188 protein-coding genes, 1 tRNA gene, 4 rRNA genes, 1 other RNA gene and 7 pseudogenes (2 of these 201 only partly in view) are annotated in these 230,686 nt (G+C 56.1%); 149 read left to right on the top strand and 52 right to left on the bottom strand.

Features of this window, described 5'->3' with window-relative positions; all coding sequences use genetic code 11:
• From BQ8011_RS08740 to BQ8011_RS08720, 5 genes are all read left to right on the top strand, one after another.
• Positions 1-534, top strand: partial view of a nucleotidyl transferase AbiEii/AbiGii toxin family protein gene (locus tag BQ8011_RS08740; RefSeq protein ID WP_072456398.1) — the 3' portion only. It extends 321 nt beyond the left edge of the window; the window shows 534 of its 855 coding nt (coding positions 322-855); its start codon lies off the left edge, out of view; its stop codon occupies positions 532-534.
• Positions 535-631: 97 nt separating this feature from the next.
• Positions 632-2,878, top strand: coding sequence for a YecA family protein (locus BQ8011_RS08735; protein ID WP_157884996.1), 2,247 nt, complete (start codon positions 632-634; stop codon positions 2,876-2,878).
• A 173-nt stretch (positions 2,879-3,051) separates the two neighbouring features.
• The gene (locus BQ8011_RS08730; RefSeq protein WP_072456394.1) at positions 3,052-3,921 is read left to right on the top strand and encodes a DUF2262 domain-containing protein; all 870 of its coding nucleotides are present in this window, start codon (positions 3,052-3,054) and stop codon (positions 3,919-3,921) included.
• A 136-nt stretch (positions 3,922-4,057) separates the two neighbouring features.
• Complete coding sequence (locus BQ8011_RS08725; protein ID WP_072457771.1) at positions 4,058-5,080, top strand: DUF5692 family protein; 1,023 nt, start codon at positions 4,058-4,060, stop codon at positions 5,078-5,080.
• A gap of 30 nt (positions 5,081-5,110) precedes the next feature.
• Positions 5,111-6,070 (top strand): DUF5692 family protein, encoded by a 960-nt coding sequence (locus BQ8011_RS08720; RefSeq protein ID WP_072456392.1) that lies wholly within the window; start codon positions 5,111-5,113, stop codon positions 6,068-6,070.
• Between the two features lie 56 nt (positions 6,071-6,126).
• On the opposite strand, the pseudogene BQ8011_RS08715 reads toward BQ8011_RS08720, so the two are convergent.
• Positions 6,127-6,687, bottom strand: a pseudogene (locus BQ8011_RS08715) (class I SAM-dependent methyltransferase); the annotation flags it as partial.
• On the opposite strand from BQ8011_RS08715, the gene BQ8011_RS08710 reads away from it, so the two are divergent.
• Positions 6,643-7,197, top strand: a complete 555-nt coding sequence (locus BQ8011_RS08710; protein ID WP_200801141.1) for a DUF5692 family protein — start codon at positions 6,643-6,645, stop codon at positions 7,195-7,197. The pseudogene BQ8011_RS08715 and the gene BQ8011_RS08710 sit on opposite strands and share 45 nt — an antisense overlap.
• Positions 7,198-7,227: 30 nt before the next feature.
• Positions 7,228-8,187, top strand: coding sequence for a DUF5692 family protein (locus tag BQ8011_RS08705; protein WP_072456392.1), 960 nt, complete (start codon positions 7,228-7,230; stop codon positions 8,185-8,187).
• 56 nt (positions 8,188-8,243) lie between these two features.
• Here the strand turns inward: BQ8011_RS08705 and BQ8011_RS08700 are convergent, their stop codons facing one another.
• From BQ8011_RS08700 to BQ8011_RS08675, 6 genes are all read right to left on the bottom strand, one after another.
• Positions 8,244-9,089 (bottom strand): class I SAM-dependent methyltransferase, encoded by an 846-nt coding sequence (locus BQ8011_RS08700; RefSeq protein ID WP_072456390.1) that lies wholly within the window; start codon positions 9,087-9,089, stop codon positions 8,244-8,246.
• Between the two features lie 4 nt (positions 9,090-9,093).
• Complete coding sequence (locus tag BQ8011_RS08695) at positions 9,094-9,660, bottom strand: DUF6652 family protein (protein ID WP_231945311.1); 567 nt, start codon at positions 9,658-9,660, stop codon at positions 9,094-9,096.
• A 57-nt stretch (positions 9,661-9,717) separates the two neighbouring features.
• Complete coding sequence (mcrC, locus tag BQ8011_RS08690; RefSeq protein WP_072456386.1) at positions 9,718-10,752, bottom strand: 5-methylcytosine-specific restriction endonuclease system specificity protein McrC; 1,035 nt, start codon at positions 10,750-10,752, stop codon at positions 9,718-9,720.
• Positions 10,749-12,167, bottom strand: coding sequence for an AAA family ATPase (locus BQ8011_RS08685; RefSeq protein WP_083429956.1), 1,419 nt, complete (start codon positions 12,165-12,167; stop codon positions 10,749-10,751). The genes mcrC and BQ8011_RS08685 overlap by 4 nt, the downstream gene beginning before the upstream one ends.
• Before the next feature lie 65 nt (positions 12,168-12,232).
• The gene (locus BQ8011_RS09215) at positions 12,233-12,775 is read right to left on the bottom strand and encodes an HsmA family protein (protein WP_231945310.1); all 543 of its coding nucleotides are present in this window, start codon (positions 12,773-12,775) and stop codon (positions 12,233-12,235) included.
• A gap of 15 nt (positions 12,776-12,790) precedes the next feature.
• Complete coding sequence (locus tag BQ8011_RS08675; protein WP_072456384.1) at positions 12,791-13,357, bottom strand: TetR/AcrR family transcriptional regulator; 567 nt, start codon at positions 13,355-13,357, stop codon at positions 12,791-12,793.
• Positions 13,358-13,448: 91 nt separating this feature from the next.
• On the opposite strand from BQ8011_RS08675, the gene BQ8011_RS08670 reads away from it, so the two are divergent.
• Both BQ8011_RS08670 and BQ8011_RS08665 read left to right on the top strand, forming a co-directional pair.
• Positions 13,449-14,072 (top strand): TetR/AcrR family transcriptional regulator, encoded by a 624-nt coding sequence (locus BQ8011_RS08670; RefSeq protein ID WP_072456382.1) that lies wholly within the window; start codon positions 13,449-13,451, stop codon positions 14,070-14,072.
• Positions 14,072-14,536 carry a hypothetical protein gene (locus tag BQ8011_RS08665; RefSeq protein ID WP_072456380.1) on the top strand — a complete coding sequence of 155 codons (465 nt, stop codon included), beginning with the start codon at positions 14,072-14,074 and terminating at the stop codon, positions 14,534-14,536. Before BQ8011_RS08670 ends, BQ8011_RS08665 begins: the two co-directional genes overlap by 1 nt.
• Before the next feature lie 71 nt (positions 14,537-14,607).
• Here BQ8011_RS08665 and BQ8011_RS08660 read toward each other — a convergent pair whose 3' ends face one another.
• From BQ8011_RS08660 to BQ8011_RS08650, 3 genes are all read right to left on the bottom strand, one after another.
• Positions 14,608-15,813, bottom strand: coding sequence for an AlbA family DNA-binding domain-containing protein (locus BQ8011_RS08660; RefSeq protein ID WP_072456378.1), 1,206 nt, complete (start codon positions 15,811-15,813; stop codon positions 14,608-14,610).
• 297 nt (positions 15,814-16,110) lie between these two features.
• On the bottom strand, positions 16,111-16,878 hold the full coding sequence (locus tag BQ8011_RS08655) for a hypothetical protein (RefSeq protein WP_083429955.1): 768 nt from the start codon (positions 16,876-16,878) through the stop codon (positions 16,111-16,113).
• Positions 16,879-16,950: 72 nt separating this feature from the next.
• Entirely contained in the window at positions 16,951-17,739 is a 789-nt protein-coding gene (locus BQ8011_RS08650) for a protein-ADP-ribose hydrolase (protein ID WP_072456376.1), read from the bottom strand.
• Positions 17,740-17,903: 164 nt separating this feature from the next.
• Here BQ8011_RS08650 and BQ8011_RS08645 point away from each other — a divergent pair, with 164 nt between their 5' ends.
• The 3 genes from BQ8011_RS08645 to BQ8011_RS08635 all read left to right on the top strand — a co-directional run bounded on the left by BQ8011_RS08645 (position 17,904) and on the right by BQ8011_RS08635 (position 20,672).
• Positions 17,904-18,881: a Fic family protein gene (locus tag BQ8011_RS08645; RefSeq protein WP_072456374.1), complete on the top strand. Its 978-nt coding sequence runs from the start codon at positions 17,904-17,906 to the stop codon at positions 18,879-18,881.
• 18 nt (positions 18,882-18,899) lie between these two features.
• Positions 18,900-19,445: a GNAT family N-acetyltransferase gene (locus BQ8011_RS08640; RefSeq protein ID WP_072456372.1), complete on the top strand. Its 546-nt coding sequence runs from the start codon at positions 18,900-18,902 to the stop codon at positions 19,443-19,445.
• A gap of 84 nt (positions 19,446-19,529) precedes the next feature.
• Positions 19,530-20,672, top strand: coding sequence for a nucleotide disphospho-sugar-binding domain-containing protein (locus tag BQ8011_RS08635; RefSeq protein ID WP_072456370.1), 1,143 nt, complete (start codon positions 19,530-19,532; stop codon positions 20,670-20,672).
• Positions 20,673-21,013: 341 nt separating this feature from the next.
• On the opposite strand, the pseudogene BQ8011_RS09265 reads toward BQ8011_RS08635, so the two are convergent.
• A pseudogene (locus tag BQ8011_RS09265) lies at positions 21,014-21,319 on the bottom strand (TetR/AcrR family transcriptional regulator); the annotation flags it as partial.
• Between BQ8011_RS09265 and BQ8011_RS08625 the strand changes: the two are divergent.
• Together BQ8011_RS08625 and BQ8011_RS08620 are read left to right on the top strand one after the other, a co-directional pair.
• Positions 21,315-21,551, top strand: a pseudogene (locus BQ8011_RS08625) (N-acetyltransferase family protein); the annotation flags it as partial. The pseudogenes BQ8011_RS09265 and BQ8011_RS08625 overlap by 5 nt on opposite strands.
• Before the next feature lie 84 nt (positions 21,552-21,635).
• On the top strand, positions 21,636-22,778 hold the full coding sequence (locus tag BQ8011_RS08620; protein ID WP_072456370.1) for a nucleotide disphospho-sugar-binding domain-containing protein: 1,143 nt from the start codon (positions 21,636-21,638) through the stop codon (positions 22,776-22,778).
• A gap of 341 nt (positions 22,779-23,119) precedes the next feature.
• Here the strand turns inward: BQ8011_RS08620 and BQ8011_RS08615 are convergent, their stop codons facing one another.
• The 4 genes from BQ8011_RS08615 to BQ8011_RS08600 all read right to left on the bottom strand — a co-directional run bounded on the left by BQ8011_RS08615 (position 23,120) and on the right by BQ8011_RS08600 (position 26,761).
• A complete protein-coding gene (locus BQ8011_RS08615; RefSeq protein WP_072456368.1) occupies positions 23,120-23,860 on the bottom strand; it encodes a TetR/AcrR family transcriptional regulator in 741 nt (246 codons plus the stop codon).
• Between the two features lie 20 nt (positions 23,861-23,880).
• Entirely contained in the window at positions 23,881-24,642 is a 762-nt protein-coding gene (locus tag BQ8011_RS08610) for an ABC transporter permease (protein WP_072456366.1), read from the bottom strand.
• Positions 24,629-25,552: an ABC transporter ATP-binding protein gene (locus BQ8011_RS08605; RefSeq protein ID WP_072456364.1), complete on the bottom strand. Its 924-nt coding sequence runs from the start codon at positions 25,550-25,552 to the stop codon at positions 24,629-24,631. The genes BQ8011_RS08610 and BQ8011_RS08605 overlap by 14 nt, the downstream gene beginning before the upstream one ends.
• A 162-nt stretch (positions 25,553-25,714) precedes the next feature.
• A complete protein-coding gene (locus BQ8011_RS08600; RefSeq protein ID WP_072456362.1) occupies positions 25,715-26,761 on the bottom strand; it encodes an alpha/beta hydrolase in 1,047 nt (348 codons plus the stop codon).
• A 303-nt stretch (positions 26,762-27,064) separates the two neighbouring features.
• On the opposite strand from BQ8011_RS08600, the gene BQ8011_RS08595 reads away from it, so the two are divergent.
• Positions 27,065-27,709, top strand: a complete 645-nt coding sequence (locus BQ8011_RS08595; RefSeq protein WP_072456360.1) for a DUF4230 domain-containing protein — start codon at positions 27,065-27,067, stop codon at positions 27,707-27,709.
• A gap of 15 nt (positions 27,710-27,724) precedes the next feature.
• Here BQ8011_RS08595 and BQ8011_RS09250 read toward each other — a convergent pair whose 3' ends face one another.
• Positions 27,725-27,859, bottom strand: coding sequence for a hypothetical protein (locus BQ8011_RS09250; protein WP_268753897.1), 135 nt, complete (start codon positions 27,857-27,859; stop codon positions 27,725-27,727).
• Between the two features lie 193 nt (positions 27,860-28,052).
• Between BQ8011_RS09250 and BQ8011_RS08590 the strand changes: the two genes are divergently transcribed.
• Together BQ8011_RS08590 and BQ8011_RS09075 are read left to right on the top strand one after the other, a co-directional pair.
• The gene (locus BQ8011_RS08590) at positions 28,053-28,847 is read left to right on the top strand and encodes a TdeIII family type II restriction endonuclease (RefSeq protein ID WP_072456358.1); all 795 of its coding nucleotides are present in this window, start codon (positions 28,053-28,055) and stop codon (positions 28,845-28,847) included.
• A gap of 39 nt (positions 28,848-28,886) precedes the next feature.
• Positions 28,887-29,225, top strand: coding sequence for an ASCH domain-containing protein (locus BQ8011_RS09075; protein WP_197678553.1), 339 nt, complete (start codon positions 28,887-28,889; stop codon positions 29,223-29,225).
• Positions 29,226-29,272: 47 nt separating this feature from the next.
• On the opposite strand, the gene BQ8011_RS08580 is transcribed toward BQ8011_RS09075, so the two are convergent.
• From BQ8011_RS08580 to BQ8011_RS08570, 3 genes are all read right to left on the bottom strand, one after another.
• Positions 29,273-30,664, bottom strand: a complete 1,392-nt coding sequence (locus BQ8011_RS08580; RefSeq protein ID WP_072456356.1) for a DNA cytosine methyltransferase — start codon at positions 30,662-30,664, stop codon at positions 29,273-29,275.
• 67 nt (positions 30,665-30,731) lie between these two features.
• Positions 30,732-31,025, bottom strand: a complete 294-nt coding sequence (locus BQ8011_RS08575) for a hypothetical protein (RefSeq protein ID WP_072456354.1) — start codon at positions 31,023-31,025, stop codon at positions 30,732-30,734.
• A gap of 76 nt (positions 31,026-31,101) precedes the next feature.
• A complete protein-coding gene (locus BQ8011_RS08570; RefSeq protein ID WP_072456352.1) occupies positions 31,102-32,244 on the bottom strand; it encodes an ADP-ribosylglycohydrolase family protein in 1,143 nt (380 codons plus the stop codon).
• A 122-nt stretch (positions 32,245-32,366) separates the two neighbouring features.
• Between BQ8011_RS08570 and BQ8011_RS08565 the strand changes: the two genes are divergently transcribed.
• Together BQ8011_RS08565 and BQ8011_RS08560 are read left to right on the top strand one after the other, a co-directional pair.
• Positions 32,367-33,044 (top strand): DNA-3-methyladenine glycosylase I, encoded by a 678-nt coding sequence (locus BQ8011_RS08565; RefSeq protein ID WP_072456350.1) that lies wholly within the window; start codon positions 32,367-32,369, stop codon positions 33,042-33,044.
• A gap of 55 nt (positions 33,045-33,099) precedes the next feature.
• Positions 33,100-33,699 (top strand): uracil-DNA glycosylase family protein, encoded by a 600-nt coding sequence (locus BQ8011_RS08560; protein ID WP_072456348.1) that lies wholly within the window; start codon positions 33,100-33,102, stop codon positions 33,697-33,699.
• A 64-nt stretch (positions 33,700-33,763) separates the two neighbouring features.
• Here BQ8011_RS08560 and BQ8011_RS08555 read toward each other — a convergent pair whose 3' ends face one another.
• Positions 33,764-34,621, bottom strand: a complete 858-nt coding sequence (locus BQ8011_RS08555; RefSeq protein ID WP_072456346.1) for a class I SAM-dependent methyltransferase — start codon at positions 34,619-34,621, stop codon at positions 33,764-33,766.
• 109 nt (positions 34,622-34,730) lie between these two features.
• On the opposite strand from BQ8011_RS08555, the gene BQ8011_RS08550 reads away from it, so the two are divergent.
• From BQ8011_RS08550 to BQ8011_RS08540, 3 genes are all read left to right on the top strand, one after another.
• The gene (locus BQ8011_RS08550) at positions 34,731-35,777 is read left to right on the top strand and encodes a threonine aldolase family protein (RefSeq protein ID WP_072456345.1); all 1,047 of its coding nucleotides are present in this window, start codon (positions 34,731-34,733) and stop codon (positions 35,775-35,777) included.
• A gap of 427 nt (positions 35,778-36,204) precedes the next feature.
• On the top strand, positions 36,205-36,945 hold the full coding sequence (locus tag BQ8011_RS08545; protein WP_072456343.1) for a nitroreductase: 741 nt from the start codon (positions 36,205-36,207) through the stop codon (positions 36,943-36,945).
• Between the two features lie 2 nt (positions 36,946-36,947).
• Entirely contained in the window at positions 36,948-38,282 is a 1,335-nt protein-coding gene (locus tag BQ8011_RS08540) for a YkvI family membrane protein (protein ID WP_072456341.1), read from the top strand.
• Positions 38,283-38,309: 27 nt separating this feature from the next.
• Here BQ8011_RS08540 and BQ8011_RS08535 read toward each other — a convergent pair whose 3' ends face one another.
• From BQ8011_RS08535 to BQ8011_RS08525, 3 genes are read right to left on the bottom strand one after another with little or no spacing between them, the layout of a single operon-like run.
• Complete coding sequence (locus tag BQ8011_RS08535) at positions 38,310-39,875, bottom strand: Cdc6/Cdc18 family protein (protein WP_157884995.1); 1,566 nt, start codon at positions 39,873-39,875, stop codon at positions 38,310-38,312.
• Positions 39,872-41,023 carry an ATP-binding protein gene (locus tag BQ8011_RS08530; RefSeq protein WP_072456337.1) on the bottom strand — a complete coding sequence of 384 codons (1,152 nt, stop codon included), beginning with the start codon at positions 41,021-41,023 and terminating at the stop codon, positions 39,872-39,874. The genes BQ8011_RS08535 and BQ8011_RS08530 overlap by 4 nt, the downstream gene beginning before the upstream one ends.
• Positions 41,024-41,081: 58 nt before the next feature.
• The gene (locus tag BQ8011_RS08525; RefSeq protein WP_072456335.1) at positions 41,082-41,687 is read right to left on the bottom strand and encodes a methylated-DNA--[protein]-cysteine S-methyltransferase; all 606 of its coding nucleotides are present in this window, start codon (positions 41,685-41,687) and stop codon (positions 41,082-41,084) included.
• 74 nt (positions 41,688-41,761) lie between these two features.
• On the opposite strand from BQ8011_RS08525, the gene BQ8011_RS08520 reads away from it, so the two are divergent.
• The 4 genes from BQ8011_RS08520 to BQ8011_RS08505 all read left to right on the top strand — a co-directional run bounded on the left by BQ8011_RS08520 (position 41,762) and on the right by BQ8011_RS08505 (position 48,731).
• Complete coding sequence (locus BQ8011_RS08520; protein ID WP_072456333.1) at positions 41,762-43,630, top strand: cation:proton antiporter; 1,869 nt, start codon at positions 41,762-41,764, stop codon at positions 43,628-43,630.
• Positions 43,631-43,734: 104 nt separating this feature from the next.
• A complete protein-coding gene (locus BQ8011_RS08515) occupies positions 43,735-47,139 on the top strand; it encodes an ABC transporter ATP-binding protein/permease (RefSeq protein ID WP_072456331.1) in 3,405 nt (1,134 codons plus the stop codon).
• A gap of 86 nt (positions 47,140-47,225) precedes the next feature.
• Positions 47,226-47,810: a DJ-1 family glyoxalase III gene (locus tag BQ8011_RS08510; RefSeq protein ID WP_072456329.1), complete on the top strand. Its 585-nt coding sequence runs from the start codon at positions 47,226-47,228 to the stop codon at positions 47,808-47,810.
• Positions 47,811-47,819: 9 nt separating this feature from the next.
• Positions 47,820-48,731 carry a TatD family hydrolase gene (locus BQ8011_RS08505; protein ID WP_072456327.1) on the top strand — a complete coding sequence of 304 codons (912 nt, stop codon included), beginning with the start codon at positions 47,820-47,822 and terminating at the stop codon, positions 48,729-48,731.
• Between the two features lie 130 nt (positions 48,732-48,861).
• Here the strand turns inward: BQ8011_RS08505 and BQ8011_RS08500 are convergent, their stop codons facing one another.
• Together BQ8011_RS08500 and BQ8011_RS08495 are read right to left on the bottom strand one after the other, a co-directional pair.
• Positions 48,862-51,012 carry a transglutaminase domain-containing protein gene (locus BQ8011_RS08500; RefSeq protein ID WP_072456325.1) on the bottom strand — a complete coding sequence of 717 codons (2,151 nt, stop codon included), beginning with the start codon at positions 51,010-51,012 and terminating at the stop codon, positions 48,862-48,864.
• Positions 51,009-51,815: a hypothetical protein gene (locus tag BQ8011_RS08495; protein ID WP_231945309.1), complete on the bottom strand. Its 807-nt coding sequence runs from the start codon at positions 51,813-51,815 to the stop codon at positions 51,009-51,011. The genes BQ8011_RS08500 and BQ8011_RS08495 overlap by 4 nt, the downstream gene beginning before the upstream one ends.
• A gap of 278 nt (positions 51,816-52,093) precedes the next feature.
• Between BQ8011_RS08495 and BQ8011_RS09210 the strand changes: the two genes are divergently transcribed.
• From BQ8011_RS09210 to BQ8011_RS08465, 6 genes are all read left to right on the top strand, one after another.
• Complete coding sequence (locus tag BQ8011_RS09210; RefSeq protein WP_072456323.1) at positions 52,094-53,218, top strand: resuscitation-promoting factor; 1,125 nt, start codon at positions 52,094-52,096, stop codon at positions 53,216-53,218.
• On the top strand, positions 53,215-54,588 hold the full coding sequence (locus tag BQ8011_RS08485; RefSeq protein ID WP_231945308.1) for an aggregation-promoting factor C-terminal-like domain-containing protein: 1,374 nt from the start codon (positions 53,215-53,217) through the stop codon (positions 54,586-54,588). Before BQ8011_RS09210 ends, BQ8011_RS08485 begins: the two co-directional genes overlap by 4 nt.
• A 17-nt stretch (positions 54,589-54,605) precedes the next feature.
• Positions 54,606-55,604, top strand: coding sequence for a 16S rRNA (adenine(1518)-N(6)/adenine(1519)-N(6))-dimethyltransferase RsmA (gene rsmA / locus BQ8011_RS08480; protein WP_072456319.1), 999 nt, complete (start codon positions 54,606-54,608; stop codon positions 55,602-55,604).
• Entirely contained in the window at positions 55,597-56,586 is a 990-nt protein-coding gene (locus BQ8011_RS08475; RefSeq protein ID WP_072456317.1) for a 4-(cytidine 5'-diphospho)-2-C-methyl-D-erythritol kinase, read from the top strand. Before rsmA ends, BQ8011_RS08475 begins: the two co-directional genes overlap by 8 nt.
• Positions 56,587-58,497, top strand: coding sequence for an ABC-F family ATP-binding cassette domain-containing protein (locus BQ8011_RS08470; protein WP_072456315.1), 1,911 nt, complete (start codon positions 56,587-56,589; stop codon positions 58,495-58,497).
• A gap of 209 nt (positions 58,498-58,706) precedes the next feature.
• A complete protein-coding gene (locus tag BQ8011_RS08465) occupies positions 58,707-58,985 on the top strand; it encodes a DUF1540 domain-containing protein (RefSeq protein WP_034501862.1) in 279 nt (92 codons plus the stop codon).
• Positions 58,986-59,065: 80 nt separating this feature from the next.
• On the opposite strand, the gene BQ8011_RS08460 is transcribed toward BQ8011_RS08465, so the two are convergent.
• Both BQ8011_RS08460 and BQ8011_RS08455 read right to left on the bottom strand, forming a co-directional pair.
• Positions 59,066-60,760 (bottom strand): hypothetical protein, encoded by a 1,695-nt coding sequence (locus BQ8011_RS08460; protein ID WP_072456313.1) that lies wholly within the window; start codon positions 60,758-60,760, stop codon positions 59,066-59,068.
• Positions 60,745-61,524 carry an ABC transporter ATP-binding protein gene (locus BQ8011_RS08455; RefSeq protein ID WP_072456311.1) on the bottom strand — a complete coding sequence of 260 codons (780 nt, stop codon included), beginning with the start codon at positions 61,522-61,524 and terminating at the stop codon, positions 60,745-60,747. The genes BQ8011_RS08460 and BQ8011_RS08455 overlap by 16 nt, the downstream gene beginning before the upstream one ends.
• Before the next feature lie 639 nt (positions 61,525-62,163).
• Here BQ8011_RS08455 and BQ8011_RS08445 point away from each other — a divergent pair.
• The 13 genes and pseudogenes from BQ8011_RS08445 (at position 62,164) to BQ8011_RS08375 (ending at position 81,080) form a co-directional block, all read left to right on the top strand.
• The gene (locus tag BQ8011_RS08445) at positions 62,164-64,437 is read left to right on the top strand and encodes an ExeM/NucH family extracellular endonuclease (RefSeq protein WP_072456307.1); all 2,274 of its coding nucleotides are present in this window, start codon (positions 62,164-62,166) and stop codon (positions 64,435-64,437) included.
• Between the two features lie 237 nt (positions 64,438-64,674).
• Positions 64,675-66,474 (top strand): annotated as a pseudogene (locus BQ8011_RS08435) (ExeM/NucH family extracellular endonuclease); the annotation flags it as partial.
• Between the two features lie 31 nt (positions 66,475-66,505).
• Positions 66,506-68,809 carry a bifunctional metallophosphatase/5'-nucleotidase gene (locus tag BQ8011_RS08430; protein WP_077209678.1) on the top strand — a complete coding sequence of 768 codons (2,304 nt, stop codon included), beginning with the start codon at positions 66,506-66,508 and terminating at the stop codon, positions 68,807-68,809.
• Positions 68,810-69,126: 317 nt separating this feature from the next.
• On the top strand, positions 69,127-70,230 hold the full coding sequence (locus BQ8011_RS08420) for a BMP family lipoprotein (protein ID WP_072456303.1): 1,104 nt from the start codon (positions 69,127-69,129) through the stop codon (positions 70,228-70,230).
• A 102-nt stretch (positions 70,231-70,332) separates the two neighbouring features.
• Complete coding sequence (locus BQ8011_RS08415) at positions 70,333-71,895, top strand: ABC transporter ATP-binding protein (RefSeq protein WP_072456301.1); 1,563 nt, start codon at positions 70,333-70,335, stop codon at positions 71,893-71,895.
• Positions 71,895-73,157 (top strand): ABC transporter permease, encoded by a 1,263-nt coding sequence (locus BQ8011_RS08410; RefSeq protein WP_034501852.1) that lies wholly within the window; start codon positions 71,895-71,897, stop codon positions 73,155-73,157. The genes BQ8011_RS08415 and BQ8011_RS08410 overlap by 1 nt, the downstream gene beginning before the upstream one ends.
• A complete protein-coding gene (locus BQ8011_RS08405; protein ID WP_072456300.1) occupies positions 73,154-74,428 on the top strand; it encodes an ABC transporter permease in 1,275 nt (424 codons plus the stop codon). The genes BQ8011_RS08410 and BQ8011_RS08405 overlap by 4 nt, the downstream gene beginning before the upstream one ends.
• A 27-nt stretch (positions 74,429-74,455) precedes the next feature.
• Positions 74,456-74,872: a cytidine deaminase gene (locus BQ8011_RS08400; RefSeq protein WP_072456298.1), complete on the top strand. Its 417-nt coding sequence runs from the start codon at positions 74,456-74,458 to the stop codon at positions 74,870-74,872.
• Positions 74,873-74,953: 81 nt separating this feature from the next.
• Positions 74,954-76,237 carry a thymidine phosphorylase gene (locus BQ8011_RS08395; RefSeq protein WP_072456296.1) on the top strand — a complete coding sequence of 428 codons (1,284 nt, stop codon included), beginning with the start codon at positions 74,954-74,956 and terminating at the stop codon, positions 76,235-76,237.
• A 77-nt stretch (positions 76,238-76,314) separates the two neighbouring features.
• Positions 76,315-77,022 carry a purine-nucleoside phosphorylase gene (gene deoD / locus BQ8011_RS08390; RefSeq protein ID WP_072456294.1) on the top strand — a complete coding sequence of 236 codons (708 nt, stop codon included), beginning with the start codon at positions 76,315-76,317 and terminating at the stop codon, positions 77,020-77,022.
• Positions 77,023-77,041: 19 nt separating this feature from the next.
• Positions 77,042-77,695, top strand: a complete 654-nt coding sequence (gene deoC / locus BQ8011_RS08385; protein WP_072456292.1) for a deoxyribose-phosphate aldolase — start codon at positions 77,042-77,044, stop codon at positions 77,693-77,695.
• A 13-nt stretch (positions 77,696-77,708) separates the two neighbouring features.
• Positions 77,709-79,385 (top strand): phospho-sugar mutase, encoded by a 1,677-nt coding sequence (locus tag BQ8011_RS08380; protein ID WP_072456290.1) that lies wholly within the window; start codon positions 77,709-77,711, stop codon positions 79,383-79,385.
• A gap of 210 nt (positions 79,386-79,595) precedes the next feature.
• Positions 79,596-81,080, top strand: a complete 1,485-nt coding sequence (locus BQ8011_RS08375) for an alpha-amylase (protein WP_072456288.1) — start codon at positions 79,596-79,598, stop codon at positions 81,078-81,080.
• 42 nt (positions 81,081-81,122) lie between these two features.
• On the opposite strand, the gene BQ8011_RS08370 is transcribed toward BQ8011_RS08375, so the two are convergent.
• On the bottom strand, positions 81,123-81,755 hold the full coding sequence (locus BQ8011_RS08370; RefSeq protein ID WP_072456286.1) for a TetR/AcrR family transcriptional regulator: 633 nt from the start codon (positions 81,753-81,755) through the stop codon (positions 81,123-81,125).
• Positions 81,756-81,834: 79 nt separating this feature from the next.
• On the opposite strand from BQ8011_RS08370, the gene BQ8011_RS08365 reads away from it, so the two are divergent.
• From BQ8011_RS08365 to BQ8011_RS08330, 8 genes are all read left to right on the top strand, one after another.
• Positions 81,835-81,905, top strand: a tRNA-Gln gene (locus tag BQ8011_RS08365).
• A 29-nt stretch (positions 81,906-81,934) separates the two neighbouring features.
• A complete protein-coding gene (locus tag BQ8011_RS08360; protein ID WP_034501823.1) occupies positions 81,935-82,966 on the top strand; it encodes a bifunctional UDP-N-acetylglucosamine diphosphorylase/glucosamine-1-phosphate N-acetyltransferase GlmU in 1,032 nt (343 codons plus the stop codon).
• A gap of 52 nt (positions 82,967-83,018) precedes the next feature.
• Positions 83,019-83,999, top strand: coding sequence for a ribose-phosphate diphosphokinase (locus BQ8011_RS08355; protein ID WP_072456284.1), 981 nt, complete (start codon positions 83,019-83,021; stop codon positions 83,997-83,999).
• Positions 84,000-84,137: 138 nt separating this feature from the next.
• Entirely contained in the window at positions 84,138-84,731 is a 594-nt protein-coding gene (locus tag BQ8011_RS08350) for a 50S ribosomal protein L25/general stress protein Ctc (RefSeq protein ID WP_072457759.1), read from the top strand.
• Between the two features lie 64 nt (positions 84,732-84,795).
• Complete coding sequence (locus BQ8011_RS08345; protein WP_072456282.1) at positions 84,796-85,860, top strand: mannose-1-phosphate guanylyltransferase; 1,065 nt, start codon at positions 84,796-84,798, stop codon at positions 85,858-85,860.
• Between the two features lie 10 nt (positions 85,861-85,870).
• The gene (locus BQ8011_RS08340; RefSeq protein WP_072456280.1) at positions 85,871-86,932 is read left to right on the top strand and encodes a BMP family lipoprotein; all 1,062 of its coding nucleotides are present in this window, start codon (positions 85,871-85,873) and stop codon (positions 86,930-86,932) included.
• Between the two features lie 8 nt (positions 86,933-86,940).
• A complete protein-coding gene (locus BQ8011_RS08335; protein WP_072456278.1) occupies positions 86,941-87,675 on the top strand; it encodes an LOG family protein in 735 nt (244 codons plus the stop codon).
• 78 nt (positions 87,676-87,753) lie between these two features.
• Positions 87,754-87,918, top strand: coding sequence for a DUF3117 domain-containing protein (locus BQ8011_RS08330; RefSeq protein WP_072456276.1), 165 nt, complete (start codon positions 87,754-87,756; stop codon positions 87,916-87,918).
• On the opposite strand, the gene BQ8011_RS08325 is transcribed toward BQ8011_RS08330, so the two are convergent.
• From BQ8011_RS08325 to BQ8011_RS08280, 10 genes are all read right to left on the bottom strand, one after another.
• Complete coding sequence (locus BQ8011_RS08325) at positions 87,901-88,638, bottom strand: HisA/HisF-related TIM barrel protein (RefSeq protein ID WP_072456274.1); 738 nt, start codon at positions 88,636-88,638, stop codon at positions 87,901-87,903. The two genes, BQ8011_RS08330 and BQ8011_RS08325, sit on opposite strands and share 18 nt — an antisense overlap.
• Positions 88,639-88,640: 2 nt before the next feature.
• Positions 88,641-89,498 carry a tryptophan synthase subunit alpha gene (trpA, locus tag BQ8011_RS08320; protein WP_072456272.1) on the bottom strand — a complete coding sequence of 286 codons (858 nt, stop codon included), beginning with the start codon at positions 89,496-89,498 and terminating at the stop codon, positions 88,641-88,643.
• Positions 89,495-91,786, bottom strand: coding sequence for a tryptophan synthase subunit beta (trpB, locus tag BQ8011_RS08315; RefSeq protein ID WP_072456270.1), 2,292 nt, complete (start codon positions 91,784-91,786; stop codon positions 89,495-89,497). Before trpB ends, trpA begins: the two co-directional genes overlap by 4 nt.
• Positions 91,783-92,814 (bottom strand): anthranilate phosphoribosyltransferase, encoded by a 1,032-nt coding sequence (gene trpD / locus BQ8011_RS08310; RefSeq protein WP_072456268.1) that lies wholly within the window; start codon positions 92,812-92,814, stop codon positions 91,783-91,785. Before trpD ends, trpB begins: the two co-directional genes overlap by 4 nt.
• A complete protein-coding gene (locus BQ8011_RS08305) occupies positions 92,807-93,478 on the bottom strand; it encodes an anthranilate synthase component II (RefSeq protein WP_072456266.1) in 672 nt (223 codons plus the stop codon). Before BQ8011_RS08305 ends, trpD begins: the two co-directional genes overlap by 8 nt.
• A 1-nt stretch (position 93,479) precedes the next feature.
• The gene (locus BQ8011_RS08300) at positions 93,480-95,105 is read right to left on the bottom strand and encodes an anthranilate synthase component 1 (protein ID WP_072456263.1); all 1,626 of its coding nucleotides are present in this window, start codon (positions 95,103-95,105) and stop codon (positions 93,480-93,482) included.
• 221 nt (positions 95,106-95,326) lie between these two features.
• Positions 95,327-95,962 carry an O-methyltransferase gene (locus BQ8011_RS08295; RefSeq protein ID WP_072456262.1) on the bottom strand — a complete coding sequence of 212 codons (636 nt, stop codon included), beginning with the start codon at positions 95,960-95,962 and terminating at the stop codon, positions 95,327-95,329.
• A gap of 97 nt (positions 95,963-96,059) precedes the next feature.
• Positions 96,060-97,190 carry an Mrp/NBP35 family ATP-binding protein gene (locus BQ8011_RS08290; protein WP_072456261.1) on the bottom strand — a complete coding sequence of 377 codons (1,131 nt, stop codon included), beginning with the start codon at positions 97,188-97,190 and terminating at the stop codon, positions 96,060-96,062.
• A 42-nt stretch (positions 97,191-97,232) separates the two neighbouring features.
• A complete protein-coding gene (locus BQ8011_RS08285; RefSeq protein WP_072456260.1) occupies positions 97,233-97,787 on the bottom strand; it encodes a DUF1003 domain-containing protein in 555 nt (184 codons plus the stop codon).
• Positions 97,780-99,084, bottom strand: coding sequence for a magnesium transporter MgtE N-terminal domain-containing protein (locus BQ8011_RS08280; protein ID WP_072456258.1), 1,305 nt, complete (start codon positions 99,082-99,084; stop codon positions 97,780-97,782). Before BQ8011_RS08280 ends, BQ8011_RS08285 begins: the two co-directional genes overlap by 8 nt.
• Before the next feature lie 87 nt (positions 99,085-99,171).
• Here BQ8011_RS08280 and BQ8011_RS08275 point away from each other — a divergent pair, with 87 nt between their 5' ends.
• Positions 99,172-99,891, top strand: a complete 720-nt coding sequence (locus tag BQ8011_RS08275) for a general stress protein (protein WP_072456256.1) — start codon at positions 99,172-99,174, stop codon at positions 99,889-99,891.
• Positions 99,892-99,894: 3 nt separating this feature from the next.
• Here BQ8011_RS08275 and BQ8011_RS08270 read toward each other — a convergent pair whose 3' ends face one another.
• Positions 99,895-101,427 carry an aminopeptidase P family protein gene (locus BQ8011_RS08270; protein ID WP_072456254.1) on the bottom strand — a complete coding sequence of 511 codons (1,533 nt, stop codon included), beginning with the start codon at positions 101,425-101,427 and terminating at the stop codon, positions 99,895-99,897.
• A gap of 57 nt (positions 101,428-101,484) precedes the next feature.
• Between BQ8011_RS08270 and BQ8011_RS08265 the strand changes: the two genes are divergently transcribed.
• The 10 genes and pseudogenes from BQ8011_RS08265 (at position 101,485) to BQ8011_RS08220 (ending at position 110,969) form a co-directional block, all read left to right on the top strand.
• On the top strand, positions 101,485-102,330 hold the full coding sequence (locus BQ8011_RS08265; RefSeq protein WP_072456252.1) for a PHP domain-containing protein: 846 nt from the start codon (positions 101,485-101,487) through the stop codon (positions 102,328-102,330).
• Entirely contained in the window at positions 102,327-102,965 is a 639-nt protein-coding gene (locus tag BQ8011_RS08260) for a MarC family protein (RefSeq protein WP_072456250.1), read from the top strand. Before BQ8011_RS08265 ends, BQ8011_RS08260 begins: the two co-directional genes overlap by 4 nt.
• 110 nt (positions 102,966-103,075) lie before the next feature.
• Entirely contained in the window at positions 103,076-105,442 is a 2,367-nt protein-coding gene (locus BQ8011_RS08255; protein ID WP_072456248.1) for a glycogen/starch/alpha-glucan phosphorylase, read from the top strand.
• 187 nt (positions 105,443-105,629) lie between these two features.
• A complete protein-coding gene (locus BQ8011_RS08250; protein WP_072456246.1) occupies positions 105,630-105,995 on the top strand; it encodes a GntR family transcriptional regulator in 366 nt (121 codons plus the stop codon).
• Positions 105,996-106,011: 16 nt separating this feature from the next.
• A complete protein-coding gene (locus tag BQ8011_RS08245) occupies positions 106,012-106,740 on the top strand; it encodes an ABC transporter ATP-binding protein (RefSeq protein WP_072456244.1) in 729 nt (242 codons plus the stop codon).
• The gene (locus BQ8011_RS08240) at positions 106,740-107,552 is read left to right on the top strand and encodes a hypothetical protein (protein ID WP_072456242.1); all 813 of its coding nucleotides are present in this window, start codon (positions 106,740-106,742) and stop codon (positions 107,550-107,552) included. Before BQ8011_RS08245 ends, BQ8011_RS08240 begins: the two co-directional genes overlap by 1 nt.
• Before the next feature lie 58 nt (positions 107,553-107,610).
• On the top strand, positions 107,611-108,216 hold the full coding sequence (locus tag BQ8011_RS08235; protein ID WP_072456240.1) for a CPBP family intramembrane glutamic endopeptidase: 606 nt from the start codon (positions 107,611-107,613) through the stop codon (positions 108,214-108,216).
• Between the two features lie 128 nt (positions 108,217-108,344).
• Positions 108,345-109,311: pseudogene (locus BQ8011_RS08230) on the top strand (AlbA family DNA-binding domain-containing protein).
• Positions 109,312-109,415: 104 nt separating this feature from the next.
• Positions 109,416-109,757, top strand: a complete 342-nt coding sequence (locus BQ8011_RS08225) for a DUF2249 domain-containing protein (protein WP_072456238.1) — start codon at positions 109,416-109,418, stop codon at positions 109,755-109,757.
• A 132-nt stretch (positions 109,758-109,889) separates the two neighbouring features.
• Positions 109,890-110,969, top strand: coding sequence for an ankyrin repeat domain-containing protein (locus tag BQ8011_RS08220; protein WP_072456236.1), 1,080 nt, complete (start codon positions 109,890-109,892; stop codon positions 110,967-110,969).
• A 9-nt stretch (positions 110,970-110,978) separates the two neighbouring features.
• On the opposite strand, the gene BQ8011_RS08215 is transcribed toward BQ8011_RS08220, so the two are convergent.
• Positions 110,979-112,586, bottom strand: a complete 1,608-nt coding sequence (locus tag BQ8011_RS08215; RefSeq protein WP_106406409.1) for a DEAD/DEAH box helicase — start codon at positions 112,584-112,586, stop codon at positions 110,979-110,981.
• 183 nt (positions 112,587-112,769) lie between these two features.
• On the opposite strand from BQ8011_RS08215, the gene BQ8011_RS08210 reads away from it, so the two are divergent.
• Complete coding sequence (locus tag BQ8011_RS08210; protein ID WP_072456234.1) at positions 112,770-113,393, top strand: ferritin-like fold-containing protein; 624 nt, start codon at positions 112,770-112,772, stop codon at positions 113,391-113,393.
• A 40-nt stretch (positions 113,394-113,433) separates the two neighbouring features.
• Here BQ8011_RS08210 and BQ8011_RS08205 read toward each other — a convergent pair whose 3' ends face one another.
• Positions 113,434-113,658, bottom strand: coding sequence for a DUF3107 domain-containing protein (locus tag BQ8011_RS08205; RefSeq protein ID WP_072456232.1), 225 nt, complete (start codon positions 113,656-113,658; stop codon positions 113,434-113,436).
• 258 nt (positions 113,659-113,916) lie between these two features.
• Between BQ8011_RS08205 and BQ8011_RS08200 the strand changes: the two genes are divergently transcribed.
• The 3 genes from BQ8011_RS08200 to BQ8011_RS08190 all read left to right on the top strand — a co-directional run bounded on the left by BQ8011_RS08200 (position 113,917) and on the right by BQ8011_RS08190 (position 121,384).
• Positions 113,917-114,702 (top strand): DUF5067 domain-containing protein, encoded by a 786-nt coding sequence (locus BQ8011_RS08200; RefSeq protein ID WP_072456230.1) that lies wholly within the window; start codon positions 113,917-113,919, stop codon positions 114,700-114,702.
• 137 nt (positions 114,703-114,839) lie between these two features.
• Positions 114,840-117,974 carry a PD-(D/E)XK nuclease family protein gene (locus tag BQ8011_RS08195; RefSeq protein ID WP_072456228.1) on the top strand — a complete coding sequence of 1,045 codons (3,135 nt, stop codon included), beginning with the start codon at positions 114,840-114,842 and terminating at the stop codon, positions 117,972-117,974.
• A gap of 2 nt (positions 117,975-117,976) precedes the next feature.
• On the top strand, positions 117,977-121,384 hold the full coding sequence (locus BQ8011_RS08190; protein ID WP_072456226.1) for an ATP-dependent helicase: 3,408 nt from the start codon (positions 117,977-117,979) through the stop codon (positions 121,382-121,384).
• Positions 121,385-121,427: 43 nt separating this feature from the next.
• On the opposite strand, the gene BQ8011_RS08185 is transcribed toward BQ8011_RS08190, so the two are convergent.
• Positions 121,428-122,621: a phosphotransferase gene (locus BQ8011_RS08185; protein ID WP_072456224.1), complete on the bottom strand. Its 1,194-nt coding sequence runs from the start codon at positions 122,619-122,621 to the stop codon at positions 121,428-121,430.
• A 149-nt stretch (positions 122,622-122,770) separates the two neighbouring features.
• Here BQ8011_RS08185 and gdhA point away from each other — a divergent pair, with 149 nt between their 5' ends.
• The 17 genes from gdhA to BQ8011_RS08100 all read left to right on the top strand — a co-directional run bounded on the left by gdhA (position 122,771) and on the right by BQ8011_RS08100 (position 142,952).
• The gene (gdhA, locus tag BQ8011_RS08180) at positions 122,771-124,135 is read left to right on the top strand and encodes an NADP-specific glutamate dehydrogenase (protein ID WP_072456222.1); all 1,365 of its coding nucleotides are present in this window, start codon (positions 122,771-122,773) and stop codon (positions 124,133-124,135) included.
• Between the two features lie 143 nt (positions 124,136-124,278).
• Positions 124,279-124,926: a class I SAM-dependent methyltransferase gene (locus BQ8011_RS08175; protein WP_456047822.1), complete on the top strand. Its 648-nt coding sequence runs from the start codon at positions 124,279-124,281 to the stop codon at positions 124,924-124,926.
• A 136-nt stretch (positions 124,927-125,062) separates the two neighbouring features.
• Positions 125,063-125,872 carry a sensor histidine kinase gene (locus BQ8011_RS08170; RefSeq protein WP_231945306.1) on the top strand — a complete coding sequence of 270 codons (810 nt, stop codon included), beginning with the start codon at positions 125,063-125,065 and terminating at the stop codon, positions 125,870-125,872.
• The gene (locus BQ8011_RS08165; RefSeq protein ID WP_072456216.1) at positions 125,869-126,543 is read left to right on the top strand and encodes a response regulator transcription factor; all 675 of its coding nucleotides are present in this window, start codon (positions 125,869-125,871) and stop codon (positions 126,541-126,543) included. Before BQ8011_RS08170 ends, BQ8011_RS08165 begins: the two co-directional genes overlap by 4 nt.
• Before the next feature lie 131 nt (positions 126,544-126,674).
• Positions 126,675-127,733 carry an ABC transporter substrate-binding protein gene (locus tag BQ8011_RS08160; RefSeq protein ID WP_072456214.1) on the top strand — a complete coding sequence of 353 codons (1,059 nt, stop codon included), beginning with the start codon at positions 126,675-126,677 and terminating at the stop codon, positions 127,731-127,733.
• Between the two features lie 156 nt (positions 127,734-127,889).
• Positions 127,890-129,665, top strand: coding sequence for an ABC transporter permease (locus BQ8011_RS08155; protein ID WP_231945305.1), 1,776 nt, complete (start codon positions 127,890-127,892; stop codon positions 129,663-129,665).
• A gap of 21 nt (positions 129,666-129,686) precedes the next feature.
• Positions 129,687-130,832, top strand: a complete 1,146-nt coding sequence (locus BQ8011_RS08150; RefSeq protein WP_072456210.1) for an ABC transporter ATP-binding protein — start codon at positions 129,687-129,689, stop codon at positions 130,830-130,832.
• 121 nt (positions 130,833-130,953) lie between these two features.
• Complete coding sequence (gene prfB, locus BQ8011_RS08145; protein WP_034501745.1) at positions 130,954-132,081, top strand: peptide chain release factor 2; 1,128 nt, start codon at positions 130,954-130,956, stop codon at positions 132,079-132,081.
• 106 nt (positions 132,082-132,187) lie between these two features.
• Positions 132,188-132,877, top strand: a complete 690-nt coding sequence (gene ftsE / locus BQ8011_RS08140) for a cell division ATP-binding protein FtsE (protein ID WP_072456208.1) — start codon at positions 132,188-132,190, stop codon at positions 132,875-132,877.
• On the top strand, positions 132,877-133,791 hold the full coding sequence (gene ftsX, locus BQ8011_RS08135) for a permease-like cell division protein FtsX (protein WP_034501741.1): 915 nt from the start codon (positions 132,877-132,879) through the stop codon (positions 133,789-133,791). The genes ftsE and ftsX overlap by 1 nt, the downstream gene beginning before the upstream one ends.
• Before the next feature lie 4 nt (positions 133,792-133,795).
• Entirely contained in the window at positions 133,796-135,067 is a 1,272-nt protein-coding gene (locus tag BQ8011_RS08130) for a M23 family metallopeptidase (protein ID WP_072456206.1), read from the top strand.
• A gap of 40 nt (positions 135,068-135,107) precedes the next feature.
• On the top strand, positions 135,108-135,635 hold the full coding sequence (smpB, locus tag BQ8011_RS08125) for an SsrA-binding protein SmpB (RefSeq protein WP_034501737.1): 528 nt from the start codon (positions 135,108-135,110) through the stop codon (positions 135,633-135,635).
• Between the two features lie 78 nt (positions 135,636-135,713).
• Positions 135,714-138,308: a YhgE/Pip domain-containing protein gene (locus tag BQ8011_RS08120; RefSeq protein WP_072456204.1), complete on the top strand. Its 2,595-nt coding sequence runs from the start codon at positions 135,714-135,716 to the stop codon at positions 138,306-138,308.
• On the top strand, positions 138,305-140,509 hold the full coding sequence (locus BQ8011_RS08115) for a YhgE/Pip domain-containing protein (RefSeq protein WP_072456202.1): 2,205 nt from the start codon (positions 138,305-138,307) through the stop codon (positions 140,507-140,509). The genes BQ8011_RS08120 and BQ8011_RS08115 overlap by 4 nt, the downstream gene beginning before the upstream one ends.
• Positions 140,510-140,619: 110 nt before the next feature.
• Positions 140,620-140,994: a transfer-messenger RNA gene (gene ssrA / locus BQ8011_RS08110) on the top strand.
• 132 nt (positions 140,995-141,126) lie between these two features.
• Positions 141,127-141,798 carry an EcsC family protein gene (locus BQ8011_RS08105; protein ID WP_234952157.1) on the top strand — a complete coding sequence of 224 codons (672 nt, stop codon included), beginning with the start codon at positions 141,127-141,129 and terminating at the stop codon, positions 141,796-141,798.
• 65 nt (positions 141,799-141,863) lie between these two features.
• A complete protein-coding gene (locus BQ8011_RS08100) occupies positions 141,864-142,952 on the top strand; it encodes an EcsC family protein (protein WP_034501732.1) in 1,089 nt (362 codons plus the stop codon).
• A 618-nt stretch (positions 142,953-143,570) separates the two neighbouring features.
• Here BQ8011_RS08100 and BQ8011_RS08095 read toward each other — a convergent pair.
• Positions 143,571-143,780 (bottom strand): MerR family transcriptional regulator, encoded by a 210-nt coding sequence (locus tag BQ8011_RS08095; protein WP_034501729.1) that lies wholly within the window; start codon positions 143,778-143,780, stop codon positions 143,571-143,573.
• A gap of 857 nt (positions 143,781-144,637) precedes the next feature.
• On the opposite strand from BQ8011_RS08095, the gene BQ8011_RS08090 reads away from it, so the two are divergent.
• Together BQ8011_RS08090 and BQ8011_RS08085 are read left to right on the top strand one after the other, a co-directional pair.
• Positions 144,638-146,779 (top strand): carbohydrate-binding protein, encoded by a 2,142-nt coding sequence (locus BQ8011_RS08090; protein ID WP_072456200.1) that lies wholly within the window; start codon positions 144,638-144,640, stop codon positions 146,777-146,779.
• A 371-nt stretch (positions 146,780-147,150) separates the two neighbouring features.
• Positions 147,151-149,313, top strand: coding sequence for a VaFE repeat-containing surface-anchored protein (locus BQ8011_RS08085; RefSeq protein ID WP_234952156.1), 2,163 nt, complete (start codon positions 147,151-147,153; stop codon positions 149,311-149,313).
• Positions 149,314-149,412: 99 nt separating this feature from the next.
• Here BQ8011_RS08085 and BQ8011_RS08080 read toward each other — a convergent pair whose 3' ends face one another.
• Both BQ8011_RS08080 and BQ8011_RS08075 read right to left on the bottom strand, forming a co-directional pair.
• A complete protein-coding gene (locus BQ8011_RS08080; protein WP_034501725.1) occupies positions 149,413-149,661 on the bottom strand; it encodes a WhiB family transcriptional regulator in 249 nt (82 codons plus the stop codon).
• 145 nt (positions 149,662-149,806) lie between these two features.
• The gene (locus BQ8011_RS08075) at positions 149,807-152,122 is read right to left on the bottom strand and encodes an FtsK/SpoIIIE domain-containing protein (protein ID WP_231945302.1); all 2,316 of its coding nucleotides are present in this window, start codon (positions 152,120-152,122) and stop codon (positions 149,807-149,809) included.
• An 890-nt stretch (positions 152,123-153,012) separates the two neighbouring features.
• Between BQ8011_RS08075 and BQ8011_RS08870 the strand changes: the two genes are divergently transcribed.
• A complete protein-coding gene (locus BQ8011_RS08870; protein ID WP_157884994.1) occupies positions 153,013-153,168 on the top strand; it encodes a hypothetical protein in 156 nt (51 codons plus the stop codon).
• A gap of 26 nt (positions 153,169-153,194) precedes the next feature.
• The gene (ligA, locus tag BQ8011_RS08070; RefSeq protein ID WP_407639766.1) at positions 153,195-155,486 is read left to right on the top strand and encodes an NAD-dependent DNA ligase LigA; all 2,292 of its coding nucleotides are present in this window, start codon (positions 153,195-153,197) and stop codon (positions 155,484-155,486) included.
• A 19-nt stretch (positions 155,487-155,505) separates the two neighbouring features.
• Here ligA and BQ8011_RS08065 read toward each other — a convergent pair whose 3' ends face one another.
• The gene (locus BQ8011_RS08065) at positions 155,506-156,768 is read right to left on the bottom strand and encodes a phospholipase D-like domain-containing protein (RefSeq protein ID WP_072456192.1); all 1,263 of its coding nucleotides are present in this window, start codon (positions 156,766-156,768) and stop codon (positions 155,506-155,508) included.
• Between the two features lie 76 nt (positions 156,769-156,844).
• Between BQ8011_RS08065 and gatC the strand changes: the two genes are divergently transcribed.
• The 27 genes and pseudogenes from gatC to BQ8011_RS07935 all read left to right on the top strand — a co-directional run bounded on the left by gatC (position 156,845) and on the right by BQ8011_RS07935 (position 190,660).
• Positions 156,845-157,141, top strand: a complete 297-nt coding sequence (gatC, locus tag BQ8011_RS08060; protein ID WP_034501718.1) for an Asp-tRNA(Asn)/Glu-tRNA(Gln) amidotransferase subunit GatC — start codon at positions 156,845-156,847, stop codon at positions 157,139-157,141.
• Positions 157,141-158,646, top strand: coding sequence for an Asp-tRNA(Asn)/Glu-tRNA(Gln) amidotransferase subunit GatA (gene gatA, locus BQ8011_RS08055; protein ID WP_072456190.1), 1,506 nt, complete (start codon positions 157,141-157,143; stop codon positions 158,644-158,646). The genes gatC and gatA overlap by 1 nt, the downstream gene beginning before the upstream one ends.
• Positions 158,646-160,142 carry an Asp-tRNA(Asn)/Glu-tRNA(Gln) amidotransferase subunit GatB gene (gatB, locus tag BQ8011_RS08050; RefSeq protein ID WP_072456188.1) on the top strand — a complete coding sequence of 499 codons (1,497 nt, stop codon included), beginning with the start codon at positions 158,646-158,648 and terminating at the stop codon, positions 160,140-160,142. The genes gatA and gatB overlap by 1 nt, the downstream gene beginning before the upstream one ends.
• A 225-nt stretch (positions 160,143-160,367) precedes the next feature.
• Complete coding sequence (locus BQ8011_RS08045) at positions 160,368-161,795, top strand: NAD-dependent malic enzyme (RefSeq protein WP_072456186.1); 1,428 nt, start codon at positions 160,368-160,370, stop codon at positions 161,793-161,795.
• Between the two features lie 439 nt (positions 161,796-162,234).
• Positions 162,235-163,772, top strand: a 16S ribosomal RNA gene (locus BQ8011_RS08040).
• Between the two features lie 356 nt (positions 163,773-164,128).
• Positions 164,129-167,248 (top strand): 23S ribosomal RNA (locus tag BQ8011_RS08035).
• Positions 167,249-167,267: 19 nt separating this feature from the next.
• Positions 167,268-169,854: ribosomal RNA gene (locus tag BQ8011_RS08030) — 23S ribosomal RNA — on the top strand.
• A 142-nt stretch (positions 169,855-169,996) separates the two neighbouring features.
• Positions 169,997-170,114 (top strand): 5S ribosomal RNA (gene rrf, locus BQ8011_RS08025).
• The 16S, 23S and 5S rRNA genes sit together here, the layout of an rRNA operon.
• Before the next feature lie 135 nt (positions 170,115-170,249).
• Positions 170,250-170,639 carry a nitroreductase family protein gene (locus BQ8011_RS09200; protein WP_231945301.1) on the top strand — a complete coding sequence of 130 codons (390 nt, stop codon included), beginning with the start codon at positions 170,250-170,252 and terminating at the stop codon, positions 170,637-170,639.
• Entirely contained in the window at positions 170,640-170,897 is a 258-nt protein-coding gene (locus tag BQ8011_RS09195; RefSeq protein WP_231945300.1) for a nitroreductase family protein, read from the top strand.
• An 18-nt stretch (positions 170,898-170,915) separates the two neighbouring features.
• Positions 170,916-171,362 carry a 30S ribosome-binding factor RbfA gene (gene rbfA, locus BQ8011_RS08015; protein WP_072456184.1) on the top strand — a complete coding sequence of 149 codons (447 nt, stop codon included), beginning with the start codon at positions 170,916-170,918 and terminating at the stop codon, positions 171,360-171,362.
• Positions 171,362-172,372 (top strand): tRNA pseudouridine(55) synthase TruB, encoded by a 1,011-nt coding sequence (gene truB, locus BQ8011_RS08010; protein ID WP_072456182.1) that lies wholly within the window; start codon positions 171,362-171,364, stop codon positions 172,370-172,372. The genes rbfA and truB overlap by 1 nt, the downstream gene beginning before the upstream one ends.
• A 12-nt stretch (positions 172,373-172,384) precedes the next feature.
• Entirely contained in the window at positions 172,385-173,374 is a 990-nt protein-coding gene (locus tag BQ8011_RS08005) for a bifunctional riboflavin kinase/FAD synthetase (RefSeq protein WP_072456180.1), read from the top strand.
• Positions 173,375-173,536: 162 nt separating this feature from the next.
• A complete protein-coding gene (rpsO, locus tag BQ8011_RS08000) occupies positions 173,537-173,806 on the top strand; it encodes a 30S ribosomal protein S15 (RefSeq protein WP_009407917.1) in 270 nt (89 codons plus the stop codon).
• Positions 173,807-174,049: 243 nt separating this feature from the next.
• Positions 174,050-176,224 (top strand): annotated as a pseudogene (locus tag BQ8011_RS07995) (polyribonucleotide nucleotidyltransferase); the annotation flags it as partial.
• 1 nt (position 176,225) lies between these two features.
• On the top strand, positions 176,226-178,580 hold the full coding sequence (locus BQ8011_RS07990; RefSeq protein ID WP_072456178.1) for a polyribonucleotide nucleotidyltransferase: 2,355 nt from the start codon (positions 176,226-176,228) through the stop codon (positions 178,578-178,580).
• A gap of 402 nt (positions 178,581-178,982) precedes the next feature.
• Entirely contained in the window at positions 178,983-180,293 is a 1,311-nt protein-coding gene (locus tag BQ8011_RS07985; protein WP_072456176.1) for an MFS transporter, read from the top strand.
• Between the two features lie 28 nt (positions 180,294-180,321).
• Positions 180,322-181,302 (top strand): acetyl esterase, encoded by a 981-nt coding sequence (gene aes / locus BQ8011_RS07980; protein WP_072456174.1) that lies wholly within the window; start codon positions 180,322-180,324, stop codon positions 181,300-181,302.
• 41 nt (positions 181,303-181,343) lie between these two features.
• Positions 181,344-182,360: pseudogene (gene caiA, locus BQ8011_RS07975) on the top strand (crotonobetainyl-CoA dehydrogenase); the annotation flags it as partial.
• 43 nt (positions 182,361-182,403) lie between these two features.
• Positions 182,404-182,700, top strand: coding sequence for a hypothetical protein (locus BQ8011_RS07970; RefSeq protein WP_234952153.1), 297 nt, complete (start codon positions 182,404-182,406; stop codon positions 182,698-182,700).
• A 28-nt stretch (positions 182,701-182,728) separates the two neighbouring features.
• Positions 182,729-183,709 (top strand): acetyl esterase, encoded by a 981-nt coding sequence (aes, locus tag BQ8011_RS07965; RefSeq protein ID WP_072456174.1) that lies wholly within the window; start codon positions 182,729-182,731, stop codon positions 183,707-183,709.
• 41 nt (positions 183,710-183,750) lie between these two features.
• The gene (gene caiA / locus BQ8011_RS07960; RefSeq protein WP_009407921.1) at positions 183,751-184,884 is read left to right on the top strand and encodes a crotonobetainyl-CoA dehydrogenase; all 1,134 of its coding nucleotides are present in this window, start codon (positions 183,751-183,753) and stop codon (positions 184,882-184,884) included.
• 19 nt (positions 184,885-184,903) lie between these two features.
• Positions 184,904-186,124 carry an L-carnitine CoA-transferase gene (gene caiB, locus BQ8011_RS07955; protein WP_072456172.1) on the top strand — a complete coding sequence of 407 codons (1,221 nt, stop codon included), beginning with the start codon at positions 184,904-184,906 and terminating at the stop codon, positions 186,122-186,124.
• 3 nt (positions 186,125-186,127) lie between these two features.
• Positions 186,128-187,684, top strand: coding sequence for an AMP-binding protein (locus BQ8011_RS07950; protein ID WP_072456170.1), 1,557 nt, complete (start codon positions 186,128-186,130; stop codon positions 187,682-187,684).
• Between the two features lie 11 nt (positions 187,685-187,695).
• Positions 187,696-188,571 (top strand): MaoC/PaaZ C-terminal domain-containing protein, encoded by an 876-nt coding sequence (locus tag BQ8011_RS07945; protein ID WP_009407924.1) that lies wholly within the window; start codon positions 187,696-187,698, stop codon positions 188,569-188,571.
• A 19-nt stretch (positions 188,572-188,590) separates the two neighbouring features.
• Positions 188,591-189,979 carry an MFS transporter gene (locus tag BQ8011_RS07940; protein ID WP_072456168.1) on the top strand — a complete coding sequence of 463 codons (1,389 nt, stop codon included), beginning with the start codon at positions 188,591-188,593 and terminating at the stop codon, positions 189,977-189,979.
• Between the two features lie 3 nt (positions 189,980-189,982).
• The gene (locus BQ8011_RS07935) at positions 189,983-190,660 is read left to right on the top strand and encodes an MBL fold metallo-hydrolase (RefSeq protein ID WP_072456166.1); all 678 of its coding nucleotides are present in this window, start codon (positions 189,983-189,985) and stop codon (positions 190,658-190,660) included.
• Here the strand turns inward: BQ8011_RS07935 and BQ8011_RS07930 are convergent.
• Complete coding sequence (locus BQ8011_RS07930) at positions 190,621-191,253, bottom strand: TetR/AcrR family transcriptional regulator (protein ID WP_072457755.1); 633 nt, start codon at positions 191,251-191,253, stop codon at positions 190,621-190,623. The two genes, BQ8011_RS07935 and BQ8011_RS07930, sit on opposite strands and share 40 nt — an antisense overlap.
• Before the next feature lie 146 nt (positions 191,254-191,399).
• On the opposite strand from BQ8011_RS07930, the gene BQ8011_RS07925 reads away from it, so the two are divergent.
• The 4 genes from BQ8011_RS07925 to BQ8011_RS07910 are packed head-to-tail and all read left to right on the top strand — an operon-like array spanning position 191,400 to position 194,672.
• Entirely contained in the window at positions 191,400-192,161 is a 762-nt protein-coding gene (locus tag BQ8011_RS07925; RefSeq protein ID WP_072456164.1) for an electron transfer flavoprotein subunit beta/FixA family protein, read from the top strand.
• 15 nt (positions 192,162-192,176) lie between these two features.
• Entirely contained in the window at positions 192,177-193,049 is an 873-nt protein-coding gene (locus tag BQ8011_RS07920) for an electron transfer flavoprotein subunit alpha/FixB family protein (RefSeq protein ID WP_072456162.1), read from the top strand.
• A gap of 8 nt (positions 193,050-193,057) precedes the next feature.
• Complete coding sequence (locus BQ8011_RS07915; RefSeq protein WP_009407930.1) at positions 193,058-194,362, top strand: FAD-dependent oxidoreductase; 1,305 nt, start codon at positions 193,058-193,060, stop codon at positions 194,360-194,362.
• A 13-nt stretch (positions 194,363-194,375) separates the two neighbouring features.
• On the top strand, positions 194,376-194,672 hold the full coding sequence (locus tag BQ8011_RS07910) for a ferredoxin family protein (protein ID WP_072456160.1): 297 nt from the start codon (positions 194,376-194,378) through the stop codon (positions 194,670-194,672).
• Between the two features lie 41 nt (positions 194,673-194,713).
• Here the strand turns inward: BQ8011_RS07910 and BQ8011_RS07905 are convergent, their stop codons facing one another.
• The gene (locus BQ8011_RS07905) at positions 194,714-195,424 is read right to left on the bottom strand and encodes a LacI family DNA-binding transcriptional regulator (RefSeq protein ID WP_072456158.1); all 711 of its coding nucleotides are present in this window, start codon (positions 195,422-195,424) and stop codon (positions 194,714-194,716) included.
• 167 nt (positions 195,425-195,591) lie between these two features.
• Between BQ8011_RS07905 and BQ8011_RS07900 the strand changes: the two genes are divergently transcribed.
• From BQ8011_RS07900 to miaA, 14 genes are all read left to right on the top strand, one after another.
• A complete protein-coding gene (locus BQ8011_RS07900) occupies positions 195,592-196,203 on the top strand; it encodes a superantigen-like protein SSL4 (protein ID WP_072456156.1) in 612 nt (203 codons plus the stop codon).
• Positions 196,200-197,534, top strand: coding sequence for a M16 family metallopeptidase (locus tag BQ8011_RS07895; RefSeq protein WP_072456154.1), 1,335 nt, complete (start codon positions 196,200-196,202; stop codon positions 197,532-197,534). The genes BQ8011_RS07900 and BQ8011_RS07895 overlap by 4 nt, the downstream gene beginning before the upstream one ends.
• Positions 197,531-198,088 (top strand): GNAT family N-acetyltransferase, encoded by a 558-nt coding sequence (locus BQ8011_RS07890; protein WP_072456153.1) that lies wholly within the window; start codon positions 197,531-197,533, stop codon positions 198,086-198,088. The genes BQ8011_RS07895 and BQ8011_RS07890 overlap by 4 nt, the downstream gene beginning before the upstream one ends.
• Before the next feature lie 49 nt (positions 198,089-198,137).
• Positions 198,138-199,829: a ribonuclease J gene (locus BQ8011_RS07885; RefSeq protein WP_072456152.1), complete on the top strand. Its 1,692-nt coding sequence runs from the start codon at positions 198,138-198,140 to the stop codon at positions 199,827-199,829.
• A gap of 53 nt (positions 199,830-199,882) precedes the next feature.
• Positions 199,883-200,821, top strand: coding sequence for a PfkB family carbohydrate kinase (locus tag BQ8011_RS07880; RefSeq protein ID WP_072456151.1), 939 nt, complete (start codon positions 199,883-199,885; stop codon positions 200,819-200,821).
• Between the two features lie 63 nt (positions 200,822-200,884).
• A complete protein-coding gene (locus BQ8011_RS07875) occupies positions 200,885-203,569 on the top strand; it encodes a DNA translocase FtsK (protein ID WP_072456150.1) in 2,685 nt (894 codons plus the stop codon).
• A gap of 20 nt (positions 203,570-203,589) precedes the next feature.
• Positions 203,590-204,234 (top strand): CDP-diacylglycerol--glycerol-3-phosphate 3-phosphatidyltransferase, encoded by a 645-nt coding sequence (gene pgsA / locus BQ8011_RS07870; RefSeq protein ID WP_231945298.1) that lies wholly within the window; start codon positions 203,590-203,592, stop codon positions 204,232-204,234.
• A gap of 102 nt (positions 204,235-204,336) precedes the next feature.
• Positions 204,337-204,753 carry a helix-turn-helix domain-containing protein gene (locus BQ8011_RS07865; protein ID WP_407639765.1) on the top strand — a complete coding sequence of 139 codons (417 nt, stop codon included), beginning with the start codon at positions 204,337-204,339 and terminating at the stop codon, positions 204,751-204,753.
• Entirely contained in the window at positions 204,750-204,998 is a 249-nt protein-coding gene (locus BQ8011_RS07860) for a DUF3046 domain-containing protein (protein ID WP_034501636.1), read from the top strand. The genes BQ8011_RS07865 and BQ8011_RS07860 overlap by 4 nt, the downstream gene beginning before the upstream one ends.
• Positions 204,999-205,199: 201 nt before the next feature.
• Positions 205,200-206,291 carry a recombinase RecA gene (gene recA, locus BQ8011_RS07855; protein WP_072457750.1) on the top strand — a complete coding sequence of 364 codons (1,092 nt, stop codon included), beginning with the start codon at positions 205,200-205,202 and terminating at the stop codon, positions 206,289-206,291.
• A gap of 3 nt (positions 206,292-206,294) precedes the next feature.
• Positions 206,295-206,894 carry a regulatory protein RecX gene (locus BQ8011_RS07850; RefSeq protein ID WP_072456148.1) on the top strand — a complete coding sequence of 200 codons (600 nt, stop codon included), beginning with the start codon at positions 206,295-206,297 and terminating at the stop codon, positions 206,892-206,894.
• Positions 206,884-207,384: a CinA family protein gene (locus tag BQ8011_RS07845; RefSeq protein WP_072456147.1), complete on the top strand. Its 501-nt coding sequence runs from the start codon at positions 206,884-206,886 to the stop codon at positions 207,382-207,384. Before BQ8011_RS07850 ends, BQ8011_RS07845 begins: the two co-directional genes overlap by 11 nt.
• Before the next feature lie 11 nt (positions 207,385-207,395).
• The gene (gene miaB / locus BQ8011_RS07840) at positions 207,396-208,931 is read left to right on the top strand and encodes a tRNA (N6-isopentenyl adenosine(37)-C2)-methylthiotransferase MiaB (protein WP_072456146.1); all 1,536 of its coding nucleotides are present in this window, start codon (positions 207,396-207,398) and stop codon (positions 208,929-208,931) included.
• Complete coding sequence (gene miaA / locus BQ8011_RS07835) at positions 208,928-209,938, top strand: tRNA (adenosine(37)-N6)-dimethylallyltransferase MiaA (protein ID WP_072456145.1); 1,011 nt, start codon at positions 208,928-208,930, stop codon at positions 209,936-209,938. Before miaB ends, miaA begins: the two co-directional genes overlap by 4 nt.
• A 32-nt stretch (positions 209,939-209,970) precedes the next feature.
• Here the strand turns inward: miaA and BQ8011_RS07830 are convergent, their stop codons facing one another.
• Positions 209,971-210,588, bottom strand: coding sequence for a class I SAM-dependent methyltransferase (locus BQ8011_RS07830; protein WP_072456144.1), 618 nt, complete (start codon positions 210,586-210,588; stop codon positions 209,971-209,973).
• Between the two features lie 127 nt (positions 210,589-210,715).
• Here BQ8011_RS07830 and hflX point away from each other — a divergent pair, with 127 nt between their 5' ends.
• The 3 genes from hflX (at position 210,716) to BQ8011_RS07815 (ending at position 215,255) form a co-directional block, all read left to right on the top strand.
• On the top strand, positions 210,716-212,233 hold the full coding sequence (hflX, locus tag BQ8011_RS07825; protein WP_072456142.1) for a GTPase HflX: 1,518 nt from the start codon (positions 210,716-210,718) through the stop codon (positions 212,231-212,233).
• Entirely contained in the window at positions 212,230-214,173 is a 1,944-nt protein-coding gene (locus tag BQ8011_RS07820) for an ATP-dependent DNA helicase (RefSeq protein WP_072456141.1), read from the top strand. Before hflX ends, BQ8011_RS07820 begins: the two co-directional genes overlap by 4 nt.
• Before the next feature lie 95 nt (positions 214,174-214,268).
• On the top strand, positions 214,269-215,255 hold the full coding sequence (locus tag BQ8011_RS07815; protein WP_034501629.1) for an L-lactate dehydrogenase: 987 nt from the start codon (positions 214,269-214,271) through the stop codon (positions 215,253-215,255).
• A gap of 67 nt (positions 215,256-215,322) precedes the next feature.
• On the opposite strand, the gene lexA is transcribed toward BQ8011_RS07815, so the two are convergent.
• Positions 215,323-216,012 (bottom strand): transcriptional repressor LexA, encoded by a 690-nt coding sequence (gene lexA, locus BQ8011_RS07810; protein ID WP_072456140.1) that lies wholly within the window; start codon positions 216,010-216,012, stop codon positions 215,323-215,325.
• A 185-nt stretch (positions 216,013-216,197) separates the two neighbouring features.
• On the opposite strand from lexA, the gene BQ8011_RS07805 reads away from it, so the two are divergent.
• Together BQ8011_RS07805 and nrdR are read left to right on the top strand one after the other, a co-directional pair.
• Complete coding sequence (locus BQ8011_RS07805) at positions 216,198-216,653, top strand: LysM peptidoglycan-binding domain-containing protein (RefSeq protein ID WP_072457748.1); 456 nt, start codon at positions 216,198-216,200, stop codon at positions 216,651-216,653.
• A gap of 72 nt (positions 216,654-216,725) precedes the next feature.
• Positions 216,726-217,205: a transcriptional regulator NrdR gene (gene nrdR / locus BQ8011_RS07800; RefSeq protein ID WP_034501627.1), complete on the top strand. Its 480-nt coding sequence runs from the start codon at positions 216,726-216,728 to the stop codon at positions 217,203-217,205.
• A gap of 10 nt (positions 217,206-217,215) precedes the next feature.
• Here nrdR and BQ8011_RS07795 read toward each other — a convergent pair whose 3' ends face one another.
• Positions 217,216-219,474, bottom strand: coding sequence for a HelD family protein (locus BQ8011_RS07795; RefSeq protein ID WP_072456139.1), 2,259 nt, complete (start codon positions 219,472-219,474; stop codon positions 217,216-217,218).
• A 176-nt stretch (positions 219,475-219,650) separates the two neighbouring features.
• On the opposite strand from BQ8011_RS07795, the gene BQ8011_RS07790 reads away from it, so the two are divergent.
• Complete coding sequence (locus BQ8011_RS07790) at positions 219,651-220,805, top strand: PAC2 family protein (RefSeq protein ID WP_072456138.1); 1,155 nt, start codon at positions 219,651-219,653, stop codon at positions 220,803-220,805.
• 53 nt (positions 220,806-220,858) lie between these two features.
• On the opposite strand, the gene BQ8011_RS07785 is transcribed toward BQ8011_RS07790, so the two are convergent.
• A complete protein-coding gene (locus BQ8011_RS07785) occupies positions 220,859-221,656 on the bottom strand; it encodes a spermidine synthase (protein WP_072456136.1) in 798 nt (265 codons plus the stop codon).
• Between the two features lie 30 nt (positions 221,657-221,686).
• Between BQ8011_RS07785 and dinB the strand changes: the two genes are divergently transcribed.
• The 9 genes from dinB to murD all read left to right on the top strand — a co-directional run.
• The gene (dinB, locus tag BQ8011_RS07780) at positions 221,687-222,904 is read left to right on the top strand and encodes a DNA polymerase IV (RefSeq protein ID WP_072456134.1); all 1,218 of its coding nucleotides are present in this window, start codon (positions 221,687-221,689) and stop codon (positions 222,902-222,904) included.
• A gap of 9 nt (positions 222,905-222,913) precedes the next feature.
• Positions 222,914-223,282: a DUF3040 domain-containing protein gene (locus BQ8011_RS07775; protein WP_072456132.1), complete on the top strand. Its 369-nt coding sequence runs from the start codon at positions 222,914-222,916 to the stop codon at positions 223,280-223,282.
• Between the two features lie 327 nt (positions 223,283-223,609).
• Entirely contained in the window at positions 223,610-224,041 is a 432-nt protein-coding gene (mraZ, locus tag BQ8011_RS07770; protein ID WP_034501622.1) for a division/cell wall cluster transcriptional repressor MraZ, read from the top strand.
• 108 nt (positions 224,042-224,149) lie between these two features.
• Positions 224,150-225,127, top strand: a complete 978-nt coding sequence (rsmH, locus tag BQ8011_RS07765; RefSeq protein WP_072456130.1) for a 16S rRNA (cytosine(1402)-N(4))-methyltransferase RsmH — start codon at positions 224,150-224,152, stop codon at positions 225,125-225,127.
• Complete coding sequence (locus BQ8011_RS07760) at positions 225,124-225,519, top strand: cell division protein FtsL (RefSeq protein WP_072456128.1); 396 nt, start codon at positions 225,124-225,126, stop codon at positions 225,517-225,519. Before rsmH ends, BQ8011_RS07760 begins: the two co-directional genes overlap by 4 nt.
• A 65-nt stretch (positions 225,520-225,584) precedes the next feature.
• Positions 225,585-227,279 carry a peptidoglycan D,D-transpeptidase FtsI family protein gene (locus BQ8011_RS07755; protein WP_072456126.1) on the top strand — a complete coding sequence of 565 codons (1,695 nt, stop codon included), beginning with the start codon at positions 225,585-225,587 and terminating at the stop codon, positions 227,277-227,279.
• A gap of 42 nt (positions 227,280-227,321) precedes the next feature.
• The gene (locus tag BQ8011_RS07750; RefSeq protein ID WP_072456124.1) at positions 227,322-228,716 is read left to right on the top strand and encodes a UDP-N-acetylmuramoyl-tripeptide--D-alanyl-D-alanine ligase; all 1,395 of its coding nucleotides are present in this window, start codon (positions 227,322-227,324) and stop codon (positions 228,714-228,716) included.
• Complete coding sequence (mraY, locus tag BQ8011_RS07745; protein WP_072456122.1) at positions 228,713-229,798, top strand: phospho-N-acetylmuramoyl-pentapeptide-transferase; 1,086 nt, start codon at positions 228,713-228,715, stop codon at positions 229,796-229,798. Before BQ8011_RS07750 ends, mraY begins: the two co-directional genes overlap by 4 nt.
• Positions 229,780-230,686: the 5' portion of a UDP-N-acetylmuramoyl-L-alanine--D-glutamate ligase gene (murD, locus tag BQ8011_RS07740; protein WP_072456120.1), read on the top strand. It continues 575 nt past the right edge of the window; only the first 907 of its 1,482 coding nucleotides appear in the window; the start codon lies at positions 229,780-229,782; its stop codon lies beyond the right edge, outside the window. Before mraY ends, murD begins: the two co-directional genes overlap by 19 nt.

Genomic DNA, 230,686 nt, shown 5'->3' with positions numbered 1-230,686 from the left:
ACAGAGGACATTCGAGAGACCGATGAGTACACGGGTATTCGTGTGCACCTGAAGGGGATCTACGCGTCTATGGTCGTCCCACTGACAGTGGACGTTACCACTGGTGATCGGATTACGCCGGACGCGGTGGAATATAGCTACCCGCTCCTCTTCGATGAGGGTGATATCAGTCTGATGGCCTACCCGATTGAGACGGTGCTTGCGGAGAAACTTGAGACCGTGGTATCCCGCGGTGTTGCCAACACTCGCCCGCGAGACTTCTATGACATCCATGTCCTGCTGGGAGTCAAAAGAAGTGATATCGATATGGGAATGTTGAGAAACGCCTTGGCTTTGACGTGCGAGAAAAGGAATAGTCAAGCCGCCATAGAACGCTGGGCAGAAGTGCTCGACGATGTTGCCGGCGACGCAGTCATGCAAGCGCAGTGGGTGAAGTATGTGAGGAAGAATCCGTTCGCAAAAGGAATTTCGTTTCAAGAGTGCTGCGAGACAGCAAAGGCCGTTCTTGAAGAGTTGACCAATATTGGCAGTTAAGACCTACGGCAGGTAGTAGAAGAACTGAAATGGCAGGGTGTTTGACTTAGCGTTCGTCTGGGTTATGGTGCGGCGCGTTGTGTTCCAAGGGGCAAATGTGAATGGCAATGAAATTAAGAATGAAGCGTCGGCCGGAATGAAACAGCTGGCTGAAGAAATTAACGAGTGCATCGAATCTATTCGAAGATACATTCAAATTGATCGACAAGAGATATTGCTAATGGCCGTTAGCTATATCACGACTTTCAGTAATCCTATCCCTGAAGGGGATGTCCTCTTCTACAGGCAAGATGATGTGCCGTCCCGCCCCGTCGAATACCTGCAAAGTCTCATCGCTGCAACGGATAACACAATCTGTGCCCATGTCTCTGATGAAGATATTGACCGACTGGCGCATAGGTATGTTTATGACCAAAAAATACTGTTTTTTAAGTCGCTAGAATACTTGTCGTACCGGTACTGGGAGCTCGGAGATGGCAATGAAACAAGTCAGCTGGCCTTCGAAGCTCAATTAATGCATATGGTTAGAGGGAATAGATATCGCTTCCTTCAGATTGATTATCTTCGGCCACTTGTGCTCGCTCACGATGATGAATTTCAAAAACTGTTCGGTGTGACGGCAAATGAAGTGGTCGCTGGATATGAAAAAATTGAAATAGCGTTGTTAAACGGCCGACTTGAAGTCCTGGATGCTTTAAGGAAGCTTTGTGACAAGGCAAGATTTGCTGACGACTCCGATATTTCGAGTATTCCTGACGAGGATGTGAAAGCAGTTGAAGACGCGTTCTCCGTGAGCCTTTTCAATGTCACTAGGATTACTGGTTGGCCCGAGGCTTTTGTCGATGCCCTGTCGTTTGCTCCGGGTGAGGCTTGTTTCTTCGAAGAAGGAGAAATGCAGTATTGGCCGATAGTTACGCTCCCGATCGTAGATCGGCCATTCATCAAGATAGGCGGAGACAGCTACTGCTTCGACTACTACGCGCTTACCGATAATTTCTATAGGGCAATCCAGAAATTAATTCTGCGTACCGATTTCGACTATTCGGAGCGATGGCAGCAAAGGCAAAAAGAGGCTAGTGAAAGAATGGTCGAATCGGTTTTCAAGGAGATGCTTCCAGGGTGCTCCACACATAGGGATAACTATTACGGAAGCAAGAAGCATCGAAGTGAAAACGACCTTCTGATTAGGTATAGAGATGCGTTGTTGGTGATCGAAGTTAAAGCTGGCAGCTTTACTGATGCTCCGCCGGTGTCAGGTTATGCTTCGCACGTCAATCGCTATAAAGAGCTGATAGGAAAAGCGAATAGTCAATGTGCTCAGATGAGAGATTATATTCGCCGTTCCAACACTAACTTGGTCCTCTACGACGAGCACATGCAGCCGAAGCAAATACTTGATATCTCGGACATCAAGAGCATCTTCTGCCTCTCCGTAACGGTAGACAACATTAACACTTATGCGGCTTGTGCAGAGAAACTTGGTTTTTTAGACCTTGAAGAAGGCGTGTCTTGCATAGCAATCGACGACCTCATGACTTATAGGGAATACTTCGATAATCCGCTAGAATTCCTCCACTTCCTCAAACAGAGAGAAATTGCGGCCCTCAATGAGAGGCTCATCCTTAAAGACGAACTCGACCACCTTGGCATGTACATTGCGCATAATTGCTATTCCCTAGAAGTCGACAGCATCGCGAAAGATAAGACCATTTATGTGTCAGGTTACAGAGAGGAATTGGACGAATATTTCGAGCGGCTTGGCACTCCTTCGCCCCAGCTTCAGAAGCCTCGGCAAAGTATGCCTAAGCGCTTTCGTGAAATAATTGACGTGTTGCTCAGCTCTGGCAATCCTCGAGCTGTTCACGTTTCCTCGTACCTGCTTGATTTCTCCAGCGAAGCACGTGAGCAACTATCTGACGGCATTGAAATGTCCCTGGAGAGACAAGCCGCAACTGGCAGACAGGTCGTTCTTTCGTTCTCAGGCACCGGGAATTCACTTCGTCTGACGTGTTTCGTGTTTCAAGATGAATTGTCTGACGTCATGTCTGATCAAGAAATGTTCGACTATGTTGCAACCATCCTTCTTGCGAACAAAGAAGACGAACGCATGTTGTTGTCGTTTAGATTCGATACGAGCCTAGCCCTCCAAACGGTTGATATGCGAACAATCACCCTTTCTCAGATCCCTTCATCTCGTTTTGACGAACTGAGAAAGCGCGGCGAGCGAATGGGTGATTTTCGAGTCGCCAAGTATGTAGAACAGTATGGAAGAATCGCGAGGAATCAACCCTGTCCATGCGGAAGCGGAATGAAGTACGGGAGATGCCATGGGCGAGGCAAATAGTTAGCGCTCGGAACGGGGTGCTTCGTTGTCAGAGAATCTACAATTGACCGCCAAGTACCACAATGAACCAACAGATCTGTGTGTAGATCAAAGCGCGTGTTGAGCTCGCGGATCCTTGAGTAGAGTAGCGTTCGTTGTAATGTACCCGCTTGGCCGTTCAAGGAGGAACCCTCATGAATTTACTTGAGTACATGCGTGCGAAAAACCGCATGACACAAGCGGAATGGGAGCGTACTTTTGAGGATGATGAACGCGAGATTCTTGTTGTCCTTGCTGAGGGACAAGGAGCCAATAAGAGGAACGGATTTTGGGAAGTCTCCGTTGATTTTCTCGCGCACGTGGAGTGCGAGACCGATACTTTGTTCCCAAATGAAGGGCGCTTAGTCTATCCCGCCACTGATGAGGACCATGATGCGGGAGATATATTTTCTCGCTTTAAAGAGCGGACGATTTATCGCGTGAAGGTACGCAAGAAGATTCCCGAAGAAGTACCTGAGATTGTTACTGCTTCCTCGCAGAATCAGTTTCGAGTTGTCGAGGTTTGTGAAGAGAACCCGCCGTGTCCAGAGCTGGAAGAGATTCTGGCTGAATATTGCAGGCCAATCATCTTGAATGATGAAGTCTTGGGGGAGTTAACCCTGGATAAAACCCTGGGGGTCTTTGAGGGGAAAACTCAGTGGCGCGGCGCGCCAATCGACATTTCACTGGAGGTTAACCCGGCTCAAAAGGCGAGCTGGACGAAAGCAAGAAAAGCGATGAAGAGCCTGCTCGCAAGCCAAGAACAATGGGACCGCGACATGCGTGCCTGTGCGGCGCGTTCGTTGACCACGAGCGCTCGCGATTGGCAGGAATCTGGGGACGACGAGGCTTCAGAAATTACAGAAGAGAGTTTTGCTCAGCGAATCGCGCTCAGCAGCATATCGATGAGCGCAGGTGGCTCATTCACCGCCTATTTCGACGATGATCAGATGTTCTTCGGACACTGCATCATGGTGCGAGGAACCCTAAAGAAAGGCGCCGTGTCGGCACATATGGGTGGGTGAGTGTCAAAGCTCACACTTAAGTCTGTTTTCCTTGCTAAAATTTCCCTCAAAGCACGAAACATGTCGACGAAGGCGTCATCGCATATCGTGCACCTTCCCTCGATGTGTTCACGAAAACATGCAGAGAGGATTCGTCGTGTTCTTTTACGAGCCGCTTTCAGCAACAGCGTGGGTGAGCGTCCTGCTCTACCTCGTATTTCTCATCGGCATGAATGAGTTATCGCGCCTCAACAAATGGGTCGGCGGCGCGATGTTCATCGCCCTGCCCATCATCTTGACGATCTTCGTCTGGACTCACACTGCAGTTGCTGGAACCGGTGCGGGCACATGGTTCCAATGGGTTAAGACCTACTCTTGCCTCGCAGGAGCGATCCTGGGGTGGCTCATTGTCTATTTCCCGGCCTTCCAAAAGAAGTACATTGTTTGTATCCCTCCCGTCGTCTTCGCCATTAACATCCTCGAAGCCTGCGTACGCGACTTCCAATTGACCGGTGTCAACGGAGTCGTTGACGGTTACATGGTTGTCGGCGGCCCGTGGAACGTTATCAACGGCGTCGCCGGTATTCTCAACGCAGTCTGTATCTGTGGCTTCTTCGGAATCATCGTGAGCCGCGGCAAGAAGAAAGACTTCATCTGGCCCGACCAACTGTGGTTTTGGATCATCGGTTATGACCTGTGGAACTTTGCCTACACTTACAACAGTGTTTCTGACCGCTCAATGTACTGTGGCCTTGTTCTTCTTGCGGCGTGCACGATCCCCGCGTTCTTCATCAAACGCGGCGCCTACGCCCAACACCGCGTCCGTACTCTTGCAGTCAACATGATTGTCACAATGACTGCCCCCTGGTTCTTCTTGCACCCGAGCTTCATCGTGCATTCAACGAACCGTCCTGAAGCACATATGACGATTTCAGTCATTGCGCTCCTATTCAACATTGGTGTCTTCGCCTATCAGGCCTACACGATCATCGCGAAGAAACGTAACCCCTTCAAGGGCGAGCTTTACATCGACAGCCCGCGCTTCCGTAGCGTCTACCTCGAGAACATTGACGTTCCTGAAGACGCACGCGAAGCGGCTCTGGCGAACCTTGAAGAATTTGGTTACGAGGCCGCGTGGGATGAAAAGGGCCGCGTGTGCACAATGGTCGCGCCCAAGTGAGCGGCGGCCTCGGGAATCAAGGAGGATTCCATGGGTATCTTGTACCAAGCAAGTGATCTGAAAGTTTGGGCAATCTGGCTTTTCGTTGTTTTCGCCCTCATGGCCTTCAATGAATTGGGGCGCACGAGCGCGTGGGGCGGCGTCGCGCTCTTCATCGTCGCACCCATCGTACTGACGGTTTTCGTCTGGCCCTATACCGCCGCTCCCGGTAACAGCTATGGGACTGGGAACTGGTTTAACTGGGCGAAAACTTATTCTGCGCTCGCGGGGTGTGTCGGTTTCATGGCGTTGCGATACGTCACGTGGCGCGGTAGTGATGGGGGAGTGCATCACCTTTACGAGAAGCGTTGGGCCTTGTGCTTTCCGCCCTTGATCCTTGCGATCAACATTGCCGAGGCCGTGGTGCGTGACGTGCAGATGTACACCTATGGTCTGTGGGATGGTGCGGTCGTTGACCACCAGTGGATGATATCTGGGCCGTGGAACATCATGAACGCCGTTGCCGGGGTCTTGAATATTGTGACGATTTGCGGGTGGTTCGGCATCTTCGTTTCAAAGGACAAGTCCCGTGACATGATCTGGCCTGACATGTTGTGGATGTGGATCATCGCCTACGATCTGTGGAATTTTGCGTACACCTACAACTGCATGTCGGACCACTCGACGTACACGGGACTCGCTCTGTTGATCGCCTGTACCGTTCCGACTTTCTTTACGAAACGAGGCGCGTGGCTCCAGCATCGCGCGCAGACCTTGGGGTTGTATGCGATGTTCGCCATGGCTTGCCCTCAGTTCTATACCTTTGGGGAGATACCCACGACTCACAATCCGACGGCGTTCTTTGTTGTGAGTGCGGTGGCTTTGGCGTCGAATGTCGCGCTTGCTCTGTACCAGTTTGCTCGGATTCGCGCTCAGCACTTGAACCCGCTGAAGGACGAGGTTTATACCGATACTGCTAGCTACCGCGAGGTTGTCGAAGAGAATCGGTGAGGTGTTGGGCGTGCGCCCGGTAGGGAAACTCCTCCGGGATACAGCTCTGCGCGCCCTCAGTTTTTGTGTGCGCTGATCGCAAACTGAAGCGGCAGACGCTCGGGGTGCTCACGAAGATGCCAGGCTCCAGTGGAATCTTGTTCCATGAGTTCGGGCCACGGACACCAGGCAGCGCGCGGAGTCTCCTCGAGCTCATCGATCACCAACCCCGCGTTGATGAGAGCTGTGACGATCTGGCCAAGGGAATGATTCCACTGGTGGTTCGTCGTGTGAGTAATACGCGGTGCACCGGGAGAATCCACGTAGCTTGAATCGTCATCCCACGTCATCGGAGCATCCTGCTCGAAGTATGGCTGCTCGATCTTGAGCCCGTCGGAAATATCCTCCCCGATTGTCATGAACATTGGGTGGTCATCGCGGATGAAGAAGGTACCGCCCGGCTTGAGTAGGGAGGCGATGACTCGTGCCCACTGGGCGATATCGGGCAGCCAGCACAGGACACCGATCGAGGTGTAAACCAAGTCGAAATCTCCGGACANGCAGTCTGTATCTGTGGCTTCTTCGGAATCATCGTGAGCCGCGGCAAGAAGAAAGACTTCATCTGGCCCGACCAACTGTGGTTTTGGATCATCGGTTATGACCTGTGGAACTTTGCCTACACTTACAACAGTGTTTCTGACCGCTCAATGTACTGTGGCCTTGTTCTTCTTGCGGCGTGCACGATCCCCGCGTTCTTCATCAAACGCGGCGCCTACGCCCAACACCGCGTCCGTACTCTTGCAGTCAACATGATTGTCACAATGACTGCCCCCTGGTTCTTCTTGCACCCGAGCTTCATCGTGCATTCAACGAACCGTCCTGAAGCACATATGACGATTTCAGTCATTGCGCTCCTATTCAACATTGGTGTCTTCGCCTATCAGGCCTACACGATCATCGCGAAGAAACGTAACCCCTTCAAGGGCGAGCTTTACATCGACAGCCCGCGCTTCCGTAGCGTCTACCTCGAGAACATTGACGTTCCTGAAGACGCACGCGAAGCGGCTCTGGCGAACCTTGAAGAATTTGGTTACGAGGCCGCGTGGGATGAAAAGGGCCGCGTGTGCACAATGGTCGCGCCCAAGTGAGCGGCGGCCTCGGGAATCAAGGAGGATTCCATGGGTATCTTGTACCAAGCAAGTGATCTGAAAGTTTGGGCAATCTGGCTTTTCGTTGTTTTCGCCCTCATGGCCTTCAATGAATTGGGGCGCACGAGCGCGTGGGGCGGCGTCGCGCTCTTCATCGTCGCACCCATCGTACTGACGGTTTTCGTCTGGCCCTATACCGCCGCTCCCGGTAACAGCTATGGGACTGGGAACTGGTTTAACTGGGCGAAAACTTATTCTGCGCTCGCGGGGTGTGTCGGTTTCATGGCGTTGCGATACGTCACGTGGCGCGGTAGTGATGGGGGAGTGCATCACCTTTACGAGAAGCGTTGGGCCTTGTGCTTTCCGCCCTTGATCCTTGCGATCAACATTGCCGAGGCCGTGGTGCGTGACGTGCAGATGTACACCTATGGTCTGTGGGATGGTGCGGTCGTTGACCACCAGTGGATGATATCTGGGCCGTGGAACATCATGAACGCCGTTGCCGGGGTCTTGAATATTGTGACGATTTGCGGGTGGTTCGGCATCTTCGTTTCAAAGGACAAGTCCCGTGACATGATCTGGCCTGACATGTTGTGGATGTGGATCATCGCCTACGATCTGTGGAATTTTGCGTACACCTACAACTGCATGTCGGACCACTCGACGTACACGGGACTCGCTCTGTTGATCGCCTGTACCGTTCCGACTTTCTTTACGAAACGAGGCGCGTGGCTCCAGCATCGCGCGCAGACCTTGGGGTTGTATGCGATGTTCGCCATGGCTTGCCCTCAGTTCTATACCTTTGGGGAGATACCCACGACTCACAATCCGACGGCGTTCTTTGTTGTGAGTGCGGTGGCTTTGGCGTCGAATGTCGCGCTTGCTCTGTACCAGTTTGCTCGGATTCGCGCTCAGCACTTGAACCCGCTGAAGGACGAGGTTTATACCGATACTGCTAGCTACCGCGAGGTTGTCGAAGAGAATCGGTGAGGTGTTGGGCGTGCGCCCGGTAGGGAAACTCCTCCGGGATACAGCTCTGCGCGCCCTCAGTTTTTGTGTGCGCTGATCGCAAACTGAAGCGGCAGACGCTCGGGGTGCTCACGAAGATGCCAGGCTCCAGTGGAATCTTGTTCCATGAGTTCGGGCCACGGACACCAGGCAGCGCGCGGAGTCTCCTCGAGCTCATCGATCACCAACCCCGCGTTGATGAGAGCTGTGACGATCTGGCCAAGGGAATGATTCCACTGGTGGTTCGTCGTGTGAGTAATACGCGGTGCACCGGGAGAATCCACGTAGCTTGAATCGTCATCCCACGTCATCGGAGCATCCTGCTCGAAGTATGGCTGCTCGATCTTGAGCCCGTCGGAAATATCCTCCCCGATTGTCATGAACATTGGGTGGTCATCGCGGATGAAGAAGGTACCGCCCGGCTTGAGTAGGGAGGCGATGACTCGTGCCCACTGGGCGATATCGGGCAGCCAGCACAGGACACCGATCGAGGTGTAAACCAAGTCGAAATCTCCGGACACTGCTTTGCGCGCGTCGTACACGTTCGCGTGAACGAACTCGATGTCAGCGCCCGCGCGCTGGGCGATGCTGCGCGCGTGGGCAAGCGAGGCCTCGGACAGATCGAGGCCAATGACGCGCGTGGCCCCGCGGCGCGCAAACCCGATCGTGTCCGTTCCGACGTGGCACTGCAGGTGGATGACCTCTTTGCCAGCAAGATCGCCGAATCGTTCGATATCTTGGGCCAGTTCGTCACTAATTGCCGTCGGGTCCTCGAACATGCGCTGGTAGTCGCAGTAGTTGCCAGCCATGTGCAACTCGGCGCGATCGTCCCAGTTGCGTTCGTTATCGGAAAACCATTGCGCTCGTCTGCTTGTTTCAGTCATTTGGTCATTGTACGTCGGAGGGGTGTTGGGGTGGGGTGCCTGCCGAGGCCTCGGCGCGGGCTTGGCGTGCCTTGTCCGCCCTGCGCAGCTGCAGGTAGAGGACAGCGGCGGAAAAGAAGTCCGCGACGGCGAAGAAGTGCAGTGCTATGTGGATCGCCGCGAAGGAGCCGGGGAGTAGTCCGCGTTTTGCCGCGCGAATCGAGGCCGCGAAACCGTAGGAGGATGTCGCGAGCATCAGAAGGTAGGACATTGCAAGCAGAGGAACCACGACGAAAGGTGCTGCAAGAAAAAGCCCGGGGATAACAAACATGATCGTCGCGATACCCGTGGCGTAGAGGAATATCAGTGTGTAGAAGGGGATCATGCAGAGCTTGAGGACTAGATCCCAAAAAGCTAGTCTGCGCGGGCTGCCTTCTGCTCGATCGAAGCATGCGCAGAGGATATTCGCGATCCCTGTAATCAATAGGAGAGTGCCCCACGTGGGCCAGTCTGTTCCCCAGCCGAAGACGTCATAAAAGGGCCCGCCACTGTAGACCGCAGCGATGAAAAGGAGCGGCAAAGCGGTGCGCACGACTTTGTACACGGCGAGCCTTCTTTCCGGTGAAAACTTGCACTACTGGCGAGGATATCACCGTGAAAAGTGCGCCTCCACAATCCCGTCGAGTTGTGCGCGGATCTCCTCAAAAGGCCTGTTGAGGTCGAGCGTCCTTACGCTAATCGCATTCCCGCTCATCTGGTACACGCCATCGGGGTAGACCTCTTCATCGGTCTTCGCATACAAGAGCATTCCTGACGCACTGTGTGCCTCGCCGCTATGCGCGGCCTCCATATTCTTCACATACGTGAAGATCTGATAGAGGTTCCCCGAATGCAGGCTCCGCGTACCAAAACGCTCCTGCGTGGAATGCGCATAGTACTTCGCGTCAATAATGAGCACAGTGTCCCCGCGCCTCAGAGTCACATCGGATCGCATCGTCGGCAGCATGTCATCAAAACCGTCATCGAGCGCCCACGCAATATGCGGCGCACTCGCCTGAATTTCTGGATGCTCCTGGCGGTAGTACTCCAAGATAAATTTCTCGTACAAGCGGCACATATTCTGCTCGTCCAGGAACTCCGCAAGCCGAGTTTCTCCGCCTTCATTGGTGTGCAAAAGCCCCGAGTAAATCAGCCAACAGACATTGATCAGCATGCGATAGGTCTGATTATTGCGATCAAAACGCATACGCCAGTTGGCCGCACCGAGTTCGATATCCGAAACCTCCGCGAAATAGGGGAGTAGTCTGCGCAATTCTTTCTTCCGAGGCCTCGAGATCCTTGACCGCAACAGGGCTGTGCACGTCGCTTTGATGATCTGGTTCATCTGCGTGTCGAGCGAAAACTCGTCGTAACTGCACACCAATTGCCGGCGCAGAATTGAGCGTGTTTTGAGGGACTCCGTAACCTCGATTTTTCCGCGCAGAGACGACAGTGGCTCCGTAACGTCGACATAGGAGTGCCCGAGGCCTCGCTTGAGTTGAGAGCGTACGCCGCGGATCAGGATCTCAGCCGAGAGCTCCGCGGTGGACGCAAATTCCTCGGTTGCTATCTCGCGGTACCCCTGCTGGCGTAGCACCTGGAAGGCGTACGCGAGCATGTAGTAGGTGTTACGAATCGGAATCATTGGATCGAGCGACGAAGAGCCTCAGACCAGACGCGGACCTTCTCCTGGTCATCGAACCAGTACTCGCCAAGCATGGGGATGAGCTCGTATTCAACGATCGCTGAAAGAGTGGCGTGATCGGCTGTTCCTCCGACGAATCCGCAGAAGTAGCTGTGTCCGATCATGAAGCCTTCACCAAGAGACTCGTCGCCCGCGATCTCGGTGTTCAGCCGGGCCACGCACGAAACCAAATTGTCGAAAGCGGCACTGCCCACGGCCTCGCGATAGCGTGTGAAACCAGTGGAAGAAAAGCCCGGGTTGAGGGTGAAGAATGCAAAGCGGCGACGCAGTGCGTAGTCGAGCAAAGCAAGCGAGCGGTCCGCAGTGTTCATCAATCCGATTAGGTACACATTGCTTGGCACGCAGAAACGCTCGCGCGAATAGAGCAGCTGGAGTTTGTTCTTCTCACCGCGTTTGTCGTTCTCGATGAGCATGAAGAGCTCACCGAAGATCTTTGAAAGATTTCCGCGGTTGATCTCGTCGATGATGAAGAAATAATCGCGCTCATTGTCATCAGCTGCCTGCTTGCAGAATGTATAGAACGTGCCTTTGGAAAGCTCGAAACCGTCCGCGCAGGGGCGGTAGCCCTCGATGAAGTCCTCGTAGGAATAGCTTTGGTGGAATTGCACCATCATGACGCGTTTGGCGTCTTTCACACCCATCATCGAATACGCGAGTCTCTTCGCCGCGAAGGTCTTGCCAACCCCAGGCGCGCCTTGCAAGATGACGTTCTTCTTCGCGCGAAGTAGCCCGGTGAGAGTGTCGTATTGCTGTTCGGACATGAAAACTTCCGAGAGGAAATCTTCCTTGTCATATGCGGGGTATTCGATCGCAGGCTGGTCGTCGAGCACCTCATCGGCCTCGACCTCGAAAAGAGTTTCAATGGCTGCGACAAGCGTTGTGTCATCCGTGATGTCAGTCAGCGTTTTCATTGGGAGTATGCGATCAACTGCCCACTCGCCCTTGTGTGTCCACTCAACGCTGCGGAGGTTGGAGAAGTGCCCCTGGGCCTCGTCGTATTCGTAGTCTCCGGTAACGAGGCCGCGCCCGAGGATCTTCCCTCGGCCTCCTTTCACGAAAACGACGTCGCCGGGCTTGAGGTCGTTGGCGAACTGCCAGAGCGCGTAGGCGTCGTTGCGAGGGTTGGTCGTTCCGCTGCTTGAGTCGACCAGCGCGAGGCGGATCGCTTCTTTGCTTGCGTACGCCGAGAGGTCGCCAGCTTCTCCCCAGGCAAGTCCCATCACTCCCTGGCTGTAGAAGTCCTCCCACATGCACGCGGCCTTACCCGGTGCATAGAGCCAGTAGTGAGTCGTTTCAACATCAGCGTCACCGAGGGAATTTTCGATGAGTGTCATATTGGAGGTGAATTGACCCATGTCTATAGCGGCCTTCCTTGAACGCGCTTGTAAACCTGGGTCTAATGCTAGTTTGTGTTGGGGCGTTATTGGCGCAGGCGCCTGGCCTCGGCCCCAAAGATCAGTAGCCCAGCGACAACAGACGTCCCGATCGCGCTGGCGAAGGCCACATTCGAATCGAGCTTGAGCGCCGGAATTCCCATGAGTATCCCGCATACGTAGGGCACGAGCCACACCAGCCACACACCAATGCTCAGGCGGTGGAAGTGTGAAAGCGTTTCGGGGTTCTTCTTCGCGTAGGCGATGGTTGCCCACGCGGCATGGATGATCATGAGGATGATCGCGAGCAATCCGGTGGTGGCGTGCGCAAGATTCGCCGAGTTGCCTCGCGCGATTACAGACATGACAGCAGTTCCCGCGGTGTCAAAGACCAGGCCCATGTAGAAGAAGATGATGTGTCCGAGCTTGAGCGTGCCCGCGCGGCGCTCGGCAAAGACGCCGATCGTGTAGAAAACAAGTGCCAGAGTGATAGCTGTCGAGGCGATTGCGATCATGGTTTGTCCCGTTCCGTTGATTGATGGATCTGCAATCCATGCTAGGAACGCGTGCGTGAACAACAATCCCCGCATGTTCACGCAAGGCTTCTACTTCGCCTCGTAGAGTCCCCGCTCAAGGAAAGTCAGCAAAAGCTCGCAGTCTTCGTCCCCCTTCTCGAGGGAGGTGAGTAGCGAACGCATGGTGAATTCTGCGATTGTCGAGGCCGTGGTCCCTTGGGGGAGTAGTGTCCAGTTAATGCGCGCGTCCTGCTCGAGGACGCTCTCAAGCTGGGTGCGCGCGTGCGCGAGAACGGAACCCATGGCCTCGTGCGCGGCTAAAAGGTCCTGTTTGGGCAGCTCTTCATGGTCGCGGAGCCACTCGCGGTGGAAGGAAATGAAGACTGCTTTCGTCTGCTCCCAGAGTCTGCGGCAAAACTCCACGAAGGACTCATTGCTCTCGATTCGGCACAGTTCTTGCGAGAGTGAGAGCTCAAAGTAGCGTCGCGCGGCGGCGACCATAATGTCGCTCTTTGAGGGGAAGACTTTGTAGAGGTATCCGACGGAAACTCCCGCGTCCTCGGCGACCGCTCGGGCGGAGATCGCGGCAAGGCCGCCCCTGGCGCCGATTGTGTAGGCAGCTTGGATGATGCGCTCTTTGTGGTCGAGAGTGCTCACTTTTGCGTTCCTCGCCTGTCAGGTATGGATGGGATATGTCTATACTGAACACTGTTCATTATAGAGTGAAACCGGCGAGAGGAGGATTTTCGTGCCCAAGCAGGTCATTGATAAAGACAAACTCATCGACCAGGCGTACGCGATCGCCGCGCGCGAAGGAATCTCCGCACTCTCCGTGCGAAAACTGGCCGGCGCTTGTGGAATCGCCGTCGGCTCGGTTTACATGTACTTCCCAACAAAAGCGGACCTGACGGCCGCAGTCTTCACGCGCTTCTTCGGCCAGGCTCTCTTCGAGGAGTGCTGCCGGGTTGACGGGCGCGAAAGTTTCACGGACTACGTGCGGAGATTGCGTGGTGCTTTGGGTGATGCTTTGGCGCAGATGGATGTCGATTGGTTCGCCGAAATGCGCCGCCTTCCCCGCAGTGAGCACGAGGCCTTGGAGGCTGCTCGCGGTCCGATGCTGGCTCACATGGAACAAGGACTCCAACATGTGTTGGAGTCGGACCCAGCGGTCGTACGCTCTCGGCTGGTTGGTGCGCTGAGTCCCGAGAAACTCTCTCCTTTTGTTCTGGGAACTATTTTTACCTCGCTCATGGAGGGCTCCGATTGTGAGCCTCTTTTCGCCCTTCTTGACGCCAGCTTGTACGAGGCCGTGGTTGAGAGTCGTGCTTCAGGATGCATTGCTGCGGCCCCGATTGAAAAGAAAGATTGCTGATGACACTGCTCAAAATAAAGAAAGAAAACCTGATTACCGTGGCCGGAGTGGTTTGGCTGCTGGCGGGTGTGAATGTTGCCCTGATCGGTGCTCGTGCCGCTGTTGAAATGAGTGGTGCTGCGGTTGGCGTTGCCGTCGCTCTTGTTGTCGGTGCTGTTGCTGCTTTCTTCGCCTTCCACGCAATGTTCGGCGAGATCGTCCTGAAGAACGCCCAGAGGATCCGAGGCCTGGACGGCGAGCGCCTGAACTTCCTGCGATTCTTGGACCTCAAAGGCTACCTGATCATGGCCTTCATGATGTCTTTCGGCTTCGGGCTGCGCTTAACTGGGCTCATCCCCAACTGGTTCTTCGCATTCTTCTACACAGGCTTGGGGTGCGCTCTGGCGCTGGCTGGGGCCAGCTTCCTCCTGCACCGAGCGTTTGGGGAAGGGTGGACTTTTCATGCTCGGCGGGTGGGGGAGTAGTACTGTGCCGGTCCCTCTTGAACTTGAGTCTCTTTGGCTTTAAGCGGATGCCTTCTGAAGCTACTGTGCTGCTAATGCTCTCTGAAACTAGTCAGCATTTCCTTGAGTACTGGAACAGCGCGCAAACTGTCTAAGAAATACTTCGGGTCCCCTTCGAATGTTGATGGCAGTTTGGGTGAATGCACCTCCTGCTCATCTATTCTCTTGGTAACAGCATCTTGATTTTTTCGTAGAAAGTCTTCAAAAGCTTCACGTTCGTGCTCGCTCTTAAATAGTAACAAGTGTGATAGAAACTTGTTTTTAGCTTCTATATTCGATGGCGTGTCAGCATTGAAATAAAAGTCATGAAGCGACCAGGCTATAGACTCTTCAATAAAATAACAGTATGTAATATCATGACGTTTATTTGTGTAGCATTGGTGCCAGTAAAAATATGATCGTTCAGGTGCTGGTGTGAGAAATAGTCCATCGTTTAAATCTGTGCCGGCAGTTGTAAAGAGTTTGGTCTGATGGTAAAAAACTTCAATGTCGTACCAAATTCGTTCATCGCTATCCTGTAGAGGGAGATAATATTCCCAATAAAGTTTATCGCGGGATTTCCGGAAGCTGACGGTGTATTCTGGTGCGAAGTCGTAGTATTTCTTCTCTGTGAATTCATCGTCTTCATCTGGCTCAAGAAATGTCCAGTTCTCTTTATCTCTCAACATGATTTGGACTTGTTTGAGTGGCGATAGCCCTAGTGAGAAGTGGTGTCTCCAGATCGCTTCAATTTCGCGCCAGCTCGCACCTTGTTCTTGAGGGGAATTTCGGTCTCCTTGGCGGTTTAAGATAATGTTTGCGTAAATATCTCCATCTTTTTTAGAAAGCATATACGGCATGTCTTCGGGACGGCTTTTGATTGCAAGGATATCCAGCAACGAGTTCTCATATGACATTGAATGCATAAGTATAAAAGGGGGTTGGCCACCCTTCCATTGCATGTTTTTAAGCATATCGATAATGTCGGATTGTGTTTTTCGATGTTTGTCATCGGAAATATCAACTGGTGAAAAATCCTTGTCGGAAATTCCGAAGATTAAATATGAGGTAGAGCTCTCAATATTGTTTGCAAGACAAATAATGTCGGCCTTTAGTTCTGAGCGGTTACTGTGCCATTCTTGTTTGAAATCCCAATATGTTCCTTCTCTTTGGAGTTTAATGAGAGAGGGAATTTCTTCCTCGATTTGTTCGATAAAACTACGCGTAGATAGCTCTGGAGTAACTGGAATGCTGTCCATTGTCTGTTCCTTCCGTGTGTTAATGAATGATGTTCGTATAACAGATGCTTGCAATAGTCACTATTCGAAGACCGGGGTACCTATACGTGAATTGACATCAACGTGAAGTAAAGATATGGCTTGTTGGTTTTTGGAATTGGTCGGCTTGTGTTCCGACAGTGGGGAAAAGATCTTTTAAGCATGATCTCCCTGAACCAGCACCGTGCTCTCCGCCTCGAAAACGCTGTGCTAAAAACAAGCCGGCTATCAGTCTACACTCAGCTCGCCGCACCTCGTGACGACTTGGGAGTCAAATTCTCAGAATTGTCTGAAATTAGCCCCAAACACTTCCGCCGTGTTCTCCCAATTCACGCCGTCACTCCCGTGCCACCAGTTCAAGGGATACGACAGGCTCTGCCTGAGATCACCGGTATCGCGCTCCAGTGGGGGAGTGAATGAATGCAGAAAACCGGGGTGCCCTGGCGCCTCGAGAATCCCGCAGATTCCCAGAGTCTCAACGATTCCAACGGCCTCGGTCTGCTTGCAAGGAAGCAACTTCGCGGTGCGGATAGCGGTCGCCAAGGCAGTGCCACTGGCCTCGTCGTCTATGGAATCAGCCAGCTCCAAGATCGACCGCACAATCTCCACATCGGCATCGCTCGCAACCCGCCGCTCCATTGACGCGAACTGCTCTAAGTAGAAGATCGGCTTCCCGATAGTCCCCCAAATACCGCCGCCCTTGTGCTTCACCCAGTTAAAGAAGGTGCCCGTCAGCTTCTCTGGAAGCTCCTGAGTCCGGCCTCGATCAAAAGAAAACCAACTGCGGGCATACACATAGGATGCCAAAATATAGCGGTAATCCACATCGCGCGAGGACAAGCTATATAAAAACGCCTGCGCCACATCCTCTAGAGACACAGCATCGAAACAGTGCGTCAGGACATCAAGCGCCTGATCGAGAGTAATCGGGCGATCCTCAACAACCACGCCCATCTTCCGGGCATAAGCAAGCTCCTCCGCACTCACCGAGTGCTTCTTCTGATCGTCCATCAAACGATTCAGAATCTGAACAGCCTTCTTATCCACGCTTACCCGCCCTTCGAAGTGCCTGCAACGGCGGAAACCGTATAGCTCAGAAGCGTCTACAGCCCCACAACCCTAGAACCCCAGCAGCCCGCGATAAATCGCCTCGTCCTCATCAGAAAACACATCAAACACAACGACCATGGGGGACTGGGTCGCAGTCAGCCACTGATTGACCACGTCCACCGCGACCTCGGCAGCGTCCTGCTTCGGGTAGCCAAATACTCCCGTCGAAATACAACAGAAGGCAAGCGAGCCCATACCGCTCTCCTGCGCTAAATCCAGGCAATTCAGGTACGAGCTCATCAGCTCGAAACGATGCATGTCAGCGTCCTCGCCGGCGGGCACAGCCGGCCCGACCGTGTGAATCACGCGCTGCGAAGGCAAGTTATACGCCCCCGTAATCTTCGCCCTTCCCGTCGGCTCCTCGTGGCCCTGCTCCTCCATGAGCTGCGCACACTCCAAGCGCAACTGGACGCCCGCAAACGTATGAATTGCGTTATCAATACATGCATGCCCAGGCTCCCAACACCCCAGCATCCGTGAGTTTGCCGCGTTCACAATCGCATCCGCCGCGAGCCTCGTAATGTCACCGCGCCACAGGCGAATGTTCGGGTGCAGGGGCGCGACCTCGGCCTCGTCAATGGAAACAACGCCATCCCCGGCAATCAACTCACTGAGCAACTGATCCTGCAAAGCCAGCCACTGCGGCGAGGCGGGCATGGGCGGGCGCGTGTTGACCAGCGCGCGGAATTGCTCCCACATCTCATCGACACTCGTTGGCGCGGGCACGTCGATACCGCGCTCCTCGCACAGTCCCGCAATCAGCGGGGTTAACAACTCAAGCATCCGGCTGGGCCACATCAGCATTCCTTTCCCAAAAGACGAGGGTTGACAACAGTGTAGTTCCGTAGCGGTGACCGGTTCACGCTGTTTCAGCAGCATGCACATGAACCCGGTGCGATTGTCCTTAAGCGCCGCCCGATTACCGCCAGTGGCGGTATAATTTGGCGGTAATAGGAGGGCTTATGGCTTACGAACCATCGTTTAAGCGCAGCGATGCAATCGACGCGCTTTGTATGGAGATCGCGGAACTCGTTGGTGCCCTCTCGCCTCAAGCTTCTCTGTCGACCAGTCCCACGCTGCGTAGGGAGCTGCGGATTCAGACGATCTATTCCTCGCTTGTTATCGAAGGGAACAAGCTCGATAAACATGCGGTGAGCGCGATTATCGATGGAAAACGAGTGCTCGGCGACCGGCGTGACATCCTCGAAGTAGAAAATGCGCGCGCAGCCTACGACCTCATTCCCAGCCTTGACCCCTATTCGGTGGAGGAATTGCTGCGGGTCCACCGCGTGATGATGGATGGCCTCGTCCCTGACGCCGGTGGCTTTCGCTCCGGCAATGTCGGCGTTTTCAATGGGGATGCCCTGATCCATGCCGGCACTTCTGCTACCTACGTCCCCGAGGTCATGGGCGGCCTCTTCGAGTGGCTGCGCACAACGCACATGCACCCGCTTTTGTCATCGTGCGTTTTCCATTTCGAGTTCGAGTTTTGTCATCCCTTCTCTGATGGGAATGGGCGGACTGGGAGGCTCTGGCAGACCTTGCTCCTCTCTCGATGGCGTCCGGTTCTTGCCTGGCTGCCCGTTGAATCCGCAATCAGGCGGCGGCAAGCAGACTATTACGAGGCCTTGGCGCGCTCAGGTGCGCTCGGTTCCTGCGAGAGTTTCGTGGAGTTCATGCTCGAGGCGATCCGCGAATCGATTCTTCCGTATGCGAAGCCTGCGGGCGCGGAGGATATGAATCGCGCCCTCGCTCTTGCATTCCTCCGTGACAATTCGCGGTCAACCGTTGCTCAACTCGCGGAACACCTCGGAAGTTCGAAGCGAAGTGCTGAACGCTTGGTTGCGCAGCTGAAAGATGAAGGCCTGCTCGAACGCCAGGGGAGTCCCCGGGCGGGTTTGTGGATTGTCCAGGTTGACGATAATTTGGCTGATATCTAGGGGATAGGGGGACCGACAATGAGGTACGCCAAGACGGTGGTCTTGAAGGACGGAGTGGAACTCCTCGTGAGGAACGCTGTCGCCTCGGACGCCCGCGCGCTGCGTGAGACGACGCAACGCACGCATGCGGAGACCGACTACCTGCTGTCCTACCCGGACGAGCAGAGCGTCGACGATGAACAAGAAGCTCGCTCCCTGGAGGAAACGGAACGTAGTAGCAATGAGGTTGAGCTCGTCGCAATCATCGATGGGCGCATCGTTGGAAGCGCAGGAGTTTCAGCTGTGCGCAGTCGGCGCAAGGTTGCGCACCGGGCACGTTTTGGGATCAGCATCCTCAAGGAGTACTGGGGGATGGGGATCGGCCGGGTGCTAATGGATGCGAGCATTGACTGTGCTCGGCAGGCGGGCTACACCCAGCTTGAACTCGAAGTGGTGGCGGATAACGAACGGGCGGTGTCTCTTTACCGTCGCGCGGGCTTCGAGGAATACGGGCGCAACCCCCGGGGCTACCATTCCACGTCTGCGGGCTACCAAGAGCTCGTGTACATGAGGCTGGAACTGTAGCGCTACGAGGGCGGCTAGCCCTCTGGGGCTAAAAGACCATGCTTCCGGGCGTACCCTTAAACCGTGAAAATCCTTGTCGTCCCCATGTTGGCCCGCTCGCAGATGGGTGGACCCTGGTCGCGTGCGCAGCGCGTCGCACGTGCGTTCCTTAGCCGCGGTCACGAGGTCACGCTCGCGTGGGGAGATGACGGCAACTGTGTCGATCCGGTAGCCCCGACATTTGAAATTTCCGTTCCTTCGCCCCTTGGCCTTCCTGAGGCGATTGCCCGCCACGCCTTTCCGCTGGCTTCTCGCCTGGGGCTGATGGGTCGCAAGCCCGTCCATAGTTTCGAAGAAGTGCTGTGGTTAACGGGCTCTTTGGACTATCGCTACAGTCGCGCGGTAGTCGAGAAGCTGCGTGATTTCATATGGACATGGCGCCCCGACGTCGTCTACTCGGAATTCAATCTCGCCGCCGTCATCGCCGCCCGCGCCGAGGGGATCCCCTGCGTGGGCAGCGGCTCGCAGCCGACGACCGCCGCTTATGCCTCAAATCCGCAAAAATCAGCGGGAATTCGACGCCTGCTGCGCGAGATGGGAATGCCCGCCCCGGCCTCGTCGCTGACCATCCTTGAGGGGATGAAACGCCGCTTCATTCCCAGCTGTCCCTCGCTGGAACCAGATGCCGGGAAACAGGCGATCTACTGCGGTTTTCTTGGCGAGGTGCCGACGGTGGATAGTTGCAGCACCGATCGCGATTGCGCGGTGGTATACCTCGGCTCAGGCAGTGTCCCCGCGGGAGTTGCCGTGCGAGTTGGCCGGCAGATCTCGAGCGCGCTTGGCTGCGATGTGTACGTCGCAGGTGTGCCCGAAGCGGTCTACGCCGCAGCTGGCCACAAAGTGCACCGCGCGCCTCGCTTAAACTTTGCCGAGCTCCTCCCTCGCGCCCGCGTCATGGTCAATCACGGTGGGCAAAACTCGATGATGGACGCGCTGGCTTACCAGGTGCCACAAGTTGTCGTACCCGGTCGGGTTTTCGAGCGCCAATTCAACGCCGATGCCGTCGAGCGTACGCGCTGTGGCCTGAGTGTGCGCGCACCCAAGCCCGCTCTCATTGCCGAGGCCGCGCGGCGCCTCGTCGATGAAACTTCCCTGAGCGATGGGCTTGCGAGGCTGCGCGATGAACTGTCGGCATTGGGCGGAACTGAGCGGATTGTTAGCGAAGTCGAGGAGACTCGCTACTTGTAGGATCTGCCCCGTGGCCGATGCTGGAGCCTAGTGGGCCTGAGCAGAAGCTTTCGTACTTGAACTGCGCTATTCCCTAGACTCATTGACACTGTTTGGAGGCATTGACACCAGTTGGAGCTTTGAATGAGTGGTTTTTGGGGTATGCGATGCGTCCAAGTGGTGCCAATCGCGCCTAATAGTGTCGATCCGACCTAGCGGTGTCGATCCCACCCAAAGCAGTGATGCGAGATAGCAGTGATCTCTCCTAAGAGTGTCAATCCCACGTAGTAGCGCCGGGTGAGTAGCCCCCGGCCAGGCCGTCTAAAGCGACGCTGCGACAGGAGTCGCCCCCGCTGGCGTTCTCAGTTCCACCCGCGCAGGATTGCCTCGAGCCCTCGCTCAAACTGGGTGACGAAATCGTAGCGATCCTCAAGGAGATCCTGGATGAGTGGACGCAGCACCTGCGCATCCTCGGGGTTGAGAGCCGCGCTCGCTGCCTGCAAATCGACGGGCTGTTCGGGGGCGCCTCCCACGGGCGGAACGACCTCGGCGGCAACGAAAGCCGTCGTGTAGATCGATACAGCATTGACCAATCCGAGCATGTCTGCATTCGGAGTAAAACCGCGCCGGGCTAGTGCCAGAAACACGCGCGCCAGCTGAGAAAGCTGCTNCAAGGAGTACTGGGGGATGGGGATCGGCCGGGTGCTAATGGATGCGAGCATTGACTGTGCTCGGCAGGCGGGCTACACCCAGCTTGAACTCGAAGTGGTGGCGGATAACGAACGGGCGGTGTCTCTTTACCGTCGCGCGGGCTTCGAGGAATACGGGCGCAACCCCCGGGGCTACCATTCCACGTCTGCGGGCTACCAAGAGCTCGTGTACATGAGGCTGGAACTGTAGCGCTACGAGGGCGGCTAGCCCTCTGGGGCTAAAAGACCATGCTTCCGGGCGTACCCTTAAACCGTGAAAATCCTTGTCGTCCCCATGTTGGCCCGCTCGCAGATGGGTGGACCCTGGTCGCGTGCGCAGCGCGTCGCACGTGCGTTCCTTAGCCGCGGTCACGAGGTCACGCTCGCGTGGGGAGATGACGGCAACTGTGTCGATCCGGTAGCCCCGACATTTGAAATTTCCGTTCCTTCGCCCCTTGGCCTTCCTGAGGCGATTGCCCGCCACGCCTTTCCGCTGGCTTCTCGCCTGGGGCTGATGGGTCGCAAGCCCGTCCATAGTTTCGAAGAAGTGCTGTGGTTAACGGGCTCTTTGGACTATCGCTACAGTCGCGCGGTAGTCGAGAAGCTGCGTGATTTCATATGGACATGGCGCCCCGACGTCGTCTACTCGGAATTCAATCTCGCCGCCGTCATCGCCGCCCGCGCCGAGGGGATCCCCTGCGTGGGCAGCGGCTCGCAGCCGACGACCGCCGCTTATGCCTCAAATCCGCAAAAATCAGCGGGAATTCGACGCCTGCTGCGCGAGATGGGAATGCCCGCCCCGGCCTCGTCGCTGACCATCCTTGAGGGGATGAAACGCCGCTTCATTCCCAGCTGTCCCTCGCTGGAACCAGATGCCGGGAAACAGGCGATCTACTGCGGTTTTCTTGGCGAGGTGCCGACGGTGGATAGTTGCAGCACCGATCGCGATTGCGCGGTGGTATACCTCGGCTCAGGCAGTGTCCCCGCGGGAGTTGCCGTGCGAGTTGGCCGGCAGATCTCGAGCGCGCTTGGCTGCGATGTGTACGTCGCAGGTGTGCCCGAAGCGGTCTACGCCGCAGCTGGCCACAAAGTGCACCGCGCGCCTCGCTTAAACTTTGCCGAGCTCCTCCCTCGCGCCCGCGTCATGGTCAATCACGGTGGGCAAAACTCGATGATGGACGCGCTGGCTTACCAGGTGCCACAAGTTGTCGTACCCGGTCGGGTTTTCGAGCGCCAATTCAACGCCGATGCCGTCGAGCGTACGCGCTGTGGCCTGAGTGTGCGCGCACCCAAGCCCGCTCTCATTGCCGAGGCCGCGCGGCGCCTCGTCGATGAAACTTCCCTGAGCGATGGGCTTGCGAGGCTGCGCGATGAACTGTCGGCATTGGGCGGAACTGAGCGGATTGTTAGCGAAGTCGAGGAGACTCGCTACTTGTAGGATCTGCCCCGTGGCCGATGCTGGAGCCTAGTGGGCCTGAGCAGAAGCTTTCGTACTTGAACTGCGCTATTCCCTAGACTCATTGACACTGTTTGGAGGCATTGACACCAGTTGGAGCTTTGAATGAGTGGTTTTTGGGGTATGCGATGCGTCCAAGTGGTGCCAATCGCGCCTAATAGTGTCGATCCGACCTAGCGGTGTCGATCCCACCCAAAGCAGTGATGCGAGATAGCAGTGATCTCTCCTAAGAGTGTCAATCCCACGTAGTAGCGCCGGGTGAGTAGCCCCCGGCCAGGCCGTCTAAAGCGACGCTGCGACAGGAGTCGCCCCCGCTGGCGTTCTCAGTTCCACCCGCGCAGGATTGCCTCGAGCCCTCGCTCAAACTGGGTGACGAAATCGTAGCGATCCTCAAGGAGATCCTGGATGAGTGGACGCAGCACCTGCGCATCCTCGGGGTTGAGAGCCGCGCTCGCTGCCTGCAAATCGACGGGCTGTTCGGGGGCGCCTCCCACGGGCGGAACGACCTCGGCGGCAACGAAAGCCGTCGTGTAGATCGATACAGCATTGACCAATCCGAGCATGTCTGCATTCGGAGTAAAACCGCGCCGGGCTAGTGCCAGAAACACGCGCGCCAGCTGAGAAAGCTGCTCGGGAGTCGACATCGGGTGCGTGAGCAGCAACATGACCGTGCCCGGGTGCGCGCGAAGCGTGGCGGCCAGGCAGTGCGCGTACTCGCGCATGTAGGCAAGCAGCGGCGAGGCCGAGGCGGCCTGGGGTGCTCCCGGCGCGGCATGCGTTGCCTCGGACGAAGCCGTGGACTCAGAGCGCCCCGGCACGTCCACTTTCCCGCCCTCAACGCGAGCTAAAAATGAGTTGAAAGTGAGGCGCCAAACCTGCTCAGAAATTCCCTCTAGTAGAGCAGCCTTATCAGGAATATGGCGATAAAACGCCGCCTGGGACACGCCTAAACGTTTTCCCAAAGATCGCAGAGATAGAGCGGAGAGCCCCTCCTCATCAACCAATTCGAGCGCAGCAGACAAGATAATGTCTCGCGACAGCGCGCGTGGCTTTGATGAAGGCATGGGCTCTCCGCTCGGGTGGATTACTCCTTGTGATACCGAAACTTTATCAGTGCAAGCGCGGCGAACGCGGCGAAGAATCCCAACAATGCACCGATTTGTGGAGCGATATCAGCGAATCCAAGGCCGTCCAAGCTGACCTTGTTGATTGCGGTGTTCGCCCAGTAGGCGGGGGAGAGGCGTGCGGCATGCTGAGCCCAGTCAGGGAAGGAAGAAACGGTGCAGAATGCTCCGCCGACTCCGGCGGCCAGCATACCCACGATGTTCGACATGGACAGAGCGGCATCGCGACTATGTGACCACAAGGCGATCGCGACGCCTAGGGCCGATAAGACCGCCGAAAAACACAGCAGAACTACCATCAGCGCAACAAGAGAGCCTTTCGGGCGATATCCGAAAATCGCAGCGCCGAGCACGAGAACGACCGTAATCTGAACGCTCTGCATGATGTATGCAACCAGAGCCTTACCGCTCAGGATAGACGCGCGCGAGGTCGGAGAGGCCTCGAGGCGCTCCCATGTTCCCCAGGAATGCTCGTTGAAGAAAGAGCCAATGATGTTCTGGACGGCGAGGAAAGAAAACAAAATCGCCATCGAGGGAACCGCCTGTTCAGCGCCGGTGGCTCCCGTGTATCCATCGGCCAGGAGCATTGACTTGAACGCTGGCATCATGAAAGGAATCAAGACAAGCGGGATCACCGTCAGGATGAGCGTCGGTGCCGGGTCGGTGAGTTGGAGGCGGATATTCAAGCGGGTCATTGCCCACAGTTGCTTAAGCTGCGACATGGTCACTCTCCTCGATGATGTGCAGGTATGCGTTGTGCAGGCTCGGTTGGTCGATCTTCACGTCGACAAGGCGTGCTCCCGCTAAGGCTGGCGAGGCCAAAACTTCGCCGATACGTGCGCCCGGGTCGGCCTCGTCCCCGCTGTGGCGGAGTACGTTGCCGTCGGCGCTCCAGCCCTCGAGTGGGGGAACGGCGCGGTCGAAGGTGAGCGTGACCTCGGCGCTGCCGTGGGCGGAAATGATCTCCTCAAGGCTTCCGCGGGCGACGATTCGCCCCTCGCTCAGGATCGCGATGTCGGAGCCAAGCTCCTCGAACTCCGCGAGGTAGTGCGAGGTGTAGACGACGGCCGCGCCTTCTTCGGCCAGGTGGCGGACCGCGCTCAGGATCTGGCTGCGCGCTTCAACATCCGCCCCAACCGTGGGCTCGTCCATGAAGATCAGTCGAGGCCTGTGCATGATCGCCATTCCCGCGTGGAGTCTGCGCTGCTGGCCACCCGAGAGATGCGAGGCGCGTTGACCTTGCTTTTCACTCAGGCCAAGCAACTCCATGACCTCGCCGGCGCGCACGACAGCTTCGCGGCGGCCAAGCCCGTGTAACTCTCCGAAGGCGGTGAGGTTTTGGATAACGCTCAGGTCTGGATAAATGCCGAGATCCTGCGGTGCATATCCGAGTAGCTGGCCGATGTTGTGCGTTGTGGGATCTTTTCCGCAGATGCGGATGCTGCCGGCATCTGCTTGCTTCAGTCCGCACAAAATAGTGATGAGCGTGGATTTTCCAGCGCCATTTCGTCCGAGCAGGCCAAGTATCTGTCCTGGCTCGACGCGAAGGTTGACTCCGCGCAGGACTTTGTGGGTGCCGTAGCTCTTGTAAATTCCCTCAGCTTCTAGGGTGGGCAAGTGTGGTTGTGACACGGTTATTCTCCCATCGGTTAACAGTGTTAACTTTGTGTCGAGATCGAGGTTAACACTGTTAACTTGTGGGTGCAACGTGGTTCAAAAAAGTGGAAGAAAAGGTACTACTGGCGCGGGAAAAACAAAACGTAGTCAGCAATGAAGGGGATACGCGGAAGGGCCCTATTTCCCGGGGAAAAGAAGCGGCAGAGCGTGGCTGAGTTGGCGCGAAACCGAGGCCAGGGAGTGTGTCCCGTCCTCGTCGATCCACACCTGCAGGCTCTGGGGTGTCATCAGCGACGGATACTCGAGGTAAAACTCGCCGAGCTGCGGATTCATGTCGTCGAGCGCTGGGTCGTCTGAACCGACGCTGGCGATGATGCGGAAATCCTGCGGCCCCATGTCGCGGCTGCGCACGCCCAAAGTCACTTCGTCAGCGATCTGGGGTAGCGGTGCGTTATGATCGCGGCCAATCCAGGACTCCCCGGCCATCGGTATGTAACCGTAGAAATAGTCCGGGTTCAGGGCGAAAACATCCCAGGTCGTAATCCCGCCCATGGAAAAACCGCCGAACGCGCGGTGCGTGCGGCTAGCTTTTAAGGACTCATCTGTGGTGTCCCTGCCCGCGTAGGTTGAGTAGCGCGATTCGACTGTGTCAATAAGAGTGTTGATCTCGCTGGTCGCAAAGAAGCGGTTGAGCTGATAATCCGTTTCAAAATCATCATTCACGAAGGAGCGATCAGGGTAATACGTCGCAAAAACGACGATTGTTGGGGAGACGCTGCCGCTGCGCTCCAGGTCATCAATCGCCGGCGAGACCTCGTCCGCCATCTCCTCCGCGCTGCTCATCCACCCGTGAGTTAGGTACGCGATATTGGCCGGTGTCCCCTGTACGTATGTTGCCGGAAGGTAGACCAGAGCCTGCTTCTTATAGACCACTCCCTGATATTCCTGTTGATAATCCACGGTGTCGATCCGCCCGTGCAAGGGAATCGGATCCTCCGAGGCCGCAGGAATGATTACAGTTGTTCCGTCCGCCTTCTCGTGGTGAGTAACTGCGGGGGAGGGGGTGGAGGCGTGATAGACCTCGTATCCTGCTGTGCTGACTAAGCCAGTTGCTGCCACTAGCGTGCCCACGGCAAGCGCGATCGTCCCCTTGCGGTCACGAGGCCGCGGCTGGCGCACCGGCACTTCCGCGGTTTCGGGCACGGGTGAGGTCGGAGTACTCATCGGTAAAGTTCCGTGTAGTTCGTGTGCGTTGACCTCATATGGTCGATTTTAGGTCCGTGGGTGTGGCGGTGCGAATGCGCCTAAGCTGCTAGCGGAGCTGACAACGGAATGCTCGCAGCAATCGCCACGAGCACCGCCGTTGAGGTGTGAGCGTATTTATTAAGTAAATCCCCGCACTTCAGGCGCCGTTTCGCGGTTCGAGGTGTGATGATAATTCTTGCTACTTCCTTGATTTGCCCTTGGGGAACTCTGTAAAATCGCACAGTATTCAATCCTGTATCAACAAGCAATGGTGGTTGTGTCATGGCGAAACTTCGCGGTTTAGTTCGAGCGCTGGGTGCTCTTGTAGTTATTGCCCTGGTCTTCCTCGGCGGAATGAAAATGGCCCCCTACCTGGGATTCTTGGGATTCAACTCCAAGAAGGTCACGACCGACACCACGACCATCACCAACTCTTTCTCTGATATCGCGGAGCTTGCGACTGAGTCCTATATCTTCACTGAGGTCGGCAAATACTCTGAGCAAGGAACGCAGATTTTTGGCCTGGAGGTTCCCGGAACAGGAGCGTCATTCCTCATCACTTACTCGGGTGAAGTGAAAGCCGGCATCACCGATATCAGCGCGATCACAGTTGAACGGGACGAAAGTAAGAAAACCATTAAGGTCACTGTTCCGGCAGCCCAGGTGATCTCGACCAAAATCGATCCCTCGTCAGTCAAGACCTACGACCAGACCTTTAGCTTGGCGAACCGCCTCGAAGTCAATGAAGTCACCGGTTTCCTTGCGAATGAAGAAAAGCGCGCATCCGAGGACGCCGTGAAGCGCGGCCTGCTTGAGAAAGCACAAAAGCGTCTGGACGAGATCATCACCGGCCACGTCAAGGCAGTCTTGGGTGACGAGGCCAAAGACTATGAGGTGAGCGTTACCGTCGCCGAGACGAAGAACTGATTGCCGAGGCCGGGGCTAGCTTTCGAGAGAAGAACTCCGGTCTGCATCTGCCTCAGGCAGAGCCGGGAGGGGATCGGTATCGGCAGGGAGTGAAGTCTCAACGGCTTCCTCATCTGACTCAGCCAGGGCGGCGGCCTTGGCTTTCGTCATATTCGGTCTTCACAGAATCGCCTCACGGCCGATCCTGTCTGATGGGCAAACAAAAGCCCCCAACTATTTCACGGCTGAGAACCTTTGGTTTGCTCATTAATCGTACTCACTGATGGAAAATCATCGTCGATCGTGGTATCATTATACAGGTTATATGGTGTTATGCCCTGATGAATGCTGGAGGGTTTTAACAATGAATGATCATTATCGTAAACTTATTGCTGCAGAGTTTGAGAACTGTGTTACTGGAACAATCTCAAGAATCAATGCAAGTGAATTAACCTATCACCCTTTTCATTCCGCATTGCTTTCAGAAGAGGCGATTTATTGGAGCGGATTTGAACGTTCCTTTAGTACTTCCTTTGGACAGAGGGTTATAGAAGAAGTGGCAAAACTGGTTGCCTTATCAAATGGGGCGCAGGACGCTTGTCGCCAGAAGGAAACTATCATTTCGATTGATACCGCTTATGAAGAAGCAATTCGTAATCACATACAGCATCTTCGTTCAAAGAGTCGTAACTATCGATATGATTGGGAATCATCTCTTCGCGAAGTTAAAAGTGCAATACTTTCTGGTAGAAAGACCGAAATAAGAATCATATCAGATATGTGGTGGAAGAAAGGTGGCATAGACCATTTTATAAGTCTTAAAACTGTTAAACCCAACATTGATCAGACCACCGTTGCAAAAGAAGATTGCCTTAGACTCTCTGTTGCTATGCCCACCTGCAAAGTGTACTTTGGCCTTCCCTATAATCCATATGGTGAGGATAAATCATCTTATGCTTTTAATCCGCCAAGGAGGATATTTGATTTCCACCATGATAAGGTCGTTCTTATTGGAAAGGAAATGTGGGATACAATCGGTGGGGATGGTTGTTACGAGGAGCTCCTTGATATTGTCGACGAAGTAGGTCTGAAGACCAAAGAAGCTATCGATAAATCCAGAGCCAAACGTATGTCAGCATATCAAAACGGTATAGACTAATGGGAATAGTCGCACTTCAAGAGCCTTGGGCTAGCCTGATTGGGGAAGGTATTAAAACCATCGAAACCAGAAGTTGGCCTTTACTATCAGTACGGCGAACTATATATCCATGCAGGAAAAGCTAGAATCCTGAAAAGGGATCTTGATGCAATCGAAGCCGCAAAGCTATTGTCTGGCAGGTTGCATTATGGGGAAATACTGGCAAAGTGTCATCTCTCTGATTGTATTCTGATTGATGAACACGATGCCATTACATTAAAAGAAGCAGATCCTAACTGTTATCGCTGTGGTGACTTCACTTCCGGTCGTTATGCTTGGGTACTAACAGACATTGTTCCAATCACACCAATTCCTACTACAGGAAAGCTTGGTATCTAGTACTACACTTCAGAAGTTAGTTAAAATCAAAGGAGAGCTGCTCGTATTCATTCTTCGAGCGCGCGGCTTTTTGCCTTCGTTAAAGACGAAATCATAGCCTCCTGCCATGTTATATCACTTGTGTTTTTGTACCTTGAATACAAGTATCCCTCGTAGTGCGGTAATACTTGTCCATTCATATCAGCAATGACAGTTTTGGCAATAGCTTCTCCTAGTTTCAATGGAACAGCGTTACCGATCTGTTTATACTGCTCAAGGATTGGTCCGCAAATTTCCCAGTCATCCGGAAAGCCTTGAATTCGACTATACTCTTCGACGCTTAATGGTCTATCCTCAGTCGGATGGCAAAGGTCTGTGGCCGGCATTGTAGGATTTGTAACCAGTGTAGGTGAAGGTCGATCCAAACTGATTCTCCTATAAAATCCGGTCTTTCCTCCCCCTAAGTCCAAAGATCTGCCCATTGCCTCTCTTTGCAACTCTTTAGGCAAATCCTTCCAATTCTGACCGGCTTTTAGCATCCGATAAAACCTAAGTCTATACTCAGGGAATTCTATATAATGGTGTTCCTTGTCTTCGATATCTTCAACTGCAGAAGAGAAGGTAACCCAAGGTTTTAACCCAAACCTCGACTCCTGGTCGTGAGTAGGCGATAGATAAGGAACCTTTTCGTCCCCCAACTTTCCGATTATTACCACCCTTTCCCTGATTTGAGGCACGCCGAAATTCGCAGTATTGTACAGCTCAAAAGAGATCGTATAACCAGCTGCTCTGAGACGATCAAGGATAACGCACAATGCCCCACCCTTGATTGGCTCTTCAATCTCGCCATACGGATATGGTGTAGAAAGAAGCCCTCGGACATTTTCAATAACTACGTAGGTAGGACGGATATCTTCTACGATTTTAATATATCGTAAAAAGACATTCCCTCTGTCATCATTAAAGGCTCGTCTTGCACCTGCTGTACTGAATGCCTGACAGGGCGGACCTCCAAAAATTACATCAACCTTTCTGCCTTCAGGTACTTTTGCCAGTTTCAAAATTTCTTCAGCGGAATAATTATTTATATCGCCTATTAAGGCCATGTTAGGCCTATTTTTTGCGATGGTTATACGACAATACTTGTTAAATTCACATGCAAGTAAAGCCTCAATACCGCCGTTTTCCATTCCAATATCAAGTCCCATTGCTCCAGAAAAAAAGCTGAGTGCCACAATGTCTGGCACATCATTAGTCAGTCTCTCGTGATCATCCGGTTCAATAAATAGATCATAGGCAGTAACATATTCTTCAACTGCTTCGGGGCGGATAAGCCATTGGTTTCCGATTCGATCAGCAACAAGTTTTTCCTCTTTTATCAGTTTTCTTACATACTGAGGCGTCACTTTAAGTTTTGCGGCGACATCCTGAACAGTCAGTAAGTCGGTAGTTGTTTCCATGGGTATATAAACCCTTTCCTTTGCGAAACTTTAAACAGACCCACGATAGCGCAGAACGTCCTATTTTTCAATCAGATTCTTTGACTTTGATCCGAGCTTCTTTAGCTCTTTCACTGGCCTTTCTGTGATGCTTTGCACTGTAAGGTGCAGTCAGACGTATAGACAACCTTGCTTTGGCAATAACATAACTCTGATATCCAGTTTTCTTGTCTTCGAATTCCAGACGGCAGACTACAGGATACTTCTTCGCGAAGTCTGCCAGACGCCTCTTGAGCGCGGCATTAGAGGTGTAAACACTATAGGTATCATCGTCCTCGCCAGTCAGGATAACCGTCTCTTTCTCATATTTCGTAAGTCTCATGCATTACTCGTCCTTTCATTTTCGGCAAACGAAAGCCGCCCATGTGATTTAAGGGCGGCTCTGGGGTCGGTTCTTTCTATTGAGCGCTCTGCTCACGCCTCCACTGAACGTAGTCGTGGTGGATGTACTTGTGTGCCCATGCAGGATCGACGGGCCTATACTCGCTGAGGTGGCCGCAGCCTGTCGATAGGTCATCGGCAATCTCAACAATGGCCTCGTGCAGTTCAAGAGGCTCAACAAAGCGACGCGGAATTGCCTCGTAACCAATCTGTGCACCAATGATTGTGCCTGCGAGCGCGGCCGTAGAATCGCTGTCGCCGTTGTGATTCGAGGCCGCCGCAATGGCCCCCGCGAAGTCACCTTGATGGCGCAGCGCGCACAGCAACCCGATCGCCAGGGTCTCTTCTGCAACCCAGCCTTCGCCAAGCTCATGAATCGCGTCCAAGTCGCTGAGCCCAGAAGAAGCCAGTGAAACCGCGCGCTCCATGATTTCCTGCAAAACCCCAATCATCCGTGCCTCGGGGAAAGCTTCGGGAAGGGTAGAACTCGCGGCGGCGATGGCCTCGGCAAGGGGAGAATCTTCGTGGACGATCATCGACACGATCTGCGCGAAGGCTCCCGCGGGAAGCCAACCCAGCTTGTGCCCGTGAGTGAGGGCGGCAATTTCCGCGCCCTGGAGCTGGATATCGGCGTAGGTCATGTGGCGAGTCATGTTCGAGAAACTCTTTGAGTAAAAGAGGCCGACCGGCGCAACGCGCATGATCCCGCCACAGCCCTTCGAGTCGTTGATCGGGGACTCGAGAGTTCCGTTAGCTCCCGCGGCGCATGCCGTCATGCAGGTCGTGCCAGGGGCTCGGCGCGCAAAAAGCTCGGGAAATCCACTGACCCAAGCGCAGGGTCTACGTTCGCTAAATTCCACGGTTTGTGTCCGGTACCAATCCTGATACATGAAGGACATGTAGTAGCGGATTTCCCCCATAATCCCGCGCAAGGCCCCGCGAGTATGCGCAAGAAGCAAACCTTCCGCGGTGTAGAGAGTCATCTGGGTGTCATCAGAAAAACGCGCAACGCCCTGCTCATCAAGGACATAATCGGTAATTCCAGCCGGGCCAAAGCGCTGGAAAATCTGGGGTTCGCGGAGGAACTCAACGGTATAGCCCAAGGCGTCTCCGGCTGCCTCGCCAATGAGCGCGCCGCGGTAGCGATCGCGAATGTCCATGAGTCCTCCAAAAGTCGCTGGGTATTCAATATTCTATGCATCAAGGGGCGTGCGCTTCGTGCCACTGATGTGTGCACCTCTCAAACGCGAAACAAACAAAAATCCCCGTGAGAGGAAACCCTGTGACTCTTCCCGAAGGCCTCGTCGCCTGCGAGGACGGCCTTGTCCGCCCGACCTGGGCTGCGACTGACCCGCTCTTACGCGACTACTACGACACCGAGTGGGGAAGTCCGGTCACCTCCGAGCAGGGCGTCTTCGAACGCCTCGTCCTTGAGAGCTTTCAATCTGGCCTCTCGTGGTCGACGATCCTCAAGAAACGACAAGCCTTCCGCACTGCCTTCGCATCTTTCATTCCCGAGGCCGTCGCCGCGTTTACCGATCAAGACCGTGAGTGTTTAATGCAGGACGCGGGCATCGTACGGAATAAGCGGAAGATCGACGCGGCTATCACCAACGCGCGGGCAGTCATCGCGCTTCGCGGTACTCTAGCTGCCGAAGCGGACGCACACCGCGCCGGGCGGATGGGGGGTGCGCCGCTTACGCACCTGCTACGGCCTCGGCAATCCTACCCACGCCACCTCGGTGAACTTGTCTGGCTCTACCAACCCAGCCACCAACCTCGGCCGAGGTGTGCACAGGAAGTGCCCGCGCAGACCGAAGAATCCCGCGCCCTTTCGCTCGAGCTCAAACGCCGAGGCTTCGTCTTCGTTGGTCCGGTCACCGCATTGGCCCTGATGAGCGCGATCGGCATTACGAACACCGACATTATTGGCACGTGGAAGCGGCCGTTGACTGAATGAACCAAGCGCTGTTGAGGCCGCTGCGGTCGAATGGGAACGGGTCTAGAGTGGAAATATGACTCCAGAGATTACTGATCCGAGGTTTAAAGCAATCGCAGAGGAAATCCGGAAGGATCCGGAAAATGCCTCGTTCACAAAGCGTGGGATCGATCCGTTGTTCTTCGCAGGACCCGAGTGCCGGATCATGATCGTCGGTCAAGCTCCCGGCCGAGTCGCTGAAGAAAGCGGAATTGTCTGGAACGACCGCAGCGGTGACCGCCTGCGCGATTGGATGGGAATCGATCGCGATACCTTCTACAACTCTGGGAAACTAGCCATTGTCCCCATGGACTTCTACTTCCCGGGCACCGGAAAGAGCGGTGACCTTCCCCCGCGCAAAGACTTCGCGGATAAGTGGCACCCGCGCCTGCTCGAGCTCATGCCCGACCTGAAGCTCACTATTCTGGTGGGCTCCTACGCGACAAAGCGCTATCTGCAGCTCAAATCTTCGGCCTCTCTCACACAGGTCGTCAAGGACTACCGCGACTACCTACCCGAGTTTTTCCCGCTCGTGCACCCATCGCCTCGTAACCAAATTTGGATGAAGAAGAACCCCTGGTTTGACCAGACCGTCATTCCAGATCTGCAAGAGCTCGTCGCTCAGATCATGAGGTAAGTTTCCGAGAGTTTTGTATCCCCGAAGGTAGGCACGTCTTCGGGGAAATCTGTATTCCCGCTTGTTACTCCCACTCGCTTCCGTCAGTGCGCCAGCCAATGAAGGTCCAGACCACGGGGAGCGGGTAATTCAAAACCCACTGTGTCTGAGGCGAATCGCTGTGATCGTTAGAAAGACCGTTCGCAGGCTGCACCGCTGGAACCTCAATGAAATGATCGCGTGCATAGGCATCGAACAAACGTTGCTCACGCGCAGTGAAAGGCTCAGGGCGTGCCAAACGACGCAGGTCAGCCCTGGCCTCGTCAAAGGAATTGAAGCGCATCGGCCGATAGGTGTTCGTCGTTGCAGTGACAGGAATGCGACCGAGGTAACGCAGCGCGCGCAAGACCTCGGGGACGGTACTGGGGCGCTTCGCTTTGCGACCCAAGTAGGTCAAGAGCCTGGGATCCGACGATGGCGGAAGGCTATTCGGGACGACTACTGCGGCTTTGACTCTCGCTGTGGCGTCAAGCTTTGAGATGCGGCTGAGAGTGTGATCGCTCATCAGGGAGCGTGAGGCGAAAGCACAGTCGACGCTGTTCTCTCCCAAACCGGCCCGACTCCAGTCCTCATCCCAGGCAAGCAGATGTGAAGTAATAGGAAGATTCTCGGCGGCGGCGCGCTGATCGAGGATAGCCAGCATGGCCTCGGCAAAGTCGCAGGCGTGGACGTGGTGGCCGGCCCTCGCAAGGGGAAGCGCAAGCGTGCCCGTCGCGCAGCCCATGTCCAAGATCGTCTCGCCCATCGCGGGGGAGAGTAAGTCCATGAGCCAGAGTTCGTAGTCCTCGGTCGCGTAACGGGTAAAAGTCGCCGCGCGTTTGTTCCAGTAGTCTTTGGAATCTCGGTTGATCGAAGCGGGATGCGGACTGTTGTCATGTGGCATGAGTAGTGTCCTTTAGCGGTCTGGCGGCGTCATTACCTTTTCACCATGATAGATGTGGTGCGTGCTCGGCGCGTTATTCCTAAAGTAAAAAGCGTGCAATAATTGTGCAATGACTAATCCAGCTGTAATCCCGAATTTCTCCAGTGACTATCAAGAAGGCGCGCGTCAAGAGGTCATCGATGCCCTGGTCGCCACCAACATGGAGCAAACAAGTGGTTACGGTACCGACGAGCACTGCGAGCGTGCGCGCGACCTGATCCGCACGGCCTGCGACGCGCCCAATGCGGACGTCCACTTCCTCGTCGGCGGAACCCAAACAAACGCCACTGTCATTGATGCGATCCTCCTGCCCTGGCAGGGGGTCATTGCGCCCCACACCGGACACATCAACATGCACGAGGCCGGAATCGTTGAACGCGGCGGTCACAAGATCCTCGACATTCCCGCGAAAGAAGGCAAGATCACGGCCGCAAACGTCATTCGTGTGTGCGACGCGTGGGAAGGCGACGGTGCGCGCGACCATATGATCGCCCCGGCGCTGGTTTACATCTCCCAGCCCACTGAGTACGGGACCCTGTACTCGCTTCAAGAGCTCGAGGACATTTCAGCTGCTTGCCGCGAGCGCGGCTTGAAGCTTTTCGTCGATGGCGCCCGTTTGGCGTATTCCCTGGCCTCTCCGGCAAATGACGTCTCGCTCGCGGATATCGCGCGTCTGTCGGACGTGTTCTACATCGGCGGCACCAAGTGCGGCACCCTTTTCGGTGAGGCTGTTGTCATCCCCGACGGTGGGTCGATTCGCCAATTCGTTACGCAGATGAAGCAGCACGGTGCGCTGCTTGCGAAGGGGCGTCTCTTGGGCGTCCAGTTCGAGGCCTTGTTTGAGGATGACCTCTACCTGACTTTGGGTGCTCCCGGCGTTGCCGCCACTAAGCGAATCCGCGAGGCTCTGATCCGCGCTGGATATGTCGTCACGATGGACTCGCCGACGAATCTGACCTTTGTTGCTTTGGATCAGGCCGGACACGAGCGTCTCTCGCGCAAGGTGCAATACGGTATTTGGGAGACACTGCCTGATGGTCGCCTCTTGGCGCGCTTCTGCACTTCGTGGGGAACCCCCGAAGAGGACATCAAGGCTTTCGAGGCCGCGCTGGCCTAAGCGCTCCCTCCACATGAAGCTGCGCTCGGCACGAAGCTGTGCTCGGCACCGCCCCCTCCACATGAAGCTGCGCTCGGCACCGCCCCCTCCACATGAAGTCGGTAAATGTCATGCGTTATAGCGTGTGTCTTTTCGTGACTTCGTGTGTTAGGCGGGATGAGGTTGCCCAGCTGATCTGACTGCCGGCTCGTTTCCACTCCCTCCACATGCAGTTTGGCCCTGTGCCATGCCTGTTGTGCTTCCCCCACATGAAGTCGGTAAATGTCATGGCTTATAACGCATGTCTTTTCACGACTTCGTGTGACAAAGAGGGCAGGGAAGGTGCGGGAGCGTCGCGTGGAACGAGCTCCCATCGAGACAGGCAGCAAACGGAACGAACTCGCATCGAAACAGGCTCCAACTGACACAAGCACGCTACGCTTGAACAGTGACAACCGACGCTACCAATTTCACTGCCCCTGACTTCTCCGCGCTCGCGGCCTCGCGCCGCTCAATCCGCGCATACACGGATCAGCAGATTCCGCAGGACATCTTGGACGCGATCCTCAAGGACGCGACAACAGCCCCCAGCTGGTCCAACACTCGTGCCTTCCGCGTTGCATTGGCAACAGGGGAGCGCGCCGATCGCCTGCGCAAAGAATATGTGCGACGTTTCGACCAGACCCTGGATATCCAGCACCACAAACGCTTTGCAACGATCAAAACTGCACTCAAGCGCGAACTTCCCGATGGCGATTTCCCCGTCTGGAAGCCCTATCCGAAGGAGCTTCGAGCCCCTCAGGTCGAGGTCGCGAAAATGGTCTACGGAGCATACGGCGTTGAGCGCCGCGACTACGAGGGGCGTGACAACGCGAACCGCCGCAACGTCTCCGCTTTCAACGCCCCCGTCATGGGCTTCGTTTTTGTTCACGAAAACATGCTCCCGTGGAGCGCAATGGACGCCGGTCTCATGCTGCAAACACTCTTTCTTTCAGCGAAAGCTCACGGCATCGACTCGTGTGCAATCGGTGTGCTCTCGGCTTGGCGCGGCCCGGTCGAGCAGGAATTTGAGATTCCCCAGCACTACAAACTGATCACCGGTTTCTGCTTGGGCTACGCAGATTGCGAGGCCCCGATCAACCACGTGAACGCACCCCGCCCGCCGATCCAGCTCCTCGAAGGGAAGTAAGCGTGTCCAAACAGTACCTCTCGGTGGCTTTTGCATATGTGGGAGTGATAGTCGGCGCAGGTTTGGCCAGCGGCCAAGATCTCCTGCAATATTTCCTTGCTTTTGGCGCCAAGGGTTTGATCGGAATCGTAGCCTTGGGTGTGCTGAACGTGATTTTCGGCGTCGTTGCCCTGCAGCTTGGCTCGTACTTTCGCTCAGACAATCACGACGAGGTCTTCGAACGCATCACTCATCCCGTTTTGCGTCGCGTCATTGATGTGGTGCTGATTTTCTCTGCCTTCACTACGGGCTTCGTGATGCTGGCAGGAGCCGGTGCGAACCTCCAGCAGCAATTCGGAGTGCCTACCTGGGCGGGCAGCTTACTGTGTGCCCTGCTTGTCATTCTTACGGCTTTCCTGGACTTCGACCGGATTATGAATGTGATCGGGGTGTTCACGCCCATCATTATGATTGCGATTACCGTTTTAACCATCTATTCATTGGTGACTCCGCATGCGGGCATTGCTGAACTTGACGCTGCCGCGCGTAATGTCACTCCCGCACTGCCGAATCTGTGGCTGGCGACGATTAACTATTTCGCGCTGTGTGTTGTCTGTGGTATTGCAATGGCCTTCGTCCTCGGTGGCTCAATCTTGCGCATTGGTGAGGCGCGTCGTGCCGGTCGTATCGGTGGCTTGCTGATCGCCCTTGTCCTCGGTGCGGATGCGCTTGCTCTGTATCTGAACGTGGATCGTATCTGGGATGTAAACGTCCCGGCTCTTGAGATAGCACGCTCGATTCATCCGCTATTCGCTTTCGGATATACCCTTGTGATTTTTGCGCTGATCTACAACACCGCATTCTCCCTGTTCTATTCGACAGCTCGTCGTTTTTCTGGCGGGTCGACCTCACGAATGCGTCTGGTGCTCATCGGAGTAGTAGCAGCGGGCTACGCGGCTTCGTTCATGGGATTCAAGAAGCTGATCGGGATTATGTATCCGGTCATCGGTTGGTTGGGTGTTGTTCTGCTAATTATTTTGGCAGTCGGCTGGCTGCGCGAGCGTTCTGCAGTCCTGCGCGAGGAAAACCTGCGCCGCAAGCTTATTCGCCTTCTTGTCCGAAAGCATGCTGATGATCTCGAGTTCACGGACGAGGACCGGTTAGAGGCCCGTACGCTTGCGCGCGCTTCCGTCGTTGACGGTGTCGAATTGCGCCGTGATGCCAGTTCGGCTGCTGAGGAAATTGTCGATGCCCAAGATGACGCCGCCGCCTATGCGCGCACTCAGCTTCCCGTCGACGAGGACTTGGTTGCGCAGCAGATTGCCGAGGCCTTACCGGACTCTACCGAGAACAAGTAGTTTCGTCTTGGGCTGGCTTTAGATGTGCTAGTCGCGGGCTTGGTGAGCGTCGCTCAGTGCCCGCGCGCCTTCCTGAGCCTCCTGTGTGGAAGTAATTGTCCCCAAGGCGGCCTCGGCCTCGTCAAAGTTCCCTATGGCGGCTAGCCAACGCACCAGAGTGAGCCGGCTTTGGGGGGATTGGAGTTCCTGGTCAAGACGTTCCGCGCGGGCGACCCATTCGATGATGTCTTTGGAGGGAAGAAGATCTGCCCCTTTCGCGGCTTTTGCAAGGAGATTCAGGCGTGCCGAGGAAATCCCCTCCACATCACACACTTTGATTTCGATCGCCTCGCGCGCGGTGCTGGGGAGTGCCATCATCGGCTCCGCGTCCCCCTGTGCAGCCGATGCAAGTGCATCTTCGACCTCTCCAAGCAATTCAAACGAGGAAGAGGCGGTCAGTCTTTCGGTGCCAAACCATGTCTCAAGGAAAATCACGATGCGAGGTAATAAAAGCGTGTCTGAATCCTTGAGCTGAAGAACAAAACGGGCAAGAGGGTCCGAGAAGTCGTAGTAGCTACGGCGCTGGTCAAGTAGATCCGTGAAAACAGTAGAAACGGGTTTCGTCCACCCTCGTTCGCTGAGGTCGCTCACCGCTTTAGCCACAGAGCGCTGTTCTGCACCCACACGCTCAGCAAGATCTTTAACTGGGAGCGGACGGTTGGCTGCGGCAAGTTCAGCGATCACGAGGCGCTGTAACGGAGAGAGCTGAGCCAGTTGCTCGTAGTAATAGGGTGTGAAGCTGTCAAGACATGTAAGAAGTAAAGTTTTCAGATCGGTAAAACCTGCGGTGTTCAGCGCATTTCCCAGCACTGCCCACACTCGAGGCGTGCCGCCCGTGAGGTGTGTGATTGCGTGGATGCTAGCCATTGCTTCAGTGGATGAAAGATGATCGGCTAGTTCCGAATTGTTTGATTCTCGCGCCAAAGAAGTGAGCATTTCGCGCGCGTCTTCAGGGGAGAAGGGTGCAAGCCGAATCGTGTCGAAGAATCCGAAGAAAGGTGAAGCGGACTCAGAAAGACTGCGATCGAGACGAGCGGCGCTTCCAATGATGAGGATTCTCGTCTCGGTTTGAAGAAAGCTTCGCAGTTTTTGCTGTCCATCTTCTCCAAGAGCAACAAAGATATGGTCAACGTTTTCAGCGAAGACCACAATAGGTCCGTAGGTTCGCAGGGAGTCGCGAAGCTGTGCTTCTAGGGTTGACTCATCCGTGTTTCTCGTAGCGGCGGGGGAAACCCGATCGAGAATCGCAGCAAGAAAGCGCCCATATGACGTGATCGTCCATGGGGCCTCGGGAAGGCGAGCGATACGGACAGAAGGATCATTTTGGCTGGCAATGAGCCGTGTGCAGCGGTGATAAGCCAAGGAAATGACGTGCGTTTTGCCCACTCCGTGAGGGCCAACGAGAAGAGTGTGGTTGGGGCTCGGTGTGTGTCCAAGCTTTTTCACGCGCTTCTCGAGGGTCTTGAGAACCGGTTCACGTGCGACACACACGCGCTCGAGAACCTCCTCAGGCATGAGTGAAGGAGTAAAGCAGGCAAGCGGAACGGTACTCATCGGCGGTCCCATACTCCCTTCTTACGTGCCCAAATGTATTGGAGTGCGGGATAACGCCAACGAACTGAGCGGCCTCGGCGCTCCAAATAGTGATCCTTGATGAGATCTTCAATGACGTCGGCTACCTCCTCACCTGGAGTCAAAGAATCGATGGGAACCCACTCATTCGTCTCAGACAGAGTCTCTTGCAGAATCTGATCCGCGATGCGTGCTCGCTCACCGTAATGCGGTGCGACGCGAGTGAGATAGTGCTCGAACCAACGGAATTCGTCGGGGTCGTCAATGAAATCTTCGAAGCATACACGGACATCGCTGGGCGTAAATGTGGCATAGCGGCCGTGCGCGAGCGCTCCCACGAGCTTATGTAGGAGGAATGGGATCCCCCCGCTCACGTCGACAAGTGCGCGTGAGACCTCGTCGCTGGGCTCATGTCCAACTCCTAGGAGCAGGCGGCGTGCAAGTTCGTCGGCCTCGTCATGGGTGAGTGGACCCAGTGGTAATGATTCAAGATCGTTCAAGACTCCCTGGGTCATGTTGGCTTTACTGAGGACGTGATGGAAGCCGATCGATCCGGTGACAATCCATCGGACTCGTGTGGTCTTTTGACGAAGTGCGCGCAGGGTTTGGAGGATTTCTTCGGCAGCTCCTACTCCTTCGCGCTCGGCAATGTTATTCACCGCCATGGGGACTTCATCCATCATGACCAGTGGAATAAGGTCGTTTTCTTCCCCGTCGAGGGTGCTGAGAATGTCGGTGAGTAGGACGTGTGGAGATGTTTGACGGTGATAGCTCTTAATGGTGATGGGGCTTGAGATCTCGATATCGCAGTTATCGAAGATGGTTTTAAGTTTTTGGAATGCCCGTGAGGGAAGCTTTCCGCCCTGAATGAGTGCATCGGCGGTGCGGATCAGGAAGTCGTTGACCGTGAATACGCCTTCGTAGTCGATGAAGTAGCAGTGGAAGCGCTTTTCTTGTGCGGCGAATGCGTGCATCCAGAAGGTCTTGCCCATGCGCCTTGGGTCTGTGAGGAGGAGGTTTGCTCCTACTTGGAGGCGTTGGCGCGCTCGGGTACTCACCTCGTGACGGCCGACGAAGTTGGCCGGGTCTCGGTCGCTGCCGGGCTGTGGTTCGATAGGCTTGAGCACCATGGCACCCTCCAAAGTACGTGAAATCTTACGTGTAATTATACGTAGATTCTTACGTACGTCAATGATGGCTGTTTATTATACCTTCGCCCGACTCCAGTGAGAGTAAGTAAAGCTTGCGCGCCGGTCCTCCTCCGTAGTGGACCTGGCCCGAGGCCGAGGCCACGCGGTGACAGGGGACGATGAGCGAGAGTGGGTTGTGCCCAACCGCGCTCCCAACCGCCTGGTACGCACGCGGTGAGCCGACCTTTCGCGCGAGATCCGCGTAGGTGACGCACTCTCCGTAGGGGATATCCAGAAGTGCATTCCACACACGCAGTTGGAAGTCCGTTCCGTAGGTGGCCAAGGGAATCGCAGAATGATCGGGGTTCATGCCCGCGAGAAAGTCCTGCGTCCACTGATAGGCCTGTTCCAAGACGGACGCGTTCTGATCGCTCACTGTGCTCCCGTTTGGGGTCCACGCGTGCAAGGCAGCCGCAGAGGAAAGGTGAGCGGGGGAGGAGGCCTCGGCCTCGGAAATCCCAAAAGGATAACCAAAGAAGCGCTGCCCACTCATCCATAGTGCACTCAGGGCCCCATTGGAAGCGGCGCAGGTGATGATCCCCAACTCGCTGGCAAACGAACACAGAGCCAGCGTGGAGTCCTTCGGGATGCTCGCGATACGCATAGGTTCAGATTGGCATAGCGATGATGAATATGCACGCCCCAGACATATGCATGCGTCCCCCGTAAACTATATGTATGGAACCGTTGATGATCGCGCTGTTGGGGATGCTCATTATTGTGGCCTCGCAGTTTATTGCCCCCAAAGTTGGCGTCGCATCACCACTGATCCTGCTCGGCGTTGGACTTGCAATCGGTTTCCTCCCACAGGTTGGTGCAATCGAAATTGCGCCGCACATCATCTTAGAGATCGTGCTTCCGCCGCTGCTGTTTTCAGCGGCTGTGCGTATGCCAACGATGGATTTCCGCCGAGAAATGCAAGCCGTGGCAATGCTTGCTATTCCGTTGGTGTTTATCTCCTCATTCGCCATTGGTTTCCTCATCAACTGGATGGTTCCGCAGATTTCACTGGCGTGGGGCGTGGCGCTGGGAGCTGTTTTATCTCCCACCGACGCGGTCGCCATCACCATTGCCAAGCGCAGCGGCGTCTCGCACCGCATCATTACAGTGCTTGAAGGCGAAGGCCTTTTCAATGACGCCACTTCACTGGTGCTTCTTGCTGCGGCGATGAACGCTGGGCTTGCCGCCGATAACGGTGCCCTCAATCCCGCACTGCTCACGGGTCGTGTCCTCATTGCTCTTGGAATCGCCATTGTGGTCGGCTTAATCGTCGGTGAAGTGGGGGTTCGGATTCGTTCGATCATCAAAGATCCGTCGACGGATACGGTCTTTTCCTTTGCAATGCCTTTCATTGCTTCGATCCCTGCCGAGCATGTGGGTGGCTCGGGATTGGTTGCTGCGGTCGTTGCCGGTCTTGTTGTTTCTGGCCGTCGCGCAGGCATGATTTCCGCGCAAAATAGGCGTTTTTCACAGCAAAATTGGTCAACCATGACTCTCATACTTGAGAGTGGGATCTTCTTGGCTATGGGACTTCAAGCTTTTGGCATCGTCGAAGACGCCGATGGAGATGGCGGCGGATTGGCGCGAGCCGCCGTGATTGCCGTCATTGCGGGCAGTCTCATTATGCTGATCCGTGCACTTTTCATCGCACTCATGCTCACTTGGCTCGACCACCGCAGCAAGCACCGTAAGAGGCGCTACGAGGCCGAGGCTGGGCGCCTCGAAGCCTTCGAGCAGCGAATGGCGCAGGCCTGCACCGTGGACAGCGAGGTTCTGGCATGCCGAAACCTCAGTGAAGAACAGTGGATCAAAACCATTGCCCGCTGGCGGCGCCGCCTCAAAATTGCCGAGCGGCAACACGCAGTGCGCCGATCCGACATCGATTACTTTGAAAAAGAGCCGCTTGGGCCGCGTGAAGCCAGTGTCATTATCTGGTCCGGAATGCGCGGAGCCATCACTCTTGCGGCGGCACAAACAATTTCCGCCGCAGCGCCCATGCGTTCCTTCCTTCTGACGATCGCTCTCTTCATCGCATCTGGTGCGCTTGTTATTCAAGGGCTTTCGCTGCCGTGGCTAATCCGCTTGATCAAGCCCAAGATGGCCTCAGCCGATATCAGTGAAGAAGAACGCGAAGAACTTCGACAGGTCATGAGTTCCGCACTCGTGGATACGGCTCTGGCCCAGGCAATCAAGGAAGTTGATGCTCAGACACTCTTGTCTGCTGGAGTTTCGCGAACCCTGTCACGCCTGGGCAATGTTGTCGACCTGCAATCTTCTCCTTCTTCGGGGGCCGTGAGCGAGCCTCTCCCAGACATCGACGGGGAAAACGAGGCCACTCCCGTGGAAATGAGCGAAGAGGAAGTTGAACGCTCCTTCACTCGCGATCAGATTCGCGAGCTGGCACTTGAAGCCATTCACGCCCAGCGTGATGCTCTTCTTCAGGCTCGCGACGAAGGGATCTTCTCTTCCGCGGCCCTCGAGGGCGCCCTCGCCCGCCTCGATAATGAAGAGATCCTCTTGGTTTCGGGTAAGCCCAGCGACCACTAGCCCCGAGTTTCCCTTACGGTCAACCAGGGGAATCCCCGATGTCGCCCCAGCAGTGATTTTGTTAGCCTTAAAAAGGTCAGCAAATAACGGTCGAAGGAATCCCAGTGCTCGAACTGCGAAATATCGTCAAGATCTACGAAACCGCAAACCTGCGCCAAGTCGCGCTCAATGACGTTTCGGTCGCATTCCGGGATAGTGAATTCGTCGCAATTTTAGGTCAGTCGGGTTCGGGTAAAACGACGATGCTCAACGTCGTTGGCGGCCTGGATCGCTTCCAAAGCGGCGACTTGGTCATCGATGGAATCTCAACGAAGGACTACAAGGCTCGCGATTGGGACGCCTACCGCAACAACCGCATCGGCTTCGTTTTCCAGTCCTACAACCTGATCCCGCACCAGACCATCTTGTCCAACGTTGAGTTGGCGCTGACCCTCTCCGGTGTCTCCCGAGGCGAACGCCGCAAGCGCGCGATGGAAGCCTTGGAACGCGTCGGGCTGGCCGAGCACGTAGGAAAGAAGCCCTCGCAGCTTTCTGGCGGGCAGATGCAGCGCGTCGCCATTGCCCGAGCGCTCATCAACGATCCGGAAATCCTCTTGGCTGACGAACCGACCGGTGCTCTTGACTCCAAGACCAGCGTTCAGGTCATGGACCTCCTGCGCGATGTTGCTCAAGACCGTCTGGTCATCATGGTGACCCACAACCCGGAGCTTGCGCACCAATACGCGACCCGCATTGTCGAGCTTGCGGATGGTGAAGTGATCGCCGACTCGCGTCCTTTCATCCCGGGTACCGAAGAAGTTCGCGAGGCCAAGCCGGTGCGCCGCACCTCGATGGGATTCCTGACCGCGCTTTCCCTGTCCTTCAATAACTTGATGACGAAAAAGGGCCGTACCCTGATGACCTCTTTCGCGGGGTCTATTGGAATCATTGGTATCGCCGCGATCTTGGCCCTTGCGAACGGCACGAACGCATACATCGCCCAAACAGAAGAAGAAACCTTGGGCGCATACCCGCTGACCATTCAAAAGAGCGGGATGGACATGTCCAGTGCCCTGTCTGCGCAAGTGGAAGCCGCTAGCAGTGAGAAGCCAAGCGACGGCAAAGTCGGTGTCTCCAAACTGAGGACCCTTGCAGACAATATTCGCGACGCGAAGACGAATGACTTGGCTTCGTTGAAGGCTTTCCTCGACGGAAACGGCGGGAATGTCAAGTCTTTCGTCAACGCCATCGAATACGACTACGACGTCACCCCGCAGATTTTCCAGGCCGATACCTCGAAGGACAATATTCAGGTCAGTCCCGATCAGGCAATGAATCGGATGGAAACGGGCATGCGCGGAAGTCCCATGTCCTCGATGATGGCCACCAACGCCTTCTACCAAATGCCGCAGGAATCCTCTCTTTACACCTCCTCCTACGATATCCTTGCTGGCCACTGGCCAACTTCAGCGTCCGAAGTCGTCCTTGTCATTGATGAAGACGGCAATATGTCGAACCTGATGGAGTATGTCCTGGGTCTGAAAGACCACAAGGAATTCGATGAATTGATGCGTCAGTACTACTCGGGGACCATCGGCGAGAAGAACTCTGCCACCCCGACTCCGTCCCCCTCGGCGAGCGACGCCCCCGCGGCCTCGTACGATTACGACAAGATTTTGGGGATTAAGTACAAGCGCATCAACGCCGCCGCAAAGTACACATGGGACGAAAACTACAAGGTCTGGTCGGATCACTCTTCCGATAAAGAATTCATGAAGAAACTGATCGACCAGGGCCAAGAGCTGCGCATTAGCGCAATCGTGAAGCCAAATTCCTCGCATGGGGGAGCCCTGCGCCAGGGTCTTGCCTACACCCCTGAGCTGACCCGCCAGATCATTCGCGAGGCCGAGGACAGTCAGATCGTCAAGGATCAGCGGGCGAACCCGAAGACCGACGTGTTTACGGGTAAGACTTTCCAAGAACTTGCGGATTCCTCGAAGGACCGCTCCAACGGTTTTGACATGTCCAGCTTGTTTACGGTCGATCAAAACAAGCTTTCCGCAGCCTTCTCTATCGACCCCTCTGCCATGCAAATGGACCTCTCGGGCCTAGATTTCAGCGGAATGGACCTGTCCAGCCTTGACTTCTCGAACCTTGATTTGTCGGGAATGGACTTGTCGAATATTGATCTTTCGAAGCTTGTTCCCGCCGATGGTTCGGCCGTGCAGATCGATCCCTCGAAGCTCAATCTGGGAGAGCTCACCAAGAGCGTTCCTCAGCTGCAAAATGTTGACTTCCCTGCGATTATCCGCAAGACGCTGGCAGACGGCGCTGTGAAGGACACGGCAGGAACGTACTTAAGTTCGCAGGCAAGCCAGATCCTTCAGGGATTCCAGGACTACGCGCAAAACCAGATTGCCGCGGGTGGCTCCACGGACTTTTCCACGCTGGTCTCTGAGTACTTCTCTCAGCCCTCGGTCATTCAACAGATCAATACCGCCGTCTCTTCTGACCAAGTCGTTGACCGCGAGAAGCTAATGACGAACTTGCAAGCGGCACTTGGAGATGACCCGGCACTCGCCTCTGTTGCCTCTCAGGTGTCAACGGAACTTGCGAATCAAATTTCGGCGCAGATCGCCGCTCAGCTTGGTGGCAATCTCATGCGCGGGGTCTCTGCGGCGATCGGCCAGGTTCTGCAAGAGACCATGGCGACGGCCATGACCCAGATGATGACTCAGCTTTCGCAGACAATTGGCCAGCAGATCAGCGCAACAATGAGCCAATTCGCTACGAATATGAGCAGCGCCTTCCACTTCGATCCCGAGGCCATGGCGTCGGCCTTCTCGTCGAATCTTGATGAGAAGTCCCTTGCCGCCTTGATGGCGACGATGTTCTCAACGAACGTCCCCACGCTTGAGACCAACCTGCGCGATCTGGGGTGGGCTGACCTGAAGTCCCCCAGCAGCATCTCGATTTACCCGAAGTCCTTCAAGGACAAGGATTCCGTCAAGGCTGTCTTAGATCAGTACAACACTGACAAGGAGAGCGCGGGCAAGTCCGACCAGGTCATCACCTACACCGATATCATGGGCGTACTCATGAGCTCAGTGACGAGGATCGTCAACGTGATCTCGTGGCTTCTCATCGCCTTCGTATCGATCTCACTGGTCGTGTCCTCGATCATGATTGCGATCATCACCTATATTTCAGTTCTTGAACGCAAGAAAGAAATCGGCATTCTTCGATCGATCGGTGCCTCAAAGCGCAATGTCTCTGCGGTATTCAACGCGGAAACCTTTATCGAGGGCCTGATTGCGGGCATCATCGGTGTTGCTGTGACCTACGGTATCTGCGGCATGGTTAATGCGATCGCGGAGCAGGGCTTCCAGGTGAGCAACATTGCTCAGCTATCCCCGCTCACCGCGGCAATCTTGATTGCGATCTCGGTCGCTTTGACCGTTATCGCCGGCTTGATTCCGGCCTCGAGGGCATCTCGCCAAGACCCTGTCGAAGCCCTGCGCTCAGAGTAGCCGGACTGCGCCGCTGCGCGTCTGAGTTACCCTGAAGGTATGCAGCGCGCGTGCCGCGCGTCGGGCTGCCCATCTGAGGAGGACTTATGCCAACGCCTACCACCCTTTCGACCACCGACACTGTCGCCGTTCTACTGGCGACCGGATTCGAGGAAGTCGAAGCCCTTGCGGTTGTCGATGCTCTCTATCGTGCGGGGATTCGGGCGGACCTCATTTCGATTGAAAATGAGCGTCACGTCGCAAGCTCTCACGGCATCAAGGTTGTCGCTGATCTTATGCTTGACGACGCGGATTTGGCGTCCTACGCGGTGGTTTTCCTGCCCGGTGGAATGCCGGGAACCTTGAGGCTCAAAGAGAATGCGCAGGTGCGCGCCGAGGTGCTTCGCCGCGCCGAGGCCTCGCTGAAACTCGCAGCGATCTGTGCAGCTCCCTCGATTCTTGCTGAACTTGGGGTGCTTGAGGGACGCCGCGCGACTGCGAACCCCGGCTTCATGGATGCCCTGAGCGCGGGCGGGGCACAGGCTCAGTCTGAGCGCGTTGTCGTTGACGGGAACATTGTGACCAGTAGGGGCGCGGGAACTGCTCTGGAACTTGGTCTCGAGCTGGTCCATCAGCTTCTGGGCGAGGAGGCGGCGCAGCAGGTACGTGAATCTATCGTCTGGCAGCACTGAGGAGGTCCCGTGGGTAAGCGAAAGCCTCGTCCCTGGCCGGATACTCCCGAGCCTTTGGCCTCGTCAGTTATCGATAACCACACGCATCTTCCCGTCCACGAGGGGGAGATCCCTCGCGCAGACGGTGTGAAGATGCCTCTTGAGGAGCAATTGGAGCGCGCGCGTCAGGTAGGCGTGACGCGGATGATTTCCAGCGCCTGCGAACTGCCCTATTTCGATCCGATGCTTGAGCTTGCCCGCGCTCATGAGGGAGTGCGTGTAGCCCTTGCGATCCACCCGAACGAGGCCGCGCTGCACGCTGGGTGCGCCGATCCGTCCCCCGATGGTTTGCTTCCCCAAGTGCGTGAGCACCATATTCCCCTTGACGAGGCCTTGTCCGCCGTGGAGGAACGCCTGGGTGACCCGATGGTGGTTGCGGTGGGGGAGAGTGGCTTGGATTATTTCCGTACCGCTGATCCTGGTCGCGAGGCCCAGAAGGAATCTTTCCGCGCGCATATCGAGATGGCTGCTCGCCATGATTTGCCGTTGCAGATTCATGATCGTGAGGCGCACGAGGACTCCATCGAGCTTGTGCGTGAGTGCGCGAATCCCGATCAGCGCATTGTCTTCCACTGTTTTTCAGGGGATGTGGCGATGGCATCTGTTCTGGCTGAACATGGGTGGTATGCGTCTTTTGCCGGTCCTATCAGCTATCCAGCGAACGAGGATCTTCGTCAAGCTTTCGCGGCCCTTCCCCCCGAACTGATCTTGGTTGAAACAGATGCACCCTATTTGACTCCCTTGCCGTGGCGGGGCTGCCCGAATGCTTCCTACGTGATGGCGCATACTGTTCGCTTTATCGCTGAGCTATGGGGTGTTTCAGAAGAACGCGCGTGCGTGCAGCTTCGTGAGAACACTGAAAGGGTCTACGGGAGCTGGTAAACACTCGACTCAACGGGAGACTGTGCGTGAATGCTCGCGCAAATACCGTGAATGCTTGCGTTTAGCTTGAAACACAGTGGTGGGGCCTCCCTGTCGGAGGCCCCACCACTCATATGTAGACCTGATCTCCTTAGAGGATCTTCTTCAGTGCAGGATCCTTCCAGGTACGCTGCTTAGTGAGGAGCGGGGAGTTGTTATCGATCATCAGGTAGCGAGTTTCAATCGCTTCTTGACGAGAGTCTCCTCCGTCATTCCAGGTAACGTCCACCGTCTTCCAGGTGCCGTTGATCTTGACCTGGTTCCACGCATGTCCGATGCTACTGCCATCGGAATAAGTAACATCACCAGTGACCACTACTGAGGCAACACCCGACTTGGTCGCGAGAAGTTGGAATGTGTTTGCGTAGCCCTCGCACACGGTTGTTCCCTTGAAGAAAATACCACCTGAATCGTGGTCGGGGAAAAGATCGTGAGTTAAGCGGTGCTTCTTCCGGTCAGGATCTTTCCACAACTCTACCATCTTATCCAATCCGGCATAGTTGTAAGTTGTGTGCTCGATCATCCACGAGTTGATTGCTCGTACCTTGGCTGCATCATCCATGCCCGGCTTGATGATGTCGGCAACAACCTTGTCCGCTGCCGAGTTGATTTGAGAGGTGTAGTCCTTGGGGGAAAGATGCTGCTCAATGGCATCCTCGGTGCCGTATTCGACATGGAGGATCTTTCCATCTTCAGAAAGAGAAGGGTAACCCCAAGGCACGAGACCATTCTGATTCTTCGCTTCCCAGAATGCCGTCTGGATCTGAGTGGTCGTTGCCGCGTCATCCTTGAACTGTGAGATATCGATGTCTGCTGCGCCGTTCATCATATTGGCAGCAAGGTACTTTGACAGTGCAGTTGTGCCAAGGACCTGCATAGGAGTATCCGGGAAGGTGCGTGCAATCTTATCATCAGGCGCTGTGGACTTTGTCGTTGTCTGCTTGGAGTAAGTCAGATCGGGGGCAATGTAGCCGGTCTGTGTCTTCTCTTGCTCTTCCTTCATTTTTGTCAGATCGTTGAGATACGTCGAAGGATCGAAATTGTGGACGATGAAAGTATCCGTGAAACGGCTGTGTCCGACGTGATAGGACACGTGCAAGCTTGCCTGCGGATTTTGCGTAGTGCGGGGGTTGCTCGTTTCGATCCAACTGCGCTCAGGGTCGACAATGATCGGAAGAACGCGGGTGTGTCCATCCGCCATGACCATAGGAATCTGGGTCGGGATATCGCTCAGACTTTGGAAAACCGAGTTGTTCGGATTCAACTGGAGCCACGCGTTCGATGCGATCTTGATGGGGGTGTTTCCCATCGTTCCTTCGATGTCGAGCAAATCGGACATCTTGGAAACCTTCACGCCCTTCTTGGCGATGACAGCGATCTGATCGCCTTTGCCATTGAGCATGGCATCGAGCTGTTCATCGGTGAAACCACCAGATGATTCCAATCCTTTGAAGTCTTCTTCGGTGAAGAAATCTTTGAGCGCGGTATTAAGCTGCCTGTCAAGCTTGCGTTCCCCTTCCTCGCGCTGATCGGAGTTCCATGAAGTGGCTGCAGTTTCCGCCATTAACTTGGGATTTAGACGGGTCACTCCCTTGTCATCTGTGCTATTGAGATGAACCAGGTAGTAGCTCTCGGCACCTTCGACCGGGTCCCACGACACGGTAAAAGTTCCGTTGTTTTCCTCATCGATCTCCACATTTTGGGGACGCGGGAGGAAACCTTCGTCACTGACGCGGATACGACGAACAATCGGACGTTCTAGAAGTTTGCCTGTGTCAAGGTCGTTGTATTGGACCAGGTAGTACATGGGAAGAAGTCCCCAGCCTGAGTTCCCAGTGATATCCGCCAAAGGGCTGGCTTGGGAACGGGTCATGAGGGTGATCGGGTTAGGAGCAATTGCAAGGCCCTGAGAACCATAGCTCGCTACGCTGAAACCGAGATCAACGGTGAGCGTTGCATCGGAATAAACAGAGAAGGGCGGAGTGTATTGCGCACCTTGTCCTGAGGGGGCAATATCCTTACGGGTCTCAAAGTTCTTGAGCGACATCTGGGTCGGAACGATCAATCTATCGCCCTGCTTGACCTCCTGAACTCCCTCGGCCCACTCGTAAGCTGAAGGATTGTTCTTCTTGAGCTGGTCAACGCTGTCGTCCGCATGAGCTGCGGCAGGAACGGCAAAAGAAAGCACCGTGAAAATGCCAAGCGCAGCAATGGCGCGACTGAATGTATGTGCGAGTCTCATTGAAGCGATCCTTCCAGCGGTTGCTCGACGCGGCAGTAAATATCTGCGGTTAGGCCCTTCCCGTTCGTGCATGCCACGAAGTTCAAACTCACTGAACTGAGGTCACTCGGGGCAACGAAGAGTGAAGAATATACGGCTTGCTGTTCGTCTCGCGAGAGGTCGTAGTAGTTCCCGACCGGTTCGCTCGCAGCCTTCACCTGAGCGTCATCGGAGGTGAATTGGCTGGTGTCAGGTGCCTTCAATAGCTGTGATTCGACGTCAGTGAGCTTAAAAATCGTCAACTGATCTGGATCATCGATGGTGTGAGCAGCGTATTGCTTGGCAATATCAGTGCCCGGAAGCGGAGAAGAAGCCATGTAGAACACCCAACGCAGGGCATTGTCGGGAGTCTCTTTCTTCCGTGAATGGTTCTCCATGGTGTAATCAACCTTGATGATCTTGTGACCATCTTGAGTTGTCTGCGGCAATACCGTTACGCCTTTAAAAGTGAACGAGAAGGAACCGCGATCGGTCGTTGCCCAAAGTAAGTGGCTGTCTTTGTTGTAGCGCAGCATGTAGCGGTTGAGGAAGAGTTTTGAATCTTCGGGGCTGAATGTTTCCTTGCCTTCCGGCTGAGGAGAGACAGAACTCAAATCGCTGAGATCTTGGTTGGGTTCTGTTGAGAAGAAGACCGTCTTTTGGTAACCGGGTTCTGACCCGTCCCCCTGGATATATCCGTTGGACGAGGATCCACATGCCGCCATGGACACTCCCAAGGCGATGCACGTTACAAGCGCGTAGATCCCGCGTTGGCGTGACTTCATTATTCACGGTCCCTTCTTTGCAGCGGTGACAATCTTTCCCCATCCTAGTGTTCGTCCCTGAATAAACGCCAATTTGACTTATCAATCTCTCATCCGACCGCTGTTGCAAGTGTGACAACTGTGATTTATGTGGCTTATGTGTATGTTCCGTATCACTATCGCTCGCTTGGATTTCATTTTCCCCGTAGCGTGTGAAGTGTCCGTTCGCCGCAGGCTCGCATGCGAGCCGCATTTCTTCGTGAAACTGCCAGGGCGAAACCTCCGAAGTTTGGAGCTATATGAACATTCAACACCCCTCGCGCAAGGCTGTTATCGCTAGCGCTGCAGTTGCTGCTATGACCGTCACCGGAATCGCCGGTACTGCCGTCGCCTCGTCCTTCCGTGATGTCACTCTGGAAGTTGATGGTGTGTCTATCCCCGTTTCAGGGTTTATGGGCAAGGTCTCTGACGTTTTAGCAACCGCGGGTGTTGAAGTTTCTTCACATGACCTTGTCGCACCTTCACTCCATGAACGGGTGAGTAACGGACAGACCATCCTTGTTCGCCGCGCTCAGCAGTACATGGTCGATATCGATGGTGTTTCCACTCCCACATGGTCGACTGCAACCGATATTGATGACTTGCTGGGACAAGTCGGCACGAAGGGCGCCATTATCGCCGCTGATCGTTCAACCTCTCGTGCAGAGCTTCCTGCTCTGACGGCGAGCGGTCCTATCCGCGTCGTTGCCGACGGGCAGACCCACACGGTTGACGCACGCCAAGGTGCAAGTGCCTCCGATCTTCTTTCCCAAGCCGGTGTTGAGGTTTCCTTCCTCGACCGCGTCGTCTTCACCAGCGATGAGCAGGGAAGCTTCCTTCGAGTGATCCGTGTTCAGCGCGGCGTTGAAGAACGTGAAGAAACTTTGACGAAGGAAGTTGAAGAACAAGAAGACTCCACCTTGGCAAAGGGAACCCGCCGGGTTGCCCAAGAAGGCTCCGATGGGTCCATCAAGAGGAGCGTCTACGTTGAGCGTCGCGATGGTCAAGAAATCGTCAGCCAAGTAGTGTCCGAGAACCGCACCGAACCGGTCAAGCAGATCGTCAAGATCGGAACGAAGGAAACGACGACGGCCTCGTCATCGTCCGCAGCATCGTCTTCATCAGGCTCGTCGGCAACCGTGACCGGAAATGACGTCTGGGCAGCTCTCGCGCGCTGCGAATCCGGCGGTAACCCCGCAACAAACACCGGTAACGGCTACTACGGTCTCTACCAATTCTCTGCTTCTACGTGGCGCGCAATGGGCGGTACCGGACTGCCTTCCGAGGCCTCGGCAGCTGAGCAGACTCAGCGCGCCCAGGCTCTCCAGGCCCGCTCCGGATGGGGACAGTGGCCGGCCTGCGCTCGATCGCTAGGACTTCTGTGACCACATCCGCACGCCACTCCCGTCCCCGCGCCCACTCTTGGGAGCCATCGAAGCAAGCTGTCCTCGTCACTGCGAGCGCAGCTGGCTTCGTGCTGTGCGGGATCGCGGGGATTGGCGTTGCCCACGAGCACTCGACGGTCAATATTGAAGTTGACGGAGTGATCCGCCCCGTTTCGACGTGGGCGCACTCGGTTTCCGGTGTCTTGAACGAGGCCGGAGTTGAGGTCGCAGAACACGACCTCGTCCAGCCGTCAATTCACCAACAGGTCAGCGACGGGCAAACCATCGTTGTGCGCACTGCAAAGCCCTACACGCTCAGTATTGACGGCTCCCGCAAAACGCTGTGGTCTACAGCTCCTTCGGCTGAAGGGGTACTTGCAGATATGGGAGTGGATTCTGGGAAAGCAATTCTTGCAGTCGATCGTTCCCAGTCGCGTTCGAGCCTGACCCCGCTGGTTTCGCAGACCCGACAAGTCAAGGTCATCGTTGACGGAAATACACGAACGATTACCGCACGAGAAGGCATGGATACCCGCTCGATCCTGGAAAAAGAGGGAATTACCCTGAGTCCCCTTGATCGAGTCGAAGTCAAGTCCACCGTAGAAGGGCTCTCAATCGATATTCACAAGGTCACGCGCTCTCTTGCTCCTCGCAAGGTCGCCATTCCCTTTGAAGAACACCGCCAAGACTCCGACCAGCTTTTTGCCGGCGAAGAACAGGTGACGACCAAGGGCGTTGAAGGCGAAGCCGAAGAGATGACCTGGAGTGAAAACGTTGACGGCGGTGAACGCTTCGAGGCGCCGCTCAACTCGAAGGTGGTTCGCGAGCCCAGTGCACAAATCCGTTCGATCGGAACCAAAGAGGTCACCCCGAAGGCTCTGATTGAAGCCGGACTTGACCCCAAGGCAACGCTCGAAGAAAAGACCGAAGAGGATGGGACCCGTTCCATTCGCTATCGCGCAAAACTCGGTACGCTCTCAAGTGCAGCTGAAATTACCGCTGCTGGTGGCAACTCCGCCGAAGTTGCACAGGCGATGGTTGCGGCCAATATTCCGCTGACCTATTCGGGTGAAGACCCGCGGAGCCTCGCCAAACCTTTGGTCGCTGCAAGAGGCTGGGGTGACTCCGAGTTCCAGTGCCTCGTTGCCCTGTGGAATCGCGAATCCCATTGGAATCCCTACGCGAAGAACGCCTCTTCCGGCGCCTACGGTATTCCGCAGGCTCTCCCGGGAAGCAAGATGGCCTCGGCAGGGGCGGATTGGCAGACTAACCCCGTTACTCAAATCAACTGGGGTCTGGGATACATTGCGGGTCGCTACGGCAGGCCGTGTTCGGCGCTCGCGCATTCAAACTCCGTCGGTTGGTACTGATCAATTAGGATGGGTGCGTGAGTTCAACCCGTCGTTATTCAACCCCGCGTCTGCCCAGTGACGCAGAGCCCAGCGAGAGTGGGCTCCTTGGCCCTATCGAAGTGCACGCGATCTGCGAAGCGCTGGGAGTGCGCCCCACGAAAACCCTGGGACAGAACTTCGTTCACGACGCTGGAACCGTCCGCCGTATCGTTCGAGATGCGGGGATCGGCGAGGGAACTCAGGTCGTTGAGGTTGGGCCGGGCCTAGGTTCCCTGACCCTCGGTCTTCTCGAGGCCGGTGCGTGGGTTCGGGCGATCGAAATTGACCCCGTTTTAGCTCGCGCCCTGCCCGTGACCGTTGCTCAACGCATGCCCGATGCAGCCCAGCGTCTCCACGTTGTTAATCGTGACGCCGTGCAAATCGAAGGCTTGGCGGACTTTGGGGTTGAGTGGGATGCTCCCACGCACTTGGTCGCAAATCTTCCCTATAACGTCGCAGTACCTTTGCTGCTGTCGATGATGGAGTCTTTCCCTTCGCTTGACTATGCCCTGGTCATGGTCCAAGCCGAGGTCGCAGACCGCTTGGCTGCAGAGCCGGGTTCGCGAACCTATGGCGTTCCCTCCGTCAAGGCCGCCTGGTACGGGAATGCGAACCGCGCCGGAACCATTGGACGTTCCGTGTTTTGGCCCATTCCCAACGTCGATTCGGCGCTGGTATCCCTGCGTCGCTTGGAGACCCCGCGCGGAGATACCGCCTTGCGTCTTGCGACTTTCGAGGCCTGCGACACCGCCTTCTCGCAGCGGCGCAAGACTCTGCGCGCCGCCTTGAAGAATTGGGCGGGAGGCGCAGACAATGCCCAAGAGCTGTGCGATCGCGCTCAAGTGGATTCCTCTATTCGAGGCGAAAAGCTCGGGATCGAGGACTATGTGCGACTTGGTCGCGCTCTGCTCGAAATGAGAGCAGAAGGAACAATTCCTCTCCCTGCTCAAGACCGTTACGCGAAGGAACGCCAGGCGGAGTCGCCCAGTGCGTGAGGTACGTGCATCCGCACCGGGGAAAGTGAACCTCATCCTGCGCGCTGGTCAGCCGGATGCGCAGGGCTACCACGGCCTCGTCACTGTATTCGAATGCTTGGATATCCGCGAGTACGTCAGTGTGCGCACGGCCAAGTCGCCGGGGATTCACATCGAAACCCATGCATATGCTGCAGACGGAAGCATTGACCAGGGTGCGACCCAGCTCATGAGCGAGCTAGATCCCACATCGCACCTGGCTTACCGCGCGGCAAAAGTCCTCCAGAAGCTCGCAGCTACGGGTCCCTGGGCACAAACCAGCGCGGGAGTGTCGATCCGCGTGGATAAATACATTCCCATCGCTGGAGGAATGGCCGGGGGATCGGCGGATGCGGCAGCAGCATTGGTAGCGTGCAACCGTTTATGGGAACTAGGGCTGAGCCTCGAGCAACTGTGCCAGATCGGGCGCGGGCTTGGAGCGGATGTTCCCGCCTGCATCATGGGCGGCATGAGCGTGGGGGAGGGCCGCGGAGATGTTCTGACCCCCTTGCTTGACTCTGACGCATCGACGTGGCCGCACCATCATTGGGTCATGGTCCGCGCGCACCGAGGACTTTCGACTCCCGAGGTCTTCAAAACACTGGATGCCTTGAGAGAAGCGGAAAATAGCGCTACAGGAATAGAGCCGGCGCCATTGAGCCAAGAAGATCAGAGTGCGCTGCTGGGGGATGCAACAAGCGTGGCACCAGTGTTGAGTAATGACTTAACCGCCCCCGCGCTCCATCTGTATCCCGAGCTCGCTGAAACGCTTCGCGATGCTCGAGCAGCCGGTGCCTGCGCAGCGATATTATCCGGCTCTGGCCCAACAATTGCAGTGCTCGCCCGCGACAAGAACCACGCCGACGAGCTTGCGGAGGCGTTGGCGTGCAGCCCCGAAGTGAGTGCAACCCTGCCCGCCTCGGGTCCCGCGCTCGGCGCGATTGTCGAAGAAGAGGAATGCTAGGTGGCACATCTACTAGGCACACAATCTCTGGGAGCACTCGCGGGTTCGCGTCAGCTCTTAGCCGATGTCGATATTAGCGTTGAAGACACGTCGCGAATCGGAATCTTGGGACCCAACGGTGCTGGAAAATCCACACTTTTGCGCCTCGTTGCAGGGGTGCAGCAGCCCGACGACGGGCAAGTCATCACTCGTGATGGTTTGCGCGTGGTCATGCTCGAGCAGGCAGATCACCTCGATGACAATGCTCGAGTGATGGATGCTGTCCACCCGGGCCTCGAAGAATATGAATGGGCTTCGCAGAGTTCAATCCGCGATATTCACGCCGGTCTCTTGGCAGATATCGACCTGCACGCTCTGGTTGGAACACTTTCTGGTGGACAGCGTCGCCGCGTTGACCTTGCTCGGGTACTCGCACTTCCCTCCGACGTCGTTTGCTTGGATGAACCAACGAACCACCTTGATGTGGAAGGCGTTGCCTGGCTCGCGCGCCACTTGAACGCACGTTTTGCACGCCCAGGTGCAAGCGGCGCGCTGATCGCTGTCACCCACGACCGTTGGTTCTTGGACGCAGTGTGCGAGACCATTTGGGAAGTCGTTCCCGGGATCGACCCGGGTGGTTCTCGTCCTCAGATCCCCGGTCGCGTAGAAATCTATGATGGCTCCTACGCTGCTTACACTTTGGCGCGAGCCGAGCGCGTCCGCCAAGCCGATGTCGCCGCAAAGAAGCGCGCGAATCTTTTGACCAAAGAACTCGCGTGGCTTCGCCGCGGAGCCCCGGCTCGAACGTCGAAGCCGAAGTTCCACATTGCTGCGGCCGAGGCCCTGATCGCTGACGTGCCTCCGCCTAGGGACAGCGTTGAATTGGTCAAGATGGCGACCGCTCGTCTGGGTAAAGACGTCGTCGACCTTGAAGACGTGAGCGTTTCTTTCGAGACTCCGCAGGGTGGCCGGCGCACGATCCTTGACCACGTGACGTGGCGCTTGGCCCCGGGGGAACGAGTGGGAATCGTCGGCGTGAACGGGGCGGGTAAGACGACGATCCTTAATCTTCTTCGTGGTGATCTGGAGCCAACAAGCGGCCGGGTGAAACGCGGAAAAACCGTCCAGATCGCTACCCTTTCGCAGGATACGCACGAGCTTGACGAGCTCAGTGATCTTCGCGTTGTCGAGGCCGTGGACGCGGTCGCCCATAGCGTGATTGTTGATGGCAAGGAAGTTTCCGCCTCGCAAATGACGGAGAGAATGGGCTTTACTCGCGAGCGTGCGTGGACGCGGGTCAGTGAGATCTCTGGTGGTGAGCGGCGTCGGCTTCAGCTCATGCGCCTGCTCATGGCTGAGCCCAATGTTCTTCTTCTCGATGAGCCGACGAACGATCTTGACACGGATACTTTGGCCGCAATGGAAGACCTCCTCGACGCCTTCCCGGGAACCTTGGTTGTTGTCAGCCACGATCGCTATCTTCTTGAGCGCGCGACCGATCACCAGGTTGCACTTTTGGGGGATGGAAGCCTTCGCGCCCTTCCCGGGGGAGTCGAAGAATACTTGAGTATTCGCGAGGCCGGTGGCGCAAAGTCTCTCGATGCTCGCGAAAGTGCGGCAGGGCCTCGTCAATCTGGAAATGCGGCGGGGGAGGAATCTTCCGCAGGCGCCACAGGCTCGGGGATGACTGATTCTGCTGCGCGACGAGCGGCAAAGAAAGAAAGCGCACGGCTTGAACGCAAGATCGATACCTTGCGCACACGCCTTGAAAAGGTCGAAGAAGAACTTGCTGAATGTGCTGCGCGTATTGCTGAGGATCAAAGTGCCTTGGAAGAGATGACGGATTTGTCTGCGCAGTCAACTCAGATTCGCCAGGAAATTGACGAGTTGGAAGAAGCTTGGCTACTGAATGCAGAGCTTCTTGACGAGTAGAACTCGCAGTGCCATACCTTGTGTAGCACAGCCTAACCTGAGGTAAATAGCCGGTTGGACTTTATCGTAATTACGTGAACATTCTTTGGAAACAACACCCGGTTTTCGTTGATATTCCGCGCAAAAAACGCTGCTCTACGTTTTTCGAAATAAAACATGCATCCTTGAGGGGTCTTAACAATTTGTGTCGACTCTTCAAGGAGAACATCATGACGACCATCGACCTTCCCCTGGTCCAGGACTGCTCCGTTTCGGAGTGCTCGTACAACAACAATGGCTGCGCTGCTGGCGCCGTGACCATCGGCTACGGACGTACCTGCGCAACCTTCGTTCCGCTCTCGGTTCGTGGTGGCCTCGAGCGCAAGAGCCCGGTTGTTGGCGCCTGCCAGAAGGCAGATTGCTCCTTCAACACCGGTCTGGAATGCACCGCCTCTGCGATTCGCGTGGGATCCGCCGGCGCTGACTGCCTGACCTACCAGGCTCGCTGAACATATCGCGTATAACGGGTGTGGCCCGCAGGAATTCCTGCGGGCCACACCCATATGTAAAACGGTGGAAAACGAGACTTCTAGTTTCCCGCCCATGACTTCATTGTTGTCAGCATCTCGACCTTATAGCGGTCCCACAAGCGTCCACCCCACACCACTGAAATTGCGATGATGGCTGCGCTCCAGGCCAAAGACACGACCACAGCGATAATGAAGGGGATTCCTGTGCCATTGGTAAACATCAAGGCAAGCCAGCCGGGCAAAGCGACTAACAAACCGCCCAGCATGGCAGCAGAGGTCGCCCACATCGCCACCATTCCAGCCCCTGCGCCTCGCGTTGATAGAGGCGATGCGCCAGGTTGCTGAACGGGGTAGACCCAGCGGCTTCCGACAACCGTTGCGATTCCTGATGAAGCAGTCAGGAAGAGAATGCACAAGCACAGTGTGTAGACGATATCAAGCACACTCTTGCCCATAATGACGCATGCCGCTCCCGAGGCCACAAGGATAACCGGGGTAACAATAGCGAGTGACCCCAAGAGGCGGCCTAAACGATCTTCGCGCCCGGTCATTCCGGCAGCAATCGGCACCCATGCGCCTGTGGAGTCATATTGCATATTCGCACCGATGTTTGCGCCGATGACGATCGGAGCAAGGTATAGGAAAAAGCCGAAAGTGAAAGGCATGAATTCACGCACGTCACTGTCAATCATGTAGTCCATGAGAACGGCCATCACCGGGAAGAGGATCGTCGAGCCCAAGGACACTGACAGTCGAGAATCGTGGAGCCAGTAGTAAGCCGTCTTCGTCGCCATCGCAGCCGAGCGGCCTGAAAGCCCGAGCGCCTGCCAGCGTTGAACGCGCTTGAGTCCTGCTGAACGTGAATCCGAGCGCTGCTTTGCCAATTCAGCCTCGGCGCGTGCCTCATCAACGTGGTAGCGGCCAGCCTCAATGGCCTCGCGCGCTTTGGCGGAGACACGGTTTGCGCTGCCGTACATCGACGGTTTCAATACGCGGATCCAAACGACCCAACCAAGGGCGAGAGTCGCAAGGCCGATTGCGCAGCGAATTCCCGCAAAGAGGTAGTCCCCTTGCCTTAAGGACTCGAGTACCCCGAAAAAAGCACCGAAAGGTGTGGTGTAGACCTTGGAAGCGAAGGCAAGAACTGCGTCGTAGGAAAAATTGCGAATAAGAAACTGTGTCCAGATTCCCATCGGTGCGAAAACTGCAACGAAAATCATCGAACCGACAAAAGACGCAAAATTCTTGCGTTCCGAGTTTTTCAAAACCTGGTTTCCCGCCCACGTGGTTACGGACTTTGCCCAAATGACCGCAGTGAGGAGGGTGAGAACAGCAGCGCAAGTTGCGCCTAGTGAGAGCAGTAATTCACCGCGAGTTAAGAAAAACCAGGCGGGTACAAGGAAGAGGAGTAATGAAAAAATCCCGCCAATTCCAAGCGCTGATGCCGCAACAAGAGCAAAGCCAAGCTTGGGTGAGGGTGCAACGAAAGGGGAGAGACGACGTGGTTCCAGGGTGTTATCCATCGTCGAGAACAACAATGGCAGGATTAGCCACCCGAGGAAAACCAGGGGCCCGATGAGCATGATGAATTCTGGTGGGATAGATTCATGTAAAGCTCCGACGCCAACGTACAGAGCGCCAACCATTGCCAAACCATAAAGAAGCGCCATGAGCGACAGGAGCAGCACGACGACTTGTTTGCACATCACGTTCCACATGATGCGCAGCTTCAAACGAATCAGTTGGCCAACCATGACAGCCCTTCGCTCGTGTGCAAGCCGCCCACCAACTGAGCAAAACGCTCATCCAAGGACATATCGCCCGCCACTTCTGCAGTCGTTCCAGAAGCCAACACCTGTCCGTGATTAATCACAGCAACATGAGTGCACAGCTGCTGGACGGTCGCCATGACGTGGCTGGACAAAATGACCGTTCCGCCCCGGTGGGTGAAATCGATGAGGATCTGGCGGATGTTCGCTGCTGAAACCGGGTCGACCGCCTCGAAAGGCTCATCGAGGACCAAGACCGAGGGCGCGTGGATGAGGGCCGCAGCAAGGGAGATCTTCTTCGTCATACCCGCCGAGTAGTCGGAGATGAGCTTCTTACCTGCATCCACGAGGTCCAAAGTTGCCAGCAGCTGCTGCGCGCGCCCGCGAGCAGTTTCGCGAGGTAAACCGCGCAGCATTCCAACGTGAACCAAGAAATCAGGGCCGGAAAGGCGGTCGAGCAGGCGCATCCCATCGGGCATGACGCCAAGCTGTGCGCGAGCGGCAAGATTATCGGCCCACACATCGATTCCGTTGACGAAAGCAGTTCCAGAATCCGGGGTAAGCAAACCGGTCGCCATGTTGAGGGTCGTTGACTTTCCTGCACCGTTGGGGCCGACGAAGCCGTAGAAGGATCCCTTGGGGATGTCCAGGTTGAGGTTTGCCACCGCAACCAAGTTTCCGAAGATCTTCACGAGGCCGCGCATCGCGAGCGCGCATTCACCGGGTTCCCCGAGGGGTTGCGTGGGCATGAAAGCGGGGAATGCAGCTGCCGGAGGTTGCTGGCCCACTGGAGTTGCTTGGAACTGCTGAGCAGATGCGGAGCCTGGCTGGAATTGTTGAGGATTCACGGGAGCCTGTTGGAAACCGGAGGCTTGCTGGTATTGCTGCGCAACAAAAGCCGCCTGCCCGTATTGCTGTCCAGGTTCGGGTGGTGGAGGAACGATCGATCGCCTCTTTGGTTGAGACTGCTCCGGCTGTCCAGGAGTCACTGCCGGCTGCCCCGGCTGGAAAGGCTGTCCGGGCGGCGGAACTGGAGGAGTCGGAGGGAGCGGGGGTTGAGACATCGTCGATATTCCTTCCTGAAATGTCCTAATGAGTCCAGATTAGTCGGTGCGGGCTTGTCGAGTCGAAGCTTCTCATGTGATGGGTTGTGAGGGGAGAAAAACCACCTATATCGTGCGAAAACCGCAAACGCAGCTGTGGGTTTGCTGACGATTTTCAGGAGTGATTCTGGGATATTCGAAAATCGTACTTTTGTATCCTTTGAGCTTGCTACTCTTTTGAATGATTGAGGCTACAGCTCGGTAGATCCTCTGAGCTGGCCCCGGGCACTGCGGTTCTTGCAGCGCCCATGCATTTTGATCGTGCACCTTGAGAGGAAGCTGCACATGCTGCGTGCGAAGAAGCGAACAGTGATCGGTGCTCTGGTAGCCTTTTCCCTTTTTGGAATGCCGCTAGCTGCCTACGCGGATCCCAGTGATGACTCGACATCGGGAAGCGAAACTCAGGCCTCGACGCCCACACCCAGCGTCGAGGCCTCGGCACATGTTCGGCAGACACGCGCGGTGAGTGCGCTGGTATCGATCCCGGATATTCAGACCACGGGCGATGGCGATGACTCCCAGCTGATCAATCAGACGGTCGAAACCAAAGGCGTTGTGACCGCGGCTTACCCCAAGGGAGAGAACGCAAACCTCAAGGGCCTTGAGGGCTTTACCATCCAAACCCCCGGAACAGGCGGAACCTGGGATCCAACGCGAACCGCCTCTGATGGCCTCTTCGTCTTCATGGGGAAATCTTCTGCGACGATGCCTTCCATTGGTGAGTGCGTTGTCGTCAAAGGCAAGGTCGCTGAGTATTCAGGCGTGAAAAATGCAACCGCCGCAACGCAGAGCCTGACCCAATTGCTCCCGCAAAGTATCACCACTGCCGCTGATTGTGATCCTGTCAAGCCAACGGAACTGAGCGGTGTGCCCACTCAAGACCAGATGGAAGCGCTTGAATCCATGCTGGTTCTGCCCAAGGACACGTGGACGATTACCGATAACTACAAGACCAACCGCTACGGGACTCTTTCGCTCACTCCCGGAACCGAGGTTTTGCGGACCGCGACCGACGTTGTTGCCCCTGGCGCTCCTGCCCAAGCCTACGAGGCCGAAAACGCCGCCAAGACCATCGACCTGGACGATGCCTCGACCACAGACCTGACGAACTTCCAGCAAAACGGGCACAAAGAACGCTACGCCTACCTTGCCAACGGAGCCCCTGCTCGCGTGGGCTACCACGTGACCTTCACGAAACCTGTTGTCTTGGAATCACGCTTCGGGAGCTTCGTCTTCCAACCCACGCAGATGACCGCTGGAAATCCTGATCGTTCGCCGGTGACCATCACGGGGGAGCGGCCCGCTGCTCCTACAGTCAGTGGCGATACGAAGGTCGCAACCTTCAACGTCCTCAACTACTTCTCTGACCTGGGCGAGAACGAAGCCGGATGCAAGGGATACGAGGATCGCAACCACAAATACGTGACCGATAAGAACTGTAAACTCCGCGGCGCCTGGTCATCGCAAGCTTTCGCGAACCAGCAGACCAAGATCGTGCAGGCCATTAACACGATCGACGCCGACGTCGTGGCATTGGAAGAAATCGAAAACCCCGTAGCATCCGGTGTCAGCACCGACCGTGACGGCGCGCTCAAGAGCCTCGTCAATGCGCTCAATGCAGCTGCAGGATCCGAGGTCTGGGCCTATGTCCCTAGTCCTTCAACCGTTCCCGCAAACGAAGACGTCATCCGCATTGCTTTCATCTACAAGAAGGCAACAATTACCCCGGTCGGCGACTCTGTCATTTACGATGATCCGGCGTACACGGGCCTTGCGCGTCAGCCCCTGGCTCAAGAATTCAAGCCGATTACTGATGCAAATCACGATGGCAAGAACTTCGTTGTCATTGCCAACCACTTCAAGTCCAAGGGATCTGCACCCAAGAACTTGTCCGGCGCGGAAGCGGCAGCCAACACTGACAATGGCGATGGACAGGGCAACTCCAATGGAGTCCGCGTCAAGCAGGCCCGCGCACTTGCCACCTTCGCACAGCGTTTCAACGGAACCCCGACACTGCTTGTCGGAGACTTCAACGCCTATACGAAGGAAGACCCCCTGAAAGTCCTGACCGATGCGGGCTGGGCCCACGAGTCGGGCCACGGTGATTCCTCCTACGTCTATGGCGGTCGCTCTGGATCGATGGACCACGTCTTCGCGAACTCTGCGGCACACCCGCTGATCACCGAGGTGAAGTCGTGGGCGGTGAACGCACAAGAAAGCATCGCCTTCGAATACTCACGCGCCAACTACAACGCTTACCTGGCTTTCGAGGCGGACAACCCCTACCGCGCCTCCGATCACAATCCCGAGATCATCGGACTGAACCTCATCACCCCGATCGCCCAGCCGCCGGTTGGCCCCTCGGCCCAGCCTTCGACTCAGGCCTCGGCTAACCCCGGCGCCCCCGCAGGTACACCCGAACAGTCTGCCTCGGCAACAAAAGCCAAGCAGAAGCGCTCCAAGCTGGCCTCGACCGGCGTGAACGAAACCATTCCACTGGCTCTCGGAGCCCTGGTGCTGGGCGTGGCAGCCTGCGCCATGCGCCGCCGGACCCTCTGACCTTCACCCAACCATCATGAGAGGAAACAATATGCTCACTCGAACCCGAAGGGCGGTGATTGCGACCGGCGCAGCCCTCGCGCTCTTCGCAACGCCTCTAGCTGCCTTCGCAGACCCCGCCGGCGAGGCGACTTCGACGACGGAGGCCAGCCCCGAGGCCACCGCGCCGACCCCCGCCGCCGAAGCCACGGCCTCGGCAAGCCAGGCCACCCCCGCGCCGGCCCCCGCGGCTGGTACGGATCNAAAAATGCAACCGCCGCAACGCAGAGCCTGACCCAATTGCTCCCGCAAAGTATCACCACTGCCGCTGATTGTGATCCTGTCAAGCCAACGGAACTGAGCGGTGTGCCCACTCAAGACCAGATGGAAGCGCTTGAATCCATGCTGGTTCTGCCCAAGGACACGTGGACGATTACCGATAACTACAAGACCAACCGCTACGGGACTCTTTCGCTCACTCCCGGAACCGAGGTTTTGCGGACCGCGACCGACGTTGTTGCCCCTGGCGCTCCTGCCCAAGCCTACGAGGCCGAAAACGCCGCCAAGACCATCGACCTGGACGATGCCTCGACCACAGACCTGACGAACTTCCAGCAAAACGGGCACAAAGAACGCTACGCCTACCTTGCCAACGGAGCCCCTGCTCGCGTGGGCTACCACGTGACCTTCACGAAACCTGTTGTCTTGGAATCACGCTTCGGGAGCTTCGTCTTCCAACCCACGCAGATGACCGCTGGAAATCCTGATCGTTCGCCGGTGACCATCACGGGGGAGCGGCCCGCTGCTCCTACAGTCAGTGGCGATACGAAGGTCGCAACCTTCAACGTCCTCAACTACTTCTCTGACCTGGGCGAGAACGAAGCCGGATGCAAGGGATACGAGGATCGCAACCACAAATACGTGACCGATAAGAACTGTAAACTCCGCGGCGCCTGGTCATCGCAAGCTTTCGCGAACCAGCAGACCAAGATCGTGCAGGCCATTAACACGATCGACGCCGACGTCGTGGCATTGGAAGAAATCGAAAACCCCGTAGCATCCGGTGTCAGCACCGACCGTGACGGCGCGCTCAAGAGCCTCGTCAATGCGCTCAATGCAGCTGCAGGATCCGAGGTCTGGGCCTATGTCCCTAGTCCTTCAACCGTTCCCGCAAACGAAGACGTCATCCGCATTGCTTTCATCTACAAGAAGGCAACAATTACCCCGGTCGGCGACTCTGTCATTTACGATGATCCGGCGTACACGGGCCTTGCGCGTCAGCCCCTGGCTCAAGAATTCAAGCCGATTACTGATGCAAATCACGATGGCAAGAACTTCGTTGTCATTGCCAACCACTTCAAGTCCAAGGGATCTGCACCCAAGAACTTGTCCGGCGCGGAAGCGGCAGCCAACACTGACAATGGCGATGGACAGGGCAACTCCAATGGAGTCCGCGTCAAGCAGGCCCGCGCACTTGCCACCTTCGCACAGCGTTTCAACGGAACCCCGACACTGCTTGTCGGAGACTTCAACGCCTATACGAAGGAAGACCCCCTGAAAGTCCTGACCGATGCGGGCTGGGCCCACGAGTCGGGCCACGGTGATTCCTCCTACGTCTATGGCGGTCGCTCTGGATCGATGGACCACGTCTTCGCGAACTCTGCGGCACACCCGCTGATCACCGAGGTGAAGTCGTGGGCGGTGAACGCACAAGAAAGCATCGCCTTCGAATACTCACGCGCCAACTACAACGCTTACCTGGCTTTCGAGGCGGACAACCCCTACCGCGCCTCCGATCACAATCCCGAGATCATCGGACTGAACCTCATCACCCCGATCGCCCAGCCGCCGGTTGGCCCCTCGGCCCAGCCTTCGACTCAGGCCTCGGCTAACCCCGGCGCCCCCGCAGGTACACCCGAACAGTCTGCCTCGGCAACAAAAGCCAAGCAGAAGCGCTCCAAGCTGGCCTCGACCGGCGTGAACGAAACCATTCCACTGGCTCTCGGAGCCCTGGTGCTGGGCGTGGCAGCCTGCGCCATGCGCCGCCGGACCCTCTGACCTTCACCCAACCATCATGAGAGGAAACAATATGCTCACTCGAACCCGAAGGGCGGTGATTGCGACCGGCGCAGCCCTCGCGCTCTTCGCAACGCCTCTAGCTGCCTTCGCAGACCCCGCCGGCGAGGCGACTTCGACGACGGAGGCCAGCCCCGAGGCCACCGCGCCGACCCCCGCCGCCGAAGCCACGGCCTCGGCAAGCCAGGCCACCCCCGCGCCGGCCCCCGCGGCTGGTACGGATCGCGGCGCATCCGATATCGTCACCCTGGACCTGTACAACCTCACCGATGTGCACGGACACATCGAGATGCAAAAGGATCGCAAGACCCGCAAGGTCGTCGAGGCGGGTCTTCCTGCGATGAATTGCTATCTCAAGCGAGCAAGCGCAGCGAACCCGAACTCAAGCTTCACCCTGCTGGGCGACAACATTGGCGCGTCTCCCTACACTTCGGGCGCGTTGAAGGATAACCCGACCATCGAAGCGCTCAACACGATGCATCCCCTGGGTTCGACCATGGGCAACCACGAGTTGGATATGGGCCAGGCAGTCTTCAAGCAGCGCGTCGATGGCTCAAACCCCTCTGAGTTCGTTCAAACGAACTTCCCCTACCTTGCTGCAAACGTTGAAGGAATGGGAACGTGGGGAGCGGGCACTCCCTACCTGGGAGAGTACAAGCTGTGGACCTCTCCTTCGGGGGTGACCGTCGCGTTCATCGGTGCGATTGCCGAGGACGTTCCCTACAAGCTCAGCCCCGGAACCACTCAAGGCCTGACTTTCAAGGATCCAATCGCCAAGATCAACACCCTGGCGAAGCAACTCAAGCAGGACGGAACCGCGCAGATCGTCATCGCCATGCTTGACGATGACGTGAAGAACAACTACCCGAAGATGGGCCCCGATGTTGACGGCCTCATGGGTGGCGATACGCACGTTCCTTACGAGTTTGACCATGTCGATTCGGCGGTCGAGCTCACCTCTCAGAACCCCCTTCTGGCGGGCGTTGCCTCCGGTTCCTACACGGATAACCTGGGCCTGATTCAGATCTCCTACGATACGGCGACCGGAAAGGTCGTCAAGGCCGACACCAAGCTGATCCCTGCTGCAACCGTCTACGAGTGCGGTGAAGACCCGCAGACGAAGGCAGTTGTCACCCGCGCGCAGCAGGCCTCGGCCGTCGCCGGTGCCCAGGTCGTGGCACGGGGCTACACCGAGAGCTTCCACCGCGGCATCTTCGAGGCCCCCGATGGAAGCATCGAAAAGGGCGGTAACCGCGGTATCGAGTCGACCCTGGGCAACCTGGCTGCTGACGCGATGCGTGAAACAATCCGCACACCCGATGGCAACCCCGTTGATATCGGCATGATCAATGCTGGCGGTCTGCGTGCAGATCTTGAACCCGGTAGCGATGGCACCATCACCTACAAGCAGAGCTACGACGTCATGCCCTTCTCGAACGAGCTGGGATACGTGACCATCAAGGGCTCTGATGTGAAGGATGCTCTGGAAGAACAGTGGAAGACGAACCTGAACTCGCAGAACTCGCGCCCGCTGCTCAAGCTTGGTCTGTCAAAGAATGTCCAGTACACCTACGATCCTTCCAAGCCCTACGGTGAGCGCATTACCTCGTTGCTCGTCAATGGTGCGCCCATTGATATGAACAAGGAGTACACGGTTGGGTCGGTGACCTTCCTCCTTGCTGGAGGCGACACCTTCCCGGCACTGACCCGTGGAACGAAGACGGTTCTGGGTAACCTCGACCGCGATAAGTTCAACGAGTATCTGGCTGCACACAATGGCATCAAGGCTGCGACTCTCAAGCAGGCAATTGGCGTGACGCTCCCGAGCGATCCGGTGACTCCCGATCAGGAATTCACCGTGCCTTTGCGCGGCCTGTCCTTCTCCGAGGGCCCCGGAAAGACCCAGAATGTCAAGGTTTCCTTCGGAGCGGTAGCTGTCAATGCAAGCGTCAACAACTCACTGCGCGAAGAGCACGCATCCGATGAGGCCTCGATTATCACAACCGACGGCGCTGGCCAGGCAACTCTGAAGGCCTCGCTGCCGATGTCGGTGTGCGCTGCCAAGCCCGAAGGGGGAGTGCTCTCGCTTCCCGTTACCGTTGAGACCGACTTTGGCACCGTCGTTCCCGAGGCCTCTGGCTTGACCGTTCAGGTCACCTGCCCGGTTGCGGCACAACAGCCGGGCGCTGCGGGGGCGAAGGCAAAGGGCGTTGCGGGCAAGAAGCTGGCACGTACCGGTTCCGAGGCCGCGCTGGTCGCTTTGGCCGCTCTCGGTATGGGTGGACTCGGCTTGGTGATGCGTCGCAAGTTTGCATGATAGGAACTCGGTATTCGCCGGGATATGCCGGTGGAAAGCCCGAGTGACCTGCGCCTGTGGGCGGTGGGATGAAGAAATCCTGCCGCCCACAGGCGTATGCATGGACGGAAAATATAACTTTTATCGATTCGTTATCGCGCTGAGGCCGATTCGCCTTGACGCGTCCGAACGTGATGGGAGAAACTCTAAAAGGGCGTCAACGCAGCACACGTATGCGTTCTCGCAAGCGGTGGTGCGCGTGTCTTCCAAGTGGTTGATTCGCGCTGTCGCAACCAACCTACTGTGTATCAACACACTCTACTTGGAGGAATAACGGCATGAAGACCCTCACAAGAATCGTTGCAGTCGCTGGCGTTGCTACGCTCGCACTGACCGCGTGCTCGTCCGGTTCGAAGCCCTCTTCGGATTCTGGCTCGACCTCGAGCGCATCTTCCAATGGCGCAAGCTTCAAGGCTTGCGCCGTTTCTGATGCTGGCGGTTGGGACGACAAGTCCTTCAACGAATCCGCATACAACGGCCTGAAGGCCGCACAGTCGAAGCTCGGCATTCAGATCAACACGGCAGAGTCCTCCTCTTCGTCGGACTTCGTACCCAACACTGAATCAATGGTCTCCGACGGCTGCAATCTGATCATCGGCGTTGGCTTCAACTTGGAGAAGGCACTGCACGCCTCTGCAAACGAGAACAAGGACGTCCACTACGCACTTGTTGACTCTTCCTTCTCGGACGACTCCAACAAGACCGTAACCGTTGAGAACGCACGTCCTCTGCTCTTCAACACCGCTGAAGCTGCTTACCTGGCTGGTTACGCCGCAGCGGGAATGAGCAAGACCGGCAAGGTCGCCACCTTCGGTGGCATCCAGATTCCTTCGGTTACCGTCTTCATGGACGGCTTCGCCGATGGTGTCGCAGCCTACAACAAGGCAAAGGGCACGAACGTCCAGGTTCTCGGCTGGGACAAGGCAACCCAGAACGGCTCCTTCACCCAGTCCTTCGATGACCAGGCACTGGGCAAGCAGCAGGCACAGCAGTTCATCGACCAGGGCGCTGACATCATCATGCCCGTCGCTGGTCCTGTGGGCCTGGGCGCAGCTGCTGCTGCAAAGGCCGATGGCAAGACCTACATCATTGGTGTTGACTCCGACTGGTACGAATCTGCCCCCGACTACAAGTCGATCATTCTGACCTCGGTCATGAAGGAAATCGGTGCTTCGGTTGAGCAGGCCATCACGGACTCTGTGAACGGCAAGTTCAGCGCGACTCCTTACGTGGGTACTCTGGAAAACGGTGGTGTCTCCATCGCTCCCTTCCACGAATTCGATTCCAAGGTTCCTCAGGATCTGAAGGATGAGCTCACCAAACTCACCGATCAGATCAAGAAGGGCGAACTGAAGGTTGAGTCCACGAACTCCCCGAAGTGATTCGTGAACACTAAGTGAAGGCGCGGTGGTCTCTCCACCGCGCCTTCGCTGTATCAGCTATCCTGAAACCGAAACTCAACCGCGCAGAAGGGCGGAGTTACAGTGAAGTTGGAACTCAAGGGGATCACCAAACGTTTCGGTCCTCTGGTCGCAAATAATGACATCAACCTCACCATCGAAGAAGGGCATATTCACGCGCTTCTGGGTGAAAACGGAGCCGGTAAATCAACGCTGATGAATGTGCTTTACGGCCTTCACCAGCCCGATGAAGGAGAAATCCTCATCGATGGGAAGCCGGTCCGCTTCAACGGCCCCGGTGATGCGGTTGCCGCGGGGATTGGAATGGTGCACCAGCACTTTATGCTGATCCCGGTCTTTACCGTCGCAGAATCGATCGCCCTCGGTTTTGAACCGACAAAAGCAAGCGGGTTGATTGATCTTGCGCAGGCGCGACGCACTGTTGAAGAAGTCTCTGCGCGCTTTGGTTTCGATCTTGATCCCGATGCCCTCATCGAAGACCTTTCTGTTGGTGCCCAGCAGCGAGTCGAAATCGTTAAGGCCCTCTCGCGTCAAGCAAAGGTACTTATTCTTGACGAGCCAACGGCAGTTTTGACTCCCCAGGAAACCGACGAACTCATGGCGATTATGCGTCAACTTGCCGATGCGGGAACGTCCATCGTCTTCATCACCCACAAACTGCGCGAGGTCCGTGCCGTCGCAGATGAAATCACTGTCATTCGACGCGGAACCGTCGTCGGTGAAGCATCTCCGCAGGACTCCGAATCTGAGCTGGCCAATAAGATGGTCGGCCGCTCGGTCATGATGCGCGTTGACAAAGCTGATGCACATCCAAGCGGTGGGGGATTGGAGTTCAAGGAGATCTCCATGCTTTCTCCTACGGGCTTGCCCCTCCTCGACCACGTATCTTTCAGCGTCGAACGTGGTGAAATTGTTGCGGTTGCTGGTGTTCAAGGTAACGGTCAGACCGAACTTGCACAGACCATTTTGGGCTTGGCCACCCCGAACTCCGGTGAGATCCTCCTCGAGGGAATCGACATTACACACGCCAACCCCCGCAAGTCTTTGGACGCGGGAATCGGCTTCATTCCCGAGGACCGTTCGACCGATGGCATTATTTCCTCTTTCTCAATCGCTGAAAACCTGGTCCTGGACCAGTACAAGGACTCGCGTTTCGCGGCCGGTCCCATGCTCAAGCTCGGAATCATCGCTCAAAATGCGCGGGCTAAGGAGGAAGAGTTCGATATTCGTCTGACGTCGATCAGTGATCCGATTTCTTCGCTTTCGGGCGGAAACCAGCAAAAGGTCGTTGTCGCGCGCGAAATGTCGAAGGACCTCAACCTGCTTGTTGCGAATCAGCCAACTCGTGGCGTGGACGTGGGCTCGATCGAGTTCATCCACAAGCGCATCGTCGAGGTTCGCGACCAGAACATTCCCGTCCTGTTGATCTCATCCGAATTGGATGAAGTAGTTTCGCTGGCCGACCGCATCGTCGTGATGTATCGAGGCCGCGTGATGGGTATCGTTCCTGCAGATACCCCGCGTGATGTGCTCGGTTTGATGATGGCCGGCGTTCCCTATGACGAGGCTGTGGCGGGCGAGCAGGAAAACGCTGAGGTTTCGGATTCACACGAGGAGGAGAAGTGATGACCCAGGCAAAACGTCCTTCGAAGGCACTGGTTGTGTGTCGTCACATCTTGGGATCGCGGTGGTTCGTTTCCATCCTCGCGGTTCTCATTGCCTTTGCTCTAGGTGCGATTTTGATCGCGATGACTGGCGCATCGGTACTCGATGCCTATTATGCGATGTTCCGCGGGGCAATCTTTGACCCCGGCGCACGCAGCTTCCAACGCCAGATCAAGCCGCTGACAGATTCCCTGTTCTTCTCAATCCCCTTGGTGCTGGGCGGTTTGGGTCTTGCTCTGGGATTCCGCGCAGGGTTGTTCAATATCGGCGGTAAAGGCCAGATTATTTTCGGTGCTCTTTCTGCTGTGTGGGTTGGCTTCGCAATGAACTTGCCTCCCGTTATTCACACCCTTGTTGCTCTTCTTGCAGCGATGGTCGCCGGTGCTCTTTACGCCGGAATCGCCGGCGTGCTCAAAGCAAAGACCGGTGCTAACGAAGTCATCGTTACCATCATGTTGAACTCGATTGCCACCTTGGCGCTGGGCTACATCCTTTCGAAGCCATCGTGGCAGGTCCCGGGTTCTAATCAGCCTCAAACTCCGAAGGTTGCGGATTCAGCCGCTTTCGCTCGCATTCTCGATGCGCCCTTCAAGATTCACATGGGTGTTTTCGTCGCGCTCCTTGCGGTGATCATTTTCTGGTGGCTCATTGAACGTTCGACCTTGGGCTTTGAAATCCGAGCTGTTGGTGCCAATCCCGAGGCCGCCCGTACCGCCGGAATTTCGGTGGGGAAGATTACCGCAATCACCATGGCCATCTCGGGTGCCTTTCTCGGCCTTGCGGGCGCAAACGAGGCCTTGGGCACCGTTGGTTATGTCTCGCGCGATATCACTGGCACCATCGGCTTTGACGCCATTACGGTTGCTCTTTTGGGTCGGAACAAGCCCCTGGGCACTCTGGGCGCAGGTGTTCTCTTCGGTGCCTTTAAAGCAGGTGGCTACACCATGCAGGCGAAGGGCGTCCCGATCGATATGATCCTGATCCTCCAGTCAGTGATCGTCCTGCTCATTGCAGCCCCCATGTTTGTTCGCTGGCTCTTCCACCTGCCCAAGGAAACCAAGAAGAGCTTGCGCGCTGAGCTCGCTGAGCTCAGCGATGAACATACTGAAGAGGACGGGAAGAGTCCGGCCGCGGCCTCGGCAGTGAAGGAAAATGCAGCGTCTGAAGGCGGCGATGCCGTCGTCGATGGCGCCTCCACCGATTCGGAAGGAGAGGCACGATGAGCCAGACGCAAACAATGAATGACGTTCAACTCAAGCGTTCATGGAAGATGCCAGTTGTCTACGTTCTGGCAGTGCTCCTGCAAATTCTCTTCACGATCAAGGTCAGCGGCGACGTCACCATCCGACTCAATGACAAGTCCCAGAGCCTCAATATTGACGATATTGTCACCCCCGGACGCCCGATCCTTCTGGTGCTGACAGCGTTGACTCTTGTGGTGGCCATGTGGTCGATCTACTCGGTATGGGCACGTCGGCAGAATCCGCGTTGGCTTGATGTCACCATGATGATTGTCGCCGGGATTGCAACGGTCTTCGGATTCCTGATCTATGCAGGTTCGGGTTCTAGCGGTGTCGTGACACTGACCTCGACACTGTATTCGACCGTTGCAATTTCAACGCCTCTGATCTTCGGTTCACTTTCGGGCGTTGTTTCGGAACGTGTTGGCGTTGTCAATATCGCCATTGAAGGTGACCTGCTCTTGGGAGCTTTCGCAGGTGTCATGGCTGCCTCGTACTTCCAGACTTCATGGGCGGGCCTGATCGCAGCGCCGATCGCGGGTGCCTTCCTTGGCTGCCTCTTGGCGCTCTTCTCGGTCAAGTATGGCGTGGATCAGATCATCGTCGGTGTGGTCTTGAACGTCTTGGCAGCGGGTCTGACGACTTTCTTCTACGGAACGTGGATGACGAAGAAGGCCGAACTCTTCAATACGAATAAGTTCTCGCTCTCTGATATCAAGATTCCGATCCTGGGAGAAATCCCGGTTATTGGCCCGATGCTCTTCAACCACAACATCTTGGTCTACTTGATGTACGCCACGGTGATTTTCTTGGCGATCTACCTGTACCGTTCGCGTTGGGGCTTGCGTCTTCGCGCCTGCGGTGAGCACCCGCGAGCAGCCGATACCGTCGGCATCAACGTCAATCGCACGCGAACCCTCAATGCCATCCTTGCTTCCGGTTTTGCGGGATTGGGCGGTGCATTCTTCACCATCGGTTCGGACCTGTCCTTTACCGACAATATTTCCGCCGGCAATGGCTACATTGCCTTGGCTGCAATGATCTTGGGTAAGTGGCACCCGATCGGCGCCATGGGTGCTGCACTGATGTTCGGTTTTGCTCAGGCACTTGCGCGCCTGCTGCCGAACCTGGAGCAGTCCATCCCTTCAGACCTGATCTCGATGATTCCCTACATCGTGACCATCATTGCGGTCGCCGGATTCGTCGGGAAGTCCCGTCCGCCGGCAGCTGAGAACATTCCCTACACGAAGTGATCGACTGCTAGATAGAAGGACCGAGTCATGGACATCAATTGGGAAGATCTTCAGGATCTTGCAATTTCGGCGATGGAACAGGCCTACTGCCCATACAGCGGATTTCCCGTTGGAGCAGCTGGACTGACAACAGACGGGCAGACCTATTCGGGATGCAACGTGGAGAACGCCGGTTACGGTGTCACACTGTGCGCTGAATGCGGAATGGTTTCGCAGATGGTGCGCTCCGGTGGCGGTCACCTCGCGGCGGTCGTTGCGGTGAACGGGAATTGCGAGCCGGTTGCTCCCTGTGGTCGTTGCCGTCAGCTCATTTTTGAGCACGGCGGTAATGACTGCCTGGTCTTGATGCCCGAGGGTGTCATGACCATGAAACAAGTACTACCGGGAGCTTTTGGCCCCCACGACCTGACCGAAGTGCCATCGGCACGATTCAACGAAGATTAATGACTGCGGCGGGCGTGCACGTCCCTGGATGGTGTGCGCGCCCGCCAAGCATTCTCCGAAATAACACCCAGGAAGGACATCATGAAACAGTTTGATGCCGTCGACGTCATTCGCGTGAAGCGCGATGGCGGGAAACTGTCCACTGAAGAAATTCAATGGACCATTGATGCCTACACGCGCGGGGTCATGAAGGACGAGCAAATGGCCGCCTTGGCCATGGCTGTTTTCCTGCGCGGAATGGACCGTGAAGAAATCGTGACGTGGACTCAGGCCATGATCGATTCGGGCGAGCGCATGGATTTTGCGCGTATTTCTCGCGTTACCGCGGATAAGCACTCGACCGGTGGCGTGGGCGATAAGATCACCCTTCCGCTTGCCCCGCTTGTTGCAGTCTTCGGCGTTGCAGTGCCGCAGCTTTCCGGTCGAGGCCTCGGCCACACGGGCGGAACCCTCGACAAACTCGAGGCCATTCCCGGCTGGCGTGCATCTTTGTCCAACGACGAGATCTACCACCAATTGGGCGAGGGATGCGGAGCGGTGATTTGCGCCGCTGGAGCGGGCCTGGCTCCTGCAGATAAGAAGCTCTACGCGCTGCGCGACATCACTTCGACCGTGGATTGCATTCCCCTCATTGCTTCTTCGATCATGTCGAAGAAAATCGCCGAGGGAACCGACTCCTTGGTTCTGGACGTCAAGGTTGGCAGCGGTGCTTTCATGAAGGACATTGATCACGCTCGCGAGCTGGCGCGCACCATGGTGGACCTAGGCCGCGATGCCGGTGTAAAGACTCAGGCGCTTCTCACCGATATGTCCACTCCGCTGGGACTCAAGGTCGGTAACGCCCTTGAAGTTGAAGAATCCGTTGAGGTTCTTGCCGGTGGTGGTCCCGCGGACGTCGTCGAATTGACCGTTGAACTTGCTCGCGCCATGCTCACCATGGCAGGACGCCCCGATGCCGATGTGGAAGCAGCGCTGAAGGACGGTCGCGCCATGGATGTGTGGCGCGCGATGATCCGTGAACAGGGCGGAGACCCCGACGCAGCTTTGCCGACTTCCGCGCTAACCCACACGGTCACTGCCGAGGCCGATGGCTTCATTTCCGAAATGGATGCACTCAGCGTGGGCGTGGCCTCGTGGAGGCTGGGCGCGGGCCGTGCAGTCAAAGACGATCCGGTGCAGGCGGGAGCGGGAATTGAAATTCACGCCAAGCCGGGGGAACTCGTGCGCAAGGGAGACGCGCTCTTCACCCTGCACACCGACGATGAGTGGCGTATTCCTCGTGCTCTCGAAGCACTGGATGGGGGAGTGCGCATCAGCGATACTGCCCCGGCTGCTCGCAGCATCATTTTGGACCGCGTGGGCTAAGAAGACAGACACCTAGAAGTGCCTCTGCGAGGCAATGACCGACTGACAGAACAACAACCGCATTGGAGTGGACAACCATGAAATCAACGCCGCACATTGACCCGAAGGCTCCTATCGCCCCGACTATCTTGCTGCCCGGAGATCCGCTCCGCGCCAAGTTCATCGCCGAAACCTACCTTGAGGATGCGCAGCAGTTTAACTCGGTGCGTAACATGCTGGGCTTCACCGGCACCTACCAGGGCACTCCCGTGTCCGTCATGGGTTCGGGCATGGGTATTCCTTCAATCTCGCTGTACGCCTGGGAACTGATCCATGTCTTTGGCTGCACGAAGCTCATCCGCATCGGTACCTGTGGTGCGCTGCAAGAAGGTATCAACCTCTACGACGTTGTCATCGCTCAGGGCGCATGCACGAACTCAAACTTCCTTGATCAGTACAACATCCCCGGAACTTACGCACCGATCGGTTCCTACCGGCTGATTGAAGCAGTCCGCCAGAATGCAAAGGAACTGGGAGTGACCACGCACGTTGGTAACATCCTTTCTTCTGACACCTTCTACAACGCAGATCCGACTTTCAACGATCGTTGGAAGAAGATGGGAATCATGGCCATCGAGATGGAAACTGCTGGCCTGTACGCGACCGCTGCCGAGGCAGGAGTGGAAGCGCTGGGTCTCTTCACTGTTTCTGACTCCATCGTGACCGGCGAAGAAACGACCGCGGAAGAACGTCAGACCGCCTTCACTCAGATGATGGAGATCGCGCTTCCTCTGGCCCAGATCTGAGGACTTGAAAAGGAAAAGTATGAAGAAGTCTGAAGTTGCACACCTGATTGACCACACGATCCTCAAGCCCGAGGCCACTAGCGCCGATGTCGCGCGGATCGTTGAGGAAGGTGCACGTTTTGGTACCTATTCCGTGTGCGTGTCCCCATCGATGCTCCCGCTTGAGGTGCCCGAAGGACTGAAGGTCGCCTGCGTCGTGGGCTTCCCTTCGGGGGCAGTGAAGCCGAATGTCAAGGCCTATGAAGCCAAGCAGGCTATTGCCGATGGCGCTGACGAGATCGACATGGTGATCAATATTGCCCTCGCAAAGGAAGCAAAGTTCGACCAGGTCGAAGACGAGATTCGTGCCGTTCGCGCTGAGATTCCTGCCGGCAAGATCTTGAAGGTCATCATCGAATCCGCAGCTCTCACCGATGAAGAAATCGTTGCCGTGTGCCGCGCAGCCGTAGCCGCGGGTGCGGATTTCGTCAAAACCTCGACCGGTTTCCACCCCGCAGGTGGGGCCTCGGTTCACGCCGTTGAACTGATGCGTCAAACCGTGGGTGAAAACGTGGGAGTCAAGGCATCTGGCGGTATTCGCGACGCCCAAACGGCTATCGCAATGATCGAGGCGGGCGCGAATCGTCTGGGCGTTTCTGCAACCGCAGCGATTCTTGCCGGTCTTGAAGACTAATTCAGGGGGAAAAATGAACGTTATTGAACGAGCTCAACAGTGGGTGGACCACGATCCGGATCCGGCAACCGCAGCTGAACTTGCCTCCGCCGTTGAAGCAGCGCGCGCAGGAGACGAGGGCGCGCTTGCCGAACTGAATCGGGCAATGAGTGGCCCTCTGCAATTCGGTACTGCCGGATTGCGCGGCGAAATTGGCCCGGGCGAATCGCGAATGAATCTCTCGGTTGTCATCCGTGCAACCGCCGGATTGTGCGCGGTTCTCCTCAAGCATGCAACGCGCGCTCCGCGCGTCGTCATCGGTTGCGATGCCCGCTACGGATCAGTTGATTTCGCTCACGCAGCTGCACGCGTGGCCTCGGCAGCAGGATGCGAAGTGTTCTTGCTTCCGCTGAAGAACCCCACCCCGCTCACCGCATTCTCCGTGCGCGAGTTGGACGCCGATGCGGGCATCATGGTCACCGCATCGCACAACCCGCCTCGCGACAACGGCTACAAGGTCTACTTGGGCGGAACCGTCGTGACCGGTGCCGGCCAGGGCGTCCAGATCGTTTCTCCCTTCGATGCCGAGATCGCTTCTGCGATTGCTTCGGCTCCTTTCGCCGATCAGATCGCTCAGAACGACGAGCTGATCGTCAATGTGGATCCTCGCGAGGACTACATTGCTCGCGCCGCATCTTTGGCGCAGGGAAGCCCGGAAATCAAGGAAGATCTGGCCATCACCTTGACCGCCATGCACGGTGTGGGCGCAGCCCTGACCCAGCAGGTGCTCAACGAGGCCGGGTTTACCAACGTCAGCCTCGTTGCAGAGCAAGTGGAACCGGACCCCGACTTCCCGACGGTGTCCTTCCCGAACCCCGAGGAGCCCGGTGCTCTGGATCTGGCTATTGCACATGCGCGCGCACATGCTTCTGACCTCATCATCGCGGTCGACCCAGATGCTGACCGCTGTGCGCTCGCGGTTCCCGATGAGGCCTCGTCGAATGGTTGGCGTCAGCTTTCCGGCGATGAAACGGGATCACTGCTGGGAGAGTTCCTCGCAGGAAGCGCCCCCGAGGATGCGGTCTTTGCAAACTCGATCGTTTCTTCGCGTTTACTGGGCAAAATTGCTCAAGGGCACGGGCTGAAGTACCAGCACACGCTCACCGGCTTCAAGTGGATTGCACGCGTTCCGGGGCTCTACTTCGGCTATGAAGAAGCCATCGGTTTTTGCCCCGATCCCACGCGCGTGCGCGATAAGGACGGTATCGCGACCTCGGTTGTCGCCGCTTCCTTGTTCGCAATGCTCAAGAGCCAGGGACGCACGGCAAAGGACGAACTCGAGCGCATGGCACGGCTCTATGGCCTGCATGTGACCGCGCCTCTGACCTTCCGCGTTGATCGCCTTGAGCTGATCGCAGAGGGCATGCAGCGCCTGCGTTCTCAGCCCCCGACAACTCTTGCCGGCGCTGAGGTCGAAGGAGTCGTGGACCTGTCGAAGGGGTGGGATGGCCTTCCGGGTACGGATGCGCTCATGGTCACCACTACTGCCGGCGACCGTGTGATTGCTCGTCCGTCTGGCACAGAACCCAAGCTCAAGTGCTACCTCGAAGTCGTAATCCCCGTGGAAGATGGCGCAGAGGTCCCCTGGGCGCAGGCTCGCGAGCGCTTGGAGACAATTAAGTCCGAGTTTGGCGCCGCGATTGGGATCTGATTGATTCCCGAGGCCTCGCTTGCTGTGGAATTCTTGCAGCAGTTGCGGCCTTGAAACTTCTGGTGGGTGTCTCCTTCGGAGGCGCCCACCAGCTCTATTCGCCTCCTACGGTGCGTCTGCCCAGTCTGTGGCGTGCCGTCGTATGCTGTTCTATGAGGAGCTGTGCGTGGTTGACTCGCGGCAAACTATCGAGGCTGGCAGGATAAAAGAGTGAGCGAAGAACACACCTCATCAGATACACAGCCTCAAGACTTCCACGATCATTTGCTTTTGCAGGCATTCGCATGGGATTTGCCTGCTGATCAGAGCTTGTGGAGGACGATTGCCGCTACGGCACACGACCTTGCGGAGCTGGGGATTGAAGGAGTTTGGCTTCCCCCCGCGTACAAGGGCTATAAGGGGCGCGAGGACGTTGGATACGGCGTCTACGACATGTATGACCTGGGTGAGTTCGATCAAAAAGGAAGCATCGCCACGAAGTACGGCACGAAGGATGAATACCTCGCAGCCATCGATGCTCTCCACGAGGCGGGGATCCACGTCATTGCCGATATCGTCTTTAACCATCGTCTAGGCGGCGATGAAACTGAGGAAGTTCGAGCGCGCAGGGTTGATCCGGGGAACCGAATGCAGGTGATCTCCGATGAAGAGACGATCCGAGCATGGACCCGTTTTACCTTCCCAGGTCGGGCAGGAACCTACTCCGATTTCCAGTGGAATTCGCAGTGTTTCAAAGGTATCGACTGGGACGAAAATACGAAGAGTAACGCTGTCTGGCTCTTCGATGGCAAAGAGTGGGATCCAAGCGCGGGCGAGGAGCTGGGCAACTACGACTACCTCATGGGTTGCGATGTTGACGTTTCCTCACCGCAGGTCAATGAAGAATTGGACCGTTGGGGCCGCTGGTACGTTGAGACCACGGGAATTGATGCCCTGCGTTTGGATGCCGTCAAACACATCGGTTCAGATTTCTTTGCGCGTTGGCTGAAAGATCTTCGCACCGCAACAGGAAAGTCTCTACCGGTTGTTGGCGAATACTGGAGTTATGACGTGGGACAGCTGTGTTCCTACCTTGATCGAGTGCCTCAAATTGGCTTATTCGACGTCCCCTTGCACTTCCATTTTCACGAGGCCTCCGTCTCAGACGGAAACTTTGATCTTTCTCAGCTTTATACGAATACTTTGGTTGCTACGCGCCCCCAAAATGCGGTGACTTTCGTTGAAAACCATGACACTCAACCGGGACAATCACTGGAATCGACCGTTGCCCCTTGGTTCAAGCTCTCTGCTTACGCTTTGATTCTTTTCCGCGACAGCGGGGTTCCCTGTGTTTTCTGGGGAGATCTTTTGGGCAGTGGGGATGTGCTCCCCGCAGTGCGTGAGCTTCCCTTCCTCATGCAAGCGCGAAAGACCGCAGCTCAGGGCCCGCAATTTGATGCTTTCGATAATCCCGACGTGGTTGGTTTTGCCCGACAGGGCATTGAAGGGGAGCCCTCGACAGGGTGCGCAGTTGTCCTATCGGACCGACTAGCGGGCGAAAAGCGTTTATTCCTTGGGCAGTGGCGTGCCGGTGAAAACTGGGTGTGTGCGATCGGTGAACACCCCTCCGTTGTCATCGATGAGGACGGGTGGGCGACCTTCCCCGTTTCCGACGGTGGTCTTTCCGTCTACTTCCCCGAGGCCGCGCATCTTTAACCTTTCAGCCGCCACCCGGGTGGGGAAGAAAATAAGGAAACCCTACTTGGCCTCGTCAGTGGAGGTGAGGAGGACGGGGGAGGGGCGAAGGTTCCGCATCCCATTCCACACGAGGTTGACGACGTGGGAAGCGACGTCTTCCTTACTCATCCGACGCTCATCAAGCCACCATTGGCCCACCTGCGCAATCAAACCTACGAGCATTTGCGCGTACAGGGGAGCCCACTTGGGGCTCATATTCGCCTGAGAAAACTGGTTTGCAAGCAGGTGCTCGACCTTGATCGCGATGTCACCCATGAGAGATGAAAACGACCCGGAAGTGGAATTTTGTGGCGCATCGCGCACAAGAATTCGGAAACCATCCGAATTCGATTCAATGTAGCTCAGCAATGCAAGCGCGGAGTCTTCGAGGATCATACGCGGCCGTTTTTGGGAATCAAGGGCGGCTTCAAGCGCGCTCATGAGAGCGTGAACTTCGCGGTCGACGATGACGGCATACAGGCCTTCTTTTCCGCCAAAATGCTCATAAATGACGGGCTTGGAAATCTTGGCTTGAGAAGCAATTTCTTCGACACTTGTCCCGTCGAATCCTTTTGAAGCAAAGGTCTTTCGCCCGACAGCAACAAGTTGCTCTCGGCGGGCAAAACCGCTCATGCGCATTCGTTTCTCGGCCATGTCTTAACCGTACACGCTCAAGTCGCTCGGGGTTCTAGATGCCAAGACGGGTGTGTTTATGGCACAATCTATGTGTCCTTCCGCCTTGGTGTAACGGCAGCACAGAGGTTTTTGGTGCCTTTAGTCTAGGTTCGAATCCTAGGGGCGGAGCTCAATGTGAGCGCGCGTGAAAGGGCGACATGACTACTCCCACTGCAGTGATTGTTCTGGCCGCAGGCGCTGGGACACGCATGAAGTCCTCTCTTCCCAAAGTCGTTCATCCTGTCATGGGATTATCGATGATCGGGCACGCCCTCCGCGCTGGAGCCGGTACGGATCCCGATCATTTAGTCGCAGTCGTACGCCACCAGCGTGACCTTGTTGCCGATGAAATCCTTCGCAATAACCCCGACGCCATCATCGCGGATCAAGACGACATCCCTGGAACTGGGCGTGCAGTTCAGTGTGCTTTGGATGAACTTCTGAGGCGTGGCCACAGCCTCAAGGGAACGATTCTTGTCACATACGGCGATGTTCCAATGCTTGATGCAGCCACTCTCAATGACCTCGTTGCCTCTCATGATGAACGTGGTGCAACTGTTTCTGTGCTGACAACGATTGTCGAAGATCCGACCGGCTATGGCCGCATTGTTCGAGACGGCGCAAGTGGCGACGTCTGCCGCATCGTCGAGCAGAAAGATGCCACAGAAGAAGAGCGTGCGATCTGTGAAATCAACGCAGGAATCTACGCTTTCGATGGGGAGTTCTTACGCGATGCCCTCATGCATGTGGGGACAAATAACAAACAGGGCGAGGTCTATCTCACCGATGTTCTTGCGCAGGCCTACCGGGCTGATTGCGTAACAAACGGCGTTGTTCTTGACGACCAATGGATGGCGCAGGGTTGCAATGACCGTGTTCAGCTTGCGGAATTGGCCGCGGAAATGAACCGCCGAATTTGTCGTGAGCACATGCGTGCGGGAGTATCCATCGTGGATCCCGCCTCAACATGGATCGAATGTGATGTCCGCATTGAAGCGGATACAACGATCCACCCACATACTGTTCTTCGCGGTCAGACAACGATCGCGTCGGGTTGTGAAATCGGCCCGGGAACAACACTGACAAATGCGCTGGTCGGCCCGGGTTGTCGGGTCCCTTCGTCGTGGGTCAGTGACACACACCTTGAAGGGGATACCATAGTAACGCCTTTCACTTTGATCGAACGGTGAACAGGAAACTGCTCGACGAGTGAGGTCCGTATAAACGGGGAGGACAAACCGCATGACGGGGCTGGTGACCAGCGGAGAAAAGCGTCTGGTTCTTGTATCAGGTCGAGCACACATGGAGCTCGCTCAACAAGTTGGCGAAGAATTGCACTGCGGAGTTTCTCCGACGACTGCATATGACTTTGCCAGCGGTGAAACCTACGTTCGTTTCAATGAGTCGGTGCGCGGTGCGGATGTTTTCGTCTTGCAGTCACACACCGGTGAAGTGAATAAGTGGCTGATGGAACAGCTTTTGATGATCGATGCAGCCAAGCGAGCATCGGCAAAGCGTATTACCGCAGTTGCTCCCTATTACCCCTACGCGCGCCAGGATAAGAAACACCTGGGGCGCGAACCTATTTCTGCACGCCTCATCGCAGACCTCTTCAAGACCGCTGGTGCAGACCGCGTGATGAGCGTCGACCTGCACGCCTCGCAGGAGCAGGGCTTCTTTGACGGCCCGGTTGATCACCTGTGGGCGATGCCTGTGCTGGTTGACTACGTGCGTTCCCGCGTTGATCTGAGCAACGTCTGCATGGTTTCCCCGGATGCTGGTCGAATCCGCGTTGCCGAGAAATGGTCCGCGAAGCTGGGCGGTTGCCCGCTGGCCTTTGTCCACAAGACTCGTGACACCACGCGCCCCAATGTTGCCGTCGCTAACCGCGTCGTTGGTGATGTTGCGGGTAAGCAGTGCGTGCTGGTCGATGACATGATCGACACCGCTGGCACCATTTCCGAGGCCGTCAAGGTCGTCATGAACGCTGGCGCTTCCTCGGTCATCGTTGCTGCAACGCACGGCATTCTGTCCGATCCGGCTGCACAGCGTCTCTCTGAGTGCGGTGCCAGCGAAGTGATCGTCACCGACACCTTGCCGATTGCTCCGGAAAAGCGTTTCGAGAAGTTGACAATTTTGCCCATTGCACCGCTTCTCGCGCGCGCAATTCGTGAAGTTTTCGACGACGGATCGGTCACATCTTTGTTCGACGGGGTCGCCTGAAACCGTTAAACGCGCTATCCTAGCTAGGTTGCTCCGGCGAGGGCGCGAAAGCGCCGTTATCGACAGGGCTTTCTGTAGGACTCCTCCTTCAGATTCCTAGCGCCGGTGCGTGGAATGAACTATTTGAAGGAGGCTCTCATGAGCAACCCCACGCTGGTCGCACAGACCCGTAGCGAATTTGGTAAGGGTGCAGCACGTCGCGCACGTCGCGCAGGCTTGGTTCCCGGTGTTCTTTACGGACACGGCGATGCCCCCCTCCAAGTTGATCTCCCCGGTCACGAGCTCTTCCTGGCCGTCCGCGGCCAGAAGAACGCTCTGGTCGAGCTGGTCATCGAAGGCAAGAAGCACCTTGCTCTGGTGAAGGAAGTTCAGCGTCACCCCGTTTCCCGTAACCTGCTCCACGCAGACTTCCTGGCCGTCAAGGCCGGCGAACTCGTTGACGTCGAGGTTCCGGTTTCCATCATTGGTGAGCCTGCCCCCGGCACCCAGCACACTCAGGAAGAGTTCGCCCTGCTGGTCAAGGCTCCCGCCACCTCCATCCCTGAGTCCATCGAGGTCGACATCACCGGTGTCGAGGCCGGAACTGCGGTTCGCGTTGCCGACGTGACCTTCCCCAAGGGCGTCGTCTCCGAGCTCGATCCCGAGACCGTCGTTGTCACGGTCAGCGAAGAGGTTGTCGAAGAAGAGGAAGAGGCAGCTCCCGCCGAGGAAGCAGCCGAATCTGCCGAGTGATCTCACTTTAATTTCGGGAGGCTCGCCCCTAGGGGCGAGCCTCCCGTTTATTACACTGAATGGTATGAAGCGCGTGCACGTTATTATTCCCGCGGGTGGAGTGGGCTCTAGGCTGTGGCCTCTCTCGCGTAAAGACCGACCAAAGTTCCTTCTTGACCTTCGTATGAGCGGGAAGAGCCTCCTGCAAGAAACTATTGACCGCCTCGATCCTGTGGCGCAGTCTTTTACGATCGTCACTGGCAAAGCACACGAAGAAGCAGTGCGCGCTCAGATTCCCCAGGGGCGCGATATCACTGTCTTAGTTGAGCCCCAAGGGCGAGATTCCATGCCCGCTATTGGCTTTGCTGCCTACATTATTCGCCAGCGTTTTGGCGATGATGCTCCCATTGCTTCCTTTGCAGCTGACCACGCGATCACTCATCCCGATGTTCTTCTCTCCTGCATCAGCCGCGCCCTCGATTGTGCTGAGCGTGATTACGTTGTCACCGTTGGTCTTTCTCCCTCGACTCCGTCAACGGCTTACGGGTACATTGCTCCGGGAGATCCTTTCGATCAGGATCAACCAGAAAACGGGGCTGTTGTCAGTTCTTTCGTCGAAAAGCCCGATGAGCAAACCGCTCGCGCCTACGTCGAAGCTGGATATCTGTGGAATGCGGGCATGTTCATCATGACTGCGGGGACTCTTGTTCGTCGTCTCGCTCAATTCCATCCGGATATGGACCTCCACCTCAGCAAGATCGCCGAGGCTTGGGGGATCGGAGACTTCTCCACAGCTTTGGATGAGCATTGGCCGCTGCTGACGAAGATCGCCATCGATCATGCGATTGCCGAGCCTTTGTCGCTTGAAGGGGGCGTTGCCGTTGTTCCAGCTCGCGACATGGGGTGGACAGATGTCGGTGACTTTGATGCTCTCGCCGATATCAGCCCTGAAGGTGAGGCTCTACGCATTGATTCTCCCCAAACTTTTGTCCGTTCGATGACCGGACAGAAGATCATTTTGGTTGGTGCTGAGAATCTTGCGGTGATTGCAACGCAGGACGCAATTCTTGTTGTTGATCGAAATCGTGCCCAGGACGTGAAGAAAGCTGTCGATTCCCTGTCTCAGAATGGGCAAGCCGAGCTCCTTTAAGATGAAAGACATGACCAGACACTCTTCAGCGCGTCTCCTGGCCGCGACCACTGCGGTTCTTCTTCTTGGAGCATGCTCGTCGCAGTCCTCTCCTTCGTCGGCTTCGCCGAAGATCTGTGGGATCTCCGATGCTTCCGGGTGGGACTCTAACGCCTCGCAAACTCCCGCTAAGAGGGCAATCGCAGAGGCGGCCTCGGAGATTGGAGGAGAAACGAAACTGGCCACGGGCGCGGGGGAGCTTAAAGGACTCCTCGAGGATGGCTGCACGATCATCGTTTCAGAAGGCCAAGGGATTGCCGAGGCCACGACTCAGGCTGCACACAAGTACTCGAAAGTGCGCTTTATTGCGGTCGATTCAGATTTCGTCGCTGGTGGGAAGCCCAGCGAGGTGAGCAACGGCAAGGTTATCGCCTCGAAAGCAACACAGGGGGCGTATCTCGCGGGCTACGCAACAGCCGGAATGACAACAACGGGAACGATCGCCGGCTTTGGGGGAGTTGAAACCAGCGAGCGCCAAGCACTGATGGATGCTTTCATGCAGGGAATCGACGCCTACAACCAGGCGTACGGAACCTCAATTCGTTTTCTCGGATGGGATCCGACGCGCCTGAAGGGGACATTCACCGGGAGCGACGATGAATCCAGCATCAAAGATGCGGCCGCGAAAGCCTTGAGCAGCGGTGCGGATATTCTTGTTCCTTTTGCCGACGCAGGGAATCAGGGGGCTCTTCGCGCTCTTGAAGAAGCAGGAAATAACTCTGCCCAAAGGCTCGTGTGGATGGGGGATGGGGCTCCGACGAATTCAGCCCAGATCATCACCGCTGTGTCGACGTTGACCAAGGACCACCTGAGCGAGGCAATTACGGCTGCTCGCGGAAGCGAATTTTCCCCTCAGGCGGTCATTGATTCTCTTGATAATAACGGGGTGGTTCTGGCGCCATTTGCTGCCCACGAGGCGCTGATGACTCCGGAACTGAAGGATGCTCTTGCCACCATGCGTCAGCAGATGATCACCGGCGAGCTTGTCATTTCCACTCCTTTCGACCCACTCATCTTTTCCCAGAAAAAGTAGAGGACACCATGGATACTCCCACACCGCAAGCTTCCTATCGCCGAGGCCCCGTGATCCTTCGCGGAGGAAAGATCCCTCACGAAACTTCCGATGCCGGGCTCTTGCGGAGCCAATCTTCCGCGGATTGGTTGCACGAAGACCCGTGGCGGGTTCTGCGTATCCAATCTGAGTTCGTCGAAGGCTTTGGTGCGCTGGCTGATTTAGGTCCAGCGGTTTCGGTTTTCGGATCGGCTCGTACCCCTGCGGGTAGTGAAGATTGGGAGCGGGCACGCACCATCGGTTCGCTCCTGGTTCGCTCTGGCTATGCGGTTATTACAGGTGGTGGCCCGGGGATCATGGAGGCTGCAAACCGTGGAGCTTGGGAAGCTGGTGGAAGCTCTGTGGGCCTCGGAATTGAACTTCCTCATGAGCAGGGAATGAACGAATGGGTCAATATCGGCGTGAATTTCCGGTATTTCTTCGCCCGCAAGACGATGTTCATGAAGTACTCGCTGGGTTTCATTGTCATGCCCGGCGGCTTTGGAACAATGGATGAGCTTTTCGAAGCGGCGACTCTGGTTCAAACAGGAAAGGTCAAGTCCTTCCCGATTGTTTTAGTCGGTCGGGACTACTGGGGCGGGCTGGTTGAATGGATTAATTCAACGATGCGCGCGTCTGGAATGCTCTCCGATGAAGACCCGGAACTGCTCCACGTGGTAGATAGCGCCGAAGAAGCAGTGGAAAGAGTAGTTGGACACGAGTAGTTCACATCCCTACTAAAATAGGTCGTTCCCGGTAGAATATAAGTGTTTAAATACCGATCTTTCGGAAGGGAAACGGACATGGCAGCTATGAAGCCGCGGACCGGCGACGGTCCTTTAGAGGCAGAAAAAGAAGGTCGTGGGATTGTCATGCGTATTCCCAGCGAAGGCGGCGGACGCCTCGTGATTGAACTGAGCGCAGAAGAAGCAAAGGAACTTGCCCAAGCGCTAGCAAACGCTCTGTGAGGCCTCCAAAGCCTGCGCCAAACTTAAACTTCCCACATACAGTGCTTTTCCAACGATTGCGCCGTCAATATAGCCCTCGCGTGTGAGGGTACGGATATCGTCCAAGTGACGGATTCCGCCCGAAGCAACAAGATCAGCACGTGTTCTCGCCCGTAGATCTCTCAGGAGCTCTACGGGCGGTCCCATAAGCGCTCCGTCCCTCTTCTTCTCGGTAACGATGTAGCGCCTTGCGCCGGCGCGCTCAAGGCGGCCGCACACGCTCCACAGGTCACCCACATCGCCTTCGCAAGCGCGCGGACGAATACGCCCCTCTTCGACGTCGATGCAGATATTGAGACGCTCCCCAAAGTGAGCGATGAGCGAGGCAACTTCATCGAGGTCAACCAGGGCCTGCGAAGCCAGATTGACCCGATCAGCTCCCGCGCTTAACGCAGTTTCGATATCCTCCCCGCCTTTTACTCCACCAGACCATTCAATACGGCAAGGATTTTGGGCGCTCCACCGCTGAACCTGCGCAATGAGATCGCCCAATACTTCAGCATTATTCCCGCGCCCGAAAGCCGCATCAATATCAACGAGGTGGATCCAGCGCGCCCCGCAATCGATGAAGTCGCGGGCGATCCGAATTGGATCTGCAGCGGCCCCCTCCTCACGCCCATCCGCATTGCGGTGCGTGAGGGCGAGGCCGGAAGCAACATCCAGGGCGGGAAGGATATCCATGACTAGCGCGCGCTCCCGCGTACAGTTGCCTGACGCATGGGTACAAAGAAATCGCGGAGCTCTGAAAGGAGAGTATCCATCGCGGGAGAAGACTCTTGGCCTTCCTGCGCGGTGATTTCCGCTGCATGCCGCGCAATAATGCGAACAATCGCGGAGCCAGAAATTGCCCCATCAGCTCCCGCTTCAATTGCATCGCGCACGTGTTCGGGGCGGGAAATCCCAAATCCCAGAAGCACCGGCGCTGCAGCCTGCTCGCGCAAGGTCGCTACGGCCTCGTGCAAGCCGACGGTCGAGGCCTCATGATCGGCGCCGGTTACTCCCACACGCGAAACCGCATACACATACCCGCGGGCCGAACGCGCGACATCGCTGAGGGTACGTGGGGAGGCCGAAGGCGGTGCAATGTAGACGCTATCGACGCCGCAGGCAAGAGCCGCCTTGCTAAAAGGATTGCCCTCGCGGATTGGTACATCGGGGATGAGGACCGAATCCACTCCGACCTCGGCGCAGCGCGCATAGAAACGCTCGATACCGATGGAGAAAGGAACATTCGCGTAGACGAGCAGGCCGATAGGAAGTTCGGGGTGAGCTGCGCGAATGCTGCCTAAGATCGCGAAAGACTCCTCGAAGCCGATTCCGGCATTAAGAGCACGTAGGTGTGCTTCCTGGATGACGACACCATCAGCGACCGGGTCGGAGAAAGGAATGCCCAATTCCAAAGCGTCCGCGCCATCGGCGATCAGGGCCTCGATGATTGCTTCGCAGGCGCTAGCAGTGGGGTCTCCGAGCATCACGAAGGGGACGATCGCCCCGCGCCCCTCAGCCGCGCAGCGCTCGAACATGGATTCGTAGCGGGTCATCGCTCCTCCTTGGGGGTCGAAAGATCGTAGGAATGAGTCCTGTGGGTACCCGAGCCTGCTCGTGCCTGTGCGACCAATTCAGCAGCGCGCGCAACCGCGCCATCGCGCGAGAAAGAACCACCAAGGCGCTCGCGTATCTGATCGAGGTCCTTGTCACCGCGACCCGATAGGCACACAAGAAGTCGGGGAGTGTGGCCCTCGGGGACATGCAGTCCGGCAGTTTGCCCGTTTGCTTCAAGCTCTGCTGCCATCTTCAGGGCGTAGGCCAGAGCATGCGAGGACTCCATTGCGGGGATAATTCCCTCGTGGCGTGACAAAGCAATGAAAGCTTCGACCGCTTCCTCGTCGGTAATCCCCACATAGTTCGCGCGCCCACTTGCCGACAGATAGGCATGTTGGGGACCGACTCCCGGGTAATCAAGACCCGCCGAAATTGAGTAGGACTCTTCGACTTGGCCCTCATCGGTACGCATGAGGTAAGAGCGCGCACCGTGGAGGACGCCAACCTTACCTTCGTGGATTGCTGCCCCGTGGTGGCCGCTATCCAGTCCCTCACCAGCGGGTTCGACACCGTAGAGGGCAACGGAGGGATCATCGATGAAATCGGCGAACATTCCGATCGCATTGGAACCACCGCCGACGCAGGCGATGACGGCGTCGGGAAGCCCACCGGTCATGGCGAGCATCTGTGCACGCGCCTCGGTGGAAATAATGCGGTGGAATTCGCGAACGATCGTGGGGAAGGGGTGCGGGCCGGCCGCGGTTCCCAAGAGATAGTGGGAGGTCGCAAAAGTCGCTGTCCAGTCGCGCAGGGCCTCGTTGACGGCGTCCTTGAGGGTGCCGCTGCCGGCAGTGACCGGGACGACGGTGGCGCCCATGAGTTCCATGCGTTCAACGTTGGGTGCTTGTCGAACAACGTCAACCGCGCCCATGTAGATCGTGCATTCCAGGCCGAGGAGTGCGCAGACCATTGCGGTTGCGGTGCCGTGCTGGCCAGCACCTGTCTCGGCGATGATGCGTGTCTTTCCCATGCGCTTGGCAAGCAATGCCTGGCCGAGGACCTGGTTGCCCTTGTGTGCGCCGCCGTGGACGAGGTCTTCTCGCTTGAGGAAGATCCGTGCTGCTCCGCCGGAGAGGTTACGCAGTTCCGTGACCGGAGTGGGGCGGCCAAGGAAGTGACGCAACAGAGTGTTGATCTCGTCAATGAAGCTCGGATCATCGATTGCTTCGATGAAGGCTTCTTCGAGCTGGTCGAGCGCAGGGATGAGGAGCTCGGGGACGTACTGTCCGCCGAACTCTCCGAAGTAGGGGGAAAGCTTGGTCGGGTGTTCTCCCGAGGCCGTGGCCGCGCCTTCGCCGGCGCCGAGGCGTTCGCTTGAGTACGGTTCCCATGACGTTGAGCGTGCCTGGGCTTCGTAGTATGCCTGGCCAGCGCTTGGAACGTCGTCCGTGATCTCCCACGCCGCGTGAGCGGGATCGTCAGAACCAGAAAGGTGAGAACCAACCAGCAGGGCATCAACGTAAGGGGCAAGATCGTCAACATCACTGCGAGAGCTCACACCCGATTCGCCGACAATGACCGCCCCAGCAGGAGCAAGGGGAGCAAGTACGCGAGTACGTGCCTTGTCAATGTTGAGTGTGCGCAGATCCCGGTTGTTGATACCGATAATTCGCGCGCCCAATAGCTGTGCGCGACGCATATCGTCTTCAGTGTCGACCTCAGTGAGAACATCCATTCCCAAGCGAAGCGCTGCCAAGGAAAGCTCGCGATAGGCCTCGTCATCAAGAACGCTCAACATGAGCAAGATCGCGTCTGCGCCGTGCACTCGCGCCGCGGTGATCTGGATTGGATCAATGACGAAGTCCTTGCACAAGACCGGCTGAGTGGCCTCGGCGCGCACCTCGTCGATGTCCTCGAAGCGACCGTTGAAACGATCGGGCTCGGTCAGCACGCTGATCGCCGCAGCGTAGGGAGCATAGGCGCGAGCCAGGAGGCGCGGAGAATATGTCCCCTCGATGATTGTCCCCAGGGTCGGGGAAGCAGACTTGCACTCCATGATGATTGCGGGACCGGTGGCGCGCGACTCGATGCCGTTTTCACCCGAGGTGCGGGTGCGGAGGGCATCTTCGAAAGAGCGCTCGGATCGAGGCAGAGTCAGGGGATCAATGTCCCCGTAGGCCTCGTAGAGTTCGGGAAGGCGCGTGCGTCGCGCTGCAACCAAGGAATCAAGGACTGTTCCCGTGGCGCGCAGGCGCTGTGACATCGGGGAGAAAGTGTGCTGGCTCATTGTTGCTCCTGCGTCTTCAATTCTTGTGCGGTTGAAGCAATTGTCTGAAGGTGCTCGGCAACTGCGCCGCTGGCGAGCTGGGCGAGCGCAGCGGTGGTTCCTTCAACCAAGGAGGGAGCCTTTCCGGCCAGATAGAGCATGGCTCCCGTCGTTGCGGCAATCGCGTCGCGCTGAGCAGCAACGCCCGAACCGTTGAAAACATCAGTGATGAGGCGAAGATTATCGCTCGCATCTCCACCAATCAGATCCGACAAGGGCGCCGGAGTGATCCCCAGTTCTTCGGGGGTGCAAGTGAAGGCGGAGATCCCTTCACGAGTGATTTCACGGACTTCAGTTTGCCCGTGGACGGCGAACTCGTCGGTCCCACTTCCATGGACAACCAGAGCATGTTCGAGTCCAAGGGAAGCCAGAGCCTGCGCGACATCGTCGAGGAGTTCGTGCTTGCCCACGCCCAGAACCTGATAGGACAGGTGGGCGGGGTTCACCAAGGGGCCGATGAGATTAAAGATCGTCGGGTTCTTGAGCGCTGCACGCACCGGGGCGACGAAACGCATTGCCGGGTGGTACTTCTGTGCGAAGAGGAAACAAAAGCCTGTGCGCTCAAGGAGCTGGGCAGAAGATACGGGGGAGAGGTCCAGGGGAATTCCCGCAGCCTCGATGAGGTCGGCTGCTCCCGCCTTCGAGGACACTGCACGGTTGCCGTGCTTGGCGACCTTCAAACCCATGGATGCTGCGACGAAGGCCGAGGCCGTGGAGACGTTGATCGTACCCACGCCGTCACCGCCCGTGCCCACCACGTCGATGATGCCGGTGGCGTCGGTGGTCAAGCTTTGCGCTGCTTGTCGGAAGGCCTCGGCGGCACCCGCGATTTCGCTGGGCTGCTCGCCACGGGCGTGAAGCGCCCCCAAGAACGCTGCGATTTCAATATCACTGAGCTCGCCGCGTGACATCTGCTCGAATACGCTTCGAGCCTGTTCTTGGTCCAAAACAGCACCATTGAGCGCGTGGTGCAGGTAAGACTCACTCATGAGAACTCCTTGAAATCGAGGGGGAAAGTGTCAAATCAGCCAAAAGTCCGCGCAAAAGGATCGGTCCGGCGGGGGTCAGAATAGATTCGGGATGAAATTGCAGGCCGATGCACGGAGCGCTGCGGTGGCGCGCGGCCATGACGATTCCATCGTGGGTATGAGCCAGTGAAATCAAAGATTCGGGAAGGCTCCTGGTTCCCAGCGAGTGATAGCGGGCAATCGAGATGTAGCCGTGCGTGGCCTCGTCTCCGGGGCGGGGTGCTTCAGCGATAGCAGAAAATGACGGATCTTCGATCCCGGCCTCGGTGAGTTCAACGCGGTCAGTGCGCCCGTGGGTTGCGCCGACCGGAGCGACGACTCCGCCACAGGCCTCGACCATTGCCTGGAAGCCCAAGCAAATGCCCAAGGTTGGGATTTTCTCTTGCAGAGCCACGTCAAGGATTTCCATCATGTGTCCGGCCTGGCGCGGGTGTCCCGGTCCGGGGGAGAGGATCAAGAGCGGGCGTTCGCCCGCAGCGCGTTCTGCGGATGTCGGTTCAAGAGCATCACGCAGCGTGGCTACAGGAGTTGTATTGCGGAAGACCTGTACTCCGGCCTCGCGAGCCGTCAGGTCAACCAAGTTGTAGACGAAAGAATCTCGGTTATCGACGAAAATGACGCGCACTTTAGAAATCACCTTCTTCTGCACTCGTGGCAATCACTAGCGGACGGTGTGCCGAGGCAGCTAGGGCACGCAAAACTGCACTTGCCTTGTGGACGGTTTCTTCGGCCTCGCGAGCAGGGACGGAATCTGCAACAACACCGGCTCCGGCCTGCACGATCGCGTGTCCGTCTTTGACGAAAGCCGAACGGATGACGATGCAGGTATCGAGTTCGCCGTCGCCGCGAAGATACCCGACTGCCCCGCCGTAAGAACCTCGCCTCAGTCCTTCGTAGGTGCGAATAAGCTCAGCAGCGCGAAGCTTGGGGGCACCGGTTAGCGTTCCCATGGTCATGGACGCACGGAAAGCATCGAGGGGATGAAGATCCTCGGCCAAGGTGCCGCTCACTTCGGAAACCAAATGCATGACGCGCGAGTATCGATCCACGCGCAGAAGCTGTTCAACCCTACGGCTCCCGCGCTTGGAAACTCGGGCAACGTCATTTCGTGCAAGATCGACCAACATGACGTGCTCTGCAACTTCTTTCGCATCCGATCGAAGCTCAAGTTCCAGTCGGATATCGAGTTCGTGATCGATGCTGCCATCGGGAGCAAACCCACGCGGACGTGTGCCTGCGATTGGGCGAATGGCGACGGTGTGGGTCTTTGCCGAATGCAGGAGCGAAGACTCGGGGGAAGCTCCGAAAAGTTCGAAGTCTTCAGTCCCGATATAGAACATGTAGGGACTGGGGTTCTCATCGCGTAAGAAACGATAGCTGGTCAGTGCGTCGGAGCATTCAGCGATGAAACCGCGCGAGGGAACAACCTGATAGATATCGCCTGCGGCAATGTGTTCTTGCATGACGGTGACGAGCTCGGCGAAGTCGCTATCGGAGATCGTTGGGCGGGCAATGAGGGGCTCTGCGCCTTCTTCTTCCCCAATTTCCGAGGCCGTGGATTCCGCGGCGCTTTCGGGTGCGGCGTCGATCGCCTCGGCAAGCGCGCTCATACGCTGCTCAAGGGAAATGGGATCGAGGGAAGCACCAACTAGCTGGGCACTTTGAGAGGGGTGATCAACCACCAAAATGATGCGCGCTAAGTAGAAGAGATAGTCGGGACAGGAGTTAAAACCGTGGGCGACCTCGGGCAAGGACTCGTAGGTTGCCAGGTAATCAAAGGCGACAGCCCCGGCGACCAAAGGAAGGTGCGGATGATCGATGGGAGTATCGGTCAGGATACGCAAGGGTTCCATGGTTGCGCGCTGCTTGAGGCGGGTCTCCTCATCGGCCTCGTCTTCACGAAGAGAAGGCAAGCTCAACAAGGCGTTGGTCTCGGTGCATTCGAGAAGCGCGTGGGGGAGAGCCTCGCATACGCTTTGGATTGCAGCGGGGCCGTCGACAGGATGCGTCGATGTCAGGCGGACCTGATCGCCATCGCATTGGATAGATGCGCTGGCTTCAAGTAGAGCGATCGTTGTCAAGTGCTGCTTGGAGGCGATGTCAGCACTGTCGAGTAAGACAACCTTCGTTGGGTGTCCCGAGGCTGCGCGAGGAAGTAAGCCATGGTTGCATAGATCAGCAAGAAGCTTGCCGCCGTCGCTGTGATAGCGCACCTCACGTGTGATCACGTGTGGCGTGTCCGCGTGTGTCATTTCCGTCCTTATCTTTTGCCCCCGGTGGGCCCACAAGACAAAGAAAAAGGCCCGCCGTATGGGCGAGCCTGATGAGTTTTAAGGTACATCAATGGAGGCCCACCCTTAGGAGAGCCACCACCACATCTGGTTTGCTGAAGTACCGAACATGTTTTTCATACTAGCGTCACAACCCGCATATGCGCGAAAGATGTCACCCAATGAGACTTAGCGAGTAAGACTCAGATGCGCTTAACTGCTGCAAGCAGTCCATCGCCGACGGGAAGCATTGCCGGAACAAACTGCTCCGAAGACGCAAGAACCTTTGCCAGCTCCCGCATCATGACCGTCTGTTCATCGCGCTGGGCAGGGTCCGCAACTTGGTCGTGCCACAGAGCATGAACGATCACAATGAGGCCGCCGGGGCGTAGGACCCGGAGTGCATGATCGAGGTAGTCCGGAATTTCGTCTGCGGGAGCATCGATCACCATCATGTCATAGCCGCGTGCGGCCATGCGGGGAAGAACATCCAAAGCCCGACCCGCGATGAGGCGGGTGCGCTGGGAGGGAATGCCTGCTGCTGTGAATGCGCGACGTGCGTACTTGTGGAACTCGACCTCGTGGTCGATCGTGGTCAAAACACCGTCGGCCGACATGCCCTGGAGGAGCCACAGGCCAGATACTCCCGCTCCGGTTCCGATTTCAAGGACGGCTTTTGCCCCGCAGGTTGCGGCAAGGAGACGGAGGGTAGCGCCGACTCCGGTCGAAACGGGCTCAGCACCTAAATCGGTGGCAGTCTCGCGAGCTTGGGCGAGGATGTCGTTTTCCTCGACAAACTCTTCTGCAAATACCCAGCTCAGAGCCTTATCTGATGCCATTATGTCCTCCGCGGTAGTAAACCTTTGCTTCAAGGTTACGCAAAAACCCCGCCACTGGGGCGACTACGCGCCCAATGACGGGGTTTTATTCGCTGAATTAGATGGTCTTATTCAGGGGAGCGACACCCAGGGGACGCCCGGCGAGGCCTCGCGAGGCGTGAGAGAGCGTGCGGGCAAGTTCCTGGAGAACTTGAGCGGCCTCTCCTTCGTGCACGGAAACAGGATCTCCTGCGTCTCCGCCTTCGCGCAGGGCAATATCCAAAGGAACTTGGGCGAGGAGTGGAACATCGTAGCCAAGCTGAGTGCTCAGGCGATCTGAGACAGATTGCCCGCCGCCGCTGCCGAAAATCTCAAGCTTCGAGCCATCCTCCTGAGGCAGGTAGGACATGTTCTCGATGACGCCGATGACCTTCTGGTTGGTCTGCGACGCGATCGAACCTGCACGCTCAGCGACTTCGGCTGCAGCAACCTGCGGGGTTGTCACGACAAGAATTTCAGCGTTGGGGAGGAGCTGAGAAATTGAGATTGCAACGTCTCCGGTTCCGGGAGGCATATCGATGAGCAGAACGTCCAGATCTCCCCAGAAAACATCTGCCAAGAACTGCTGAAGTGCACGGTGGAGCATCGGGCCGCGCCAAATCACGGGCTGACCGTCGGGAACGAACATGCCAATGGAGACGACTTTGACGCCCTGGGCGCCAAGCGGGGGAATGATCATTCCGTCGATCACCTGGGGATCGTGGGCGACACCCAGCATGCGGGGAATCGAGAAGCCGTAAATGTCCGCGTCCATGACGCCGACCTTCAGGCCCGAACGAGCCAGTGCGGCTGCAAGATTCGCCGTCATTGAAGATTTGCCGACACCGCCCTTACCGGAGGTCACAGCAATGACACGTGTCAGGGAATCGGGGCGTGCGAAGAGAATTTCGCGCTCGGGGCGTCCACCGTTGAGCTTTTCGCGCAGGGCCTTCTTCTGCTCGTCATTCATGACATCCATGGTCACCTTGACATCGGTGACGCCATCGAGTGCGCGAAGGACCTTGTGAACGTCCTCGGAAATTGTGTTTCGCAGCGGACATCCTGCAGTCGTCAGAAGGATTGTTACCGAGACGGTAGAGCCATCGATCACGACCTCATCAACCATATTGAGATCGGTGATCGGACGACGAATTTCCGGATCGATAACGGCCGACAGGGCATCAAGAACGTTCTGCGAAGTCAAAGTCATGGTGTCAATCCTATGACCCTAGCCGCTCTTGTGCGCAGCGGTTTAGCTCTCAGTGGTGCGAGGAGTTGAAAGATCTGCGGGATTGTCGTTGTCGATCGGCTCTGCTTTTTCTTCGCGAGCATCGAGTTCCTCGCGAAGGTCAGCCATCATGTCGCGCAGTTCCGATCGAACGAAGTCTCGGGTTGCCACGTCTTGAAGAGCAATACGCAAAGCTGCAATTTCGCGGGTTAAATACTCGGTGTCAGCGAGGTTGCGTTCAGCGCGCTGACGGTCTTGTTCTGCTTGCACGCGGTCGCGGTCATCTTGACGATTCTGTGCAAGAAGAATGAGAGGTGCAGAGTAGGACGCCTGCGTGGAGAAAGCCAGGTTGAGCAGGATGAAGGGGTAGGGGTCCCAGGCGTACTTCTCTGAAACCTTGTACAGAATGACGTTTGCAGCGATCCATGTCACGACGAAGATCGTCATGTACAAGATGAACTTCGGCGAACCCATAAAACGGGCCGTGGCCTCGGCGAACTGGCCGAAACCATCACCGGAGGAACGGCGACGGAAAAGCTTAAACTTTCGCTCGCTTGGGGTATCAAGACGATCAGCCATCAATACTCCTTGCCATTACTCGGTCGGTGACATCGTCATCCCAGTCGCGCCAGTCGCGGGGGAGAAGCTCATCCAAGACGTCGTCAACAGACACGGCGCCCAAGAGGTGCCCATCTTCGTCAACAACGGGAAGAACGGTCAGATTGTACGTTGCGAGCAGACGCGTCACGGTCGCAACGTGCGCATTCGGAGAGAGCTTGTCCAAATCCGTATCCATGATGGTTCCCAAGAGAGTATTGGGAGGTTCGCGAAGAGCGCGTTGGAAATGGACAGCACCAAGATATTGCCCGGTTGGGGTCTCTAAGGGAGGGCGCGCAATGAAGGTTGCTGCAGCCAAAGAAACAGGGAGGTCAGATCGTCGAATCGAGGCCAGCATTTGAGCCACGGTCGCGTCGGGTCCGAGAATCACCGGTTCGGTTGTCATCAGCGAACCCGCCGTTGATTCCTTGTACGCCATCAATCGGCGAACGTCCGCGGCCTCATCCGGTTCCATCAAGGACAGAAGGGATTGAGCCGTTTCAACCGGGAGCTCGGCGACAAGGTCGGCTGCGTCGTCAGGCTGCATGACGTCCAAAACGTCGGCGGCTCGACTTGCTTCCAACTGGGACAGGATCGACACTCGGTCGTCATCGCCCAGTTCCTCAAGGACGTCGGCTAGACGTGAGTCGGGGAGTTCGGCGGCGACTGCCAGCTGGCGATCAGCGGGAAGATCATGGATGAAGTCCGCAAGGTCCGCGGGCTTCATGTCTTCGGTCTGCTGAATAAGCGCTGTTGCGGCCTGGTTTGAGTCAGTCTTGAGGAGCGAAGAAACTTCATCCACTCCAACAGTCATGGTGGTTCCGCCGCGCTTGAAGCCCAAAGCGGTCGTGCGGATACGTTGGACGTGGAGGGTAGAGATGATCCAGTCACGAGGCCTGCGCTGCTGCATTGCGACATCAAGGATCTTGACAGTGCCGCTTCCGTCATTCATGGTCACTTCGCGGTCGAAGAGCTCTGTAATCACCAGGGTTTCGACGGGGCGCTGGGTGAAGGAACGAATATTGAGCAAGCCGGTGGTGATCACCGAGCCTGCTTCGATTGCAGTGACTCGCGTAAAGGGAAGGAATACGCGCTTTCGGGGGCCGACCTCGACAACGAAGCCAATGACATTCGCGGTTGAGTGCAATCGGAAAGTCACCACGACGTCATGAATGACTCCCACTTTTTCGCCCAGGGGGTCAAAGACGCTCGTTCCGGCAAGTTTGCCGATAAAGATACGACGTCCTGCTGTTCCGACGTTTAAAGGTGCACTGCTCACTGGGCCAGTTTATCCCCACAGCGAACTTCTTACCCGCCCATCCATCTGGAGTTCTCGCTACGATGGCAGCACGAGGAAAGGGAAAACATGAGCGTACCTGTCAATGGAGTTGTACGGAGAAACGGCGGCGGACGGCTACCCGATGGCACGGAGGTTGCCTCCTACGGCTCATATGAAGAAGCCCTTGCTGCGCTTGAGGTTCTTGCCAGCAACGATTTCGAAGTCGAACAGGTCAGCGTCGTTGGAACCGACTTGTATTCGGTAGAACGAATCATGGGACGCGTCACCTGGGCGCGTGCAGTCTCCTCTGCAGTGATGAATGGTGCACTCTGGGGCGCAATGATCGGCATTGTGCTCTCAATCAACCAAGGAAACACCATGGTGTGGGTGGGGGCGTGCATGCTTGCCGGTGCCTTCATGACCGCGTGCCTGAGCACTTCCCTTTTCTTCATGCGCAGGCGCCGACGCGATTTTTACTCTCAATCCCAAGTGATTGCTGGGCGTTACGCAGTTATCATTGCCAAGGCTGCGGGTGCGGATCGCATTCGTGAGGCCTTTGAGCTATTGCAAAAGACTCAGGGCAATCAGATGCGTCCGCGTCGGGCGCGCGCGACCCTCGAAAGCAGCGGTCCTACAGAGTATGGATCGCGCCCAGATGAACAGCCGCGCTTTGGGGTGCGTCTTTCTCAAGTTGTGGGTGCTCCGCAGGAGCAGGCACAGCCCACGGCCTCGTCAGACCAGAGCAAAGCAGAGGGTGCTCCCTCAGATTCCTCTGAAGAAGCACCCCGGCCGGATACTCAGGACTGAAAGCTAGGCGCGCTGCTGTGCCTGGCGAATCCACTCCTCAACATCGGCAATCTTTCGAGGAATATCCTCTGACATACGCGTGACGCTTCCATCGGCGTTGACCAGAACATCGTCTTCAATGCGTACGCCGATTCCACGGAATTCCTCGGGGATGGCCATGTCATCGCCGCGGAAGTACAGGCCGGGCTCAATCGTGAAGCACATTCCCGGCTGCAAGAATGCATCCTGGTACATTTCACGGCGCGCCTGAGCGCAGTCGTGAACGTCCAATCCCAGGTGGTGGCTGGTGCCGTGGGGCATCCAACGACGGTGCTGTTGGCCTTCGGGGGAGAGTGATTCTTCGGCGCTCACAGGCAGAAGTCCCCACTCCTCAAGGCGTGCGGCGATGACCTTCATTGCGGCATCGTGAACATCGCGGAAGCGTGTTCCCGGCTGGTTCGCGCGTTCGAGTGCGGCCTCGCAGGCATCCAAAACCGCCTGATAGACCTTCGCCTGAGTGGGGGAGAATCTTCCATTGACGGGGAGCGTACGGGTGATATCTGCGGTGTACAGAGAATCGACCTCGACGCCAGCATCGACCAGAACCAGGTCGCCTTCATTCACGGGACCATCGTTATCGATCCAGTGGAGCGTATTCGCGTGGTTTCCCGAGGCCGCAATGGTGTCGTAGCCCAGACCGTTGCCTTCTTCGCGTGCGACCGCCCCGAAAGCGCCTTCGATTACGCGCTCGCCGCGATGGTGTCCCACGGCGCGGGGGAGGGCCCGCAAGATGTCTTCAAAACCGGCCTTCGTGATCTCGATTGCGCGACGAAGTTCAGAGATTTCAAACTCATCCTTGCATAAGCGAATCTCGGAGAGGCGTTCCTCAAGCGCATCATCGCTTTCAGTGGCATCTCCACCGAAGGGGAGGCCTGCCTGGAGGCGTACTTCGTTGACCATCGCTTCGACGGCCTCGTCAACGTTACGGACCACGCGAAGACGAACGCTTCCCGCATCCTTAGCCAGCGCATCACGAAGGGTGTCGATGTGCTCGCAGCGCAGACCGGTTTCGGTTGCGACTTCCTCAAGCGAGGGGCGCGCGCCCACCCAGAACTCACCGTAGCGCGAATCAGAGTAGAACTCCTGTGAGGAACGCGAAGTGCGGGGTTTGAAGAAGAGCACTGCTTCGTGGCCGCCGGAGGGGAGGGGTTCCAAAACGATCACGGAATCGGGTTCGCGTTCTTGGCCCAGACCTGACAGGTGCGCGAAAGCAGAGTACGCGCGGAAACGGTAGGTGCAGTCGTTTGAGCGGACCTTGTAGGTGCCCGCGGGGATGACGAGGCGTTCGCCGGGGAAAGGCTCTCCCGCTGCTACGGCGCGTGCGGGAAGATAGTCCGCGACGGCTGCTCGCGTGATCCCTGCATCGGGACGCGGACCCCAGTTTGAGCCCATGAACTCGCGGAAAGCGTCCGATGAAGGACGGCGTGAACGGTTGTTCACGCGCTCGGCCAAGGTGTCGTCCGATTCTTGGTTAGAAGTGGTATCACTCGTATTCATGGTGCCATGGTCTCACTTTCACAGCGGGACGTGCTAGGGGGACCGTATCCTAAAAGCATGAGCAGGATCGATCTTCACACGCATAGTGCATATTCGGATGGAACCGATAGTCCGGAAGAACTGATGCACAAGGCCCGCGAGGCGAGATTGGACGTTGTCGGTCTGACCGATCACGATACCTACGCGGGCTGGGACGAGGCCGCTGCTTGCGTTGAGTCCACTGGGGTTGCGTTGGTTCGAGGCGTCGAATTGTCGTGTGCGCGCGAGGGAATCACCGTCCACCTCTTGGGCTACCTTCCCGATCCTACGAACGAGGCCTTACTTGCCGTCCAGCGCCGCGCCACTGAGTCGCGCCTGACACGCGCGCAAAGAATGGTCGAGAGAATTTCGAAAGACTACCCGATTACCTGGGAACAAGTTCAGGCTTTGGCGCCGGATGGGGGGCCGGTTGGACGTCCACACATTGCTGATGCCCTTGTTGCGATCGGTGCTTTCCCCGATCGCAGTGCAGTTTTTGTCAAGGCCCTGCATCCTTCCAGCCCCTATTTCGTCATGCATTGGGCTCCCGATCCGGTTGACGCGGTTGAACTGGTGCGCGCTGCTGGAGGCGTTCCGGTTTTGGCTCATCCTCGAGCCCGGGCGCGCCAGCGACTCTTGCCCGAAGAAGTCATTAACATGATGAAAGAAGCGGGCCTGTTCGGTATTGAACGTGATCACCGGGATCACGGGGATGAGGATCGTGCAGATGTCGATAGAATTGCCCGTCGTTTGAAGCTGGAAGTCTTCGGCTCATCTGACTACCATGGGCGAGGCAAACCGAATCGGCTAGGAGAAAACCTTACGGATCAGTCGGTTCTGAACAAACTCGAAGAGGAAGCGTTTTTAGAGGTATTGCGCCCATGAATATTGGCTCTGTTGTGGACGTTACGGTACTGCTGACGACTTTTGCGACCCTGATTGTCATTTTGGACCCGATGGGCTTGATGCCCGTGTTCTTGGCATTGACGTCAAAGTTCTCCCCTAAAGCGCAGCGTAAGGCAGCTATCCAGGCATCCCTGGTGTCTTTCGGCGTGATTTTGGCTTTTGCTTTCTTGGGGCAGCAGATTCTTCGAGCTCTGCAGATCTCGATGGAGTCCTTGAAACTCTCCGGAGGTGTGCTCCTCTTCTTGGTCGCAATGGAACTGTTGACCTCGAGCGATATGGACCAGCCGGACACTGGCGATGACGCTGTGAACGTGGCTCTTGTTCCCCTAGGCATTCCTCTGCTTGCTGGCCCCGGTGCGATCGTCGCCGTCATGGTGTCCATGGCTCAGGCACATACGACGGGATCCATTGTTGCTGTGGTTCTGGCAGTGGTTGCCACCCACGTCGTCATCTGGGCATCGATGCGCTTCTCCCTTGAGCTTTCTCGTCTTCTGAGAACCGGTGGAATCCTCTTGTTGACCAAGATCTCCGGTGTGCTTCTTGCCGCAATCGCAACCGAACTGGTTATGGGTGGAGTCTTCGACTTCATTAAGAATGCTGGGATTGTCAAGTAGGGTCGGTTGACACTCACCAGAGGACTTTGATCTCGCTACCACGCGAAGGCCTGCAGTAGGCTTGACTCAGTGCTACCGGTAGTACTGAGTCAATCGCAAGGAGAGATTTTATGAGCCGGTCCCTAGAGGAACAGCTAAAGTCGCAGGTTCGAGCGGTCTCTGGACGCCCTGAACGCGTCTCAACCGAGATGGAAGCATGGCAGGGGCTATCTGCGGCGATCATCGATCGTATCGCTGATCGCTGGCATGCAACAGAGCGCACCTACGCAGTGGGGCGCATGGAACACTACTTTTCAGCAGAATTCCTGATGGGGCGGGCGCTCTTAAATAATCTTTCCAACCTTGGAATGGTTGACGAGGCCCGCGAGGCCTTGGCAGCGCTGGGCAAGGACCTGTCCGTGGTCTTGGAAGAAGAGCCCGATGCAGCACTGGGTAACGGTGGCCTTGGTCGACTGGCTGCGTGTTTCCTGGATTCGTGCGCAACCTTGGATCTGCCGGTTGCTGGCTACGGTATTTTGTACCGCTACGGTCTGTTCAAGCAGCTTTTCGATAATGGCTTCCAGACTGAGCATCCCGATCCCTGGATGGAAGAGGGTTACCCCTTCGTCATTCGCCGCGAGGAAGAACAGCGCATTGTTCGCTACGCGGATCTGACTGTCCGCGCCGTTCCTTATGACATGCCGATTACCGGCTACGGCACGAAGAACGTCAATACGCTGCGCCTGTGGAAGGCTGAGCCCATGGAGGACTTCGACTACGATGCCTTCAACTCTCAGCGCTTTACCGACGCGATCGTTGATCGCGAACGCACCATGGATATTTCCCGCGTGCTGTACCCCAACGATACGACCTTCGAAGGTAAGGTTCTGCGCGTGCGCCAGCAGTACTTCTTCTGCTCGGCTTCTCTGCAGGCAATCGTTGATAACTACGTCGCAGAACACGGCGATGATCTGCGCGGCTTTGCGCAGTTCAATGCCGTTCAGCTCAATGACACGCACCCGGTTTTGGCTATCCCGGAACTCATGCGCATCCTCATGGATGAGCACGGCCTCGGCTGGGAAGAAGCATGGGAAGTTGTCTCACATACTTTCGCGTACACGAACCACACGGTCTTGGCTGAGGCTCTGGAGACCTGGGACATTCACATCTTTGATCGTCTCTTCCCCCGTATTTCTGAAATCGTTCGAGAGATCGATCGTCGTTTCCGCCTGGACATGTCCGAGCGCGGCGTTGATGGTGCAACCATCGATTACATGGCTCCCGTCTCGGGTAACACTGTCCGTATGGCGTGGATTGCCTGCTACGCCTCGTACTCGATCAACGGCGTGGCCGCGCTGCACACTGAAATCATCAAGCGCGAGACGCTGAAAGAGTGGTACGCGATTTGGCCCGAGCGCTTTAATAACAAGACCAATGGCGTAACTCCACGTCGTTGGCTCAAGCAGTGCAACCCGCGCTTGGCGGCTCTCCTTGACGAGGTCACCGGATCGGATCGCTGGGTGACCGATCTTGACGAGCTTGCGAAGTTTACTGATGCTGGAAATTCTGACCTGTACGCGCGCTTGTCTCAGATCAAGCACCAGAACAAGGTTGATTTTGCCGCGTGGGTGAAGGCTCGTGAGGGTGTCGAGATTGATCCCGATGCAATCTTCGATGTTCAGATCAAGCGTCTGCACGAGTACAAGCGTCAGCTGCTCAATGCCTTCTACGTGCTGGATTTGTACTTCCGCATTAAGGACAATCCTGCGCTGGATGTTCCTAAGCGCGTGTTTATTTTCGGTGCGAAGGCCGCCCCCGGCTACATTCGTGCGAAGGCGATTATCAAGCTGATTAACACCATCGCTGACCTGGTCAATAACGATCCGGACATCAATGGCCGCATCAAGGTCGTCTTCGTCCATAACTACAATGTCTCGCCGGCCGAGCACATCATTCCTGCCGCGGATGTTTCCGAGCAGATCTCGATGGCCGGTAAGGAAGCCTCGGGCACGTCCAACATGAAGTTCATGATGAACGGCGCGCTGACATTGGGAACCTTGGACGGTGCGAACGTTGAAATTCTCGAGGCCGTGGGAGAAGAGAACGCATACATTTTCGGTGCAACCGATGATGAGCTTCCCGAGCTTCGTCGCCACTACGATCCTCGCTGGCACTACGAGAACGTGCCTGGCTTGAAGCGCGTGATCGATGCTTTGACCGATGGAACCTTGAATGATTCCAACTCCGGTTGGTTCCATGATCTGCGTTGGTCGCTTCTGGAATCGGGATATGAGCCTGCTGACGTCTACTACGTCTTGGGCGACTTCGCTTCCTACCGTGAAACAAAGGACCGTATGGCACAGGATTACCGTGACCAAGAGGCTTGGGCACGCAAGGCTTGGGTCAATATCACGCGTTCCGGTCGTTTCTCTTCTGACCGCACGATCAGTGATTACGCTCGCGAGGTTTGGCACATCAGCGCCGAGCCGATTGCGTGAATGTGGCATAGGCGGCCTGTTAGAGGCTGAATGCGTGGCTTAATGCCGTAACACCCCGTTGGGATTTTCCCAACGGGGTGTTTGTTGTCCTCCGTTTCCGACCAAACTGTATTACTGTGTTGACACAGTTTCGATAGTGTGGCACTGTATTAGTGTATTAATACAGATAGACAGGAGGGATACATCGATGCGCATCGATGACACCCGTCCAATCTGGATCCAATTAGCTGATTCGTTCCGCGGTCGTATTACCGACGGTACGTGGAAACCAGGCGAAAAGATCCCCTCCGTGCGTGATCTCGCGATCGAGGCAGGCACCAATCCCAATACCGTTCAGCGAGCCCTGAGTGCACTTGACGAAGAAGGGCTGACGGTCCCGAAGCGGACCGCAGGACGCTTTGTCGCAACCGATGAGTGCGCTCTGCATGCTCTGCGGAAGAACGACGCGCATTTCGCGGTAGACGCCTACATTCGTGCATGTCGTTCACTGGGAATCGATCTGGAAGGTGCCCGGTCTCTGATCGATCAACGTTGGGATGTCACGGAGAAGTAGCCAAGGAGGCATACTCATGACCACACAAACTGAGCGGTCAAGGTGTGCGGGGCACGGCCTCGTCCACGTGGACCACCTCACGAAGCATTACCGGAAAACGCCGGCTCTACGGGACTACTCGCTGTCACTGGATGCCGGGCACATCGTCGGTCTGATGGGTCCCAACGGATGTGGGAAGACCACGCTTCTGAAAATCCTTGCAGGCGTATTGAATGATTATCAAGGGCAGGTGAGTATCGACGGGCATAAACCCGGAATCGGTACAAAATCTATTGTTTCGTACTTGCCTTCAGCAGCATTCCTTAACGGCGAATGGACCGTGGAGCGTGCGATTAACATCTACTCGCGTTTCTTTGCTGATTTTGAACCGGAAAGAGCGCGAACCATGGTTGATTTCTTTAAACTCCCCGAGAATCGTCCGCTCAGTGAGATGAGTAAGGGAATGGGGGAGAAGCTTCAAATCAGCCTGATCATGGCGCGCAAAGCGAAGGTTTTCTTGTTGGACGAGCCGATTAGTGGGGTAGATCCGGCAACTCGCGACATTATCCTCGAGGGGATTTTGCGTGAGTTTGATCCCGAGTCGCTGCTCATCATGTCAACCCACCTGATTTCGGATATCGAACATTTCGTTGACTATGCGCTCTTCATGAAAGAGGGACAGGTTCTTCTTCAAGGAGATGCGGATGATCTGCGTGCAACGCGAGGGGACTCTTTAGATGCGATTTTCAGGAAGGAATACCGCTGATGTTCGGGAAAATGCTGTCTTATGAAATCGGTAGTCGCCTGCGTGCTGATCTTCGTGAAATGGGGACTGTGCTTGCGATCCTTGGCGTGACGGTCGGTGTCGTTGCAAGTGGAGTCCCGGGACTGAGCGGGACAATGACCATGTTTGGTTACCTGATGTGCGTAGCGATTCCTGTGGGTGCAGCGATCAGTGGAATGAGTGACTACTGGAAGACTCTGTACGGACAACAGGGGTACTTCACCATGACTCTGCCCGTGTCAGGCGCCGTGATCTACTGGGCAAAGGTCAGCCGAATGATCATCGAATTCCTCATCGCGCTTGCCTTAGCCATCGGCGGAGGCATTGCAGTTGCGTGGGCGGCGGCATGGAGTCAGGGCATCACCCTCGCCGACTACACTGCTGGCCCACGTTCGCTATTTGCGACTTTTTCGACTCTGGCACTTGTGGTTTTGTTTATTACCTGGATCGTTTCGTGTATTGCGCTGATTCTTCAGGTCTGTGCGGTCATGAGTATTGCGGCCGAAGGGCGCTTCAACCACATGGGCTTCGGTGCGGTGGCTATCGGATTGGTCCTGCTCTACATCGTTGACCAGGTTTTGAGCGGAATTGGAACCTTCTTCATGCCCTTCTCAATGACTCTCGACGGCCATTTCAGTACCGAGGTTATGTGGACGTCATATCGCGCGACTTTGGGAACTGAAGGGTATCCCAATGTTTGGGGAATGGGCGCATGCATTTTGGTCCCTCTCTTTGCACTATTCCTAGCAGTGTGGGCCTCGCGCTCAATTGAAAGGCACACGTCTTTGCGATGAGCTAATCGTGCGCTCTGTATCCTTGAAAGCAGACTGCGCGCGATTGTTGGAGGCTGCGATGGTATTCACGACTGTTATCTCGTCTTTTGTTCAGCTCGCACTTGCCCTTGTTCTTCCGGTTGCATGGTGGGCTGTTGCAACGCGCAGGCGCGTTGAGTTCGCAACGTGGATTGGCCTCGTCGTCCCCGAGTGGAAAGCAAAGCGTCAGCGTCTTGTGCTCGCGCTCATGGTCTGGGCTGTTGTTGCCGTGCTTTCAGTCGCGCTTCTTTCCTCGGCTGCTGGCGAGACCGCCTCCTCACGCTTCGCAGGCAGCGGGATCTATGGAGCGATAGCGGTCCTCTTCTACGCCTTCATTCAAACCGGCCTATCGGAAGAGATTCTCTTTCGAGGGTTCCTTGGAAAGAAGCTGAGCGAGAAGTTCGGATTCAGAGTTGGAAACACTGTGCAGGCCGTGGTCTTCGGCCTTGTACATGTGGTTCTGCTTTCCTCAGCGTTCACCCTGCTCCCACTTATTGGCGTGGGAGTGCTGACTGCGGTCAGTGGCTGGATTATGGGCTGGGTGAACGAAGAGGCGGCAGGCGGTTCCATTCTTCCCAGTTGGATGATGCATTCCCTTGCCAACCTCCTCGTTGGTTGGGGAGCGGTGTTCGGGTTTCTTGCTTAAGGGAAAATTCTGTGGATACCGCTGCGCTTTTTCGCGGGCGACTGGGTACCGTTAAACCTCGATGACACTCCTTCTATCGCCGCGAGGTGCAGGCGAAAATAGCTAAGGAAAGCCGAATGATCGTTGACATGAGTACAGGCCAGCCGAACTTTTCGGCGACTCCTCAAAACCCTGATTTGCTCAGATGGGTTGGGATTCAAGTCGCAGTTGTCGTGCTTGCCTGGCTCATTGGCATGATTGTTCGCCGTTTCCTTGCTTCGCGAATGACGATGTCCACTGCCTCGGCAACCTTGACCGGCATGCTTGGTGTGTGGGCTGGACTTGCTCTTTGCCGGCTGGATTTTCTCAAGCTCTGATATGTGGCGCCCGGCCATGATTGCTGTCGCGGCCGTGGTTTCCCTCCTTGTCGTCACTGTCTGCGCTCTCATCGTCGCTTATCTGCACCCGCGTCCCGGCCTTGATCCGATTGCTGACGTTGCCGCGCGAGGCGAATCCGATACGCGCGAATTCAAGTCCAGCGCACGCTGGAATATGCGTACCCAGCAACGGGATGATGCGATGGAGACCGTCATTGCCAAGACTGTCGCCGCCTTCATGAATTCCGGCGGAGGAACGCTCCTTATCGGTGTTGATGATGACGGTAAGCTCATCGGTTTAGGCCCGGACTATGCGACATTGAAGAGTCCTGACGCTGATCGTTTTGAACTGTGGATTCGTGACCTGTGGGGGCAACGCCTCGGAACTAACGCGGCTGCGCTGCCAAGCATCGACTTCGCTCCGGCCACGGATCCCCAAGAGGGCTACGAGGCTCAGGAAGTCTGCCGCGTGACCGTTCCTCCCAGCCCGAGGCCGGTGTACCTCCTCGGCCCGAAGGGGAAGGGTGCGCCGGAGCTGTGGGTTCGCGTGGGTAACTCAACGCGGCGCCTCGAGGTTTCCGACGCGGTTGAGTACATTACCCACCGTTGGCCTTCCAGCGTGCGCACGACCTTGTGGGGGCGTATTCGCATGTTCTTCTTCACTAGGGGAGGGCGTCGTGAGCGTCCCGCCGCTCTTCCGCGTTTTGTCCAGCGTGTGTTGACGGATTCGGAGGAGTAAGACTCCTCGAAGGGCAGCTTTAATAAAAACGTATAGACTATGTTTTATTAGAAGCTGTTGCTCAGGCGTTAATGACACCGCCGAGGCCCGACGAAAGGGAACTCATGATCGAACCCAACTCTGACCTGCCCGAATTCGAACTCCGCGATGTTTCCGCCGAAAAGGCGCAGGAGCCTGCTCAGTCCGGTGGATGCGGTTGCGGTTGTAACCACGAGGCTGAGCTGCCGCGCTTGGATGCACGTCCCTTCCCGCCTCGCTTGCGTCACCCCGCAATCCTGGGTGCCGTTTCCTCTCTGAATGTTGGCGAGGCGATGGAACTGGTCGCGCCTCACGTGCCAACGCCCCTGCTCAACCAGATCGACATGATGCTGGAAGGCGAGTTTGCCTACGAGCTGGTCGCCGTCAGCGATGAAGGCGCGATCGTTAAAATCTCCCGCGTTGGCTGAGCAGAATATATAAACTACTCGCCCCGATGGCGCGCGTAGGTTCAAGACCGCGGGATCACGCAGAGAGGTGTCGGGGGAGAGGGTACCTTCAAGACGCTATTCTTGAAGAATAACGTTCACTTGGAGGTCGGAATGCGCAAAACTCTCCCCAACGACATCAAAGAAATCCTCGCAAGCGGGGACGTCGAGGCCGTGGCTGAGGCAGTGAAAAACTGCGAGATTGGCGCATACCTGCGGAGCGAATACGGAAAGCCCAAACTCTTGCACCTCCTCTGCTCGCAAGAGATTGTCGAGTTCTTGGTCGCCCGAGGCGAGGACATCAACTGTCGCAATGAACGCGGACAAACTCCCATTCACTGCCGCGTCAAGCAACGTCGACCCGATCTGATCCCCGGTCTCATTGCCCTTGGCGGTGACATCAATGCCCGGGATAACACGGACCAAACTCCGTTGTTCGGCGCTGTCGAACGCCTGGACGCGCCCGAGGTGGAACAGATGATCCAATGGGGCGCTGACCCTACTCTTGATGCGCATTCAAAAATCTATGGGGACTACACGCTGACGAAGTACGCGCTCAGTTGGTACAACTTGTTTGATTCCCCCAGAATCTTGCGTGTTTTCAAGGTTTTACGTGCTCATGGCGCACACCCAAGCGGCGAGGAATACAAAGCTCTTCAAGCCATGGATAAAGATCGCTGCTCGATCATCGCCCACAACCCTGAAGATGCCAGCAACCCCCGCTTCCTCGAAGCCGCGGAAGCCTTGCGACAGCTGTGCGAAATGTTCGGCGTCGCTCAGCAAGTTGCGCGTCCCGCCCCAAGCGTTGGAGAAAAGCTCGAGCTCGATCCTTCGAAGAGCTGGAAGAAACTTTCCAGCGAACTCTGGGACTTGCTCGTTCCACTTGATAATCAGGCCGAGACACTCCAAGGTGAAGCCATCAGGATCACGGGTAAGGTCGCCTACGAGGTCTACGACAACGGCGGCATTAACTGGGAACCGACTTTTAACGCGCTCCTCAAGCAATTCCTCGAGATCATTTCCTCTCAGGTCCCCCTCAGCGCAGACGAGCTTGCGCGCGCCAAGAAAGCAGTGGGAGATCTTCGCGGTGGAAAATCAACCGAGGCCAGCGATGTCCTGAGGGAAGCCGCTGTTCACTGGGTGCTCGCCAATCCTGTCTTACGCGAAAACACCCTGCCTTTCCTCGGCCGGTAAACGCGCGCCTTACTCCTCGCTGCCCTTACGACGGCGCACCCGCTTACGCGGTGCAGGCGAGTGCTCACCACGACCACGGCCCTTCGTACCGCGGTCGGAGCGCCCCTGCTTTCCAGGATTCATCGTCTGATCGCCATCCTTACGGCCGCGGCGCCGACTTCGGCTGCCCTCGCTAGAGCGGGAGGATGCGCGAGTACCTGAGCGGCCTCGGCCTCGTCCACGGCGGGAAGGCGCACCCAAATCCTCAAGCTTTTCGGCGCCAAGTCCCTCGCGCGTACGCTTCGCACGAGGCAGACGCCCGGTAACGTCCTCGGGAATATCCAAGTCCGTGTACAGGTGCGGCGAGGTGTGGTAGGTCTCCAGAGGTTCGGGAACTCCCAAGCCCAGCGCCTTCGAAATCAATGACCAGCGCGGGACATCGTCCCAATCCACGAAGGTTACGGCTGTGCCAGAATTCCCCGCGCGACCGGTGCGACCAATGCGGTGGATGTAGACCTTCTCGTCCTCGGGGCACTGGTAGTTGATGACGTGGGTGACATCGTCAACGTCGATGCCACGCGCGGCAACATCGGTTGCAACCAAAACATCGACCTTGCCATTACGGAAAGCACGCAGAGCCTGCTCACGCGCACCCTGACCGAGGTCGCCGTGAAGGGCAGCAACCGCGAAACCGCGCTCGCTGAGCTCGTCGGCAACGCGCGCGGCCGCACGCTTGGTGCGGCAGAAAATCACAGCGCGACCGCGGCCTCGTGCCTGCAAGATACGCGCAACGATCTCGGTCTTGTTCATGGCGTGAGCGCGGTAGATGACCTGCTGGACCGTGTTGACGGTCTGGCCCTGATCGTCAGGATCTTGCGCACGGATGTGGGTCGGTTGGGTCATGAACTTGCGAGCCAGCGTGATCACCGGGCCGGGCATGGTTGCCGAGAAAAGCATCATGTGACGGTCCGCGGGAATGCGCGAAAGCAAAGTTTCAACGTCCGGGAGGAAGCCCAGGTCAAGCATCTCGTCGGCCTCGTCAAGGACAACGTTTTCCACGCCGTTCAGGTGCAGCACACCTTGACGGAGCAGATCGATCAAGCGCCCGGGGGTGCCGACGACGATATCCGCGCCTCGCATGAGTGCGTCAATCTGGGGTTCAAAAGCAACGCCGCCGTAGATGTCAACGATGCGCGTCGACAGGTGCGAGGCTGCCGCCCGGAGATCTTCGGCCACCTGCTTGGTGAGCTCACGGGTCGGCAAAATGATGAGTGCCTGCGGCATATTCGGATTGAGAAGGTCCTCGTAGCCCTCTTCATCCGGGGCGATGACGTCTTCCAAGACGGGGATGCCAAATCCCAGAGTCTTACCGGTACCGGTCTTGGCCTGACCGATGATGTCGTGGCGATCCAGTGCAACGGGAAGAGTCAGGGCCTGGATCGGGAAGGGGTGGGTGATGCCGCGTTCTTCAAGCGCATCAACAATGGGGTCACTGACCCCGAAATCAGCGAAAGACTTCGCTTCGAAAGTTTCATTTCCCGAGTTCGTAATATCGGGGGTGGTCTCTTCTTCAGTGGAAGGGGCAGCAATCGCGCCAAGACGAACAACGCCGGCGGAGTACTCAGAAGGTGAAGTCACAATCAACCTGTCCTGGGGAAAAACCCCGTTGAGAATTGCAGCCGATCGCGGTCTTCTTGTGGGCACTTGCCCGGGAAACTTTTCTCGCGTGCGATCGGTCAGCACTGTCTTTTTCATTGTACGAGGTTGACAAGGTTTGTCCGAAGAGGAACCCGTCACGTTTGTGTGATGTAGTGTTATGCCATGGAACGCACCTATGAACCTGTGGCGGACAGCGACGCGGAAGTCGTCGGTCTGATCGCGTATTCGATTTTGGCTGCAATGACTCGCCTGGCAAAGGATAGTGACCAGGCTCCGACCTTCGAAGCGAAGGTGGAACACGCACGTATGGCGACGCGTGTTTTCGAGACTTTTACTCAGGTTGAGACGTGGTGTACTCACCGTGGAATGGATTTGTCTACGTATGCGCGAGCCTACGACGGGCTCTATGACGACCTCGATGCCCGCACGCGCCCGACAACGTGGTATGAGCGCTCCATTAAAACCTATGTGACTTTGGGTGTCCTTGGCGGTTTCCTGCGCGAGATCGCTTCGCGAAAGAATCTTTTCCCCGGAGCGAATTGGGATCTTGAACAGGGGGAGTGGGTGCGCGAGAATCTTGCCCCCATTCTCGAGGCCGACGAGCAGCTTGCCGCGAGGCTGTCCTTGTGGGCGCGTCGAGTTGCCGGAGAAGTCTTGGGTTTGGTGCGTTCGACGATGTTTATGCACCCGGACTTATCACTGTCGCCCGAAGACTCAGATGCTATTGCTGAGGTGCTCAGTAGTGAACACGCTGAGCGAATGAAGGAAATCCACCTGCGCGGCTAGCGCAACAGGTGGACTTGTGAAGAAATAAGCGCGCGGCTTCTCAGTGAATGGCGAAGCCGACACGGTGGCTCTGTTGTGCCGTGACGCGCACGAAGGAAATTGCCTGCGCGGGGATGAGTGTCTTCTCTCCCTTAGTGTCGATGAGAAGCAGCGGCGTTTGAGCGCGGAGGGCTTCGCTTACTTGAGCGAAGAACTCATCTTCGCTGAGGTTTACCTCTAGGTCGAGCTCGCGCGGGCTTGCCTTGATACCGATCGTAATGTTCACTGCGACTCCCAGATGTCATGGATCGAATGGTCTTCTGTGTCCTCATAGTACGTGCAGCCGGGGGAGCGGGCCTGCTATTTCTGCAAGAGCGTAATTGTGGGGTCGGTCGAAGCGTTGTCGCGCTTTAGTGTCTAAGTGGTTAGTATGTGGGGTTGTGTTGAAAATAGTGCGAGAAGCGGCAGCTATCGGGTTGTGTTGACGAGTTGTTTTGTGTTCTGGCGGTAAAGCTTAAAGTTGAATCTACTCGAAAGGTGAACGATGTCTTTTCCTCCTTATCCGCAGGAAATGCCCGTTGAGGGGGTTTATTCGACTGTTCCTCCTCAAGGACAATTTGGAGTAGCACCTGTAGTTAAACCCTTATCTCCCCTTGCTATCACCGCACTCGTGTTGGGAATTATTTCTCTTCTCCTGTTCTGGGTTCCGGCTCTTCATAATCTAATTCTTATTCTGGCCCTTATTGCTACAGTCGTGGCGATTTTCGCTGTCGTTCAGACACGCCCGGATACGACTCACCGTGGCTCCGGTATGGCGATCACCTCACTGGTGATTTCGACTCTCACTATTGTTGCTGTTTTGGGAGGCCAAGCTATGTATTCGAAGGTTAATGGTGAGGCCTTCGGGGCAGCTTCTGTATCGCCTCAAGCTTCCAAAGGTGCGGCGACCTCGGATGTTGTTCAGCTGGAGAACGGTAAAGTCACGATTGAGGTGAAGAAGGTCGAGGAGTCGGTAGATGATCGGGAAGGTCAGCCAACGGTCGCTGTGACATTAAAGATCACAAATAATGACACAAGTAGTTTGAATCCTTTTGCATACTATGTTGAGGTATCCCAAAACAAGGCTGAGCTCGATAGTGCAATTTATTCCGATGATCTAATGCCTGAAGGATACGAGCCTTTCGCGGACTTGGAAGAGGTCCCAGCTGGTAAAAGCATGACCCTTGTGGAAGGGTATGTTCTTCGCGATGCAGCTGCTCCAGTTACGCTGATGATTGACAGCACTATCTCTTCAACAAAGGCATTCAAAAAGGAATATTCACTTCAGTAAAGGGTTAAGCCCCCACCTTGAGTAGGACTGCCAGAATGTGCCCCCGAAGCAGCAGCTTCGGGGGCACACTTTTCTCAATTTCGCTTCGAAGCCAAAAGTTGACTCCAAATGCACATGGCCTCTGTCAGAATCACTATATGGGTAACAAACAGGTACGGATAGAGATTGGCTCCGGATTTGCGGGCCTTCCTCACCTCGATGATCATCAGCGTGTACTTCTTCAACGCATGATGAACTCGGATGCTGTACTTCGCGGTGCCCCTGGAAGCGGAAAGACCACACTCCTGCTCAGCGCAGTCGCAGAGCTCGTTCGACAGGGACGCAGCTTTCTTGTACTTACTCCTGACCGTTCGCGGGCCGACGCACTGATGCCAGCTGTCCAAAGTATGGCTCCCGATGCTGTTCGCCCTGTACGCACGCCCACAGCATGGGCGTATTCGATCGTTTCTCAATGGCGCAATACGCGTGACGAACCTCTGGGGGACGTTGAACTGCTCACCGGTGCAAGCATCGATCGTCTGATCACGCAGCTTCTTGAGACAACGACCCCCAACTGGCCAGAAGATCTTTCTCAAACTATTCAAGCGCTGCCCGCTTTTAAGATGGAGCTGCGCTATCTCATCGATCTTGCTGCCGAGGTAGGGCTTGCCCCCGACCGCCTTGCAGAACTTGCAAATATCCATTCAATCCCGCAATGGGAGAGTGTCGCATTCCTCCTGCGCAAATGGCAAGAGATCCCCGAACTTGCAGTCGAATACCGTGGAACAATGCAAGCTCACGGTGCTGCCCTTGGTCGCAGTGCAGCGGGACTGCTTTTGCGCTGGGATCAAGACATTGAAACTTTGCGGCTCCGCAGCGAAATACCACTACCGCAGTGCATCCTCATTGATGATCTGCAGGATTGCACGCCTTCGCTTCTCCCACTGCTTCAAAGTGCACGCCAATACGGCACCCAGATCATTGCTTTTTCCAATCCGGACGTATCGGTGACCTCGTATAAGCGCGGTTACGCAAACCTCGACCTCGACCTCGCCAAAGTTCTAGGCGTCGATATTGACGATTGCGGCGGAAGCTATCATCCAACTCCGCAACTGCACGAATTGAATCTCCAGATCAGTTCGCATATCACCCAATCCGGTCCAATTTCTCGGCGTTTGGCCCCATTCCTCGGAAGAACAACAGATACAGAAACTCCGGTACGAATCCACTCGTGCGCAAGTTCAGCACAGATGGGGGCGGCAATCGGCTACGCCTTGCGTTCACACCATCTTCACGACGATATTCCCTGGTCCCGCCAACTTGTACTTGTCCGCTCTCAGTCGCTCATTCAACAGGCGCGAAGAGCCCTCAAACGGAGCTATATTCCCCTCGCCGGAGGACAACAAGCCTTCGATTTTGCCGCCAACTCGATGACATCGGCACTACTGACAGCGCTCATTCCGCACAGTGATAGCGCGGCTCAGCTCATCGACCTGTGGCTTCGCTCCGACCTTATTTCAATCGATACGCTTCACGTCAGATCAGCAATTCAGAACTACGTGTGGGCACACAGCGAAACTGTCCGCGATGGAACTCTCTCGCAGCATTTAACAACAGACATGCTTTCTCGGATCCTCACGGATTCCGGTTCTTTGCCGCAACATGTTGAAACAGAGCTACGCAAACTACTTACGGCCTCGTCCCTATGGAAAGAAAGCCCGGGACTGAGCGCAGAAGAAGGCCTGTGGAAGGCCTGGGAGACGGCAGATGTCGCCCAAGCCTTGAGCGATCGAGCGCTCGCGCAAGACGCCGATTCTGACTATTACGACGACATCCTCGACGCGGTGATTGCGCTTTTCCGTGTTGCAGACATCTGGCAGCAGCGCAATCCTCAAGGAAATGCTGCAGACTTCGCAGCCGAGCTGCTCCAATCGGACGTTCCCATCGACACAATCGCGCGAACAGCACTTCGCCGTGAAGGTGTTCACGTGCTGACCCCAGAACAAGCAATGGGGAAACACTGGGATACTGTTGCAATCTACGGACTCCAAGATGGCTCATGGCCGGATCTACGCCTCGGGCACCGGCTGTTGCGGGGTGACCTCCTCACGGACATTCTCCGCCTCGAGTCGCAGGGGAGTGACTGCACTCCAAGCGAAACAACGCCTCTTCTTGACGATCCACGCATTCAACGTCGAGCCATTCTGGACAATGAACTGCGCCGCTTGCTTGCTGCAACATCAAGGGCAACGCGCTTCCTCCACATCGGCGTCGTCTCGAATGAGGACCAAGCTCCTTCACAGTTCGTCGAGCTCATCGCGAAGGCAAGTGGAATCGAGATCCCTGAAGAAGGATTCACACCAGAAGAAGTACCCCCATCTTTGGATCTATCGGGCCACGTTGCGCGACTGCGATTCCTTGCAACTCAAGAAGACGACCAAACTCGTGAACTCGCGGCCAATCTTCTTGCTCTACTCGCCCAACGCGGCGTTCACAGCGCTCAGCCGGACAAATGGATCGGTGCAGGGGGAATCAGCTCCGATAGTGCAATTTATGGACAACAGAACGTCTCCATCAGCCCCTCCAGCTTCGACACTGCGCGTGCGTGTATTTTGCGTTGGTTCTTCTCGGCAAACAGTGGTTCATCTGTGCCCACACAAAGCGCTGCCGACGGGACACTGATCCACAGCCTCGCTGAGCGATTCCCACACGGACCAAAACAAGCCGTTGTCAAGGCTCTCGAAGAAGAAATCCAAGCGATGGATCTGGACGAAGAACCTGCAGCAACCAAGATTCATCTCAACCATCTCCGTGACATGGCTTCCGCGCTAGGGGAGTACCTAGAAGGTGCCACAGGCGAGGTGCGCGTTGAAGTCCCCTTCGACGTTCCCGTATCAAGCGTGAACATCCGCGGCCGGATGGACCGATTAGAGGTCAGCGGTGAAAGCGCGCGGATCATCGACTTCAAAACCGGGAAAAAGGGTGCAAAAGGCAAAATTAAAACCGATCCCGACCACCCGCAATTGGCTCTGTATCAATTGGCTGCAGAAGAACTCGGCTACACGATCATCGACGCTGAACTGAAATACCTCGGATACGGAGATGTTCGGACAATCCTTCAAGAGCCACTCGATGACGACAGTAAAAATGACTGGATCAACCAGCTCGACGAGGTCGCTTCACGGATGCGAGGCCCGCACTTTATAGCCACGCCATCCGATGAAGCATGCAGATACTGTGAATTCACCAGATCCTGCCCGGCGAAGGACCAAGGAAAAAGGAGCGTCGAGTAACCATGGACCTCAGAAAACTGGACGTCGACGAGATTCTTCGCATGGCGACTCCGCGCTCCAAGCCCTTCCTTGCACCTACGGAAGAACAACGCGCGGTTATTCAAGCTCCACTTGAACCACTCCTCGTCGTTGCAGGAGCAGGCGCTGGAAAAACAACCACGATGTCGCAGCGGGTACTCTACATGGTCGCCCACCACGGCATCGATCCCGAGCGTATCCTCGGCCTGACCTTTACGCGAAAAGCCGCCGGTGAGCTCGGGTTGAAAATGCGCCAAGACCTCGCCACCCTTGCCTCGAATAGCGGGCAGGAATTTGTTGGAGAGCCTACCGCTCTCACATATAACTCTTTCGCCGCGCGGATCCTTGGAGAATACGGCGCAACAATCGGCGTTGATCCAGATTCTCGGCTCATCGGGCAGGCACAACAAGTCCAGGTGCTCAGCAGTATCGTCGAAAACTGGAGGGGTGAATACCCCCAAAGCGATGAGCAATACAAGCCGACCGCAACCATCGTTGCCGCCGTCCTGTCTTTGTCTGGGCATATCGCCGAGCAAAATATGACGCTGGACGATGGACGAATAGCACTGAGTGCATTTCAAAAAGAACTTGAAGAAGTCGCTGCAATCTCCGGAAAGGAGCCGACGGGGAATCTCAAGAAAATGATTGAGGTGAATCGTAACCGCCTGCTCCTTCTTGATATCGCAGAAGCTTTCGAAAGCTATAAGCGTGCCCACGGTCTCATCGATTTTTCTGATCAACTTCTCCTGGCAACACAAATCGTTACCTCGAACAAAGACGTCGTGCGCCAAGTTCGAAGCGACTATCAGGCTGTTCTTCTCGATGAATTTCAAGACACCTCGGTCATCCAGATGGTTTTCTTGTCTGCTCTCTTTGCAGATCACCCAACTACCGCTGTCGGCGACCCCAGTCAGGCAATCTATGGTTGGCGCGGAGCTTCGGCCTCTGCCCTCAGTGATTTCCTCACTCGCTTTTCTCCGTGCCACGACGCGTCGCAATTGGTTCTCTCAACAGCTTGGCGAAATGACCAGACAATCCTTGATGCAGCAAATGCGATCGCTCAGCCCCTGCGGGGACAGGCACGCATTGGTAATGCTGGCAACGCCCCTACTCGTGAATTAAAACCACAGCGAATTACAGTTCCAGTTCTTGCTCCACGCCCAAATGCGGGTTCGGGACAAGTGAATACCAGCTATCCGCTCACCTATGATGAGCAACTCCAAGCGGTCGTTGATTTCGCTCGACAACATCGAGTCCAAGACGAACACGGGAAGTGGAATACCTGTGCAGTACTATCTCGTCGTCGCTCGGACTTCCCCGCGATAGAACGGGCGCTTAAAGACGCTGATATCCCCGTGCAAGTCGTCGGACTCGGGGGACTTCTCGACCAAGCAGCGGTTAGCGACGTTCGGGCGGCACTTGATCTTGCAGCAGACCCCGCGAATGCCCCCGCCCTCATGCGTCTTGTCACTGCAATGGATATCGGTGCATCGGATCTACTGGTTCTTAACCAGTACGCAAAACAACAGGCATATCAAAAGACGCAGGGTGTTGTTGCGCATCCAGAGTTCAGTTTGATCGAGGCAATTGACCAGCTTCCCCCGATTGGTTGGCACTCCTCATCAGGCGGGCCAGAATTTAGTGAGGTCGCCCATCAACGTCTATCTCTTCTTGCCAAGCGCCTTCAAGTCATACGCCAGGGGATGGGGCGTGCGCTTGATGAACAAGTCGAACGCGCGATATCCATCCTGGGACTTCGCGAGGCAATCATGTCTGATCCCCTTGGAGATCAGGGCATGGAGATGCTCGACGCATTCGTTGACATCGCAGCCGAGTATGAAGCGCAAGTGTCTGGCGCAGACCTGCCAGGATTCCTCGCATGGCTCCAAGTCGCTGAAGACGAAGAAAAAGGCCTCGCAATCCCTGTGAGCGCGACTCGACCTGATGCCGTTCAACTGCTGACGATCCACTCGGCAAAAGGACTGGAATGGGATTCAGTCGTTGTTTTCGGCCTGCAAGATTCAGTCTTCCCCGATCACAAGTCAAAGCCACGAGACTGGAAGCAAGACCCGCCGGGAACAACTGAATGGTTCTCCTCGATTGAAGAACTTCCGTATCCCGTGCGGCGAGACTATGCCGATCTGCCACACATGGTTCCTGAAGAATACGGCTCAATGGGAATTGTTGAGTACTTTGATCTCCTTGCCCAAGAAGCAGAGAGAAAAACGACTACTCCAATGAGCATCTTCAACAAGCATGTTGCCTCCAACAAAGATGCGAATCAGACAGTGGATACCGTCCACAGCAGGCAAGGAATTCACCATGAACTCGAAGAACGACGCCTTGCCTATGTCGCATGGACGAGGGCTCGCCACGACCTGCTGTTGCTTGGATCATGGGTTGGCGCAACCAGTGTGACTCCACGCGATCCCTCGCGTTACCTCATGGAAACCGTGAATGCGCTCGGTCTTGATGAAGGCACTATCGCAGCTCGTCCTGAAGAAGACATTGCGGATCAATCCCTGATAGAGATCGACCCAAGGCTACGGCAATATCCGATTCTTCCCGGACGCTCGCGTCAGCTCGTCAACGCAAGTGCAACGCGCGTTCAAGAACTCATCGATACCCCGACGAAGCTCCTTGAAGAAACACTGAAAACTCAGCTCGATAACCCTCTTGTCCGCGATACTTTCTTGCTCATGGCAGAGCGTGAACGTGCACGCCAAGACGCGACTGAAATTCGTATTGACCGTGTTCCCGCAACCAGTATTTCAACCTTGATTGATGATGGTGATTCCTGGGTTCGTAGGCTGAGGCGGCCTTTGCCAACTCCACCCCAGCGCAGCTCCCTCCTAGGCACTATTTTCCACATGTGGGTCGAAAAACAGCTCCACCTGACAACCGGCGAGCTCTGGGACGACCCCGTCGTCGGTCTTGAAGCCCTCAGCGCAAGGGAACAGGAAAGGCTCTCCCTCATGCAAGAGAACTTCCGCTCTCTCGATTTGAGTTCTCTTGTTCCTGTTGCCATCGAAGAACCCTTCGCTCTGAACTATTCAGGAGTATCCGTTCAAGGTCGTATTGACGCTGTCTTTCGTGACTCGGATGGCAACGACATTGTCATCGATTGGAAGACATCCCAAGTGCCCGGCCCCACCACCAGCATCGAGAAATGGGAATACTACGCACGCCAGCTCCAGCTCTATCGGGTTGCATGGGCGAACAAGCGCGGTATTGCGCCAGAACAGGTGCAGGCACGTGTCTACTTCATTGGTGGGCCCGTGGACTTCTCCCTCGAAGACATCGCGAAAATTATCAACAAACCAGTCGACCGACTGGAAAGCGAACTCGCCCGCGCACTGAGTGAACTCGTTGTGAATAACCCAAAGATCTAAACAAAAAGAGGTGGTCCCTTGAAGCGCGGGACCACCAATAGGTCTACTCGTGCGTCGGCAAAATAACACTCATATCGAGGTGCTCGGTTGGTCCTTCGATCGCATCCGTGTGCCCCACCTCGTCCTTAAGCTCACCAGAAGGAGGAAGCTCTGCTTCGGCGCGCGCATCCTGAACTGGGTGTGCGTCCTGAACTGGGTGCCCGGCCGGGGTTGCGTGCGCGTCCTGGGCCGTGCGCACGTCCTGGGCTGTACGAGCGGCCTCGGGCGATTCCGAATGCGCCGGCGCAACATCGGGTTCCTCGTGGCGCTTTGCGGAAGGTGCCTCACCGATGCTTGCCGACAAATCGGCCAGCATCGCCCGGGCCTCGTCAACGATTTCTGAATCATCACTATGCAGGCCATGGACCAGCCAACGTACCACAGCGAGCTCGGACAAAAGCTCCGCGCGCTCAAGCAGATGCAAATCCTTCTCGGAACGAGTCTGTTGGTAGGCCTCGTGGAAACGCTCCAAAAACTCATCGGAAGCGCGAGCAAAAACCCACGCAATATCAACAGCCGGATCTCCCACGTGTGCCGAAGAAAAACCTGTCAGCGCGCAGACTCGACCGTGATCGACATGGATCGATGACTCGGACAGATCACCGTGGATAGGGGAGGGAAGGAAACGCCACAGGGATAAATTCTCCAAGGACTCTTCCCAGCGGTCCCACAAGTTCGCAGGAATAACGACTTCCTGCGCGGCCTCGTCCAAGACCGCCTGATGGCGATCGCGACACTCAATAGCTGAATACGCGGGAAGATTGACCCCCGTGTAGATGAGCTCAGGAAGATTGTGTAGGGCCGCCAGCGCGTTCCCCAAAGACGCGGGAAGCAAATGAGGATCATCGAAATCCGAGGTTTCCATGACTCGACCGCCAAGATCGCGGTGAACCATCACGCGATCCCCCTCAGGGGTGCGGGTAAAACCCGCAGGACGCGGAATTTCGAAGGGAATCTTCGAAAAATCGTGAGCTTTTCCAAGGCGCTCTAAGACGGCGTTTTGGGCCTCCATGTCCAAACCGCCAACCGTGTCATGTGGGCACACGACCATCCAGCGGTCGCCCGAAGTGTCGATGAGACCGGTGACCGAGAGGACTTCATCGCTGAACTGCGGGGGACGCAATCCGGCGACTTCAAGGTGGGGGACCGCCACGGTCGCAAGGGCAGCAAGTTCGTAGGGGGTCTTTGATCGAGTCACGTTCTTGACCTTAGCGGTAGCATTCGCGCCATTGCAGCAGGCGCAGCGGGCATCAGTAAATTCATAACGTGATGAGGATCTAAGCAATGGAGAGTCCAGATATTGGAAAAGAGAGAGTAAATGAAAACCGGCGGTGGAATGATCAAGACATGAGCGAAAAGTTTGACACATCTCGACTTCCCCGCGAGCTTTCCTCTGTTTTTGAGGAGTTGGTTGCTCGCGATCCCTACCAACTTGAGTTCCATCAGGCTGTTTATGAGGTTCTCATGACCCTCACACCTCTGGTCGCACGCAAGCCTGAATATCAAGACCTGGCGATTTTTGAACGAATTACAGAACCTGAACGCCAAGTCATGTTCCGTGTGCCTTGGAGCGATGATCAAGGACAAATCCACGTCAACCGCGGATTCCGTGTTCAATTCAATTCAGCTCTTGGCCCCTACAAGGGCGGTCTGCGCTTCCACCCTTCGGTAAACCTGTCCATTATTAAGTTCTTGGGTTTTGAGCAGATATTTAAGAACTCTTTGACCGGCCTGCCCATGGGCGGCGCAAAGGGCGGCGCGAACTTCAATCCCAAGGGTAAGTCCGACGCTGAAATCATGCGTTTTTGCCAGTCCTTCATGACCGAACTTCAGCGTCACATCGGTCCCGATACTGACGTTCCTGCAGGCGACATTGGTGTTGGTGGTCGCGAGATCGGTTACCTTTTCGGCCAGTACCGCCGTCTGCGCAACAGCTTCGATGCTGGTGTTCTCACTGGCAAGGGCCTGACCTGGGGAGGCTCCTTCGCGCGAACCGAGGCAACCGGTTACGGCCTCGTCTACTTCGCGGAGGAAATGCTCCGCGCTCGCGGCACTTCTTTTGACGGCAAGCGCGTCGTTGTTTCCGGTTCCGGAAACGTTGCTATCTACGCGACCGAAAAAGCTCAAGAACTGGGCGCAACGGTCGTCGCAGTTTCCGACTCCTCCGGTTTTGTTGTCGACGAGGCAGGAATTGACGTTGAGCTGCTAAAAGACGTTAAGGAACGCCGTCGCGGACGCGTCAGCGACTACGCAAACCAGCGTTCGAGCGCTCGCTTCAGTGCTGAGGGGTCAATCTGGGAAGTTCCCTGTGATGTCGCGCTTCCGTGTGCAACTCAAAACGAGCTCCCCCTTGAGGGTGTCCAGGCCTTGATCCGCAACGGTGTGCAGATGGTCGCGGAGGGTGCAAATATGCCCACTACTCCCGAGGCCATTGATGAGCTGCATCGTGCGGGTGTCCTTTACGCGCCAGGCAAGGCATCCAACGCTGGCGGTGTTGCAACCTCCGGTCTTGAGATGCAGCAGAACTCGGGCCGAACCCAGTGGCCTTTCGAGGAAACTGACGCGAAGCTGCACCAGATCATGGTGGGAATCCATGAGAACTGTTTGGCTACCGCGGACGAATATGGGGTGCCCGGAGACTATGTGGCCGGTGCAAACCTTGCTGGTTTCATCAAGGTTGCGGACGCAATGGTCGCTCAGGGCTTGATCTAATTCGCAGGCTGTTTAGGGGGCTTCACGCCGGTGGGCGTGAAGCCCCCTTCCGTATAGGTGGAGGAGCGCGCCCGCCGAAATAGAGCGGCTTCCCTTGGGTCTAGTGCGAAATGCAGGGCGCGCGTAGCATTCTTGGTATCGCAATGAAGCGTAGGCATTGGGCAAGCGGAGGTTCTCTGATGTTCTGGGATCGGGTTGCGCCCCTTTATGACTTCTTTGAAAACACATTCAATCGCGGCGTGTACGACGGAACAGGCGTCGCCGTCGCTCAGCTGGTTGGCCTCGAAGACGAGGTCCTTGAATGCGCCTGCGGAACCGGTGCAATCAGTATTTTCCTTGCGCCAAAGTGCAAGAGGCTGGTCGCTACTGACTTTTCCGAGGGAATGCTCAAACAAGCGCGGAAGAAACTTGCGAAGTATCGCAATGTCACGATTGAAAGAGCTGATATCACCAAGTTGCATTACGCGGACGATTCCTTTGACATCGTTGTGGCAGGCAATGTCATCCATCTGCTTCCAGATCCTAGTGCTGTTATGAGGGAACTTGAACGAGTCGTCCGCCCCGGAGGCACTATCGTCGTCCCGACTTATGTCAAGCGTCGCCCAAGCAAACAAGGAATAATCCCGAAGATCCTTGCGAAGCTCGGCGCTGACTTCAAGGAACAATTCGATGTGGATTCCTATCAAGCTTTCTTTGAACAGTTGGGATATCGCGACGTTACCTACACCGTTATTGACGGCCGTATTCCTTGTGTGATCGCTTCCCTTACCTGTGACAAAGAGTCTCGTTAGCGGTTAGCTAATAAGTGCTGAGGCTTGAGCAAGTTAGGTGTCTTTGCAGCCTTTTCGCTCGCCTTTCTTGACGGTGTGGGCATAATGGTGAGAGCGCGATGGGGAGGTGAAGAAACCGATGTGGATAGTGGCCGTAGTGGTGCTGGTCGTCTCGTGGAGCTTGGCTTTTCTCATGCTTGCCCTGCTTGTGCGTGCTCAGCATGAGCTCAAACGAGTTCTTGCAGAAAAAGAACAATTGCGTCAAATGCATCAGGACTACATTGCCGGTCCCGCGGTTCTTTCACACGAATTGCGCACCCCTTTGACTGTTGTTCGTGGAGCAGCTGAATTACTCGCTGATGGTTCTGCTGGTCCCATGAACGAGATGCAATTGAAATTCGCCAAGACGATCGCCGAGAACTCCAACCAAGTCATCGAGATGGCGGAGGACATGCTTGCAGAAATCCGTATGGAATCGGATCTGTTTAATCTTCGCTTGAAACGGGTTGAAATGCGTGAACTTGTTCGACACAATGTTGCGCAACTTCGTCGCTTCCATTCGGCACCGATCCGCCTTGAAAATCATGGGGCTCCCATCCACATGTCCGTTGACCCGCGTTTGATGGGGCAGGCGATCGCTAATGTCATCAACAATGCTGCGCGTCACGCGGGCGAGGGCGTCTCGATCCTCGTGAGCGTCCAAGACTCCGATGAAGATGTGACAATCGCAGTTGTTGATGATGGGCGTGGAATGACACCTGAAGAAAAAGAGCGCCTCTTCATTCCCTTCGATACCGGAGGATCCTTGCGTCCTGGAACGGGACTTGGAATGATGCTCACGCAAAAGATCCTGAGGTTGCACGGAGGAACGATCCTTGTCGATACGATTGCTTCTAAAGGAACGACGTTTTATCTGACGATCCCGCGATCGCAGCGCAGCGCAACGGTGCCAAAGGAGGGGCAATGACGACAACCGCTTTAGTTGTTGATGATGAACCTCAGATTTTGATGATCATCAAGTTTGCCCTTGAAACCGCGGGTATTACTGTAGAGACCGCCAGTGATGGTGGGCGCGCATGGGATAAATTCACGAAGAAGTACTACGACCTCGTCGTGCTCGACTTAATGATTCCCGTTATTTCTGGAATCTCGCTTGCTCAACGAATCCGTGCAATGAGTGACGTTCCGATCATCATGATTACTGCTTTGTCAGAAGAACATGACCGGATCAAAGGGCTTGAAAGCGGCGCAGACGACTACATCACCAAACCATTTAGTCCCAAGGAACTGACCTTGCGCGCGCAATCCCTTCTTCGTCGTTCAAAGGGGCTGGCATCTGAGGTGGTGACGAACGGTCCTTTGCGTGTTGATATGCGTCAGCACAAGGCGTTTGTTTTTGGTGTCCCCGTTGTCCTTTCAAGCATCGAGAGGCGTTTCCTTGAAGTGCTTGTGCAAAATCTTGGCGAGCCCGTCACCTATCGCGAACTGCTCAATTCCGTATGGGAAACGCAGGATGAGTCGGGTGGAAAAGACATGATCAAGATGACGGCGTATCGTTTGCGGGGATCATTAGGTCCAGAAGGGGCCGCCCTTGTTCAATCGGTTCGCTCCGTCGGCTACATGATGCCCGAACTTTAGTAACACGTTAGTTACCAGCCGTTACCGCAGGGCCACTAGTGGGTGCATCCGACAGTCCACAATGGACTTGAGAGAGCACGCCTGCGAAGTCGATGCTCCTTACAGATTCCTCGATTCAAAGGAGAATCCCGATGAAGAAGAACTTCATCTCCCTGATTGCACTCGGCGCAGTCGGAGCCTTCACCCTGTCCGGATGCATCGTCAATGAACAGGGCAGTGACAACAACGGCGGAAACGGATCCGAGCAGTCTTTGACCATCGCGTGTGGTGCAATGGAAGATCTCTGCCAGAAGTGGACCGAGACTTTCACCGCGCAGACCGGAATCAAGACGAGCTACGTTCGCCTGTCTTCGGGTGAAACCGTTGCACGTCTGGACTCGGCCAAGGACAACCCGGAGTTCGACGTCTGGCACGGCGGCCCCGTGGACGGCTATGGTGCAGCAGCCGAAAAGGGCCTGATCGAGGCCTACGATTCCCCGACCGCAAAGGAAATTCCGGACAAGTACAAGGACCCGAACCACAACTGGACCGGTGTCTACGTGGGTGTTCTGGGCTTCTGCTCGAACAAGAAGGTCCTGGACGAAAAGGGCTTGGCCGTTCCCGAATCGTGGAGCGACCTCCTCAAGCCTGAGCTCAAGGGGCAGATTTCGACCGCACACCCCTCGACCTCGGGTACTGCTTTCACGACACTGTGGACCCAGGTTGTTCTTGGCGGTAGCGAAAATGCAGGCATCGACTACATGAAGAAGATGCACTCCAATGTTCTGCAGTACACCAAGTCCGGTACTGCCCCCGGCCAGATCGCCGGTCGCGGTGAGGTCGCAGTTGGCCTCGTCTTCTCGCACGACTGCGTGAAGTACCGTGACGAGGGCATGAAGGACCTGGTTGTCTCCTTCCCGAAGGAAGGCACCGGCTACGAGATCGGTGGAGTTGCTCTGATTAAGAACTCGAAGCACTCCGAAGCCGCGAAAAAGTACATCGACTGGGCAATTTCTGCTGACGCTCAGAACATCGGTCAGACGGTTGGATCGAACCAGATTCTCACCAACCCGAACGCCAAGACCAATGACAAGATGGCTAAGCTCGACGAAATCAACTTGATCGACTACGACTTTGCCGCAGCCGCGGCTGCAAAGCCTGAATTGACCAAGCGCTTCGACGAAGAGGTTGCCGCTAAGCCGCGCGAGTAATTCGCGCTTCAGCGGGAGGGGGCAGCGCTCACCATGTCCCTGCGTTGCCCCCTCCCTTCTTTCTTTCTTGATCTGTGCGCCCGCTGATGGGTGCGCCCAATGCAGGGAAAATCCGCCTCAAAGATGTGCGGACATCCCGTAAAGATTGGATTTTTAATGTCTGTGGAGACAAGTGCACCACCGAGCGTTGGTGCGCGGGGGGAGGAAACCCCTGAAACGCGCGCAGTGGCCTCGGGAAAGAAAAAACGAACAAAGGTTCGTCGTGATCCGGTGACTGTCGCGATCGTTGCGATCATTTCGGCGGTGTTAGTACTGCTGGTGCTGTTGCCTCTGGTCACGATTTTGGCTCGCGCATTTTCTGGCGAAGGAATGAAGGTTCTGACCTCCTTCGTCTCCTCGAAGACCAACCGTACGATCGCCCTGAACACGATTGTCTTGGGCTTGGTTGTCGGTCTTGTCGGAACTCTGGTCGGTTTCTTCTTCGCTTACATTCAGGCTCGCGTGAAGATCCCCGGCAAGAAGATCCTGCACCTCATCTGCCTGATCCCGATCGTTTCCCCGCCCTTCGCTGTGGCAACGTCCGCGATCACTCTGTTTGGACGCAACGGAATTATTTCCACTCAGCTGCTTGGTCAGCAGTGGAACATCTACGGCCTGTCTGGCCTGACTCTGGTTCTTTCTCTCTCTTTCTTCCCTGTTGCGTACATGAACATGCTCGGCATGCTCAAGAATCTGGATCCCGCAATGGAAGAGGCCGCGGCCTCCCTAGGTGCATCCTCGTGGAAGATTTTCCGTACAGTTACCCTCCCCATGCTGATCCCCGGCTTCGCAGCCTCTTTCCTCCTCCTCTTCGTTGAGGCGATCGCTGACCTGGCGAACCCCCTGGTCATCGGCGGTGACTTCACGGTCCTGGCCTCGCGCGCATACATCGCGGTCAACGGTGAGTACAACACTGCTGCCGGTTCGGCTTACTCGCTGATTCTCTTGGTTCCGGCGCTCTTGGTCTTTCTTCTGCAGCGCTACTGGTCGGGTCGTTCTTCAGCTGTGACCGTGACCGGTAAGCCCGCGGGTCGCATGCGCATGGTGACTTCTCTGGCTGCTCGTATTCCTTTGGGCGCAGCGACCGCCGCTTTGGCGCTTTTCGTTGTGACGATTTACGCGACGGTTATTGTGGGTGCCTTTGTCTCGATCTTGGGCGTTGACAACACCTTCACTCTCAAGAACTTCAAGTACGTGCTCTCGGGTATCGGTAACGATGCGATGGTGGATACGACCATCCTGGCCCTGATTGCTACGCCTATTGCTGGAGTGCTCGGCATGATTGTCGCCTGGTTGGTTGTCGTACGTTTGAAGGCTTCCTCGGGCTTCATGGACTTCCTCGGTATGCTTGGTCTGTCTGTGCCCGGTACCGTCTTGGGTATTGGTTACCTCATCACCTACAACAAGCCGATCATCATCTTTGGGAAGCTCCAGCTGATGCCTGCGCTCGCGGGTGGTTCTGCGGTCTTCGGCGGCGCGCTGGCGATCATCATGGTGTACATTGCGCGTTCGATGCCTTCCGGTCAGCGTTCGGGTATTGCTTCCCTCCACCAGATCGATCATTCGATTGACGAGGCCTCAACCTCCTTGGGTGCTTCGGGCTTGGTGACTTTCATGAAGGTGACGCTTCCCCTGATTCGTCCTGCGTTCATCGCTGGTTTGACCTATGCCTTCGCGCGTTCGATGACCACGCTGTCGCCAATCATTTTCATCACGACTCCTAAGACCAAGATCATGACCTCGCAGATTCTCTCCGAGGTTGATGCGGGGCGTTTCGGTAATGCTTTCGCCTTCTGCACGATCTTGATCGTCATTGTCATGGCTGTTATCGGCCTGACGAATGTCCTCGTGCGAGATAAATCTGTCACCGCCTCCAATGGCGCGGGCATGTAATTGTTGACAAAGGAAAGCCTCATGTCGAATACAAATGACACTAATGCTCCCGGCCGCCTGTCCTTGGTGGAACTGACGAAGACCTTCTCCAATACGGTCTCTGATGTGACTGCGGTCGACCACATCAATCTGGATATTCGCCCCGGCGAGTTCATCACCTTGCTTGGTCCCTCTGGATGCGGCAAGACCACGACCCTGCGCATGATCGCAGGTTTCGAGGATGCCACTTCGGGCCAGGTCATGCTGGATGGCGAGAACATGGTTGTTGTCCCGCCGAACAAGCGCCCCATGTCGATGGTGTTCCAGTCCTACGCGCTTTTCCCGCACCTGAGCGTGCGCGAAAACGTTGCCTATGGCTTGCGTCTGCGCAAGAAGAGTGCAGAGGAAATCAAGGAAGAAGTCGACATTGCTCTTGCTGCGATGAACCTGACTGCGATGTCCGATCGTGCGCCGTCTCAGCTCTCGGGTGGCCAGCAGCAGCGTGTGGCACTGGCACGCGCGATGGTTGTACGCCCCAAGGTTTTGCTCTTCGATGAACCCTTGTCGAACCTCGATGCGAAGCTGCGCGTCAAGATGCGCGTGGAGATCCGCCGGATGCAAAAGCGTCTGGGTATCTCTTCCGTTTACGTCACTCACGATCAGTCTGAAGCTATGGCGATGTCGGACCGGATTGTCGTCATGAACTCCGGTCGCATTGAGCAGGTTGATACTCCCGAAGAGATTTACCTGCACCCCGCCAGCGTTTTCGTTGCGGACTTCGTGGGACGCGCGAACTTTGTGCCTGCTCAGGCGCAGGAAGTCGGCGAAGATGGCATGGTCGAGATCGAGGCCTTGGGCCAGAAGATTCGCGTTCACTCTTCTGAGGGTGCGAAGGAAGCTGTGCGTGAGGGTAAGGAAACCGTGGTCTTGGTTCGCCCCGAGTCCATGAGGATCCAGCCGACCGATGAGAAGCCTGCAACACTGACGGGTTCTTTGGGTCAGGTCGTTACCTCGATCTTCTATGGCGAAACGGTCGAATACGAAATCGAGACCGAGTTCGGTTCGCTCGTGTGTGTCGTTTCTGACCCGCGTGCCGAGGACCTCCTTGAAGAAGGTCAATACGTCCGCCTGGGTATCGAGGCCGAGAAGGCGTGGCTCTTGCCTTCGGGGCAGCTCGCATCGGCGTAACTGTTGTGTGGGTCTTGAGTGAGTGATCAAGGCCGCCGGCCGGGGCCGGGAGAGGGGAGTGATTATCCCTCTCCCGGCCCCGACCTCGTCAATAGGCAAATGAATCCGCTACTCTGGTGACGTGGCCATTGAGTTTTCTGAAGAGATCCAGTCCTTGCGCACAACCATGGAGAATATCTCCGCAGTTGTGCAACCCGAGCGTCTTCGCGCGCAGATCGAGGAGTTGTCGCAGCAGGCGGCTGCTCCGGACCTGTGGGATGACCCCTCGCATGCTCAGGAAGTAACCTCGCAGCTGTCTCACCGTCAGAGCGAGCTCGATCGCGTGCTGGCCATGGAAGAACGCATTGATGATCTCGAGGCCATTGTCGATATGGCGCGCGAAACTGCGGAAAGCGATCCCTCGGAGGCTGAAGATATTTTCGCCGAGGCCGAAGCTGATTTGGGTGCTCTCAAGGACGACATGTCTGCTCTTGAGATCCGTACCCTTCTTGATGGTGAATACGATGAGCGCAACGCGGTTATTACTATTCGAAGCGGTGCCGGCGGCGTGGATGCTGCTGATTTTGCTGAGATCCTCTTGCGCATGTACCTGCGTTGGGCCGAGCGTCATGGTTATCCGACGAAGGTCATGGATACGTCCTACGCGGAAGAAGCTGGCCTGAAGTCGGCGACTTTCGAGGTTCAGGCGCCCTACGCCTATGGCACTCTTTCGGTCGAGGCCGGTACCCACCGCCTCGTGCGCATTAGTCCCTTCGATAACCAGGGACGCCGCCAGACTTCTTTCGCGGCCGTTGAGGTTATTCCCCTGATCGAGTCAACAGACCACATTGAGATTCCCGAATCCGAACTCAAGGTTGATGTCTTCCGTTCCTCAGGTCCAGGTGGCCAGTCGGTGAATACGACGGACTCTGCGGTTCGTATGACTCACATTCCCACGGGCATCGTTGTTTCGATGCAAGATGAGAAGTCCCAGATCCAAAACCGTGCGGCTGCCCTGCGAGTTCTGCAGTCTCGCCTCTTGGTACTTCGCCATGAGGAAGAACAGGCCAAGAAGAAGGAACTTGCTGGGGACGTGAAGGCCTCGTGGGGCGATCAGATGCGCTCGTATGTTCTTCAGCCCTACCAGATGGTGAAGGACCTGCGAACCGAGTACGAGTCGGGGAATCCGCAAAACGTTTTCGATGGCGACATCGATGGCTTTATCAATGCGGGAATCCGTTGGCGTAAGAACCAGCAGAACGCTGAGTAAAGTGAAAAGCCCGGGCGAAGGCCCGGGCTTTTGCGCGTGTCGCCGGTGCAGCGAGCCGCTGAATGCATAGGGTAAAAGGGACCATAACCCCGATCAGAGACGGCTCATGATTCGATTTGATCACGTGACCATGGTGTATCAGCCTGGTGCACGTCCGGCATTAGACGATGTTTCCCTCGAAGTGAAGCGCGGAGAGTTCGTCTTCCTCGTAGGTAAATCCGGCTCAGGTAAGTCCACGTTCCTCCAGCTCACCATGCGGGAGATTCGCGCGACTTCGGGAACCGTGTGGGTTCTTGGCCACGACGTGGGCAAGCTTTCTCGCTGGTCGGTTCCAAAACTCCGTCGCCAGGTGGGAACCGTCTTCCAGGATTTCCGCCTGCTTCCCTCGAAGAGCGTTTACGAAAACGTTGCGCTGGCTATGCAGGTAATCGGTAAGCCTCGTCACGCGATTGAAACCCAGGTTCCCGAGGTGCTGGAACTTGTGGGCCTGGCCGGCAAGGAAAAGCGTTTGCCGCACGAGCTCTCCGGCGGTGAAGAACAGCGTGTGGCCATTGCCCGAGCAATGGTTAACCGCCCCGAATTGCTGTTGGCCGACGAACCGACTGGAAACTTGGACCCCGATACCTCCTTGGGAATTATGCGTCTTCTGGACCGCATTAACCGCAATGGAACAACGGTCGTTATGGCTACTCACGATGCTGCAATCGTGAACCAGATGCGTATGCGCGTTATCGAATTGCACGATGGAACAGTCGCGCGTGATCAGGACAGCGGCGTGTATGGGGCGGTGAAGTAATGAAGTTACGTTTTATTCTTTCCGAGGTTGGTAAGGGCCTGTCGCGCAACCGTGCGATGTCCGTTGCCGTTGTCATCGTGACCTTCGTATCCCTTCTTTTCGTTGGTATTGCTGGGCTTTCTCAGATGCAGGTTTCGCGTATGAAGAGCCAGTGGTACGACAAGATCGAAGTGTCGGTCTACATGTGCGCGACCAACGATCAGACGCCGAGCTGCAATAACCAAGAAGCGACCGATGCTCAGATTGCTGCCGTTCGCGACAAGCTTGCCTCCGCTGAGCTTGCTCCCTATGTGAAGGAAGTTTTCGAAGAATCGAAGGCGGAAGCTTTCAAGAACTTCATTCAGATTTATGGGAACTCTCCGCTGGGACAGTGGACGACCGAAGACATGATGCAAGTCTCCTTCCGCGTCAAGCTGGTTAATCCCGAGCAATTCAGCATTATTCGCGACGAACTCACGGGATCTCCCGGTGTATCCGTGGTGAAGGACCAGCGTGAGATCGTCGAGCCCTTGTTCCAGGTTCTTGGCAAGGCCCGAGGCCTGTCGCTGGGCTTGGCGGGCGTCATGATCATCGCCGCGGTCCTGCTCATTACGACCACTATTCGCCTGTCCGCAATGAGTCGTGAACGTGAAACCTCCATCATGCGTTTGGTGGGTGCGTCGAACCTGTTTATCCAGGCTCCGTTCATGATTGAGGGTGCGATTGCCGCCGTGGTGGGCGCGCTCCTTGCTGTTGGAACGCTCTTTGTCGGCGTGCATGTTCTGGTCAACCAATGGCTTGCACAGGCTTTCCGCTGGACGAACTTTATCGGCATGCGTGAGGTTTGGATTATGTCTCCGATCCTCATCATCGCGGCTGTTCTCCTGGCGCTGTCCGCCTCTGCTTTCTCCTTAGCGAAGTACACAAAGATCTGATCCTATGAAGCTCCCACGTTTTCACGGTCTGTCCAAGCGAATGACCAGTGCTGCGGCACTGCTCATTGTTCTTGCCCCCATGAGCTTTGCGCCCCCGGCCTTGGCTGATGAGGACCGTGATCGCGTAGCCGAGGCGCAGCGTCAGTCCGCGCAACACGTTCAAGAACTGCGCAACAACCTTGAGGGTTTAGATTCCTCTCTTGCCCAGGTCTATGTGGATCTTGAAACTGCGAACGCACAAATCCCCGTCGCCCAGGCTGAACTCGATACGGCGAATGAACGATATGAGGGGGCAAAGCGGGAACACGATGTTGCTCAGGCGCAATTGGATGCCGCTCAAGCGGAAGCAAACCGTCTGAGTGACGAAATGACAAAGGCACGCAAGCAACAGGAGGCTGCAGAAAAAGCAGTAGGCTCACTTGCGCGCGAGATGTATCAGTCGGGGGGAACCAGTTCTCCCTTGCTCATTGCTTTGTCCTCTTCTGGGACCGAAGAGATTGCTGATCGCGCAGCCGCGGCCGATGCGCTCACTCGCGCCCAGGACAGCGCCTTGAGTCAAGCACAAGGGGTTCAGGCTTCTACTCGCAATCAGCAAAGCCGACAGAGCGCGGTCACTACGCGTATATCTGCGCTTGAGGAAAAAGCACGCAAGGCCTCGGAAGAAGCAGAAAGCGCAAAGAACACTGCGGAAACGAAGCTTCGCGAGCTCGACGAACTGAAGAGGACCTCGGAAGAAAAGCGCGCCCAGTGGGATGCACAGAAAGCCCAGGCTGAAGAACAACTTGGCCAGTGGCAGCGCGAATACCAGGAGGCAACGTCGAAGCTCGCTGCGATTGATGAAGAAAATCGCCGCCAGAATCGGCGCTACACCTCGTCATCAAACTTCTCAAGCCCGCTTCCCGTTCCCTTGGTCGTGACCTCTCCCTTCGGATGGCGAGTCCACCCCGTCCTTGGGATTTCTCGCTATCACAATGGAACCGACTTTGCGGCGAATTGCGGTACTGAAATTTATCCGGTTGCTGAAGGTGTTGTCACTGCCGTGACCGTTGAAACGGCTGGCGGAAACGTCGTCTACGTTAACCACGGGATGATGAATGGCGCCTCGATGTCGACCGCCTACGTTCACATGCAATCAACGAATGTGCACGTGGGCCAGCAGGTTGGACGCGACACTGTCTTGGGGTGGGTCGGAGCGACCGGCTATGCCACTGGCTGCCACTTGCACCTGTCTGTCATGCGCAATGGCGCTGATGTTGAACCTCTTGATTACTTGTAGGACAATGGTTCTCCTGTAATTTCTCACTGAGGGGGTGCTTATGCCGAAGGAATGGAAAAAGCCAAAGCCTACCGAATCCGAGAGGCGTAAGGCCGCCTCGGACGCGAAGAAAACTATTGCGCGCAACAAGAAGGCTCGCCACGACTATCTCATCGAAGATACGTGGGAGGCTGGCATGGTGCTTTCGGGTACCGAAGTGAAAGCCCTGCGTATGGGCCGCGCGTCGCTTGTTGATGCGTGGGTAGAGATTAAGAACGGCGAGGCCTGGCTGTATGGGGCGAATATCCCCATGTATGCCCAGGGCTCGTGGACGAACCATGCTCCTACGCGCAAGAGGAAGCTCTTACTGCATAGCAGCGAGATTTCCACTCTGGCCGATAAGTCTTCTGTCAAGGGTTACACCATTGTTCCCCTTGAGCTGTACTTCATTGGCGGTCGCGCAAAGGTAGAGATTGCCCTTGCTCGCGGTAAACAAGAGTGGGATAAACGTCAGGCCCTGCGCGAAAAACAGGACCAGCGTGAGGCAGAGCGCGCAATGCGTCGCTATGTCAAACAAGCACGTCGCTGATCGGTGGCGTGTTCACGAGGAAGTGCTGTGTACCCTCCATACGGAAGGTACACAGCCTGTTCTGTTTGAGGAGCGTTTATGAGGCCCGTTGTGCGATCGCTTAAGCGGGATATTCGGCGTATGGTGACCGTGCCCGCCGCTTGGATTGTCATCATCGGTCTCCTCTTCGTACCGGCACTGTATGCCTGGTTTAACATCGTCGGTTTTTGGGATCCCTATTCGAATACAGGGAAGATCCGCGTCGCAGTTGCCAATGAAGATCAGGGTGCGACGAAAGACGCGATCGGTTTTGTCAACGTGGGCACAATGCTGGAGTCGAAGCTACGCGAGAACGATCAACTCGGATGGCATTTCGTCTCAGCAGAGCAGGCAAAGAAAGAAGTTGAACGCGGGGAATCCTATGCCGCTTTCATCATTCCTTCCGATTTCTCCACGCGTCTCACGGGCATTGTTGACGGCACCTATACCAAGCCCGATGTCCAGTACTACGTCAATGAGAAGAACAATGCTGTTGCCCCGAAGATCACAGGAGCAGGAGCATCTTCTTTAGATCAACAGATCAACTCGGCTTTTGTCTCAACTGTTGCGCAGACTCTCTCAGAGAAGATCACCTCCACGGGCAAATCTATTTCTGAAGTCCTCCAAAACGGGCGCTCGGACATCAGCGAGAAAGTGAAGACCGCAAGCGAGCAATTGGGGCAGGCTGAGGAATCCCTTAACGCAATGGGGGAGAAGCTCGATTCGGCGAAGGAAAAGGTCAGTGGTGCGCGAAGCTCAATGACGAGCGCCGACTCAGCGCTAAGCGATCTCAACGAGGCCTTGTCCCAAGCCGATCAACTTGTCTTCGATACCCGCTCCAGTCTCTCGCAGTTCACCGTGAATATGTCGACTTCTCTGGACGGGCTTTCGACGCATGCCTCCGCAGCCGTGGCTAAAGCATCGAGTGCAGGTGGAACTCTCAACGGAGGCGTGCAAGGTGCAACGACGACAATTGGAGGCGTGCTCACCGAGGGGCAATCTATTAACCAAGCCAACGCTGATATCCTTCGCGACTTGCAAAGCCTGGGGATAGCGAATCTGCCCACGGCCTCGCAGGCACTACAGGACTTGAGCACGCAAAATGCACAAGTCGGGCAGACATTGTCGAATCTATCGGCACTCAATGGGAACCTCTCTTCGACCTCAACGTCGATCGCTCAGGCCCTCAACTCACTGAATTCCGCCAGCCAGTCCTTGAGCGATGCGGCCACGCAGGCGCGCTCAGGCGTGACGAATCAGCTCCCGGTCATTTCCAGCGCCTTGGATCAGATGTCCTCTGCCTCAGCTGATCTTCGCTCCGCGATCGGCGTTCTTCAAGGGCAACGCGAGCAGATTTCGGGCCTTCTTGATCAGCTTGATACCTTGCTTGATTCAACGAAAACAACGCTTGCGCAGTCTACGGCGAATATTGCCTCTCTCAAGTCTGATCTGGATAGCGCCAAGGGAGATATCCAGCTGATTTCTTCCTCCAACGCGATTCAGTCACTGGCGGGCTCGATGAATCTCAATCCTGAGAAAATCGCAGAATTCATGGCTGCTCCGACATCGATTACAACCCAGACTGTTTTCCCGGTTGCCACATATGGTTCAGCGATGGCACCGCTCTTCACAAACCTTTCCCTTTGGATCGGTGCTTTCGCGCTCGTGATCATTCTCAAGCTTGAGGTCGATGAAGAGGGCGTCGGTTCCATGACCTCGGCGCAAAAGTACATGTCTCGTTGGATGCTCTTGGCTCTATTCGCGATTGGGCAAGCTCTGGTTGTTTCCATCGGCGATCTGATTATCGGTGTCCAAACGGTCTCCAAGTTTGCCTTTGTAGGTACTGCTGTCCTTGTTTCTTTGGTGTTCCTTTCCGTGATCTACATGCTGGCGACCTGTTTCCAACATATCGGTAAGGGCCTGTGCGTCATTATCGTGATTCTTCAGATCCCTGGAGCGGCGGGTTTGTATCCCATCGAGATGATGCCTTCCTTCTTCCGTTTCCTCCATCCGCTTTTCCCCTTCACCTATGGGATCAATGCGATGCGTGAGACCGTCGGTGGCTTCTACGGTAACGCCTACCTGAGATCGCTTGGAGTTTTGGGAATTCACGTTCTTATAGCTTTTGCTTTGGGCCTGTTGGTTCGTCCCTTCTTGGTCAACCTCAATGCGATGGTCAGTCGAGATCTGTCTCGTTCAGGATTGTTCCTTGCCGAGGCCACGCACCTTCCTTCCTCGCGTTACCGTCTATCCCAGATCGTCGCAGTCCTTGCCGATCACGATGGGTATTCGCGTTCGGTAACCCGTCGTGCGCGTAATTTCGAGCGGCGTTATCCGAAGATGCGCCGCGGGGCTCTAATTCTGGGAATCGTGATTCCTGCGATCCTTGCAGTTCTTTCTGTTGCGAGTGTTGCGGAGGTCCCCCTTCTTCTGGGGCTGTGGATCGTCTGGATTCTTGTGATTATTACTTTCCTCATTGCTCTGGAATACATTCGTGAGTCTTTGGCTCGTCAGCAGTTGCTCACCTCGATGGATGATTCTGATGTGCGCTCCTTGCTGCGTCGCAGGCTCCATGGAGTGAAGGCTTCCGCTGCGCAACTGGGGAAGCACCGCCTCGGCAATGAGGAAATTACGGAAGAAGGGAGCGAGAAGTGAAAGCCGTGTGGCGAATTTTCCGGGCTGATCTCCATCGCGCTCACCGCTCGATCATCTCCATGGTCGTTGTCTTGGGGCTGGTTGTTCTCCCGTCGATTTTCGCGTGGTTCAACATTGCGGCCTCGTGGGATCCTTTCGCGAATACGAAGAATCTTCGGATTGCGATTGCCAATAGCGACGAGGGGTACAAGTCGGATCTGGTGCCCTTGAAGATCAATATTGGTGATCAGGTTGTTGCCGCGTTGCGCGCGAATGAGGATTTCGACTGGGTTGTTGATAGTGAAGCGCAGGCAGTTGAGAAGACTCGCTCCGGTGAGTACTACGCGGCGGTCGTGATTCCTCAGGATTTCTCGCGCGAGATGATGACCTTCTTCTCTTCGGATGCGCACAGCACCCCGCTGACCTACTACATCAACGAGAAGAAGAATGGTTTGAGCCCGAAGATTGCCGGGCAGGGAGCGGAGCATGTTTCCGCGCAGATCAACCAGGCTTTTGCTCAGACTTTGGCCGAGATCGCTGTCGATACTGCCTCATCGCTTTCTGACTCTCTATCGGACCCAAGTAACGTGCGCGGGATTCAGGCGCTCAATTCGCGTCTGGAGACGACCTCGACACGTCTCGCGAATGCGGCGGCGAGCGCCGATGCCTATGCGGGGCTTATTGGCTCGTCCATTCAGCTTGTGGATTCCACGCAGACGATGCTCACTCATGCCGCGCAGGCGAAGGACCCGCTCTCTAACGCAGGAAACACTGCTTCCTCATCGATTACGCAAATTTCTTCTGGCGCCTCGCAGGCCGCTTCTGCTCTTTCCTCGGCGGTGAGTGCGTCGGCTAGTTCCTTGGACGCCCTGGCTTCGTCGATTGATGATGTGTATTCCCGAGGTGGGAGCACCGTGACTTCGGCCGTGCAAACCTTGCGTTCTCAGGCCGAGGCCGTGGGGAATCAGGCGACCCAGTATCTTCACGTGAAAGAGACTCTTTCACAGCTCCCGGGTTCTCCCATTTCTCAAGACGTGCTGAATCGTCTGCAAGCTTCTGCTGATCGCCTGAATGCGCTTCAAAGTGCGATCAATGCGGCGGCGGATGATCTGGAAAAGAACGGGGCAGCGGCAGCCGCGAATCATCAAGACGTGAAGAGCCTCATCGAAGAGGCGAAAACGGCCGTGGGGACCCTCAAGTCTGATGTCGAATCGACGCTGCGCCCTCAGCTGGAACAGCTTTCTCAGACGATGAATTCTGCGACCTCATCGATGGCTTCGCTTCGCAATCAGCTTTCCGCAGCGAGCTCTCAAGTCGGTGACGGCTCAACGGGAGTGCGTGAGGGACTGACGAAACTTCAATCCACCTTCAGCAATGTCGGGACCAACCTTCGCGAGGCCTCGGAAAAACTGGCGACAATCCACACGAAGCTCACTGACGCACTCAACGGTGGGAATCTTGCCCAGGTTCGAACGATCATCGGTTCGGATCCCCAAGCGCTCGCAATTGCGCTGGCTGCACCTGTGGGGATTGAGACGATCCCGGTGTATCCGGTGGAGAACTTTGGCTCGCAGATGGCGCCTTTGTACACTGCTTTGGCACTGTGGGTAGGCTCGGTGCTGATGATTGTTGCTCTGCGCAGTGATGTCACTGCCGAGAACGTTGCCGACGGGCTTGAAGAGACACATCCGACTGCGCTCTATTTCAAGGGCCGCGAGGTGAAGCTGTGGGAAGGTTTCCTTGGACGCTACCTCATTTTTGGGCTGATCGCGCTTATTCAGGCGACGATTTTGTGCCTGGGTGAGCTGTTCTTCCTGAAAGTTCAGCACGCTCACCCGTGGGAGTTTATGTGTGCGGGATGGTTCATGGCTTTCGTGTTCTCATTCCTGCTCTATACCTTCATTGCGACATTCGGGAACGCGGGAAAGGCACTGGGCGTGCTGTTTTTGGTGCTCCAGATTTCGGCTTCCGGTGGCGCGTTCCCTCTGGATATTCTGCCGAGTTTCTTCCGGTCGATTTCACCGTATCTTCCGGCAACGCATGGGATCACGGCGCTGCGTGCTTCGATCGCGGGGTATTCGGGTAGTGAGTACCTTGATGCAATGCTGTTGCTGGGTGCCTTTGCCCTGTTTGCGGCAGTATTGGGATTGGGGCTTCGTCCCTTCCTCATCAAGAACAACCGACTCTTGGTTGAGAAGTTGGAGTCCACAAAGCTCATGTAGGGCGTCCTTGGGTTTCTCTTGCCAGGTCTGCTGCGGGGACGTATGATTTCAAGTCCGGTGTTTGTGCTGCTGCTGTGGTGGCTGGGCGCCGGTGAGTGAAGAACTCAATAGGGGATGATCGGTTTCGACAGCGGTCGTCGATCGAGGGGAAGCGAGCCGAGGAGGCATGCTCTACTCGTTAACGATGTGTGCAAACAAATAGGTGCCGAACAGAATCGCACCGACTACGTTCTCGCCGCCTGATTGCCGCGTGAACCTTTAGTCCGTCAGCCCGGAAGCTGCTTCCGGTCCGGTGTCTGGCGTCGTCTAGGAAGCCACTGGGTGCCGTTCGTGTTGGTAGGACGGCTCCGACACTCAATCAACTGAGCCTATCTGGTAGCAGGTCTGCATGATGCCAGGGGCTGAGAAATAACTCGCAGACTGCGCTCGGAGAAGACCTCGGGGTCGGCTGTTGGACGGGGGTTCGATTCCCCCCATCTCCACCTGAGGGGGAAGTGTCGAACTCTCGCTTTCGAGCGTAGGTTCGCACCTCCCCCGCTCTGTGTCCGCTGGTGAGCGCTTCTTCTAGCTCCTCGAACTCGATGGGCGCTGCGCTGTCATGGAAATAGGACGCGATGATGATCTGCTCGCGCCCGATGAATACCTTATCCACGAAGTACTCGAAGAGCTGGTCGCGGGTCTCGGGTGTGTCAATGGTGGCCTCTGCCCCGGGAGTGGGGGTCACGGCCTCGGCTATCGCCGTCGATATCACGACCTTCCTGGCCGCTGCGACGCGCCTCGTTGCACACACGGCCGCTTACTACGGCTACGACTCGGAGGACCCCACGGAGCGACTCTTCTCCACGATGGTGCTCTCGCAGGCGATCGACCCGACGGGCAGCGGCCACGATTTCGTCGTCGAAAAGCAGACGACGATGCTGGCCTTCAACAAGGTGATGCGTGGCCTTGCCCGGCGCGGTTCGCTCGACGGCCTCGGCGGCAACGTGGTCGTGAGCGCGATGAACTCCCTCTTCAGCGCAATGGGCGTACGTCTGGCGTCTCGCAAGCTCGCGCAGATCGTCCCTGTCGCGGGAGTCGTCGTGAGCGCCGGGCTCAATGCCGCCCTCATGCGCACCATCGGCGAGACCGCCGATCACCTGTACCGCGAGCGCTTCCTCGCCGAACGCTACGGTCGCGTGGAGACCTCCGATGGCGCCTCGACGGACCTGGCGAGGTCTGCCGACAGCCAGGAGCTGAGCGCAGACATCGCGCGCTACGTGGAGATCGCGGAGGCCGAGAGTCGCCCGTAGGAGAGCGGCAATCCCGCTCGCTCTGTGGTGTGGGCCGCTTTATCTTGGCCGGGTAGGCTTGGGGTATGACAGATCAGCCGGTGGAAGAGAACAACGCACGCGACGATATTCGGCAGCGCATGACCGACGACGATCGTGCGCAGTGGGATGCGATCCAGGAATGGAAGGCCGCTCAGGTCAACCCTCGCAGTCCTCGCGTCATCACTCAGCGCATCCGTTCGTACGTGCTCACCCCTTTGAAAAAAGTGGTTGGCCTCGCGGGCAAGATGCCCGGCGTCGCTGCGGTTGCCGGCTGGATCTCATCGGCTGTCCTGGGGCTCGTCGAGAAGGCGACATCAGCCGCCGAATCATCGGTTCGACGCGAACGAATCGTGAAGGCGTATCGCAGGGCAGGCAACGACGTGGAGTGTCTCGAAGACATCCGAAACCTGAACCTGGCAGAGATCCAATTGGTCAGGCCCCACCTGAAGGTGGGATATGCCGTCGTTACCGCGACGGAAGGAGCGGTGAGCAGCATATTCGCGACGGGAGGGGCGGTTGCGGCTCTCCTTGGCCTGGGCATCGCTTCGGCACCCGGTATCGGCGTGATCATGGGGGCAATCGGCCTCGATATCGCGACGTTCTTGGCCTCCTCTGCGCGCCTCGTGTCGCACACGGCTGCGTACTACGGGTATGACACGGAGGATCCAGCGGAAAAGCTGTTCTCCACGATGGTTTTATCCCAGGCGATCGCCCCGCGAAGCAAGGCTGATGACCATGCCGTCGAGAAGGCGACCTCGATGCGTGTGTTTAACAAGGTGGTGCGCAAGCTCACCAAACGCGGATCGATGGAGAGCGTCGGGACCAACGCGCTGACCGCATCCGTGAACTCCTTGTTCGCGGCCCTGGGAACGCGTCTCGTCGGCATGAAGATGGCGCAGATCCTGCCGATTATCGGCATCATCGTCGGCATGGCCCTCAACGTGTCCCTCATCCGTACCATCGGGGTGACAGCGGACAACCTCTACCGAGAGCGCCTCCTGTTGGAACGCTACGGGCAGGAGGAATCAGACGCAGAGGCTGAGGCTCCGTCCGACGGGACGGATGATGTGGACGATCTGGACGAGGAGCTCGCGCGCTACGTCGAGCTTGCTGAGGCCGAGAGTCGCCTGTAGGCGCACCCCGGCGCTCGCTTAGCTGCGCGAGTTCCTTCGTCCGCAGATCAAAGATCCCGTTTGCCAGAGCCACGGCATCACCGTCCTCCGAGGGCTCCAGCATCGGCACCGAGTCCTCCAGACGACGCAGCACCTCGTCGAGATCACGGCTAGTCGCGCTGACGTTGTACGCGACTGCCGCCTGTCGAATGAGGAACTCGGCGGGGACGTACAACCCCTCGTCCGGGCCTTGCTCGCTGTACGTATAGAGCCTCGCCGTTTCGCGCGATTCACCGATCAGACCCAGATGAGAGTGGTCCCGCTCCAGGACGCACGCGGCGATGACGAACGGTGGGAGGACCTTGAGCGAGCGATAGGCCAGCGCCCCCTTGAGGCCGCCCTGGGCGTTCTTGGTGAGGATCCGCGTGTTGATGGCGTGAAGCAGCTTCGACTCCACCTGCTCGGGCGTGTACCTCGTCTGATCGGCCCTGAAGAAGAGCTCCACCTCGTCGGAGATGAGCTGGTTGATCGGCGGAACGTTCGGGTAGTGCCTCACGGGAGAGTTTGCAGTAGACTGACTTTCACGAACAACAGTTGCCTCGGTGCCCTCAGCGGTTCCGGGGCGATTTCTTTGAGTGCTCATCGTGCCTCACCTCCGGTGGAGATGGGCTCGCCGATGTATCGGGCAAGAGCCTCGGCAGTGACTTTCAGACGGCCTCCGACGCGGACGGCATCTAGACGTCCCTCGCGAATAGCGCGGCGGAGCGTAGCAATTGAGCCGTATCCGGCTTCAGACAGTGTTCTCAGCGAATACAGCTGAGGTAGGGCAGTTTTGGCAATCGCAGCCATTTTGAACCTCACAGAGTGGTGGCATCGTTGCCCACCACTTGCATCAGGTGAGACCCGTCCTGATGTCTCCGGGGTACATCTCCCCGATAAGGTCCCTCACGTCCGGTCCTCATCTCGCTCAGGCGAGATCGGCGGCTGCGCCTCCCCGCGTGGGCTCCATGCGGGGCACTTTTATTTTATCGCGAATCCAGTGATTTAACCACATTTACACGGGGCTTTCTGGTTCTGCTCGTGTATGAGCGGAAATGAGCGCTCCTCACGCTGCCATGGCCACCAACAAAAGGTGATCGCGAGTCTGGACGAGTTCGACATGTGCCCCCTGAGCTCCACTTATGCCTCGGGATTCCTATGGAATCCCGAGGTTTTCCTTTGTTATCAAGGCTTTTGTGGGAATATCGCTTGAGTGTAAGAGTGGCTAGAAAGAGTGAATGTGAGTGTTTTCGCCCCCAATACGCCCCCAGCGGCGCCCCCACGGCCTCGGGAAAAGAAATCCATTGCGCCTTCTTTCAGAAAATTTTCGATCAATGCGCAATAGTGGTAATAAAATCCAACAGAACATATAGCAAGAGCGTGTGAAGCTCTCATTTTATAAGGCTTATGAGCCTTGGAATCCTGCGCTTTGATGCGCATGTGTGTGCGAAATAAAACCGCTCGCGATGCGCATCAAAATGTATAAGAAAGCTACAAGAATAGTCGCAGAAATCTTGTAGCTGATGAATAGCTTCGTTAAAGAATCTTTTATTTATGTTCACACCTTGAGTTTTTAGTGTTGAGGATCAATAGGCCACTCCCTTCCGATCAGCGAAAACATTGTGGGTCTGGCCTATCTCACGTACTGACAAGGAAGATCCTCCGCTATGAAACGCAGATACCTCGTGGGAAGCGTCGGCGCCGCTGCGGCAATCGTGCTCCTTCCCTCCCTGAGCACCACCCATACCGCCATCGCTGCCGATGGCGACACGACCTATGGTGCCTCTTTTCCCTACACGCGTTACGAGGCCGAGCGGGGCCGACTTGACCGCGCACACGTCGTCTCGCTCGACGAGAGCCTGACTGTTGACAAAATGCTCGACTCGACGGCGATTGAAGCCGGAGAACAGTCCTACGTTGAACTCGAAGGCAAGGGATCTTCCGTGAGCTTCACTGCTGAAGTTCCCGGGAATGCAATTGATCTTCGATTCACTCTTCCTGACCACAGAGCTGGAAGCGTTGATATTCGTATTAACGGAGAAAAGGCCGCTACTTTTAATCTCTCGTCAGAAACTGCGTATCAGTATGTTCAAAAGAGCAAGGTCTTTGACGAAAAGAAAGACAAGTTGGCAGACCAAGGGCCAATACATGCGCGCTTCCAATTTGATGAGGTCCATACTCTGCTCAATCGCCAAGTAAACCCGGGAGACACGGTCAGTGTCGTTCGAACGGGGAGTGAAGGTTATACCTATGGCATTGACTTTATTGAACTTGAACAGGCCCTTCCTGAGATTCCGCGCCCCGATAATTCGGTGAGCATTACCGATGATGACTTGACGGTTACGGAAGAAGTGAAACCGGGAGAATTCCAGACTCGTCCGGTTCACGCATGGGCCAATGACGGAAAGGATGACTCCGAAGCTTTCCTCGCAGCCCTTAAGCGCGCATCGGATGAGAAGAAGACCCTGTACATTCCGCGTGGAACCTTCGAGTTTGACAGCCAGCTTGTGGTTCGGCATTCTCCGGATGATAACCACCAGCTGATGATCCAAGGTGCAGGTATCTGGTACTCGAATCTCTTCTTCCGTAACCCGAACAAGGCCAGTGGTGGAATTGTTCTTGAACATACCAGCCATGACCTGCAGTTCCGTGACTTCTACATGTCGACTAATCTCAAGTCCCGTTACGACGAAGGGGCAAACTATAAGGGATTCCAAGGCGTCACCAAGAATTCACAGTTTGTGAACCTGTGGATCGAACACTTCGAGTGTGGCTTCTGGATGGGTGACTATGTCAATCAAATAGACATGCAGTACACCGAAAATATGCTGGTCGATCACTCCCGTATTCGCAATAACTTTGCTGATGGCCTGAACTATTCGCAGGGCAGCCGGGATTCGGCCGTTCGCAATTCCAATGTTCGTGGAAACGGCGATGATGGTCTTGCCTCCTGGTCAAGCCACGCAGAGTCAAAGCCGGGCGATCCCGTTCAATACGTATCGAATGCTCGTCACACCGACAATATTGAGTTCACGCACAACACGATCGAGCTCGGATGGCGCGCAGGTGGAATCGGTTTCTTTGGTGGATCCGGGCAAAAAGCAGAGAACAACCTCATCACGGGGAATTTTGAAGGCGCAGGTATCCGTCTCAATACGGTGTTTGGTGGCCACAACTTCGATTGGAACTTGACCTTGAACAAGAGGGCCAGCATTCAGCGTAACAAGATTGTTCGTAGTGGCACTCAAGATGACTACTATGGCGGCTCCCGTGGTGCGATTGACTTCCAGGAGATGTTCGGCCGCATTGCTGGCGTTGATCTTTACGACAACATCATCGTGCGACCTTTTGCAGAGGACATTCGTTCGGACTTCGCCTTCACTGACAAAGAGAAGAAGCTTCGCGGCATGAGCATTGGTGACAACCCGCGCAGAGACTGGGATGGTTACGAGCCTCAGCATCTGGTAGTGAACTACGCTCGAGTCAATGGCAAGGTTGACCGCGGTATCCCTGAAGACGCGAACTACAGCCTCCACTGGTGGGACGGAGATCGGGTGAATCCGGTTGACGGCAAGACCCATCGTTACTGGATCCCCAAGGCTGATGGTGTCCAGATCGATGATGGTATGGAATTCTCGTGGGAAGGCAACAAGAAGGTCTACAACTTCACCCTTGCCGATAATCCTCAGTACCTGCCCATATCTTCCACTCGCTTCTTCGATGACTACAGCTACCAAGGCGAGATGGCTCGTTCCTTCCAGGATCCCAACCAGCCTCAAACAGTCATTCGTTTCTGGTCGCATCGCTAAAACCAGCGGCTGCCGCCGCAATCGGTGAAACTCAGGTGCCCGCGCTGCCCCAGCGCGGGCACCTTCCCGTTCGTCCTGCCCTCTTTCGAGGGCACTTCCCGTTCCAAGCACTGACTGTTGTCTGAGCACAAAAGTTATCCACAGCGTCGAGGGAATCGCGAGTTATCCACAGAATAGGCGCCCTCAAACCCTTCTTCTCGTTCCCGCTCTTACTCTCGCTTCAAGCGGAGAAGAATTCTCCGGAAACTGTGAAAGGAAGAACCATGATCGGGAGGCAAGGATATACGCCTGCTGCAAGAAGGTTGGGGCTTGGAAAAATGACGCGGCTCCTCGTCTATATGGTGGGGGTCACAACGGTGAGTGCACTCGCAATGAGCCCGCAACCAGCACATGTGCTATTCGAGGGCAACGGTCTCTACGTCAAAGGCGTCGGAGCGCAATCAGTCGGCGGATTTTGGCTGGGGGCGTACACGGCGCCTCACAACGTTGAAACTCGCTACCCCGTCTGGTGCACGCACATGTGGCGAGCAAATCCGAAACCTCAAGACACCGCCTCAATCAGCGACCTCGGAGAATCAAAACGCTGGGGGCCAGACGAAATTGACCTCTCCACTGCACAAATGGCGTGGCTCCTTGATCGCTATCAAGGAGACCGCCACCCAGACAACCGTGCAGCACTTTCCTTCCTCATCCACGCAAATTTTGAGGGTGATCAAGCGGGGAAGAACACTCAGGATTCAGTCAACACACTGGTCGATCGTGTTCGCGAGCAACTCCCTCAGGTCTACGAGAAGGCAAAAGACTACGTGCGTCAGGCACAAAAGGCAGCTGTGACGACCTATGAGAACGGAAGCGTCGAGTCACGCACGCCTCGCAATGGTTTGCTCAAAGACCTGGGTGTGAAGAATGAGAAAGGGGAGTGGATCCCGGGCCTCAAACTGAAATTGATGCTCATTGGGCCTGCGCGCTTCACATCGACGGGAACATCGCAATGGGAAGGGACCACAAAAGAGACCGGAGTGAGCCTGGAGTGGGAAGCAACAGGAAACGGAAGCGTGAAATGGGAAGGGACATACGTCAACCCCGTTCGAACGACGCTCACGCGCTACGGTGTTCGCGCCGCAACGCAAGACACGGCCTCGTACGGGAATAGGCCCGAGGGTGACAAGGAAGAAAAGCGTCTTAAGGGGGGAGAGTGGAAAGTCCTCATGGATTTTCAACCGATGCTCCGCTCGAAGGTCGAAGAATCGAGTATTACCGGTCACCATCTTGCTGACACGATCACTGCTTTTGCAGACCCGAACTATGGGGACGGAAGTTGGCTTCATGACGAGCACGGGCCTATTCCCGTAACTTTTGATGGAATCGCCTATGACTTAGGAGAAGAGCCTCCGCCGTCGCCAGTTGATGGACGTTTGATCCCGCAAGACGCTCCGGTTATCGGGTATGCTTCAGCGGTTTTCGCTGGGGAAGGAACACAAACTGTAACAATCGATGTTCCTGAATCGGTGCATAAGCCCGGTTTCGTTTCTTGGGTGTGGAAAGTGCGAAAGGATCATCAAGGTCAGTACGCTCCGTTGATCCATTCAGACTGGTCGGACCAGCTTGCCTTATCAACGGAAACCAGCGTTACTCCATGGAAAGTTCAGATCTACTCTGCAGCTCAGGTCAAAGAAACCCGTGGGGGAACGTATCTCATCGATGACCTGTGGGTGAGCGGTTTTCCGCAGTCTCATCCAGGTTGGGCGGGGCGAGAGCCTTTCGGGGCGGATGCACCACGAATGCGCCACCGTCTTCTCTTCTTCCCTCAAGGACTTGAGGTCGCAGAAGAGAATCGCGATAGAGCAGAGGAAATCGGAAGCGTTGAGATTCCAGCGCGAAACGGCTACTTCCCTTCGCTAGGCGACCTCGCCTTCCGCGTGCAGCCAGAGCGAGTGGGAACCTACGTGTTTACTACCGAGTTTGATGGGGACAGTAGGGTAGCGGCGTATCGCTCTCCGGTTGATGACCCGAATGAACAGTACACGCGCAAGGAAGGCCGGCCGATTGCGATCTCGACGCATGCGCGCGACGGCGCGGATTCAGACCAGATCGTTGCGGGCAGCGGCCCAGTGAGCATCGTCGATAGCGTGTGCTACGAAGGCGTCGAGGCCGGGCGTGAATACGCCCTCAACGCAACCCTTGTTGATCGTCAGAGCGGAGTGCCCTTGTCAGACGAACACGGACTGGTCAGCGCGCGCACGGAGTTTCGTGCTGACTCCTCAAAGGGGTGCGCTGAGGTTGTCTTCCATACGCAGGGAGAACAGCTTCGAGGAAAACAACTTGTTGTCTTTGAAGATTTCTATCAAGGAAATGAAAGAGTCGCTTTTCATCGAGATATCAATTCGCGCGATCAAAGCGTGAAGGGGGAAGAACCGAAGAAACCTCGTGTGGCACGAACCGGGGTAGTCAGTAACTCGCTTGCGGCGATGGGTCTCCTCTTAGCTGGAATGGGGCTGGCCGTGCGCCGGGTATCGCGACGCTGCGACTCGTAGGGGCAGGGAATTCTTCTTCAATAAGCGCCCGCAAGGCAATACAAATGGGTGGTGGCGAAAACTTGAGTTTTCGCCACCACCCATTGATGTAGGCAAAGATCAGGACATGCGACGTGCGCGAGCCGCGCGGCGCTTGAGGGAGCGACGCTCTTCTTCACTCATTCCGCCCCACACTCCGGAATCCTGATTGTTCTCTAGGGCCCACTGCAGGCAGATCGCTTGAACTTCACACTCGCGACACACTGCCTTGGCTTCGGCCGCCTGTGCGATGGCTGGTCCCGTATTCCCAATAGGGAAGAAGAGCTCTGGGTCAACGCTGAGGCACGCGGCTTTACTCCGCCAATCCATTATGGGTACTCCTTTAAGAGCGTAAGCGCGGGCATTGAATGCCCGCGCCGAACAAAAACAACAGTCTTTAGTTTCGGGGATTCAAAGTTGTATATCAAGAGTTACGAGACGATTAAATGGCAGAATGGATGTGCAAGGGATCACTCTATTTAAAACTCAGGACGAAACGCCTAGTGGCGCCACGATGAATAATTACCCCCGAATAAGAATTCCAAGAATGCGCATATAAAGAACTGGGAAAATCCTGGCAGCTTTGGGCGATGAAGCGCAGTGCATCGCCGGAAGGATTTGGGAAGAACAATAAATCGTGAGGCGTGCTCAGTGCCTTTAACCAGCATGTTTGCTCAAAGTAATCAATAGAGCAACTTGGATTTATTTCCCTCAGAACGCTTGCGAGAATAGAATTCTCCTCTCCGATTAATATGCATTTGCGCTCTGAAAATAGAAATCGTTTTAAGAGCGATCCATAACGAATTTCAATGCCCGAAATATGCATGTCAACGTCGATTTTTGTGCGAGATGCAAGCGCCGTTTTCTCAGTCAACGGTGTCTTAGGGAAACTATGAATATATGGAGAGTCATGCCCTCTCCTCGTCATCATGCTTGAGTCTGGCCTTAGAGGTGTGCCTATCGTAGTCGCTCCGGAAATTTCGAGGCTGCGATGCAGCATCGTCTCCCATGAACGTAGATCCATCACTAATTTGGGGCGAGAGTGCTCCACAGGCAGAGCCATCATTGTCTCTTGGACAGAATTCCACAGATGCCCTGGTTGATTTGTTAGTTGAGCCTGCCCGATAAGCCCAGAATTGGAAGCAATGTCGCGAGAAGGAATGTCGTACCAATTGTGTTCGAAAGAACCGTAGCGCGAGCGATGGGCAAAAGTCCCTGAACCCTCGCTTGCTACCAAAATGACCTCAGTTCCATCGCAAGTGCGCGTGAATTGCCCCCACATCTGATGAGCACGTAAAACTCCGAAGCACTCTTCCATCGAGTGAAGAACGTTGTCGATGTTCTCAATCCATAGAACGCAAGGGGAGTAGTCCGTGATTGCTTCGCAGAAAACGCCGCAATCAAGGACATTTCGGATGAGGAATGGATAAGACTTGCTTCCCGGTCCGCTTGGTTGCGTTCCAGCGCTTTCCGCTTCCAAGGACATTGCATATACGGGCAATCCAAGCGCATCACTGAGTGCAAAGGCGCATGAACGTGCAATGCGTCCAAGCTTGAGGCGAGAACTTCCCACGCCACTGAGCAAAATATTTCCGTGTTTCCACACAAGTGGACTATGCGTGCCCGTATCGATTCCATCTCGCAGCCCAAGAACGACACCTTCACACCCAGCTATATTCATGTCCTTCAACTGAGCAGAGGGAATGTGTGAGGGAAGCGAGGGGCACCACAGGGGAGTGCGCTGCCTCGTCAAATTCCCGCACTCATCCGCGAAGCTGCGATCCCTGATTTCCCCAATGACGTCCTCAACATCGTGGCAGTACGCAAATTGCACTTCGTGGCCGGATCCAATGAATGCGCGTCCGGGAATTCGTGGAATACGTGCTGCAGCACCACTACCGATAATGTCCAGTGATTCGGCCTCGGTAATGGTTCGTAAAGCGATTCGCAGCTCGGTGTTGGCACGCATTGTCGTATTGACTGCGCCACTGGGGTGCTGGGTTGCATAAAGGAGATGGAGTCCCAAGGAACGACCTTGGGAAGCAAGGCGAGAGAATATCTCCAGAGTCGTGGGATGAAGGTCTGCAAGTACACGAAACTCATCGACAACGATCAGGATCCGGGGAGGAGGAAGCGGCGCTTTGCCCTGTCGATAGTGCTCGTACCACTGCTGGAGATCTTTGACCTGTACTTGGGCGAAATCAGCCTCCCGCTGAGCCAAACAAGAAGCTAAACCACGTAGCGCGCGAGCGGAGTGCCCGGGATCAAGATCAGTGAGGACCGCCTCGGTGTGAGGGAGGCGGGCTAAGGGTGCAAGAGCCGAACCTCCTTTATAGTCAACCAAAACAAGACGGAGGCGAGCCGGTGAGTAGCGAGCGCATAAACCAAGAAGCCACGTGCGAAGTGCTTCTGATTTTCCGCTTCCCGTTGTCCCTGCAATAAGCGCGTGTGGCCCTTCACTCACCAGATCGATGCTGACTTCTCCGGCGGAGTCCTGACCAATAGGAGTTCTCAGCGAGTAATCCGCATCAATTCCATTCCAGGAGAGCTCTGTGAAATCGCAGTCGTTGGGAATGCTCGCGCACGAGCGGGCATGTGTGATCATCTGCCACCATGCCAGTGAAACCGGTGTTTGGTCTGCTGGTATTACGGCTTCGCACCAGGTGGGGAGCTGCGCGTAGCTGTATGCCCACGCGAGGTGAATTTCTTCCTTGACGCGCTTAGTTTCCGCGTCATGCGCTTGCCCCTGTGGTTTCCATTCATCTCCGAGGCCGTGGAGAAAAATGTGCACCGAGTCGGCTCCCGCTGTGCCAAGAATGAGGGGTGGAGAGCCAGCGAAGTGAAGATGAGCACCTCCTGCTTGCGTTGCGATTTGCGACGCAAACCAAAAGGCCATGAGCTGGGATTGCGAGCCGAGTGCTGCGTAATAGTGGTGCGATAAGGGCTCTTCTGTAAACGGATGTAGCCTGCCTGTTGCGGATTGAGAAGGAGTGGCCTCGGGGGCATCTGAAGGCTCAAGAAGCCAGGGTTTTCCACGTCCAACTAAAGAGGGATAAAGAGCGAATGGTCGAGAAGATCTGGCCGCGGATACGCGAAGGACTAAAGCCACGGCTGCGGCGTCGAGGCGTTTCACTTGAGAGCCTTGGTGAAAATGCCGAAGCCCAAAGGAGAACAGAATAACGGCCAGAGGAAGCGCAGCAAGAATGAGAAAACTCCCGTTTCCCGCTCCCATCGCGCTTATACGCAGTCCCATGAACACGGCGATCGGAAGAAACCCGATGAAAGACCCCGCCGGAAGAACGAAGCCTCTTCGCTGCGCAGCACGAGGGAAAGAGAGGAGGCTCGGGCGAGCGCGATACGCGTAGAAGTCTCTCGAGCGTGGAAATTTCACTCTAACTTTCAGCGCTGGACCGACGCGATAGGTGTGGGTGGGGCAGGCGCGTCTCCAGATTCCTAATCGCCGTGTTTTCACTGAAATCTGGCTCGATTCATCGCGAGGTATGAGCCGTATCCTTTGGCCGCGTGAGGAATCGCTGAGAGTTTCGCACTCGGCTGGGAATTGAGGAGGTGTATTTCCTGGCAGGGCAACGATGCCTTGGTGGGGACCGCGAATGCATGCAAGATGCCATGGGGCACGCAACGCAGCTTCTGGAAGAGAGGCAAGCTGTTCAGAATCAAATTGTGAACCAGACACTCTCGCTCAACTCTCTTTCCCAGGACCCTTCTGCTTCTCATCGCAGCATCTCAGGTGATCTGCGTGTTGTCGCAAATTGCCCTTGTTCTGTGGAAAACGCCGATACCGCGTCCGATCTGTGGAAAGTGGGCGCGCGCATTTGAAACGGGGAAATGACACAATGGCGTCTATGAGCGAAGAGGAACGTCAGGTCTTAGATCACTACCGTCAACTCATTGCAGCCGTCGAAGATGCTCGAGCCGCATATTACGATCACGATGCGCCGGTGCTCTCGGATGCGGACTATGACCAGCTCTACCGTCAGCTCGAAGAATTTGAAGCGAAATATCCGCAGTACCGCTCCTCTGACTCTCCGACGACGCGTGTGGGAGGAGCAGCCTCCGATGCTTTTGCCCCCGTTCGTCACCTCCAGCAGATGACGAGTTTGGACGATGTTTTCTCCCTTGAAGAACTTGCCGCGTGGGAATTGCGCATGGCGAATGACACGGGCAGAGATGACTTGGACATGCTCACCGAGGTCAAGATCGACGGTCTTGCAGTGAATCTGCTCTACGAAAATGGTGTGCTGGTGCGCGCTGCGACTCGTGGAGACGGATGGGTTGGTGAAGATGTCACCGCGAACGTTCTGACGATTTCTTCTATCCCGCATCGCCTCAGTGGCCTCGTTCCCTCGCGCGTGGAGATTCGCGGGGAGGTCTATTTCCCGACAAAGGATTTTGAAGCCTTCAACGCGGAACGCGTGCGCGCTGGCGAGCCTCCCTTCGTCAATGCTCGCAACGCTGCTGCCGGGTCCTTGCGTCAGAAAGACCCACGAAAGACGGCTGAACGCCCTCTTGCCATGCTTGCCCACGGGATCGGAGCTGTCGAGGTTGGAGATACTTCTTTCGAGGCGCCCGAGACTCTTTCAGGATGGTTCTCCTGTCTGAAGGAATGGGGAATGCCTGTTTCCCCTTACACCAAACTTCTGCGCGGACGCACCGCGATCGAGCAGCGAATCGCTGAGCTAGGAGCGCAGCGTCATTCTCTTGAACACGAAATCGATGGCGTCGTCGTCAAAATTAACGATCGCGCTATTCAGGCCTCCCTGGGCACAACCTCGCGTACTCCTCGCTGGGCCGCAGCCTATAAATTCCCTCCCGAAGAAGTCAACACGCGCCTCCTTGATATCCGAGTCCAAGTCGGACGCACCGGACGCGTCACCCCCTACGGCGTCATGGAGCGAATTCTTGTTGCCGGATCACACGTTTCTCGGGCGACCTTGCACAATGCAAGCGAAGTCGAACGCAAGGGCGTTCTCATTGGTGACCTTGTCGTCTTGCGTAAAGCCGGCGATGTTATCCCTGAGATCGTCGCTCCGGTTGTTGCTGCACGTGATGGGAGTGAGTATCCCTTCGTGATGCCTGAGGTGTGTCCTTCGTGTGGGACTTCGCTCGCTCCGCAAAAAGAAGGCGATGTGGACTTGCGTTGTCCCAACCAAGCGGGCTGTCCAGCACAAATTACCGAGAGAATTGCACACTTGGGTGCGCGTTCGGCCTTGGATATAGAAGGGCTGGGCGACGAGGCCGCGCTTGCCCTCACCCAGCCGGAAAACAACCGCGACGAGGTGGCTGCTGCGCTCGCGGGTGGTGACATGGTGCTCCTTGAAGACGGAACGCAATTGCGTCTTGCAGGAGTAGAACGCCTTACTCATGCAGAGCTCATCGCTGACGCTGAGGCCCTTCTTCCCGCCCCTCAAACCCCGGTTCTTTCTTCTGAGAGCCAGGTGTTCAATCTTGACGCAGAACAACTTCGTGACGTCATGGTCTGGAAACCTGTCACTTCGGAAGGTGAATCGACAGGGGAGTGGATGCAAGTGCGCTACTTTTGGACAAAAGCAGTGGGGCGAAAAGCATCTGTTCCGTCAAAGAATACGATGATGATGCTCGATCAAATTGAGCAGGCAAAACAGCGTCCCTTAGCGCGAATCCTGGTCGCTCTGTCAATTCGTCACGTTGGTCCCACAGCTGCTGCGGCACTTGCTGCCACCTTCCCCTCAATGGACTTGCTCGCCAAGGCCTCGGTAGAAGAACTTGCCGAAGTTGAGGGTGTTGGCGCTGTTATCGCTCAGTCGCTCGTTGACTGGCTGGCGGTTCCTTGGCACCAAGATATTGTCCGCGCATGGGCGCAGGCGGGTGTGCGCATGGAAGATGAGAAACGCGATGACGTTGAGCAGGTTCTCGAGGGGCTGACCATTGTCGTTTCCGGTTCAATGCCCGGATACACGCGAGAAGGTGCAAAGGAAGCAATTGTCGCCCGCGGAGGTAGGGCCTCGGGATCAGTATCCAAAAAGACGTCGCTGGTGATTGCAGGACCCGGATCGGGTTCCAAGGTTGCCAAAGCTGAGTCCCTGGGGGTTCCAGTGGTTGATGAAAGCTATTTCGAACGGGTTCTGAGCGACGGTCTTGCCGCGCTCGACGACTAGACGCCGCAGGGAGAAACTCTCAGACGAGGAATTCAAAAGGATGCAGGAGACGCTCCAGCACTTTGGTGAGCAGTGAGCGTTCCTCCCATTCCTCAAAAGAGAGACGACGTGCATTCGTCAGATCAAGTTCGAAGATCTTGTCCATTGTCTGCGCGAACTTATTCGAGCGGAATTGAACATTGACCTCGTAGTTTCCCTGGAGAGACAAGCGGTCAATATTTGCCGTTCCAACGGTTGACCATGCTCCATCGATCGTCATGGTCTTCGAATGGATCATGGCGTCCTCGTAGAGCCAGATTTCAACGCCTTCTTTAAGAAGCGGACCGTGGTAGGGGCGAGCAACCCAGTCGGCAAGAATGTGGTTAGAGTACTCGGGAATCAGAATCTGGACGCGAACCCCGCGCCGCGCAGCGTGAACCAAGGCCTCGAAAATCTCACGATCGGGGATGAAATAGGCGCTGGTAATACGGATTGACGAACGCGCGCGATCGATTGCGTCAATGTAGAGGCCGCGGACGGGGTAAAGCAGACGAGAAGGCTGATTGAAAGCGAGGGAGACCTCGGAATCCCAACGCGGAGCCCGGGTGCGCGCAATCGAAGGCTGGCCGTGCCGCTTGAAGTGGTTCCAGAAATCAATGAAGCCGTATTTGAGCTCTGATACGGCGTCTCCCGTGACGCGTACATGAGTGTCACGCCATTCCAGAGCGAAGGGATCGCCAATGTTGTAACCGCCGACGAAAGCGACCTTGTCGTCAACTACGAGGATCTTTCGGTGATCGCGTCCGGTTTTGCGCAGGTTCATCGTGAACATTCCCGAACGGATTTCGGGGAAACGACGAATATATAGATGCGGTGTCTTGGGGAAAACGTAGAAGAAGGGATCTTGATTGAGAACGGCGAAACCGTCGTAAACGATATGGACATCGACACCACGTTTCGCGGCGCTGAGCAAAGCCGATTTGAAGCGTTTTCCCCACGCATCCGCACGCCAGATATACGATTCAAAGAAAATGTAGTCTTTCGCCGAGGTAATCGCCTCGAGCATGTCCTCGTACAGGGACGTTCCCTCCGTGTACGCGCGAACCTCAGTGCCCTCAACCTGGGTGTCAAGAGGAGGGAAAGTGGGGAAACCACCCGCGACGTGCGGGACGCGTTCTTTGCGGAGCTTGTCGACGATATGAACTCCGACAAGCGCTGCCGCCTGCGCTCCGAGCACAGTTAAGCCAGCGATCTTGAGTGCCCTGATGGTTTGCGACGAAAAAGACGGACGGCGATGAGACATAGTTTAAGGGTACTCAAAACTACGCCGAGCTGGGCACAGTATGAGAGGCGCGGCCCATACGGGTATCATCCTTTTTATGGCAAGGATCAGTACTGACGAGGTCGCCCGCGTCGCGGGCTTGGCTCGAATCGCACTTACACCCGAAGAAATCACCAGAATCGCTGGTGAACTTGATGTTATTACCGAGGCAGTTGCAAAGGTTTCCGAGGTCGCTACCCCGGACGTGCCCGCGACTTCCCACCCCATTCCGTTGTCGAACGTATGGCGGGAAGATGAAGTTGGTCCGACGTTGGACCGCGATGAGGTCCTGGCGCAGGCCCCCGCACAGCAGGACGGAATGTTCTTGGTTCCGCAGATTTTGGAGGAGGACTGATGAATCCTTTGCTGAAGAAATCAGCATGCGAGCTTGCTGAGCTGCTGCGAAGCGGAGAGATCACCTCGGTTGAACTCACTCAAGCATGCCTCGACCGTATTGATGCGATCGATTCCAAGGTCCACGCTTTTCTCTACGTTGATCGTGAAGGCGCACTTGCGACTGCAGCCGAGGTCGATGCTCGTCGAGCAGCGGGTGAAGAGCTCCCGCGCCTGGCCGGCGTTCCGATTGCCGTTAAGGACAATATGGTGACCCGAGGCCTGCCGACGACCTGTGCATCGAAGATCCTTGAAGGTTGGTTGCCTCCCTACGACGCAACCGTTGTGGAGCGTCTGCACCAGGCAGGGATGCCCATTGTCGGTAAGACGAACATGGATGAGTTCGCGATGGGTTCCTCGACCGAACACTCTGCTTTCGGTCGCACGGGTAACCCTTGGGATTTGGACCGCATCCCGGGTGGCTCGGGCGGCGGTTCTGCGGCAGCAGTTGGCGCTTACATGGTGCCTCTCGCCCTTGGCTCTGACACCGGTGGTTCTATTCGCCAGCCCGGAGCGGTCACGGGAACCGTTGGCGCCAAACCCACGTACGGCGCAGTGTCACGTTACGGATTGATCGCCATGGCCTCGTCGCTGGACCAGATTGGTCCCGTGACCCGCACTGTGGCCGACGCGGCCGCACTGACCGAGGTCATCGGTGGCTTCGATCCCCACGATTCCACTTCGCTCAACGAGCCGGTCCCCGCACTGAGCGCGGGAGTGGAGTCCGTCGCGCGCGCAGGAAAGATCGAGGGACTTCGCGTTGGTGTCGTCCGTGAGCTTTCCGGCGAGGGCTACCAAGAAGACGTGAGCGCGGCGTTCAACGCAACTGTTGAGAAGCTGCGCGATGCAGGTGCTGAAATTGTCGAGGTCTCCTGCCCGAGTTTTGAATATGCGCTTGCCGCCTACTACTTGATCATGCCTGCTGAGGTTTCCTCGAACCTCGCACGTTTTGACGGAATGCGTTATGGCATCCGCGTTGAGCCCAGCGAGGGCCCCGTCACTGCTGAACGCGTGATGGCAGCGACCCGCGAGGCCGGTTTCGGCGACGAAGTGAAGCGCCGCATTATTTTGGGTACTCATGTTTTGTCCGCGGGCTTCTTCGACGCCTACTACGGAAATGCGCAGAAGGTTCGAACCCTCATCCAGCGCGACTTTGCTCGTGTCTTCGATGAGGTCGATGTTTTGGTATCTCCCACCTGCCCCACGACGGCCTTCCGTTTCGGGGAAAAGATGGATGATCCCATGGCGATGTACCTCAACGACATTGCGACGATTCCGGCGAATCTTGCAGGAATCCCCGCAATGAACGTTCCCAATGCGGTGAGCTCTGAGGGGCTTCCCGTCGGATTCCAGATTCTCGCCCCGGCTCACCACGACCTGAAGATGTACGAGGTCGCAAGCTTGGTTGAGCAGCTTAGTGGCGATATTGCGGGCAACTGCCCGGCAGCGCAGTGGGAGGAAAAGTGATGAGTGAACTGATGGACTACCAGGAAGCAACAGCTTCCTTCGATCCGGTTCTCGGAATCGAAGTACACGTCGAATTGGGTACCGCCACAAAGATGTTCGATTCTGCTCCCAATGCCTTTGGCGGGGACCCGAACACCTACGTGACGCCTGTGTCCTTGGGACTGCCCGGCTCCCTGCCCGTGGTTAATCACAAGGCAGTGGAGTACGCCATCAAGATTGGTCTGGCACTGAACTGCTCGATCGCGAAGAGCTGCCGCTTTGCGCGCAAGAACTACTTCTACCCGGACCTCACGAAGGCTTTCCAGACCTCACAATCCGATGAGCCCATCGCTTATGACGGTTATGTTGACGTCGAGCTGGAAGATGGAACCATGTTCCGCGTTCAGATTGAGCGCGCACACATGGAAGAGGATGCCGGCAAGAACACCCACATCGGTGGCGCTGACGGACGAATTCAGGGCGCAGACCACTCGCTGGTTGACTACAACCGTGCGGGCGTTCCCTTGGTTGAGATCGTAACGCGCCCCATCGAAGGCGCAGGCGAGCGGGCTCCCGAGGTTGCTGCCGCTTACGTCCAGGCTCTGCGTGATATCTTCCGTACTTTGGGAGTGTCTGAGGCGCGTATGGAGCGCGGAAATGTGCGAGCAGACATCAACGTTTCACTGCGCCCCACTCCGACTTCTCCTTTGGGAACTCGCACCGAAACCAAGAACGTCAACTCCTTCAGGGGGATTGCAAACGCGGTTCGCTATGAGATCCAGCGTCAGGCTCAGATCCTGAGCGAGGGCGGAAGTATTCTGCAGGAAACCCGTCACTTCCACGAAGAGGACGGTTCTACTTCTTCGGGTCGTGAGAAGTCCGATGCAGAAGATTACCGTTACTTCCCTGAGCCGGACCTTGTCCCGGTCGTTCCCTCTGAGGAATGGGTGGAATCCCTGCGTGCAAGCCTTCCCGAGCTTCCCGTTGCTAAGAGGCGCCGCTTGCGTGAGCAGTGGGGCTTTGCCGATAAGGAAATGCGCGACGTGATCAACGCCGGCGCACTTGAACTCATCGAGGCGACGGTTGTGGCGGGAACCGATCCTAATGCTGCTCGAAAGTGGTGGATGGGCGAATTGGCGCGCTACGCCAAGGACAATCAGCTTCCTCTGGAGGAACTGCCTGTTACTCCCGCTCAGATCGCCCAGCTTCAATCCCTGGTTGATGGTGGTCGCCTGACGGATAAGCTGGCTCGCCAAGTCCTCGAAGGAGTTCTTGCCGGCGAAGGTGATCCCGAGCAGGTGGTCGCTGCGCGTGGCCTCGAGGTCGTCTCCGACGAAGGCGCGCTCACCGCGGCAGTCCAGGAAGCTCTGGATGCAAACCCTGATGTCGTCGAGAAGATTAAGGGCGGCAAGGTGCAAGCCGCCGGCGCTTTGGTCGGTGCCGTCATGAAGGCCACTCGCGGTCAAGCCGATGCTGCGCGCGTTCGCGAGCTCATTATGGAAATGGTTGGCGCCTGAGCTCGTTTTGAGTTCACGCCAGGGGCCCGGTCCTGAAGGACCGGGCCCCTGGCGTATGTAAGGACGCTGGGGGAGTGGTGGACTATTCCTGTGCGTCAAATGCCTTGTTGTAACGTCAATTTTGCGTAATGTGGGACAATACTGCACCCCTGCAGTTACGCGGCTACGATGAGGTCAGAGCCCGGTGGGCTCGCCCCGTAAAATTCGGAAATGCAAAGGTGACCAATGCGTACTTCTCCGTCATACACCGCGTCCTACCGCCTTGAGATCGATGAGTCGACTCTCTCGATCGCGCAGATTGTGGATGCTGTATCTTCTACTGGCGCACAGATCAAGGGCCTTGACGTCGCCGATTCTGATCGTGGACATATCGTCATTGACCTCACCTGCGACATGCGTGATTCTGACCATCGTCGTGAGGTACGCCAGATTCTGGATGGTCTTGAAGGCGTGCATACCTCCTCTGTTGCAGACCAGACCTTCATGGCTCACGTCGGCGGCAAGATTGAAGTTCATCCTAAGGTTCCGCTTCGTAACCGCGACGATCTCTCCCGCGCATACACTCCGGGTGTTGCCCGCGTGTGCACCGCAATCCATGACATGCCCGAGAAGGCTCACCTGCTGACGATGAAGGCCAACTCGGTTGCGGTTGTTTCTGATGGCACTGCTGTTTTGGGCCTGGGCGACATTGGTCCCGAGGCCGCTCTTCCCGTTATGGAAGGCAAGGCTGTTCTCTTCAAGCAGTTCGGTGACGTTGATGCGTGGCCGGTTGTCCTGGATACGAAGGACACTGAAGAGATCATCTCTATCGTGAAGGCGATTGCCCCCGCATACGGCGGCATTAACCTTGAAGACATTTCCGCACCTCGCTGCTTCGAAATCGAAGAGCGACTTCGTGCCGAACTTGATATTCCCGTCTTCCACGATGACCAGCACGGCACCGCAATCGTGGTTCTGGCCGCGCTGATCAATGCCCTCAAGCTGGTGAACAAGAAGATTGAGGATGTTCGCATCGTTGTTTCCGGTGTGGGTGCTGCGGGTTCCGCGATCATCAAGCTTCTGTTGGCACAGGGTGCGCGCGACATCGTTGGCTATGGTCGTACGGGTGCGCTGGCAGGAGACGACGTCGAGGGCATGCACCCCTCGCGTGCATGGCTGGCTCAAAACACCAACCCGCGCATGGTTCACGGTTCCCTCAAGGAAGGTATTGCTGATGCTGACGTCTTCATCGGCGTCTCTCACGGCAATATTTTGGAACCTTCGGACATTGCAAAGATGGCTCCCGGTGCAATTGTTTTCGCCCTTGCGAACCCGACTCCCGAGGTTGATCCCATCGCTGCCGCAGAGTACGCAGCAATTGTGGCAACCGGCCGTAGCGACTACCCGAACCAGATCAACAATGTTCTGGCCTTCCCGGGTTTGTTCCGCGGTCTGCTGGATGCGAAGGTCAAGGAAATCACGACCGAGGTGCTGCGCGTTGCTGCAAACGCAATTGCCGACGTGATCTCTGAAGATGAACTCTCTCCGAACTACATCATTCCAGGTGTCTTTAATGAGGCAGTTCCCGGTGCCGTGTCGAAGGCTGTTCGCCACGCGGTCCATGATCTGCCGACGATTAATATCCCGGTTCAAGAAGACATGGATCTTCACTGATTCGAGCGTGCCTAGCGTCGTTCTTTTGCGGGACCTGCTTCCTTGTGAGGCAGGTCCCGCTTTAGTTGATTTACGCGAATAAATTGGTGCTATTCTGCGGAAAAGTCACTCCTCTTCTCCATTCAGATTGTCGAGGCCGCACAGATTTTGCTGCTTTGTGTGCTGGTTCACGTGGTTTTGGTTTGACGTGGGGGGTGGTGGGTGTGTAGATTTTTCTCTTGTCGCCGCGGCCTTGGTGCTGTGGTGGTGGCCTTCTTTCTTGGCTTTTCCTGCTGGTTTTGGTGGGTTTGGTTGGGAGATGTGGGGGTGTTGTTTGTGAACTCGATAGTGTGTTTGTTTTTTGTTTTTATGCCTGTTTTTTGTTTTTGAGTATTTTTTTGGTTGGGATTGCTTGCCATGTTTTGTGGTGGGTTTTCCGGGCTTATTGTTTTTACAGTTTTGTTCGGAGAGTTTGATCCTGGCTCAGGACGAACGCTGGCGGCGTGCTTAACACATGCAAGTCGAACGCTGAAGGCTCAGCTTGCTGGGCTGGATGAGTGGCGAACGGGTGAGTAACACGTGAGTAACCTGCCCTCTTCTTTGGGATAACGGTCGGAAACGGCTGCTAATACCGGGTATTCACTGTCCTTCGCATGGGGGGTGGTGGAAAGGTTTTTTCTGGTGGGGGATGGGCTCGCGGCCTATCAGCTTGTTGGTGGGGTGATGGCTTACCAAGGCTTTGACGGGTAACCGGCCTGAGAGGGTGACCGGTCACATTGGGACTGAGATACGGCCCAGACTCCTACGGGAGGCAGCAGTGGGGAATATTGCACAATGGGCGAAAGCCTGATGCAGCGACGCCGCGTGAGGGATGGAGGCCTTCGGGTTGTAAACCTCTTTCGCTCATGGTCAAGCCGCAACTCAAGGTTGTGGTGAGGGTAGTGGGTAAAGAAGCACCGGCTAACTACGTGCCAGCAGCCGCGGTAATACGTAGGGTGCGAGCGTTGTCCGGAATTATTGGGCGTAAAGGGCTTGTAGGCGGTTTGTCGCGTCTGCCGTGAAATCCTCTGGCTTAACTGGGGGCGTGCGGTGGGTACGGGCAGACTTGAGTGCGGTAGGGGAGACTGGAACTCCTGGTGTAGCGGTGGAATGCGCAGATATCAGGAAGAACACCGGTGGCGAAGGCGGGTCTCTGGGCCGTTACTGACGCTGAGGAGCGAAAGCGTGGGGAGCGAACAGGATTAGATACCCTGGTAGTCCACGCTGTAAACGTTGGGCACTAGGTGTGGGGGCCACCCGTGGTTTCTGCGCCGTAGCTAACGCTTTAAGTGCCCCGCCTGGGGAGTACGGCCGCAAGGCTAAAACTCAAAGGAATTGACGGGGGCCCGCACAAGCGGCGGAGCATGCGGATTAATTCGATGCAACGCGAAGAACCTTACCAAGGCTTGACATGCACGGCGGCACTGCAGAGATGTGGTGGCATTTAGTTGGTCGTGTGCAGGTGGTGCATGGTTGTCGTCAGCTCGTGTCGTGAGATGTTGGGTTAAGTCCCGCAACGAGCGCAACCCTTGCCCTATGTTGCCAGCACGTTATGGTGGGGACTCGTGGGGGACTGCCGGGGTTAACTCGGAGGAAGGTGGGGATGACGTCAAATCATCATGCCCCTTATGTCTTGGGCTTCACGCATGCTACAATGGCTGGTACAGAGGGTTGCGATACTGTGAGGTGGAGCGAATCCCTTAAAGCCGGTCTCAGTTCGGATTGGGGTCTGCAACTCGACCCCATGAAGGTGGAGTCGCTAGTAATCGCAGATCAGCAACGCTGCGGTGAATACGTTCTCGGGCCTTGTACACACCGCCCGTCACGTCACGAAAGTTGGTAACACCCGAAGCCCATGGCCTAACCGTTTGGGGGGAGTGGTCGAAGGTGGGATTGGCGATTGGGACGAAGTCGTAACAAGGTAGCCGTACCGGAAGGTGCGGCTGGATCACCTCCTTTCTAGGGAGCCCATTTGGGGGATGCATACGGCCTGGGGTTTTTTCGGGTTGTGTGTGTTTCTTGTGCCTGCATTAGGACGCTGCCCCTTTTGGGTGGTGGGTGTGGGTGCGTTTTTGGGTTGGGCATAAATTGTTGTGCAAGAGGCAAGCATGCTGTCGGGTTCACGTTCAACACCTGTTGGGCGAGTAGCCCACGACTGTTGGCACCGGGTTTTTTGGTGTTGGTGGTTGTGTGGTGTGTTGTTTGTGATCTGTATAGTGGTTGATGAGCATCTTTATTGCAATTGAAACCTGTTCTCTAAAATTTTTTTTGTTTTAGGGTTTTGTTTCTTTTATTGTTTTTTGTGTCTGTGGTTTTGTTTAGTTTTTGTGGGCATTCGGTGGATGCCTTGGCACTCAGAGCTGATGAAGGACGTGGCGGTCTGCGATATGCCTTAGGGAGTTGACGAGCGAGCGTTGATCTAAGGATTTCCGAATGGGGGAACCTAGCTGGTGTTATGGCCAGTTACCATCACTTGAATGAAATAGGGTGGTGGGGGGAACGCGGGGAAGTGAAACATCTCAGTACCCGTAGGAGAAGATATTCCGTGAGTAGTGGCGAGCGAAAGCGGAGGAGGCTAAACCTTGTGCGTGTGATAGGCGGCGGCCGTTGCGCATGGGGTGTTGTGGGGCATGATCGTTCGCCTTCTGCCGGGGGTGGGCATGGTGTGTTGTTGGTGGTTGAACCTCTTGGGATGGGGGACCGTAGTGCGTGATAGTCGCGTAGGCCAGCCGGTGACATGTTGTGTGGGTTGTGTTCCCGAGTAGTGCGGGACTCGTGAAATCTCGTGTGAATCTGCCAGGACCACCTGGTAAGCCTAAATACTACTGAGTGACCGATAGTGCATAGTACCGTGAGGGAATGGTGAAAAGTACCCCGGGAGGGGAGTGAAATAGTACCTGAAACCGGATGCTTTTAAGCCGTCAGAGCCTTGTGGGGTGATGGCGTGCCTTTTGAAGAATGAGCCTGCGAGTCAGTGGCATGTGGCGTGCTTAACCCGTGTGGGGTATGCGTAGCGAAAGCGAGTCTGAAATATGGCGTTTGTCGCGTGTTCTGGACCCGAAGCGGGGTGATCTACCCATGGCCAGGTTGAAGCAAGGGTAAGACTTTGTGGAGGACCGAACCCACCAGGGTTGAAAACCTGGGGGATGAGCTGTGGGTAGGGGTGAAAGGCCAATCAAACTCCGTGATAGCTGGTTCTCCCCGAAATGCATTTAGGTGCAGCGTTGTGTGGTTCCTGTTGGAGGTAGAGCTACTGGATGGCCGATGGGCCCTGTGGGTTACTGACGTCAGCCAAACTCCGAATGCCAATAGGGTTGAGCATGGCAGTGAGACTGCGGGGGATAAGCTTCGTAGTCGAGAGGGAAACAGCCCAGATCATCAGCTAAGGCCCCTAAGTGTGCGCTAAGTGGGAAAGGATGTGGAGTCGCGGTGACAACCAGGAGGTTGGCTTAGAAGCAGCCATCCTTGAAAGAGTGCGTAATAGCTCACTGGTCAAGTGATTTCGCGCCGACAATGTAGCGGGGCTTAAGCGTACCGCCGAAGCTGTGGCAGCAACACATATAGCTGGCGTCATTGAATGATTGTTGGTGTGTTGTTGGGTAGGGGAGCGTCCTGCATGAGGTGAAGCCTGGGGGGAACCTCTGGTGGATTGTGTGGGAGTGAGAATGCAGGCATGAGTAGCGAATCTGCGGTGAGAATCCGCAGCGCCGATTGACTAAGGGTTCCAGGGCTAGGTTTATCCGCCCTGGGTTAGTCGGGTCCTAAGGCGAGGCCGACAGGCGTAGTCGATGGATAACCAGTTGATATTCTGGTACCGCCTAGCAACCGTCCAATACTGAGATCATCATGCTAACCAATTTTGCCGGCCAATACTCGTATCCTTCGGGGTGTGGGTGGAGGTTGGTCTTGGGACCCGGTGGTGGAGGTAAGCGTATTAACAGGGGTGACGCAGAAAGGTAGCTGCAGTGCGCCGGTGGTTTGGCGTATTTAAGGTTGTGGCCCGTCTTCTAGGTAAATCCGGGAGACACTGTGGGTGAGAACTGATGAGGGACGCACGTGTGTGTGGACTTGTGGTGATCCTATGCTGCCGAGAAAAGCCTCGACGCGAGGGGGCAAGGCGCCCGTACCCTAAACCGACTCAGGTGGTCAGGTAGAGTATACCGAGGCGTTCGAGTGAATCATGGTCAAGGAACTCGGCAAAATTCCTCCGTAACTTCGGGAGAAGGAGGACCCCTTAGCTTCCCAGCGCCGCGCGTGCTGGTGGGGCCGGGGGGTCGCAGAGAATAGGGAGAAGCGACTGTTTATCAAAAACACAGGTGCGTGCGAAGCCGTAAGGCGATGTATACGCACTGACGCCTGCCCGGTGCTGGAAGGTTAAGAGGAACCGTCAACGCCCCTTGGGGTGTGAAGCGGTGAATTTAAGCCCCAGTAAACGGCGGTGGTAACTATAACCATCCTAAGGTAGCGAAATTCCTTGTCGGGTAAGTTCCGACCTGCACGAATGGCGTAACGACTTCTCCGCTGTCTCGACCGTGAACTCGGCGAAATTGCAGTACGAGTAAAGATGCTCGTTTCGCGCAGAAGGACGGAAAGACCCCGGGACCTTTACTATAGCTTGGTATTGGTGTTCGCTTGTGCTTGTGTAGGATAGGTGGGAGACTGTGAAGCTGCGGCGCCAGCCGTGGTGGAGTCGTCGTTGAAATACCATTCTGGTTCAAGCGGTCACCTCAACCTTGGCCCGTGATCCGGGTTGGGGACAGTGCCTGGTGGGTAGTTTAACTGGGGCGGTTGCCTCCTAAAATGTAACGGAGGCGCTCAAAGGTTCCCTCAGCCTGGTTGGTAATCAGGTGGCGAGTGCAAGTGTACAAGGGAGCTTGACTGTGAGACCGACGGGTCGAGCAGGTGCGAAAGCAGGAACTAGTGATCCGGCCATGGCACGTGGGTGCGTGGTCGCTCAACGGATAAAAGGTACCCCGGGGATAACAGGCTGATCTTGCCCAAGAGTCCATATCGACGGCATGGTTTGGCACCTCGATGTCGGCTCGTCGCATCCTGGGGCTGGAGTTGGTCCCAAGGGTTGGGCTGTTCGCCCATTAAAGCGGTACGCGAGCTGGGTTCAGAACGTCGTGAGACAGTTCGGTCCCTATCCTCTGTGCGCGTAGGAAACTTGAAAAGGGCCGTCCCTAGTACGAGAGGACCGGGATGGACGAACCTCTGGTGTGCCAGTTGTACCGCCAGGTGCATGGCTGGTTGGCTACGTTCGGGAAAGATAACCGCTGAAAGCATCTAAGCGGGAAACTTGCTTTGAGATGAGGTTTCCACACCCCCCTGTGGGTGGAAGGCCCCCGGCAGACTACCGGGTTGATAGGCCAGAGGTGGAAGCACCGCGAGGTGCTCGTGAGCCGACTGGTACTAATGGGCCGACACTAAACACAAACACTTCAACCACAAAAGGTTGACAGACATCCAAGGATGCTCGTCGCCACTATGCGGATCACAACCAACACAAACCCCCACCCGCCAAACCCGGCCGGCAACAGTGGGGGTATTCAAGAGAAGNGAAGAATGAGCCTGCGAGTCAGTGGCATGTGGCGTGCTTAACCCGTGTGGGGTATGCGTAGCGAAAGCGAGTCTGAAATATGGCGTTTGTCGCGTGTTCTGGACCCGAAGCGGGGTGATCTACCCATGGCCAGGTTGAAGCAAGGGTAAGACTTTGTGGAGGACCGAACCCACCAGGGTTGAAAACCTGGGGGATGAGCTGTGGGTAGGGGTGAAAGGCCAATCAAACTCCGTGATAGCTGGTTCTCCCCGAAATGCATTTAGGTGCAGCGTTGTGTGGTTCCTGTTGGAGGTAGAGCTACTGGATGGCCGATGGGCCCTGTGGGTTACTGACGTCAGCCAAACTCCGAATGCCAATAGGGTTGAGCATGGCAGTGAGACTGCGGGGGATAAGCTTCGTAGTCGAGAGGGAAACAGCCCAGATCATCAGCTAAGGCCCCTAAGTGTGCGCTAAGTGGGAAAGGATGTGGAGTCGCGGTGACAACCAGGAGGTTGGCTTAGAAGCAGCCATCCTTGAAAGAGTGCGTAATAGCTCACTGGTCAAGTGATTTCGCGCCGACAATGTAGCGGGGCTTAAGCGTACCGCCGAAGCTGTGGCAGCAACACATATAGCTGGCGTCATTGAATGATTGTTGGTGTGTTGTTGGGTAGGGGAGCGTCCTGCATGAGGTGAAGCCTGGGGGGAACCTCTGGTGGATTGTGTGGGAGTGAGAATGCAGGCATGAGTAGCGAATCTGCGGTGAGAATCCGCAGCGCCGATTGACTAAGGGTTCCAGGGCTAGGTTTATCCGCCCTGGGTTAGTCGGGTCCTAAGGCGAGGCCGACAGGCGTAGTCGATGGATAACCAGTTGATATTCTGGTACCGCCTAGCAACCGTCCAATACTGAGATCATCATGCTAACCAATTTTGCCGGCCAATACTCGTATCCTTCGGGGTGTGGGTGGAGGTTGGTCTTGGGACCCGGTGGTGGAGGTAAGCGTATTAACAGGGGTGACGCAGAAAGGTAGCTGCAGTGCGCCGGTGGTTTGGCGTATTTAAGGTTGTGGCCCGTCTTCTAGGTAAATCCGGGAGACACTGTGGGTGAGAACTGATGAGGGACGCACGTGTGTGTGGACTTGTGGTGATCCTATGCTGCCGAGAAAAGCCTCGACGCGAGGGGGCAAGGCGCCCGTACCCTAAACCGACTCAGGTGGTCAGGTAGAGTATACCGAGGCGTTCGAGTGAATCATGGTCAAGGAACTCGGCAAAATTCCTCCGTAACTTCGGGAGAAGGAGGACCCCTTAGCTTCCCAGCGCCGCGCGTGCTGGTGGGGCCGGGGGGTCGCAGAGAATAGGGAGAAGCGACTGTTTATCAAAAACACAGGTGCGTGCGAAGCCGTAAGGCGATGTATACGCACTGACGCCTGCCCGGTGCTGGAAGGTTAAGAGGAACCGTCAACGCCCCTTGGGGTGTGAAGCGGTGAATTTAAGCCCCAGTAAACGGCGGTGGTAACTATAACCATCCTAAGGTAGCGAAATTCCTTGTCGGGTAAGTTCCGACCTGCACGAATGGCGTAACGACTTCTCCGCTGTCTCGACCGTGAACTCGGCGAAATTGCAGTACGAGTAAAGATGCTCGTTTCGCGCAGAAGGACGGAAAGACCCCGGGACCTTTACTATAGCTTGGTATTGGTGTTCGCTTGTGCTTGTGTAGGATAGGTGGGAGACTGTGAAGCTGCGGCGCCAGCCGTGGTGGAGTCGTCGTTGAAATACCATTCTGGTTCAAGCGGTCACCTCAACCTTGGCCCGTGATCCGGGTTGGGGACAGTGCCTGGTGGGTAGTTTAACTGGGGCGGTTGCCTCCTAAAATGTAACGGAGGCGCTCAAAGGTTCCCTCAGCCTGGTTGGTAATCAGGTGGCGAGTGCAAGTGTACAAGGGAGCTTGACTGTGAGACCGACGGGTCGAGCAGGTGCGAAAGCAGGAACTAGTGATCCGGCCATGGCACGTGGGTGCGTGGTCGCTCAACGGATAAAAGGTACCCCGGGGATAACAGGCTGATCTTGCCCAAGAGTCCATATCGACGGCATGGTTTGGCACCTCGATGTCGGCTCGTCGCATCCTGGGGCTGGAGTTGGTCCCAAGGGTTGGGCTGTTCGCCCATTAAAGCGGTACGCGAGCTGGGTTCAGAACGTCGTGAGACAGTTCGGTCCCTATCCTCTGTGCGCGTAGGAAACTTGAAAAGGGCCGTCCCTAGTACGAGAGGACCGGGATGGACGAACCTCTGGTGTGCCAGTTGTACCGCCAGGTGCATGGCTGGTTGGCTACGTTCGGGAAAGATAACCGCTGAAAGCATCTAAGCGGGAAACTTGCTTTGAGATGAGGTTTCCACACCCCCCTGTGGGTGGAAGGCCCCCGGCAGACTACCGGGTTGATAGGCCAGAGGTGGAAGCACCGCGAGGTGCTCGTGAGCCGACTGGTACTAATGGGCCGACACTAAACACAAACACTTCAACCACAAAAGGTTGACAGACATCCAAGGATGCTCGTCGCCACTATGCGGATCACAACCAACACAAACCCCCACCCGCCAAACCCGGCCGGCAACAGTGGGGGTATTCAAGAGAAGATATGGTTGAACCATCTTGTGGTGGTCATAGCCGCGGGGAAACGCCCAGCATCCATTCCGAACCTGGAAGCTAAGCCCGCAAGCGCCGATGGTACTGCACCTGGGAGGGTGTGGGAGAGTAGGACACCGCCACAACACACTTTCGCGGTGGGGTCTTGGAACACGGTTCCAAGACCCCACCGCTTTGTCATACCCACAACACGACACCGCCCCACGCAAGCACGACTTGCTCTCTCAGCAGCATTTCTGCTCCAGCGTTAAAGTCGAGGTATGAGTGAAGTTTCGGAATCCTTAAGCGCTATGTCGCAGTTCCGTGATCAGTTGAATGCGCGCGAAGTTCTCGCTGAACTTTTCACTGACGCGCACACCGCATACACCTTTACTGATGAACCGGTTACGGATGAGCAGCTTCGTGCCGCTTACGATTTGGCTAAGTGGGCACCGACTGGAGTGAACGGCCAGCCGCTTCGCGTCGCAATCGTTCGTGCTGGAGCAGCGAAACAACATCTGCTCAATGCTCTTCCCCGCGGGAACAAGGAGCAAGCTTGTGGTGCGCCTTTGGTATTGGTGTGCGGTGCAAAAATGGATTTCTATCACGATCTTCCCGCACTGCATCCACGCGGTGAACACTATGAAAAGCTCTTGATGGCCAATGAGTAGATGCGCACGCTTATGGCCCATACATCAGCCACGATTCAAGTTGCTTATTTGATTCTGGCTCTTCGAGCACAGGGCTTGGAAACCGGCCCCATGAACCCAGACGACGCGCAACTTCTTCATGACTACTTCTTCCCCGGAGAGGATATCAAGCCTATTTTGGTGATTAATGTGGGCCATGCGGGTGCGAATGCATACCAGGAACGCGGGCCACGGGTGGGGTACGATGAGGTGTTTCGCGAACCGCAGGTTAATGCCTGAAGCCACGAGGAGGACGCCATGGCTGATGAAGCACGAGTTCGAAAAGTTCAAGATCGCATCCAAGAGACAGTCGCTTCCCTTTTGGGGCGTAGGATCAAGGATCCGCGTCTAGGCTTTGTGACGATCACTGACGTTCGCGTGACCGGAGATCTCCAACACGCCTCTATTTTCTACACGGTGCTGGGAAATGAAGACGACCGTGCAGGTACTGCTCGCGCTTTCGAATCAGCAAAAGGCCTCATTCGTAGCGAGGTCGGCAAGGCTCTCGGTATTCGGCTCACTCCTAGCGTGGAGTTTATTCCGGATGCTTTGCCAGAGACGGTGGCCTCGCTCGAGACCGCACTCGCATCAGCGCGTGCACACGATGAAGAGGTCTCGCGTCTTGCTGTCGGTGCAAGCTATGCCGGCGATGAGGACCCCTATCGCAAGGCTGATGACGAAGAAGACGAGCAGGACGAGCTTTAATGTCTGCTCCTTCTGTGAGCTCGGGGCTTTTGATCGTTGATAAACCCCAGGGAATCACGAGTCATGATGTCGTCTCGCGCGTTCGACGCCTCGCGCATACGCGCCGTGTTGGTCACGCTGGAACACTTGACCCAATGGCAACCGGCGTCTTGGTCCTTGGAATTAACAAAGCAACCCGGCTTCTCACGTGGATCACGGACCATTCAAAGCGTTACGAAGCCCGCTTGCGCCTCGGGGTTGAGACGACAACTGAGGACGCGGAAGGGGAAGTGACGCTCGCGCGAGGGTGCACCTGCCTCGATAGTGAAGAATTTGCGCGCACACTGGAGCACTTTCGTGGGGTAATCTCGCAAGTCCCCTCCGCAGTCAGTGCAATTAAAGTTGACGGAAAGAGGGCTTACGCGCGTGTTCGCGCCGGAGAAGAAGTGAAGCTCAAGCCTCGGCAGGTGGAAATTTCCCTACTCGAGGTCAAGGGTGAAGCGCACCCTCACAGCGTTGCTTACGATGTTGAAGGGGAAGAACGCCTTATCTCCTGCGTGGATGTTGACATTGTTGTTGAATGTTCGGCTGGAACGTATATTCGCGCTCTCGCCCGCGATATCGGTCATGCGCTTGGCTGCGGCGCGCATTTGATTGCGCTGCGGCGCACTCGAGTCGGTGAGTTTTCTCTTGACAGCGCGCATACTCTTGATTCTCTTTTCGAGGCCGCACAGTGTGATGCGGGCGTGCAGACGGACAACGACGCACCTTCGCTTCCATTGACATCGCTCAGCCAGGCAGCGCGTGCAATGTTCCCCGTGCTGGAACTGACACAAGCTGAGGCCGGCGCTTTCGCCCATGGACAGGCGCCTCGCCGCCCCGCCCGGGAAGTTGGCGATTTCGCTGAACAATGCGGGGAAAGAGAAGGTACCTCGACCTGCGGTCCCATTGCCGCTATCAACGGTGAAGGGGAAGTAGTCGGACTTCTTGAGATTCGTGATTCTCGTTTGAAGACAATCCTTGTTTTTTAGAAAGTGACCACTGTGAAGATTTGGCGTTCGATTGAAGACATCCCAAACGAGATGACGTCGGTGGTGACAATCGGCAATTTCGATGGGATGCACGAGGGGCATCGTCAGGTGATTGCGACGGCTGTTGCTCGGGCAAGGAGCAGGGGAGTGAAGGCTGTTGCTTGTACTTTTGATCCCCATCCACGCATCGTTCATAATCCCGACACTGCGCTCAAACTCATTTCTCCACTGCGTGATCGTTTAGACGCGATGGCTGCGACTGGCTTGGACGCGACTTTTGTTATTCACTACGACGCTTCGGTCTATTCGCTTACCCCTCGAGAGTTCGTTGAGAAATACCTCGTTCAGGCGCTGGGAGCAGTTGAAGTTGTCGTCGGTAAAGACTTCCGTTTTGGCCGTGAGAATTCCGGCGATCTTGCGACTTTGAGGCAGCTGGGCCAAGAATTTGGTTTTACTGTCGAGTCGGTTGAGGACGTTGAAGCTCCTGAAGGGCGACGCTGGTCTTCATCTTGGGTGCGAGAACTCCTTGAAGAAGGCGACGTTTCTGGTGCGGCGCGTGTGCTTGGCCATCTTCACCGTATCCGCGGCACGGTCGAGCATGGGTATAAACGAGGCCGTGAGCTGGGTTTCCCCACCGCGAACCTGTGCAATGACATTGAAGGCGTTGTTCCAGGAGATGGTGTCTACGCTGGATGGCTTGTCAGGCACGTTGGGGACAGTGGCGCGGCAGAGTTTCTTCCCGCTGCAATTTCTGTGGGGACGAATCCTCAATTTGAGGGTGAAGTGCGTACTGTTGAAGCGCATGTTCTGGGCAGGAGCGACCTGAATCTCTACGGAGAGAATGTATCGATTATGTTCGTGAGTCGCATTCGAGCGATGGAATCTTTTGATTCCTTGGATGCTCTGCTGTGTCGTATGGATGAGGACCTTCGGGTTACTGCGTATGTTCTCGGTGTTGGTGTGCCAACGCGTGTTGATCCGCAGGCAGTGACTGCGCGTTGAATTGTGCCATAGGCCCTGATCTCGGTTGACGCTCGTGCTACAGATCACGACAAACGCTTTGAGATGAGATGCTAAACTTACCTATGCCGTCATGTCGGCCACGGATAGTATGCGCAGGGGATGGCCCTGTGGCTCCGTGCAACAAGTATGAAGGAGAAGCCTGTGCCACTGAGCAAGGACGTCAAGGATCAGATCATCGCCGAGTACGCTACCCACGAGGGTGACACCGGCTCCCCCGAGGTTCAGATTGCGCTGCTGACCCAGCGAATCAAGGATCTGACCGAGCACTTCAAGACCCACAAGCACGATCACCACTCACGTCGTGGTCTGCTGCTGCTGGTTGGTCGTCGTCGTCGCCTCCTCGGCTACCTCGCTGAGATCGACATTGAGCGTTACCGCTCGCTGATCGAACGACTGGGCCTGCGTCGCTGATTGTCATCCGGCTCGATTCCCCCGTTGGAATCGAGCCGGATCACTACGTGTGGGCAAGGTGCTCGCGCAATAACTCAATAGTTTGATAGGGCGTGAACGTGCGCGGTTTTCGACAGTGGTTTACGGCTTCTCTGGCGCCCAAAGCGATATGGGAAGAGCCGGATCAAAGCCGTGGACTTCGATCGAAGGCCGATACGAACGCCCAAGTAGTGTGAAACACGTAAATTCAAGGAGAACACACATATGATGGAAGGCGAAGATATCGTCTCTGCAGAGGCGATCATCGACAATGGTCGTTTCGGTAAGCGCGTTGTCCGCTTTGAAACTGGCCGCCTCGCCAAGCAGGCCGCAGGTGCGGCCATGGCCTATCTTGATGACGAAACTGCGATTCTTTCCGCAACCACCGCGGGCAAGCAGCCCAAGGACCAGTTCGACTTTTTCCCGCTGACCGTTGACGTTGAGGAACGTTCCTACGCTGCGGGTCGTATCCCCGGATCCTTCTTCCGCCGTGAAGGTCGTCCCGGAACCGAAGCAATTCTTGCGGCTCGTCTGATCGACCGCCCGCTGCGCCCCGGATTCAAGAAGGGCCTGCGCAACGAGGTCCAGGTTGTCGCAACCGTCCTGGCTGCACACCCGAACGACGCCTACGACGTGCTGGCGATCAACGCGGCCTCCATGTCGACCCAGATTGCTGGTCTGCCCTTCTCCGGCCCCATCGCCGGTACCCGTCTAGCTCTCATCGACGGTCAGTGGGTGGCATTCCCGCGCTGGTCGGAGATGGAGCGCTCTGTCTTCAACATTGTTGTCGCAGGCCGTATCGTTACCACTGAAGATGGTGGCGAAGACGTTGCGATCATGATGGTCGAAGCCGGCGGCGGCGAAAATGAATGGGACCTGATTCAGGCAGGCGCCGTTGCTCCTACCGAAGATGTGGTCGCCGACGGCCTCGAAGCTGCTAAGCCCTTCATTCGTGCGCTGTGCGAAGCCCAGATGAGGGTCGCTGCTGTCGCTTCGAAGGAAACCACTGAATTCCCGATCTTCCTCGACTACACGGATGAGCAGTACGCCGCTGTCGAGCAGTGGGTTGGCGACAAGCTCGCCAAGGCACTTCTTACCGAGGGCAAGCTTGCTCGCGAAGAAGCTGTGGACGCTGTCAAGGCTGAGATGCTTGAAGCTTTGGCAGAAGACTGGCCCGAAGCTGAGAAGGAACTCAAGGCAGCTTTCCGCTCCCTCGAGAAGCAGACCATTCGTAACCGCACTCTGCGCGAAGAAATCCGCATGGACGGTCGCTCGCTGCGCACCATCCGTTCTCTGAGCGCAGAGGTTGAGGTTCTGCCTCGCGTTCACGGCTCTGCCCTCTTCCAGCGCGGTGAAACCCAGATCCTGGGCGTGACGACGCTGGCCATGCTCCGCATGGAACAGCAGCTCGATAACCTTTCGCCCATCACGGCGAAGCGTTACATGCACCAGTACAACTTCCCGCCTTACTCGACCGGCGAAACCGGCCGCGTGGGTTCGCCCAAGCGCCGCGAAATTGGCCACGGTGACCTTGCGGAGCGCGCTCTCAAGCCCGTGATTCCTTCGCGCGAAGAGTTCCCCTACGCAATCCGTCAGGTCTCTGAGACCATGGGATCCAACGGCTCTTCTTCGATGGGTTCTGTGTGTGCATCGACCCTGTCGCTGCTCCAGGCTGGCGTGCCGCTGCGCGCCCCCGTCGCCGGCATCGCAATGGGTCTCATGACCGGTGAAGTTGATGGCAAGCAGAAGGCCGTCACCCTGACCGATATCCTCGGCGCTGAAGACGGCTTCGGTGACATGGACTTCAAGGTCGCCGGTACCCGCGAGTTCATTACCGCATTGCAGCTGGATACCAAGCTCGATGGCATTGATTCTCAGGTTCTGCGTGGCGCGCTGGCACAAGCCCGCGATGCGCGCCTGCAGATCCTTGACCTGATGGAACAGGCAATCGACGCTCCCGATGAGATGAGCCCCTACGCTCCTCGCATCATCACCGTCCAGGTTCCTGTCGACAAGATTGGCGAGGTCATTGGCCCCAAGGGCAAGATGATCAACCAGATCCAGGAAGACACCGGCGCGGAACTCACCATTGAAGACGATGGAACCGTTTACATCGGTGCATCGACCGGTGAGGCTGCAGAAGCTGCACGTGCAATGGTCAACCAGATCGCTAATCCGCAGATGCCTGAGGTGGGGGAGCGCTTCGTGGGAACCGTCGTCAAGACGACCTCCTTCGGCGCCTTTGTTTCCCTGACCCCCGGCAAGGATGGTCTCCTGCACATCTCGCAGGTCCGTCGCTTGGTCGGCGGCAAGCGCATTGATTCGGTTGAAGACGTGCTTCAAGTCGGCCAGCAAGTCGAGGTCGAGATTCACGAGATCGGTGACCGCGGTAAGCTCAGCCNTGATGGAAGGCGAAGATATCGTCTCTGCAGAGGCGATCATCGACAATGGTCGTTTCGGTAAGCGCGTTGTCCGCTTTGAAACTGGCCGCCTCGCCAAGCAGGCCGCAGGTGCGGCCATGGCCTATCTTGATGACGAAACTGCGATTCTTTCCGCAACCACCGCGGGCAAGCAGCCCAAGGACCAGTTCGACTTTTTCCCGCTGACCGTTGACGTTGAGGAACGTTCCTACGCTGCGGGTCGTATCCCCGGATCCTTCTTCCGCCGTGAAGGTCGTCCCGGAACCGAAGCAATTCTTGCGGCTCGTCTGATCGACCGCCCGCTGCGCCCCGGATTCAAGAAGGGCCTGCGCAACGAGGTCCAGGTTGTCGCAACCGTCCTGGCTGCACACCCGAACGACGCCTACGACGTGCTGGCGATCAACGCGGCCTCCATGTCGACCCAGATTGCTGGTCTGCCCTTCTCCGGCCCCATCGCCGGTACCCGTCTAGCTCTCATCGACGGTCAGTGGGTGGCATTCCCGCGCTGGTCGGAGATGGAGCGCTCTGTCTTCAACATTGTTGTCGCAGGCCGTATCGTTACCACTGAAGATGGTGGCGAAGACGTTGCGATCATGATGGTCGAAGCCGGCGGCGGCGAAAATGAATGGGACCTGATTCAGGCAGGCGCCGTTGCTCCTACCGAAGATGTGGTCGCCGACGGCCTCGAAGCTGCTAAGCCCTTCATTCGTGCGCTGTGCGAAGCCCAGATGAGGGTCGCTGCTGTCGCTTCGAAGGAAACCACTGAATTCCCGATCTTCCTCGACTACACGGATGAGCAGTACGCCGCTGTCGAGCAGTGGGTTGGCGACAAGCTCGCCAAGGCACTTCTTACCGAGGGCAAGCTTGCTCGCGAAGAAGCTGTGGACGCTGTCAAGGCTGAGATGCTTGAAGCTTTGGCAGAAGACTGGCCCGAAGCTGAGAAGGAACTCAAGGCAGCTTTCCGCTCCCTCGAGAAGCAGACCATTCGTAACCGCACTCTGCGCGAAGAAATCCGCATGGACGGTCGCTCGCTGCGCACCATCCGTTCTCTGAGCGCAGAGGTTGAGGTTCTGCCTCGCGTTCACGGCTCTGCCCTCTTCCAGCGCGGTGAAACCCAGATCCTGGGCGTGACGACGCTGGCCATGCTCCGCATGGAACAGCAGCTCGATAACCTTTCGCCCATCACGGCGAAGCGTTACATGCACCAGTACAACTTCCCGCCTTACTCGACCGGCGAAACCGGCCGCGTGGGTTCGCCCAAGCGCCGCGAAATTGGCCACGGTGACCTTGCGGAGCGCGCTCTCAAGCCCGTGATTCCTTCGCGCGAAGAGTTCCCCTACGCAATCCGTCAGGTCTCTGAGACCATGGGATCCAACGGCTCTTCTTCGATGGGTTCTGTGTGTGCATCGACCCTGTCGCTGCTCCAGGCTGGCGTGCCGCTGCGCGCCCCCGTCGCCGGCATCGCAATGGGTCTCATGACCGGTGAAGTTGATGGCAAGCAGAAGGCCGTCACCCTGACCGATATCCTCGGCGCTGAAGACGGCTTCGGTGACATGGACTTCAAGGTCGCCGGTACCCGCGAGTTCATTACCGCATTGCAGCTGGATACCAAGCTCGATGGCATTGATTCTCAGGTTCTGCGTGGCGCGCTGGCACAAGCCCGCGATGCGCGCCTGCAGATCCTTGACCTGATGGAACAGGCAATCGACGCTCCCGATGAGATGAGCCCCTACGCTCCTCGCATCATCACCGTCCAGGTTCCTGTCGACAAGATTGGCGAGGTCATTGGCCCCAAGGGCAAGATGATCAACCAGATCCAGGAAGACACCGGCGCGGAACTCACCATTGAAGACGATGGAACCGTTTACATCGGTGCATCGACCGGTGAGGCTGCAGAAGCTGCACGTGCAATGGTCAACCAGATCGCTAATCCGCAGATGCCTGAGGTGGGGGAGCGCTTCGTGGGAACCGTCGTCAAGACGACCTCCTTCGGCGCCTTTGTTTCCCTGACCCCCGGCAAGGATGGTCTCCTGCACATCTCGCAGGTCCGTCGCTTGGTCGGCGGCAAGCGCATTGATTCGGTTGAAGACGTGCTTCAAGTCGGCCAGCAAGTCGAGGTCGAGATTCACGAGATCGGTGACCGCGGTAAGCTCAGCCTGTACGCCGTCGTTGATGGCGAAACCGGTGAGCTCGAGGCCAGCGATGAGCAGCCTCGTCGCCGCGAGCGTTCAGAGCGTCCCGAGCGCCGTGAGCGTCGCGAGCGTCGTCCGCGCACCCGCACCCGTCGTCGCCGCGAAGATGACGAGGCCGCAGCAGAAGGCTCCGACGAGGAGTGAGACTGCTGTGAGGGCGCTGTCCTAGGACGCGTTGACGAAACCTTAAACCTTGTGTGGGGCGAAGGAATTCCTTCGCCCCACACGGCATATTTCAAGGTGTCATCCCAGCTATCTGAAAAAGCAGTAATTATCGACGAATACCGTCGGAAAAAATTAAATTCTTTGGGCCTAAAGACCCCTCGTTTTCATGTGAAGCCATTGATAGCGTTGAGGACGTGGCAGCGAGTATTGCCTGCGACATATCGTGTTCTGACACTGATCTGTGCTCGCAGAAATTCACCGTCCCCAGTGGCGGGATGCTGCACGAACAAGCCGCAATTATGGACGAATGTAGTCCAGGATATGCGCGATCTCACCCTAGTCCGATGAACTCTATTCTTCAGTGATCGAAAGGTCTGTCACATGTTGGGTTCTGCAGAGAGGAAAGCGAGCGACCTGAGCGCGGGTCACCGCATCTTCCTTCTGATCTTGGTCTCGATCGGTAGCTCGATCATTTACACTCCCGCCTATCTTCAGTACGTCTTCGAAGAACCGCTGGGTAAGGCCCTCATCGCCTCGGGTGGTGCTACGCCCGAAAACGTTGCCACCACGCTGGGTACGCTTCTGAGCGCATACGCTATGACCGCGCTTGTGTGCTATCTGCCCTCCGGTATTGTGGCGGATATTGTTCGCGTTCGTACCCTTTCGTGGGTCGGTTTCGGTCTGACTGCATTGCTCACCTTCTGGTACGCAATGTTCCCCTCGCTGACCACGATTCGCTTCCTTTTTGTCGCGATGGGCGTTACAACAATCCTCATTTGGTGGGGTATTCGTTACAAGCTTGTGCGCCTGATCTCTGATGAAAATGGCTACTCGCGAAACATTGGTCTTTCTTATGCCTTCTATGGCCTCGCCGGTCTAATCCTGGGCTTCTTCAACTCATGGCTGGTTGCCCACCTCGCATCGCGTGGTGACATCATTCCCATGCGTACCCTGCTCTTCATCCTGGGTGGCCTGATCATGGTTCTTGCCGTTCTTTCCTTCTTCTTCATCCCGAAGTTCGAAGGTGAAATCGGCTCCACTGAAGGCGGTTTCTCGGTGAAGCAAATCGGACAGGTTTTGGCGAACCCGGTCGTCTGGCTGGCAGCTGCCACCTTGTTCTTCGTCTACTTCTTCTACACCGGCGTAAACCAGACCACCGGCTACATGAACAAGGTCATGATGCTTGCTCCCGCAGTGGTCACCATGGTCGCAACCGTTCGTACCTACGGTATTTCGCTGGTCTCGGCTCCCTTCTTCGGATGGGTTGCTGAGAAGGTCGGCTCTCCTTCGCGTGTCATTGCAGCTGCTTCACTGTTGGTTGCAGTGCTCTTCGCTGGATTCGCCGTCCTGCCCTCGGGTGCAAACGCTATCCTCACTGCTGGATTGGTGATCCTCTTGGCGTTTATTGCCAACGGCGTCTTCGGCATTGTTTCCTCGCAGCTCACTGAAGGTAAGGTCGCTCCCGCGGTCTTTGGTACAGCATCGGGTCTGCTCTCGGTCATCGGCTTCCTTCCCGATACCTTCTCCTACACCTGGTTTGGTTCAATTCGTGATGCCGCAGGTGACGCACAAGAATCTGCGTTCCATCAGATCTTCATGATCCTTGGCGGCGCAGCCCTTCTGGCAGCAGTTTGTGCGATCGCGCTGGTTCTCGTGATTCGTATTCGCGAGAAGAAGAACGTCCAGGCCTGAAAACCACGTACTGAGGAAGGAGGACGTAGTGGCACATAAGCTTGATGTTCCCAGCATGTGGAGCGAACAGATGGGCGCCGTCGTTGCCAAGCAAAACGAGCTGGCAAAAGACGCGTACTCGACCGATCAGAGCATTGAAGAGATGCGACAGGCCTATCGCAGTGAACGCCGTTTCTGGAACGAGGGCGGTCCGCATGTGGAAAGCGCGGAAGACCGAATGGTCCCAACGCGCCACGGGAGTATCCCGGTGCGCCGCTACGTCCCCCAGGCCTCGGAAGAAGAAAACAACGAATCTGCTCGTCCCCTGATTGTTTATATTCACGGTGGCGGCTGGTTGATCGGCGATGTCAATACCCACGATCGCATCACGCGCACAATTGCCTCGCTCACGGGAGCCATCGTCGTTTCGGTGGGCTATACGCTTTCTCCGGAAGCACAATACCCGCAGCCGATCGAAGAAATTTCCGACGTCACCGACTACATCGTCCAGCACGCTCAGGAGTGGGGAATTGATCCTCAGGATGTCTCCTTCTCGGGGGACAGCGCAGGTGCAAATATGGCATTCGGTGCGCTGCTCTACCTTCGTGATCACGACAAAGCTGTGAACGCGCGGAGCATGCTGCTCTTCTACGGAGCATACGGGTTGCGTGACTCTCGATCGATGCGACTGCTGGGCGGTCCTTGGGATGGTCTCACCGAAGCCGATTACGAGTACTATCTCAAGGCCTACCTTGGAGATCTTGAAAAGATTCGCGAACCATACGTGAATATTTTGGATAACGATCTGTCTTCGGCAGTCCCTCCCTGTTTCATCGTGGCCGCAGGCTTGGATCCCCTCAAAGATGATTCCGAGGCGCTCCACGAACTGCTTGATATCGCGGGAGTGGATAACGAATTCGTTGTCTATCCGAAGGTTATCCATGCATTCCTTCATCACTCTCGGATGTTGGATGACACGATGGATGCAATGCGGCGGGCAGCTGACTTCTTCCACAACCACAAAATCTAAGAAACCCACAGATTTCATATCACCGACGATAGGAAGTAAAAATGGACTTTTCACTGAGCGAAGACCAGCAATTGATGGTCGATGGGTTCACCGAATTGATGGAGTCGCGTAACTGGGAGAAATACTTCCAGGAATGCGATGAACGCTCCGAATACCCTCAGGAATGGGTTTCGGCAATTTGCGAGCTCGGCTTTGACCAGATCCTCCTTCCTGAGGAGAATGGCGGTCTGGGTGCCGATTGGGTGACGCTTACCGCCGCTTACGAGGCCCTGGGTCGCGCCGGTGGCCCCACCTACGTTCTCTACCAGCTTCCCTGCTGGGATACCGTTCTGCGTGAGGGCACCGAGGAACAGAAGGAAAAGATCCTTTCCTTCGTGGGCACCGGTAAGCAAATGCTCAACTACGCAATGACCGAGCCGAGTGCAGGATCCTCATGGGATGATATGCGCACGACCTACACCCGTAAGGACGGCAAGGTCTACCTGAACGGTCACAAGACCTTTATTACTTCTTCTAAGTACGTGCCCTACCTAGTTGTTATGGCTCGAGATAGCGACAATATGGACACCTACACCGAGTGGTTTGTCGATATGTCCCTGCCGGGTATTACCAAGGAACCCCTGCACAAGCTGGGACTGCGCATGGACTCCTGCTGCGATATCTACTTCGATAACGTTGAACTTCGTGAAGAAGACCTCTTCGGAACCGAAGGAAATGGATTCCGCCGCGGAGTTGCCGACTTCGATCTCGAGCGTTTCCTTGTTGCTCTGACCAACTACGGCCAGGCTTACTGCGCCTTCGAAGACGCCGCGCGCTACGCCAACCAGCGTGTCCAGGGTGGACAGGCAATTGCCCGTCACCAGCTCATCCAGCTCAAGTTTGCGGACATGAAGGTTGCGCTCACCAATATGCGCAACATGCTCTACGAAATCGCGTGGAAGCACGATAACGGTCTGCTTGGCCGTGGTGATTGCTCCATGGCGAAGTACTACTGCGCACACGCAGCATTTGAGGTCGTCGACAATGCCCTGCAGGTTCTGGCAGGCGTCGGTATTACCGNCGGGTGCAAACGCTATCCTCACTGCTGGATTGGTGATCCTCTTGGCGTTTATTGCCAACGGCGTCTTCGGCATTGTTTCCTCGCAGCTCACTGAAGGTAAGGTCGCTCCCGCGGTCTTTGGTACAGCATCGGGTCTGCTCTCGGTCATCGGCTTCCTTCCCGATACCTTCTCCTACACCTGGTTTGGTTCAATTCGTGATGCCGCAGGTGACGCACAAGAATCTGCGTTCCATCAGATCTTCATGATCCTTGGCGGCGCAGCCCTTCTGGCAGCAGTTTGTGCGATCGCGCTGGTTCTCGTGATTCGTATTCGCGAGAAGAAGAACGTCCAGGCCTGAAAACCACGTACTGAGGAAGGAGGACGTAGTGGCACATAAGCTTGATGTTCCCAGCATGTGGAGCGAACAGATGGGCGCCGTCGTTGCCAAGCAAAACGAGCTGGCAAAAGACGCGTACTCGACCGATCAGAGCATTGAAGAGATGCGACAGGCCTATCGCAGTGAACGCCGTTTCTGGAACGAGGGCGGTCCGCATGTGGAAAGCGCGGAAGACCGAATGGTCCCAACGCGCCACGGGAGTATCCCGGTGCGCCGCTACGTCCCCCAGGCCTCGGAAGAAGAAAACAACGAATCTGCTCGTCCCCTGATTGTTTATATTCACGGTGGCGGCTGGTTGATCGGCGATGTCAATACCCACGATCGCATCACGCGCACAATTGCCTCGCTCACGGGAGCCATCGTCGTTTCGGTGGGCTATACGCTTTCTCCGGAAGCACAATACCCGCAGCCGATCGAAGAAATTTCCGACGTCACCGACTACATCGTCCAGCACGCTCAGGAGTGGGGAATTGATCCTCAGGATGTCTCCTTCTCGGGGGACAGCGCAGGTGCAAATATGGCATTCGGTGCGCTGCTCTACCTTCGTGATCACGACAAAGCTGTGAACGCGCGGAGCATGCTGCTCTTCTACGGAGCATACGGGTTGCGTGACTCTCGATCGATGCGACTGCTGGGCGGTCCTTGGGATGGTCTCACCGAAGCCGATTACGAGTACTATCTCAAGGCCTACCTTGGAGATCTTGAAAAGATTCGCGAACCATACGTGAATATTTTGGATAACGATCTGTCTTCGGCAGTCCCTCCCTGTTTCATCGTGGCCGCAGGCTTGGATCCCCTCAAAGATGATTCCGAGGCGCTCCACGAACTGCTTGATATCGCGGGAGTGGATAACGAATTCGTTGTCTATCCGAAGGTTATCCATGCATTCCTTCATCACTCTCGGATGTTGGATGACACGATGGATGCAATGCGGCGGGCAGCTGACTTCTTCCACAACCACAAAATCTAAGAAACCCACAGATTTCATATCACCGACGATAGGAAGTAAAAATGGACTTTTCACTGAGCGAAGACCAGCAATTGATGGTCGATGGGTTCACCGAATTGATGGAGTCGCGTAACTGGGAGAAATACTTCCAGGAATGCGATGAACGCTCCGAATACCCTCAGGAATGGGTTTCGGCAATTTGCGAGCTCGGCTTTGACCAGATCCTCCTTCCTGAGGAGAATGGCGGTCTGGGTGCCGATTGGGTGACGCTTACCGCCGCTTACGAGGCCCTGGGTCGCGCCGGTGGCCCCACCTACGTTCTCTACCAGCTTCCCTGCTGGGATACCGTTCTGCGTGAGGGCACCGAGGAACAGAAGGAAAAGATCCTTTCCTTCGTGGGCACCGGTAAGCAAATGCTCAACTACGCAATGACCGAGCCGAGTGCAGGATCCTCATGGGATGATATGCGCACGACCTACACCCGTAAGGACGGCAAGGTCTACCTGAACGGTCACAAGACCTTTATTACTTCTTCTAAGTACGTGCCCTACCTAGTTGTTATGGCTCGAGATAGCGACAATATGGACACCTACACCGAGTGGTTTGTCGATATGTCCCTGCCGGGTATTACCAAGGAACCCCTGCACAAGCTGGGACTGCGCATGGACTCCTGCTGCGATATCTACTTCGATAACGTTGAACTTCGTGAAGAAGACCTCTTCGGAACCGAAGGAAATGGATTCCGCCGCGGAGTTGCCGACTTCGATCTCGAGCGTTTCCTTGTTGCTCTGACCAACTACGGCCAGGCTTACTGCGCCTTCGAAGACGCCGCGCGCTACGCCAACCAGCGTGTCCAGGGTGGACAGGCAATTGCCCGTCACCAGCTCATCCAGCTCAAGTTTGCGGACATGAAGGTTGCGCTCACCAATATGCGCAACATGCTCTACGAAATCGCGTGGAAGCACGATAACGGTCTGCTTGGCCGTGGTGATTGCTCCATGGCGAAGTACTACTGCGCACACGCAGCATTTGAGGTCGTCGACAATGCCCTGCAGGTTCTGGCAGGCGTCGGTATTACCGGTGAACACCGTGTCCAGCGTATGTTCCGCGACCTGCGTGTTGACCGCGTCAGCGGTGGTACTGACGAAATGATGATCCTCACCGCAGGCCGTGCAGCTCTGAAGGAATACCGCTGATCGGCGGGAGGTTTATCTGATGTCATTACCCGTTGATAAGCCGTCCTACGGCAACCTTGACGGCCTGAAAGTCGTTTACTCAGCAGTGGAAATTGCTGTTCCTACCGCATGCGAAATCATGTCGGAGTGGGGTGCCGATATCACCTGGATTGAGAACACCTACAGTGGCGACTCTGTGCGTGATACCGAGTTCGTCAAGGAAATGGAACGACGCAATCAGCGCTCCATCTCGATGAATCCTTTCACGGATGAAGGAAAAGAGATTATCCGCGCGCTCGTCAAGGATGCGGATATCTTCATTGAGTCCTCGAAGGGCCCTGTGTGGGCACGAAAGGGAATCACCGATGAGTTCCTGTGGGAGGTCAACCCCCGTCTGGTCATTGTGCACGTTTCTGGTTTCGGCCACGTTGGTGATCCCAAGCGTGTTCACTCCGCGGCATATGACCTGACCGTCCAGGATTATTCGGGTTACGTGTACCAAAACGGTACCCCTGAAGAAGCAATGACGGCAGCTCCCTACACAGGCGACTACTTCAACTCGCTCATGGTGATTTCTTCTGCCTTGGCTGCGGTCTTCCGCGCCCAGCGCACCGGAGAAGGTGAGTCGATCGACGTCGCAATGTATGAAACGATGCTGCGCGTCGGCGCCTACTACATGATCGACTACATGAATAAGGGCGTGCTCTACCCGCGTGCGGGCGCACGCCATCAGAACCTGTGCGCGATCGGCCAGTACAAGACCAAGGATGGAATCCTGGGCCTGTGCTGCTACGGCGTTCCTCAGAACAAGTACCTGCTCGAGGTGATTGGTCTGGGGGATCTGTGGGGAACAGAAGAATATCCCGAGGACACCTCAGCGCTGTGGCTTGACGGCCCCAAGGCCTCGTTAATCGAACAAAAACTGGAAGAGTACCTGCTCACCCAGAATGTTGACGATGTCGAGGCAGATTTTGTTGCCCACAAGATCGCGGCTCAGAAGTGCTTGGATTTCGACGACCTCTTGGCCGAAGAACACACTAAACTGCGTGGAAACTTCATGGAGTGGGAGAACCGCGAAGGGGAGACGATCAAGGGCCTGAATACGGTTCCTCGTTTTGCGCATCGCCCCGGTGGTTTCTGGCGTCCGATGCCCGCATTGGGTGAAGACACTCGAGATGTCCTCCAGCGCAGTGGTTTCTCGGATGAGGATATCGAGCGTTTCAAGGCATCCGGTTCCATCAAGTTCGCCGAAGAGGACTGATTCGTGACCATTCGGGATGAGATTCACTCGCGCACTAATCTGCGCGTCATCTGGGAGGATGCAGTTAATGCAGCCCCAGAACGCAGCTTCCTCATTTTTGAGGATGTGTGCGCTGGTGTGCGTGTGGAACGCTCCTACCGTCAGACAGATGAACAAGTGAATCGATATGCGAATGCCCTTCTTAAGCTGGGCTTTCGCAGCGGTGACCGCATCGCACTTTACCTGCCAAATAGCATCGAGTTCATCGAATGCTTTTTGGCGATTGCGAAGATCGGTGCGGTCATCGTTCCCTTGGACACGAAGGGGACTTCTTTTGAGCTTGCGGGGCTGATTGATGCCAGTGGTGCTCGCGCGGTGATTTGTACCCGAGGGTGCTCGCTGACCCTCGACGAGGCCGTGTTGGCCTCGGAAGCTCAGGTGCTCTTGGTAGGCAGTGATGCAGGTGAGGGGGAGTCTTCTCTATCTGCTCTCAGTCGGACCTGCTCACCGCAGCTGGATTATGATCCGCAGCTTGAAGCGCTGAGTCTTCTGGAAATTATGTTCACCTCCGGGACGACTTCGTCTCCTAAAGGTGTCATGATCACTCATGCTAACGCCGTGTTTTCAGGAAAATATGTCAACTGGGAACTGGCGATGACCAGTGATGATCGCTATGCGACATCCATGGTCGCCAGTCACGTGAACTTCCAGCTCTCGGCTTTCATTCCAGTCATTACCGCCGGCGCAACTCTGATTCTTCTGAGTCGTTACAGTGCGCATCGTTTCTGGAAATCGGTGTGTCAGACCCGAGCGACTTTGGTTCAGGGGATGGCATTGATTGTCATGACCTTGCTTGCTCAACCCGTGGATCCAGAAGAACAGAACCACTGCGTGCGTCAGATGCACTATTTCCTCATCTTGTCTGATGAAGATAAAGAACGCTTTGAAAAGCGTTTTGCCGTTCCACTACTCAATAACTATGGGTCGACTGAGACCTTGGTTGGAGTTGTCACCGATCCCCCCGTGGGGGAGAGGCGCTGGCCTTCGGTGGGACAGGTTGGTCCGGATTACGAGCTCAAGATTTGTGATCAGTCTGGAGCAGAAGTACCGCAGGGACGCAATGGTGAAATCTGCATTCGTGGCGAGAAGGGAATCTCGCTCATGCAGGGGTACTGGAAGCGCCCCGATGCGACGGGGGAGGCAGTTATCGATGGGTGGTATCACACCGGTGACTGGGGATACATTGACCCTGATGGATGGCTTTTCTTCGTCGATCGGCGGCACGACCTCATCAAGCGCAACGGTGAGTCGGTGACCTCGGGAGAAATCGAAAACCTTCTACGCCAAATCCCCGAAGTCAGCGACGCGGCGGTCGTTGGAGTTCGCAACCCCATTCGCGGGCAAGATATTCATGCCTTCCTTACCCTCCACCCGGGTAAGAGCCTGAGCCCTGACAGTGTGTTGGAGTTTTGCCGCCAACGACTGTCCTCCTTCAAAGTTCCCAACGAGGTACGAATCATTGATGAGCTGCCTCGCGGTGAATACGGCAAAGTCAATAAAGAATTACTCAAAACCCTGTGAAAGGAACAGGCATGGCAATCAATACGGATATGGTCGGACAGACCTTCGGTCCTTTCGTCCGTGACTACACTTTCCGTGATCTTGAGCTGTTTGCTCTTGGCTGCGGTGCAGGTATCGATGGCAAGGATGGCCTCGAATACCTCAACGAGCACGATGAACGTAATCCTCAGCTCAAGGTTCTGCCCATGTTTGGTGCGATGCTCATCGTGGATTCCGAGGTCACTCGTACCATCGACTACGGCTACAACTATGCGGGCTCCCTGCACTGGGGCTTCGATATCCGCTTCCATCAGCCGATCACCAAGATGAGCGATCACTTGGAGACCATGGTTCGCCTTGAAGGCCTCTATGACCGTGGTGAGGGTCGTGGCCTGCTCGCTCAGCATATTGGTGACACCTACGATTCGGACGGCAACCTGCTTTTCACGAATGAATCCTGGGACTGCCTGATTTACGACGGCGGTTGGGGTGGGCCCAAGCCTCCCAAGGACATCGTTGAAATGCCGGAGCGCGAGGCTGACGTCGAGGTTGTTGAGCGTATTCCTGAGAACCAGGCCTTGATCTACCGTCTGTCAGGCGACTATCACCCGCAGCACATCGACTGGGATTATGCAGCTGAGAACGGTGAGCCTCGTCCCATTCTTCACGCGATCTCTTACGCGGGTGTTGTTATGCGTCATGCAATCAACGCTTTTGTTCCCGGAGAACCCGAACGCATCACCCGTTTCAAGACCCGCATTACTTCGCCGGTTCTGCCTGGTAGCACTCTGAAGACGAAGCTGTGGAAGGTCGGAGAAGGCGAGCTCCGTTTCCAGCTGGTAGACGAAGATGCCGATGTCACCGGTGCAAAGCCTCATCTGAACTGGGGGATTATCGAATACCGCTGAAGTAACCTTGAAAGCATTGATGCGTGATTACACGATGATCCGCAGCTTTGCTATCGAGGCGTTAGAGGAGATACACGCAGTGAAAAAGGAAGTAACAGATCTCGAAGATCTGGATATGTCAGGTGTGCTCTGGCGCATCATCGCATTTTCCAGTGGCGGTCCATTCCTTGAAGGCTATGTTCTAGGAATTATCGGCGTGGCGCTTTCACGTCTGGGTACCGATATCGAGATCAGTAATTCCATGTCGGGCTTGCTGGGAATCGCCGCATTGGTCGGTCTTTTCTTGGGAGCCGCAGTCGGAGGATGGCTGACCGATCTCATTGGTCGTCACAAGATGTTCATTCTCGACCTGATCGTCATTGTCGTTTTGTCGGCACTGTGTGCCGTCGTTACGTCTCCTCTGCAATTAGTGGCTCTGCGCTTCCTCATCGGTGTGGCAATCGGCGCCGATTATCCGATTGCCACATCGATGATCGCGGAGTTTTCACCCCGCAAACATCGTGCGATGTCGATGGGCATGATCGCTGCCGCATGGTACCTTGGCGCCAATGTCGCGGCTCTTGTGGGCTACGCTCTTTACGAGACTCCTCACGGCTGGCGCTGGATGCTGGCATCGTCTGCGATTCCGGCAGTGCTGATTCTTATCGGACGTTGGGATATCCCCGAATCTCCCAGGTGGTTGGCATCGAAGGGCCGTCAAGAAGAGGCCGATCGCGTTGTCATGAAACTCTTCGGTGAAAATGTCCGCCTTCCTGCGCAAGAGATTGCTGAAAAAACAGAGTTTAAGAAGATCTTCAGCGGTGTTTATCTGCGTCGCGTGGTCTTCGTTGGTGTGATTTGGCTCTGCCAGGCAATTCCGATGTTTGCGCTCTACACCTATGGCCCCACAATCGTTGGTTCCATTGGCCTCGGAGAGGGGCGCAATTCGCTGATCGGCGAACTTGTTATCGGCACCTTCTTCATGCTCGGTACATTCCCCGCAATGTACTTGGCTGAACGCGTGGGGCGTCGCCCGCTCATCATCTGGTGTTTCTTCGGCATGACGATTGCACTTGGCCTGATTGGTTTCTTCCCGCAGGGGGGAATCGTCCTGATTTCCATCTGCTTCATCGCCTACGCACTTCTTGCTGGCGGTCCGGGCAATCTCGAGTGGCTCTATCCCAACGAGCTCTTCCCAACCTCAATTCGCGCCTCGGCAATGGGCGTTGCTATGGCTCTGAGCCGAATTGGCACCGTCTACTCAATGTTCGTCCTTCCGGCATTTATCGCCGATTACGGGATCTCTGCGACCATGCTTGCCGGTGCCCTCATTTCAGCTCTTGGATTTGGTGTTTCCTTCGTTTGGGCCCCCGAAACCAAGGGCCTGAGCTTGGACGTTACAGGATCAGCGGACTTCAAGGGGCGCTAAACGATGTATCGCATTGATTCAGTGGTTGTGAGCGCGTACCGCACGAATTGTTACGCGCTAACGAATGAAGGCGGGACGATTATTGTCGACCCGGGCGACCAGGCGAGCTTCCTTCAGCAATGGACGCAGGACCTGGACGTCATCGGTATCGTGCTCACCCACTGTCATTGCGACCACATCGGGGCAGTCAATGAGCTTGTCGCTCAACACGGGTGCTGGGTTGCCTGTGGAGCTGCAGATGTCGCTGGAACGCGAGACTTACACCTGTCTGGATTCGACGCCGAAGGCATCGACTATGTCGTGGATCATGTTGATCGGTCTTTGAAGGAAGGCGATGTCATTGAGTGGGGGAGCGACCGCCTTGAGGTGATTGATACCCCGGGACACACTCAGGGACATATCTGCCTGATTGATTGCGCCAACTCGATCCTGTTCAGTGGTGACATGCTATTTGCTGGAACCATTGGGCGGACTGATTTCCCGGGGGGAGACCAGGCACTGATGGCCTCTTCCTGCGCGAAGCTCGCAGAGGTTACTCAGGATCTTCGCGTGCTTCCCGGGCACGGTCCAGCCACCACTTTGGCAGCAGAAAAGTCGCAGCTCAGGCACTGGGCACGCGTTCTTTGCCCGCGTGAATTGGCTCAGGATACTGCGCGTAATGACGAATTGAGATTGCCATGAAGCTGATCGTCAATCAAAGCTTCAAGGTAACGCGGAACCTTCAGCATGAAGCAGTCGATGTAGTCATCGGGCAGGCAGAAGGTACGCATCAGAACCGAGCCTTCAACCGCGTCAAGCAGGCGGGTAACCGACAGGGTGTCCTTAATCTGCCCCGCGCTCTTGAACTCCCACAAGCGCGTGCGAATCGCACCCAAAGGGGTAATGAAGATCTGGTTGTGAATCAGCGCGATCGTCGGATCGTTTGTTTCACCGGCCTCGACGAACAGGCGACGAACTGCCCGACGATTCGGGCCAAGGTACTCGCGAAGGCGGAACTCGGCCTCGTTCATCAAAACTTCCCGCGCGCTATTCCCGCGTGGGCCAGGGCAACGAACCAATCGCGCGAAGGCGTCCTTCAGGAGGTCATCGCGGGTTTCCCAGCGTGTGTAAATGCTGGATTTGCCCACTCCGGCAGCGCTGGCGACCTTGGTCAGGTTGAAAGCGGCCCAGCCGACCTCTCCGTAGAGTGTCAGGGCACTTTCGATGATCTTGGTTTCGACCACTTCATCGCGCGGTCGACCAACTTTGGGCGCGTCTTGTCGAGGATTCGGCACGACTTGCACCTTTCTTTCATAGCTGCTGGTAAGCGCCATATTACTCGCACCTTGCGGGTTAATGCGTGCGCTTTTCGGGAGCTGAGGAAAATTGGGGAGTCTTCCCTGTATCTATCCGAAAACAACACTCAAGAGAGAAGGACACGATGAGTATCGTTGTCGCGTATAAGTACGCTGCGAACCCGCAGGATACAACCGTGGGTTCTGATGGTGTCGTTGACTGGTCGCGTGCGAAGGCCACGGTGAGTGAATACGACCCGGTTGCCATTCAGGTGGCACGCGCTGTCGCAGATGCTAAGGGCGAAGAGCTCGTTGGCATTTCCGTAGGAGACGCACAGGTGTCCTCCTCAATGGCAAAAAAGGCTGCTCTTTCGCGCGGATTCGACCGTGCGTTGGTCGTCGCCGATGATGCCGTTCGTGATCTGAACGCCACTGCAGTTGCAGGAGCGCTTGCCAATCTGGTTCACAAGGTCGAAGGCGCGAATATCCTCTTGACGGGTGATTCTTCGATTGACGAGTCCGCCAAGATGATGTCTGCTCTGGTCGCCGGTTACCTGGGATGGCCCTGCTTCCAGGAGGTTTCCGCGGTCGAGGCCAACGGAGATGGGTGGACCATCACGCAGGCTACCGCCTCTGGAACTCGAACGATTAATGTCGATGGCCCCGTCGTCGTTGCCGTGACGACAGATGCTGCGACCGTCAAGGTTCCCGGCATGAAGGATGTTCTGCAGGCTGGAAAGAAGCCGATGGACACCGTTGCTCTTGCTGATCTGGGTGTCAAGCCGATTTCCGTTGAGGTTACCGGCCGTCTGCGCCCGGTTGCTCAGGAACGTAAGAAGGAAATTCTCAGTGGTGACGACGCCGCTGTGAAGCTGGTTGAGGCGCTTCGTAGCGCTGGTGTGCTCTGAGAAAGGACTTGGACAATGACTAACGCATGGATCATTACGACATCGAATCAGATTGCGTCCCTCGTCGAGGCCGCACGCGCAATCGGTCCCGTTACCGTCATCGCTCTTGGCGATGAGGCCACCGGCATCGCTGGTGTTGACCGCGTTGTGACCATCGGTCGTGGAAGCAATGCGCCTCTTGAGGCTTTTGCCCCCGCGGTGAACACTGTGTTGGAAGCCGCTGGCGCAGATATCATCTTCGCCGCGAACCGTCCCGTTGAGCGCGTCCTTGCCGGTGCTGTCGCCGCTCGCCTTGGCCTTCCCCTCATCAACGGTGCGCTGCGCGTTTCCGCTGGCGAAGCCGAGGTGTCGCGCTTTGGTGGTCTGACGCAGGAAAGCATTTCCTTCCCCGGTGGTGCTGTTGTCGTCCTCGAAGGTGGAGCCCCCGTCGAGGGTGGAGAAGTTGCGCCCGAGGCCGGTTCGGAAGAACACTACGGGGCAAGCGTGAGCGCTGTGGAGCCCGCTGGTTCGGGCCCCGCCAACCTTGCTGCCGCGCGTCGTATCGTCGCAGCCGGTCGTGGCTTCAAGGCCGAGGAAGATCTGCAGATCGCCCGCAACCTAGCCGCAGCACTGGGCGCCGAGCTTGCTTGCTCCCGTCCTCTTGCTGAAGGAACCGCGTGGCTGTCCAAGGATCGCTATGTTGGTGTTTCCGGCATGCACGTTGCTCCGGATCTTTACCTTGCTGCTGGTATCTCCGGTCAGGTTCAGCACACCTCGGGCATGTCCGAATCGAAGGTCATTGTTGCCGTCAATAGTGATGCCAATGCCCCGATCTTTGAGGTTGCTGACTACGGAATCGTGGGCGACCTCTATGATGTTCTGCCTGCGATCACCGCAGCACTTTCCTGAGGAAGAGTATGTCTGAAGAAGTAGAGGTTGATTTCGAGGTCATCGTCATCGGTGGAGGTGTAGCCGGTTGTGTTGCCGCCTACACTCTTGCCGGACAAGGACACGAGGTCCTTCTCATTGAGCGTGCGATGGAACCCGGTTCCAAGAATCTCTCGGGTGGTGTTTTCTACTGCCGAGTAATGGAACAGGTCTTCCCGGACTTTGTAAATGAAGCTCCTGTAGAACGTCGAATCACGCGTAACATCGTCAGCCTGCTCAATGAAAAGTCAGCGGTCAACATTGACTACTGGGATCAGCGTCTTGCTGAGCCCGCCAATGCAGTCACAGTGTTGCGTGCAAAGCTTGATTTGTGGCTGAGCGAGAAGTGTGAGGAAGCCGGTGTCACCGTGATGCCGGGTGTGAAGGTTGACTCCCTCATCATCGAAAACGGACAGGTTGTTGGTGTTCGTGCTGGAGAAGATGAGCTGCGCTCCCACGTTGTGGTTGCCGCAGATGGGGTGAACTCTTTCATTGCCCAGCAGGCGGGGATCCGCGCTAAAGAGCCGAAGAAACACCTTGCAGTGGGTGTAAAGTCTGTGATCGCTCTTCCCGAGAAGGTCCTTGAAGATCGCTTCAATGTGCGTGATAACTGCGGTGCAGCCTACGCCATGGTTGGGGATGCGACGCAGGGCGTTGCAGGTGGAGCTTTCATGTACACCAATAAAGATTCCGTCTCTATCGGTGTTGTCATGCGTCTTGATGATTTGGAAGCATCGGGCTTGTCTTCTTCGGATGTCCATGATCACCTGCTCACTCATCCGGCAATTGCTCCTCTTCTTGAAGACGGCGAATTGCTTGAGTACGGGTGCCACCTGACCATTGAAGATGGGCCTCAGATGGTGACCCACGATCTCACCCGTCCGGGGTTGGTGATTATTGGCGATGCAGCTGGATTCACTCTTAACACTGGTTTGACCATTCGAGGGATGGATCTTGCTGCGGGTTCTGCGCTAGCGGCTTCAACGGCGGTTCATGCTGCCCTTGAATCCGGCGATTTCTCTCAGGCAGCGATGGATCGCTACCTCAGCGAGTTGAAATCTTCCTTCGTCGGGCAGGACATGCAGACCTACGCGAAGGCCCCTGCTTTCCTTGAGCGTCCTCGTATGTACAAGGACTATGGACGCCTTGCTGCAGAGGTTTTCTACGGAGTCTTCAACCATGATCTTCGCCCGCGTCGCCACATCATGAAGGTCGCGATGGATGCGTTCAAGGCTTCTGGCTTGCGTTTGCGTGATCTCATCAGTGACGGCTTGGCCGGTATCAAGGCACTGTGAGGCAGGAGGAACAATGAGCACATTGAAAATTGAGAGTGTTCCCGCGCGTCTTTCGCGTAACACTTACAACCTTGACGAGGAAGAATCTCATATCGAGGTCGACCAGGAGCGGGCTCGTGCCACCGGCGCTGGCAAGCTCTTGGAGCGAATCTGCCCAGCACATGTCTACTCGGTAGAAGAGGACGGGACCGTTGGAGTGGAATATGCCGCATGTTTAGAATGCGGTACCTGCTTGGCCATTGCCCCTAAAGGTGTCTTGAAGTGGCACTATCCCAGGAGCGGTTTCGGGATCATGTTCCGAGAAGGCTAAGGGCTTCTCCGTTTGAAGTGGTGGGTTGAAAGCGTCTGCTTTCAACCCACCACTCTTGTTGTGTCCCTTGAATCCATAATTGCCGCAATACAATCGGCGATATTCCCGCGGGTGAGGGAATGGCCCTCTGCAGAATCACTGCCTACGCGTAGTGGGCGCCATTCAAGTGATGCAGACCTTTTCTCTCCACGGGGTCCTTGGATGCCATGAGCATTTAGATGAACCTCGAATATGGGAAGAGCCCGAGTACCTGAGATGCTTTGACCTATCGGAATGAATCGCTGCTTATCCGTCCCCGCCACGTGTGCTTCAGCGTTGATAGATGGACACGAGGAAAATTCAGTGTCGAGACATATGAGGAGCGAATGCAAGTGCGATCGTTTCGCGCGCATGACAAGCTCTGTGAAGTCTTCCAAGCACAAGTCTTTGACGGGAGAATGAGTGGGGGAGAGGACCAGTGCTTCCATGCCGTATCGTCGGAGTTCCCGGGCAAAAGGAAGAAGGAAAGTGCAGGCGGCCTGTTCCACTTCTTTGCGTGCGCCTAAAAGCCCGACACCAACGATGTTTTGATAGCCCATGCGCAGTGCTTGGGCGGATGGATCAACGCTGTATCCCAAAGTTTCTGCTGCCTCGTGAACGCGCTGGGTGAGCGCGTCGCTGACGTGAACGCTTCCGCGCAGAACATGCGAGACGGTTCCCACCGATACTCCAGCAAGAAGAGCAACGTCGGACATTGTTGGTGTTTTGTCCATGAGAGCCACCTTTCTTTGGCCAATACTGTGCCGTAATCGCACGCCTGCCGGGTGCAGAGCCAATAACTTGTGGAAACACGCCGATGGGGCAATTCCCTGTGCATAGGGAGACTGCACCTTGCACGCGTGCATATTAAGCTGGTCATCAGGCGACAGAAGGAGGAGAAATGCTGCGGCGCCTGACGGACACGATTGTTTGCGGAGTACTGATGATCTTCGACGTACTTGCGTGGCTCATCGTCGGTACTTTCTCGGGTTTTGATCGTTCAGAACCAGGAAAGATCGCTTCAGTATCCTTGAGCGCACTCATCATTGTTGCCGTACCCGCGCTTGCAACGTGCATGATCGCAGCACTCGCTCGCATGATCACCAAGACTTCCGCGCGTCGTTTCTACGCGTGGGCACTCTTCCTGAGCGCTGTGGCGGGAGGATTTTGCTACCTGAGCGCAATGGTTTCTTCCTTCCAAGGAATGGAAGTCGGACTGCGCTGGATGGCGTGCTATTTCGCGATACAAGCGATCGTCTCCCTGGTTCTTTTGATCGTTGGTCTTACCGGAGGAATCCCGCGAACCGCTGAAGACGCGCACGCCTTGAACCAGGCCGCGTTGAAGAGGGCATCTTCTACCGCGAAGCCTTCCCCTGCCGAGGCCTCGGCCCCAACCGCGCGCCCCTCCGCTTCCGCTGTCCCTCCTGTCCCCTCAGCTAGCTCGAAGCCACAGCCGGCCCCTCGCGCAAACGCAGAAGAGGCCTCGTCAGAAGAGAAAAAGGAACGTTTATGACCAACGACGAATTCCGGGTGCTCCCGCTGGAATCAACCGGCGACGGCGGGCAACAGTGGGAGGATTCGGGATCGACGGTGACTCGAAGCGTCCTCGACAACGGACTTCGCATTATCACTCAAAAGATCCCGGCGACTCGTTCTCTAGCACTGAGTTGGTGGGTGGGCGCGGGTTCGCGCGATGAAGACCAGGACAGTGCAGGTTCGACGCACTTTCTTGAACATCTCCTCTTTAAAGGCACCGCTCGGCGCAGTGCTTTTGATATCGCGCAGGCATTCGATGCTGTCGGGGGTGAGTCGAACGCTGAAACCGGAAAAGAACATACAAACTACTGGGCTCGAGTCCTCAGTGATGACACGGCGATGGCCATTGATGTCCTCGGTGACATGATCTCAGGATCGCTCATTGACCCCGATGAATTTGAAACCGAACGCGGCGTCATTTTGGATGAACTCGCGATGTCAGAGGACAACCCTCCCGAGGTTGTTCACGAGGCATACCAGCTTGCAGTTTTTGGTGATAACTCACTGGGGCGACCCGTGGGGGGAAGCCAAGAGACCATGAGGAGCGTTAGACGGGATGATGTCTGGGACTACTACCAGCGTATTTACGCTCCTTCCTCGCTGATCATTGCAGCAGCGGGGGACGTCAATCACGACGAAATTGTCGAGAAGGTTTGCCACTCTCTGAGCGGTGCTTGGTCTGAAGAGCTTTCACGGGCTCAAAGCCCCAGGCCACGACGTTCAACGCAGATGACTGAAAGCAATGAATATCAGCCCGAACGCGTGACTCGTTACCGTCATATTGAACAGGCACACGTCATCGTCGGCGGGCCATCCATGCGTGCTGGAGATGATCGTCGTCCTGTCATGTCGGTTTTACTATCGATTTTGGGCGGTTCAATGTCTTCCCGTCTCTTCCAAGAAATTCGTGAGAAGCGTGGTCTTGCCTATTCGACCTATGCATTTGATTCCGCCTATTCGAACGCGGGTGCATGGGGAATGTATGCGGGGACTTCACCTGAACGAATTACTGAAGTTGAAAAACTCATGCTTGGAGAGTTGGAGAAACTCGCAATTTACGGTCCAAGCGAGGAAGAACTCATTCGCGTGCGTGGGCAGCTTCGAGGTGGAATGGCTCTGGGCTTGGAGGATACCCTCTCGCGAATGTCGCGACTGGGACGCTCCGAACTCAATGGTCGTTATTTCACGGTTGATGCCGCTCTCGCTCGTATTGAAAGAGTTCAAGCTGAGGAGGTTCGCGCGCTAGCGGAAGAACTCGCTGGGCGAAGTGTCTTCACCGCCGAAGTCTTGCCGGGGGAGCGTCAGTGACGAAGCGAAGTGTTCGTCCTGCGCGCCTGAGCGATGTGAACGCGATTGCTGCTCTTGCGCAAGAGTCTTTCACGGAGATCTTTAACGCGTGTTCCCTTCCTGTTGACCATCCGCTTCGAGGCCACGTGCTGGGAAATACTCGCGAGCTGTGGGAACGTACCCTTTCCACGCAGGGCGAGAACGCGGATTTAGGGCACACTTTCGTTGCCCTCGAAGGGGAAAGCTCCGTTGGTTTGATCTCGACCATCTCTGCGCCGCTTCAGTCTCTTGAACTTGGGCAGACAAAGGAAATCCCAGCTGGGGTAGAAATGACAACGCTCTATGTTCATCGCAGCTTCCGTCGAAGCGGCCACGGATCGCGTTTGCTTGCAGCGATTGTAGATACCCTCCAACCCGCCTCCCTTCGAATGTGGGTGGCACCCGAAGATACGCTGATGCTCCGTTTCCTTCAAGGAAGTGGTTTTTTGCCGGCAGGACTCAAGCGCTCGTTCATGTTGGATCAGACGCTGCAGGTCCAGCGTGATGAGCACTTGTGGTGGGCACTTCGCTCCTAGCTTGTGTTCCGAGTGGGCCGGGAAAGTCTAGACGTGGCACACTTATTGCATGATGCCTCTGTACGACAACTTGCCCGAACCTGCCCCCTTGGAAAAGGGAAGCCTCCGGATTGTCCCCTTGGGCGGCTTGGGAGAAGTCGGACGAAACATGAACGTGTTGGAGTTTGACGGCAAACTCCTCGTCGTTGATTGTGGAGTGCTTTTCCCGGAAGAATCCCAGCCTGGTGTCGATCTGATTTTGCCTGATTTCTCTTGGCTTGAAGATCGTTTGGACGACATCGTTGGTATGGTGCTCACCCATGGTCATGAAGACCACATTGGCGCGGTTCCCTATCTGCTCAAGTTGCGCGAAGATATTCCGATTTACGGTTCAGATTTGACTCTGGCTTTCGTTGAACCCAAGCTTCGCGAGCATCGTCTCTGCGCCGATAACCTGCGCGTTGTCGCCGAAGGGGATCGTCAGGCGATCGGTCCTTTCGACTGTGAATTCGTCGCCGTCACGCACTCGATTCCTGACGCTCTTGCACTCTTCGTGCGCACTCCCGCCGGAAAAGTCCTGATCACCGGCGATTTCAAGATGGACCAGCTTCCCTTGGACCATCGCCTCACGGACTTGCGTTCTTTCGCCCGCTTCGGTGAAGAAGGCGTCGATCTGTTCATGGTGGACTCGACCAACGCGGAAGTTCCGGGCTTCGTTACCCCTGAGCGTGAGATCGGTCCTGTTCTCGATCAGGTTTTTGCCGAGGCCACGGGGCAGATTGTCGTCGCATCTTTCGCTTCCCACGTTCACCGCGTTCAGCAGGTCTTCAATGCAGCCGCTCGTCACGGGCGCCGCGTTGCTCTTGTTGGGCGCTCGATGGAACGCAATATGCGTATTGCTCAGGAAAAAGGCTACCTTGCCATTCCTGATGGCTTGATCGTGGACTCCAACGAAATTTCTCTTCTTCCTGCAAACCAGCGCGTATTTATGGCCACCGGTTCCCAGGGTGAACCGATGGCTGCGCTTTCACGGATCTCTCAAGGATCACACCGGTTTGTCAGTGTAGATCCAGGGGATACAGTCATTTTTGCCTCTTCGTTGATTCCCGGGAATGAAAATTCTGTGTATCGGGTGATCAATGACCTGACTCGCTTGGGTGCAAAGGTCGTTCACCAGGCCAATGCGAAGGTCCACGTGTCCGGTCACGCTGCTGCCGGTGAATTGATCTACTGCTACAACATCGTTCAGCCTGCAAATGTCATGCCTATTCACGGGGAGATTCGCCACCTTGTTGCTAATGGCCAATTGGCTGTTCTCACTGGTGTGAAGCCCGAGAATGTTGTTCTTGCAGAAGATGGCGTTGTCGTTGATCTGTGCGATGGGCATGCCCGAGTGGTCGGTGCAGTTCCCTGCGAGTACATCTACGTCGATGGTTCTTCCATTGGGGAGATTTCCGAAGACGAATTGGCGACTCGACGTACATTGGGATCGGAAGGCTTCGTCAGCGTGTACGCCGTTGTCGAGCGTGAATCTGGAATGGTTTTGGCATCGCCGACGATTCGCGCGATCGGCATGGCCGAAGATTCCTCGGTATTCGATGAGATTCTTCCCGATGTAACGGCAGCCCTGGAAGAAGCGGCTGCTGGCGGAAATGTCGATCCTCATATTCTGCAACAGGCAATGCGCCGGGTCATTGGGCGCTGGGTTGGTCGTCACCTGCGCCGTCGTCCGATGATTGTCCCGGTTGTTGTCGAACAGTAGATTTTTGGTGTGAGTGAGCTCAGACAATCTGGAATTAAAGGTAGGGTAGAACTATGAGCGGTCGTTTCATCTCGACGCATTCGGTTGTTCTCTCGCTTCCAATGCGCATCTCCAAATTGCCTGAGCGCGGCGGTTCCATCCATGCGGCGACGGCGACCTCTCTTCCTGCCGGCGGATTCACGACTTTGTGCGCAGCAGCGAAGCTTGGGGTTCCCACCGCAACCGCGTCTCCGCTGGGGACGGGGCCGAATTCCTTCATGGTTCGTCAACTTCTTGCCGAGGCCGGAGTCAAGATCCTGATTCCGGAGCTCGTCGGTGATATCGGGGTTGCGATTCAACTGATTGAAGATGATGGCTCGATGACCTCAATCGTGACGACAGGGGTTGAATCGGAGCCTTCTCGTGAATCTCTCGATCAGTTGGATCTTCACGATGGGGATCTCGTGCACATCTCGGGTTCTGACCTCGTCAGTGAGATGAGCGCTGAAGTTCTTGTAGGGTGGGCGGAAAATCTTCCAAAGGGAATTACCCTGGTCGTTTCTGCCTCACCCTCCGTTGCTCAGGTCCCAGCTTCAGTGTGGTTGCGTATCCTGAGGCGCGCGGACATTATTTCGCGCAATATTCGCGAAGCAGGAACTCTTTCGGACATTCTTGGCGGCTATGAACCTGGAATGAGTCTGCAAGATGCTACGCGGGAGGATGCAGTCATCGTCCGTCGCCTCGGCGTCATGGGATGCGAAGTCTTTCTCAAGGAAACCGGCAAAAAAATCAGCCTGCCTGCTTATGAAGCAAATACGGTCGATACTGCGGGGGTTGGAGATACACACATTGCAACAATGTGTGCAGCATTGCTCCTTGGTCATGATCACGTTGAAGCTGCTCGAATGGCTAACGCAGCTGCGGCAATTACTATCGCACACGAATCGGCACTTCCTGTTCCCACCTGGGAACAGATTGATGCAGTGATGAAACACGGTGATGTGACGCATTAGGAACGCTGAATTTCGGCGTGCCTTCAGGGTTTTGTTCCTCTCCAGCGGTAGCGTTTTCCTACCATGGCACGAAAATCCCCATCTTCAGCATCTTCGAAATCTTCTTCGCGATCCGGGAAGTCCACCACGACCCCAGGGCTTCTTGCTCGTATCTTTTCTGGAATTGGTCGCGGCTTTCTTGCAATGATTCGCGCATGGCGCGCAACTGATGCCCAGGTAAAGCGCGATGCCTTGGCTTTTGTTGTGATGGCCGCAGCTGTTCTTGTTGCTTTACGTGAGTGGTTTGGTATTTCAGGGCAAGCCGGTGATTTTATCCATCACGCGGCCGCTGGGTTTGTCGGGATTTTCTCAGTTGTACTGCCAATCATTCTTGTTGCCTTTTCTGTCGAACTCGTTCGAGTACGCGCGGGAAATTCAGCTCTTCCTCACCGAGTCGCGGGTTGCCTGGGGATCGTTTTCTCCCTCACGGGACTTGTCCACGTCAGTAAGGGAAACCCCACGTTTGATTCTGCCCAGTCCATTGAAACGGCTGGTGGAATTCTCGGATGGTTTATTGCCCGCCCACTGGTTTTGATGCTCTCGTCATGGGGAGCCGCAGCGATCCTTCTGTTGCTCTTTGCCTACTCGATTTTGCTTGCAACGCGGACCCAGGTTGCCCAGGTCCCAGGGTTGATCCGAGATCTCATCAACCGCCTCGCAAAGAAAACGAAGCCGGAAGACGAGGCTGATCCGGTTGCTCGCGCGCGTGAAGAGGCGCGTCGTTCTCTGGCTGCAGGAGATGATCCCTTCCTCGATTCCTATGATGGGGACGAGGAATTCCGCCGCGCGGTTGAACCCTCTACCGAGGAGGACGCACCCAAGCGCGTGGATGCCGAGCGCACCAGACTTATGCCGTCGGCCTCGGAGCAGGAAGGGACTGCGCAGAAGGCAAGGCCTGCGCCAATGGATGCGCCGACTGAAGCTATGCAGGTTCCTGCGCTCTCTGTTACCGAAAACATCGAAGAACACTCTGATCCTGAACCTCCTGCGCACACGGAAGAACCTGCCGGAGGATTCCAGGCAGAGCTGGATGAAACACTGTCCTATACCTTGCCTTCGAGTGAGCTTTTGGTTCGAGGAGCTCCGCACAAGACTCGTTCGGCAGTGAATGACCAGGTCGTTCAGTCTCTTCGTCAAGTCTTTGCTGAATTTAACGTGGATGCGCAGGTTACGGGCTTTTCTCGAGGCCCGACAGTCACTCGCTATGAAGTCACGCTTGGTCCGGGTGTGAAGGTTGATCGCCTGACAAATCTTTCAAAGAATATTGCCTATGCCGTCGCTTCGGCAGATGTACGTATTCTGGCGCCGATTCCTGGAAAGTCAGCAATCGGTATTGAGATTCCGAACTCTGACCGTGAAACCGTCGCGCTCGGCGACGTCTTACGTTCTGGAGCGGCGCAACGTAACCAGCACCCGCTGGTTGTCGGTGTCGGTAAAGACGTTGAAGGTGGCTACGTTGTCACCAACCTGGCGAAGACCCCGCACCTCTTGGTTGCCGGCCAGACCGGTTCTGGTAAGTCTTCCTTCGTCAATTCAATGATCACTTCGATCATGATGCGTGCGACCCCTCAACAAGTGCGGATGATCCTTGTTGACCCCAAGCGTGTGGAATTGACGATTTATGAGGGCATCCCGCACCTGATTTCCCCGATCATTACTGATCCGAAGAAGGCAGCAGAGGCTTTGGAATGGGTCGTCAAGGAGATGGACGCACGCTACGATGATCTTGCGACCTACGGCTTCAAGCACATTGACGATTTCAATAAGGCTGTCTCCGCCGGTCAAGTTAAGGCATTGCCGGGCCTGAACCGCGAATTGCGCCCCTATCCCTATCTCCTTGTTGTCGTCGATGAGCTCGCGGATTTGATGATGGTTGCTCCGCGAGACGTGGAAGCTTCGGTTCAGCGTATTACCCAGTTGGCGCGTGCTGCCGGTATTCACTTGGTGCTGGCGACCCAGCGTCCCTCAGTTGACGTTGTGACCGGTTTGATTAAGGCAAATGTTCCCTCACGTTTGGCCTTTGCGACTTCCTCTCTAGCAGACTCTCGAGTGATCTTGGACCAGCCGGGTGCGGAGAAACTGATCGGTCAGGGCGATGCTCTTTACCTGCCTTCGGGAGCAAGCAAGCCGATGCGTGTCCAGGGTGCGTGGGTGACCGAATCTGAGATTCATGCCGTTGTCTCTCACGTCAAGGAACAGATGCAGGCTCAGTACAGGCCTGATGTCCTCGCTCCCGCAAAGACCGCGAAGGTCGCTGAGGATATTGGCGATGATCTTGATGATCTTCTCGCAGCAGCAGAGCTCGTCATTTCTACGCAGCTCGGCTCGACGTCGATGCTTCAACGAAAGCTTCGCGTTGGTTTTGCGCGAGCAGGCCGCTTGATGGATTTACTGGAATCGCGTGAAATTGTCGGTCCTTCTGAGGGATCAAAGGCGCGCCAGGTTCTTGTTTCTCCCGAGCAACTTCCCGAAGTTTTAGCAATGCTGCGAGGTGAAACCTCCCCCGAAACTCCTTCGCAAACCCCCGCGGTTCAAGAAGAAGTTACACAGATTTTTACTGAACAGTCGTCTAACGGGCCTCAGGACGAGTACGATGGAAGTACGTCTCATTCAGATCCCTACTTGGGGCACGACTTCGGTGGTAGGACTGACTGGGTTGACGAAGAGCCTGAAGACAACGAAGACGCCTGGCAACTGACAGGACGATAGACAGCAAAGGGGCATAATCGGTGGCTACTCACGTGTCGCGTGTCGAGCGTCATGCGAAGGTCTCTGCGATCAATCTGCCGAATGCACTTACCGTTTTGCGTTTGATCCTGGTACCGGTTTTTATCTACCTCAAGTTTCAGGATCTGTGGAGTGCACAGTGGTGGGCGCTTGTGGTCTTTTGTGTCGCCGCAGGTACTGACCAACTTGATGGAAAGATTGCGCGCGCCTACGGCCTCGTGACTGACTTTGGGCGCGTCGCGGACCCCATTGCGGATAAAGCCTTGACTCTGAGCGCTTTTGTCATCCTGAGTATTCAAGGAGTCTTACCGTGGTGGTTCACGATTCTGGTAGCCATTCGCGAGCTTGGGATTACGGTCATGCGAGCCTTCTTCTTGAAGCGCGGAATTGTTGTTGCGGCTTCGCAATCAGGGAAGATTAAGACTTTCCTTCAGGTGCTGGCTATTTTCTTGCTGTTGATTCCGTGGGACTACTTCTTGGCGCTTAATATGGCAAATAAGCCATGGGCCTCGTTTGGCCTGATGACCGCGCTGTGTGTCGCTGGTGCAGCTCTTGCCGCAACTCTATGGTCCGGTGTTGCCTACGTTCGCGAGGGGATGCGTCTTGCTCGTGATAACGAGGAGAACCCGGTCGAAGATGCTGAATAGGGGAGCTGATCCCCACCATCAAAGTTGAGTGCGACTGGCGCAACTTTGATATTTGTCGTGTATGGTGGGAATACAACACGATGAGATGACGTTAGGATGGACATGATGAAGAAGCAGAAGAACACTGTGCCGATGTCTGCGCGTCCATTGAATGAATCGACGATGCATAAGGTTGCCCAGACGGGCTATCGTCAATCTATGACGCTTTCTCAGACGGCACCGGTTGCGCCTCTCTTGCGCACAGAAATTGGTGATGTGCTGCGTGAAATCCGCCGCAAGCAGGGGCGTACCCTTCGTGAGGTCTCTTCGGATGCGCAGGTGTCTTTGGGTTATCTCTCCGAGGTCGAGCGCGGTCAGAAAGAAGCCTCTTCGGAACTTCTTGAAGCAATTAGCGTAGCTCTCGGTGTTCCTTTGTGGTACATCCTCCGCGAGGTTTCAGAGCGTATGGCCCTCCTTGACGGAACTGTTGTTCCCGATACGGTGCCCGATGACATGCTTTCGGTGGCTTTGATCTCGTGACACTGTCAGAGTTTTGGGATGCCGTCGACGAGGTCTTTGGGGCAACTCTTGGACGCTCGTTGACGGCAGACCTATATCTGCCTGCGCTACGTGCGACCTGTGTCGAGGCGCTGGAGCAGGGTATTTCCCCGGACGAGGTGTGGGGGGAGCTTGTGCGTGAGAGTGGCAGTGACGAGGCGGTGCGTTGGGTGCATCGCATGAATTCGAAAGATCGCGAAAAGCTGCGTCGGGCGATTCGTCGTTAGTGGCGTGTCGACGTGCGTCGAACATCTGTTCCATTTATTCTGTGGAAGCAGTGAAATGTGGGCAAGTTTTCCACAGAAGAAGAAAACTGTTCGCAAATGCCAGTGGTCGAGCATAACTTCACTGAGTAGGCCTCGGAGAGGGGATCTACTGCATAGACCAGGACAGTAATGGCCGGAGAGGCTTCGACGAAAGGTACCACCATGGCAGCACCACGTAAGGGTTCCTCATCATCAGCTAATGGGGATCGCAATAAGGCTTTGGAACTCGCCCTGTCGCAAATTGATAAACAGTTTGGCAAAGGGTCCGTCATGCGACTGGGGGACGACTCGCGTCCGCCCGTTCAGGTGATTCCTACCGGTTCTTTAGCGTTGGATGTTGCGCTGGGAATTGGTGGTTTGCCACGTGGTCGAGTCATCGAAATCTACGGTCCAGAATCTTCTGGTAAGACCACTGTCGCCTTGCACGCTGTTGCCAGTGCACAAAAGGCTGGAGGTAATGCAGCCTTCATCGATGCCGAACACGCACTGGATCCGGTCTACGCGCGCGCCCTTGGTGTCGATACGGATAATCTTCTTGTCTCTCAGCCTGACACCGGCGAACAAGCTCTTGAAATTGCCGACATGCTCATCCGCTCCGGAGGCATCGACATCATTGTCATTGACTCGGTTGCAGCTCTTGTTCCCAAAGCTGAAATTGAAGGCGAAATGGGGGATTCACACGTTGGCTTGCAGGCGCGTTTGATGAGCCAGGCTCTGCGTAAGATTACCGGTGCCCTTTCAGCCACGGGAACCACTGCCATTTTCATCAACCAGCTGCGTGAAAAGATCGGTGTTTTCTTCGGCAACCCAGAGACAACAACCGGTGGTAAGGCGCTGAAGTTCTACGCTTCCGTCCGCATTGACGTTCGTAGGATTGAGACGCTCAAGGAAGCAGGCGCGCCGGTTGGAAACCGGACACGTGCAAAGATCGTTAAGAACAAGATGGCTCCGCCTTTCAAGCAGGCTGAGTTCGACATTGTCTACGGTAAGGGCATTTCACGAGAAGGCTCCATCATTGATATGGGCGTCGAAACTGGGATTATTCGTAAATCCGGTTCATGGTTCACCTACGGGGATGACCAGCTTGGACAGGGCAAGGAAAATGTACGCCAGTTCTTGTCTGATAATCCTGAGCTTGCAGATGAAATTGAACAGAAGATTCTTGTCTCTCTAGGAATTGGTCTTCAGGACCAGCCTCAAGATGATGTCGCTGCTGTTGAAATGGATTCCTCGATCGAGGACGCCGGCTTCTAGTCAATGGTCCGCTACTACGACCCGGAAACAACATCTGAGGAAGATGTGCGTCCGCGCGAGCGCACTCGTAGCCCCGCCCAGCGACAGGCTCTTATGCGCGAACGCAATGCTGCCCTAGAAGGTAAAGCAGCATTTGACGCTGCAAAAGAAGTTGCGCTTCGTCAACTTGATGTGCGCGCTCGCTCACGACACGAGCTCGAAAGTGCAATAACTTCGCGGGGGTTTTCCACTGAGACCGCCGACAAGGTGATTGAACGCTTGGTAGAGCTTGGTCTTGTTGATGACCTTGCGTTTGCTCGCGCTTTTGCTCGGGGACGTTTTGAAGCCGGAGGCAAAACTGGATCTGCACTCAAGATGGATCTTTCCCGTAAGGGGCTTTCCTCGCAGATTATCGCCCAAGTACTCTCAGAAATTGATGTCGAAGAGGAGTATTCTCGGGCGCATGCATTGGCAGAAAAGAAGATACGCTCACTGACAATGCGTGATCGACAGGTAATTCGTCGGCGCCTCTTTTCAATGCTTGCTCGAAAGGGGTACCCGCCTCACGTGTGTATTCGCGTGATTGAAGAGCTTCTTGAAAGTGAGGACTACGGTGAGCTGTGAAGAAGTCTCCTGCGCGGAACTGCTGCGTTTACTAGAGGTGCGCAAGAAAACTGTCGCCGTCGCTGAATCTCTAACGGGTGGCTTACTTGCAGCCGCATTCGTTGAAGTGCCGGGTGCCTCTCACGTATTTCGCGGGGGAGTATGCACCTATGCAACAGATACGAAGCACTCCGTGTTGGAAGTCAGTGAGCAGAGGCTAGCAGCTACCGGGCCGGTTGATCCGGAAGTTGCGAAGCAGATGGCCATCGGGGTTCGCACACTCATGGATTCAGATTTTGCACTCTCAACGACTGGAGTTGCCGGTCCCGGACCCTCGGATGGGCGCCCGGCCGGCACTGTTTTTGTTGCGTGTGCATGGAACGGAGGAAGTACTTCACGGCAGCTGAATCTGTCGGGGGAACGCGATCAGGTGCGAGCAGGTGCGGTGTGTGGCGCACTTGCACTTCTCAATGATCTTCTCAAGACGGAACTTTTGGCCTCGGCACGTTAGAATTTCCGACGATGAGTGTTGAAATGATGGACTTCCCGCGGACATATGCGGTGCGCACCCTTGGGTGCCAGATGAATGAGCATGACTCTGAACGTATTTCAGGGCTTTTAGAGAAAGCAGGTCTGGTTCCTGTTGAACGCGTACCCGCCGCCGCCGCGCGAGCAACAGACGCGGGAGACATGGGCGCAGACGTTATCGTCATCAACACGTGCTCCGTTCGTGAAAATGCCGCCACACGTCTTTTCGGCAATCTAGGACAGCTAGCAGCAGTCAAACGCGAACGTCCTGGAATGCAGATTGCTGTCGGAGGCTGTCTTGCTCAGCAAATGCGCGATGGCATCATCGAAAAGGCCCCTTGGGTTGATGCGGTATTCGGTACTCACAATATCGATGTCCTCCCTGCTCTATTGCGCCGAGCCGAGCACAATCGCCAGGCCGCAGTAGAGATTGAGGAGTCATTGAAGGTCTTCCCCTCAACGCTTCCTACTCATCGTGAAAGCGCGTATGCGGCATGGGTTTCGATTTCAGTCGGTTGCAATAACACGTGCACCTTCTGCATCGTTCCCCATCTGCGAGGAAAAGAAAGAGACCGCCGTCCGGGTGAGATTCTTGAAGAAGTCCAGGCCGTCGTTGACGAAGGCGCCATCGAAGTTACTCTCTTGGGACAAAATGTCAATTCTTATGGCGTGAGCTTCGGGCAACGAGGCGCCTTCTCTGATCTCTTGCGGGCAGTGGGGCAGATCGAGGGCCTCGAACGTGTGCGCTTCACCAGTCCACATCCCGCAGCATTTACTGATGACGTTATCGAAGCGATGGCACAGACCCCAACGGTCATGCCTTCCTTGCACATGCCCCTGCAATCAGGGTCGGATGCAATTTTGCGACAGATGCGACGTTCCTACCGTCGTGAACGCTTCATGGGTATTTTGTCACGCGTACGTGCAGCAATCCCAGACGCTGCCATTACGACTGACATCATCGTTGGATTCCCCGGTGAAACAGAGGAAGACTTCCAACAGACTCTGGAAGTCGTTGAAGAAGCTCGCTTCACCTCAGCCTTTACATTCCTCTATTCGCCGCGTCCTGGAACTCCGGCTGCTGACCGCGACGATCAAGTGCCCCAAGACATTGCGCTCGAAAGGTACAAGCGCCTTCTTGCGCTCCAAGAACGGATCTGCGCAGAAGATAATGCGGCCTTGGCCGGACAGGAAGTCGAAGTTCTCGTCGCCGCGGGTGAAGGCCGAAAGGACGGTAGTACACACCGCATTTCTGGGCGTGCACGCGACAATCGTTTGGTCCACGTCGCTCTTCCTCTTGGCATGAGCGAGGCCGATCGGCCTCGACCCGGGGATATGCTCCGCGCGCGCGTCACTTATGGCGCTCCCCATCACCTCATCGCAGACTCTGCCTTAGAAGAGGGCGGTCTCTTCGAATTACGACGTACACGAGCAGGCGATGCTTGGCAGGCACGTCAAGCCCATGAGGAAGACTCGAAGATTTCTCTGGGAATTCCACGGATCCGCATCGGTTCCTCAGAGACACAATGATCGAGTGCGAAACCGCACGTACGCGGCTCGGAGAACAGCGCAACTTAATCGTTGCGGTCGTCGGACCGACGGCCTCGGGAAAGAGCGATCTTGCGCTAGACCTTGCACAACTACTCCCGCAGGAGATGGGAGCTAAGCAGGGGGAACTCGTATCAGCCGACGCGCTTCAGTTGTATCGCGGAATGGATATCGGTACCGCGAAAACTCCGTTTAACGAACGGCGAGGAATTCCGCACCATCAGATTGATGTCCTTGATATCAGTGACGAGGCCTCTGTTGCCGCATATCAAAAATATGCACGAGAAGATATTGCGCAGATTCACGCGCGTTCAAATCTGGCTGTTGTTGCCGGTGGTTCTGGACTATACCAGCGCGCTCTTTTAGACCATTTAGATTTCCCCGGTACCGATACGGAGCTGCGCAGCAGGCTCGAGGAAGAATCACGAACTCCTGGGGGAGTGGAGCATCTCTTTGCTCGCCTTGAAGAACTGGACCCTCTTTCTGCTTCGCGTATCGATGCGCATAACGCTCGGCGGATTATTCGTGCACTTGAAGTAATCGAGCTGACTGGGAAGCCCTACTCCTCGTCGATGCCGCAGTATGTGTATGCGGCACCGGCAGTGATGGTTGCTCTACGCTGGCCGCTAGAAGAGCTCGATCAGCGGATTTGGCTGCGTACACAGGTAATGTTTGAGCAAGGGCTTGTCGAGGAAACGCGAGAACTAGATAAACAAGGTTTGAGGGCAGCGAAAACTGCCGCAAAAGCAACTGGCTATGCCCAAGCGCTCGCGGTTATTGATGGGGAACTCACAACTGAGCAGGCCATTGACTCTGTTGCCCTAGCCACCAGACAGCTTGCGCGCAGGCAGATGAAGTGGTTGCGTCGTGACCCGCGCATAGTGTGGATTGATCGTTCCTCGCGAGAAACTTCCATGTCTGCCGAGGCCGCGCTTAGCCTTGCGCGAGAAACCGCCCTTCGCTCCTGCGCTCTTTTTGATATCGCTTAGGTTCGCAGCTTCAGGAGGGGACTTCGCTGTTTTTAGGCCTGAGCGTGAACCTCGATGATCCGGAAGCCCTTCTTTGATGCAATCTTTTCGGAAGGGAACCCCTGATCGCGAAGCCACGCGGTCAAAGAATCCGCACCAAGGTTCTTTTGGACAACAAGGTAGGCGACGCCGTCGTGGCTTAAGAGGGAAAGCCACGTGGTCAGTAACTCATGGAGAGCTTTCTTACCAATGCGGATCGGCGGGTTTGACCAAATGACATCAAAGGTTACTTCCTGAGCCGCAACGATCTTTAAAGCTTCCTCGGCGTGGAGTGCTTGAACATTATCTGCCTCATTGCGAGAGGCATTGCGTGCAGTCAGATCGACTGCACGAGAGTTAACGTCAACTGCCCACACACTCGCCTCGGGAGACTCCAGAGCCATCGTGACTGCAAGGGGGCCCCAGCCGCATCCCAAATCAAGGAAGGTTCCACGCGGGGGAAGAGCAGGGGCCTCGGCAATAAGCTGGCGCGTTCCCAAGTCAATGCGCCCGCCAGAAAATACGCGATCGCTCACCCACATTTCGAGGTCGAATCCTCGAACGTGGTCGCGAAGAAGATGCAGCTCATCGGCGGAGGCTGGTTGCGAATCGGTGAAGTACTGTTCATCCACGTTGTTAAGACTACTTGACGTGGAGCGGGAGCAGCGAAACAACGCGACTTGTCCACAAGGAAGGCCGAGAAGACGACAAACATGGGAAAATAGAAAACACCACTTTCACGACTTTTGGAGACGATTGATGTCAGAAGATTCCACCGAGCGGGCACGAGGCGTTGTTGCGCGAATTCTTGCGCGTACCGGAACCGCATTGGAATCGACAGCAGGGCAAGAACACTACTCGCAAGCTGGTGAACTCGAGCGCGAAGCGCGAGCGGGAACCAGGCGTATCCAAGGCTTATCGACGGAACTTGAGGAAATCTCAGAGGTCGAGTACCGGCAGATTCGCCTTGAAAAAGTTGTTCTTGTCGGCCTGCGGACAAGCGGGAGCGAAGAGGAAGCAGAAAACTCTCTGCGTGAGCTCGCTGCTTTGGCGCAGACAGCAGGATCCCAAGTTCTCGATGGTGTGATCCAGAAACGGAGTCATCCTGATCCTGCAACGTATTTAGGCTCGGGAAAAGCGCGTGAACTTGCCGAACTCGTTGCGGCAGACGGGGCTGATACCGTGATTGTCGATGGAGATTTGGCTCCTTCTCAACGCCGCGGTCTTGAAGACGTCGTCAAAGTCAAGGTTGTTGATCGCACTGCGCTGATCTTGGATATTTTTGCGCAGCACGCAAAATCGCGTGAAGGCAAGGCTCAAGTTGAGCTGGCACAACTTGAGTATTTGCTTCCTCGACTGCGCGGTTGGGGCGACTCAATGTCTCGCCAAGCTGGTGGACGAGTCGCTTCGGGTGAAGGTATCGGTTCACGTGGTCCGGGCGAGACAAAGATCGAGTTGGATCGTCGTCGTATTCGTACTCGAATGGCGAAGCTGCGCGAACAGATCCGCAGGATGGAGCCGGCGCGCCGTGCTCAGCGCGCCAATCGAGAGCGTTCCAAGATTCCAGCGGTTGCAATTGCCGGTTATACGAATGCTGGGAAATCGACGCTACTCAATGCCTTAACCGGGGCCGGAGTATTGGTTGAAGATGCTCTGTTTGCGACCTTGGATCCCACTGTTCGGCGGACTCAGACTGAAGACGGACGCGCGTACACGCTTTCCGATACCGTCGGTTTTGTCTCGCGTCTTCCCACTCAGCTTGTCGAGGCCTTTCGCTCGACTTTGGAAGAAGTGGGACAAGCTGACGTTATCGTCCACGTTGTTGACGGCGCACACCCTGATCCCGTCGGGCAGATTCAAGCGGTACATTCCGTTTTTGAGACGATTGACGGAGCGCGGGATATCCCAGAACTGATTGTCTTCAACAAGGTTGACCTCGCGTCCTCAGAACAGCGGGCGTTCGTGCGTTCTTTGGTTCCCCAAGCCGTGCTTGTCAGTGCAGCAACGGGGGAAGGTATCACTGACCTTCAGCATGCGATTGCCGAAATGCTCCCACGGCCAACTGAGATCATTGATTGCGTCGTTCCTTACGCTCATGGTGCTTTGATCCATCGAGTGCACGAAGAAGGAGAACTCCTCTTCGAAGACTATCTCGAACAAGGACAACGCATTCGGGCACGCGTTGGGGGAGCTTTAGCTGCAGCAGTACGCGCTGTTGCCTACTTTGAAGACTCGATAGGTGAAGACGCGAGCGACGCCGAAGAGGATCAGTCGTGAGTCGCGAGTCGTCGCTCAAAGCACTCAATCGAGCTCTCAGCGATATTGGTGGTTCCCCGCGGCCCGGGCAAGAAACCATGGTGAGCGCAATCTGCGATGCGCTTGACGCTCCAGAGAACCTGCTTGTTCAGGCGGGGACTGGAACAGGTAAATCCCTGGGGTATTTGATTCCTCTCATGGACTTTGCGATGAATCGAGACGAGCGTGTCCTTGTCTCGACTGCGACAAAGAACCTCCAGCACCAGATCCTCACGAAAGATGCGCCGGTAGCAGCCGATGCCATTGAAGCGACAAGTGGTAGGCGGCCCCGTGTTGCTCTCCTGAAAGGCTGGAATAACTACCTGTGTAACTATCGTCTTGGCGGGGGATATCCGCTCGAAGGAACCCTTTTCGACATGGGGCCTGAGCAAGACGAAGAGGGGACCCATACTACCGAAATGGGAGCACAGATCCTTCGTCTTCGATCGTGGGCTGGAGAAACGGAAACAGGGGACCGCGATGAGCTTGACCCTGGGGTGGATGACCGCGCGTGGTCACAGGTGTCAGTATCAAGCCTGGAATGCCTTGGGAAGCAATGTCCAATGATTGACAACTGTTTTCCTCAAATGGCGCGCGAGCTGGCCCAAGATGCCGATGTCGTCGTGACGAACCATTCTCTTCTTGGAATCAATGCCTTGGGAGAGGGGGACCTTTTTGGTCCGATCGGCGCACTCGCGGTTGATGAAGCCCACGAACTCGCCGACAGGGTGCGCGAACAAGCCTCAGTGTCGCTGTCTGTGAAGATGCTTGCAAGGATCTCAAGGCGGTTGCGTTCTTTGGCGTCGATGGACACTTCGGCTCTGGAAAGTGTGGGTGCCCAGCTCGATTCGGTGATTCGTACTCTGCCAAGCGGGCTTCTTGATGACCGTGCACCGCTTTCGGGGATTCTTTCTTCCTTTGATTCAGCTTGCCGTGATTTGGAGACACAGTCCAGCGCGCAGCAGTTAGAGGCAACAGCAAAAGTCATGGTGAAATCCCTCCTTGACCAGCTTGCGCAGGTGGGAGTTGCGTGGGGGAGAGACTCCGAAAAGAGTGTGACGTGGATTGAGCAAGACGATGATCGAGGCCTAAGTGAACTTGTGATCGCGCCTCTTCACGTTGCCCCCGCCCTTGCTGAGCATGCATTTGGGGAAAAACCGACGATTCTGACTTCAGCAACCTTGCGCTTGGGAGATAGCTTCGAACCTCTCGCCTACAAGACGGGGGTCATGATGGCGCCTCTGCCATGGAAGGGGATCGACGTAGGCTCTCCTTTCGATGCGGCCAAACAGGGAATCCTCTATATTGCCGCTTCGCTTGCTGCTCCTCGTCCAGAAGGCCCCAGCGTTGAATCTTTGGAATACATGAGTCGCCTCGTACGCGCTAGTGGCGGCGGAGCTCTTGTGCTTTTTTCCTCGTGGAAAGGTGCACGCGCGGGCGCTGAGCAGCTTCGGGCTGACGGGATGAAGGACGTCATGCTCCAAGGTGAGGACTCGCTGAGCACTCTGATCAAGCGTTTCCGTCGCGAACGTGATTCGGTTCTTGTGGGAACGATGTCTTTGTGGCAAGGCGTTGATGTGGTTGGAGATGCGTGTCGCCTTGTGGTCATTGACAAAATTCCATTCCCGCATCCACACAATCCCATGGTCAAAGCCCTGACGCGTGACGCTGATCGGCAGAAACAGAGCGGTTTTTGGCAAGTGAGTGTCAATCACGCGGCCCTCATGATGGCGCAGGGAGCCGGACGTTTACTTCGATCACACGAAGATCGTGGAGTCGTTGCAGTGTTGGATTCGCGCCTCGCCACAAGGAATTACGGCGCGTATATCCGTGCGTCCATGCCTAAGCTCTGGCCGACACACGACATTGATGTTGCCTGCTCTGCCCTTGAGCGTTTACAGGCGGATTTGCCAGAAAAATAAAGCGGTACAACTCACCGCTAAGTGGGAGTTTAGCCCTGTCATCCGCTTGAGTGATCTGCAACAATAGACGTGCTCAGTCGTTTAGGAGGTCATTCATGCCCACCCATGCTCAAAGTCTGTATCCCGGATCTTCAGGCCGTCCTTCGAAGATCGCAATTGTTGGTGCCGGTGCGGTCGGTACTGCTGTCGCTTATGCCTGTTTGATGCGCGGGGATGCTCGTGACATCGTCCTTCATGACATCAATAAGCCCAAGGTGGAAGCTGAAGCCTTGGATATGGCGCACGGTATCCAATTCACGCCCTCCGGTTCCGTAGAGGGATCCGATGACGTAGAGATCGTTCGCGGCGCTGACCTGGTGATCGTCACTGCCGGAGCGAAGCAGAAGCCCGGGCAGTCTCGTCTGGAATTGGCCGGATCCACCGTTGACTTGATGCGTAAGATTTTGCCCAACCTTCTCAACGTCGCTCCCGAAGCGCGCTATATGTTCATCACGAACCCGGTTGACGTTGTCACCTACGCCGCGCTCAAGATTACGGGCCTCCCTCGTAACCAGGTTTTTGGTTCGGGTACCGTTTTGGACACTTCACGCCTGCGCTACTTAGTCTCTTTGGAAACCGGAGTCGCAACGCAGAATATTCACGCCTATGTCGCTGGTGAACACGGCGATTCTGAGGTGGCACTGTGGTCCTCTGCTGAGATTGGCAACGTGCCCTTGCGTCACTGGGGACCGACCCTGTCTGGCAAGCTTTTTGACGCTGAGCTGCGTCAGCAAATCGCACTGGACGTTGTGAACTCCGCTTACAAGATTATTGAAGGCAAGGGTGCAACGAACTACGCAATTGGCTTGGCTGCTTCGAACATTGCTCGCGCGGTGCTTCGCGATGAAAACCGGGTCCTGACGATTTCGACCCTCTTGGAAGATTGGGAAGGAATCTCGGATGTCTGCATGGCTGCGCCGACACTGGTTGGGCGAGAAGGCGCTGGGCGCGTGTTGAATCCGCCTTTGACGCTGGCTGAGCGTGACGGTTTGACCGAATCTGCAACGCGTCTGCGTCAGGTTGCTCGCGATCTGGGCTTCTGAGCGCTCCGCTGTTCACTGAAAGGTTTGTGGCCAAGGCATAGGATGCCTTGGCCACAACTATTATGTTTTAGAGCGAACGAATAACGGTAACTACTCTTCCCATAATTGTCGATTCATCGCCCGGGATGGGGGCGTAGTTTTCGTTGTGGGGGAGCAGCCAGACGTGGCCCTGAGTGCGTGAAAACTCTTTCACGGTTGCTTCCCCGTCGATCATTGCCGCGACGAATTGCCCGTTGAGAGCTGTTGACTGGCTGCGGATGACGACGAAATCTCCGTCGAGGATACCGGCATCGACCATAGAGTCTCCGTGTACTTCAAGCATGAAGAGTTCCCCGTGGCCTGTGAGGCGGGTGGGGAGTTCAAAGATGTCTTCGATTGCTTGTTCCGCTGTAATGGGTGCGCCCGCTGCAATTCTTCCGACAAGAGGAATTGCTGATGCTTCTTCGTCAACGTGAGCAGTGGGAATTTCAACCGTGACGACTTTTGTGGAGTCTGGATTCTTCGGTTCTTTTTCTTCCCCTAAAACGGATTTGCCAAGTTCTGAGACTTCAAGTGCACGAGGAAGTCCGGGCACTTTCTGGAGGAAGCCCAAACGCTCGAGAGTGTCGAGGTGATGCTTGACGGTTGATGGGGAAGACAATCCAACGACCTGCGCGATTTCTCGCACCGATGGAGGGAAACCGCGAGTGCGTACTTCGGTGTTAATCAGGCGCAGAATCTCGATTTGCCGCTCGGTCAATTCTGTGTCGCTGCTCACGATAATTCCTTCGAGGCTCAAAAGTGGATGGAAGTGAAAGTGTCCCGTGGTCCACTCTCACCGTTAAGAATACGGGAGAAATCAGCTAAATCAAACATATGTTCGAAAATGGCTCGACATTTCTCGAAAGAATTGCTATCGTACAAGTGTTCGACGAACATGTGTACGACCGAAAGGGGAACATTGTGAGCACACTGACTATTGCTGCCACTCAAGAGGCAAGCCGTCGTCCGCACCTTGAAATCGTTCGTGATGAACCTCTTGCACGTGTCTATGACATTCAAAACGCACCTTCTGTCCGTCGCCGTCGACAGGTTCTTCGCGCGGACGATCCCTCGATGCGGCGTCATCCCGTCTTGGTGCAGCGCACCCAGATCAATCTGCGCCGCGCGCTCAGCTCAGGTCTTGCATTTGTTGCCGCGGTAGGGATTGCGATCGGCGCAGGTCTTGCTCTGCAGACTTCCCCATATGATGGGCCAACGCGGGTTGTCTCCGTTTCCAGAGGGGACAGCGTGTGGAGCTTGGCTCAAGGTGTTGATACTTCTCGTCCCTTGCAGGACGTCGTGACAGACATCGAACAGCTCAATGATATTCAGGGAGCTCTTCAGGTTGGGCAGGAAGTGCGCATTCCGACTCGCTAATGCTTCGTGAACTATCGCTTTGCTCCACGTGTCATAGTTGCGAATCATCACGATCAACCGTAGCGTTAGAGGGTGCATTGCCCCTTCTGTCACAACCCCGATTCGCGTGTGGTCGATACGCGTATTGCGGATGATGGCGCCTCGATCCGGAGGCGAAGGGAATGCACGTCGTGCAAAAAACGATTCACCACGCTTGAGACTTCATCCTTCCAAGTCGTTAAACGCTCGGGTGTGATTGAGCCTTTCTCGCGTAATAAAGTCGTTGCTGGCGTGCGGAAAGCGTGCCAGGGGCGTCCCGTCAGTGATGACGAATTGGCTCTTCTTGCACAGCAGGTTGAAGAGCATCTTCGCACCTCCGGGGTTTCCTCAGTGTCTAGTGATGAAGTGGGGAAGGCGATTTTGCCCTTCTTGCAGGATCTCGACGAAATTGCTTACTTGCGTTTCGCTTCGGTCTACCACGCCTTCAACTCGCTTGATGACTTTGCGCGGGCTATTGACACCCTGCGCCAACGCTCGCAAGAAAAGGCTCAGGCCAGCAAAGCACGCGGCTAAAATCACGGGGTTACTCGTCCCAGTCTTCCATGCCGCGGGGAAACTCGTGGCATGTGAGCGCGTGTAAATCGTGGGTCGCGCGCGTGAGAGCAACGAAGAGATCTCCGCTTCCCTGTTCCAAAATTTCCTGAGGCTCAACGACCACGACGGAGTCGAACTCCAAACCTTTGGCACCAGCTGCAGTCAGGTAGCTCACTCGTTGATCAAGTGCCGCGGCTCCCGATTCATCCGCATGCCACTGGCGAGCTTGGGAATCGGGTACGATGACGCACACGCGGCCATTGCCCTCGCCTTGCTCAAGATTCAAGCGTTCTTCCATTGCGCTTACCGCACCTTGTACGCGAATCCGTAAATCGGCCTCGTCGCGAGCGCGGGAGGCACGGTAACAATGAGGAACATCGCGGACAGCCTCCATGGGATAGAGCACGGGGGAGCCATGCAATGCCATAACAGACTGCGCGATACGAGTGAGCGTTCGAGGAGTTCGATAGGAGATTGAAAGAACAAACTCCTCGCTGAACGCGCGAGCGGCAGGTCCAAGTGCTTGCTTCCATGAAATCGGACGACGGTGCCCACGTTTTTGATCAAGGTCGCCAACAACTGTCATCGAACGAGTTGGACAGCGTCGAAGAAGACACCGCCACGCCATGGGGGAGAGGTCCTGGGCCTCGTCAATGACGATGTGCCCATAGGTCCACGCGCGGTCGGCGCGCGCCCGCTCGGCCAAAGGAACAACTGCGCGGACCTCTTGGGTCTGACGCATAAGCATCTCAGCAGTCACGATACCTCCGCCTAGGCCCGTTGCCTGCAAGGCGTCGTTTGCGCGTTCGCGTTCTTCCTTTTCACGCTGTTTCTCGGCTCGCGCGCTCTGAGCTGAGGTGACCTCAAGGGTTCCCAGAAGCTCCTCGAGCTCGTCAATGAGCGGAATATCAGCAGTGGTGAAGGGCTTGTCGCCGCTGCGCTTGAGGATCGCGAGTTCTTCAACGGACAGAGGGGATCCTGCGTGACGATTAGCTGCTGCTAAGAGAACGGGACGAGACCATAGTTTGCGCAGGAATGCTGGAGCTTGGGTCGGCATCCACGCGAGGTTGATGGCGCGCCTGGCATCGATTGAATCGCGAATCTCGGCCATCCATGAATTGAGGTCGTCAGGATCGATATCGGCTGCGCTGTGAGCATCTCCCGCTTCGATGATGAGTTTGTTCGCGAGGAGTTCCATGAGTCCCAATGCGAAAGACTCGCGGACAGCATTGTGGGGACGTCCGCTGCGGCGTGCGCGTGAAATTGCAGCGCGCACCTCTTCAGTGGTCAAGGTGACGCGTCGGTTCCAGACTTGAAGGACCTGATCGTGCTGAGGATTACGCGGGATGAGGCGCACGGCCTCGCGAAGAATGCGGGCGAAGGCAGCGCGCCCCTTGATTTCGGCGCACTCGGGTGAATCTTCACCGCTGCTCGACACTCCCGGGACGATGTCACCGATCGTCATCTGGACAACTCCGGACTCTCCAAGGGAGGGGAGAACCTGCTCGATATAACGCAAGAAGGTCCGCGACGGTCCAATGATCAGTACCCCGGAACGCTCAAGGCGTTCGCGCTGGGTATAGAGCAAGTAGGCTGCGCGGTGAAGAGCAACGGCTGTCTTCCCGGTTCCCGGTCCTCCCTGGACGACAAGGATCCCGCGGTCACTTGCTCGAATCACTCGGTCCTGCTCGCCTTGAATCGTTGCGACGATATCGCCCATTCGTCCGCTTCGTGCCGAAGACAGAGCAGACATCAGTGCTCCTTCGCCCTGCAGGGTTAAACCATGCGTGTGGGCCTGCTCGGCATCCAAAAGCTCGTCTTCCACGGAGGTGACGGTGCGTGCGCGGGTCGCAATGTGTCGCCTGCGAACAACGCCTTGTGGGTCTTGGGCCGTTGCTTGGTAGAAAGGCGCGGAGATCGGGGCCCTCCAGTCAACAAGAAGGGGAATAGAGTGCTCATCAAGCAAAGAAACACGGCCGATATAGTGCCGAGATTGGTCGCTCATGTCGAGGCGTCCAAATACCAAACGTTCTTCGACGTTATCGAGGCGTGTCGACAGCTCTGCAAAGTGTGAAGCCAAGGCGTCGCGCTCGGTCCATCCCTGCGCATTTCCAACACCGTGATTTGCATCGATCTTTTGGCGCTGCTCGCGGTACTGAGCGCGCAGTTTATCAAGGCGCGAATACGCGCGATCAACGAAGCTTTGTTCTTCGCTCAAGTGATCTGCGGTGCGAGCTGAGTCAGACATTGGGACCTCTCGGTAGAAAAAGTCTGGCGTTCTATTTTGCCGTATCTGGACCCCGAATTCCTGTGATATGCCCTTGGCGCAATTGTGGGATTAGCCGCGCTGGGAGGATGTAAACAATGTAGTTTTACTATGAGTAGTGCCCACTGGGGGCGAGCTTGACACCGAAGGAGGGGAACGTGACCGAAACCCAGACTCGCGGGGATAATCACCAGGCTCCCCATACTCGTGCGCGAATTCTGGTGACGTATTTCGACGGCGCGATGGATGCAGGCGCTTCCGGCCGCATGGCTGTCGAACAGATGCTTCGCGCCCTTCCCGCCACGCACGTTGCAGACTTTGATGCTGAAGACTTCATTAACTACCGTTCACATCGCCCGGTCATTACCGTGAAAAGCTGGGTGACTGAAGAGGTTGAAACTCCGAAGATCTCTCTTGACCTTTTGCGTGATGACCGCGGAGAGTCTTTCCTGCTCCTCCATGGGCCTGAACCCGATTACCGCTGGCAGACTTTCGCTTCCCGCGTTCGAGAAATCATTACCGAGGCCGGGGTTGAGGTGGTCTTCGGGATGACCGGGATCCCTTCCGGTGTCCCTCACACGAGACCGACTCCCGTCCACGTCCACACGACCGATCCTTCGCTTGTTCCCGCGCAGCCACATATGTCGGCGCGAATCCAATACCCTGGGTCGATGGTGTCTTTCCTTCAATGGCACCTGAAGAAAGCGGGGATCGATGGGATGACTCTTCTCGCGATTGTTCCCTATTACATGTCGGAATCGGCCTATCCTGCTGCTTCTTCTGCTCTGCTGCGTAAGCTCTCCGAGTTTTCTGGTCTCTCGCTTCCCGTGGGAGATCTTGAACAGGGAGCAGCCGAAGACTTTGATGCTTTTGCTGCTCTTGTGGATGCAAATCCTGAGGTTCAGCACACCGTCCGTGCCCTTGAAGAGCACTATGATTCCTTCTCCGGAGATGGCTTAGGCATCCCCCTTAATGCGGTGCCCTCAGCATTTACGGTTGCAGTAGGGGCTGAAAAAGAAACTGAGATAACGGGGATCTCTGATGCGATCGAGGCCTATCTTGCCTCAGTGACCGAAGGCGCAGCGGGAAACACACAGCCGTCTGAAGACGACGAGAAGGTTATTGAAGAAAAGCCCTCTGTTGACGACCTTCTTGCCGAGGCCCTCAAACGCGTTGCCGAGCGCAAAGAAGGCTCCGATTCGGCCGGGGGTGCACACGCGCCTCGCCACCGTGGCAGTGCTTCCGCTGCGGAGGAAAGTCCGGAACGCACCGAAGGATCTGCGCAACAAAGCCACGAGGGCTCTGTCGAATAAACCCAAACTAGGTGCCTGCCAACTCGCGGGGCTCCGGGGAATCTCTGTGAAGGCTAGGCCTCGTCGATTCCCCAGCCGATTTCCGCGTCGCTCATGGCCCGCGCTCCAGCCTGCCACTTCGATAGCTCTTTGCCGCGAAGGGGACGGGCGGGAAGAGGGAGCTTGCGGAGAAGACGGTCGAGTTCCACCTCGTTGACGGATTGCGGCGAATACTGGGCGAGGAAGACGATATTTCCTCGTCGTGCTCCGCGCCCAACTTTGGGGTCGCACAGGGCTTGGACATCTGCGAAGCTCTCCCGCATGCCTGCCAGATCAATGCGCGCGTTGTCACTACCTCCGTGCGCGCTATTGGCCAGCAGAAGACCGCCTTTGCGGAGAACACGATGACACTGGGAAGTGAACTCGAGGGTTCGTAGCTGAGAGGGGACAGATTCCCCGGCGAATGCGTCGCGAACAATGACGTCAAAGGACGAGCTTCGAAGAGAATCAATGACCGCGCGCGCCTCGCCGATTCGTATTTTGAGGATAGGTGAGCGTGGAAGATCGAAGGTTTCGCGCGCAAAGCTTGCGATCTTTGGAGAAATCTCAACGACCGTATGACGCGATGAGGGAAAGAGAATCGACCATGCCCAGGGGAGTGCGCAGGCTGCACCTCCCAAATGAAGAACGCGCAGCGGCGCGGATGAAGGAAATGTTGCTTGGAGCGCACAAGTTGCGTGCTGCATGTACTCAAAATCGAGATAACTGGGGTCCGACGTGTCGATGCACGAGGACTCAGCGCCATCGACAAGAAGCGTTGCGCGCGGACCGTCCCACCGTACCTCAATTGACGGGGAGTCTAGAGTACTCATAGAACAACTCTAAGCGGGAAGGGGGATCCGATGTCGAACGCTCCGCGCGATAAGCGTCGCAAACGCTTTTGGGGAGACGATGATTCTCAAACGAATATCTTGCACATTGACATGGATTCTTTCTTCGCGCAGGTTGAGATTCGTCAGGACCCATCGCTTGTCGGTAAGGCCGTCATCGTTGGGGGAAGTGGGAATCGCGGGGTTGTCACTTCTGCGACCTACGAGGCTAGGGGCTTGGGCGTGCGCGCCGGCATGCCTATTGCTCGTGCACGCGCACTGTGCCCGACAGCAGTATTCATCCCTGGGCACTTTGAGCTCTACCGCATGTATTCGTGCAAAGTTATGGAGATTATCGGGCGCTTCAGTCCACTTGTTGAGCAAGTGAGCGTCGACGAGGCTTTTGTTGACGTTAAGGGGTCGAGGCTCCGTTTCGGAACCCCCACTCAGATCGCTCGGGATATCCGTACTCAGATTCGAGGGGACCTTGGCTTGCCGGCGTCGGTGGGGATTGCCTCGACGAAGTCGGTGGCCAAAATTGCCTCTTCGAATGCCAAACCTGACGGTCTCTTGTTGATCCCCGCCGAGGCCACGATTGAATTCCTTCACGGACTTCCAGTTGGCGCCTTGTGGGGAGTGGGGGCCAAAAGCGGGCAGATCCTTGAACGTGAGGGGATCCAAACGATTGGGCAGCTTGCTGAGCATCCTGTGCAGCGTTTGGCTCGTCTTCTTGGGGCCGCGGCTGCACACCAGCTTCATGACCTTGCGTGGGGAATTGACCCGAGGCCAGTGTGCGTCTCTCGTGAAGAAAAGTCGGTTGGTATGGAGAGAACCTTCGAGGTTGATATTCGTGATCGGGGGCTGCTCGAGCAATTTATTACCAAGGCCGCGCATGAATGTGCTCGCCGATTGCGCGAGGGCGGATGGGTATGTCGTCAAGTTGCGATCAAAATGCGCGGTGCGGATTTTTCAACGATCACTCGTCAGCAGCGCCTGGCTGCTCCTACTGACTTGGGAAGAGATATTTCGAGGATTGCACGCGAACTATTTGCTCGTGAGACTCTTCCGAGCGGGGGAGTGAGACTTTTTGGAGTGCGAGCAGAGGGGCTTATTGCTCGAGAAGAAGGCTTTGAAGTCATGCTTGATCAGGACGAACGCCCTGAAGCTGCCGAGCGTGCTATGGATCAAATTCGTGGAAAGTACGGGGCAGGGGCAATCTCGATTGCATCTTTGCTTGAAGAAAACAAGTAGAATGATCTCATGGCACTTTCTGATTACGAGAAGCAAGTTCTTGAGGAGATGGAAGCACAGTTCGACCATCAGCCTTCCTCCTTCCGTGATCACGTGCGCGAAGGCGCTGATGTGCCGCGTTCTTCTTCAAAACTTTCACCTAAGCGGGTTGCTGCTGGCTCGTTGATGATTGTCGCGGGTTTGTTAATTTTGGTTGCCGCTGTCTCTCTTGGGTACTCGGTGATTTCTTTGATCGTTGGGGTCGCGGGCTTTCTTTTCATGCTTGGCGGCGCTTGGTACGCCTTGCAGACTCCGCGGGCTGCGCGCTCGGGCGGGAAGAGGGCTTCTTTTATGCAGCGTCAAGAAGAGCGTTGGGATCGCCGATCTGCAGATGAATAACTGACTTTTTGGATGGATGCCTGGTGAGTGTACTCGCCAGGCATCCATTTTTTATCTCTGGACGGATCTTTCTGTCTCTTTCAGAGAGTCTCCCCACTTTTCCCCACCTCTAGTTGCTTGAGCATGTTTGTGCTGGTCAGAAGCATTTCCTGAGTTTTTTGACGAGAAACGCTGAAAATTTCCCCCACTTTCCTCCACTCTTATTTTTCCTTGATATTCCGCGGATATGTGTAGTGAATCTATCGGATTAGTGTGATAAAGCATCCCAAAATGGCAAAACGTGGAGTAAAGTGGGGGAAGATGTCACGGAGGGGAAGGCGGTGAATGATGTTCCTTGGCACTTACGAGCCCAAGCTCGACGACAAGGGACGCGTGATTCTGCCTGCCCGATTCCGGGAGGACATGGAAGGTGGCATTGTTCTGACTCGAGGTCAAGAACACTGCATCTACGCCTTTCCAGCCCAAGAGTTTGAGCAAATGACGGTGGAACTTCGACGAGCGCCACTGTCATCCAAACAAGCACGTGACTATGTCCGCGTGCTGCTCTCGGGGGCGTACAAGGAGGTTCCGGATAAGCAAGGAAGAATCACTCTTCCTCCGGATCTTCGCAAATACGCCGGTCTTGACCGCGAACTGACCGTCATTGGTGCCGGCTCGCGTGCAGAGATCTGGAACTCGCAGGCGTGGAACGATTACCTGTCCGTCCAGGAAGACGTGTTCTCACAAACTGAAAACGAAATTATCCCAGGAATGTTCTAGTCCGTCATTCCAGGTCTCCTCCCGATGTTCTGACGTCACTTCCCCGATGGCAGAGCACGGTGGGGGACCTGGAACGACGGATACCCATCACACAGAAGGAGGACAGAAGTGTCTGCTGACCGCGATGCCTCGCGCTTGCATGTTCCTGTCCTCCTCAACGAGTGCTTGGACATGCTCGCTCCCGCTATTGAAGCTCCCGGAGCGATTCTGATTGATGCGACCTTGGGGATGGGCGGTCACACCGAAGCGGCACTCAAGCGTTTCCCCCAACTCACGGTCTTTGGTATCGACCGCGACCCCGCAGCAATTGAGCTTGCATCAGCTAGGCTTGCACCCTTTGGCTCTCGATTCCGTGCTTTCCATACGACTTACGACAATATGGCCGCAGTCGCCGACGAGGCGCCAGGAGCAATGGTCGATGGCATTCTCATGGACCTCGGTGTTTCCTCTCTTCAGCTCGACGAAGAAGAACGTGGCTTCTCGTATGCGCACGACGCACCGCTTGACATGCGAATGAACCCCACCGTCGGAGTGAGCGCTGCCCAGCTCTTGGCCTCGGCCTCGAAAGAAGAAATCGCGCGGATCCTGCGGGTTTACGGAGAAGAAAAGTTCGCCTCGAAGATCGCTGCGCGCATCGTTCGTGACCGGGAAACTCAGCCGCTCACGCGAACCTCACAATTGGCGCAGATCGTTCGAGACTCGATCCCGGCCGCCGCGCGACGCACCGGAGGAAACCCCGCCAAGAGGACCTTCCAGGCCTTACGAATTGCGGTCAACGATGAGCTCACGATTCTCGAGGCCGCACTTCCCGCAGCCCTCGAACGACTTCGCGTGGGCGGAAGGATCGTCATCGAGTCCTATCAATCTTTGGAAGACCGCCTGGTTAAGGACATCTTCCGACGTGGAGCAACGGACCAAGCCCCCGCGGGGATTCCCCTCATCCCCGAAGAACTTCAAGCTCGCTTGCAACTCCTCACTCGAGGAGCGCAGCTGGCTGATGACACAGAAAAATCCCATAATCCGCGTTCCGCATCTGTGCGGTTGCGCGGCGCACAGATGATACGTCCCTGGAAGGAAAGACCATGAGCGGAGCCACCGCGCGCGCACGCGCGACCTCTCGTCCGGCCTACGTAGGTGAGGAAATTCGACCACTTTTGACAGTGGTCGACTCTTCGCGTCCTCGTCGCTCAGTCATTCCCATGACGATCATCGTGCTGGTCATGATCGCAATCGCTATTGTGGTTCCCATGGTGATTAACACCCACATGGCCCAGACCTCGTACGAGATTCGCGAGTACCAGATTCAGCTCAATGAACTTGAAGCGCAATCATGGACTCTGCAGACTCAACTTCAAGAAAAGGCTTCTCCTGTTGAACTGGAGAAGGCCGCGAAGGCACAGGGAATGGTGCACGCCGGTAAGCTCGGTACCATTCGTCTATCGGATGGCACAGTTGAGGGCGGTGTCGCCGCGCGATGAGGTTGTGGCAGCGCACACGCAAAGCGAGTGATACCACTGCGAATCGCGCCCGTGGAATCGGGAGGATGTTTACCCTCCTCTTTGCGTTATGCGTTCTCCAGCTTTTCGTCATCCAAGTTTTCCAAAGCGCGACTCTTTCATCGGAAGGAGAAAGAGTTCGCACAGCTGTCAGTGAAATTGGTGCGAAACGCGGCAACATCCTCGATGTGAATGGCGTTGTCTTAGCAGATTCAGTTCAGGCCTATCACATTGCGGTCAACCAGCGAGCAATCACGACCTACGAACACAAAGACGACGACGGCAAAGTAGTTGGTCGAGGCCCAGCGGAAGCAGCCAAGCAACTCGCCCCGCTCTTAGGGATGAGTCGTGCCGAATTGGGCGGCATGATGCTGGGGGATTCCACGTATGTCTACCTCAAGAAAAATGTCGATGCGGTGACGTACCGTGAGATCCGCAAGCTTGATATCACTGGAATTGAATGGGAGTCGGTCTTCGACCGCGTCTACCCGAACGGGAATACTGCGGCTCCGATCGTTGGTGCGGTGAATGCACAAAGCGACGGCGTTTCAGGACTTGAAGCGTATTTCAACAATTTCCTCCAGGGAACAGCAGGAGAAGAAGCTTACGAGATCTCGCCCAACGGTGCGATTATGCCCGGTGGAAAGCGCACGACCAAAGAGCCTCAAGATGGCGGTTCAGTACGGACAACTCTCCACGCTGACCTCCAACACCTCGTTCAAGATCGTCTTGATGAACGCGTGCGTAAGCACAATGCGGACTGGGGAGTCGTCGTCATTTCTGATGTGTCGACGGGACGTATTCTTGTTCTTGCCGATTCGGGGTCCACGACGCCGGATGCCGCAAAGCCTCAATCTGTCATGGGGGTGCAGGCTCCCTACGAACCGGGTTCGGTGGGCAAGCTGTTAACTGTGGCCTCGGCCCTGGAAAAGGGAACAACTACGCCAACGAGTCAATACAGCGTCCCGTATAGCATTAACCCTCCTGATGCTGGCGGCCCGATCAAGGACTACCACGAGCACGGAACCGAGACTTTGACGTCGACCGGTATCCTCGCGGAGTCCTCAAACGTTGGAACGATTGAGATTGGCGAGCAGGTAGGCGATCGTGATCGCTACGACTTCATGACGAAGATGGGACTCAACCAACTCACGGGGATTGAGTTAGCTGGTGAATCTCAAGGCATCATGCGTGATTTCGACAATATCCAAGGCCGAGATCGCTACACGATGATGTTCGGACAGTCCTACGCCATCACCGCCGTCCAGCAGAATCAACTCATTCAGGCAATCGGAAACCGCGGAGTGATGATTGCGCCACGAATTATTGACTCAACGATCGATTCGCAGGGGCGTGCCGAGAAAGCCACGGCTCCTCAACCTCAGCAGGTCATGTCGGCGGATCGCTCAAAAGAACTCATCACCATGATGGAGTCTGTTGTCACTGATGAACTGGGTACTGGCCAGACAGCAAAGGTGGAGGGCTACCGCATTGCTGTGAAGACGGGTACCGCAGACATTAAGGTCAACGGAGCTGATGCGGTCGTATCAAACACTGCCGGTTTGATTCCGGCGGAATCTCCGCGTTTGGCGATTTCGGTTGTTCTGTACAACCCGCGTGTGGGCGGCTTGTCTTCGGACTCTGCGGCTCCGCTGTGGGGAGAAGTAGCAACTGAAGCAGTGCGAAACCTGGGGATTCCTGCATCTACAGAAACTGCCCAGCTGTATCCCACGAGGCCCTAGTACGCTAGTGTGCAGTAAATGGGTGAAACCCTAAGGAGAAGCATGCATAGGTCCAGCAAGTGGATCGCTCAAGCATTGGGCGCACAGCTCCACGGCACCGATGTCGAAGTGACCGCGACAGTTGAAACGGATTCTCGAGAAATCACTCCGGGTTCTCTTTTCGTTGCACGCCGCGGTGAGACAAGCGATGGGCACCAGTATCTCGAAGCGGCGGCTGCACGTGGTGCAGTGGCAGCAATCGTTGAACATGTCTGTGATTCGCCGCTTCCCCAAATCGTTGTTTCAGACTCAACCTTCGCCTTGGGAGAACTCGCTCGCGCCTATCTCAGTGAACTGCGTCAATCGCAGCAACTGGACGTGATCGCAGTGACGGGTTCGGCTGGCAAAACGACGACAAAGGATCTTCTCGCCGCGATCATGAGCGAGGATGCACCAACCGTTGCTCCGCAATTGTCTTTCAATAACGAGGTCGGTCTTCCCCTGACAGTTTTGCGTGCCGATGAATCGACGCGTCACCTAGTCCTCGAAATGGGAGCATCGGGGCCCGGTCACATTGATTACCTCACACGTATCGCGCCCCCTGACGCAGCCATTGAGCTCATGGTGGGACACGCGCACTTGGGCGGCTTTGGTTCTGTTGAGGGCGTTCGCGATGCAAAAGCAGAATTGATTCGAGGCCTCGTTCCTTCTGGGGTGAGCATTCTCAATCGCGATGACCCGCATGTGATGGAGATGGCTCCACAGGCTCCGGGGCGTATCATCACCTTCTCTGCCGCTGGAAATACAGAGGCTGACCTGTGGGCTGAAGACCTTCACCTTGATGAGCAGGGGAGGGCTGTCTTTAATCTTCATCTCGACGGCTTGACTTTCCCGATGCATCTTGGCTTGGTCGGTATCCATCACGTCTCAAATGCTTGTGCGGCAATCGCGGGTGCATGGGTTTTGGGTATCGCACCGGAAAAGGCGTGCGCCGCCGTTAACGGCCAAGCAGCCTCGAGTCCTCATCGCATGAGCATTCACGAACTCGAGTTTGACGGTCGCCACATCACTCTCATCGACGATTCCTACAACGCGAACTTGGATTCCTTCCGAGCGGGATGCCGTGCTGCTGCGGATCTGGCAGCAGGACGCCCCCTGGTCATTGTCGCCGGTGGAATTCTTGAACTTGGCGAAGCATCGGAAGAAACGCATCGCGAAGTTGCGCGCTTCTTTGAAGACGCAGGTGCGCGCTGCGTGCTTGCCCTCGGTGAAGAATCGCAGTTCTACTTCAGTGAGCGAGGCGAGGACCACACTCATCGTCGCTTCCGGAATGTTGACGAGGTAATCGACGCTCTGCGCGGCATACTGGAAGACAATGCCGTCGTGTTCATTAAGGGATCCAACGGCTCCGGTGCATGGAAAGTTGCCGATCGCCTAGTGGAGGAGGGCACTTTATGATTGGGCTCATTATTGCCTTTGCAGTTGCTTTAGTCCTTTCAATTTCCCTCACCCCGGTCCTGATCCACTATCTGATCCGGCACCAATACGGGCAATTTATCCGCCAAGACGGACCGACCGCGCACATGACAAAGCGCGGGACCCCCACAATGGGTGGCCTGGTTATTATCTTGGCGACGGTCATCGCGTGGCTGGCTGGAAACCTGATTAATGGCCATTCGCCTTCTTGGTCGGGGTGGCTTCTTGTCTTCCTTTTTGTTGGTATCGGGTTCATCGGCCTTCTTGATGATGCGCTCAAGATCATGCACCAACGCTCTCTGGGGCTGCATGCATGGGCAAAGATCGTTGGCCAGGTTGCGATTGCCTCACTCTTCACGTGGGGAATCTTGGTCAGGCCGAATGTTCATCGTCGTACTCCTGGAATCTTCGATATCTCAATGGCGCGCCCCCTGGGATTGACCTTCACGCAATGGGGGATCCTCGCCGCCGTGGTTCTCATCGTCATCTGGGTGAACTTTATCGTCGCAGCGTGGTCGAACGCAGTGAACCTGACAGACGGCTTGGATGGCCTTGCTGCTGGTGCGGGGATCTTTGTTTTCGTCTCCTACACCTTCATCTCTTATTTCCAGCTGCTCCAATCCTGTTGGGGCGATACGGTCAATATTTCCGCTTGCTACACCACACGCGATCCGCTTTCGATCGCAATCTTCTGCTCTTCCTTGGTTGGTGCTCTTGCCGGGTTCTTGTGGTGGAATGCGTCTCCTGCTCAAATCTTCATGGGAGATACCGGCTCGCAAGCAATTGGTGCGGCGCTCGCCGGAGTGTCGATTCTGACCGACACCGAGTTCCTCGCCGTACTGATCGGCGGCCTCTATGTTCTGACAACGCTCTCCGACGTTATCCAGATCAGCGTCTTTAAGATGACCCACAAACGAGTCTTCCGTATGGCTCCTTTGCACCATCACTTTGAGCTCAAGGGCTGGAAAGAAATCACGATCGTTATTCGTTTCTGGCTCATTGCCGCGCTCTTTGCGGTAATGGGTGCCGGTTTGTTCTATGCAGAATGGGTGTCTCGACTGTGAATTGGCAGGGCCGCTTCGCAATCCTAGGGTGGGGAGTATCAGGAAAGGCATCTGCTCGCGCGCTGCGTGCACGTGGTGCGCAGCTGCGTGCGTTTGACGGGCGTAGCCCCGATACCTCCTCGCAAGGCAAAGCACAGGCTCCCGCTCCGCCAGACGAACTCGCTGATGTTGAGGTTGTTTACGACGCGGATGCTCATGCCCTCTCATGCGAGGCAATTGCATGGAACCCTGACTGTATTGTTGTCTCGCCAGGAATTCCCGCACACCACCCGATTTTTTCTGCCTCTCAAGATGCAGGTATCCCCGTCATCGGTGAAGTTGAACTTGCGTGGCGACTACAAGAAGATTCGTCTCATGCGGGACGGCCATGGCTGTGCGTGACGGGGACGAACGGCAAGACTACGACCGTTGGAATGCTGGGATCTATTTTGCGTGCCTCCGGAGCTAGTGTCGCTGAAGTTGGCAACATTGGTTTGCCGATTTGCGAGGCCGTTGATACCGACGCGGAGGTTTTCGCCGTCGAGCTTTCCTCCTTCCAGTTGCACACGGTTTCTACGGTTTCTCCTTTGGCCTCGGTCTGCCTCAATGTCGACGCTGATCACCTTGATTGGCACGGTAGTGCAGAAGCCTACGCAGCGGACAAAGCTAAGGTTTACCACGCAACGCAAGTTGCCTGCTTCTATCCCTCTTCTGATATCGAGATCGAGCACATGGTTGCCGAGGCAGACGTCATTGAAGGTGCTCGAGCTATTGGTCTGACCCTCGGAATTCCGTCGATTTCTCAAGTTGGATGGGTTGAAGACGCGCTGGTTGAACGCGCTTTCGTGGAGAGGCGCCATATGCAGGCGCAATTCCTCGCCGAAGTTGATGACCTGCGCATTGCTTATC

The organism is Actinomyces marseillensis (assembly GCF_900155605.1).
GTDB classification, from domain to species: Bacteria; Actinomycetota; Actinomycetes; order Actinomycetales; family Actinomycetaceae; genus Pauljensenia; species Pauljensenia marseillensis.
This window is presented reverse-complemented; position numbering and strand designations above follow the sequence as displayed.

Bases quoted from the DNA above. Each gene is read 5' to 3' on its own strand.
- BQ8011_RS08730 (WP_072456394.1), top strand. From the start codon at position 3,052: ATGAATTTACTTGAGTACATGCGTGCGAAAAACCGCATGACACAAGCG.
- BQ8011_RS08720 (WP_072456392.1), top strand. From the start codon at position 5,111: ATGGGTATCTTGTACCAAGCAAGTGATCTGAAAGTTTGGGCAATCTGG.
- BQ8011_RS08705 (WP_072456392.1), top strand. From the start codon at position 7,228: ATGGGTATCTTGTACCAAGCAAGTGATCTGAAAGTTTGGGCAATCTGG.
- BQ8011_RS08700 (WP_072456390.1), bottom strand. From the start codon at position 9,089: ATGACTGAAACAAGCAGACGAGCGCAATGGTTTTCCGATAACGAACGC.
- mcrC (WP_072456386.1), bottom strand. From the start codon at position 10,752: ATGATTCCGATTCGTAACACCTACTACATGCTCGCGTACGCCTTCCAG.
- BQ8011_RS08685 (WP_083429956.1), bottom strand. From the start codon at position 12,167: ATGGGTCAATTCACCTCCAATATGACACTCATCGAAAATTCCCTCGGT.
- BQ8011_RS09215 (WP_231945310.1), bottom strand. From the start codon at position 12,775: ATGCGGGGATTGTTGTTCACGCACGCGTTCCTAGCATGGATTGCAGAT.
- BQ8011_RS08665 (WP_072456380.1), top strand. From the start codon at position 14,072: ATGACACTGCTCAAAATAAAGAAAGAAAACCTGATTACCGTGGCCGGA.
- BQ8011_RS08660 (WP_072456378.1), bottom strand. From the start codon at position 15,813: ATGGACAGCATTCCAGTTACTCCAGAGCTATCTACGCGTAGTTTTATC.
- BQ8011_RS08650 (WP_072456376.1), bottom strand. From the start codon at position 17,739: ATGTGGCCCAGCCGGATGCTTGAGTTGTTAACCCCGCTGATTGCGGGA.
- BQ8011_RS08645 (WP_072456374.1), top strand. From the start codon at position 17,904: ATGGCTTACGAACCATCGTTTAAGCGCAGCGATGCAATCGACGCGCTT.
- BQ8011_RS08640 (WP_072456372.1), top strand. From the start codon at position 18,900: ATGAGGTACGCCAAGACGGTGGTCTTGAAGGACGGAGTGGAACTCCTC.
- BQ8011_RS08635 (WP_072456370.1), top strand. From the start codon at position 19,530: ATGTTGGCCCGCTCGCAGATGGGTGGACCCTGGTCGCGTGCGCAGCGC.
- BQ8011_RS08620 (WP_072456370.1), top strand. From the start codon at position 21,636: ATGTTGGCCCGCTCGCAGATGGGTGGACCCTGGTCGCGTGCGCAGCGC.
- BQ8011_RS08615 (WP_072456368.1), bottom strand. From the start codon at position 23,860: ATGCCTTCATCAAAGCCACGCGCGCTGTCGCGAGACATTATCTTGTCT.
- BQ8011_RS08610 (WP_072456366.1), bottom strand. From the start codon at position 24,642: ATGTCGCAGCTTAAGCAACTGTGGGCAATGACCCGCTTGAATATCCGC.
- BQ8011_RS08600 (WP_072456362.1), bottom strand. From the start codon at position 26,761: ATGAGTACTCCGACCTCACCCGTGCCCGAAACCGCGGAAGTGCCGGTG.
- BQ8011_RS08595 (WP_072456360.1), top strand. From the start codon at position 27,065: ATGGCGAAACTTCGCGGTTTAGTTCGAGCGCTGGGTGCTCTTGTAGTT.
- BQ8011_RS09250 (WP_268753897.1), bottom strand. From the start codon at position 27,859: ATGACGAAAGCCAAGGCCGCCGCCCTGGCTGAGTCAGATGAGGAAGCC.
- BQ8011_RS08590 (WP_072456358.1), top strand. From the start codon at position 28,053: ATGAATGATCATTATCGTAAACTTATTGCTGCAGAGTTTGAGAACTGT.
- BQ8011_RS08580 (WP_072456356.1), bottom strand. From the start codon at position 30,664: ATGGAAACAACTACCGACTTACTGACTGTTCAGGATGTCGCCGCAAAA.
- BQ8011_RS08575 (WP_072456354.1), bottom strand. From the start codon at position 31,025: ATGAGACTTACGAAATATGAGAAAGAGACGGTTATCCTGACTGGCGAG.
- BQ8011_RS08570 (WP_072456352.1), bottom strand. From the start codon at position 32,244: ATGGACATTCGCGATCGCTACCGCGGCGCGCTCATTGGCGAGGCAGCC.
- BQ8011_RS08560 (WP_072456348.1), top strand. From the start codon at position 33,100: ATGACTCCAGAGATTACTGATCCGAGGTTTAAAGCAATCGCAGAGGAA.
- BQ8011_RS08555 (WP_072456346.1), bottom strand. From the start codon at position 34,621: ATGCCACATGACAACAGTCCGCATCCCGCTTCGATCAACCGAGATTCC.
- BQ8011_RS08550 (WP_072456345.1), top strand. From the start codon at position 34,731: ATGACTAATCCAGCTGTAATCCCGAATTTCTCCAGTGACTATCAAGAA.
- BQ8011_RS08535 (WP_157884995.1), bottom strand. From the start codon at position 39,875: ATGAGTACCGTTCCGCTTGCCTGCTTTACTCCTTCACTCATGCCTGAG.
- BQ8011_RS08530 (WP_072456337.1), bottom strand. From the start codon at position 41,023: ATGGTGCTCAAGCCTATCGAACCACAGCCCGGCAGCGACCGAGACCCG.
- BQ8011_RS08525 (WP_072456335.1), bottom strand. From the start codon at position 41,687: ATGCGTATCGCGAGCATCCCGAAGGACTCCACGCTGGCTCTGTGTTCG.
- BQ8011_RS08520 (WP_072456333.1), top strand. From the start codon at position 41,762: ATGGAACCGTTGATGATCGCGCTGTTGGGGATGCTCATTATTGTGGCC.
- BQ8011_RS08510 (WP_072456329.1), top strand. From the start codon at position 47,226: ATGCCAACGCCTACCACCCTTTCGACCACCGACACTGTCGCCGTTCTA.
- BQ8011_RS08500 (WP_072456325.1), bottom strand. From the start codon at position 51,012: ATGAGACTCGCACATACATTCAGTCGCGCCATTGCTGCGCTTGGCATT.
- BQ8011_RS08495 (WP_231945309.1), bottom strand. From the start codon at position 51,815: ATGAAGTCACGCCAACGCGGGATCTACGCGCTTGTAACGTGCATCGCC.
- BQ8011_RS09210 (WP_072456323.1), top strand. From the start codon at position 52,094: ATGAACATTCAACACCCCTCGCGCAAGGCTGTTATCGCTAGCGCTGCA.
- BQ8011_RS08465 (WP_034501862.1), top strand. From the start codon at position 58,707: ATGACGACCATCGACCTTCCCCTGGTCCAGGACTGCTCCGTTTCGGAG.
- BQ8011_RS08460 (WP_072456313.1), bottom strand. From the start codon at position 60,760: ATGGTTGGCCAACTGATTCGTTTGAAGCTGCGCATCATGTGGAACGTG.
- BQ8011_RS08455 (WP_072456311.1), bottom strand. From the start codon at position 61,524: ATGCCCACGCAACCCCTCGGGGAACCCGGTGAATGCGCGCTCGCGATG.
- BQ8011_RS08445 (WP_072456307.1), top strand. From the start codon at position 62,164: ATGCTGCGTGCGAAGAAGCGAACAGTGATCGGTGCTCTGGTAGCCTTT.
- BQ8011_RS08430 (WP_077209678.1), top strand. From the start codon at position 66,506: ATGCTCACTCGAACCCGAAGGGCGGTGATTGCGACCGGCGCAGCCCTC.
- BQ8011_RS08420 (WP_072456303.1), top strand. From the start codon at position 69,127: ATGAAGACCCTCACAAGAATCGTTGCAGTCGCTGGCGTTGCTACGCTC.
- BQ8011_RS08410 (WP_034501852.1), top strand. From the start codon at position 71,895: ATGACCCAGGCAAAACGTCCTTCGAAGGCACTGGTTGTGTGTCGTCAC.
- BQ8011_RS08405 (WP_072456300.1), top strand. From the start codon at position 73,154: ATGAGCCAGACGCAAACAATGAATGACGTTCAACTCAAGCGTTCATGG.
- BQ8011_RS08400 (WP_072456298.1), top strand. From the start codon at position 74,456: ATGGACATCAATTGGGAAGATCTTCAGGATCTTGCAATTTCGGCGATG.
- BQ8011_RS08395 (WP_072456296.1), top strand. From the start codon at position 74,954: ATGAAACAGTTTGATGCCGTCGACGTCATTCGCGTGAAGCGCGATGGC.
- deoD (WP_072456294.1), top strand. From the start codon at position 76,315: ATGAAATCAACGCCGCACATTGACCCGAAGGCTCCTATCGCCCCGACT.
- deoC (WP_072456292.1), top strand. From the start codon at position 77,042: ATGAAGAAGTCTGAAGTTGCACACCTGATTGACCACACGATCCTCAAG.
- BQ8011_RS08380 (WP_072456290.1), top strand. From the start codon at position 77,709: ATGAACGTTATTGAACGAGCTCAACAGTGGGTGGACCACGATCCGGAT.
- BQ8011_RS08370 (WP_072456286.1), bottom strand. From the start codon at position 81,755: ATGGCCGAGAAACGAATGCGCATGAGCGGTTTTGCCCGCCGAGAGCAA.
- BQ8011_RS08360 (WP_034501823.1), top strand. From the start codon at position 81,935: ATGACTACTCCCACTGCAGTGATTGTTCTGGCCGCAGGCGCTGGGACA.
- BQ8011_RS08355 (WP_072456284.1), top strand. From the start codon at position 83,019: ATGACGGGGCTGGTGACCAGCGGAGAAAAGCGTCTGGTTCTTGTATCA.
- BQ8011_RS08350 (WP_072457759.1), top strand. From the start codon at position 84,138: ATGAGCAACCCCACGCTGGTCGCACAGACCCGTAGCGAATTTGGTAAG.
- BQ8011_RS08345 (WP_072456282.1), top strand. From the start codon at position 84,796: ATGAAGCGCGTGCACGTTATTATTCCCGCGGGTGGAGTGGGCTCTAGG.
- BQ8011_RS08340 (WP_072456280.1), top strand. From the start codon at position 85,871: ATGACCAGACACTCTTCAGCGCGTCTCCTGGCCGCGACCACTGCGGTT.
- BQ8011_RS08335 (WP_072456278.1), top strand. From the start codon at position 86,941: ATGGATACTCCCACACCGCAAGCTTCCTATCGCCGAGGCCCCGTGATC.
- BQ8011_RS08330 (WP_072456276.1), top strand. From the start codon at position 87,754: ATGGCAGCTATGAAGCCGCGGACCGGCGACGGTCCTTTAGAGGCAGAA.
- BQ8011_RS08325 (WP_072456274.1), bottom strand. From the start codon at position 88,638: ATGGATATCCTTCCCGCCCTGGATGTTGCTTCCGGCCTCGCCCTCACG.
- trpA (WP_072456272.1), bottom strand. From the start codon at position 89,498: ATGACCCGCTACGAATCCATGTTCGAGCGCTGCGCGGCTGAGGGGCGC.
- trpB (WP_072456270.1), bottom strand. From the start codon at position 91,786: ATGAGCCAGCACACTTTCTCCCCGATGTCACAGCGCCTGCGCGCCACG.
- trpD (WP_072456268.1), bottom strand. From the start codon at position 92,814: ATGAGTGAGTCTTACCTGCACCACGCGCTCAATGGTGCTGTTTTGGAC.
- BQ8011_RS08300 (WP_072456263.1), bottom strand. From the start codon at position 95,105: ATGACACACGCGGACACGCCACACGTGATCACACGTGAGGTGCGCTAT.
- BQ8011_RS08295 (WP_072456262.1), bottom strand. From the start codon at position 95,962: ATGGCATCAGATAAGGCTCTGAGCTGGGTATTTGCAGAAGAGTTTGTC.
- BQ8011_RS08290 (WP_072456261.1), bottom strand. From the start codon at position 97,190: ATGACTTTGACTTCGCAGAACGTTCTTGATGCCCTGTCGGCCGTTATC.
- BQ8011_RS08285 (WP_072456260.1), bottom strand. From the start codon at position 97,787: ATGGCTGATCGTCTTGATACCCCAAGCGAGCGAAAGTTTAAGCTTTTC.
- BQ8011_RS08275 (WP_072456256.1), top strand. From the start codon at position 99,172: ATGAGCGTACCTGTCAATGGAGTTGTACGGAGAAACGGCGGCGGACGG.
- BQ8011_RS08270 (WP_072456254.1), bottom strand. From the start codon at position 101,427: ATGAATACGAGTGATACCACTTCTAACCAAGAATCGGACGACACCTTG.
- BQ8011_RS08265 (WP_072456252.1), top strand. From the start codon at position 101,485: ATGAGCAGGATCGATCTTCACACGCATAGTGCATATTCGGATGGAACC.
- BQ8011_RS08260 (WP_072456250.1), top strand. From the start codon at position 102,327: ATGAATATTGGCTCTGTTGTGGACGTTACGGTACTGCTGACGACTTTT.
- BQ8011_RS08255 (WP_072456248.1), top strand. From the start codon at position 103,076: ATGAGCCGGTCCCTAGAGGAACAGCTAAAGTCGCAGGTTCGAGCGGTC.
- BQ8011_RS08250 (WP_072456246.1), top strand. From the start codon at position 105,630: ATGCGCATCGATGACACCCGTCCAATCTGGATCCAATTAGCTGATTCG.
- BQ8011_RS08245 (WP_072456244.1), top strand. From the start codon at position 106,012: ATGACCACACAAACTGAGCGGTCAAGGTGTGCGGGGCACGGCCTCGTC.
- BQ8011_RS08240 (WP_072456242.1), top strand. From the start codon at position 106,740: ATGTTCGGGAAAATGCTGTCTTATGAAATCGGTAGTCGCCTGCGTGCT.
- BQ8011_RS08235 (WP_072456240.1), top strand. From the start codon at position 107,611: ATGGTATTCACGACTGTTATCTCGTCTTTTGTTCAGCTCGCACTTGCC.
- BQ8011_RS08225 (WP_072456238.1), top strand. From the start codon at position 109,416: ATGATCGAACCCAACTCTGACCTGCCCGAATTCGAACTCCGCGATGTT.
- BQ8011_RS08220 (WP_072456236.1), top strand. From the start codon at position 109,890: ATGCGCAAAACTCTCCCCAACGACATCAAAGAAATCCTCGCAAGCGGG.
- BQ8011_RS08210 (WP_072456234.1), top strand. From the start codon at position 112,770: ATGGAACGCACCTATGAACCTGTGGCGGACAGCGACGCGGAAGTCGTC.
- BQ8011_RS08200 (WP_072456230.1), top strand. From the start codon at position 113,917: ATGTCTTTTCCTCCTTATCCGCAGGAAATGCCCGTTGAGGGGGTTTAT.
- BQ8011_RS08195 (WP_072456228.1), top strand. From the start codon at position 114,840: ATGGGTAACAAACAGGTACGGATAGAGATTGGCTCCGGATTTGCGGGC.
- BQ8011_RS08190 (WP_072456226.1), top strand. From the start codon at position 117,977: ATGGACCTCAGAAAACTGGACGTCGACGAGATTCTTCGCATGGCGACT.
- gdhA (WP_072456222.1), top strand. From the start codon at position 122,771: ATGAGCGAAAAGTTTGACACATCTCGACTTCCCCGCGAGCTTTCCTCT.
- BQ8011_RS08175 (WP_456047822.1), top strand. From the start codon at position 124,279: ATGAAGCGTAGGCATTGGGCAAGCGGAGGTTCTCTGATGTTCTGGGAT.
- BQ8011_RS08165 (WP_072456216.1), top strand. From the start codon at position 125,869: ATGACGACAACCGCTTTAGTTGTTGATGATGAACCTCAGATTTTGATG.
- BQ8011_RS08160 (WP_072456214.1), top strand. From the start codon at position 126,675: ATGAAGAAGAACTTCATCTCCCTGATTGCACTCGGCGCAGTCGGAGCC.
- BQ8011_RS08155 (WP_231945305.1), top strand. From the start codon at position 127,890: ATGTCTGTGGAGACAAGTGCACCACCGAGCGTTGGTGCGCGGGGGGAG.
- BQ8011_RS08150 (WP_072456210.1), top strand. From the start codon at position 129,687: ATGTCGAATACAAATGACACTAATGCTCCCGGCCGCCTGTCCTTGGTG.
- ftsE (WP_072456208.1), top strand. From the start codon at position 132,188: ATGATTCGATTTGATCACGTGACCATGGTGTATCAGCCTGGTGCACGT.
- ftsX (WP_034501741.1), top strand. From the start codon at position 132,877: ATGAAGTTACGTTTTATTCTTTCCGAGGTTGGTAAGGGCCTGTCGCGC.
- BQ8011_RS08130 (WP_072456206.1), top strand. From the start codon at position 133,796: ATGAAGCTCCCACGTTTTCACGGTCTGTCCAAGCGAATGACCAGTGCT.
- smpB (WP_034501737.1), top strand. From the start codon at position 135,108: ATGCCGAAGGAATGGAAAAAGCCAAAGCCTACCGAATCCGAGAGGCGT.
- BQ8011_RS08120 (WP_072456204.1), top strand. From the start codon at position 135,714: ATGAGGCCCGTTGTGCGATCGCTTAAGCGGGATATTCGGCGTATGGTG.
- BQ8011_RS08105 (WP_234952157.1), top strand. From the start codon at position 141,127: ATGATCTGCTCGCGCCCGATGAATACCTTATCCACGAAGTACTCGAAG.
- BQ8011_RS08100 (WP_034501732.1), top strand. From the start codon at position 141,864: ATGACAGATCAGCCGGTGGAAGAGAACAACGCACGCGACGATATTCGG.
- BQ8011_RS08095 (WP_034501729.1), bottom strand. From the start codon at position 143,780: ATGGCTGCGATTGCCAAAACTGCCCTACCTCAGCTGTATTCGCTGAGA.
- BQ8011_RS08090 (WP_072456200.1), top strand. From the start codon at position 144,638: ATGAAACGCAGATACCTCGTGGGAAGCGTCGGCGCCGCTGCGGCAATC.
- BQ8011_RS08085 (WP_234952156.1), top strand. From the start codon at position 147,151: ATGAGCCCGCAACCAGCACATGTGCTATTCGAGGGCAACGGTCTCTAC.
- BQ8011_RS08080 (WP_034501725.1), bottom strand. From the start codon at position 149,661: ATGGATTGGCGGAGTAAAGCCGCGTGCCTCAGCGTTGACCCAGAGCTC.
- ligA (WP_407639766.1), top strand. From the start codon at position 153,195: ATGAGCGAAGAGGAACGTCAGGTCTTAGATCACTACCGTCAACTCATT.
- BQ8011_RS08065 (WP_072456192.1), bottom strand. From the start codon at position 156,768: ATGTCTCATCGCCGTCCGTCTTTTTCGTCGCAAACCATCAGGGCACTC.
- gatC (WP_034501718.1), top strand. From the start codon at position 156,845: ATGGCAAGGATCAGTACTGACGAGGTCGCCCGCGTCGCGGGCTTGGCT.
- gatA (WP_072456190.1), top strand. From the start codon at position 157,141: ATGAATCCTTTGCTGAAGAAATCAGCATGCGAGCTTGCTGAGCTGCTG.
- gatB (WP_072456188.1), top strand. From the start codon at position 158,646: ATGAGTGAACTGATGGACTACCAGGAAGCAACAGCTTCCTTCGATCCG.
- BQ8011_RS08045 (WP_072456186.1), top strand. From the start codon at position 160,368: ATGCGTACTTCTCCGTCATACACCGCGTCCTACCGCCTTGAGATCGAT.
- BQ8011_RS09200 (WP_231945301.1), top strand. From the start codon at position 170,250: ATGAGTGAAGTTTCGGAATCCTTAAGCGCTATGTCGCAGTTCCGTGAT.
- BQ8011_RS09195 (WP_231945300.1), top strand. From the start codon at position 170,640: ATGCGCACGCTTATGGCCCATACATCAGCCACGATTCAAGTTGCTTAT.
- rbfA (WP_072456184.1), top strand. From the start codon at position 170,916: ATGGCTGATGAAGCACGAGTTCGAAAAGTTCAAGATCGCATCCAAGAG.
- truB (WP_072456182.1), top strand. From the start codon at position 171,362: ATGTCTGCTCCTTCTGTGAGCTCGGGGCTTTTGATCGTTGATAAACCC.
- BQ8011_RS07985 (WP_072456176.1), top strand. From the start codon at position 178,983: ATGTTGGGTTCTGCAGAGAGGAAAGCGAGCGACCTGAGCGCGGGTCAC.
- caiA (WP_009407921.1), top strand. From the start codon at position 183,751: ATGGACTTTTCACTGAGCGAAGACCAGCAATTGATGGTCGATGGGTTC.
- caiB (WP_072456172.1), top strand. From the start codon at position 184,904: ATGTCATTACCCGTTGATAAGCCGTCCTACGGCAACCTTGACGGCCTG.
- BQ8011_RS07945 (WP_009407924.1), top strand. From the start codon at position 187,696: ATGGCAATCAATACGGATATGGTCGGACAGACCTTCGGTCCTTTCGTC.
- BQ8011_RS07940 (WP_072456168.1), top strand. From the start codon at position 188,591: ATGCGTGATTACACGATGATCCGCAGCTTTGCTATCGAGGCGTTAGAG.
- BQ8011_RS07935 (WP_072456166.1), top strand. From the start codon at position 189,983: ATGTATCGCATTGATTCAGTGGTTGTGAGCGCGTACCGCACGAATTGT.
- BQ8011_RS07925 (WP_072456164.1), top strand. From the start codon at position 191,400: ATGAGTATCGTTGTCGCGTATAAGTACGCTGCGAACCCGCAGGATACA.
- BQ8011_RS07920 (WP_072456162.1), top strand. From the start codon at position 192,177: ATGACTAACGCATGGATCATTACGACATCGAATCAGATTGCGTCCCTC.
- BQ8011_RS07915 (WP_009407930.1), top strand. From the start codon at position 193,058: ATGTCTGAAGAAGTAGAGGTTGATTTCGAGGTCATCGTCATCGGTGGA.
- BQ8011_RS07910 (WP_072456160.1), top strand. From the start codon at position 194,376: ATGAGCACATTGAAAATTGAGAGTGTTCCCGCGCGTCTTTCGCGTAAC.
- BQ8011_RS07905 (WP_072456158.1), bottom strand. From the start codon at position 195,424: ATGGACAAAACACCAACAATGTCCGACGTTGCTCTTCTTGCTGGAGTA.
- BQ8011_RS07900 (WP_072456156.1), top strand. From the start codon at position 195,592: ATGCTGCGGCGCCTGACGGACACGATTGTTTGCGGAGTACTGATGATC.
- BQ8011_RS07895 (WP_072456154.1), top strand. From the start codon at position 196,200: ATGACCAACGACGAATTCCGGGTGCTCCCGCTGGAATCAACCGGCGAC.
- BQ8011_RS07885 (WP_072456152.1), top strand. From the start codon at position 198,138: ATGATGCCTCTGTACGACAACTTGCCCGAACCTGCCCCCTTGGAAAAG.
- BQ8011_RS07880 (WP_072456151.1), top strand. From the start codon at position 199,883: ATGAGCGGTCGTTTCATCTCGACGCATTCGGTTGTTCTCTCGCTTCCA.
- BQ8011_RS07875 (WP_072456150.1), top strand. From the start codon at position 200,885: ATGGCACGAAAATCCCCATCTTCAGCATCTTCGAAATCTTCTTCGCGA.
- BQ8011_RS07865 (WP_407639765.1), top strand. From the start codon at position 204,337: ATGATGAAGAAGCAGAAGAACACTGTGCCGATGTCTGCGCGTCCATTG.
- recA (WP_072457750.1), top strand. From the start codon at position 205,200: ATGGCAGCACCACGTAAGGGTTCCTCATCATCAGCTAATGGGGATCGC.
- BQ8011_RS07850 (WP_072456148.1), top strand. From the start codon at position 206,295: ATGGTCCGCTACTACGACCCGGAAACAACATCTGAGGAAGATGTGCGT.
- miaB (WP_072456146.1), top strand. From the start codon at position 207,396: ATGAGTGTTGAAATGATGGACTTCCCGCGGACATATGCGGTGCGCACC.
- miaA (WP_072456145.1), top strand. From the start codon at position 208,928: ATGATCGAGTGCGAAACCGCACGTACGCGGCTCGGAGAACAGCGCAAC.
- hflX (WP_072456142.1), top strand. From the start codon at position 210,716: ATGTCAGAAGATTCCACCGAGCGGGCACGAGGCGTTGTTGCGCGAATT.
- BQ8011_RS07815 (WP_034501629.1), top strand. From the start codon at position 214,269: ATGCCCACCCATGCTCAAAGTCTGTATCCCGGATCTTCAGGCCGTCCT.
- BQ8011_RS07795 (WP_072456139.1), bottom strand. From the start codon at position 219,474: ATGTCTGACTCAGCTCGCACCGCAGATCACTTGAGCGAAGAACAAAGC.
- BQ8011_RS07785 (WP_072456136.1), bottom strand. From the start codon at position 221,656: ATGAGTACTCTAGACTCCCCGTCAATTGAGGTACGGTGGGACGGTCCG.
- dinB (WP_072456134.1), top strand. From the start codon at position 221,687: ATGTCGAACGCTCCGCGCGATAAGCGTCGCAAACGCTTTTGGGGAGAC.
- BQ8011_RS07775 (WP_072456132.1), top strand. From the start codon at position 222,914: ATGGCACTTTCTGATTACGAGAAGCAAGTTCTTGAGGAGATGGAAGCA.
- mraZ (WP_034501622.1), top strand. From the start codon at position 223,610: ATGTTCCTTGGCACTTACGAGCCCAAGCTCGACGACAAGGGACGCGTG.
- BQ8011_RS07760 (WP_072456128.1), top strand. From the start codon at position 225,124: ATGAGCGGAGCCACCGCGCGCGCACGCGCGACCTCTCGTCCGGCCTAC.
- BQ8011_RS07755 (WP_072456126.1), top strand. From the start codon at position 225,585: ATGTTTACCCTCCTCTTTGCGTTATGCGTTCTCCAGCTTTTCGTCATC.
- BQ8011_RS07750 (WP_072456124.1), top strand. From the start codon at position 227,322: ATGCATAGGTCCAGCAAGTGGATCGCTCAAGCATTGGGCGCACAGCTC.
- mraY (WP_072456122.1), top strand. From the start codon at position 228,713: ATGATTGGGCTCATTATTGCCTTTGCAGTTGCTTTAGTCCTTTCAATT.